We start from the raw sequence: 230,686 nt of genomic DNA, 5'->3' as shown, positions 1-230,686 counted from the left end.
CAAAAGTTGGATACATAGAATCTACTAATCCAGCTATTGGCATAGATATGGCTATGATAATAAATACATAAAAAAGCATAGCTAAATTTTTATTTTTTATTCCTGTTGAAGAGTTATTAAATGAATTTCCTACAAAATATTTTAATAGTAATCTAATTCTCTTCATTTCCTGTAATCTCCAAGAACATTTCTTCTAATGAATCATTACCTTTAAACTCTTCTCTTAACTCTTCTAATGTACCAACAAATATTAATTTTCCTTTTTTAATTATTCCGACTCTATCACAAACCTTTTCAGCAACTTCTAATACGTGAGTTGAAAATAAAACCGTATTCCCAGCATCAGCATGTTCTCTCATCATTTCTTTTAATAAATAAGACGATTTTGGATCTAATCCTGTAAGTGGCTCATCTAATATCCAAACCTTAGGATTATGAATCAAAACTCCCATTATTATAATCTTTTGTCTCATACCATGAGAATAACTTTGTATTTTATCTCCTAAAGCATTCTCCATTTCAAACCTTTTAGCTAAATCTTCTATTCTTGACTTCCTATCCTCTTGGCTAACCTCATACACGTCCCCCATGAAGTTAAGATATTCAATACCTTTGTATCTTAAAAACATATCTGGACTATCTGGAACATATCCAAACTGCATCTTAGCTTCTACAGGACTTTTGCTTATGTCTATGTTATTTATTGTTATCTCTCCTGAAGTTGGTTCTGCTATTCCAGTAATCATACTTATTGTAGTTGTTTTACCTGCTCCATTTGGTCCTAATATACCAAATATTTCTCCATCCTTAATCTCTAAATTCAAATTCTCCACAGCCTTTATTCCTGCTGTATATTCTTTATTTACATCTTTTAAACTAATCAAAACCTTACCCCCTAACGCTTTTTTAACATTATTTTAACATACCATTAATACATATTATAGTTTATATACCAATATTAGCCTTAATTTTCCCTTAAAAAACTTTTAATTTTATTTTTTATTAAGCTGTATTTTAATAATATTTAGAAATCAATAATAAATTTAAATATGGCCGAATCAAAAAAAGCAGTCTACAAACCCTATTCAGATTTGCAGACTGCTTTTTTGATTATCTAGACTAAGATTCTCTAGCATAAGCTATTCCTACACTTTTAACCCCTACATGTACACCTATAACGGCACTTATTTCACCAATCATAGTATCTAAATCTAGCTCATCTTTTAATCTTTTAGCAAGATCAATAGCTTCATCTTCAGCTAATATGTGACATACAACTGCCTTTTTGATTCCGTGCTCTTTTATCTCATGACTAACTGTATCTACTATTTTATCTATGGCTCTTTTCTTAGTTCTAACCTTATCCATTACAACAACAGCACCTTCTTTAACTGTTAGTATTGGATTTATTTTTAGAACTTTTCCAAACAATGCGGCAGCTCCACCTATTCTTCCACCTTTTTTAAGATTATCTAAAGTTCCTGGAATAAATACTATTTCTGATTCCTCTATAGTTTCTCTAACAATTCTTGAAACTTCATCAAAATCTTTTCCTTCTTGAGCAGCTTTAGCTCCTTCTATTACTCCAATTCCAAGAGCCATTACTGATGTATGTGAATCAATAAGATCAATCTTTGTATCTGGATAATTTTCTAATATCATACTTTTTATAATATGTGAAGTGGTATACGTTCCACTTAATTTAGATGATATAAACGCTGCAACTATATCATGACCATCCTTAGCAAACTTCTCAAAAGCATTATAAAACTCTTCCATTGAAGGTTGTGAAGATGTTGGAAGTTTATCACACTTGTCTAATTCAGCATAAAAAGCCTCACTATCTATCTCAACTTCCTTATAACTTTCTCCATTCATTATAACGCTTAAAGATACTATCTCTATTCCGTACTTCTCAGCTAATTCTTTTGGTATACAACTAGTACTATCTGTAATTACTTTAACAGCCATATATTCCTCCTAAAATTTAAATACATTATTTTAGCATTTAAATTATCTATACAATAAAATGCTAAATTTTTAATTTACTTCTCGTAATAAGCTTTATCTATATAACTATATTTATGCTTTTACAACTAATCTTATATTGAATTGTCAATATTTCTTTTCTTAAATTCATATTAACAACAACTATTTTTTAACAATATATTATTCATTTTAACATCTAATTCAATTTTGTAAAACTTTTTTCAATACGGAACTGGATTTAAAATTATTTTTTGTAATTTTCTACATATAAATAAACCATATCAAACACTTATCTGATATAGTCTATTCATATTCTATTTATCTTTGTTTTCCTTTAGATCTTTTATTATATCTCTAAGCTCTGCCGCTCTTTCAAACTGAAGATTCTTAGCCGCTTCTTTCATTTCATCCATATATTGCTTTATAAGTTTATCTAGTGGAATATCTTTCTTAGTAGCATTTTTAACTTCTGCCTTATAATCCGCTTTCTCCTCTGAAACCTTTGTAACCTCTATAACATCTCTTATACCTTTGATTACAGTAGTAGGAGTAATTCCATGCTCCTCATTGTATTCCATCTGAATTACTCTTCTTCTTTCAGTTTCCTTGATTGAATTATTCATAGATTTAGTTATATTATCTGCGTACATTATAACTCTACTATCAGCATTTCTAGCTGCTCTACCTATAGTCTGAATTAAAGATGTTTCTGATCTTAAAAATCCTTCTTTGTCTGCATCTAAAATAGCGACTAATGCTACCTCTGGTATATCTAATCCTTCTCTTAAAAGGTTTATACCTATTAATACATCAACTTCTCCAAGTCTAAGTTCCCTTATTATCTTCATTCTTTCAATGGTATCTATATCTGAATGCATATATGTGGCCTTAACATTTAAATCCTTAAGATACTTAGTTAGGTCTTCTGCCATTCTCTTTGTAAGAGTTGTTATAAGAATTCTAAAGCCTCTTTGAACAGTTTTTTGTATTTCTCCATAAAGATCATCAATTTGTCCTTGTATTGGTCTTATTTCTATTACTGGGTCTAAAAGCCCTGTTGGTCTTATTATCTGCTCCGCAATAACTTCTGAATGTTCTAATTCATAATCACCAGGAGTAGCACTTACAAATACAACTTGGTTTATTTTATTTTCAAACTCAGTAAATTTAAGTGGTCTATTATCAAAAGCACATGGAAGTCTAAATCCAAAATCAACTAATGAAGTCTTCCTTGATCTATCCCCAGCATACATAGCTCTAACCTGTGGTAATGTAACGTGACTTTCATCTATAAACATTAAGAAATCATCTGGAAAGTAATCTAATAAAGTTTGAGGTGGAGTTCCTGGTGCTCTACCATCTAATATTCTTGAATAGTTCTCTATTCCTTGACAGTACCCCATTTCTCTAATCATTTCTATATCATAGTTAGTTCTCTGCTTAAGTCTTTGAGCCTCTAAAATTTTATCCTCAGCAGTAAGAACTTTTAATCTCTCTTCAAGTTCATCTTCTATTACACCTATTGATTTCTCTAAGGTTTCTTGAGAAGCAGCAAAGTGAGATGCTGGAGTAATAAGAACATGCTTTAATTCTCCTATTATATTACCTGTTAAAACATCAAATTCTCTAATCCTATCAATTTCATCTCCAAAGAACTCTACTCTTATCCCCTTTGATGAAGATGATGAAGGAATAATATCTAAATTATCTCCCCTTACTCTAAATGTTCCTCTTGAAAAATCTATATCATTTCTTTCATATTGTATTTCTATAAGCTTTTTAATAACTTCATCTCTATCTTTTTCCATTCCCGGTCTTAAAGAAATAGTAAGTTTTTTATATTCTTCAGGATTACCAAGACCATATATACATGAAACAGAAGCAACTATAATTACATCTCTTCTCTCTAAAAGTGCTGATGTTGCTGAGTGACGAAGTTTATCTATCTCGTCATTTATAGATGCATCCTTTTCTATAAAGGTATCAGTTTGAGGTACATAGGCTTCTGGTTGATAATAATCATAATATGAAACAAAATATTCTACTATATTGTCTGGAAAGAACTCTTTAAACTCTGCGCAAAGCTGAGCTGCTAATGTCTTATTGTGTGCTAGTATAAGTGTAGGTTTTTGAGTTCTCTCTATTATATTAGCCATAGTAAAAGTCTTACCTGAACCTGTAACCCCTAAAAGAGTCTGTCCTCTATTTCCATCCTCAAGTGATTTAACCAATTTATCAATAGCCATAGGTTGATCCCCTGTAGGCTTAAACTTTGATTTTATCTTAAATTCTCCCATTCTTTTCCCTCCTTGTTACAAAAGGATTGCATAATAACCTACTTATAAAACCTGTTACTACATTCGAAAACTAACAATTTTTAATATATAAGTTTATTTTACAACCCTTTTTAATATCTATTAAGTTATACCTATTTATTTTTATCTATTTTTTGTTCTTCCTCTTGAGAAGCCTTTTTCAATTTTTCTATAAGCTCATTTACTTCTCTATCAAATGAAACTCCTTTTGGAACTAATACCACTCCAAAAAGTTCTCCTCTATTTTTACTTGGAATATTATGCTCTTCTATTTTACCATCTTTTTTCCTTATTTTAATAGTGACTCCATAATAATTCTTCTTTATTGCCATGAATACATCTTTTTCACTTTTTGGAGTTTCACCATTTATTTTAATTATTCTATCTCCACTTCTTAATCCCTTTTCATAAGCTGATGAATTAGGAAGAACATCTAATATACATATATCTTCTTCACTTGAAAAATATAAAGGCTCCCTTTTACTTTCAAGTTTATCCTCTAATCTAATCTTAATCTCATATAAAAAAGGAACTACTATAATTAAAATAATGGTTAATATGTAACTGTAATTTAATATGTAAGCTAATATTACTATAACTACACCATATATTATATCACTTATTCCTGATGCTAAAATCTTACTATTCTTATCTCTTGTAAATGTTGTTGAATCATAAGATATAACTCCATAAGATGCTACACTTACTATAGTTGCACCACCAACTATGGTAGCTATGTTTTCTAATCCTAAGAATGGTAACCATTGAGGTAAAGAATTAATCTCATTAACAAATGAACTTCCGCCATTAACTCCTAATATAACTAAAAGTCCTATAGGTAACGCCCAGAATCTCCTAAAGCTAAATCCTCCTACTAAATTTCCATCCTTCTGTGTAAATATAGGTAGATATCCCTTTTTCCCATCTACCATTATTAAAATTCCTTCAGTTATTGAAATAACTCCAACTAGTGTAATTATTGCTGTTAAATTTATTGAAAAATTAAATCCTTTAGCAATATAAGTAGAATTGATGCCTAAAACAACACCTATTATTCCTAAAATCATTGCTATGTATGGTATTTTAAGAAATTTATTTTTATAAACAATTGAAAATATTGATGCCGTTAATATTACATCAACTAATGAACTATTTTCAAAGGTTATACCTAAAAAACTTAGAATTAAACTTGCTATTATTCCTCCTAAAATACCTATTAAAATTTGTGATAATGTTAGCTCAAGAGGAGTATAAACACTCCTCCCAAGCATTAATTTTTGCATAAATGCAATTTTTCTATTCTTAAAGTAGAATAAGATACCTATTACTATTAACATTAAAGCTAAGGTAGGACTTACCAGTGCATAAGATACTGCTCTTAATGTTTCTATAACAAGATTCATTTCAAGTCCTCCAAGTTTCTGATTATATTATTTATTGTTTATTTCACCCTCTATAACCTCTAAAGCTTTCTCAAATTGAGGATCAGTGCTTCTCATATATGGCTTTTCTTTAAGCTCTGCTGGATATTCAACAGTTATATCTGGTGATATTCCTTTCTTATGAATATTTTCACCATTTGGAGTATAGTATTTAGAAATTGTAACCTTTAATGCTGTTCCATCTTTCTCATTTCCTATTTTGTCTAAAACAACCTGAACTATACCTTTTCCAAAGCTTGTTGTTCCAACTAATGTTCCTAAATCATAATCTCTTATAGCTCCTGCTACTATTTCAGATGCTGATGCTGTACCACCATCTATTAATACTACTAGAGGCATACCTTGTGCTATTCCACCTTTAGATACACTTTCTTCCTTGTTTCCATACTTATCTATTGTGGATACTACAACTTTATCTTTAGGAACGAAGTTTGAAACTAAATCCACACACTCTTTCATGAAACCACCTGGATTTCCTCTTAAATCTAATATTAACCCCTTCATACCCTTTTCTTCTAAAGCTTTTAATTGTGTTTCAAATTCTTTAGCTGTACCTTCATCAAAGGCTAAAACTTCAATGTATCCAATATCGCCATTAATCATCTCACTTTTTACATTGACAGTCTTAATCTCATCTCTCATGACATTTACGTCAAATTCGCCTTTACCTTCTCTATATAATGTTAACTTTATGTTTTCTTTCGTAGTTCCCTTCATCATAGAAACTGCTTTATCCAATTCTTCTCCAGAAACAGGAACATCATTTATTTTTACTATGACATCACCTGTTTGTATTCCTGCCTTCTCAGCTGGTCCTCCTTCAATAGGTGCTACAACTACTATTTTATTATCTTTAACACCAACTTGAATTCCTACTCCCATGTAATTGCCTTGGCTCTTCTCTTTAAAATCTTTAAATTCTTTTTCATTCATATAGTATGAATACTGATCACCTAAAGAAGCTACCATTCCCTTTATAGCACCTTCTGCAAGCTTACTGTCATCAATTTCTCCATCATACCACCTATAAAGCATTTCTCTAACTTCTAATACCTTTTTAAAATTTTCAGTATCATTTACCTTTTCTAAAGAGGATTGAACTGCACTTACACTAGTTAAAGGTAGTACTCCCAATGCCGTTAATCTATTTCCCGCATAAACAGATACCCCAACCATAAGTGTTAATCCTAACCACATAGCAAGTGCTCTTAACCCCTTTTTCTTTTTGTTACCCTTATTATTCTTAATATCCAAGTTATTATCATCTCTGTTACTCACAAAAACCCACCCTTTCAAAAAAAAGCTTAAAATACGCTATATTTAAATAGTTTACGTATTTTAAGCTTTTTATATTCTATATTAAATATTAAACGTCTAAGAATTTTCTTAAAGCTATTATACTACCTAAAGCACCGATTACGATACCTGCTAGTATAAACTGCCATGACATTGTTGTTAATACATAACTTGGTGCTACAAGTTGAGGCATGTATAATGATGATCCAGCCATAATTTTTCCATATAGCCAGTGATATCCACCATATAAAAGCCCTGTTGATAATACTGCACCAATCAATCCAATGATAACACCTTCTATTACGAATGGCCATCTTATAAACCAGTCAGTAGCTCCAACGAATTTCATTATTCCAACTTCTCTTCTTCTTGAGTAAACAGTTATCTTTATAGTATTTACGATTAAGAATAATGATACACCTATGAAGATTACTCCTAAAACTAATCCTACAGTGTTTATTATCTTAACGAAAGCATTTATAGTTCCTAGAAGTTGCTCATCATTTCCCACATCTTCTATACCAGGCATGAATTTTCCGTCAACCTTAACTCCCTCTTCAACTGAAGTTGCAATATCTGAGCTAGTTAATCTTACTATGTATGATGCTGGTAATGGGTTATTCTCTTTACTATATCCAGCTAAAATTTCTTTATTATAATCACTTGTGTTTTCCATATTTTCAAAAGCTTGATCTTTTGATTCAAAAACTACTTCTTTAACACCACTGATTGTTTTTAACTTGTCTTCTATAGCTTTTTGCTGATCTTGTTTTATGTCATCTTTAAGGAATACCTTAACCTCTACTTTATCTTGAACATCTGTTACACCAGCTTTTACATTTAAAGCAGTTAATAAGAATGCTCCAAATATAAATAATGTTGTAAGAACAGTTGCCACAGAAGCAATACTTATTGTTCTATTTCTCTTTAAACTTTTGAAAGCATCTGATATGAAATATCCTACCGTACTAAACTTCATATTCATATCCTCCCTTCTGAACGTCACTAACTACTTCTCCCTTGTCTATAGCTATAACTCTCTTCTTCATTGAGTTAACTATTTCCTTAGCATGAGTAGCCATAACAACTGTTGTTCCAGCCATGTTTATATCATCTATTAATTCCATAATCTCTTTAGCTGTATCTGGGTCTAAGTTTCCTGTTGGTTCGTCAGCTATTAAAACTTTTGGATTATTTACTATAGCTCTTGCTATTGATACCCTTTGTTGTTCTCCTCCTGATAACTCACTAGGGAACATTTTGTACTTATTAGATAATCCAACTAATGATAATACCATTGGAACTCTTTTTCTGATTTCCTTAGGTGTAGCTCCTACAACTCTCATTGCGAAAGCAACATTCTCGTAAACATTTAAAGTTGGTATTAATCTAAAGTCTTGGAATACCATACCTATCTTTCTTCTATGATAAGGTACTTGCCTTCTCTTTATTTGTGATAAATCTTCATTTCCCATAACGATGTTTCCAGTAGTTGGTTCAACTTCTTTTAACAGCATCTTTATGAAAGTTGATTTACCAGCTCCACTAGGTCCCACTAAGAATACAAACTCACCCTTATCAATGTTTAAGTTAACATTTGACAAAGCTTTTACATTCTTGTTATAGACCTTGCTAACATTCTTAAATTCTATCATTGTTAACACTCCTTAATAACTTTTTCTAACTCAACAAAATAATAATCTAAACCCCCGTTTAGATGTAACATATATTTAAATTTACCCAATTGCTATCAACACTAATCTATTTTTCTATTTTACTCTATTTTTCTACATTAATCTACTTAATTTTTGTTAAAATTTTATGTGTTAATGTAAAGCATCTTAATTATATCATAATAAACTTCTAAATTTCTACCAGGTCAAGAAATCCCTCTCCAAAGACCTCTTTAGCATCATTTACTGTGATAAATGCTTTAGGATCAATCTCTTTTATTTTAGTTTTTAAACTTATAAATTGTCTTCTATTTACCACTGCATAAAGCATTGTAACTGGTTCATTTGAGTATGCACCTGTTCCTTGAATCTTAGTACAACCTCTTTCTATTTCTTTCATTATTACCTGGGAAATCTCATCACTTTTCTCACTTATTATTAGAAGTTGCTTACAAGAATTAAATCCTTCTATTATTTTGTCGATTAATGTACCCATTATAACTACACCAATCAATCCAAATAATGCTTTATCAACTCCAAAAACTAAAAGTGCACATACAACTACAACACAGTCAGCACATAAAAGTGATTTACCAATATCAATGTGTACATATTTATTTAAAATCTTAGCAATAATCGCAGTTCCACCTGTTGATGAATTTTGACTAAACACTAATGCTATCCCTAATGCAGCTACAGCACTTCCAAATATAGTAGCTAACAGCATATTTTCAGTAACCGCAAATGTAGGTAAAAAGCTTTCTATTAAACTTATAGCAAATGATAACCCAAATGCTGCATAAATACTACGCCCTCCAAAGTTTCCTCCAATAAGCCAAAAGGCTAAAGCAAACAATATTACATTAGCAATATTCATAAACATCCCTTGTGACATGCCAGTAACCTTGTTTATAACTAAGGCTAAACCAGATATACCACCTGCGGCAATATCATTAGGATAGTAGAAATACTCTAAAGATACAGCTAAAAGAATTACTCCTAAAGTAATTATTCCATACTCTTTTAATGTTTTCATACTAATTTTCACTTAAATTCCCCCTTTTATTAGATTTAGTAATATTTATATTAACTCTTTCACGTAATTAATTTATTACCCTCAATTTTTAATATTACCATCTTTATTCATATTTTGGCAATTTAAATCCATTATCATTAATCATAAATAATATAAATCATAATATTTTGAAGATAAATTTTCAAGTTATTATTACCCCAATATATTTAAAAGCTCTACTATATTTTAAATAACTTTCAAATACTATAAAAAAAGCAACATGAGAAATTTACTCATGCTGCTTTAATCACTATATTATAGAAGTAATTGGATTATTTCTTTAAACTCATTGCTTTCTTAGCAGCTTTAACTGCTTCTTCTGAAGTTAATCCATAAGCTTTTAATAATTCGTCTGGTTTACCACTCTCTCCGAATGTATCTTTAACACCAACTTTAACTACAGGTACTGGATATTCTTCTCCAACAACCTCAGCTACAGCTGATCCTAATCCACCGATTATATTATGCTCTTCTAATGTAACTATTGCACCAGTTTCTTTAGCAGCTTTTATTATAAGCTCTTGGTCTATTGGTTTAATAGTATGAATGTTTATTAATCTAGCATTAATTCCCTCTTTTGCTAAAGCTTCAACAGCTTCTATAGCAACGTCTACCATTATTCCAGTAGCGAATAGAGTTACATCAGTACCTTCTTTTAATTCTATACCTTTTCCAATTTCAAACTTGTAATCAGGTCTGTCATTTATTACATTAACACCAGCTCTTCCTAATCTTACATAGCAAGGGCCATTGAATTCAGCAATTGCTTTTATAACAGCTTCTGTTTCAATAGCATCTGATGGACATATTACTGTCATGTTTGGAATACTTCTCATTAATGATAAGTCTTCTATTGCTTGGTGAGATGCTCCATCTTCACCAACTGTTAAACCAGCATGAGTAGCACATACTTTTACGTTTAATCTTGGGTAACATATTGAGTTTCTAATTTGCTCAAATGCTCTTCCAGCAGCGAACATAGCAAATGTACTAGCAAATGGGATTTTTCCACAAGTTGATAATCCAGCTGCTACTGACATCATGTTTCCTTCTGCTATACCCATGTTTATAAATCTTTCTGGGCAGTTTTTCTTGAAATCTGCAGTTTTAGTTGATTTTGAAAGGTCTGCATCTAAAACTACTACGTTTGGATTTTCGTTAGCTAATGCAGCTAATGCTTTTCCGTATGCTTCTCTAGTTGCTATTTTTTTTGCCATTAGTTGTCCCCTCCGATCTCTTTTATAGCTTGCTCACATTGCTCTTTAGTTGGAGCTGTTCCATGCCAAGCTGCTTCGTTTTCCATGAATGAAACACCTTTTCCTTTAACTGTGTTACAAACTATGCAAGTTGGTGCACCTTTTGTACTTCTTGCTTTTTGTATAGCATCTATTATCTCATCAAAGTTATGTCCATTTATAACTATTACATTCCATCCAAAAGCTTCGAATTTCTTGTCTATAGGACATGGGCTCATAACTTCTTTTATGTCTCCATCTATTTGTAATCCATTGAAGTCAACGAAAGCAGTTAAGTTATCTAGTCTGTAATGAGCTGCTGACATAGCTGCTTCCCAAACTTGACCTTCTTCTAACTCTCCATCTCCTAGGATTGTGAATACTCTGTAATCTTTGTTATCTAATTTACCAGCTAAAGCCATACCTACAGCTGCTGATATACCTTGACCTAAAGAACCAGTTGACATGTCGATTCCTGGTAAATCGTTCATATTTGGATGTCCTTGAAGGTTTGAACCAAATTTTCTTAATGTAGTTAATTCAGCTGGATCAAAGTATCCTCTTCTTGCTAAAGCACTGTATAAAACTGGTGCTGCATGTCCTTTTGATAAAACGAATCTATCTCTGTTAGGATCTTTAGGATTCTTTGGATCAATATTCATTTCTTTGAAGTATAGTGTTGTAACTATATCTGCTATTGATAGTGATCCACCTGGATGTCCTGATGCTGACTCAGTAAGCATAGTTACTATGTCTTTTCTTATAATTTTAGCCATGCTTGTTAACTCTTGTATCTTGTTGCTCATAATGACCTCCTGTACATTTATGTAAACTTTTTTTAAATATTATCTTATCTTTTTGCCAAGTTAATTCTATCACAAAAAAAGTACTTTTCCTATAGCAATTTTATAATTATGCTAATCTTTTTACCTTTTTTACTTTCATTAAGCATATCACATAATGTAATTAGACTACTCTATTTAGTGTTGTTTTTAATCTTTTCAAGAGATTTTTCATAGAATTAAGTCTATAATAGTATATCCTGGATATTTTTTTCTATGAAAAAGTTTTAAATAGAGTATCTTATTTCTCGCTTTAATACTATACAAAAAATTATATCGATTACATAAAATTTTTTTTAATTTAATTCTTGCTATATAAAAAAATCACTCCAAATTTCTATGTTTATTTTAATTATTATATAAAATTAAAGGCTATGATTAAAATTTTAATCATAGCCAAAATATATTTCTCTTATTATTATAAATTTAAACTAATTAGTAGAGATTTATTCACCTTTTTCATATCAACTTCTGTCATATGTCCAATTTTTTCTTTAAGTCTTCTTTTATCTAAAGTTCTTATCTGTTCTAAAAGAACAACAGAATCTCTATTTAGACCATATTCTTCTGATGAAATCTCTACATGTGTAGGTAATTTTGCTTTATTTATTTGAGAAGTTATAGCCGCAACGATTACAGTTGGACTATATCTATTTCCTATATCGTTTTGTATAATTATTACTGGTCTTATTCCACCTTGCTCTGATCCAACAACTGGACTAAGGTCAGCATAAAATATATCGCCTCTTTTTACATTCAAACTAGCCATTTATATCACACTCCGCAAAGCCACGCCTCATATTCTATTTGATCAAAGTATTCTACTGAAGTTGCCTCTTCGGCATATTGAGAATTTATTAAAGCCATAGCTTTATACCCTTCTTTCATAACTTCATAAAAATCTTTTTCATTTTTGTCCTTACTATATGTTATTAGCTTTTGTCCTTTTAATTGACTAAAATTTTCAACTTTTTTTTCTTTTTTTAAATCTTGTTTATTAATCTTTGACTTTGACATGAACATCACTCCTAAATGTAAAAAGAGTTTAATTATGTATTGATTATATTACAAAATATGCCACTTTGTCAAAGACTTCCTCTTAAGTAAACGATATTTTTTGACACAAAATTCTATTTTTCTTCTACAAATTTCTATTTAATAAATTTTTTATATATTAATATGTAAAATAACAGCATTATTATTTATTTTATTGAATTTTTGAGGTTGTTCATTTTTAAAATTGTACAACCTCAAATTAAACCTACCCTTTAATTTTATTGAAGTTATTGAATTTTATAACAACACTCTCAGCATCATTTCTTCCATAAATTATAGCTTTATTCGGAACCTTTTTCTTCGCATCTATAATTATTACTTCTCTTGCAAAATTTTCATTGCCATTTAGGTCCTTAAGCTCTAATATAACTTCTGACTTTTCATTTTCATCACTCCATCTATACGTAATATTATGTTCTTGATTACATAAGTCTTTCAACTTATTTATAAACATAAATCTATAGAATTCATCGTAATCTTCAGCAACTTCATAAGTTTTATCATCTTTAAAGTAATTTATTATTATTTTATCCTCTTTGAATAACTGTTCTCTGTCATCTAGAACTATTTTTGTTCCCATTTCTTCATCGTAATAGATTCTACCCTTTTCTTGGAACTGACCTCTAGAATTTTTCACATCATATGTTACATCTGTCTCATAAGACTTAATAGAGAACATTTCTTCTAGTATTTCTTCTGGTGTTACATCATAAAACTTCTGGTAAGTAGCTAGTCCACCTACAACTATTAAGATTATAACTAATAGCATAATAAGTATAGTATTCCGTTTGTCCTTCATCATTTCCTCCTATCGAAACCTTATACCTTACATACTATTAATTAGTAATCTTATTTATTCTAAAAGCTGATTAATTCTTTCATTTTATTAGGAATATTCTCTATAATTTCAGTTGCACAAACTGAAAAATGATTATTAGATAACTCTTCTCCTATATACCCATGTATATAAGCACCTAAAATAGCTCCATCAAAAACATTTAATCCTTGCCCTATTAGAGATGCTATTATTCCTGTTAAAGTATCTCCCATACCACCAGATGCCATTGCACTATTTCCAGTAGTATTTATAAACACATTTTCTCCATCTGTAATTACTGTATTATATCCTTTTAAAAGAACTACCACTTTATTTTTCTTTGCATAGCTTTTAGCAACTTCTATACGATTGCTTTCAACCTCTTTAATTGATGTATTTATTAATCTTGCCATTTCCCCAGGGTGAGGAGTTATAACTATCTTACCTTTATTTTTCTCTATTAGCTTTTTGTCTTTCGCCAATGCATTTATTCCATCTGCATCAATTACTATATTACCTTTATAAACTTCTAGAATTTCACTTAACTTTTGTAATGTTAAGTCATCATTCCCCATTCCAGGACCAAATGCAATCACATCAGCACTTTCAACTAAATTTTTGTATTCATCCCAAAATGTATATCTTCCAGTCATAGCTTCATTTAACTTTATTGCTAATTCACTTTGAACATCTTCATGAGTTAATAAAGTAACCAATCCACTTCCACTTTTTATTGCTGCTTTAGTAGTCATGTATGCAGCTCCTATAAACCCCTTATGCCCTGCTATTACCAAACATTTACCATATGTACCTTTATGTCCAAACTTATCTCTTAAAGGAAACTTTTCTCTTACATATTGTATATCTGTAAATCTCATCTTATCTGAGTTTTTATAAATTATTTCCTTTGGAATTCCTATGTCAACAGTTTCTATTTCACCAGTATATTCAAAAGCCTTATAATTTAAGAACCCTTTCTTATAAACTTGGAACGTTACGGTTTTATCTGCTTTAACTGCACAACCTAAAACTTCTCCAGTATCTGAGTCTACTCCTGAAGGCACATCTATTGAAATAGTAATTTTACTACTTCTATTTATGCATTCAATAACTTCTGAATATATCCCAGATACCACTCTTTTAAGCCCTGTTCCAAAAATCCCATCTATAATAACCTGGCTTTTTATTATGTCATGTTCTAATCTTTCTATATCGCTAACTTTAGAAATATTTTTAATCTCTACACCTAGACTTTCTAATATATTAAGATTTATCTGATAATCCTCTGATCCACACTTTTTCTTTTCTAATATATGTACATAAATCTTTTTACCCTTATTTAACAGATGTCTTGCAATGCCTAATGCATCACCACCATTATTACCTCTTCCAGAAATAATAGTAAAACTTTCTTTAGTTAAATCAATACTGTCTAAGAATTTAATAACAGCATTCTCCATCAAAACTATACTTGGCATATTAAACGCTTCTATATATTCTCTATCCATACTCCTTATACTATTTGAGCTGCATATTTCCATAATACTAAACCTCCAACATAGCATATGCAACTGCACTGCTATTATTATGAGAAATACTTAAATGTATTCTTAAAGTATTATTTCCTGCTAACTCATTTCCTATAAGCTTAGCTCCATTATGTAAAGTAACAATAGGTTTCCCCTTGCTATCCCTTAAAACTTCTATATCTTTAAAAGAGAATCCCCTTATTCCAGTTCCTAGTGCTTTACTTATAGCTTCTTTTGCTGCAAAGTTACCAGCTATAACTTCACTATTCATTGATCTACTTGAAAAATATGCTCTTTCATTTTCTGTAAAAATTTTATTAATGAAGCTTTTAGTATTCTGAATAGCCTTTCCTATTCTTTCTATTTCTATTATGTCAACGCCTATACCTACTATCATAGAGATCCTCCTATAAACTTATAATCTATCTCATATGATACTACTACCAAGCAAAATCAGCTACACACATATCTACATCTTCACCTATAACATCTATTAGATGTATAGGTGAAACTTCAAATTTATACAGTTTACTAACTAACTCTTCTACCTTGTCCACATTCGGAGATATAATTTCTACTACATCTCTCTCTATATTAGTTAAAACTTCATCTCTAAAGTCTTTTCTTTCAACCTCGATACCATAAACCTTAGTATCTCTTAAACAGGTTTCTATTAATCTATAACAAAATTTGTAACACATATCTTCTAAAATTACTTCTTTACACAAATTTCTTATAACCCTCATGAATATCCTCCTTATTTCCCCACTTTATATGCATGTACACATCAATTATCTTTATATTATCATCTTTATTTGAAAAAACATGTCAAATCCTGAATCTGAAATATATTTTTTTATCGTTATTTAACGACATAACTCTCATAATATGGTTCCAAAATTGTTTTTATTTGTATTTTTCTGAGAATATTTATATTTTTTTATTTATATTTTTTTATTTAAGAATAAAAATACAACAAACTTTATGAAAACGATATAATAACTGAAATTTATCCACTTTTTATATAATTAGCAATATTTATCGAATTATATAATTATGTAATAATTCTTTTTGTAATCGTTATATAAAAGGTTAATATGAGGGGGATTTTCTATGGCAAACAAACAAAAAAATCGTAAGCGTAGAAGAGCGTTATTATCAGTTTTTGCAGCATTTGCATTTTCATTTAACGCACTTGGAAAAATAACTTACGCAACGCCAAAACATACTACAAATGCTGTTAACTACGTACAAACTCAAAAAGAAGCTTCAAACTCAATTCAGAACCAACCAATCTCATCTTATTGGTATCCAGAAGATTTATTAAAATGGAGTGCTAGCACAGATAATGACGTAAACTTCAACAAAAGTACTGTACCTTTAGCACAAAGAGTCGAAAAGGAGAAATTAGATACTATCAATGACACTCAAAATAAAGATGTCAAAGTTGTGGCAATATCAATAATGAATGCTAATACTAGTGGTAACCCATCACAAGGCTCAAATAAGTTTAGCTCTAACACATTCTCTTACTGGCAATACATAGACAAGTTAGTTTATTGGGGAGGATCAGCTGGTGAAGGATTAATAGTTCCTCCAAGTCCAGATGTTACTGATTCTGCTCATAGAAATGGTGTTCCTGTTTTAGGTACTGTATTCTTCCCTATGACTGCTCATGGTGGAAAAATGGAATGGCTTGATCAATTCCTTCAAAAAGATGCAAATGGTAACTTCCCTATCGTTGATAAGCTAATAGAAGTTGCTGAAACTTATGGTTTTGATGGTTGGTTCATAAACCAAGAAACTGAAGGAACTGAAAAAGAACCTTTAACACCAGAACATGCACAGCTTATGCAAGAACTAATAAAACAATTTAAAGCTAAATCTAATGATAAATTTGAAATCATGTGGTATGATTCAATGACTAAAGAAGGAGAAATGGATTGGCAGAATGCTTTAACTGATAAGAATGAATACTTCTTATTAGATGGAGACAAGAATAAAGTTGCTGATAGTATGTTCCTAAACTTTTGGTGGACATACAATAGTTTAAAAGATAAAGATTTATTAAGAGTATCTAATGAAAAAGCTAAAGAAATAGGAATAAATCCTTATGATCTTTATGCTGGAATAGATGTTCAAGCAAATGGATATAAAACACCTCTTAGATGGACTCACTATCAAAGAGATAACCAAGCCCCATTTACTTCATTAGGATTATATTGCCCAAGTTGGACTTACTTTGATTCTAAAACTCCAGAGCAATTCCAAGAAAATGAAAGTAGATTATGGGTTAATGAGCATGGCAATCCAGCAATTCCTACTAATGCTGAAGGATTTCATTGGAGAGGAATATCAACTTATGCTGTTGAGAAAAGTGCTGTAACAAACTTACCATTCACAACAAACTTCAATATGGGTAATGGATATGACTTCTACGTTGATGGTAATAAAGTAACTACCCAAGATTGGAACAATAGAAGTTTAAATGACATAATGCCAACTTATAGATGGGTTATATCCAACGAAGAAAATAATAATGTAAAAGCTGATATAGACTACACTACTGCTTACTATGGTGGTAACTCAATTAAACTTTCAGGATATTTAGCTGAAGGAAAATCTTCTACTATAAAACTTTATAGTGCTGATTTATCTTTACCTGAAGGAGTACAATTCACTACTACTGCTAAGGCTAGTGGAGACACTGTAAGTATGGACTTAGTTCTTACATTCCATGATGGTACTGAAGCTACTATAGCTGGAGATAAAAAACTAGGAACTGATTGGTCAAAGGTTACTTATGATGTATCACCTTATGTAGGAAAATCAGTAAAAACTATTTCTTATAAAGTATCAAGCCCTGTATGTGTTGATAACTTCTCAGCTAATTTAGGTAATATAACTATTGAAACACCTAATTCAAGCTCATTAGTTAATATATCAAACACTAAAATAGATGATGTTGACTTCAAGGATGGAATCTATGCAGGTACTAGACTTTCATGGAGCCCAGAAGGAACTGCTTCTGATGTTCATCACTATGAAGTTTACAGAGTAATGGAAGATGGAAGCAAAGTATTATTGGGTGCTACTCCAAATACTAATTACTATGTTGGAGACCTAAGAAGAAACGGAAAAGAAAAATCTACTACATTTGAAGTAGTTGCTGTTAACAAAAACTACAATAGAGGAAATGGTCAAACAGTTAATATGGAATGGCCTGATTATCCTGCTCCAACAGCTTCATTTGAAGTTTCAAATACTTTAATAGCTCCTGGACAATCAGTAACATTCAAAAATACAAGTTCAGAAGTTACAGAAGCCATCGAATGGAAATTCCCTGGTGCTACAGTTGAAACTAGCACAGAGCAAAATCCAACTGTAACTTATGAAAAAGAAGGAGTTTACCCAGTAATTCTTACTGCTAAAAACTCTTCAGGTGAAAATGTTGAGACTAAAACTGAACTTATCACTGTTACTAATGCAGCCAAGGATGGTTTAGTTAACTTATCATTAAACAAGCCTGCTACGGCTTCAAGCTTTGTTAATGATAATGAAGCTCCTCAATTTGCTCTAGATGGCGACGTTAAAACTAAATGGTGTGCTGTTGGATCAGCTCCTCATACTTTAACTATAGATTTAGGAGATGTTAAAACTATAGGAGAATTAGAAATAAACCACGCTCAAGCTGGTGGTGAAAGTAGCGGCATGAATAGTAAAGCTTATTCTTTAGAAGTTAGTAATGATGGCGAAAACTTTACTCCAGTATTGAATGTAACAGACAACACTAAAGGAACAAGCAATGATGCATTCCCTGTTACAAAAGCTAGATATGTTAGATTAAATGTTATTCAGCCTACTCAAGGAGCAGACTCTGCGGCTAGAATCTATGAAGTAGCTGTTAAAGGATTAGACGAAAATGTTGAATTACCTCCTGTGGTTGATCCAGAGAATCCTGAACCACCTGTAGAGCCTCCAGTGGAACCTCCAGTTGATCCAGGCAATCCAGATCCTCCAGTTGATCCTGGAAAACCTGAACCACCTGTAGACCCTGAAAAGCCTGAGCCTCCTGTGGAGCCTGAAAAACCAGAACCTCCATCTGAGAAGCCAGTTTCTCCAACTAACTTAATAAGTAAAGAAGTTTCTCATAACAGTGCTTTATTAAGCTGGAAAGCCCCTGAAAATGCCGATGCAATTCAAGAGTATGCAGTTTACCAAGATGGTAAAGAACTTGGAAGAATTCCAGCTGATAAACCACTTGAATTCTTGGCTAAAGATTTAGCTCCTAATACTAAATACAAATTCGAAGTATCTTCTTTCGATAAAAATGGTAACGAGTCAGATAAAACTGCTTTAGAAGTTACTACTAACAAGAAAGATGGTAGCCTTCCTAACACAGGCTCACCAATAGGTGCTGGTGCTTTAGCTACTACTGGAGTTGCTATATCTGCTCTAGGTGCTTTCTTAACATTAAAGAAAAAGAAAAAATAACCATAAAAATACACATAGGAATTAATGTTCCTATGTGTATTTTTTATAATATGATCTATGCTTTTGATCTATCGTGAACATTCCAAGTAAATGATAAAAATATAATTGCTAGTATACTTGAAATCATAAGCACAATAAATCCACCATTCCAACTAAATTTATCAACTACAGCTCCAATAGCAACCTCTGCTAATACTTGTCCACCCATATATCCAAATAGTCCAGTAAATCCAGCTGCTGTACCTGCGGCTTTTTTAGGAACCAAGTCTAATGCGCTTACCCCTATTAACATAACAGGACCATATATTAATGCACCAATTGATGCTAAAGCACAATTTATTACAAATGGATCTGCACTCTTCCAATAAATAAATACTCCAATACAAACACCCACCATACAGAAGATACCAAGTGGTGCTCTTCTGCCATGAAAAACCTTATCACTAAGCCATCCAATTAATATAGTTCCTGGTATCGCTGCATATTCAAATAATGCAAATGCTACAGATGATTGTTTCATACTAAAGTGTCTTACTTCTTCTAAGTATGTTGGAACCCAATTTATAACTCCATATCTAACTAAATAAACAAATATATTCGCTATTGCTATTGCCCATAAATATTTGTTATTTAAAACATATTTAAATAATATTTCTTTTCCTGATAACTCTCTTTCTCTATCATCAACATTTACCTTCGGATAATCATCTTTATATTCCTCAATTGGAGGTAATCCAACAGATTGAGGAGTATCCTTTGCAAATATCATATATAATATGTCATATACCCAATGTAAATACTTAAAAAAACCTATATTCTATATCTTTTATATGTAGAATCTATCTTATCTTTTGGTAGTCTTTCAATAGGTTTGGCTGGTTTTAAAAATTCTAACATATCTCTCACCTTTCTCTGTATACCCTAAATAAAAAACCACAGAAATATAGCCTTAAATATATTTCTGTGGTTTTCTCTCATAATCTCTTAACCATTTTATATTATTCATTTATTTTATTGATAAAGTTATCCCACTTTAGAATATCATATTAAGAAAACATTTACAAGTTTTAATAAAATATTTTTATTCTTCAGTAATATTTATCATGAAAAATATCAAAATGCACTTGCAAAAATCGTTCAATTCACCTTGAAAATTGTCTGAAAATTCCCAATTATCTTTTAGTTTAAAATTGGGTTAACACTGCATAAATTCTATTTACTTTTAAATCTAAAAGTGTATAATTAATAGTGTCAATTAATAAATAATATTACTTGATATTATTAATTAATTAAAGGTTTTTATGCTTAATTTATATAGATTCAATAATTTTTTATTCTATTATTTAACATACTAGAATTATTTATTGGTAACCCTATATACTAAAGCTAGATTTATTTGTTTATTTTATAATTTTAATTGTATTATAATTCTTAATTAATAAAAAATATTATAATTTTGAAGGGAGGTAGCTGCATATTATTCTACAAAAAATATGTAGCGTATGTAGTGAAGCACTTAAATATTAAAGAAGATTTATTTTGGGTTGGGGCATTAGATCCAAACCTTAGAGTATTTGACATAATAATGTACACACCTTATGGAACAACATATAACTCATATGTTGTTAAAGGTAGCGAAAAAACTGCTGTTTTTGAAACAGTAAAGGCTGAGTTCTTTGATCAGTATACATCAAGATTAAAAGACTTAGGTGTTGAGCCTTCAGAAATTGACTATATCGTGGTAAGCCACACTGAACCTGACCATGCTGGTTCTATTGGAAAATTATTAGATTTAGCTCCAAATGCTAAAATCGTTGCATCACCAACTGCTATAGGATATATCAAAGAAATCATAAACAGAGACTTTGAATCAATTCCTGTAAAAGAAGGAGATACATTATCACTTGGAAATAAAACTTTAAAATTCATGTCAGTTCCTCAATTACATTGGCCTGATACAATCTACACTTATGTAGAAGAAGATAAAGCTCTTATTACTTGTGACTCATTTGGAAGCCACTATTCTTGTGAAGAAATGTTTGATGATTTAATTCCAAATCAAGAAAATTACATGGAAGCTTTAAGATACTATTATGATTGCATAATGGGACCTTTCAAACCATTTGTTTTAAAAGCAATTGACAAAATAAAAGATTTAGATATCGATGTTATTTGTCCTGGACATGGTCCAATCTTAAGATCTAACCCACAAAAAATAGTTGATCTTTACAAAGAATGGAGTACTCCAGCTCCAGCTAACGAAGTTAAAAAAGCTTCAATATTCTACGTATCAGCTTATGGCTATACTAAAGAATTAGCTGAGAAAATAGCTGAAGGAATAAAATCAACTGGAAATATAAATGTTAACCTATATAATATAATCGAACATGATATGGCTGAATTAGTCGGTGAAGTTGGTTCATCAGATGCTATATTATTTGGTTCTCCAACAATCGTAAATGAACTTGTTGAGCCTGTAAGAGATTTAATGAGTAAACTTAACCCAGTTGTTCATGGTGGAAAAATAGCCGGTGCTTTCGGTTCATATGGATGGAGCGGTGAGGCTGTACCAAGAATTGAGACTAGATTAAAAGAATTAAGAATGAAAATGCCTGTTGAAGGATTAAAAGTTAAATTTAGAGCGTCTGAAGAAGAAGCTAAAAAAGCTTTCGATTTTGGTGCTGAAATAGGAAATGCTTTAAAATAATATTTTAAATCTAACAAAAAGCATTAGTAAAATATTTGAATGTTTTACTAATGCTTTTTTATTTATATAATAAATCAATTAAAATTCATGATCTACTCTATCATTTGTAAAATTAACCGATTTAAAATCTTCAACAGATACTTCAATAATGTATCTCCTCTTACCTTCATTATCCTCAAAACTTCTTGTTATAAGTCTTCCACTTACACTAAGCAAATCTCCCTTTTTTAAGTATTTACAAGCTATCTCAGCTTTTTTCTCCCACATTATTATAGGTATAAAATCTTTTTTTCTTTCTCCATTTGACGATTTAAAATTTCTTGAAACTGCTATGGTGAATTTGGTATATACCTTTTCTCCACCCTCAACATATCTTAATTCTGGATCTTTTACTAAACGACCTAATAAAACTATTTTATTCATACAATATATCCTCCTATATAAAACTATTTGATATTTTAACCATAAAAGTAAAATTTATACCACAAAATAAATTTAATCTATTTCTTTTAGTAAAATTTTTACTTATAATATTATTAGAATAATAAAATTTGGAGGTATTATTATGGCAATTTTAGTTTGCGGTGGTGCTGGTTACATTGGTAGCCATATGGTTGCAGAACTACTTGAAAATAATAAAGAGGTCGTTATTTTAGATAACTTTGAAAAAGGACATGAAGATGCTATTCTTGGCGGCAAATTATATAAAGGTGATTTAAGAGACAGATCTATATTAGATAAGGTATTTACCGAAAATGATATCGAAGCTGTTATAGACTTTGCTGCATACTCTCTTGTTGGTGAAAGTATGACAGAACCATTAAAGTACTTTAATAACAATGTTTCAGGAACTATTTCTCTTTTAGAAGCTATGAGAGATCACAATGTTAAATATATTGTATTCTCTTCTACAGCTGCTACTTATGGGGAGCCTGAAAACATTCCAATATTAGAAAGTGATAAAAATATTCCAACTAATGCTTACGGAGAGTCAAAACTTCTTGTTGAAAAGATTTTAAAATGGTGTGACACTTGCTATGGTATTAAATATACTGCTTTAAGATACTTTAATGCAGCTGGTGCTCACATAAACGGTAAAATTGGTGAAGATCATTCTCCTGAGACTCATTTAATTCCATTAATATTACAAGTTGCTTTAGGAAAAAGAGATAAAATCATGATGTTTGGTGATGATTATAATACTAAAGATGGTACTTGTGTAAGAGACTATATCCACGTTTCCGACTTAGCTTCTGCACACTCATTAGCTTTAGAAAGACTTATGAACGGTGGCGAAAGTAGAATATATAACCTTGGTAATGGTACTGGTTTTACTGTTAAAGAAGTTGTGGATGTAGCTAGGAAAGTAACTGGACACCCTATTCCTGCTGAAGTTGCTCCTAGAAGAGCTGGTGACCCAGCTACATTAATAGCATCATCCGATAAGGCTATAGAAGAGTTAAACTGGAAACCTAAATTCAACTCTTTAGAAACTATTATAGATACTGCTTGGAATTGGCATAAAAACCATCCAAATGGATACGAAAAATAATTTTTTCAAACAAAAAAGACATCTTTTCAGATGTCTTTTTTGTTATTTAATAATTTAGTTTATTCTTCTCCGCTAGAACTGCATTTATTTCTCCTCCTAATATTAATATTAGAGAAGTTATGAACATCCATGTCATAAACATAAATACAGCTCCCAAACTTCCATATAACCTTGAATAATTACTAAAATTATTTACATAATAAGCAAATATATAAGATACCGATATCCATCCTAAGGTTGTTATGACTGCACCTGGAATAACCTCAAGCCATCCTAATCTTATGCATGGCGTTGCATTGTATAAAAACATAAAGAATAGTATCATTATAAAAATAACTATTATATATCTTAAAAGGTTCCATAAGAAATATAATATATCTGGATGTTCAAAGACTCTCAGTAAAAAATCTCCTATTACATCTCCAAATACAAATAAAAATAATGTTGCTACTACTACTACAGCTAAAAATATAGTATAGATAATTGAAATTATTTTTAATTTAATATAAGACCTAGTTTCTTTTACTCCATATGCCTTATTCAATCCTTTTATAACAGCTTTAAATCCTGATGAAGATACCCAGATAGCTAAGCCTATACTTATCCATAACAATCCAGCTTGCTCTCCATCCACAATTTCTATAACTGTACTTTGTATTAATTCATAAGCAGCCGTTGGCATTATATTGCTTAACATGTGAAGTATGTAATCACTATTCAAATGACTAAAGCCTATCAAAGTCATTAAAAACATTAAAAAAGGTATAAATGCTAGAATGATATAATAAGCTAATTGCGCACCTAAAGCAAATATATCGTCTTCGTTTATTTTTTTTATAAACATAGCAATAAATATTATGGCTTTTCTTAAAAAACTTTTTGATTTTGCTTTCATAACCTACTCCTTATAAAATAGTACCAATATTAACTATTAGCATTAACTCTTTTAATTATACATATTTCTAATTAAGATGTATAATTAATAAAAATGTAACTTTTCTGTTAATGAATAGGAATACAATTAAAATAGTTAAATATGTAAAAATTTATGAAGGTTGGTGAAACTAATGTCGAAAGGCAAACACACACAAGAGAATAATCCAGCTAAGAAAAAAAGTAAAACTAAAATAATAGTGTTATCATTATTCTTCATTTTACTTATTAGTATAGGATTAGGAGCAGCATATGTGTACTCTACACTTAATAAAATGGATATAAAAGAGATTGCACAAGATGATAAATCTTTAGGTATCGATGAAAATAATAAGGACTTATTCAATGATGGTATACTTAATATTGCACTTTTTGGAATAGATAGTAGAGATCATAACTTTGTAGGTAGATCAGATGCTGTTATGGTTGCAACTATTGATACTAAACATAATAAAATAAAGCTTACTTCTTTAATGAGAGATAGCTATGTTGATGTAGATGGGCATGGAAAAACTAAATTAACACATGCTTATGCATATGGCGGCCCTACTTTAGCTATAAAAACTATAAATCAAAACTTTGGACTTAATATAAAAGATTATGTTTCTGTTAACTTCGATAATTTAACAAAAATAATTGATGATATTGGTGGTATACAAATAAATATAAAATCTTACGAAGTTAATGAAGTTAATAAATACATACAAAATGTTGCTCAAATAACTGGTGAACAATATAATCCAGTCCATGAAGGTGAACAAACTTTAGATGGTGTTCAAGCAGTTGGATATTCTAGAGTTCGTTATGTTGGTGATGGAGATTATGAAAGAACTCAAAGACAAAGAAATGTTTTAGATGGAATAATCAAAAAGCTTTCTAGCCTAAGTGTTACTGAGTACCCAGCAACAATCAGCAAGCTTATGCCTTATGTTGAGACAAACCTTACACCATCAAAAATACTTGATATTGCTAAGGAAGTTGCTTCTACTGGAATCCCACCTGTAGAAAATATGAGATTCCCACTTGATGGATATTGTAAAGGCGAAATGATTGATGGTACATGGTACTTAACATTTGATGAAGCTGCAACAAAAGAACAAATTCAAAATTATATATATAAAGATATAAAACCACAAGCAAAATAGTTTAATAATTAACTAGCTAGAAAATAATCTTTAACAGATTGTTTTCTAGCTTTTTTACTATACCTTAATAGTGATATAATATATAAAAATAGAACTATTCTGAAAGGATGAGATTATGATTTACAATCTTGAAAACGAACACTTAAATATATCCTTAAGTAATCATGGTGGTGAATTACATAGCATAAAAGGTAAAAAGGATAACACAGAATTCTTATGGACTGGAGATGAAGCATACTGGAAATATCACGCACCAATATTATTCCCTATAGTTGGTAAAGTATTTGATGGTAAATATATAGTTGATGGACAAACTTATGAACTGCCTCAACATGGACTTGCTAGAGTTCGTGACTTTGAAATGATAGAAAAAACTTCTAACTCAGTATCATTTGAACTTAAATATTCTGAAGATACATTAAAAGTATATCCTTTTAAGTTTTCACTAGTGATAAAATATACTCTAAATGATAAAAACTTAAAAATAGATTATATAGTTAAAAACTTAGATAATAAAGAAATGTTCTTCTCAGTAGGTGCACATCCAGCATTTATGTGCCCTATAGAAAATGATAATTTTGAAGATTATTACTTCGAATTTGATAAAAAAGAAAATGCTAGTTTAATGCAATTAACTAATACTGGATATTTTTCAAAGGAAGAAATTCCATTCTTAGAAAATGAAAATAAAATAAACCTTTCATTTGATTTATTTAAAAATGATGCTTTAGTATTCAAAAACTTAAATTCAACTAAAATATCATTAAAATCAAAAAATCATAATAAATATTTAGAGTTTGACTTCAATAACTTCCCATATTTAGGCTTATGGACAAAAGCTACTGGTGCTCCATTTGTTTGTATAGAGCCTTGGTTTGGACATGCAGACTTTGATGGATTCCAAGGTGAGTTTAAAGATAAAGCTGGAATACAATCACTTATGCCTAATAAATCATTCTCATGTAGTTATAACATATCATTCTTTGAATAAAATAAAAAAAGTTGAAGTCTTTACTTCAACTTTTTTTATTCTTCTTCTTTATGATATCCATTAACTATTTTTTGCACTATCTTTTTTACAACGCTAGCATGTGCAATTAAAGCCATAACAGTTAAAAAAGTTTCTATACAATCTCTTTCTTCTTCTTTTATATCAGAGACTTTAATAATTTCTTCTATTTTATCGTTATCAACTATTGGAGTATCTAAGAATCTCTTGATGCTTTCTTCTTGTACTTCTCCAAACATTTTATAAGCCGTTTCCCATGATATTATGTCATCAGTTCTGTCATTAATATCATTAAATGCTAGAGCAAATACTTTTTTTATTTCATCAGTTTTTAATAATGGTCTCATATAGCTTAATAAAACTAATTGAGCCAAATGAACTTTTGTATATCCGCGTTTTTTGCCATCCTCTGGTTTTGATATCACTTCACTTTTAATATAATTTTGTACTATATTATTAGTGAATTTATCTTCTGTAAACTTATCATTAAGATAATCTATAACTTGTGATAGAAATAAATCATACTTTGGTAACTCATCATAAGAAACCATACTACTCTTTGACATTTCTTCAGCAAGAATTTTTATTTGATCAGCATTAAAATTATTAATTTCCATAAGCACACCTCAAATTTCGTTGTAAACCCTTAATATGTATTATATAGTATTTATAATCACATTACAAGTTAATACCCTCTCTTTTATCTTGCAATGCACATATTGGTTAATAAAATTCATAATTTAAAATAATTTTTCTCAAAATAAAGTACTCTTATCTTATATTTAATCCTATTAAAGTAAAAAATATTCAATGTTTTTTTAAAGAAATTTAAATATATTTTATTTTTGTACATTTAAATATTCATTCTATAAAATTAAAAATGTTAATTTTTCTATTTTTTTGATATTTTCATAATATTTTTTTATTTTTTTAAATTACGATAAACAAACTATATACTCAATCATAGAATATTATATATAATAAATAAATTGTCATACGACATTTTTATTATTTTTTTCCAATTTTATTTCATATATCTATTCAATGAAATTAATTAATATATATTTCAACAAATTTCATATTAATTTATAAACTATTATTGCATTTTTTTGAAATTATGTTAAAAGAAAGTAAGTTGTAATATGTAAAAATAATTCATCTTTACCTTGACTTTTCAAAAAAATGGTAGTATATTGAATATATAATTGGTTGAGAATAAAAAAATTGTAAACAAACATTTTTTTTGACAAAACATGTTGACTTAATATTACAAGTTTGTTAATATTATAATGCGTTTTGTCGAAAGTTGTAAAATGCAAGGAGGAAGTATAATGAAATCAACAGGTGTAGTAAGAAGAGTAGACGAATTAGGAAGAATAGTTATTCCTATAGAGTTAAGAAGAACATTAGATATCGCAGAGAAAGATGCTTTAGAAATCTATGTAGATGGAGAGCAAATCATATTAAAGAAATATGAGCCAGCATGTATCTTCTGTGGAGATGCAAGAGATGTTGTTAACTACAAAGGTAAAAACATCTGCCAAAAATGTTTAGATGAATTAAAAAAATAGTAATTAACTTATTTAAATAAATAATTAATTAACCATTTTAACCCTAACCAATAATAATTTTTTAACACTATATCCCCTTATAGTGTTAAAGCACTTCATAATCCCCTATGAAGTGCTTTATTTTTTTATTAGGCCATGTTTAAAAAAAAAACGGTACAAAGCCCTCTCTTTATTAACTCTGTACCATTTATCTCATTATATATCTAATGAAAATTTATAAATTTCTGACTTAGCAACTCCTCTATCTTTAGCAACTTGCTTTATAGCATCTTTTTTCTTCATACCTTCATTATCTATATAGTGAATAATATGCTCTTCTATTGTCATATCACTCCATTTAGCTGTATTTTCAGCCTCTATTTCTTCTTCTGTTTTCCCTGATATTACACAAACAAACTCTCCCTTTGGAGCATTTTCTTCAAAATAAAGTTTAGCCTCTTCCATAGTTCCTCTATAGATTTCTTCATGTAACTTAGTTAACTCTCTACAAACCGCTACTTTTCTATTTCCTAAACCTTCTTTTAAATTATCTAATGTATCTATTATTCTATATGGTGATTCATATATTATAATAGTCTCTGTTCTATCTTTTATATCTTCAATAAATGCTCTTTTATCTTTATTCTCTCTTGGGAAAAACCCTTTAAACATAAATTTACTTGTATCTAATCCTGAATATATAAGTGCAGTTGTAAATGCTGTAGCTCCAGGAAGAACCTCAAATTCTATTCCTTCCTCTATACATTTCTCAACTACAACACTACCTGGATCTGAAATACCTGGTGTGCCTGCATCACTTACTATAGCTACATTAAGACCATCCTTTACTCTTCTAAGTATTTCATCACCTTTTCCTTGCTCATTATGCTTGTGATAACTCATTAAAGGCTTTTTTATCTCAAAATGGTTTAAAAGCTTTAAAGTCTGTCTTGTATCCTCAGCAGCTATTAAATCAGCATTTTTAAGCACCTCTAAAGCTCTTAATGTTATATCTCCTAAATTCCCTATAGGTGTTGGTACTAAATAAACCTTACTCATTTATTTGTTCTCCCTTCCATATATTCTATCTATTTCTTCGCTATATCCACCTTCATCTTTATAAACATATAGAGGTGGTTCCCACTTTAAAAATGCCCCTCCATCTCTTTGTCCTTCAACCAAAACAATATTGGCTGCTTTCTTAGTATTAGGATGAACCATTCTAACTCTCTTAGGCTCTATTTTATATTTTCTCATAAGACAAAATATATCTGCTAACCTTTCTGGTCTATGTACCATGTATAGTCTTCCATTATCCTTTAAAAATCTTCTGCTTGAAGCTATTACATCTTCTAATGTACACATTATCTCATGTCTAGCTATAGCAAGCTTATCATGCGGATTAACTATACCAGCATTACTTAATTTATATGGTGGATTCACTGTAACAACATCAAATTTAGGTAATGATTTGCTAAGCTCTTTATCTTTTAAATCCCCACAAACAAAAGAAACTCTCTCCTCAACCTTATTAATCTTTACGCTTCTTTGAGCCATTTCAGCAAACTCTTCTTGAATCTCTATTCCCATAACTTCTTTTGGATTTTTCTTACCGTAGATAACAAAAGGAATTATTCCTGTTCCTGTACATAAATCTAATACAGAATGTTTTTTATTTACATTAGCAAAATTAGCTAACAAAACAGCATCTACTCCGAATCTAAACCCTTCTTTTTTCTGAATTAAATGTAACCCATTTAACTGTAAATCATCTAGAGTTTCATCTTCATTAACTAAAGTTAAATCTAACTCATTAAAAGTTTCACTCATCTTTCACACTCACCTTTATATTTATATGTAAACCTCATAATATTTTTATGAGATTTAGTTAATTATCATAGTCTATATTATAGCATATAGTTAATGTTCTTAATCCTATCCAGAAAGATTATAACAGTCTCACTAATCAAAAACAAACTTATACCTTAAATTGCTTATTGAATTTAACATTAATTTTGTACTATTACTAAAAAACTATTAAAATAAATACTAATTCAAATACAAAAAAATATGCCAAACAGTTTACAATTAAGCATACTGTTTGGCATAAATATATTCTAATTATAATAATCTTCTAGCTGTTGTGTAATTATAGATTGGTCCTACTACTACCCCAACTCCTGGTCTAGCAGCATGAATCATTTGTCCGTTTCCAACATATATTCCAACGTGTCCTGGAGATGATGCTGGACCATTAGTAAATACTAAGTCACCTGGTTGTAATTGATCTCTTGATACATATCTACCTTGATTTACCTGTGTATAAGTAGTTCTTGTTATTTCCATACCTGCGGCATGTCTATAAACATAACTAGTAAATCCTGAACAGTCAAATGCATCAGGACCTGTTGCTCCAAATACATAAGGTCTTCCTATGAATTGATATGCATAAGAAATTATGCTTGATGCTGAACCAGAATCTGGAGGTGTTACTGTTCCACCACCTGATGTATTACCACCACTTGATGAGTTTCCACCATTATTTACATCTCCACCTCTATTAGGTGCATTACTTGAATCAGCAGCTGCTTGTTTCTCTGAAATTAAGTTCTTAGCTTTTTCTATAGCTTGAACACATTCCTCATCTACTGCTGGAGTTTTTATTTGATTTCTTAACCCTTTTAAAGCAGTAACAGCTTGGTTTAAGTCGTTTATTGAACTATCTGAGTTTATTTTAGCAACCCAAGGTTCTATTAATTGTCTTTCTAATGGAGCTAACTCTCCAACAACCTTCTCTTGCTCAGTTTTCATTTCTTTAATAACGCCTTCTTGTTCAGCTTTCATTTTATCTAACTCAGCTATTTGAGCTTTAGTATCCTTGTTAAGCTTTTCTAACTCAGCAGTCTTATCTTCTAACTCTTTAACTTGGTTATCTAACTTTGACTTTTCAGTACTTAACTCATCGATAACTTGCTTATCCATACCCATAACTTTACTTATAGCTTGTACTTTTGATAAGAAATCGCCAATTCCATTAGAATCCAATAAAGCTCCTAAGTAGTTTGCTTGTCCACCACTTTTATAAGTAGCTCTTATTCTTTGGCCTAAAACTTCTTGTTGCTTTTCTATTTTCTTTTTAGATTCTTCTATTTGAACCTTAACTGTTGAAATTTCTTCTTCAGTTTTTTTCATTTCATCTTCATTCTTCTGAACTTGGAAGAATAAAGGTTCTATTTTCGCTGTTAAACCATCTATTTTATTTTCTAATTCTCTTATTTTATCATTTATTTCTGCATATTTATCTTGGCTTTGTTCCATTTGTTGCTTTTGACTATCCGTAAGTGGAGTTGCGAATACACTTTGTCCTACCCCGAATGTCATTGTAGCAGCAAGAACTGTTGAAATTATTTTCTTCTTCATATCAACTTGCTCCCATTTAATGAAAAATAGGAACTCATCCCTCCCCTATGTTAAAAGTTTTATACATCTTATTATAGCATTTGAAACCTTTTTGTAACAATATAAAATTGTCACTTTTAGCTTAAATACATAGATTTTTCTCACTTTTTTTACAGTTATTTAACTTTTTCTTACATTTTTATCCTATTTAGATGCTCTATTAGCTATTATTCTTTGAATTATAGAACCACCAATTATAACAACAACAAAGGCTATTTTAACAGAATTACCACTAACGAAATTTTCAATCGCCCCTAAAATAGTACCTAAAAATCCTATAAATATGTTTCCAAGAGCATTAACTTGTATGTACTTTGCATTATATTTTCCTACTTGCTTTTCACCATCAAATCTCTTCTTGTTTGCAAATAAAACTATCCCAACAACTATTAATAAGAAACTAGCTGCTAGCATAACTATTGATGCCATACTCATTTGTTTCACCTCATCTTTATTATTTTAAATCACTATATATCATTATAACACCATAATCAAAATATCCTATATTTTAATGAAATATAATGTCTTTGTGCTTATTTTAAATTTTTTAAACTTTTTTTATTTTTTCTGTTGACATTATATTTATTTGCCCTTATAATAATAAATGTCGCCGGGGTGTGGCGCAGATGGGAGCGCGCGTGGTTTGGGACCATGAGGTCGCAGGTTCGATCCCTGTCACCCCGACCATAAAGGAATTGCAAAAGCAATTCCTTTTTTTTATTTTAGCAAACTTATATCTGAAAATATATTTAGAAATACCATGAACTCAAAACAAGAGCATAAAATTAAGACTATAGCAAACCTAATTTATAAAGTAAAATAAATCTACTCTATAAACATAGATTTAATATAGCCTATATTAAATCATTCTATTTTATATCTACTAATGTATATATACTTTCTATTATTTTCTTATACTCTAATAACTTTTCTCTGTATTCTTTATTTTCTTCTCTTAAATCATTATTTTCTTCTTTTAATTTCTCTAACTCCTTATTTCCTTCATCTATAATCTTAAATAAGGTTAAATACTCTTCCTTTAATTTAACAAGCATATCATTAAGACTCTCAACCTTTTCTTCTACATTTATAATATCTTCTGGCTTATCAATTTCATTCTCTATATAATTATCATCAAACTCATCAACTACTGTTGTTTCTGAAATACTATCCATAAGAGTCAAAACCTTTAATGAGTACTCATCTCCTGGAGCCCATAATCCAGATAAATCCTCAACATATTTACAAACACCAAAAAGATATTGAAAATGCTTAGGATCAGTAGTATTAGTTTTAGGATATCCTATTGCTCCTGCATATAGAGCCAGATGATCTAAATGTGCATAGATTCCTTCTTTCCACGTTGAAAATTTAGCATGCGCCTCTGATGAATCCTCCGTAGCCACAGCTGTCTTTAATCCACAAGGGTTCTTAAATGACTCCTTCACCACTCCACCAAATTTTCCATATCCAGTTTCCAATGCAGCCTGTGCATAAGCCATAACTGGATTTACTCCTCCACATTCTTTATATAGCTTCCAATACAAATCAGCTAGTCCAATAAAAGTTTTCGTAGCACCCCTATCCTTAGCCCATTGCTTAGCTTGATTTTTACTTTCTAAAGGCTCATTTATTATATTAGTTTTTATATCAGACATCTCATATCCCTCACTTATAGCATTACTATTAATATTTAATACTTGTCCCTTGCCTAAATACTCTAAAATTCCATTTGCTAATCCCTGAGCAATTTTTTCTTTAAAATTATAGTCTTTAAGTAAATTTTCCTCTTTAGGATTGCTTAAAAAACATACTTTTACTAAAGTGGCTGCATTACTTAAGCCCTCTATCTCTCTATACTTTTCATTATTAATCCCAATACTAGGCAAATTAGTTTCCTTACTCAAACTATATTTTATATGTTCACTTATCCTTCTTCCTTCCTCTGAAGATTTAAGGAAAAATATTTCTGTTCCTTCCTTCATTAAGTCATTACTACTATTGAAATGAACAGAAATAAAACACTTAGAACTTAGACTTTTAGCTATTTTATTTCTTTCATTATCAGTTAAGTACATATCATCTCTTCTAGTAAGCTTAACTGATATATTATGTTTTTTTAGAATAGCTTCACAAGCCTTACATACATATAGAGTACATTCTTTCTCCTTTATGCCATTTATACCACTTGCTCCAACATCATGTCCTCCATGGCCAGGATCTAAAATCACCTCAATCATTACTATCCCCTATTATAAAATGCTATCACTAAAGTATATTCTACTGTTACCTTTTTATTCTAAATTATCTTTAACTTCATCATTTAGAAATTGATTGAATTCCTCTTCTAAATATCTATCTTCCTTGGCTGCTGCCTTGAATAAAGCTAAATAAAACATGTAAATTAATATAACTACTACACTAAAAAATATATATTTCATAAATATCACCTTTTCTAAATTTATTATCTATATAAAATACTTTCCAATTTATAAAAATTTATACCCTTTTACTAATATAACCGTAACTTTGTGCACATAATAAGTTGATTAATTAATTACATATATAGTTAGGAGGATTAATTTATGAATAAAAAGTATGAACCTCTTCTTAAAGAGCTTATATCATCTTACTATTCAAATGATGATTTCGATAAAAAGCTAAATAATATAATAGAGCACGATTTCAATAATAGAGAAGAAGCTATAGAAATACTTTCATCTTTGTGTGGTGTTGATATAGATAATAAGTCAAAAAATATTTCCTACGCTCTAAAAAAAGCAATAACATCTCATAAAGTAAAAAATAATTTAGTTAGTAAGGTTTCTCTTTGCACTGAGGACTGCCACCAAGATAATGGTAAAGCAAAATGTCAAAGTCTTTGTCCATTTGATGCAATACTAACAAATCCTATAGATAACGGAAAATATATTGACCCTAACCTTTGTGAAAGTTGTGGTATATGTGTTCAAGTATGTGAAAATGGTCATTTCCTAGACAGAATAGAAATTATTCCAATCGTTGATTTACTAAAAAACAATGAAAAGGTGATAGCAGCTGTAGCCCCTGCTATTGCTGGTCAGTTTGGAGAGAATGTTACTTTAGATATGCTTAGAGAAGCTTTTATAAAAATCGGCTTTGCTGACATGATTGAAGTTGCATTTGCTGCTGATATGCTTTCAATAAAAGAAGCTGTGGAATTCAATCATCATGTTGAAAAAACAGGTGATGTCTTAATAACATCTTGCTGCTGTCCTATGTGGGTAGGAATGTTAAGAAAATGCTACAATGATTTAGTTAAAGATGTATCTCCATCAGTTTCTCCAATGATTGCTGCTGCAAGAGTGATAAAAAAACTTAGTCCTGATGCAAAAGTAGTATTTATAGGCCCCTGTATTGCTAAGAAAGCTGAAGCTCGTGAAAAAGATTTAGTAGGATCAGTAGATTATGTTTTAACCTTTGAGGAGCTTAAGGGTATATTTGATGTATTAAAAATAGATCCTTCAAGTTTCAAAGGAGTTCCCTCAATAGAATATACTTCTCGTGGTGGAAGGCTCTATGCAAGGACTGGTGGTGTTTCTGAGGCAATTCATGATGTTGTAAAGGAACTTTACCCTGAGAAAGATAAACTATTTACCGCTGTTCAAGCTAATGGTGTTAAGGAATGTAAAGAGTTACTTACTAATCTTCAAAACGGAGAAATTAATGCAACATTTATAGAAGGAATGGGTTGTATTGGTGGATGTGTTGGTGGTCCTAAAAGAATAGTAGATGCTTCTATAGGAAAGAAATGCGTTGATAAGGTTGCTTATGACTCTCCTATTAAAGTAGCAACTCACAGCCACACAATGGATGAAGTCCTTTCACGTTTAGGAATAAATTCTTTAAAATCTTTTGAGGAAAAAGAAAAAATAGAAATATTCGAAAGAGAATTTTAAATCATTATGTCTTTCCTCAATATAGTTTATATCTAACAAATCATGTGATAAACTGTATTGGGGGTGAGACATAAATGCTTAACAATATAAAAGGTGTAATATTTGACTTAGATGGAACATTAGTAGATTCTATGGGTGTTTGGGCTAAAATAGATGTTGATTATCTTGCAAACCTAGGACATGCTGTTCCAAAAAATCTTAAAGAAGAAATAACTCATTTAGGATTTGAAGAAGTAGCTAAATATTTCAAGAACAGATTTAATATAGAGGATTCAGAAGAAGAAATAATGAATACTTGGCATGAAATGGCCTATAAAGAGTATAGGGATAATATAAAATTAAAACCTGGTGCAAAAGAATTTCTTCATTACCTAAAAGATTCAGGTTTTAAATTAGGACTAGCTACTAGTAATTCATATCCTCTTCTAGAGGTTTCATTAAAATCAAATGGTATCTATGATTTATTTGATTCAATCACTGTAACTGGAGAGGTTTCTAGAGGTAAAGATTTCCCAGATGTATATCTTTTAGCTGCCGAAAGACTTAATTTAGCTCCAGAAGAATGTGCCGTATTTGAAGATATTTTACCTGCTGTAAAAGGAGCTCTTAGCGCTGGTATGAAGGTATTTGCTATAGAAGATCATACAACATCAGAAGAAGAAAAAGCACAACTTAAAGAACAAGCTCATGAATACATAGAAACTTACAATGAATTACTTGTAATGTAATAATATAATGTAAGATAAAAAAATATATAAACTCAAAATAAAACTTATAAATATATGATTAGAATTCCTTATATAAACAAAAGTTCTGAATTCTATTCTTAATATTTATAAGTTTTATTAATAACTTATTTTAATACAAATCTATTTTTATGATTTAAAACATTTAAACTTAATTATTAGGTTTAAACTAGTATTGATTTCTAGCTATAGATGAAATACCATATTAATTAGCATTTAAGTTATGTGCAAAACATTAATTAAAGCTTATATATTAACTTTTAAAATTATCAATTGCTTCTTTTATTATATTAGCTCTATTGTCCCAAGTATTCTCTTCCGCTTCTCTTTTAAGCGTTCTTGTATATTTTATATTGAATATTCCAATCTTAGTGGCCCTATCAATATTATCTATAAACTCTTCATTTGACTTTGATATAATACATGACTCATAATTTTTACATTCATTTATATCAGTAGTTACTATCGGCTTTTCTAATGCCATATATTCAAATACCTTTAGTGGTGATGTAGAATCTGTTATATCATTCTTTATAAACGGAACCATACATACATCAAAATACTTTGAATAATTTATAAGTTCATTGTAATCAATCATTCCCAAATAAGATACATTAGGATAATTCTTTAAATTACTTTGCTCATAAGAACCATCATAATCCATTCCTATAAGCACTATTTCATAATTTCCTCTATTTTTAGCTAAGTCTTCAATAAGCTTATAGTCAAACCACTTAGCTAGTGCTCCATAATATCCTATTATAGGTTTCTTCTTCTTAACTATAGGTATTATTTTCTCTCCTATTTCGCGCCCACTTTTTTTGAAGTCGTCTAAGTTAACCCCATTAGGTACCAAAATATTATTATCGTCTTGTCCTCTATAAGAATCTGCTATTTTCTTTAACTTCCTAGCTGTAGAAACAACTAGTACATTGTCCGTATCTCCTAATAGCTTTTCATGATCTGATATCATTTTATCAGTTACTGCATATCCACTTATCTCACTTGATAGTTCATCAACAAAATCATATATAACCTTAAAGCCTTTATCTATATATGATTTTATTTTTTCATAGTCAACTGAATTTAAGCAAGTAGCATATACATGTACAAATTTAGGCTTATTTATATCTTTTAGAGCCTCAAAGAAAGCTACATTTAAACTATACATATCTAAATTTAAGACATATAAATTTTCTTTTATCTTTTCTATTGAATATATATTGTCATTCTTTATATCACTTCTATAAATATATAAAATCTTTTTATCACTTAATGCTTCTGCTAAATGTTGAGGTCTTTGCTTCATCTCAATATTCCATCCAAAAGAAGCATGAAAAACCACAATTTCATCATATTCTTCTAACTCTAATATATTTTTTATTTCTTTATAAAAACAATTAAATTGAGCATCAAATAATATTGAACTTATAGCATCATCTATATATTTTGATGTCTTAAGGCAAACCTGACTCATTTTTCCTGAAATTATATCATCATTAAATTCTAAAGACTCATTTCCTTCTTCATCGCTAACCTTTTTCCCCTGAAGATTTGAATATATAAGTTCTTTTAAATTAAGATTATCTATAATCCAATTATTCAATTGTACTTTTTCTTCATAAGTAAATTCACCAATATTTTTTTCTAACATAACTTCAAAAATATTCTTCATAAAACTTCTCCTTATTAAAAGACTCTCACACTTCTACATTATTAACACATTTTTACTTAATTAGTACACAAAAGAGGATATTAACCATATAATTTATGGCTATATCCTCTTTTTTTATGACCATGTAGATTCTAAGAATATAAATCCTTGAGCTTCATCTTCATTTTCAACTTTAAATGAAACAACATCTTCTTGTGTTTCTAAAGCAACAAGATTCTGACTCTCTGAAAATATAGTGTCTAAGTAATACGTTCCCTCTTTAACATCTAAAGAGTCAATTTTAAATGTTATTTTATTGATTCCTTTTTCCCAAGGAATAATATATTCATCAACATTACTATTAACTGAGAATATAAATTGGTCAGCATTTCTATATTCACAAGGCTCTCTATAAGCTCTTCTCATTTCTATAGTAATACCTGCATTCTTAACCTTGGGATTAAAAACCTCATACTCAACTGAAAACTCTATAGAATCTCCCTTTTTATATGATTTCTTTTCATCTATTATCCCTACATTTTTAAGTTCTACAAACTTACCAGGTTCCGTAGCTTCTTCTTCTTTTTCTTCACTTTTCATAAGTTTATCATAGTATTTTTCAACTACATCAAAGGCTGGTCCAACCTCCATAACTTTTCCTTTTTCAAGCCATACGGCTCTTTCACAAAAGCTTTGAACAGTCTCTAGACCATGAGATACATAAAGAACTGTTTTACCAGCTTCTTTAAACTCATTAAATTTATCTACACACTTCTTTTGGAAACCTACATCACCTACAGATAGAATCTCATCCACTATAAGAATATCTGGGTTTATGTTTATAGCAACTGCAAATGCTAATCTTGCATACATACCACTTGAATAGCTTTTTACTGGTTGATATATAAACTCTCCAATATCAGCAAATGACATTATTTCATCTTTAACATTTTCTATCTCTTCATGAGTTAATCCCATTAAACTTCCATTAAAATATATATTCTCTTCTCCTGTAAGTTCCGGATTAAATCCAGTTCCTAATTCTAAAAGAGAAGATACTCTTCCATTCACCTTTATTTCTCCAGCAGATGGATAAGAAACTCCTGTTAGTATTTTTAATAAAGTTGATTTACCAGCTCCATTATTTCCTATTATACCAACAATCTCTCCTCTATTAACATAGAAAGAAACATCTGTTAAAGCCCTAAAGTCTTTAGTTTCTTTCTTTCCAAAAGGATTTATTATACTTTTTATTCTACTTGATTTTGAATCATAAACCTTGTAGTTTTTACAAAGTCTATTTACCTCTATTGCTTTTTCCATGTACTTCTCCCCCATTAAGAGTTTAGTATAAGCTCCTTAATGTCTCTAGCCTTTTGTCTCCAAGTATTCTGATTTCCTTCTTTTCTTAATAACTCAATATACTCTGATGAATGCTCTAATTCAGCAGCCTTCTTAATGTTATTTATGAAATCTTCATGAGAATCACTTACTAATGGTGATTCATATTTTCTACACTCTGGTAAAGCTGTTGTAACAATTGGTTTACCTAATGCCATGTACTCAAATAATTTAACTGGAGAAGTAGCTTCAGTTATATCATTAACTACAAATGGAATTATAGAAACATTAAAGAATTTAGAGTATGTTGGAAGTTCATTATAGTTTACAGTTCCTAAATAATGAACATTATCTAAGTTTAATATTCCACTTTTACCTAAAGATTGATCATAATCTATTCCTATAAGAACTATTTCATAATCATCTTTGAATTCATTAGCAAGTTCTTTTATTAACTCATAATCAAACCACTTTGCTAATGCTCCAAAATATCCTATTACTTTCTTTTTGCTCTTAACTATTTTCTTCATCTTATCTGGAACCTTATTGCAATCAATATCTGCAAAATGTTCATATTGAACTCCATTAGTTACAAGAGCCAATTTATTGTCTCCTCTTAACTCTTTTGCTTCTTGATATAATTTATCTGCAGTTGTTACAACATATACCTTCTCTGTATCCTCAAGCATCCTCTTATGACTCGCTTTAATTTCATCTGAAATCTTGAATCCAGCTATGTCGTCTGATAAATCGTCAACATATTCATATATTATCTTGAAGTTTCTATCAGTAAATTTCTTTAACCAACTATCATATTCAACAAATGAAGTTGAGTATATTTGTCCAAAGGCAGGAACTCCACTTTGTGAAACTATATCTATTAAACACTCTTGAAGCCAGTATAAATCAGTATTTACTAAATAAAGATTATCTGCCATTTTCTTATAAGTTTTTATATCTTTATCAACATATGGAGATGCTTTATAAAAATATAAAACATTCTCTTTTGCTAAATTTAAAGCTATATGTTGAGGTCTTTGGAACATCTTAACTTCAAATCCAAAATAAACATCAAAAATAACTATAGCATCATAATTTCCGTTCTTTATAGCTCCTGTTATTTCATCAAAGAATACTTGTTTTTGATCCTCATGTCCTTTTTCTCTATATTTAAGTAACATAGGTTTTACTATTGGTCTTAATAAATTCTTTAATTGTCTTTTTAAACTCATACCATTACCCTCTCATATTAAATGTTTTTTTGTACTAATCTATCTAATATTGCAGCTTTTTCTCTCCAAGTGTTAGCTAAAGCTTCTTCTTCAAGATAAGTGTAATACTCATCTTTCTTATCTAAAGTTAATGCATAATCTAGTTTTTCTACAAAGTCCTCATTATCTTTTCCTATTAATACAGACTTATATTTTCTGCACTCTCTCATATCTGTAGTAACTATCGGATGTCCCATAGCCATATACTCAAATAACTTAACAGGACTTGTTGACTCAGTTATATCATTTAATAAGAATGGAATAGTTGATATTGTAAAGTATTTAGAATACTTGTTTAATTCTTTATAATCAACGACTCCTAAGTAATGCACGTTATCAAATTCATCAACTTTACTATCTTTAAAGCTATTATCATATAAAAATCCTATTAATACTATTTCATAATTTGGTCTTTCCTTGGCAACTTTTTTAACTAATTCATAATCAAACCATTTTGCTAAAGCACCAAAGTATCCTATTATAGGATTTCCTTTACTTACTATATCTTTAAGCTTATCAGGAACCTCATCACTTCTATATTTCCAGTGATCATATTGAACCCCATTTGTTATCATAGCAACATTCTCAGTTCCTCTTATTTCTTCTATTTCTTCAATAAGCTTATCAGCTGAACCAACAGCTATATTGCTTTTATCCTCAATTACATGTTTATGTCTGTCATATACAAAGTCAGGTAAATGTCCTGAAATCTCATCTGAAAGCTCATCTATATACTCATAAATTATTTTAAATCCATTATCAGTATATTTTTCTTTTATATATTCCTCATCTAAATAAACATCAGTTGAGTAAAGAGATAAGAATTTATGACCTTTATACTCATTTAAAATATCAAACATAGCATTCTGTAAAGCAAAGTTAGCCATATTAACTAAATATAATCTATCTTTTAATTTTTCTACAGTTTTTATATGTGGATCAAACTGCTCTGAAGTTCTATAAAAATAAAGATATCCATCATCAGTTAATTCATTTGCCATATGTTGAGAACGTTGAAATAAAGGAATATTCCATCCAACTCTAGAATCAAAAACTACAATGGCTTTATATTTTTCCTCATTTAAAATCTTATGAAAAATAGCATTAGCTTCCTCATAATTTCTGGTATAAACTAAGTTACTATTGTTTACTTTTCCTTTAATACGTCTTTTTATGTATCTTAAAATTCTTTTTATAACCTCAACCAAACCATCTTCCTTAAGAACTTCCGTAGCTCTCTTAGCAATTCTACCTATACTCATATTATTCCTCCGCTTAATTACCCCAAGAATGTCCTAGTATTAAGAAACCTTCTCCTCTATACTTGTCATTCAAAGTAAAACTAAATGCATTAATCTTTCTAAATACTTCTTCGTCTCCATCTCTTAAAACAAAATCAATATAATAAACTCCTGCCACTAGATTGACTTTATTTAAAGTTACATTTAACTTATTCATTCCTTTATTAAAAGGAATACATTTCATATTATCATTACTATTTAAACCACAAACAAATTGGTCATTTCCTCTAGTTGTGCCTGGCTCATAGTCAGTTTTTCTAAATTCTAATACTATATTAGGATTCTCTAAATCATTCTTTAAAATATCATATTTAACTTCTAAATCTAATCTATCAAGATAATCAAGTTCATCCTTATTTGCATCTATTTTTATACTATTTATTATGTCACTTTTGTGATCTTTTAATTGTTCTATGTTAGCTGGATTAAAGTTTATATTATAGTATCTCTCTACAACTATTACAGAGTTACCATCATCAACAACCTCTCCTTTTTGAAGCCATATAGCTCTATCACAAAACTTTTTAACTGTACCAAGTCCATGCGAAACATAAAGTATGGTTTTACCTTTTTTCTTGAAATCATTAAACTTTTCCATGCACTTAACTTGGAAACCAACATCTCCAACAGATAAAATTTCATCGACTATTAATATATCTGGATCAACATTTATAGCTACTGCGAAAGCTAATCTAGCAAACATACCACTAGAATAGTTTTTAACAGGTTGATCTATAAACTTTCCTATATCAGCAAAGTCTAATATATCCTTAAGTTTTCCATCTATATCTTCCTTAGTTAATCCATTTAAGCTACCATTAAAATAAATGTTTTCCATACCTGTAAGTTCCGGGTTAAATCCTGAACCAAGTTCTAGCATAGAAGCTAATCTTCCATTTATCTCAATTTCACCTGATGTTGGAAAAGCAACACCTGTTAGCAATTTTAAAAGTGTTGATTTACCGGCCCCATTATGACCGATAATACCAACACATTCGCCTTTGCCTATTTCAAAAGAAACTCCTTTAAGAGCATAAAATTCTTTTATGTTTTTCTCTCTTCCTATAGCATTTGCTAATCTTTGAGATCTCTTTTGGTATAACTTATATTTTTTACTTAAGTTTTTAACCTTTATAGCAACAGACATTTTCTGTACCTCTCTTTTTATAAAACATCATCAAATTCTGGTCTAAATCTATTAAATACTTTAGATGCGAATATAAATAATATTATTGTTACTACCCAGAAATAAATTCCATACTGCCAACTTACAGTATGAGTACCTAAATATGCATCTCTAAATAATGCTGATAAATAATACAATGGATTTAATTTTAAAATTTTTTCGATCCAAGGCATACTTTGACCGGCTGGTAATGATCCTACTTGCCACATTACTGGACACATCCAGAATAAGAACTGCATAAATACAGATATTCCATGTAGTATATCAATTGACATTACTACCCATGCAGATAATAGTCTTGATAAAGCTGCTAAAAATATCACAGATATTACAATCGCATAAATTAATTTCGGTATGTTAATCAATCCTAAATTTCCATTAGCCGCAAAAATTATAAAACTTATTCCTAATAAGATCAAAAATGTGTAAAAACTAATTACTATCCTTATTGTAGGTAATATCTCTACAGGGAATTTAACCTTCTTAACCAAGAATGAGTTAACCCTTATGGAACTTGCTCCTGAAACAATTACATCTGAAATAAATATCCAAGGTATATATGCTGAAACCAGCCAAACTAAATAATTAACTTGTACTCCTCCACTAACTGATCTCATTCCAGTTGAAAAAATCATCCAAAAAACAGCAATCATAGCTAGTGGTCTAATTATAGCCCAAGCCATTCCTAATTTTGAACCAGCAAACTCTTTTTTAAATTCCTTCTTGGATATACTAAATACCATTCTCCAATGAGAAAAAATACTTTTCTCAATCTCAAGCCAATCCTTCAAGTTGTTCACCTCTGCTTATCTTCTATTTATTATGTAAAATAACTAAACCTAATTATACCACAAATACTATAAAAAGATTTATACATTTATCTTACAAAGTAATGAAATATATCTATAATTTATATTTTACCTATATTACTTTAAGTATTCTCCAATTTAATAAATAATAAAGCTATAAAATATAAAAAAGACTAGATAGAGGTTTACCCCTACCTAGTCTTAAGTCAAATTAAAGCTAAAACTAAGCTAATTTAACTCCATATTTTTCTCTTAATTCTTTAACTAATTCTAAGTATTTCTTTTGTTGTCTTTCTTGTATTAACATTCCAACAACTTGATCTTTAACTTCTTCGAAAGCCTTAGTTGTAGCTTCTGTTTTATCTTCAACTTTTATTAAGTGATATCCAAATTGAGTTTGAACTGGAGCACTAACAACTCCTAATTCTAAGTTGAATGCAGCTTCTTCAAATTCTGGAACCATCATTCCTCTTGAGAATGCACCTAAGTTTCCACCTTGCTCTTTTGAAGGACAAGTTGAATATTTGCTTGCAGCTTCTTCGAATGACATAACGCCTTCAGCTATTTCTTTTTCTACATTTTTAGCTTCTTCTTCTGAAGCAACTAATATGTGTTTAGCTGTTACAGTTTCTAATTCAACGAAGTTTTCTTTATGCTCTTCATAGAAAGCTTTTGCTTCTTCATCAGTTACAGTAACTGAATCTAAAGTCTTTTTCATAACCATTTGAGCTAATAATTCTTTAGCAAATTTATTTAATTGATCAGTATATTCTTCTGTTTTATCTAATCCAGTTTCTTTTGCGAACTCAGACATTAATTCAAAAGCGATTGCTTGCTCTAAAACTTGTCTTCTACCTTCTTCGCTTGATAACATAGCTTGTTGTTGAGCTGGGTATCTTGCTATTATCTCATCTATGTAGTTTGAAGTTATTTCAGTGTTTCCAACTGTTGCTAAAACTTTGTTTTCCATTTATATTATCTCCTTTTCAGTTAAAGTTTTAATTTCCTATACTTCATATATTAACATACATTTATTGAATTACAAAGATTTTCTCTAATATTTTCCTAATTGCTCTATTCTATGAAAATATACTAACCTAATGCTACTTTCTCAAATTAATTTATATCAAAATCATAGACTTAATTTCAGTGTAATTGTACATAATTCAATTATACTTACTTTATACACCTAAACTCTAATATTAAATTTATATTTAATCTCAAAATATAAATTTAATAAATACTTATAAATATCAAAAAAACTTAAGTTAAGTTTATAATATTGAAAAGAGATTTCTTGATAATAAATATTAATTATTATATAATAAATATAATTTAGAGGAGGGATTATTATGTCAATCGAATTAAATAAATTAGCTCCAGATTTTAAACTTATGGGATCAGACGGGAAAGAACACTCATTAAGTGATTATAGAGGAAAAAATGTTATATTATACTTCTACCCAAAGGATAATACTGCAGGATGTACAACAGAAGCTTGTGATTTTAGAGATAATATAGAAAGTTTCAGAGATTTAAATGCAGTTGTTTTAGGAGTTTCTAGAGATTCATTAGTATCACATGATAAATTTATAACTAAATTATCACTTCCATTTGTATTACTTAGTGATCCAAATGAAGTTGCATGTAACTTATATGATGTAATAAAAGAAAAAAATATGTACGGTAAAAAATATATGGGCGTAGAAAGAAGTACTTTTGTAATAAATACAGAAGGAATATTGATAGCCGAATTTAGAAAAGTTAGAGTTAAAGGACATGTAGAAAAAGTTTTAGAATCCGTAAAATAAAGCTTATCCTAAAAAGGACTAAATTATAAATTAATTTAGTCCTTTTTATCTTAATTACAACTTAACATATATTCTTAAATGATTTTCACTAAAGTAATATATTTTAAAGTCTTACTAAAGAATTAACATAAGAATTCTTTATCTTTTTCAAGGTTACTTCTATCATCAAAAGGAGATTGAATTAAGGCCTTAGCAAATAGCTGCATATAAAACTCTTTCAAATGCTTCATATAATCAACCCATTGATAAGTTAATAACCTGTATGCATTTTCCACATCCTTCTTAATATGAAGCACCTCATATTCCTCTAACCCGTTGCTTCTTCTTGTAGCAAATTCATCTCTTAAATGAACTACAGCCATAACCATTATACTAAATTCTTCATCTTCATCTATAACTGAACTGATCATTAAGTCTATTAAAAAGTTTTTATTTTTTTCTAATATTAGATTTAAATCATTTAAATTTAATTCATTAATATCAATTTTAAAATCATAATTCATTAAATCATTCTTTAGCTGCCAGAAATCTTCTTCACAACAGTGCTTGGATACTCTAGCCATTGATTTTATACTAGGATTATCAGGATCTGCCTTAACCAACATTGTTAAAATATCATTTCCTATAACATTATAAAAACTTCCTATTATCATATTTATTTTCTTTGCCTTTTTAGCATTTTCTCTTATTTCCATAATTTTATCTATAACTAATAAATCAAAAATCATTTGTATTGGAGCAAACGCTAAACTTGTAATTATATTAGCTATAGTATTTATTGGCTCTTTAAAAAATATAAAGTGTATCAAATATAGCATAGTTGATACACTTGATAAAAATATTATACTTAATATATAGCCTTTTCTCTGTTTATTCATAAAATCACTACTTTACATAAAATATAATAAAAAGTCGATTTCCCTATTATATAATATTAAAATAATGAAATTTGTTTACTTAATTTATTATAAAAAAATAAAAAGCTTAGTGAAAATTCACTAAGCTTTTTGGTGGCTCGAGCAGGAATCGAACCAGCGACACGAGGATTTTCAGTCCTCTGCTCTACCGACTGAGCTATCGAGCCATAAAATAAAAACCTGGCGACCACCTACTCTCCCACACAGTCTCCCGTGCAGTACCATCGGCTTCTAAAGGCTTAACCGTCGTGTTCGGAATGGGAACGGGTGTTACCCTAAAGAACATCATCACCAGATGTATTTAGAAAGATTGTTCTTTCAAAATTGCACATAATACTTAATTTACTATAATTTGGTCAAGCCCTCGATCTATTAGTATCGGTCAGCTGAACATGTTACCATGCTTACACCCCCGACCTATCAACCTTGTGTTCTTCAAGGGATCTTACTAGCTTACGCTATGGGAAATCTCATCTTGAGGTTGGCTTCACGCTTAGATGCTTTCAGCGTTTATCCATTCCCGACTTAGCTACCCAGCTGTGCTCCTGGCGGAACAACTGGTACACCAGAGGTCAGTCCATCCCGGTCCTCTCGTACTAAGGACAGCTCCTCTCAAATTTCCTACGCCCGCGACGGATAGGGACCGAACTGTCTCACGACGTTCTGAACCCAGCTCGCGTGCCGCTTTAATGGGCGAACAGCCCAACCCTTGGGACCTACTTCAGCCCCAGGATGCGACGAGCCGACATCGAGGTGCCAAACCTCCCCGTCGATGTGGACTCTTGGGGGAGATCAGCCTGTTATCCCCGAGGTAGCTTTTATCCGTTGAGCGATGGCCCTCCCACGAGGTACCACCGGATCACTAAGCCCGACTTTCGTCCCTGCTCCACTTGTGGGTGTCGCAGTCAGGCTCCCTTCTGCCTTTGCACTCTTCGAACGATTTCCGACCGTTCTGAGGGAACCTTTGGGCGCCTCCGTTACTTTTTAGGAGGCGACCGCCCCAGTCAAACTGCCCACCTAACAATGTCCTGTGACCAGATTCATGGCCGCCAGTTAGAATTTCAGTACTGTCAGGGTGGTATCCCAAGGATGACTCCACTAAGGCTGACGCCCTAGTTTCCTAGTCTCCCACCTATCCTGTACAGACAATACCAAAACTCAATGCTAAGCTACAGTAAAGCTCTACGGGGTCTTTCCGTCCAATCGCGGGTAGCGAGCATCTTCACTCGCACTACAACTTCGCCGGATTTACAGTTGAGACAGTGCCCAAGTCATTACGCCATTCGTGCGGGTCAGAACTTACCTGACAAGGAATTTCGCTACCTTAGGACCGTTATAGTTACGGCCGCCGTTTACTGGGGCTTAAGTTCATACCTTCGCTTGCGCTAAGTATTCCCCTTAACCTTCCAGCACCGGGCAGGCGTCAGCCCCTATACATCAGCTTACGCTTTAGCAGAGACCTGTGTTTTTGCTAAACAGTTGCTTGGGCCTATTCTCTGCGGCCTACTCTCGTAGGCACCCCTTCTCGCGAACTTACGGGGTCAATTTGCCGAGTTCCTTAACTGTAATTCTTCCGCCGGCCTTAGGATTCTCTCCTCACCTACCTGTGTCGGTTTGCGGTACGGGCACTACTTCTCTCTCTAGACGCTTTTCTTGGCAGCGTGGAATCATGTACTTCGGTTCCGTGGAACCTTCCCCATCACACCTCAGCATTATGAAAGCGGATTTGCCTACTTTCACTGCCTAAGTGCTTAGACTAGCATCCAATAGCTAGCACACACTATCCTCCTGCGTCACGCCATCGATAATAACGATGGTAGTGGTACTGGAATATCAACCAGTTGTCCATCACCTACGCCTTTCGGCCTCGGCTTAGGTCCCGACTAACCCTCAGCGGACGAACCTTCCTGAGGAAACCTTAGGTTTTCGGCCTGTGGGATTCTCACCCACATCTCGCTACTGATGCCAACATTCTCACTCGTAATCAGTCCACCGCTCCTTACGGTACGACTTCAGCCCGATTACGACGCTCTCCTACCGCTTGAATTAAATTCAAGCCCGTAGCTTCGGTGGTAAGTTTAGCCCCGTTACATTTTCGGCGCAAGATCTCTCGACTAGTGAGCTATTACGCACTCTTTTAATGAGTGGCTGCTTCTAAGCCAACATCCTAGTTGTCTTAGAAATCTCACATCCTTTCCCACTTAACTTACACTTTGGGACCTTAGCTGACGATCTGGGCTGTTTCCCTTTTGACTACGGATCTTATCATTCGCAGTCTGACTGCCGAGCTCATAGTATGTGGCATTCGGAGTTTGATAAGGTTCGGTAAGCGCTATGCCCCCTAGCCCATTCAGTGCTCTACCTCCACTACTCATACTCGACGCTAGCCCTAAAGCTATTTCGGAGAGAACCAGCTATCTCCGGGTTCGATTGGAATTTCTCCGCTATCCACAGCTCATCCCATGCTTTTTCAACAGCAACGTGGTTCGGTCCTCCACGAGGTTTTACCCTCGCTTCAACCTGGCCATGGATAGGTCACCCGGTTTCGGGTCTACGGCATGCAACTAGTCGCCCTATTCAGACTCGGTTTCCCTTCGGCTCCGTACCTTAAGTACTTAACCTTGCTACATACCGTAACTCGTTGGCTCGTTCTACAAAAAGCACTTCATCACCCTCATAAGGGGCTTTGAACGGTTGTAGGCACACGGTTTCAGGTTCTATTTCACTCCCCTCCCGGGGTTCTTTTCACCTTTCCCTCACGGTACTGCTTCACTATCGGTCATCAGGTAGTATTTAGCCTTGGGAGGTGGTCCTCCCTGCTTCCCACAAGGTTTCACGTGTCTCGTGGTACTCTGGATCATAACTCGATTATACTAACTTTCACTTACAGGACTATTACCTTCTACGGTGGAGCTTTCCAGCTCTCTTCAGTTAGCCATTACTTCTCTTTATGTTATGTCCACAACCCCGGAAACAAGTTTCCGGTTTGGGCTCTTTCCCTTTCGCTCGCCGCTACTAAGAAAATCGATTTTTCTTTCTCTTCCTCTAGGTACTTAGATGTTTCAGTTCCCTAGGTTACCTTCCATAAGCTATGTATTCACTTATGGATACATGGGGTTTCCCATGTGAGTTTCCTCATTCGGAAATCTTCGGATCTCAGACTATGTGCGTCTACCCGAAGCTTATCGCAGCTTATCACGTCCTTCATCGGCTCCTGATGCCAAGGCATTCACCATGCGCCCTTTGTAGCTTGACCTATATTAGTTATAGTTCTCATTTTACAAAGAATAGAAATTGGTTTGCCAATTTGGCTTTGTTGTTTTCTATAAATTAAATTATTATGTGCAATTTTCAAAGAACAATTTTGAGAGATAGTCTCTCAAAATTAAACAGAGATATTATCCAGATTCTTTTTATCATCTTAGTTGTCCTAAGATGTATTCCTTAGAAAGGAGGTGATCCAGCCGCAGGTTCTCCTACGGCTACCTTGTTACGACTTCACCCCAATCGCTGACCCTACCTTCGGCCGCTGCCTCGCTTACGCGTTAGCTCACGGACTTCGGGTATTGCCAACTCTCATGGTGTGACGGGCGGTGTGTACAAGACCCGGGAACGTATTCACCGCGACATTCTGATTCGCGATTACTAGTAACTCCAGCTTCATGTAGGCGAGTTTCAGCCTACAATCCGAACTGAGACTGGTTTTAAAGTTTGGCTCCACCTCGCGGTATTGCATCTCTCTGTACCAGCCATTGTAGCACGTGTGTAGCCCTACACATAAGGGGCATGATGATTTGACGTCATCCCCACCTTCCTCCTGGTTAACCCAGGCAGTCTCGCTAGAGTCCTCAACTTAATGGTAGTAACTAACGACAAGGGTTGCGCTCGTTGCGGGACTTAACCCAACATCTCACGACACGAGCTGACGACAACCATGCACCACCTGTCACCTTGTCCCCGAAGGGATTTCCTCGATTAAGAGTAATGCAAGGGATGTCAAGTGTAGGTAAGGTTCTTCGCGTTGCTTCGAATTAAACCACATGCTCCGCTACTTGTGCGGGGCCCCGTCAATTCCTTTGAGTTTTAATCTTGCGACCGTACTCCCCAGGCGGAATACTTAATGCGTTAGCGGCGGCACGGAGGTGTTGAAACCCCCACACCTAGTATTCATCGTTTACGGCGTGGACTACCAGGGTATCTAATCCTGTTTGCTCCCCACGCTTTCGAGCCTCAGCGTCAGTTACAGTCCAGAGAGTCGCCTTCGCCACTGGTGTTCTTCCTAATCTCTACGCATTTCACCGCTACACTAGGAATTCCACTCTCCTCTCCTGCACTCTAGACAACCAGTTTGGAATGCAGCACCCAGGTTGAGCCCGGGTATTTCACATCCCACTTAATTGTCCGCCTACGCTCCCTTTACGCCCAGTAAATCCGGATAACGCTTGCCACCTACGTATTACCGCGGCTGCTGGCACGTAGTTAGCCGTGGCTTCCTCCTTGGGTACCGTCATTATCTTCCCCAAAGACAGAGCTTTACGATCCGAAAACCTTCATCACTCACGCGGCGTTGCTGCATCAGGGTTTCCCCCATTGTGCAATATTCCCCACTGCTGCCTCCCGTAGGAGTCTGGGCCGTGTCTCAGTCCCAATGTGGCCGATCACCCTCTCAGGTCGGCTACGCATCGTCGCCTTGGTAGGCCGTTACCCCACCAACTAGCTAATGCGCCGCGGGTCCATCTCATAGCGGATTGCTCCTTTGATTGAATGATGATGCCATCTCTCAATGTTATGCGGTATTAATCTTCCTTTCGAAAGGCTATTCCACTCTATGAGGCAGGTTACCCACGTGTTACTCACCCGTCCGCCGCTAATCCGTTTCCCGAAGGAAACTTCATCGCTCGACTTGCATGTGTTAAGCACGCCGCCAGCGTTCATCCTGAGCCAGGATCAAACTCTCAATTTAAAAGTTTAATCTATACTCATATTACTTGTTAAAAGAATTGCTGGTTTATGTTAATATCTTCTGTTTAATTTTCAAAGACCATTTCTTAGTCGCCCTCAAGCGACTTTCTTAGTTTAACATCACTTAGAAACTTTGTCAACAACCATTTTTCAAAACTTTTAATTTATTTTGTTAAGTTGTTTGCGTGTCTCTTAGCGACGAGATTTATCTTACCATGTATATATCCTTCTCCTATATTTTAATTGGTATGATTAGAAAAACTATCCTAATTTATCTTAGTTTTTCATCATTATTCATTAAAATACTTATATTGATACACTAGGTAAAGTTTTCTCTAAAAATATGTAATAACCTGTAAAATATCAAGTTAGTAGTTTAGAAAAACATTCTAAACTATAAGAAAACCATACTTAAAAATGAATTAAGTATGGTCTTACTAACAAATAAATTATACTTTTTAATTTAAATATTCCAAATCACTATCATTAATTTAATTCTCTTATCACTTAAATTAATAATTTACTCATCACAACTTAAACTAAAACTTTAAAAATCATATAATGTAGATATATTAATAAATATAGATATCAATATATCTACATTATACTAATTTTCTTTTCTTCTGAACTTTTTACTATTTAAGCCTATACCTGCTAATAAAGATATAGAACCTAATCCTAATATAAATCCTCTATTAACACTTGAGCCTGTTTGAGGAAGCTCACCTTCATCTTTATCTTCTTCCTCATCATCTCCATCCATATCTGGTTCTTCTTCGTCATCCTTATCTTCATCTGGATCTACCGGCTTACTTGTGTCATCACCATCGTTATCATCTTCGTCGTCTTTATCTTTTCCTTCTTCTATTACAAACTCACCATTAACTCCATCTTGATAGAAACTTCTACCCTTACTATCTATAAGTTCAGAATCTAGAATCTCAAGATTAGTTTTTTCTATAGAATTTAAAGCTTTAAATTCTAATTCTACTTCTAGTTCATTGGCTTTCATGTTTTCTTTTTTTACATTAACTATAACTTCTAAAGTATTCTTATCTAACAACTTACATTCTATAGTTCCATCTTCCTCATTAAATTCTCCGGAGATAAACTCTACAGTTTCTCCCTCAAATTTAACTTTGAATTTATATTGATTAGCAACTATTTCATTAAAGTTATCTAATTCAACTTCTATATCAAACCCACATCCTTCTTCTATCTCATCATCAATCTCTAATTTTATATTTCCTAAATTATTTAAATAAGTAATTCCATAATCATAATCATAATAGTTATTTGTAGTATCCATAGTTCCATCTTCATTTAATACAGGAATATCTACTGGTAATTTACCTTTTGCCTCAGCACCACCAAATATTACACTAATAGCAGCTGGTATATTAGGTCCTGAAGATTTAGTTGGGTAAAGTGTATCTCCTTCTGTTGGATCCATACCTTTAAATCCATAAGCTATGACCTGAGCATTAGCATTATCATAAGCTGCCACATCATATGGGTTTCTTAAACTTACTAATACAGTATCCTTCCCTAATTCATTTCCATAATCAATTACTAAGCTTGGCAAATCTCTACTCCAACTACCTGGTTTTAAATGACTAGCATTACTAGCTAATGAAGCTACTATTACATAATCAGCCTCTTCAATCTTCCCTTTTAATATCTCATTGATAGAGCCAATCCCAGTGTAGGAATAAGTATCTAATTCCACAGCATTCAACTTTTCTTCATGAACCAATCTGTTTATACCAAACTTCATGCTTTGAAGTTGACTATCATTTGGAGCTATGAATAATACTTTCTCACCTTCAACTGGATTTAATGGGAGAATATTATTTTCATTCTTAGTAACAGTTATTGCTTCTTCAGAAATTCTCCTTTCTATTTCCCTATTTTCTTTTGAGCCAACAACTTCTTTTGCCTTATTTAATTTATCTTCTAATGATATATCGCTATCCTTTAAATCAATTATGCCTCTATCTATTTTTAACTTAACTATTCTTTCTGCTGAATCAGTTATTTCCTCTTCTTTAATCTCACCTGATTTAACAGCCTCTAAAACTCCATTCATTATATGATCTAATTTCTCAACATCAGCATTACTTCTTAATATAGTAGGCATGAGCACTATATCTATACCTGCATTTATAGCCATCTTAGTTGATTCTAATTCTCCAAAATGGTCTGCTATGGCTTTCATATTCATGGCATCAGTTATAACAACCCCATCATATCCCATTTCATTTCTTAATACCCCAGTTATAATATCATCTGATAATGTTGCTGGAATTCCTATCTCACTTCCATCTAATTTAGAAGTAACCGTATCCTTCTCTACCTGTGGAAATTGTATGTGGGCTGTCATTATCATATCTATTCCATTATTAACTGCTATTTGAAATGGCTTAAGTTCAGTTTTTCTTAATTCCTCAATTGACTTGTCAACCACAGGTAATCCATAATGTGAATCTGTTGCAGTATCTCCATGTCCTGGGAAGTGTTTAGCCGTAGCAGCAACTCCTTGTTCTTGAATTCCTTTCGCAATATTTGCGCCTAAAGTTCCTACAAGTTCAGGATTACTTGATATAGACCTTACCCCTATAACAGGATTTTGAGGATTATTATTTGTATCTAAAACAGGTCCAAAATTAACATTTACACCTAAAGCATTTAATTCTTTTCCTATAACATACCCTGCATCATATGAAGCCTTTTCATTTCTTGTAGCACCTAAAGCCATATTACCTGGCAAATTAGTACCTTCTCCTAATCTTGTTACTATTCCACCTTCTTGATCTAAAGTTATAAGTAATGGTAAGTTTCCATCCTCGTCATTTATAGCAACTTGTTGCAAATCATGTATTAATGTAGTTGTCTGATCAGCCTTTTTAACATTCTCAGCAAATAAGATAACTCCACCTAAATCATATTTATCTATAATCGCAGCTATTTCATCATTAACTTTTGTTAAATCTTGCTGAGACTCTTGACCCTCCTCTTGCCACTTCCTGAAATCTGGCATTATCATTTGTCCTAACTTTTCTTCTAAAGTCATATTTGCAACAATATCCTTAGCTTTAACACCTGAATCAATTGCCATAACTTCTTTATTTGGAAGTAAAAAAGTAGTACTTACTATTGTTGCTGCCATTAATATTGCAGCAATCTTCTTTAATAACATAAACCCATCCCCCTAAAAACTAAAGTTTATCTTTTACTAATAAGTAATATTCATAAACATTATTTGCCCATATATGTATATGCTATTTACAAAAGAATTATTATAGTAAGTATATATAGTGATATGATATTAACCTATTCTTTTTATGATTTCTTCTTAGAGTTTTTTAATTGAATAAACTCTTTTTATAGTGATTAAGCTAAAGTAAATCTATTAATCCATTTACTAATCACATATTCCATCAACCTAATATCTCAAGAATAATTTGCTACCTCTCACCCTTGTTATAAAAAATTATTAAGTATAAAATTTAATTATAATAAAAATAAAAGGAGGCTACTATGTTTATGGCTGCTGAATTTAATAATGATTGGGATAATCTTTTAAAAGAAGAATTTGAAAAGGACTATTACTTAAACTTAAGAAAGTTTCTAATAAATGAATATAAAACTCAAATTATTCATCCAAATATGCATGATATATTTAACGCTTTAAAATTCACTCCTTATAATAAGGTTAAAGTTGTGATTTTAGGTCAGGATCCATACCATGGTCCAAATCAAGCTCATGGATTTAGTTTTTCTGTCAAGCCTGGAGTACAAACTCCACCTTCACTTAGAAATATATATAAAGAACTTAATTCAGACCTTGGATGTTATATACCAAATAATGGATTCTTAGAAGAATGGGCAAAGCAGGGAGTTTTCTTACTTAATACAGTTTTAACTGTAAGAGAAGGTCAAGCAAACTCTCATAAAGGAAAAGGCTGGGAGATATTCACTGATAAGATTATTGAATTATTAAACCAAAGAAATGAACCTATAGTATTCATTCTATGGGGAAGAAATGCAATTTCAAAAGAATCAATATTGACAAATCCTATACATAAAATAATTAAGTCAGTCCATCCTAGTCCACTTTCAGCTACTCGTGGATTCTTTGGTTCAAAACCATTTTCACAAACAAACGACTTCTTAAAGTCAGTCAATAAAGAACCTATAGACTGGCAAATATCTAATCTTTAGTTTGAATTAAAAAACATAAGTTTAAAGTAAAATTAATTATAAATTAAAGCTTTTAGGAAACTTTACACTTCTAACTTAATATACTCTATTATGAGTAATAATTTAGTTAGGAGTGTTTTCTTATGAAAAATTATAAAGAAGATGATGATTTCAAACTAGTTCCAATGAATATGAAATTCAGTCCCGAATATGCTTTCATGCCTATGAAAAAGAAAAATCCATATGAAAAGATGAACTATAACATGAACAGTAACATGATGAATAAATATAATTACTACCCTAATCATAATTGTTGTTGTATGCATAACCACAACTTAATGCATCCCCAATGTTCTCCATCAAACCACTATGACACTGGAATATTATTTCCTGGGAACATGGATGATATGATGGTTAAAACTTTAATTACAGTTAAAAAGAAATCTGAACTATTTGACTAATCCATATCATTACATATGGAATGCCACCATTGAACTGCTATAAAAATTTTAGCCAATGGTGGCTTATTTGTTTCTATTTTATTACGATTACTGTAACCATCTATTTTTTTAATCTTTTCTATTATATAATCTACTTACGTTAATAATATTTTATTGTTATTCAACCTTTCATAACTAAAAATATGAAATTTATATATTTATTTTAAAGGAGTGTTGCTTTTGTTGAAAAGGTTACCACATGAATACCTCATACATTCAATTTTATATATTTCTTTTATTATACTTGCCTTTTTTCTAGAAAGCCCAAAAGAAATAATAAATGGACTTTACAGGATAATTTTAAACTCAGACATTTTAATAACAGATTATATAAGTATAGGCGGATTCGGAGCAACCTTAGTCAATTGCGCTATATTAGGTTTAGTATTTCTATTCTTATTCTATATAACTGATACCAAATCCACTGGTAGAAGCATAATGTCACTTTGGTTCTTAACTGGTTTTGGAATGTTCGGTAAAAATATATTAAATGTTTGGCCAATAATTTTAGGTACATGGATATATACAAAAGTTAAAAAGAGAGCCTTTAAAGATTACTTGGTTGTTGCCTCTCTTGGTACAGCCTTAGCCCCTACTGTAAGCCAATTTTCATTCTTTCCTGGTATTCATCCTCTTTCTGGAATAATAATGGGTACATTAGTTGGTATAATAATCGGATTTATTCTTCCTCCAATAGCTAAAAATGCATCTAAATTACATTCTGGTTTTTCACTTTACAATGTTGGGTTTGCTGGGGGAATTATAGCCATAGCTGTTATGTCTCTCATGAGAGCTGTTGGCCATGACTTTGAAACAAATTCTATATGGCATAAAGGAAATAATAATTTTTATATGATTTTTCTTTTAGCTATTAGTATTTATTTTATAATCTGTAGTTTTATACTAGATAAATCTAAAAGAAGTGTACTTAAAGATCAGATAGGAATTAATAGAGAACATGGAATATTTCCTAGCGACTTTTTTTCTATCTATGGCAGTAGCTGCTATTTTAATATGGGGATTCTGTGTATCTTCTCTACCTTGTTTGTTTTACTTATAAATGGAGATTTAAACGGTCCTACAATTGGAGCTATATTTTCAATGGCCGGCTTTGGATGCTATGGAAAAAATTTATCAAATTCAGTACCTCTTATAATCGGAGCTTCCTTAGCCTCTTTATTAAGTATTGCTGACATAAACTCACCAGTTACTGTAGTTTGTATATTATTTAGTACAGGACTCGCTCCAATATCAGGGTATTATGGTTGGCCTTATGGAATAATAGCAGGATTTTTACACATATTTATGGTATTTAACATAGGTGAACTTCATGGCGGATTAAATCTTTATAATAATGGTTTAGCTGGTGGATTTGTAGCAGCACTAATAGTTCCAGTAATAGAATCATTACAAAAAGCTCATAAAGAAAATAACACAAAAGGATGTTATAAAAATCCACCTATAAACCTATATAAATAAACATATATTAAAATTAATGATGATTTTAAATAACCTTTAAAACCATAAAAAATCATTATTTACCTAAAACATAGAAACAAATAAAAAAGAAGCAGAAAATCTCTGCTTCTTTTTTATTACATCTATAAATTTTATATTAAAAGGGATTATAGTTTAAGTAGGGGGATTAACACTATTGTTAATTTTGTACTATAACCCGGACAAACTAATTAATCTATATTGATAATCTCTTTTCTCCCCTTATTTTCTTTGCTTCTTTTTACTAATGAATATACTAATGAAGCTATAACTCCTACAACTCCACCTAAAGCAAATCCAAACTGAGGATTATTAAATATAGCACCTAAAGATAACCCTATGCCAACTCCACCTGCTATACTTTTAGTAATATTTTCACATTCTTTATCACTTAATATCATCTTCTCTAACACCCTTATCACTCCCAAATAGATAATCCATAATTTAATTATACAATCCATTTATTACAAAATACTTACATCAAATTTAAGTATTGATTACTTTTTAAAATTACTAAATTATTCTTCTTTGGTATGATATTTGTGTTGTTACTTATAATACTAAACCATTTATCTTACTTTGTAAAGAGTTATTTTTTACTGTTTAAGAAGATTTTTAATATACATAAAGAGTTATTTCTAATTACTTCCAACCTATTTTATAAAACCCCAACTATTTTGCTACCATGAAACTCTTTTGCTAAAGTTTTTTCCTTTAATTCCAAATAATTTTCAGAAGTAACTCCTCCACCTGGAAGAATTATAATTCTATCTCCAGCATATTCAATTAATTCCCTTAACTTTTCCACATTATTAAAAGCACTAATATCTCCACCTTTAGTCAAAATCCTATCTATATCTAAACTAGCTAGTAAATCTATGGTTCCTAACTTATCTTCAATTTCATCAAATGCCATGTGAAATGTTACGCTTAATGGTTTTGAAAACTCTACAAACTCCTTAGTTATTTCAAAATCTAAAGTGTTATCTTCTTTTAAAAAACCAAAAACCACTCCATTTACTCCACTCTTCTTACAAAGCTCTATATCACTTTTCATTATTTCTAACTCTTCACTTGAATAAACAAAGTCTCCTCCTCTTGGACGGATTATTACGTTTATATCTATATTTAAATCTTTTTTACACTGAAGTATAGTTCCATAACTAGGGGTTGTTCCACCTTGGCCTAAGTTATCGCAAAGCTCTATTCTATTTGCACCTAGTTCTTCAGCCCTTTTTCCCTCTTTATAACTTCCTACACATGCTTCTAATTTTATTGTCATATACCTCTCTCCTCCTCAGTAATATTTCTTATTGATTCTAAATCCCGACTTTCAAATCCTGTGTTTTCCCCACACTTTCCAAAAGTATTAAAATCAAATCTTAAAAACATTAAATCAACATTTTCTTCTTGCAATATTGCTAGTATATTTAGATTTATATCTTCTTTTAATTTTTCGTAATTTAAATACTCAAACTGATCTGTGTAAAAATAAACAAAGATTCCAAAACCATAAGTCGATAATTCATTGAAACTTACTATTATTAGATTTTTATCTATTTTATCATGAGCCTTAAGCATATTCTCTATTTTGTTAACAGAATTTTTTATACTTTCTACTTTTGTTTTGCAATCTATTGTGAATTTAAAATGTATTCTTCTTAATTTTCTTTGAGTCCAATTTATAATACTGCTATTTGCAAGCTTAGAGTTTGGTACGGTAGCTAAAGCCATAGAAAAAGTCCTTATCTTCGTACTTCTAAAAGTTATTTCCTCAACTACTCCCTCAACTTCTTCAGCTTGAATCCAATCCCCTATTGAAAAAGGTCTGTCTAAAACAATAACCATTCCTCCAAACAAATTAGAAAAAGTATCTTGAGCTGCTAATGCAAAAGCAACTCCACTAACTCCAAGACCAGCAATAAAACCAGTTAATCCAAATTCATTAGCTATTATAATTATTCCAATTAAAAGTATTATCAACCTAATAATTATTGATACAAAAGGAAATACTATTGTATTTCCTTTATCATTTTTATGTAGTCTTGAATATAATAATGAATTCTCAAGAGTTAAATTATATGCAAAATAAATAAAAGAAGCTATTATCCCCACCCTAATTATTTTATATGTAGATAAAGCTTCTAAGCTCAAAGAATCAATATTTATAAACTTAAATATTGAATATATCCCTATAAAAGCTACTAAAAGTTTTAATGGATTTTCTAAAGCTCTAACTACACTATTATCAAAATAGTTCTTTGTTTTTCTAGTTAGTGCTCTTAAAACCTTAAATAAGTTTCTTATAATAACTTTATTTATAATTAAAACCATAGTTAGAACAACTAAGATTACTAATATTTCATTTAAGTTAATAAGTGCTAATCTTCCAAAAAGCCTATCAATTTCTTTCATACCCCACCTCAAAAAGATTTTTCTACTTATTATCTTTCCCATGAAGTTATGAATTTATTTGTTAACTTACTCATTTTGTATATTCATATCTCAATTAAAATATCTACTCATACTTTTCTTGGGAATTTTTAATATAATAAATAAAAAAATAAAGATATATAAATACTAACTTAATACATTTATATATCTTTAATAGTCTATATTTTATTAATTATCGAATTTTAAATTATTAATAATAATATTCCATATCTTTTTATTTTTTCTGCCAAATATCAGCCTTATTTATTATTCAATAAAGCATTAGCTAACTCTTTAGTTCTTTTATTTTTTCATATGACTAGTTATATATTTTCTTACTTCCTCTGGTTTTATATCTAATATAGTTGCAAACTCTTGGTTTATTAGTTTTTCTGCAGTTTGCATTATATCATCATTACCCTTATGAGTCTTTTTACCTTTTGCTTTTTTATTCTTCTTATCTGAGTATATACTTTTTACTATCATCATTAAGTCATCAGATTTACCAGTCTTAAGCATGGATTTAAATTCTTCTATTCTTTCTCTATCATCTTCTATCCATACTATATCCTTAGTAGCCATATCATTAATTAATGTATCCACTTCAGTCTTAGTCATTAATTCTCTCATAGCAATTTTATCATTGTCAGTCGGAATCTTAATCACAGTATTTTTAGAATACTTAGAGTAAATTGGATTCAATACATAATATTCTTTTTCCTCAGAATTCATAATAGTTTCATTGGTAATATCCATCACTTTACAAACTCCAACGTTTCCATACATTATATAGTCGTTTATTTTAAACACTAAAATTCACCTTCTCAAAATTTACTTTTATTCAATTGTTATTTCCATATATTTTACCTAAAGTAGTTAGTAATAATACTTTTTTGTAATAAAAAAAGTAGTTCTAACAACTGGAATTACGTTATTAAAACTACTCGCTGTATATTTATATTTTACCACATAAAAAGATTTCAATGTAAACAAAACTTTTATTTAAAGCTTATTACCTCGATTTATCATAGCTACTTAAGGAATTTCTATGAAAACATCCTTATTGCTACCAATACTGTAATTTTAGTTGTTAAGTTGATTTTTTATTAATCAAAATAAAATAATTCTTCAAACTTTTTATCTAGAGCAATACATAATATTAGAGCGAGTTTAGCTGTTGGATTAAATTGTCCAGTTTCAATAGAGCTAATTGTATTACGTGAAACTCCAACTAAATCCGCTAGTGCTTGTTGTGATAAACTCTTCTCCGCTCTTGCAATTTTCAATCTATTTTTTAAAATTAATTCTTCTTTCATTTTTTAATATCCTTTTCTTATTATTTTAATAATTTTATTTTAAAGTACATATAATGAAGTTTACAAGAAATCCAACAGTTGCAATAGAAGCGAAAATTGTAGTAACTAAATCAACTTTTTTATCTGTAAACTTAAATTTTTGGAATGAATCAGTTGCAATAAACACCCAAAACATTGATGAAGTAGCATAAAATACTTCATTACTCCCATTTGAATATAATAAATTAAAAATACCAATAAAAAGAAATATAAAACAAAAGATAATATATCCTATCTTCCGTCCCTTCTCTTCAACATATTCTATCCCCTCATCTTTTCTTGATTTACGACTTTTTTCTAAAATAGAGTTTTTATCCATATTACCTCTCTCCTCAAAACAAATTTACTTGTCATTATGCAAAGTTTTATTGTCAATTTCATTATATGTTCAGCCAAGTAAACTTGTCAATAATTTACTCAACAAATAGTTGTATATTTTTGTAAATAAATTATAATAAAATTATAAACATATATTTGGAGATGATTTTCATGGAAAATAAAATAGAAAAACTAGCTGAAATAATACAAAATAGTAATAACATTGTTTTCTTTGGTGGTGCGGGTGTTAGTACTGAAATTAGAATATAAACCCACTAATATAAATTTAAAGGAGTGTTTTTATGGACAAATATGATGTATTAGAAAAATTTAATTTATTAGATAAAGTTAAAGAACAAATTAAAGAATTTGAAAGAAAGAATCAAGGTCTAATCTATGCACACGATAGATCAAAAATTCGTAGTGAAGTTCTTAGTGAAAAATGGCGAGAAGTTCGTGATAGAATACTTAAATTAGAAAAATCTAATTCAAATGGTAGTAACTCTGTTGAAATAAAAAAACTTGAAAGCGATAGGAATTTGCTTAGAACTGCACTAGAAGAGTTTAAAAAAGATGCTTATAATCAGTTTTACAACGAATAAATATTCCTATAATCACCCCAACTTGTAAAATTCATATTGTTTTTTATTATTCTAAAAATAATGTGAATTTTACTTCATCTCCAAAAAAAGTTATTTTTTCAATCACAGATTGTAATAGCAGCTTTTTTTGATTAGCATCTGCTATTTTATATGTATTATTAAACTTCTTGTACTTATTTATCAACTCTTTATTTATATTATCATTTATCTTAAATTCATCTGACCTTTTATTATATTCATCTAATTGTATTTTTAGTTTTTCAAATTCTTTTTTAGTATTAACAATCATTTCCATTATGATACTTTTATCTAAATTACTATCTCCTGAAAATATATCTATAAGCTCCTTCTCTAATCCCTTAATTGCTTGCTGCTTCTTATTTATATCTTTATCAAGTTGTTTTCTAACCATTAATAGATGCTTTTCTTCTTCAACCTGTTTATTTTTAATTTCATCTTCTAATTCATTTATAGACATATTCTTCATTAATTCTAATATACTTTCTTCTAAAAACTTGTTATATTTTTTGGAACCATATGTTTTTCTTATATTCTTATAAAAATTCCTCTTACAATGACTACATCTATAACTATAAATTATGTTGCCATACTTATCTTTTTTATTATCTAAGTGAAGTTTTCTAACTTCACCATCACCACATTGATGATACAATAAACCTTCAAACAAAGCACTTGTCCTATTTGTATATCTTATTTTACCTTTAGAACTTCTACGCTTTTCTATTAGCTCTTGTACTCTAAAAAAGACATCATCTGATATTATCCTTAATTCTTCTTTATATTCTTGATACTTCATAGTATTCTTATTGAATCTACGCTTTTTATTAGTTGGATCATTTGATATCCTTGTATAATGGTTATATCGTTTCAACCCAATATATATTGTATCTTTTAAAATATCGTGAACCATATGCTGACTAAACTTTCTTCCTCTTTTAGTAAAATTATTTTCTTGTAAATACCTAACAGTTTCATTCTTACCATTTCTTATATACAAATCAAATATTAATCTAACAATCTCTGCTTCATCTTCTACTATATACATTCTTTGTTTATCAACTCTATATCCAAAATTAATTCTTCCTCCACAAAATAATCCTTTCTTATTAGTTGCTTCTTTTCCATTTTTACTTCTAATAGATATTTTTTTGCTTTCTTGTTGTGCAGACCAAAACTTAAATAAATTAACAAGTTCATCAGTATCTTTCCCACCATTAATTAATCCTTCTGTAACTGAAATAACTTTTACATTAGAAAATGTCATTTTATTTATAAACTGATTTGCTTCTGTCGTTCTTCCTATTCTATCTAAATTAAAAATAATTAAAGTATCAAGTTGTCTATTTAAAGCCAGCTCCTCTATTTTTCTTATAGCTACTCTATCATATAATTTATTACTATAACCCGATACTCCTTCTTCAACAATCCATTCATCAACTAATATAGCATTTTCATTAATATATTTATTAATAGCATTATTTTGACTTTCAAAATCTTGCATACTAGTAGATACTCTATTAAGCACAACTATTTTTTTCTTCATTAATATAGACCTCCTCAGAAATTTTTTTCTCAATTATATCACACATTAACTTGGCTAATAGCGATTTATTAATCGCTACTTTGCTGTATTCACTTCGTATTCTTAAATTTAAATAATTTTTCATTCGTATTTCCTCCTAAATTTATTTTAATAAAAATAGATAGCATAAACCTAAATTTATCTATCTATTTCTATCAAATATAAATTTTAAATATATGTCTGTTCTTTCTGCTCTCTAATCAATGCTCTATACTCTTCAAATTTGTATATTAACTTCATGCTTTCTTCTAAAGGTTCTATACTTACCTTAGTTGAGCTATAGCATGGCTCTTTATCAATTAATATACTTATCTCCTTAAGTTCTTTAAACGAATAAATATCTCGTATATTAAAAGAATTAATTTTATGGAATCTATCTATTCCAACTACAAAACCAAACGATAACCCCTTTATTAATTGAACTTTTTTTCTTAAGTTAAAATCATCTTTAACTATAGCTGTAAACTCCAACCCTTTATAGGTTTCTTTTATTTTCTCAAATCTTCCTTTGAGTTCTAAACTATAATCATGATTTAATATTAACTTAGGTAAATTCCCCTTTTGCAATATACCGTTGAATGCTCCAAATAATATACGTTCTCTAAAAAATATATTCTTTTCTTTTGAAAACAGTATTTCACTAAAATCATTAATCGGTATAATTCCTTTTATTTCGATTTCATCTTCAAAATACCTTACCTCTACATCATTTGCTAGTTCTATATTTTTTATCATATTACACCTCTTAGCAATATTTCTTTAAAAATTCAATTTTATTTTTAATTCTTACATGTAGATCATCTAATATATAAATCATTTTATTATAGATTTCTTCATTTATTTCTTCTACACTCTTGAAAAATACTAACCTTTTTAAGGCTTCATATTCTTTCTGCTTTCTTTTTAAAGTATCAAAGTAAAAATAACCTATATCTTTTTCAACTTCATATGAAGCTGATATTATATTATTTAGATTATTTATTTCACTTTCTAAAGACTTTAGTTTATTTGTTCTTTCTTCTAAAGAACTTATTTTTTCTAATTCTTTCATCTTCTTATATTTTTCAAAGGCATCTTTTAGTTCTTGATATTTATATTGATATTTTATTATTAAAAACGAATTAATACTCTCTGAGAGTTTGCTATTCCTAGTTATAGCTATATCTTCTATGTCAATATCTTCAGGTTTTATATTTTTCTTATCTACCTCAACAATTTTCTCAATAATCTTTAATTCATTTAATACTAGATTGCTCAGTATTGGATTTCTTCCTGCTAATTCTGGCATTCCCTCATTTGTAACACTAGGTACTGAAAAAATAAACCTCTCAATATAATCATATCTTTCCTTTAAACTTACACTTTTTAAAATTTTTTCAACCTTATATTCCATTATATCTACCTCTTTTCTTAAATCTTTTATTCCTTTCTTCTTTTTCTCTCTGCTCCCTACCTCTTTGCTTGTACACATCTAACTTCTCTTTAGGAATAATTTTTTCTAACAATTTGTATACTTGATTATCAGCAAACTCATCTTTTATATTTCGTTTAATCATCTTTGCCATTAGTAATATCTCCTTTATCATTTTCATTTGTAGCATATGTTATTTTTATTTTATTTCTGCTTATCGCAGTAAATCCAAAACTAGTCAATATCTTATCTATTTTAGTTACTGTATCATTTCTCTTAGATACTAATTTAAGATATAGTTCTATGTTCTCTTCCACTTTGCTTATATACTCATTAAGTTTCTTAAATGTTGCCAGTAGAGTAGCTAAATTACATATGCTTAAAATATCTATATTGGATATGTTAGGAATCATCCTAACTAAAATCCTAAAATACTTTTTTTCATCTGGTGTAATTAATAAATTTAAATGAGATTCTTTTTCTGCAAGGTCATATCCTATTGCACTAAAATATAAATCTATTTCATCATTTAGTTCACTATTATTCATTAATAAACTCCCCACTTTCTTAATCTTCGCGCTTGACTTAATATAAAAACATCTGTATCATAACAAATATTTAAAGCATTTTTTATGAAATCAGTTATATTCATTTCATACTCATTACTCATTCCTTTGAGAAACTTCTCTTCATTTTGATTTAACCTAATGGTTATTTTACTAGTTAATTTCATAACTTTATCTCCTTTTCATTGTCTTACACTATATTCATTTGGAAATAGTGTGAATTTTTTATGCATAGGTAGGACTGAACTCTATATATAGTCATATAAAAAAATATCTGTTAAAACAAAATCCCTAACCCGCAATTTATTATTGACTTTTAATTAGCTAAACGTAAAATATTTTTATAATTTTAACTAAATAATTCTTATAATTTCACTTTCTATATCTGTTATTTCTCCTTTCTCCTTTAATTCTTTCTGCATAGTATGATATAACTCTGTTTCCCAATACCACTTAGCTTTAATAATATTTTTTCTTTTAAATTCTTTACCGTCTCTTTTATATATTTTTTGATACTTTACGATTAAACTAAACTTTTCTAGTTCATTATTTATGTGCCATAACTTCTTAAAATTCTGTCCACTAACACTCAACCCAATTCTTTCTAATATACTTTCTTGATTTAGAAAACAAATACTTTCTCCATACTGATTACTAAAAGAATAATACAACAAATATACTTTTATAGAATCCTGTGATAAATATCTTAAAAGTATCTTCAAATAATTATTTTCCATAAGAATATATCTTTTAAATTTATTTTTAAGCCTATAATATTTACCTCTGCACCCCTCCATAACCTCATTACCATCAACAATATCTATAATTAATCCTATTTCTTTTAAATACTCTAAATCTTTTTTCAATTTAGGTTTACTAATCTTTTTATTTAAATAGTAATTTCTCTCTTTGTTCTTAGTTAAATTGAATATATAATTTACTAAATTATTTAATTTAACCTCCTTAACACTCACATATCTATATTCATCTACATGATTACCCTTAGATATACTTTGTAAGTATATCCAAAGACCATATGAAAATCTTTTATCCTCTAAAAACAAGCCTTCTGTAGGTAATAATCTTTCATTATTGGTTTTTTTATAATTTCTTTTTTCTTGTATTTTGCTATTTCTTTCATAATTATTGATTTTTTCTAAAATAGCCATTATCTCCATAATTAACACCTCTTCTAAATACTTTTCATATTATTGGTCTTTCTTACTTAAAACGTAAAAAGAAGTAGCTAAAACTACTTCTTTTTTTATATTTATATTTAAAGTATTAATATTATTAATTGAGATTTTAATTATATCTACTTAAACTTTCATTATTAAGAAAATGAATTTTTCTTAATATTCTATTTTTCTATTCTTTATTACTGTTTCTATTACTATTTCTATTACTACATATATATTATATTTAATATATACTTGTAGTATTTTCATTTTTATTTTGATATAAATTATAGAATTCATTGATATTTATTTATTTTTTGTTGATATCTTTACATTCATCACATTTACCACTATTCCATGATCTCCCTTCAAAATTCCTACCACATATTTTACATAGACAATTAAACTTTCTATTTTTCATCTTTTCACTAATTTTTCTTCTAGTCTCTTCTGAATGTTTTTTACCATACATAGGATTCTTCTCTCCTCTTATTTTATCTCCATTCCCCCAGTTAGGATTATTTTCTCCTAGACTTCTTTCTCTACATTTTCTTCTAGTCTCTTCTGAATGTTTTCTACCATAATTCCAACTATTCTCACCAAGATATTTACCTTTTAGAGTTTTGCTAATTTTAAGTTTTGTTTGCTCACTTAAAATTTTACCTCTATTCATTTCACTAATTCGCCTCTTAGTTTCTTCTGAATGATTTCTCCCCTCCATCGGATTTTTTTCATTTAAGAACCTTTCCTTAGCTTTTATAGATAATCTTCTTCTAGTTTCTTCTGAATGCTTCTTACCATAAAACGGATTAAGCTTACCTATTCTATTAGCTGCCTCCCTACTAAGAAGTTTTCTAGTTCTTTGAGAATGTTTTTTACCGTAAAATGGATTATTCTTACCTTTAATTAAATAACCTTTTCCATACTTAGGATTTTCATTACCAAATTTAAAAGGATGTCCATCTCCACCTTCCGTCATATTAGTCAACCTAAAATTATACTGTTCTTTATAAAATGCTATTAATTCTATTTCTTTTTCAAATGATTCTTTCTCTGAAAGGTTCGTATAAACTTTTCTACTTTCACACTTATGTGTTTTATAATAATCCATAAAAAACTTATTTCTTCCACTTAACTGACAATATCTATTTCTGCACCCCTTTCCTATATAAAATATCTCTCCTGATTCTACATTAAACCATTCATAAACGTAGTATTTTTTCTCTTTACTTATATTAATCATTTTTTCTCCTTTCACTTTTGAAAGTTAACTTTCAAAAAAAAAAAAATCAGCACCTATTTTCTAGGTACTGATTAAAATTTTTCTAAATATTATATTATATATTAATTTTCTTCTTAAACCACTCATAAATTTTACTATTAACCTTCTTTTAAACTTTAAAATAAGATAATGAAATTTTTCATTATCAAACAATGATTTTTTTCACTGTAATGCAAGGATTTTTTTCACTTACATACTATTCTATTAATTTTATTCATCTATTAATATAATACATCTTTTTATATTAAATTTCATTATCTTAATAATATTTTTATTTCTATGATATAATAAATTTAATATTTTATTTTGGAGGTAACTTTTTAGTGAGTATTACCATAAATGAAGAAATCTTAAATTCAAACTTAAAAGCTCAACATGTTTATACATTTTTACAATTAGTAAATAAATCTGAAAATGGAATTGTAACTCTATCTGGTAAAGAGCTTATGGACTTGGTTAAATGCAAAAATAAAGAAACTGTATTAGGTTATTTAAATATCTTAATAGAAAACGGCTATATAAGTAAACTTGAACCAATAGATAGAAAAAATACATTTCAACTAAACAAACAATATTTTTGGAAATAGAGATTATTATCTCTATTTATTTTCTAAACAAGTGTTGCGAAAACAAAACACTTATGTTAATATTATCTCATATTAATATTTTAGTGAGGTAATTATAATGAATTTTAATGTACTTGGGTTTAATCAAGAAATGCTTTTAGAAATAATGAATACTAAGAAAATAAAATTAAATAGCAATGACTTGCTTGTTTTAAGAAATATAGTAGATATGATAAATAGAAATTCTTTGGAAACAAAACTCTTTGATAATTCTGAATATACTTGGATAAAATATTCTTTACTTGTTGAAAACCTTCCAATCATTTCAGATAAGGAAGATACCTTCAAAAAGATAGTTACTAAATTAATAAAATGTGGTTTTTTAAAAAGAAAGATCATAAGAATTATTGGTAAAGGAGCATATACATATTTTAAACTTACACATTTGCTTAAGTCTATTGAATATAAAAATACTATTAATAAAAATAAACCTAAAACTAAGCATAAAATTGATTCTACTGTAAAAATTAAACCTACTATTATATCCTCAGAAATCACACCTAAAACAATAGAAAATAATGATTCTAATTTACTTATAACTCTTGATAAAAAGATTTCTATGGTAACTAGTCGTTACCCCTCACTAAAACTAACAAACTCTGATATAGAATTTATTGATTCTATAAATAGTAGCGATTTAAAATTATCACTAAATAATATAGATGAAACAAGTATTTATTCTTTTAAATATATAAAGAATTCAATTCTTAGATATCAATCTAAGAAATCAAAATTTAATAATTTTACTTGTAGAGACTATGATTATGATATTCTTGAGAAACAGTTACTTGGTTGGGATAATTAACTATATATTTAGTCCATAAGTTTTTCGAATCAAAATTGCTATAAATTAACTTTCAATAAAATCATAACCACCAATAAAGTGGATGTCCTTCTCTAACCTATAATAGCACGTTTATGCTCTGAAACTTATAACATATACAGAATTTCATTAAAATTACTATATAAATCCTCTTAAATCTAATTTAAATAAATATTAAAGTCTATTCTTTGTTAATTTTTCAAGTTCTTAAATATGCTAATAAACCCCAATATATTTCTCTTTAAAATTATTTTTCTTCACATGATATCTTCTTTCAGAACCACAGGTAAAACCTATTGTATTCATTAATACCAAAACAATAAGCTAACTATATAAATAGCTAGCTTATACATATTAATTATTTTTCATTTTCAACATTACTTGTCAAATCAGTACCCTCACTTACAGGTCTTCCTTTATATTTAGTATATCTTGTAGATACTCCATCTCCAAAATCTATATTTTGAGAAATATTTACAGATTTATTTTCTATATCTTTAGAAGTATTACTTTGTTGTATAGCTTTTAACATATCATCTTGAAAACTCATTTTTTTCACCTCCAATATTTTATAATAATTTCATAGAAATACATGATATTAATAAAAGTACAAATAAGACTATAGTTAATATATAACATATACTTAAATTTTTAGACTTATTATCATTAACTTCACTATTTTGAATGATTAATTTTCCATAATGTGTACATAATGCTTTTTGATAAACATTTTTATCAACCTTAAGGAATTCCTCCTTTATTAACATATCGACGTCTACTCTCTTATAAATTTTAAGCTTAACTATATTTATTAATATAATAAAAGTAATAATAGCTATAATTAAAGCTAACAAAAAAATTAACCCTGCAATAGTTATTATAATTAATTGATTTTTATTACTTGCTTCATATATTTTATGTATTTTATCAAATGGAATAATTGGCATATATACTGTAACTAATGCTAATAATATTGTAATTAATGCAACTGCTTTATTATCAATTATCCCACCACGCTCTCTCTCCTTAGTGTATTCATCCATAATAGTTGTAAGTGCCACTGAAGCTGACTTAAATTCATCACTCTCGGCTTCTCCCTCTACCTTCGAAGTTTTATTTCTATTTTTACCCACTTTACCAAGTTTTGATGATATATTATGTCCCATATTTACTCCTCTCTAACTTTTATTTCTAATAAATTCAATTATATCATTTCATTATTTTATATAACAATATTTATAAACATTTATTTTTTTTACCAACTATGAAATAATAATATTATAAACTTATTATAGGAGACGATTTTAATGAGAAGTAAAATAGACAAATTGACTGAAATAATAAGAAATAGTACAAATATTGTTTTCTTTGGTGGCGCTGGTGTAAGTACTGACTCAAATATACCTGACTTTAGAAGTTCAAATGGTTTATTTAATGAAAAACTAAATATAACTTTTACTCCAGAACAATTAGTTTCTCATAGCTTTTTTGAAAGATATCCAAATGAGTTTTTTAATTTCTATAAAGCTAAACTTATTTACCCTGATGCTAAACCAAATGCTGCACATATTGCCTTAGCTAAACTTGAAGAAATAGGTAAATTGAAGGCCGTTATAACTCAAAATATAGATGGACTTCATCAAATGGCAGGAAGTAAAAATGTTTTTGAGCTTCATGGATCTGTTCTTAGAAATTATTGTACAAAATGTCATGCGTTCTATGATGAAAAGTTTATACTTGAATCTAAAGGAGTACCTACTTGTCCTAAATGTGGAGGAAAAGTAAAACCTGATGTAGTTTTATATGAAGAAGCCTTAGACGATAATGTTATTAGGGGTGCTGTAGATGCCATATCAAAAGCAGATACGCTTATAATTGGTGGAACTTCATTAGTTGTTTATCCTGCTGCAGGACTTATAAACTGTTTCAGAGGAAAAAATTTAGTTTTAATAAATAAAAGTTCAACTCCTGCCGATTCCAAAGCTGATTTAGTTATAAATTATGATATTTCAAAAATATTTCTTGAAATAATAAGAAAGTTATAGTTTTTTTGCAAAATAAAAGAGTAATTTATCACCTAAATAAATTACTCTTTTATTAATATAGTTAATTATATTAAATTTGTTGTGTTTTTTCTTCTATTTCTTCGCCATTAATATATTTTGTTATTAAATCTAATAATTTATTTGAATATCTATGATTACTTCCATTAACCCCAACATCCAAATGATAAATATTATTACTTGTTTTAATTTCTATATTATATTTTCTTTCAATTTCATTTATTATTTTATTAGCTCTATACCAATGATCATCTCCAATTTTACTAGCTATATCACTAATTCTATATGGGTACTCAGTTAATACTTGTTCTGGATCATTCATTATACTTAAATTAAGGAATGCTTCCTTTCCATTAATATTGCTTGTATCTGGCTTTCCTACAATATCCTTTAACCCTAATTTATCTATAATATTATTTTCAGTCCAAATATCTTTAAAGCTTATAGAATCTACCTCTAAATTAGTTATAGTTTTGCTTTTTACTATATTATAAATAGTATCTTGTAGATTTAATAGTTCATCAATTTCTACACTTGATCCTTGCTGTAAAGTTTTAAACAATTCAATAAAATCATTAACTTCAATATAATTTATCCTAATTGTTGTGTTTTCACCTAAGTTTATAACCTTTTCTGATGGGGGCCTTTTTTCTTCATCAATTGTATCTTTATTCCAGTCTATTAACCATATATTTTCAACTAAATTATCCTCAACAGATATCATATCTGCGATATCATTTAATATTCCAACTATATTTTCATCTGATAATGAATAACCTATAAATATTATTGGATGCTCAATGAAATAAGTTAATAGTTTAGCCGATAAATATTTTTGCTTTTTTTTAAAATTAGTATAATCATTTTTAGATATAATTATCTCTTCTGGTTTTGAAACACAACCATGTATTTTAAAAATTTGTCCTATCTTATTAACTTCTGATTTTTTTATAACTTGCTGCCCTATTACTGATTTATATTTTTCATTAAATATCTTTTCTAATAACTTATCATAATTTGTAGTTATTATCGCATGAGGCTTTAAATTTCTTAACAGATTCAATTCTTCTTTATATAAATTTTTTTCTATTTCAAATCCGTCCATGTATTTACTTATTTCTTCAGCTATAGTATATTTTAAAAATATACTCTTATCTGGATATTCATATAATTCATTAGGATATTCATTACCTTCCTTTTTTTCCCAAGCAAAATTAAAATAATCTTCTATTATTTTAGAAGCAACTTCTGACAAATCAGAAGAATCTTGTAAATAATATCCTAATGGATATCTTATGTTAGGATTCTTTTTAATTAGTATATCTAATAATCCTTTCCAATCTGGTGCATTTATATATCTTCTACTAATACCAGTTCCAACAAACAGTATTGGCCTACATCCGCTATCATACATATTAGTTTTTAATTGTTTAAATCTCTCACTTAAATATTCATTATAATTCCCCATATTATTACACACCCCACAATTAAAATATAAAATTATTACTTTAGTATTTATAACTTAATTAATTATACTGTATTTTCATTAATAGTTAAATATTAGTTATTGATACAATTTTACAAACTATTTACTTTTAAATTAATACATATATTTTGCTTAAAATATTTAAAAACTTCAAAAGTATTTATTTTTGAATACCATTTAAATTAAGTTGTAACTTTTTAAGTTAATTTTCACACTAACTATATTGCGCCTTAAGATGCTTGAATCACTCTGTCATTAATATACTACTTTATTTGCTAACATTAAAAGGCTCAATGTATTCTTTTAAAGTAATTTAATTGGTTATCATATGTTCTTGTTTTTTTATTTGTTATATGTTTTTCAATTTCCTATTTATTTTTTATACGGTATTGATGTAAAATGCTCTGCACAATAAATTTCTGTTTTCATATTTATATTTCAAATTTACTCCAATAATAAGACTACTCTTTTTTCAAAAAGCAACAAAACTTGAAGCATTCATTTTAAATGATATTCAATAAGAATGCGTATCTGATTTATTTAAAAGTAATATTCAACTATGATAATTCCTTTACATTCACAAAGTTGTCTTAATATGTTATTTTCTCTACAGATATTTCTTTACTCTGTATTTCGGTATAAAAACTATATTATATTTAAACTTTCATTTCGTGTATATTAAATTGTTTATATCTATTTAAACTCGCCTTTTGTTAATGCATCATTAAAGCTTATCTAAATACATTTATATAGTAATTAGTTTTATTTAACAAAAAAAGCAGATTCATTATATATTGAATCTACTTTAGTTTTAAATTACCAAACTTGCCACTCTATTTTATCTAATTTTTTTAAAAAAGAAATTCCTACTTCCTTATCAATCATTTTTATATAATAAGCAAGTCCATATAAATGTTCTTTAAAATTAGACTTTTCATAACAATTTATCTTTTTTAAATGTGATTTTAATCCATACTTATTAATATAATATATATTTTGTCTTAAATATTTTTTCATTTCTTTAGGTGGTGATAATTTTTTATTTACAATAATACCAGTTACTTTTTGTGAATGATATTGAAATAAAACTCTTTCTTTTTTTTTATTTGATTTAAATCCTTCACTTTTAATAATTTTGTTAATTGTACAAATATAATTTTCTATTCCTTTATTTCCTGAAATAGTTATATCATCTGCATATCTTGTATAATTCGCTTCAATCTTTTTACATAATTTCACAATTCTATAATCCATTTTTCTGCAAACTAAATTAGCTATATATGGACTTGCTGGTGAACCCTGTGGTAATTCTCCTTTATAAGTACATAAATTTGCTAAAATAATTGATAAATGTTTAGTATATCCCAATCTTTGAAACATACCTTGAACTCTACCAAAATGAATAGTTGGAAAAAAATTTTCCAAATCTAATCCAACAATACATTCTTTATTGACATATACTCTTGCATTATCTACAGTAGATTTACTTGGAATAAATCCTGTAACATTATCACAACATGATATATTATATAAAATATTGTCTAATATCCATCTTTGAATATACTTTAAATTCTCAGAAGGTATATTTAATTTTCTTATCCCTCCAGATTTTTTTTCTATACTACTAATAGAATATTGATATTTTAATGCTGAATAAATTTTAAAAAATTCAAATTGACTAATTCCAATTAATTTACATAAATGATTAACATCAAATATTATTGGAACATTATTATTTTCTAATTTTTTTGCATAATCTACACATAACTCTATGTATTCATAATCATAGCTTAAATTAATCATAGTAGTTTTTAATTTACTTATGTCCATTTATTATCACCTTATGTATTAATAAAAGATTACCAAATACTTTCATTAAATCAACAGTCAAGTTTAAATTACTCTACCTAGATAATTTAGACTTGACTGAGACTTGTCTCATGCTACTATATTTTGCTTTCTCTAGATTCACGCTACCAAAATATAGTAGCATGTTGATAACTTAGAGACATTGCTTCACGAAAAGCGACTCGCTTTTCAATTCTAATCTTTTATTACAATTTAAAATTTTTAGGAATATATATATCATCAAAAGTAAGCTTATCATGTGAAACATTAATAGTCTTCTTATCATCCATTAATGAATTTATATCGACATCCTCTAGTCCCATTTTTAATAGTATATTAATACTCTTATCGGTTAAATGTAATGTTTCTTCATTTTTAATTAAGTCTTCTGATATTAAAGAACTTATAAACTCTTTCAATTGTGAAATATTTAATCCTAATAGTTCTTTTAATTCATTTAATTCATAGGCATCAGAATACGTATTTAAATATATAATGGCTAATATTTTTTTTAAATCATATTGCATTTTGTATCTATTCCTTTTTCTTTGAGTTTTTTAGCTAAATTATATTTTATATTCTTTTTTCCTTTTGAAGCCTTCATAAAATCTGGTTTATCTAAATCTCTTGGAAATAAAGGCTTCCAATTTTGATTTAATGAATACCAATAACTACTTAATGTATTATTGGGAGTATTTCTATAAAATGATACTAGTGCTTCTGATTCTTGAAAGCCTAAAACATAATTTTTTGCTTTTACATTATTTGCTTCAAAACCATGTAATATTAATCTTTTTTCAGACGATTTCTCTTTAAATACTCCATTCTCCGAAAAAGCTTTATCTGTTTTATTATAAAAACAGATAAGATGATCACAACCTATAGATTTCAAATATTCTTTTAGATTTATGTAACCATCCTCCATGATTTCTATAACAAATATTATTATACTTTTATCTTTTAATTTTTCTTTATTATCTTTTAAAAATTTTATTATAGTTTTTCCACTTCCAATAATATCATCCATAAAAATAATAACATCAATATCTTTCAAATCATTTGATTGTAATTTTGTTAAATCATGAGAAAAGCTATTACCTATATTATTTATAATTTTAAACTCTTCTAATAAATTACTTGAACTATTTATTTTATGATCCTTTTCTATCCTTGAATATATTGTTCTATATTTAGGAACATCTAATTCTTTAATCTTACTATAAAATGAAATTAATATATTATTTACTTTTTCTCTAGAGTAATAATTATAATTTTCTAATAAACTCAATAATATTTCTCCAGTTTCTACATTATCTCCTAATTGAGATATAAATTTTCCTATTTTATTTGATAAATTCTTTGTATTTTTGTCCTCAGTTCCCCATCTTTCAATACAGCTATCAGAAATCTCTTTTATCCTTTTCACACTTTCCACTTCTCACCTAACAAATTTTATCATATTAAGTATTATTATAGTATTTTTTACTTATATATGCAATAATTTGTTAGCTAATTATCTAATTACCATTTCTTAAATAATATGTAATTCTCTTAATTAATATTCTAATGATAAAAGCACTTATTAACTGTATTAATAGCTTGTACACGTTATTAAACATTTTACTTTTAATCTTAAAAAATTAATCTTTCTAACTATATTTTATAGGGTTTATAATTAATTTTCTACAGAATCTGGCATACCCGACTTTAGAAGTGCAAATGGATTATTTAACGAAAAACTTAATATAACTTTTACTCCAGAGCAATTAGTTTCTCATAGCTTTTTTGAAAGATATCCCGAAGAGTTTTTTAACTTCTATAAAGCTAAACTTATTTATCCTGAGGCTAAACCAAATGCTGCACATATAGCCTTAGCTAAACTTGAAGAACTGGGTAAATTAAAGGCGGTTATAACTCAAAATATAGATGGACTTCACCAAATGGCAGGAAGTAAAAATGTTTTTGAACTTCATGGATCAGTTCTTAGAAACTATTGTACAAAATGTCATGCTTTCTATGATGAAAAATTCATATTGGAATCTAAAGGAATTCCTACTTGCCCTAAATGTGGAGGAACAGTAAAACCTGATGTTGTCTTATATGAAGAAGCCTTAGATAATAATGTTATTAGAGGTGCTGTTGATGCCATTTCTAAAGCAGATACCCTTATAATTGGTGGAACTTCATTAGTTGTATATCCTGCTGCAGGACTTATAAACTATTTTAAAGGTAAAAACTTAGTTTTAATAAATAAAAGTTCTACTTCTGCTGACTCTAAAGCTAACTTAGTTATAAATGATTCCATAGGAAAAGTTTTAAGTGAAGTTGTTAAATAAATTATTCTATTCCTATTAATTTTTTGTGAAAAGCAACTTTAAATCAATTGTTTAATATATACTTACTTTAAAATATCTAAATTGGTTAAGGGGTTGAGTTTTACTATGGTTACACCAAAAATTTTAAGCGAGAAAAACACACTAAAAATAAATATAGCATTATTATTTATATGCTTGGCTATAAACCTTATTTTATTTAAAAACTTACCTAGTAAAATAGCTTTACAAATTGGTACAAATGGAGAATTAGCTAATCATATTCCTAAGTTATTATTTGTGTTTTTCACACCTGTAGTTATTGGATTAATTACTGCATACAATAAATTTAGAGATGAATTAAGAATATCAGCTACTATAATACCAACATTTATTTTGTTTGTATTAAACATAGTTACTTTAATTATTAATTTAGTGTAATATAAAATATAAAATCAACTGTTGTTTTATATAGTATTAATTTTCATTTTAATTAATAAACATAAAACAAAGTATATTTTCATTATGTATAAAAAAATAAAATTATTATATAAAAAGAGATGATTAATTATGTAATTAATCATCTCTTTTTTAAATATATTATAACAAATACTTTTTTAAAGGAGTTCACATGGTTGCTGTTATTTTTACTCTTCTAATAGTTCTTACAGCTTTAGGTGCTACTGCATTTATATTATATCAATGTAATATTAAAGTTAATGAATATAAGAGACAAATTTTAACCTTAAACAATCAACTTTCAAAATATAAAAATACAACTTATAAAAAATCTAATGATGTAAACAAAAAAAACTTAATTATAAATTATAATAAACCCGAATTCACTTACGGAATTGTCCTTCCTTATACATCTATTTTTTTAGCTCCATCTGAAGAATCAATTGCAATTAATCGCCTTAAGGAAAAATCACAAGTTAAAATAATTGATGAAGCAGAATTAAACAATGAAATTTGGTATTACTCTTTATTAAATACCGAATCTAAAATCAACTGTAACGGTTGGATTAAAAAAAGCCAATTTTCAATGCTTATGGAGGATACTAGCAACTTAGATCCACTCAAAAATAAATACTAAAATTTAAACTTTAATTTATTTATAATTAGTAAGGGAGGTGTATAAGATAAATTTTAATACACCTCCCACTAATTCATAGATTACTTAAGCTTTTCTGCTGTTTCTCCTAATAATATTGTTTTTTCACTTGGAATAAACTCTCCAGTATTATTATTTCTTCCTTGTAAAAAATATCTTTGATCTGGTTTTCCCATGGTATCAATAGCTATTGTACAAAGTTCTCCTATTTTTCCATCCTTACATCTATTAATAATTAAACTAACCTTTGTATCTTCAAAATCTGATAACATATAAAAATCACCACTACTATCTCCTCCAACAATAACTGGACCATGTCCATGATTTGGCACTAAAAACTTTTTAATAGTTTCTGTTTTGCCTTTTCCTTGGGTTTGATAATATTCTGGATTAAGTTCAGCTTTTATCTTACCATCATCTGTTTTTAAAAGTTCCATTGCATATACATTTTTAGCAGGTAATTCATATCCATACTTAGGATTTGTTGCAAACTCTCTAACAACATCAATATAAGATGCTGAGCATATGTAAACATCTATACCATTTTTAACTAAAGTCTTATATAAATTTTGTTGCTCTTTGACAGTTCTTATTCCTGTATCAAAAGTAACGGAAACAACACCTGCCTTTCCTGGTATTTCTTCACTACTAGTCCAAGTTTCTTCTCCTAACTTCTCATTTAGCCAATAATCATTAGACTTTTCAGTAAGTTTAGCAACTTCTTCTGAAGTCATGCCATTGAATAAATATGTAACCCAAGGATAACTAACATCTGAACTAAATGATTTTCCTATTGCTCCATAAAGATATCTTAACTTTGCCTTAAAATCATCATATTCTTTAGTCTTCTTTATTTCTTCTAATGACTTGTCCCCTTTGAAACCTTCATAATTTTCATATAGGTATGTATAATCATTAGTTATATCCTCTGTAATCATATCTATATTTACAGCCTTGTCCTCCTTGTTATTACACTCTTTAACAAAGTTATCTTTTGGAATATTAGTCTTCATAACAACATTTAATTCCTCTGGTGTCATTTTAAATTCTAAATTCATTAATTGATAAGTAAGTAATGCCTCCTCAACATCATTCATTATAGTTGTATTATCCCAATCAAAAACAGCATAAGGTTTCTGTTTTTCATCATAGTTTTTACTATCTTTTCCATACTCCTTTATAACATTTACTAAAGCATTATAATTATCAGTATCCCAATTTAGCTTTTCTAAACCGTATTCTGATTTTCCCTTTTCCTTTTGTTCTACATTTGTATTTACACTTGAAGAAGCACTCTCTGCTACTTTCTCTCCACAAGCTGTTAATGAAAAGCTCATTAACGATACTAAAGTAATACCCGCTATTAAATTTTTTAAATTTCTCATAATGTCACCCCTACAGTATTTTATACCTTTTAAACTATAATTTAACCCAAACAGTATATACGTTAGCTACTAACACTAATTTTATATTTCCCCCTCCCCTTTATTGCAAACGTTAACACTACTCTTTATATCATTATAGCAATTTTTTACATAATAAACAGCACTTTATTAAAAATTCTGTTAAATTAATTCATTTTTAATTAATTTAATTAACTTATTATTCATTTTATCCACCTAAAAAATGGACTATACTTAGCCTCCTACATTTAAGGTTGGCCTTAATATAATCCATTACTTATTATATATATTCTTTATATTTCTATCATATAAATTATCTTTTTAAGAAAGAAAATAACCCTTTCTTTTTCTTTTTAACATGAGCACCTCTAAAATTAACTTCTTCATTATTAAGTAAAGCTAAGCCGTTATACTCAAATTCTTTGCTCATACCTCTACTTAGTTGATTTATTTTTGAACATGCCTCACTTAAATCAGTGTTTCTATTTCCTTCGCCATGTGCATCAGAACCTAAAAAACTATATAAATTGTTTTCTAAAAATATTTCTGCTGTTTTTTGAACATCTTTGCCAAAAAGACCCGTTATACTACCGCTATTTAACTGAAATAAATATCCTTCATCTATAAATTCATTAACCTTCTCAGGATTATTTATAAAATCTATATATCTTTCTGGGTGTGCTATGACTGGTACTATTTTTCTAATTTTAAGCTCATATAAAACATCTATTGCTCTAGAAAAATTTATTTTATCCATAGGAAATTCTATGAGCATATATCTTGTCCCATTTAAAGTGCCAATATCACCATTAAGATAATCATCTAGTAAGTATTTATTAAAGAAAACCTCTTGTCCTGCAAATACTTCAATATCTAAATTATGTTTCTTTGCCAATTCGTTTATTTCTTCAACTTTAGCTTTAACCACCTCATATTTTTCAGCCCAATATCCTTTAAAAAAGTGTGGTGTTGCCATAATCTTTTTTGTTCCAGATTCATTGGCTCTTTTTAACATAGCTAAAGTAATATCTATATTTTTTGAACCATCATCTATATTGGGTATTATGTGTGAATGTATATCTATCATCTCTTTCCTCCAAAACTTCACAAACTTAAATAGCTTTATTCATCCTTATAAAGCCTATATACAAAATTTAATTTATCATATAAATTATTATATTTCTTTTCTAATCTTTTAAACTCTCTTTTATTCTTATCAATTATACTTCCTATCAATAAACTTGTAATAATATATATTGATACATTTACTATTACACCATCTAAACATATAGTATTTGATTTTCCATTAATATTAAATTCAGCAACAGCATTTGAAACTAATATAACTGACGATAACACACCTGTAACAATCCCTTCTTTTAATCCTAGTATAGATGCTACTAAAACTAAAGAAAACATTATTAAATTTAATATATGTATTTCATATTCATTGTTTATTATACTACTTCCAAAATATATAACTAAAAATATAAGTAAATCAATAATTAAGAAAATAATAAAATTTCTATTTTGTTTATTTCCTGCTTCTTTATTCTTTAAATCATTTATAAAAAGATAAATTCCCTCTTCAAAATTCATAGTAGGAGACCAACCTAACTCTTTCTTAGCCAATTTATTACTTATACTTTCCCCATATTCTTTCTCTATTCTAGAATATTTTTCTTTAAATATTATAAGTTTAAGTATTTCTAAAATATCATTTCCTGTATAGCTTCTTCCATAAGACAAATTGTATATAAAGCTTCCTTCTTTAAAAACTGATTTGTAAACTCCATTAACAACATCATTAACACATATGTAATCTTTGCAACTTCTAAGAAGTTCTTCATTCAAATTCTCGTTTTTTAAAAATTTTTCAATTATAGTCCTTATATACTCATCACTATTCTTTAAATTTGATCCATATATATTCGATATCCTTAATATTCCTAAGTCAGCCTCATAAATATTCTTATAAATATTATAATACTCCTCATAAGCTAACATACTTATGCCATATGCAGTTTTGGGAATAATTCTACTTTTCTCATTAATTTCTTTTCCCTCAATATAAACATCAGTTGTTGATAGCAAAATCATTTTCTTAACACTATACTTCTTTGATAATTCAAACAAATTTTCTATTTCTTTTACACTTATATCAAACGCTTTTTTATCACTACTGATTTTAGAGACATCTATTATAATATCAAATTTTTCTTTTTCCATTAATTCTTCAAATCTATTATCCCCTATTTTGATATCATGAACATTTAAATCTCTATCACATATTTTTCCTAAAACATGCACATTATTTCCCTCTCCAATTAATTTGTTAGCTAGTTTTTTCTCTATATATCCATGTCCTTCTAATATTAGTACATTCATTATATTCACCCTTAGTTAACTAAATTTTACAAAGTTCACATGAATATTTTACCATAACATGAATGCAATTAATATATCACTTGCATTTTTAAGTATACTTTTATTTATAATTTGTTAAAAAATAAGGATTTCTATTAAGAAATCCTTATTTCTCTAATTTATCATCAAATATATATCCTTTAATTTCATTTCTAACTATTTCATTATCAAAATCTAAATAATAAATTCCATCAACCTCAATATTTTTTATATCCTTATCTCTTGGAAATCTTTCTTGCTCTAATCCATTTGGTATTAGTGTAGCAAACTTAGCTCCTAAAGATAAAACTTCAGATGTATCTAAACTACTCTGTACGTAAGGTAAAAATTCGCTTATTAAATCTGGATACTCTTCTAATGGTGTTAATTTTAATTTTTCAAATATAGAGTTTAATATGTTTCTATGTCTAGAAGTTCTTCTAGCATCACCACCATCTGTGTATCTTATTCTTGCATACGCTAATGCTTGCTCTCCATTTAAAGTATATACCCCAACGGAGTCAACTCCATCTATCATTCCAACTTCATCTTCAGCTATGTTAATATCAACTCCACCTAATTTATCTATTATAGTTGGAAGTGACTCCATTTTTACAGCCATAAAATCTTTTATATTAAGTCCAAAATTATTATTTAATGTTTTTATAGTAAGTTCTGCTCCACCAAATGCATAAGCATGATTTATTTTATCCTTTCCTTCCTTACCAGGAATTTCTACATATGAATCCCTCATAATTGATGTTAATTTAAGCTTCTTGTTGAGCTCATCTATCGTAAGTATCATAATAGAATCAGATCTGCCTTTGCCTCCCTCATTATCTATACCTAGTAGTGCTATATTAACTATATTTTTTGTAACTTCCTCATTTGCATCTAACCTAGATTCATCTAATTCCACTTTTTCCATCTTACCTATAAAATTAGATATACTCCACATACCTAATCCTACGCCCCCTAACATCAAGAAAAATATAGTTAAGCAGGTTATTTTTATAACTTTTCCTTTATTCATACGCACCCTCCCCTTATAAATAATATTGTATATAAAATCTCTAAACACATTTTTACAATTGTAGAAATACTATGTTAACTTTTTTGTTATTTCTATATAATATCTAAATATTATATTGATTTTAAATAATCTTCCTACAAAATCAACATTAATATTACTTATTTTATTAATATATAAAAATAAGTAGATATGCTAGTTAATTACTTCTACACATATCTACTTAACATGTTATTCAGTATCTAATTCCTCTGTATATGCACTTTCATTTCTAAATCTAACTTCCTCAATAATAGCTAGTGCCTCTTCATTTTCTAACTTTAATCTTAATACTTCCTCTTCTTTTTTTTCTAACAATTGATTCAACCTGGAAATTTCTTCATTCCCAGCTTTATATTCATCTTCATAAATATCATTTATTTTATAATTTAATATCATTATTAGATTCAATATAACTTCAGATACAGTGAACCGCTCTATAATTTCATCGCTATTATCATTGAAATCACTATTTTTATTTATAGTTGACTCTATATTTTCATATATTAAATTTAACTTTTCATTAGATTTATCAATCTTAGTTGCTATCTTTATTTTATCCAAGGCCATATAACTCTTATTTTCTATCATATACAAAAGAGAAAGCATTTCTTTTACTTCAACTAATCCACTTCTTTTTTCCTCAATACTCTCTAAAACCTTTATTGCTTCTTTATAATTTTTATCCTCTATAAGTTTTATACTTTCATAATAGCTATTTTCTAAAACATTAAACTCTTTACTATCCATATCATCTAAAAATTTAGCTGCTTCATTTTCATAATCATCTAATTCTAAACTTTCACTCCAATAATTTTTAGCACTTTCAAAATTACAATACAAATAGCTTAAAATACCTAATATATTGAGTATGCCTTTATTTATATTCCCTAAACTATATAGCCTATCTAAAATCAATTTACCTTCTTGCAATCTTCTTTTTGATATTAACTCTAATGCTTTTTCATATAAAAAACTAAAGTTGTCATCTTTACTATTCATATAAATAATCTCCATACTAGTTAACAAAATCAAATAAAAAATCTGTTAATTCCTCATCTAACTTCATCAATGCCATCTTATCATTTTCAACAATTGCCTCTTTCATATCACTCATAATTTCTTGTAATTTCTCTCTATCTGCACTAGGTAGCATTGGTATTTTTCTTTCTGCTAATCTAAAGTTTGGCTCAACTAATCTAAATAAATTAGCTTCCTTCCACGGAACAAGATTCCCTTTATTATCATTTTTAGAAATTACTTCTTTTAATTCTTTCACTTCTTCTTTAGATAATCCCTTTGTAGACATTATCTTAGAAACCTCTTCACCAGTAGATAATATCTCTGCTGAAACATTTAATATTCCATTTAAATCATAAGCAAATGTTATATCAATTTTTTCTTTTCCCAGCTCAGCTCTTGGGATTCCAGATAGTATGAACTCATCTATTAAAGTATTATCACCTACATACCTACTTTCACCTTCATATACACTAACTAAAACCTCTGTTTGATTATCAGTTACTGTACAATATCTTTTAGTTACATTAGAAGGTAACTTTGAGTCTCTATCTATAATAGGATCAAAAATTCCTCCCTTAAGAGCTACCCCCAAAGTATAGTTACAAGTATCAGTTACAATAATCGCTCCTGTTTCTCCTACAGGAATATCATTTTTTATAGCTGCTTGAACTGCTGCACCCAAAGCTACAGCTTCATCAGGATTTACTCCTCTAGCAATCTTACCCTTAAATCTCTTCTCAAGCATATTTCTTACATAAGGAATTCTACTAGATCCTCCAACTAATAAAACTACATCTATTTCATCATCTAAAATCTTAGCATCCTCCAATGCTTCATTTACTATATCTTCTGTTGAATCTATAATTTCTTTAACATTGCTTTCAAACTCTTCTCTAGTTAAAACCATCTCTAGATTTATAGGATTATTATCCTTATCAGCACCTATATAAGGCAGAACTATCTCCGCCATTTTTGAACTTGATAAAGCTTTCTTAGCTTCTTCAACACCTTCCTTAAGTCTAGCTAAAGTTCTACTATCTGAAGAATCAAGCTTAAATCCAGTTGATTTTTCAAATTCACTTACAACATAATCTATTATTTTATTATCTATATCTTTTCCACCTAAATAGTTATTTCCTCTACTAACTTTAACGTCCAAAACTCCATCAAACATTTCTAAAATAGTAACATCAAAAGTTCCTCCACCAAAGTCATAAACTAAAATGTTACCATTCTTATTTATATTCTCCACTCCATAAGCCATAGCTGCTGCTGTTGGCTCATTTATTATTCTTTCTACTTTAAATCCTGCTATTTCACCTGCATTTTTAGTTGCTTTTCTTTGAATATCATTAAAGTTAGCCGGTACAGTTATAACTGCTTCCTCAACTTCTTCTCCTAAGAAATATTCAGCAACCTCTTTTAACTTTTTAAGAACAAATGCAGAAATCTCTTCTGGTTTATATTCTTTATCTTGAATTTTTATGATTTCATCAGTTCCCATAATCCTTTTTACCTCTGAAACTGTGAATTCCGGTTTTAATAAAAGTTGGTTTTTAGCTTTCTTTCCAACCTTAATTTCATCACCATCAATTGATACCACAGATGGAATCACATGTTCGTCTCCTTCTTCTATATTCCTTATAATACATGGCTTTCCATCCTTAACATAAGCTATTTCTGAAGTAGTTGTCCCTAAATCAATACCTATTATTCTTCCCATTTCATATCCTCCTTATTTTTAACTACTACTACTTGAGCCTCTCTCTCGACCTTACCTTTATATATGTATCCTAATTTTAAAACTTCTGTTATTTCATAATCTTGGCGATCTTTATCCCAAATAGTTCCTACACATTCATGTAAGTTTTCATCAAAAAAGTTTTCCTTCCCATCAATAATAAGTATGTCAACATTAATAATTGTCTTCTTTACTATGTTAAATAGTCTAAGCATAGCTTCATTTAACACTTCATTATTAGACTTTAAGCTAAAATCATAGATGTATTTTATATTATCTAAAATACTTATTATACTTTTTACAAACCGTTTCTCTCTTATTTCTAATTCTCTACTAATTCTTTTATTTCTCTTTTCATCTTCATCTGTCTTTTCTTTTATATAATTATTTATACTTTCTAATCCCAAAGATATCTTATAAATCTCATCCATATAATCTTGATTAATATTTTCATTCTGTATAGCTAACTTCTTTATAGAATTCTTTATTTCTCTAATTCCTTTATTCTCTACAAATACCTCTCTCTGTTCTTTTCTTTGACAAATTCTCATTAACTCTTCTTCATAATTCACATAAGGCCCCCCTAAACTATTTATCTACTATTCCCTTTAAAACTTTTTTAATTAGAGATTTAACCTTACTCTCTTCTCTCCTACCAAAATCTTTTCCCTTAATACTTTCTGTCCTACTTTCCATCTTTTTAGCTTTACTGTATACACTCAAAATGTCATTACAAAATCCCTTAGTTATTCCATAAATCTCTTTATGATTTTTCTTTAAATTTGTTATGGAATCTAATAAATTTACTTTATCGTGGTCAATGCTAACTAAAAAGTTGCTATAAACTTTTTTAAATCCTTCCCTAATTTCAATATCATCACCTAAAAATTTATTTATAACGCTATAATATAATGGCCTTTTAAAATCATTCTCTATTGTTTCATCATACTCAAGTTCATATAGCTCTATGAATAATCTTCTAAGGGATATTATTTCATTTAGTACAATTTCATCTTTATTTTCATCTATTAAAGTTAATGCTGTTGTAGTTAATTTAATACCATTTTTAAAATGAAATTCTTTTAGTATTCTATAGCATAACTCTGTTATCTTAACCTTCACATCTTCATAATTATCATTACTCAAATTTAATTGAGAAATTAAAGAACAAGTTTCTGTAAAATCATTTTTACAATCTAATTTATCTGATATATCAATTAATTTTAGGTATAACTTATATCTTTGAGAGTTTATATTTTTATTTCCTATTCCATCTTTTAAAATATCTATAGCCTTTAAATAATCCCTATATTCACTATCTGTATAAATATCGAAAAGTTTTAGATAAAAATCTACCTCGGCATTCTTTAATCTTATTCCCTTTATTAATACATTTTCTAATTTTTTCACTTCATTACCTTCTAAATATGATGTCATTAAAAGCTTATAATATTCAATATTGTTAGGTTCTCTTAAAACTAATTCCTTTAGAACTTTAGAACTTCTTTTATAATCTTTTTCTCTCATAAGACATAATGCCAAGTCCTTTTTCACCTTAATATTTTCAGGATATTTTTCTAATACTTTTTCAAAGTTAGCGATTGCTAAATCATATTTCTCACTCTTAGCTAAATCTAATCCCGCATTTAAAATTTCCTTAAATCTTGTATCAAAAATTTCTAATATATACTCGTCCCTTTTTGAATTATCTATTAAAGTTTCATAAGCATCCCTTATAACCCTGTATCTATCCGGATATTTTTCTGGCGGATACTTCTTAGTCATATTGAAATACGCATTCTTAATTTCATCCTCATATGCATCCATTTCAATACCTAATTCTTTAAAATAATCTATCATATATATCCTCTCCATTTATGCTAAACTTACATAATATATCTCTATATCTTAACTTTATTTCATAGTATCCAATAATATTCATTTCTACTTCTAATTTATTTAAAAACTTAGTATACTCTTGATTACTTCGTTTCTTTACTTTATTTTGACATTGCTCTATTTGACACTCATAAGCACTTATTAATAAAATGTTAATGAAATATTAAATTATATTATAATTAACTTTAAAATTTTAAATTAAATCGAGTTTTGGAGGTTTCTATGATAGAAAACCCTTTTTATAAAATAAAACGATTTTTTGCTATTCAAATTATCTTAAGTTTTATAGTTTTATGTCTTACTTTGACTACTATATTTACTTGTTCAGATATATTTCCGGATTATCTTGTCTGGGCTGTATCACTGGTATTTTGGATTTCCCAATCCATTATTGGAGTAATATATTCATTGAAAAACAGACAGTCAAAAAACTTATTAAATACTATTAGGTTAAGTTTTATATTGTTACAAAGCCTACAATTACTTTTTATTTTAATTGTTAATCTACTAGGATTTTTAGATCAGGTCCCTGTTTCACAGATAATCTTATTAAAATGCATAAAAATACTTATATTATCCATTATATTATCAGTAATGATTTATTTGCTTATAAAGGATATGTTTAAATATAGCGTCTTAAAAGATTACATAATCAGAGACACATTTTTTACTTTTATTCCTTTTGCATTTATTATTTATGAGAATTCTAAATACTTTATTTCATCTTTTTACTTTTTAGATGACTCAATTTATAGCTTAATTCTCTTAAACATGAATAGTATATATATTTTTTTAAAGGGATTTCTTATAATTCTTTTATTTGTGGAAACAATTTATTTGAGAAGTGATAAAAAAAGTAGTTTTTTACTTTTATTATATTTTTATTTTTCTAATTTAAATTACTACATTATATCTTATTTTAATAGTGAAGTATTCTATAAACATTATTTATATCAAGGAATAACATTAGACTTTATTTGTCCTTTATTACTTATGCTTAGTATCTATTTCTCAACACTTGAAAAATATAATGAGAAAGAAATAAGCAAAACTTTACTTGATGATTCTTATATGAATATAAATAACTCTTGGGTAAGTTTAACAATAGGTATATTTCCTGTAACTTTCGCAGCAATATACATAATTTCTTCATCTATAATAAATAAAGATTTAAATGGATTAGAGAGTTTAATTATTCTTCTTTTAATAATGATACTCCTTGTATCTAGGGATATTATTTTAAGAAAAGATAATTTAAAGCTTATTGAAAGTGTTAAAAGAGCTAATGAAATTGATTTTCTAACTAATATATATAGTAGAAATTATTTCTTAAAAAAGCTTGAAAACCAAAAGGGAGACTATGCTTTATTTTTTATTGATATAAAAAGCTTTAAGGATATAAATAATATATTTGGACATATTGCAGGTGATAAAGTATTAATCACTGTTTCTAATAAACTAAAAGAATTAAAATCTCTACTTGGAAAAGATATTTTATACTGTAGATATAGTGGAAATAGATTTGCATTAATATCTAGACCTGATCAAATAGATTCAATTATTGAATTCTTTAATAGCTTCGAAGATATAAGCATAAAACATAATTCAGATATTATACATATAAACTTTAATATAGGTTATTCATTAAATACATCAAAAATAAACTTAGATTTGTTAATTCAAGAGACTGACTATGCTCTTATGAGATCTAAACTTATAAATACAACTAATAATTCTATTCTTATGTATGATGAAAATTTAAAAATTGATTTAGAACATATAAACATATTAAAAAAAGACTTCAAAACAGACCTGCTAAATAATAAATTTGATTTAGTTTTTCAGCCCAAAATATCTGTTGAAACTTTAAAGGTCGTTGGTTTTGAAAGCTTATTACGTTGGAATCATGATGAATTAGGGAAAATTCCCCCTTCAAAATTTGTTCCAATAGCAGAAAATTTAGGAGAAATATCTGCTTTAGATCTTTATGTTTTTAAAAAGGCATGCATATTTCAAAGAAACTTATTAGACCAAGGTATAAATTTAAAATGTAGTGTTAATCTGTCACTAAATACCATAAAGTCTTATGAAAAGATTTGTGATATACTTCACATTTATCATAAATATGAAATACCTAACCATCTAATAACTACTGAGATATTAGAAAATGTGTCATTAGGCAATAACCAAAAGACTATTAAAAACATAAATATACTTAGAGAAAATGGTATTAATATATCTATAGATGATTTTGGTACAGGATACTCATCTCTTAGCCAAATTTCAAATATTAACTTTGATGAACTAAAAGTTCCTAGAGAATTTGTCATTAATGCTAGAACTCCCAAAAAAATAGCTATTATACAATCTATATCTATTATGGCTAAAACTCTTAATGTAACCTCTGTAATAGAAGGAGTTGAAAGCTTTGATGACTTCAAATTGTTTAGCAGCCTAGGATTTCAAATAGTTCAAGGATATTATTTCTCTAAACCTCTAACTCAGAATGAGCTTATAGAATATGTTATTACAACTAACAAAACTCAATTTGTAGATTTAGATGAACATGAAAAAAGAGTAGATAGTTAAAACTATCTACTCTTTTTTATTCTGTCTCTCTTTCCTTTATAGCATCTTCTAAATCTTCATTACTAAATACCATTCTAACCTCAATTCTTCTATCCTCTTTAGTTTCCTCAATATCATATTCAGAATAACCTCTGTCTCTCTCCTCTTTTGTCTCATAATTTTCAAATTCAGACATACCAGAAGCTTTGAACTTTTCTCCATGCAGATTTTCAAGTTCACTATTTTCTGGCATCATTTGATTTAAAAAGCTTATGGCTCTATCAGTTGAAAGCCTTCTTCCGTGAATAGTTCCTCCAGCAAAATCAGTATGACCAACTATCTCTATATACTCAATCTCTTCCTTTATTTTCTCATTTGATAAAAGCTTAAAAAATATATTTCCAAGCTCATTAGCAAGTTCTTTTCCATCATTCTTTAAAACAGCACTATCACTATCAAAGAAGGTTTCAGTTTTTATATCAATTTTTCCTTCTTCTCTATTGAACTTCATTATATCTCCTTCTACTGCATACTCATTTAATTCATTTTGAATGGTATCATAAATAGTTTCTCTTTCAGCTGCAATATTATCTACAAATATACTAGATACTCCAATAGATGTAAGCATTATAAAGAAAAAAACCAAAGTAACAGTAGTCATCATATCTACAAATGAAGGCCAATAAGAAGGTACTTCTTGCTCCGTCTTATATTTTCTTCTTCTAACCTTCATGATTAACACCTACCTATTTCTTTATCATTTTTCTGCCAATCATTACTTACTTTTCCCATCTCTCTCATTCTATCTGTACTCTTGCTTAGTTCTTGTGTTGCAATGCTTATGTCCCTTAATGGAACATCTAACTTATTAACTATACTGCTAGAAATACTTTCTGTTTCTCTCTGAAGTGCATAATAAATACCATTTGCTACTTCGTTTTTCATATTTGAAACATTGTCCGCAAACTTATTAACCCCTTTTTCAAACTCCCTATATCCATTATTAAGCTTATCTATTTGTCTAGAAACAATATCATTGTTTTTATTTTGCTCTTCTTTAATAACTTTAAAAGCATCATTAAAAGCATTATATCCTCTCTTAACTTCATTGCTTTGGGCTTCTAATCTCATGCATAACTTATTCATCTCTCTTCTATTATCCATCATAGACTTTGAAAGCTCATTAAATCCTTTCTCTAAGTTATTAGCATTAACTCCAAATTTATTATTACTCACACTTACTGATCTACAGAATTCATTACTTATCTTGCTAAAAGTCTCTATATTTTCTCCAAAATTCTTTATTGGAGTTTTTATTCCCACTACTGAAATTCTAAAATCTGATACAAGATTTTCTAAGTCTTTCATATGATTATTCATGCCCTTAATATGCTCATTCATTCCTTTCAAAGTAGATGTCATATCTAATGTATTTCTATTTACTCCATTAACCAAATTATTTATTCCTTTATTAAATAATTCATCTAATCTTTTAGTTAATTTATTCATAACATCATCCATTACATCCTTGTCCGTCTTAGAATAAACTGAAAACAACTCATTATCTAAATAATCTTCAAATATATCATAAAAATCTTCCTTAGATCTTTTCATTTTTATATTTATAGTGTTTAGTATTACAGAACCTATAACCCCTAAGATACTTGTCCAAAAAGCACTAGACATACTTGCTAAAGGTGCATTCATCCCTCTTGAGAAATCAGCCATACTCTGAGTCCCTAAAGACAATACACCAGTAGTTGTCATAATAGCTATTGTAAGCCCTAAAAATGTACCTATAAGCCCTAATGCTATAGATATAGATGGTAATATGTTAGATATGTTCTCTTCCATCAACACCTTATTATTTAGTCTCTTCTGAATTATTACTTCAGTATTTATGTTTCCAGTTCCTTTTCTTGCACTTTCCTTAAAATCATCAGCTATTGATTTAAGTTCACTATTTAAAAATTTTCTTTCTCTTTTTATCCTTCCATCATTAGAAATTTCCCCATCAATTACCTCAACATATTTACTTTCTTCAAAATCCTCAATCAATCTCTCGTATTTACTCTTAACTCTTATGTTATAAATAACACCAATGACTATAACCACTAAAATTAAACCAATCCCTAAGTAACCTAAAATATTTTGAGTTAAAAAGGATTGTAGGATATTATTCATAGTTTCCATAATAAAATATATTCCTCCTAAAATTATTAATCTCCATATGAAAATATATGTTTAGAAGACTATATTTATAATGAGTTTCATAATAAATATTAATGTAAATTAAAAAAGACTTGTTTTAAAAAATAGCAAAAAAATAAAACTTACAAATATATTTCTGAGAATTTCTCTTAATATTATTTATAAGTTTTATTTAATATTTGTTGCTATAAGTCTTTATATATTTAACTAATTCAATGATAATAAATTAATTAAATTTCTCTATAAAAAGAATAAAGGCTGAAGAAAAACTTCTCCAACCAATTCCAAAATAAATACCAACACGCTAAAGTATTTACTATATGTAGACATTATCACATTCTAGTTAAAAATTCAATAAAATCTACATATTTTTCTCTATAGTTTAACAATTTTCTCATGATTCTTTGAATTAATTTACTTTAATGTTATTCAATTGGAAAATAAATTCAAATTGATTATTAAATATTGTATCCTTTAGGATTTTTGCTTTGCCATCTCCATGAATCTTCACACATATTTTCTATAGCAAATTCTGCCTTCCATCCTAATTCTCTATTAGCCTTACTTGGGTCTGCATAACATTCTGCTACATCACCTGGTCTTCTTTCAACAATTTTATAAGGAACTTCTCTTCCGCTAGCTTCTGAAAAGGCTTTAACTAAATCTAAAACACTATATCCATTGCCAGTTCCTAAATTATAAGTTACAAGACCTGGATTTTCAACTAATTTATCTAAAGCTTTAGTGTGTCCTTTAGCTAAATCGACTACATGTATATAATCTCTAACACCTGTTCCATCATGAGTTGGATAATCATTTCCAAATACACTTAACTCCTTTAATTCACCAATAGCAACCTTAGTTATATATGGCATTAAATTATTTGGTATTCCACTTGGATCTTCTCCTATTAACCCACTCTTATGTGCTCCTACTGGGTTAAAATATCTTAAGATGCATATATCCCAAGTATTATCTGATTTATATAAGTCTCTTAAAATATCTTCTATCATTAGTTTTGTTCTACCATATGGATTTGTTACTGATAATGGACATTCTTCATGGCAAGGTACTATCTTGCAATCTCCATATACAGTAGCTGATGAACTAAACACGAATTTTTTAACATTGTGTTTTTTCATAGTTTCTAATAGTACTAATGTACTAACTAAGTTATTATTGTAATAATCTAACGGTATTATAGTTGATTCTCCAACAGCTTTTAATGCAGCAAAGTGAATAACTGAATCTATATTATTTTCTGTAAACACGCTTTCAACTCCAGCTGCGTCAAGTAAGTCCATTTTATAAAACTTAATATCTTTTCCTGTAATTTCTTTAATTCTATCTTTAACTAACTCCTTACTATTTGAAAGATTATCTATAACTATTACATTATGTCCCTCTTCTAGAAGTTCAACACAAGTGTGGCTTCCTATATAACCTAATCCACCTGTTACTAATACATTCATATTCACACATCCTCTTTTATTAATAAATTCTATTTTTTCCATAATTTCATATTTTATATTTTATCATAATATACGATAATTATTAATTAGAAATAATTATGGTAATAATAAATTATAAGTATATCTCTATTTTTATATCTCATAAAAATATTCTTTCCACATATTTAATTCTTCTAGGTGTTCATTGATCAAAACTTCATTGACATATACTGCATTATTTACTTTACATTTTCTATACCTAGTTTCACAAACCTTAACAAGAAGCAAAGTTACACCTTCATAGCATTTCAAAACATTTGCTATCCTATAACTACGCTTCTCTATATCTGTATCTCCATATATTAATCTACTGCTTTCTATCATAGGTATAAAATCTCTAAACCTCTGTTCTATAGCTTCCCCTAAATTAGTAGCTAAACATAAAAGTTTATAAATACCTATAAGCTTTTGTTTATCTTCTTTTGCATTTTCTACAACTTTTTTCATCTCATCTATAGATGCTTGAATTTCCATCATCTCTTCATCTAAATTTTTATTTATTGAATTAACTTTAAAAACCTTAATAAAAGGTGCTTTTAAATTATACATTAATGTTTTTTCGTCATCATCTACTAACAATAGTTCCTTAATAGGTCGCATATCATAATTATTTATCATATATTCGCTACTAACTTCTTCTCCTAAAGTTGCTTTTATAGCTTTTCTATTCAATATACTCATATTTCTAGCATATTTAGGTATTAGAGTTTCTAAGATATAAATTTTTTCTTCATTTATTTTATTAACTAAATGCTTTATATCTCTATTCTCAACTTTTAGTTCCTCATTATATTTTTCTTTTTCAAAAGAAAACATATCCTTCAGTTCTAAGGCCCTGCCATATGCTTCATCAAAACCTTTGGTAAACATTTCTCCTCCTGAACTACAACTAAACTCTATATACGTTCCCTATATAACCATTATATATCACAAACCTAAAACTTCTAAGTGGAATATTGCTTTTTAATAAAATAAATATTAATATTCCTTGACTTAATCCTGATATTAACGTATAGTTAAAGAGTAGTAGATACAATTTAATGACGCGGGATGGAGCAGTTGGTAGCTCGTCGGGCTCATAACCCGAAGGTCGTAGGTTCAAGTCCTGCTCCCGCAACCACAAAGAGTTCTGTAAAAACAGAACTCTTTTTTTATTTTATAATTTAATTCTTTTTTAAACAAAGTTTATAATTTAAATATATTAAAATACAAAAAAATAATCATCTAAATATTTAGATGATTATTTTTTTATATAATTATTCTTCTCTTTTAAGTTCTCTTCTAATTTCTCTTTTTTCAACTCTAGCAGCTTTTTTGCATCCCTAGCTTCTCTTTCTACTTCTCTAATCCACTTTTGAGCTATTTGTTCTTCATGAGCTTTGAAATGTTCATATTTTTTAAACTCTTTTAAAGCTTCTTTAATTTTTTCATCAAGCTCTTTAGTATCAATTAAATCTCCACATTCTTCACCTAAAGATTCTTCATACTCTTTGAAGACTTCTCTTAAAGCTTTCATAGCTTCTCTTTCTTCTTTTTTACCTTTTAAATTATCTAATATTCTTTTTAATACATTTTTATTTTTAGCTAAAGTAAGATTTTCTCCCTCTTCAGCTAAAGCAACTAACATTTCTAATTTTTTCTTAGTATATTCTAATGTAGTATCTTCTAATTCACTTTCTATTCCGTATTGTCTAAGGAATTTTTTGAATTCTTCCATATCAGCTGCATCATTAAAGGGAATGATTTCTTCTAATTCAATATCTAAAATTTCTTTACTCATCTGTATTACCTCCTAAGATTAAACACAAATACCATCGTTTCAATGTAGATATACCTCTACACTCAAGCCATTAGTATTTATATACCTAATAATTTATGTTTTTATAATAATACTAATAAAACAAATTTAGAAGGACTTTCATCACAAGTTGTTAATTTTCACTTTTTTGCCATAAAAAAATAAACTAAAACATATAAATATACTTATATATTTTAGTTTATTTAAGATTCACCATTATTTTTATTAATATATAATTAAATTCTAATTGTATTTTTACTCTTATCTCTAAAAGCTATTTTTAATAATATAGGTGTAATTATTGTTGTTATAACTACAACAATTACTATTGGAGCTAAAAATTCTGGAAGCATGAGCCCCATAGCAATTCCCTTATTAGCAACTATTAAAGCAACTTCCCCTCTCGAAACCATACCAGTTCCTATCTGTATTGCTTCTCTATTACTATATCTACAAATCTTCGCTCCAATACCACACCCAATAATCTTGCTTAATATAGCAACTAATAGTAATAAGACCGTAAAAATAAGTATTGTTTTAGACATAGTTGTAAGCTCTACTTTTATTCCTATACTAGCAAAAAATATCGGTGATAATAACATATAAGATAAAGTCTCAAACCTAGAATTTAAGTATTTTGTTCTATTTGAATCTGATATTACTAATCCCGCTATAAATGCTCCGGTAATATCAGCTACTCCAAAGAATTCTTCTGCCATAAATGATAATAGTAAGCAAAAAACAAATGCTAAAATAACAAACCTTCTCATATCTCTTTGATATCTTTCATCAAGCTTATTAAATGCCCAGTGGAAAAGGTAACCCCCAATTCCTGATACAACAAAGAATAATACAATTTTCCCCAGAACAAGTAATACATTTATTGAAGGATCTGCTAAACTTGTTGTTATTGTCAAAGCTACAATTCCTAAAATATCGTCTATTATAGCAGCTCCTAATATTGCATTTCCTGCTCTTGTACTAAGTTTTCCCATTTCTTTAAGAGTCTCAACTGTAATACTAACAGATGTAGCTGTAAGTATAATACCAATAAATATATTTTGTAAAACTGTATTTATATCTGCACCCTTATTAAATATACTTGCAATAAAAAATCCTCCTACCAAAGGAATAATTACTCCAAGTACAGCAATTATAAATGATGCCTTTCCAGTTCTTTTTAATTGTTTAATATCAGTTTCTAAGCCAGCTGTAAACATTAGTACTATTACTCCTAGCTCTGCAAGTTGCTGAATAAATTCAGTTTCTGATAAAACATTTAATACTGCTGGCCCTAAAACAACTCCTGCCACCAAAGCCCCTACAACTTGTGGCATATGAACCTTTTTAGTTATTAATCCAAACAGCTTCGTGCTTATTAATATAAGCGCAAGATCAAATAAAAATTCATAAGATAACATTATTAAGTCCCCCTATCCCATCATGCATTTAAAACCAATTATAGTATTTATTTCAATATATTTCAAATCATTTTCTCAAAGATTAAGAGTGAATTTCAATGTTTAATTTGATTAATATGATTTTTCTCAATTAAATCGTAGAATTCTTACAATTTTTAAAAATATAAAATTTCTAATTAAAGTATTAATACTAATATATGTTCTAATCATTATAAAGATTATCCAAAGACATTTTTAATAAAATAAAATCACATTTTCTCATTAACAACTAAATTTTATGTTAAAATTAAAGGTATGTGATAAATTATATTCTAACCATAAGGAGGGAATATTTATGAAAATACTAGTTGTAGATGATGAAGTTAGTATTTTACAACTAATAAAAATGAATCTAGAAATAGAAGGACATACTCCTATTACAGCTGAAAATGCTCTAGATGCTTTAGAATTAGTCATTAAAGAAAAACCAGACATAATAATATTAGATGCTATGCTTCCGGATATAAGTGGCTTTAATCTAATTCCTAAAATCAAAAATATTGATGATATACCAATAATAATGTTAACTGCTAAAAGTGATATCAATGATAAACTTTTAGGTCTTCAACTTGGAGCTGAGGATTACATTACAAAACCATTTAATAGTACTGAATTACTATTAAGAATAAATATAGTTAGTAAGCATATTTCAACTTCTTCAAAGAAAGAAGTAAAGGATTTAATAGTTGGAGATTTAACTCTTCTACTGGATGAAAGAAAAGCTTTAATTGACTCAGAATACGTTAACTTAACTTTTAAAGAATTTGAAGTGCTAAAATGTCTTTGCCAAAATAAAAATAAAGTTTTTTCGAGGGAAGAACTTTTAAGTAAAATTTGGGGATATGACTTTGAAGGTACCACAAGAGCTGTTGATATACTTATACAGAGACTTAGAAAAAAATTAGGTCCTTGTCAAAATTACATAAAAACACTTTATAAGGCTGGTTATAAATTAGATGATAAAGAATAGCAAGTTAAACTTAAAACAAAAAATCATTCTAACAAATTTAGCTATAATCATGCCCATAATATTTTTTATATTTCTTATTACATATAATGCTTTAAATAAGAACTTATTAAATAATTCGATTGAATACTTACTTGATAAAAGTAGAACTACAGAATCCTATATACTTAATCTACTTTCTTCAAACCAAGACCCTACTAAGGAAGATATTATAAGAGATAATGCGCCCTTTATAGCTTCTAATCTAAGTGAAAAATATAATGTGCGAATTCAACTAATAAGTGACTCTGCCCAAATTATATATGACTCATCTTCAAATGAAGTATCAATGTTTGAAACAGATATAAATGAAGCTTTAAAAGGGAAAACAGCATACATAGTAAAAGAAATAAATGATACTCCAACCATATTTTTATCTAGTCCTATTTTTTATGAGGGTAAAGAATATGGTGCTTTAAGATTAATATTATCAGATACAGAATCTGCCGAGATACTAAATAATACCTTAACTATATTCCTTATAAGTGGTATTGCAGCTATTATTTTAGCAATCTTCTTAATAAATACCTTTGCTAAAGAATTAGTTAGTCCTTTAATTATTCTTAAACAGAAGTCTAAAAATATTTCTGAAGGTAATTTTAAAGAAGAATTACATATAAAAAGTGGTGATGAAGTTGAGGATTTAGCAAATACTTTTAACTTAATGAGTGAAAATCTGGATAAATACATAAATGAAATAAAGTCTGCTAAACTTCGCCAAAAAAACTTTTTTGATAATGTATCTCATGAATTTAAAACACCACTTACAGCCATAATAGGCTTTTCTGAAATAATACCAAAACTTAATGATAAAGAAAGAGTAGATCAAAGCTCTAAGCTTATAGAGAAAGAAGGTAAAAGACTTCTGACTTTAGTTGAAGAAATCCTACTTTTAGCTAAAAGTAATAAAGATAACTTTGAAATAGAATATACATATATAGATATCAAAGCTTTAATAGATGAGTGTTTAAAAATACTTAAAATAAAACTTGATAACTATGACATAAAGGTTGAAAGAAACTATGAATCTTTCTTTATCTATGGTGACTACAATAAGACTAAACAAGTTTTTATAAATATAATAGATAATGCTATAAAATATAGTGGGTGCGAAACCCTAACTATACGTTCTGAAAGATTTCAAGATAAAGTTGATGTTATCATTGAAGATGATGGGACTGGCTTCTTGATAAAAGATGAATATAAAAGCAAAAAGGGAAATGGATTAGGACTTAAAATTTGCAAGGATATAATGCAAAGTCAAAACTATGATTTCAATATCGAAAGTACTTTAGATGTTGGTACTAAAGCTACCCTCTCCTTCTTTACTTCAAAAAACTTGTCAGGTAAGGAGGAGAATAATGATTAAGAACTTTAAAAATACATTAATTATATACCTATTTTTCGTTGTACTTATTTTCATAGCTTATATGCATTATTCTAAAAGTCTTTATAATAATTTAACTGTAATAAAAAGTCCTCAGGAAAATAAGGTTGAACTTAACATTAAAATACCTGATAAAATAACCCTAACTAATAAATATTTAGGGACAACTTCTATATTAAATAAGTCTGAGTTAAATGAACTACTTCATTACTTTAATAAAATTTCCTCAGACCATAATACTAAAGATAATAGCTTACCACTAGAAAACACATTTTCTATATCAGGAGAAATTTATTATTTAAATGGGGAAAAGACTTCTTTTGAGATTTCTAATAATCTTAAAATTAATGATAAGAGTTACTCAAATGACTCCTACTTAATAAATATTTTAAGAAATAATCTTAAAGATGCTTTTTATACTGTAAATAACCTTACTTCATTATTGGCTAGTTCTGATAGCTTAATAAAATTTAGACAAGATGGGGAATTAAAAATACTATCCCCAGAATCAAAAACACTACTTATTGAAAGCTTTAAAAAATTAAGAATAATGAAGGATAACAAAGACTTTTTAAAAACAGATTTAAGCGAACCTCCTAAAAATCATCTAGTTATGTATAGATATGCTGATTTAGGAGGGATATCAAATAATACATTCTACATAGATGTTTATGATGACTATGTAATCATACAATATCTTGGTGATGAAAACGGAAAAAATATTTATCTAAAGGGGGATTTAAATGAAGAAATATTTAAATAAGAAATTTTTACTTCTTTTAGGAATAATATTAATTCTCTCTTTTGTATATTTATCTGAATTAAAGAAAGAAAAGGCTATAAATAGAACTGCCGACATGAATCATATTGTTGTTTATGGTTCTCTTAGAGAAGAAGAAGGTAAATATCTTCTTGAAAATTTCAAAAACAAATATGGCTGTACATATGAATATATAAAACTTCCTACTGAAGAAGCCGTTGAAAGAATACTTGATACAAAAGGTAATCCAGAAGGAGACATTTTTATAGGTGGAACCTGTGATGGCTATGAAATTTTAAAGAAGAATGATGCTCTTGAGCCTTATTCTTCTCCATCAGCTAATAATATTCCAGCTAGATACAAAGATTTAAGAGGATACTGGACAGGCTTTCAAATTACTCCTCTTTCAATAGGCCTAAATAAAAACCTATGGGAAACAGAATTTGGTAGCTCTATGAAATATCCAACAAAACTTTCTGATTTGCTTAATCCAGAATTTAAAGGAAAGATAATACTTCCTAATCCTCAAACATCTGGTACAGGTTACACCTTAATGGCATCTTTATACCAAGAATTAGGTAAAGAAAAGTTTATAGAGTTTATAAAGTCACTTAACAATAATGTAGCATCTACTACCGTAAGTGGATTTAACTCAATTCAAAGAGTTGCATCAGGAGAATATTTATTAACTGTTAATTTTCTAAGTGACCAACTTATAGAAGATAAGTCTTCTAACAACTTAGTTAGCATAGTTCCAGATAATGCTGGATGGAATGTAGATTCAATCGCCTTAATAAAAGGCTCAAAGCATGAAAAAATGGCCAAGAAATTTATAGACTTCGTATTATCAGACTATGTTTCTGATAATATGCCTAAATTTTCAAAAGCAATATCAACTAAAAAGTTTGATAATAGCCAATTTAAAATTTATGATAAATACAACTTTTTCTTAGCTGCTGAAGATAGAAAAACTATAATGAATATCTTATCTAACCTAAAAAATTCAAACGTATAATTTAAATCTCTCAAATGTTACATTTATGAAACACTTGAGAGATTTTCTTGTTTAATTCTTAGCTTATTATAAAAATATAATTATTCAGTGAAAAAATTAGCACAAATATAAAATAGGAAACTAAAGGGCTCCCCCATTTAGTTTCCTATTTTTTCACTTAAACTAGCTTTTTATATGTTTTAATGACCCAACAGGATTTCCTTTTAATAAAACTTTCCCATCAGTATAGCCTTCTTCTCTACCTTCTAATTCTTTTATAAGAAGACTTCTTAAGTAATCAATTCTTTCTTTATATTCTTCATTATTTATAAGATTAACTAACTCATCTGGGTCTTTTTCTAAATCAAAATACTGTTCCTCTTCTCTTTGAGAGAACCATAAAAACTTATCTTTTTCAGTTACTATATAGTGATTTGAATCATCACCAAAAGAATGTTCTCCATGAACATACTCTCTCCAAGTTTCATCTTCACCTATTATTAAGTCCTTTAAACTTAAACCATCTACAGTATCTGGTATCTCTATATCAGCAAAGTCTAAAAGCGTAGGCATTATATCTCTAAGCTCTAAAACTTCTTTAAAAGTTTGTCCTTTATTTCCATTTAATAAATTACCTGGGTCATATATGAAGAATGGAACTCTAGCACTTCCCTCATATGGAATAGCTTTTCTAAACCAATTATGATCTCCCATCATATCACCGTGGTCTGATACAAACAAGAATATAGTATTGTTAAGTTGATTATATTCTCCTAGTGAAATTAAAAATCTTCCTATCTGATGATCTATATGTGTTATAGCTCCATAATAGGCTGCTTTAGCTCTCTTTAATGCCTTCTTATTAACTAAACCTTTTATACAATTTATATCTTTTCCTCTATTATCTTCGTCAGTCTGCTTTGCCCAATCTCCCATTAATGGTTCTGGTAATTCTTCATCTTTATACATATCATAATAGAATTGTGGTGGATCTAATGGTGAATGTGGTCTAACAAATGACATTTTTAAGAAAAATGGTTTGCTTGGATCTCTTCTTCTCAAAAAGTCTATTGATTCATTAACAACCCAATTTGTTGGATGTAATTGTTCATCATATCCCCACGGTCTAGCAACCCATGAATTACAATCAAGTCCAATATCAACTAAATCAACATTATGACCTTGTTTCTCTCTAAACCACTTCAAATAATCATCGCATTGTTCTTCCTGTGTTGCTAACTTTCCATCTTTATTTCTAGCAAAATGAAGATATCCATCATGCAACATAATATTATGGAACCCACAAAGATTTCTCTCAGGATAAACATGCATTTTCCCTATACATTGAGTGTGATATCCTGCCTTGGAAAATTCTGAAGCTATGGTATTTTCATAATTCCACTTAACTCCATCCTCATATCCAACTCTTCCATGACTTCTTTGACTCATACCAGTTAAAACTGATGCTCTAGCCGCAATACAACTTGGTACAGCTGTATATGCATTTTCAAAGTTATATCCTTGACTAGCCATCATATCTAGATTAGGAGTTTCTATAAACTCGTTACCATTAACCCCTAAACAATCTCCTCTCATCTGATCAACCATTATTAAAATAATATTTGGCTTCATCTCTAATTCCCCCATTTTTTCAAATCATAGTTTTTAAAATATAACTATATTATAACCTTTTCATACCTCAATGTAGATTGTCTATTTTTACAGATTTATTGATTATTTTTAGCTATTCTCTAAAACACTTAAGTATATAAAACAGGTTAAATAATTCTCTAATTTAAAATAGTGTTGATTTCTAGATATAGATGAAAGACCATCTTAATGAGCAATTAGAGTTTCATTGTATATGGAATAATAATAGCGTTAAGAAGCGAAGCTGTTTGACCAAAGGGAGTTCTTCGCTTTAGCTATTATTATGGAATATACAATAGAAACTCTTTGCGAAATTAAGTTATGTCTGAAGATATATCTAAAAATCAACACTTACCTAAAATAAAGAGTACCTAGTTATTTATTTTCTTCTATTAACTTCTTAATTTCTAATCTACAAGCAAAACACCCATATGTATTAGCTCCAGTTTCTTTTTTAATCTTCTCATAAGTATCGGCTCCATTTTTAATTGCATCTACTATTGTTTTTTCTGTTACTCTTTTACATCTACATACGATTCTCTCTTCATTTATGTTACTCAAAATATTCATCCCCTCGTTTAATTACTTTAGTAATAGATATTATTTCAACCAAATAGATTTCTATAAAACTTATTTATTAATTAAAGTAAAATTAATTTATTACTAGCTTACCATATTTAAAAAGCCATGCAAATTATTTTGTGATTTGCATGGCTTTTATAATATTTATTTAACTATTTGTAGCAATTCTTTATGAAATTAAGCTAGGTCTGAAAATCTAGTTAGAAATCAACCGCCATTTAAAACAAAGCTTTATTTAAATATATGCCTTATATATTCTTTAGGATTATATATAAGTATTCTAGGTCCTGAGAATTTCATAACCTCTTTTACCTTTTCTCTCATATCCTTTTTATAACAATGTATAGGACACTTTTTGCACGATGACTTCTCATTTCCAAACTTACAATAATTTAATCTTTTATGAGCATACTCTTCAAGTTCTTTACATTCATCACACAAGGTCTCTGATGAATTATTATGTTTTTTCTTACAATAAAGCTTTATCATTAATGTTATTATTTCTTTTTCTTTATCTATTCTGTTCAAAACTCTCACCTACTTTTACTGTCCTTATTCTAAAAATAAAGTAATAGAACTTAAATATCATAAGTAAAACTATAAATATCTTTAAATGTAGACTATCTGATAAAATTAGTGGGAATAATAACATTAAATCAGCAGTAGCTAATATGCATATCTTTGTTTTTAATGTCATAGATCTATTCTTTTCAAAACTTTCTAAATGATTTTTATAAATCTTTGTACCCTTAAACCACTTATCAAATCTATCAGACCCTTTTACAAAACAAAATCCTGTTAAAAGCAAAAATGGTGTTGTAGGCAGTATTGGTAATATTATTCCTATCATGCCTAACCCTAATGAAATAAATCCTAAAACTACATAAAAACCTTTTACTAAATTCATATTAAACATCCCCAAACTCAATTAAATTCCCTTTTTCAATTCTAAATATTTTTTCACATACTTTAGTTGTAGATTTTCTATGAGTTATTAATATTACAGTTTTATATTTTAAATATTTTCTTATAGATTTTAATATTATCCCTTCATTTAGAGTATCTAAATTACTTGTTGGTTCATCTAAAATTACAATATCACTATCTCTTAGGAAAACTCTAGCTAGTCCAATTCTCTGCTTCTCACCTGATGAAAGGTTTCCCCCAAGTTCTCCAACATTAGTTTTATATCCATCATCTAGAGTTTCTATAAACTCATGAATCCCTGCTTTCTTAGCAGCATCCTTAACTTCTTCTAAAGTAGCATCTAACTTTCCTATCTTAATATTTCCTTCAATACTCATATTAAACAAGCTTGTTTCTTGTCCCATAAGGGCCATCTTTTTTCTTAATTCCTTAGTTTGAATATCCTTTAAGTTATTATTTCCTAAGTTGATTTCACCCTTTGTAACATCCCAAAATCTCATAAGAAGCTTAACAAAAGTACTTTTTCCTGTTCCACTTTCTCCTATAATAGCTATCTTATCTCCCTTATTTATCTTTATATCTACATTCTCCAGAATCTTTTCTCCATTTTTATATTCAAATGAAACCTTCTTATAGTCTATATCACTATAAACCTTCATTCCTTCTCCTAGTACTTCATCTACACAAGGCTTCTCATCTAAAATATCAAATATTCTTTGAGCAGATGCAAATGTTAGTAAAAGATTATTAGAAAGATTACTTAATGCAACTACTGGACCAAATGAAGATGAAACTAATGTAACAGCTATAACTAGTTGTCCTATAGTCATATTCCCATTTAAAATTTCTATGTATGCTACGTATAAAGCAACAAGAATAGTTAACATTATTATTAAATCTGCAAAGGCTCTTATTATTCCTTCGTGAATTTTAATTCCTTTTTGCTTCTCATTTAAATCTTCTGATAAGTTTTTTATACTTTGTCTTCTTTCTTCTCCATTATTAAATATTAATACTTCCTTTATCCCTCTAAGAGAATCTAATATATAAGAATTGGCTTTTCCAAAGGCATCTCTATATTGAACACCTGCTTCCTTACCAAAACTACTACTTATATAAGGTACTCCAAATCCAATAAGTAAATATCCAATAATTCCAACTACTCCAACTTTAATATTTATACTTAATAATATGAAAGCTATTATGGTATTTGTTATTATAGCTATACTTATAGGAGCTATAGTATGAGCATAAAATACTTCTAAAAGTTCAATATCTGAAGTTATCATAGATATTAAATTACCTTTTTCCATACTTTCTAACTTTGCTGGTGCAAGCTTTCTAAGTACAGTAAATACTTTATCTCTAAGAATAACTAATATTTTAAATGCTATATAATGTCCACTTAATTGTTCTCCATATCTTAAAGGTCCCCTTAATAACCCAAATATAATCATTAAAACAAGTGCTAATTTAAATGAAAAGTTTATACTGTTATCTATTAAAGTTGCTATAGCAACACTTCCAAAGAACGTTATTCCTATAGCTGCTAAAAATCCTAAAACTCCCATAAACACAGTAATAAACATAACTGGAGCTAATGGCTTTAGTTCTACTATTAGCCTCTTCATTATGGAAAACCCTGACTTTCTCATCTAAATCACACCTCCTAATTCTAGTTCATTCTGATAGTTAACCATATCATAGTACTTATTCTTTTTATCCATAAGTTCATTATGGTTACCCTCTTCAACTAGCTTTCCTCTATCAAGTAAATAAATCTTATCTGCATTTTTAACATTTGCTAATCTATGAGATATTACTATAACAGTTTTTTCCTTTGAAATTTCCTCTATTGACTTCCAAATCATATTTTCACTTTCAACATCGATATTTGAAGTAGCTTCATCAAATATTATTACTTCTCTATTTCCTAATATAGTTCTTGCTAAGGCAAGTCTTTGTTTTTGTCCACCAGAAAGCTTTGATCCACCTTCTCCGACTTCTAGATCTAACTTTTCTTTTTTAGAATTCACGAAATCTAAAAGATTAGCCTTTTCTAATGCATAATTTATTTCACTTAATGTAGCATTCTTTTTAGCTATAAGTAAGTTATCTTTTATAGTTCCATTAAATATATAACTGTTTGTTGATATTATTGATACTCTATTATAAAAATCTTCAAATGGTACTGTATTAACATCAATTCCATTTATCTTAACACTTCCTTTTGAAACTCTATAGTTATTTAATATCAATGAAGCTATTGTGCTCTTTCCACTTCCGCTTTCTCCAACAATGGCTACATATTCTCCTTTATCTATGTTTATTGAAATATCACTTAGTACTTCTCTTTTTCCATCATATGAGAAACTCACATTTTCAAGCGATACTCCGTTTACCTCTTTAATTTTATTTTGTAATAAGCACTCATCTTCCTTTGCCTCTAAAACATTAAATATTCTATCTGCAGCAGCCATACCATTCATAGCTATATGGAAATATGAACCTAACAATCTAAGTGGAATAAAGAATTCTGCTGATATTAAAAGAATAACTATCATCCCTCCAAGAGAAACAGTTCCATCTCTAAATTGAAGTAACGCCACTATGCTCCCAAGGGCTGCCCCTCCAAATGCAATTAAATCCATAACATTTATTGAATTCAACTGCATACTTAAAACTTTCATTGTTATTTTTCTAAATCCTTCAGCCTCTTCATTCATCATTTCATGTCTTTCTTGATCAACATCAAATACCTTTAATGTAGTAAGTCCTTGAAGGTTCTCTAAAAATGTATTCCCAAGATTTGAATACTTACCCCAATAATCCTTTAAAATTTTCTTTGCTATTTTCATTATTAAGATTATTGATATTGGTATTAATGGTAAGCATATAATGAAAACTAAAGCTGACTTCAAGGATATAAATGCTAAAGCACAAAATAATGTTAATGGCGCTAATATTGAATAAATAAGCTGTGGTAGATATTTACTAAAATAAATTTCTAAAGCCTCAACACCTTCAACAGACATTTGTACTATTGATGAAGTAGAATCAACTTCATAATATCTAAGTCCAAGCTTCAAAAGCTTTCTATATATCATATCTCTAAGTTTTATTTTTACTTCCTCAGAAGATTTATAAGAAAAATATCCACTAAGTAAGTTAACCCCAAACCTTGCTACTAATAATAAGCCAACTATTAGTATCTTATTTCCCAATGCCTCAATATTGCCTCCACTAAACAACTCTTCAATACTAAATCCTATAATTACTATAGTAAGCAAATTACATATTACAGAAATCCAATTCATTAGTACTGTTAATACTATGTATTTTTTAGACTTCTTACATAAATTCAAAAGTCTTTTGTCTATCATCATAATAAGTCACTCCTCTCCTACTATAGCTAACAAATAGCCTTTGGAATAAAATAAACCTCTCCAGTTTCCTCACATTTATTAATTATTCCATCAACTCTATAAACCTCTTTAAGCAAGTCCTTATCAATTATTAAGTCTGACTTACCCTCTTTGACTATCTTTCCCTCTTTCATAACAACAATATTGTGACTATATTTAATAGCTTGATTTATATCATGTAAAACCATAACTACTGTTAGCCCACTTTCTTTATTTAATTTTCTTACAATCTCTAAAATCTCTATTTGGTGAAATATATCTAAGTATGTAGTAGGTTCATCCAAGAATAATATTCTTGGTTTTTGAGCTAAAGCCATTGATATAAATGCTCTCTGCCTTTCCCCTCCTGAAAGATTCATAACACCCTTATTTTTCAAATTAATAAGTCCTGTAGAATTTAATGCCCATTCCACAATCTCTTTATCCTCATCATTACTTCCTTTGAAGTAACTTTTATGTGGGTATCTACCATAGCTAACTAGTTCTTCAACCTTTATATCTTTAGGTACACTATTTTGCTGATGTACTGTTGCTAATATCTTAGCTATATCCTTATATTTAAGGTTATTCACATCTAAATTTTCCAAATAGACATTTCCACCTTTACTTTTATTCAAAGCACATAAAAGACTTAATAATGTAGATTTCCCACACCCATTTGGTCCTATTATTGTTGTTATTTCTCCCTCTTTTATTTCTATATTTAAATCAGTAATGATATTTTTTTCTCCGCTATAATTGAATGATAGTTCTTTTCCCTTAATCATCTACATATCACTCCTTCTTAATAAATATAAGAAGAATGGTGCTCCAATGACTGCCATAACTATACCAGCTGGTATTTCATATGGTTTAACTAACATTCTTCCTAAAGTATCTGCAAGTAAAACTAATGCTCCTCCAACAAATATTGAAAAAGGAATAAGATACTTATGATCTGATCCAATCAATATTCTACAAATGTGAGGAACTACTAATCCTACAAAAGCTATTATTCCAACAATAGATGTAGCCACACTTCCTAAAAAAACGGCTACTACTGTTATTAAAATCATATATAAATCTGCATTAAATCCTAAACTTTTAGCATTTTTATTCCCTAATACAATTACATTACAACCCTTAGCAAGTACTAATGCACTCCCCATTCCAATAAGAGAATATATAGCTAATATTTTAACTTCCTCCCATGAAGTGGCCGCTAAACTTCCACTTATCCAAGATTGTATATTCCCAGCACTAGGCCCACTTCCAATGGTTAAAATTTGAGATATTCCTCCTAATAATGCATTCATTGCAGCACCTGCTAAGACAATTCTCATAGTATCTAACCCTTTTTTATAAGCCATTAAATAAACCACTGCACAAGATACGAGACCTCCAAGAAAACCTAATATCGGTCTTACTATTCCTGATGACGGTATAAAAATTATGAATATCAATGAAACTAAACATGCTCCTGAAGATATACCAGTAACTTGAGGATCAGCTAATGGATTTCTTATTACTGCTTGAAGTAATACTCCTGCAAGGGCAAGATTACCCCCAACTAATGCGGCAATAAGCACTCTAGGCATTCTTAAGTCTCTTATTATTCCAATACTTCCTTCAGTTTCTCCACTAAATAATCCTAAAATTAACTCTTTAAATGTTATCTCAATACTTCCTAGTTTTAAAGAAATTATCATTAAAGCTAAAACAGCTATAATTGATACTCCTATATATACTTTTTTTAAACTATTGTTCTTTACCATATATTATTTCACCTAACTTATCTAAAGCTTCTATCCCCTTTAAATTTGCGCTCATTCCAAAATATCCATTTTCTAAGTAATGTACATTTCCTTTTTTTATTGCACTAATTCTGCTCCAAGCCGGATCTGAGTTAAATTTTTCTTCAGCCATTTTTTTAGCCTCTTCTGGCATTCCATGAGTCATAACTAATACCATATCTGGATCTAATTTAACAATCTCCTCATTACCATAAGAAACAAAAGGTAATTTATCATCCTTAATAATGTTATTTCCTCCAACTATCTCAACTAAATTTCCTATATATGATGAAGGTGTAGCTAGCATCATACTACCCGGTGCAGCAAATATTACTAATATATCCTTTATCTCATTTTCTTTAGATAAATTTTTAAATTCTTCTTCTTTACTATTGAATTCATTTAATATTTCATCAGCTTTTTCTGTCTTATTAAATCTATCACCTAAAGTTTTTACACTTGTTTTTAATCCCTCTAATGTAGTCAAATCAATAAATTCACTTGGTATATTATTATCAGTGAATAACTTTTTAAAATCTTCACCTAAAGTATCAACAGATACAACAACATCTGGATTTAAAGACTTTATTATCTCTAAATCTGGATTCATTGGGTTTCCAACCTCAATAGCTCCTTTTGTGCTTTCTGGTAAGTCATAAGAGCTTGTTGGTACTCCGCTTATTTTTACTCCTAACTCATCTAGTATTTCCGTTACTGCAACAGATGTGGCAACAACAATCTCTTCTCCATTTCCTTTACTATTACTAACTTCCTTTGATTTGTTGGTAGTACTATTTGAACATCCAACCATACCTAATCCAAAGATACAAAGTAATCCAGTTATAATACCTTTTCTTAAAAACACCTTTTTTCCCTCACTAACTTACTAATTTAGCTCTAACTATATGCCTATCTTTCCCTCTATTAGTACAAGTGACTATAGTCATCTCTTTCTTTTCGATATTTTGAGATAAAACTTCAACTTCTTCTGGTGAAATTACTAAAATATCATCCACCTCATATTCGAATGCTTTTTCAATAGTAGTAATCTTAATTTTATCTCCGACTTCTAACTTGTCTATATTTCTAAAAACCTCATTATTTATATTGTTTCTGTGACCTGCAATTCCAAAATTACCTGCGTCTCCTGGCATAGCAGTATTTTCAAAATGACCTATGTTATGTTTTAATACTTCAAGACTGCTCCCCTCAACAATAACCGAATGTACATCTATTTTTTCTATATCAATTAATGCAATTTCATCTCCAATTTTAATTTCTTTTTTTAAAAATTCTTCTTTTTCATTCTGTGAAGAATTTATCTTTTCCTTAAAAGAATTAATTGCTTTATTTTCAATATTATTTGTATAAATCTTACTTATAAGAACTATAGAAACTAAACTTAATCCAATAAAGAAAACTAATTTAGATATCTTATTTCTCATACTATTTCTTCCTTTTAGCAATTACTAATACAGCTATTAAAGCCACTAATATTACTCCACCACCAACATATATTCCTATATTGCTTTTTTCTTCGCCATCACTTGCTATGGTAGTTATATCAACTTCATTAGCTATGTCTTCTGTTTCACTGCTTGTTGATTTTTCCTCTTCTTTTAGTTCTTTATTAGGGTACTCTAATTTTTCAACAAGAGTTAATGTATCAAACTTTGGAATCACTTTAAATTGAACATCTCTCTCCATGGGTCCAACATAAATTTTTGCTTCCATTTCAGAATCTTTATTTGGAACTTTAACTTTAAGTTTTATTATTCCATTTTCCTTATTTTCTTCTATAATTTCAGCATTACTATCTTCACCATCTACCAATATTCTAAAATTCTCCATATATTCAGTTCCTGAAAATCCTATTATATATTCAATTTCATCCCCTAGTACTTTAAGCTGCATAGTTTCATTTAGATAGTTTCTAGCCATAGATATTCCTATTTCTGAGTCATGATAAACATCATTTTTAATTTCATATATACCACTTTCTATTTTCTCAACAGCTAAAACTTGTGCATTCCCAAAAATCCCAGTCATTGAAAGTATTATTCCTAAAAATCCTATAAAAACAGATTTTAAAAAGCTCATTTAATTTCCCTCCATTTACTTAAAAATAGCTTGAGAGGAAAAGCCCCCCTCAAACTAAAATCCATTATTAATCTTCTTTTTTTCTTATTAGTGTGGATGCTCCCATAAGCGTCATTCCAAGAAGAGCAACTGAGTTACCACCTAATAATCCGCCTGTTTGTGGTAAGCTTGAAACTGTAAAGTCCTTAACAAATTTCTTTGTATTTTTAAGAAGCTCTACATCAAATTCAACATTTCTTCCCATAGGAACTACATATAAACTAACTTTCATATCAGCATCTAAATTAGGTATTTCAAATCTTAATTTGATTGTGTCTCCGTCCTTAGAAACAACTCTATAATTAGCATTTTTACCATTTACAATTATTTTGTGATCTTTCATGAATTTTTGCCCTGTAAATGTAAGAGTTAAATAATTCTTACCATCAATAACTTCAAGATCAGATATTTTATTTAAATATTTTCTAGCCATATCAACACCTGTTTGACTTTCATGACTTACCTTATTTTCAATAGTATAAAGTTTTCCCTTTTTCACTTGATTTTCTTGATTTGTAGAAATTCCAGCATTATTATTTCCACTAGTTGATTCATTTCCATTATTACCACTATTAGAGCTATTATTTCCATCAGTACTCGGATTATTAGTATCTGGCTTATCTATCTCTGGTTTTGCCCCCTCACTAACAAGCTCTAAAGTATCTTTTTTAAGTATTGTTTTAAAACTAACATCTCTACCCATAACAGTTACCAAAGCAGTAACTATTATTTCAGAATCTAAACTAGGTATTTCAAATGTCATTGTTCTATTAGCTTCATTTGGTGTTACCACTACATCTTTTCCATTTACAGTTACTCTAAAATCTTTAAAGAAACTAAATTGCTCTTCATTGAATTTTAATGTAAGTATTTTCTTATTATCTTTAACTTCCAACTTACTTTCTTTAGCTAAAGCTTTTCTAGCCATATCATTTCCTGTTTCTTGATTTCCATTACCAATATACAGAACGCTATTTTCTATGTTGTAAATACCATCTTTTAATGAACTGTTATCAATTATTCCATCATTATTTTCATCAACACTTCCATTTCCATTGCTTCCTCCTTCACTTGTATTACCGTTGTTATTAGATTCTTCATTCCCACCAGTTTCATTACCATTACCTATATTTTCATCTCCATTATTCTCATTATTTCCACCAGTTTCTTCATTTCCATTGCTTCCGCCATTTCCCTCTGTTCCCATATCAATTAATTTAGCTGTATCATAATCTAAAATAGTATTAAAGCTAACCCTTTTTCCCATCATGCTAACTAACATTGATACATTGATATTTGAATTTAAATTAGGAATATTAAACTTTAAAGTTCTTTCTTCTTTATTAATCTCAGTATTAACTTTTGAACCATCAACGCTTACCTCAAAATCCTTTAAATATTCATACATTTCTTTATTAAATATTAAAGTAACTATATTTTCACCATTTTTTATATCTATTTTTGAATCTTTAGCTAATACTTTTCTAGCCATAGAGTTTCCAGTTTCAGCATTGCCTTGTCCAACATATTTAACTTCATTTTTAAGAATATAATTCCCATCAGCTAAACTAACTTTTTTATTAACTTCAACCTTTACATTTTTTTCATCAAATTGTCCCTTAGAATCAGTCACTCTATAAGTTATTGGGTACACCCCTGCCTTTATTGCTTTTCCATTTTCAATAAAAGAAGTATCTCCTTTTACTTCTACAGATAAATTTCCCTCTTCATTATCTGTGCTAGTAATTCCATCTAATAAATCTATAGGATCTCCTTCAGTAACTACAATATCCTTAGCATTATTTATAACTGGAGCTCCATCTATTAAAGTTACTGTACTCATATCATTTGCTAAAAATAACTCAACTTTTCTTCCCATTATAGATATATTTAGTCCTATCTTAACTTTTGTATTAGGTGATGGAACCTCAAAAGTAATTGACTTCTCTTCTTTATTTTCTGTTACTGGAAGTTTACTCTCACCAACACTAACTTCGAAACCATTCATAAAGCCATAAAGACTAGGATTAAAGTAAACAGTCATAGTCGTTTTTCCATTATCAACTCTAAATCTACTTTGTTCTTTTATAGCATTTCTAGCCATATTTTCTCCCGTTTCATTACCTGGTTCTATATATGAAGTAATATTTTTCACTTCATATATTCCATTACTAAGCCCATCATTCTGAACTATAGCAATATTATCAGTTTCATCACCTCTTGTTGCTGCATATATAGTATCTGTAATTCCCCCTAATAACATAGATGTGACAAGTGCATATCCTAAAATTTTATTAATTTTCTTTCTACCCAAAATTTAATCCCCCTCTGTCTGTTTGATTTTCACTTTCTATTGAAAATAATTATCATTAATGTTAATATACTTATATTATCATAGATTTTTACGAATGTTTTTCTCTATATTCGGATTTTTTTCAATATATTAGCTTTAAAAAGGGGGATTTTTTGTGATATTTTTAAAATCTGCACTTATAGATTTTTATAATTGTTGTGAAATGCCCATACGAGTAGTTGATAATAACATGAATATTTTGTGTGAAGTTGGCTATTCTTCATTTTACGACTACATATTTAATGAACTTAATCTAAATAGTAAATTTACTCGTTCTTATAAAAAACATGAAGAAAATGATAGCTTATTACTTACCTTTGAAAACAATATTTCCTTTTACTCATTACTAAACTATAGTTCAATTGATAAAAACCTAATCTTTATAATAGGACCTTTGTATCTTAAAGAGAATTTAAACACTTCTGATAATTTAGAGTTGTATCCTACTATCGGTTTAAAGAATAAACAATCTTTAAAATACTACAATAAACTTTTAAATATTATCTTAGATGATAAAATGCAGGATTATTCTAATATTTCATATTCTCCTTATGTATCTCGTGCTATAGAATATATAGAAGAAAACTATTTTAAAGATATCTCAATAGACTCTTTATGCTCAGAGTTTAAAATTAATAAAACTTACTTTTGTAATATTTTTAAAAATGAAACCGGAAAAACATTTATTAGCTTTTTAAACAACTATAAAATTGAAAAAAGTAAAGAATTATTAAAGAATTTAGATTTGTCACTATTAGATATAGCTAACCAGATTGGATTTACTAATCAGAGCTATTATTGTACTGTATTTAAAAAATTTACTAACCAAACACCTTTAAAATACAGGGAATCCTTATTTAAAAATTAATATGTTGGACAAAAAATACTACTAGAGTATCTAGTAGTATTTTTTATATTGAAATTTATTTATTTTACTAATTCTACTGTTTCCTTAGCTATCATAAGCTCTTCATTTGTTGGAACAACATAAGCTTTGATTTTTGAATCAGAAGTTGATATTTCTGCAAGTTTTCCTCTAACCTTATTTTTTTCTCTATCTAAAGTTAAGCCTAAGAACTCTAAATTCTTTAAGCACTCTTCTCTAGTCTCCGGAGAATTTTCTCCTACACCAGCAGTAAATACTATTGCATCTACGCCCCCCATATTTACTATAAATGAACCTATCTCAGCTCTTATTCTATAATGGAATATATCTAATGCTAATTGTGCTCTTTTATCTCCTTCTGCAGCAGCATCCTCTATGTCTCTAAAGTCTGAACTAACACCTGAAATTCCTAAAACTCCTGATTTTTTATTTAAGTTTTCTGAAACTTCTTCTATACTGTACCCACATTCTTCAATTAAGAAAGGAATTATAGATGGATCTATATTACCTGATCTAGTTCCCATAGGAATTCCTGCAAGTGGAGTGAATCCCATAGTTGTGTCTATACACTCTCCCCCTTTAATTGCAGATATACTAGCTCCATTTCCTAAATGGCATGTTATTATTTTTAAATCTTTTATATCTCTTTCCATTGCTTCTGAAACCTTTTGTGATACATACTTATGTGAAGTTCCATGGAATCCATATTTTCTTATTTTATGCTTTTTGTATAAGTTATAATCTATGGCATATACATATGCTTTTTCTGGTAATGTTCCATGAAATGCTGTATCAAATACTGCTACCATTTTCTTATCTGGCATAACACTTTGACATGCCCTTATTCCAGTTATATTTGCTGGATTATGTAATGGCGCTAATTTGCTACATTCATTTAAATATTCTAAAACATCTTCATCTATTACTACTGAAGAAGAATACTTTTCTCCCCCATGAACAACTCTATGACCTACTGCCACAATTTCATCTGTAGATTCAATAACTCCAACCTTTGAATCTTTTAAGGTATCCAATACTATATCAATAGCTTCTTTATGATCAGCTATTTCCTTTTCAATTATATATTTTTCCCCTATAGTATTTTTTTGAACTAATCTTGATTGGTCAAGCCCTATTCTTTCAACCAAACCACTTATGATATCCTTTTCATTAACCATATCAATTAATTTATACTTTAATGATGAACTTCCACAATTTATTATAAGTATTTTCATGTCTTTCCTTCTCCTAAACCTAAAATTAATTTAAACGTTTAAACTACATCAATCTTATATTCAATTTTATATGGAAATCTAATTGTTTTCAATAATAAATAAAAAGATTTTTTGTAAATTCTTACTATATTTGTACTAATCAAAATATTTTATTACTATAATACAAAACAAACTGTAAAATGAGCACTATAAGAAGTATTTTTATATAAAATATGGAGCTGTATCAAAATAAAATTTAATACAACTCCAAAGGAATCTATTCTTAATAAAACTATAAATATTCACTACGAAAACTAAAAAAATATATATTTTTAACTTCGTTCTATTTTAACCTTGCTTCCACCAAGCCCTGCTTCTGCTGAAGTTAGCATAAGTTTTACTGGGACTCTATTCTTTATAGATTCAACATGACTTATTATACCAACAGATAACCTCTCATGATGTAATCTCTCTAATGAACTCATAACAACATCAAGAAGGTTGTCATCTAAAGTTCCAAATCCCTCATCTAAGAAGAATAACTCTAATGGTGCAGTACCCTTTAACTGTATCTGTGATGATAGTGATAAGGCTAAAGCTAATGAAGCTAAGAATGTCTCACCACCAGATAATGTTGATGCATCTCTCTCAGCTCCCCCATTCTTATAATCTCTTATTATAAACTTACCATTCTCATCTACCTCTAATCCATAAACTCCATTTGTTATATCCTTAAGCTTTTTAGAAGCTTCTATTGAAATATATTTAAGCTGATTTGCTGCTATAAATTCCACAAATCTCTTACCTTTAAATAATTTTTCTAAATCACTTAGAAGTGCTAGTTTGTGTTCTTGCTTCGCTCTTATTTCAAGAATTTCTTTTTGCTCCTCAAGCTTAACCCTTATATTCTCCAATTCTGTCATAAGCTTAACTCTAAATTCTTGAATATCTTTTAATTCCTTTTCTCCAAATTCTTTTTTCTCTAGAATCTCATTCCACTGATCTTTAGATAAATTCTTTCCATCTAACTTCTTAGATAAAAGCTCTATATTACCTCTAACCTTAATTAAGGAATTATTGTACTCCTCAATAGTTTTCTTTAACTCAACTATCTCTGATCTTTTAATTTTGCTATTTTTGGCCTCCTCTATAGAAGTAAAGTTCTCTTCTTCTAAAGAAATTTTAACCCTGCCCTCAGCCTTTATTTTTCTATCTACTAAATCATTTAATGATTCTGTGGTCACAGCAAGTTCCTGATGCACTTCTTGGAACTTTTTATCTACTTCATCTTTCTGCTTTTCTAAGCTTAAATAATTTTTATCTATACTTTCTATTTCTTTTTCTATTGTCTCTAACAATAGTTTAAAGTTAATGTTTTCTACTGATTTATCTTCAGATATTATTCCTTTTAAGGATTCCCTAATCATTCGCTCTTTTTCTTTATATACTTGAACCTTACTTTCTAAAAGAGATTTCTCTTCAGCATATTTATCCTTTAGTTCTTCTACTGTTTTCCTTAAAACTTCTTTTTCATCTAATAATCTATTAACACTTTCTCTTAATGATTTTACTTCTTTTTCTAAAGCTGACTTTTCTCTATCTTTTTTTATGATACTTTCATTTTCGCTCTTGATGTCATTTATATTAAGTTCCTCTTTTATTGCTTCAAGCTTAGAGCTTTTCTCTTCTATACTCTTTGATATTACCTTTCTCTTAGCTCCTACTCCTTCTTTACTTATTATTTTCTCACATAAACTTACTTCTAATTTACCAAACTCTTGCTGAAGCTCATTTTTTTCTTCTTTTAGCTTTTCTAATGAGTTTTCCAGACTACTTTTAGATTCATTATATTTATCTATTTCTTCTTTTAACCTAATAAATTCTTTTTCTAATTTATTTAACTCCTCAACTTTAAATTCACCTAAATTTTCTATTGTCTTATTTATCTCACTTATATTTTTATCTTCATATTCTAAGCCATACTCTATTTTAGATAACTCTAAAGTAAGTTCTCTTAGCTTTTCATCTTTACTCTCAAGTAATTCTCTTTTCTCGTTTGAAAGTTCTAGACTTAACTTATCTATATTTTCTAATTCATGGTGAATGGATCCACAAACTGGACATGCCTCTCCTTCACCTAAATCTTCTCTTAACTTATGAGCTAACTCTTCAATCTCCAATTTTTTAACATAATCCTTTAGCTCCACAACTTCTTTATCTAATAATTCTCTCTTAGCTCCAAATACATTTAGAGATTTTTCATACTGATTTTTTTTCTTCAAAGCTTCATTTAAATTAATTTTTAAATCAGTATATTTACATAATCCTTCTTTATAAGTTGAAACCTTACTTTGCATTTCTAAAATCTTATTCTGATCTCCTGGACACCCTTTAATAAGCTCCTCTAAAGCCTTAGAAGTTCTATTTATTAAGCCAACTTTCTCATTCAATATATTTGATGCTTTTTCTTTTTTACTTGTAGCTTCTTTTATATATGAAATTAATTCTTCTTCTTCCTTTATCAATTCACTTTTCTGATTTAATTCTTTTTCGTAATCATTTAAAATAAATAATCCTCTGTTTATTTTCTCTTTAAATGTTTCTTCAACAAAAAGCTCATCAATTCTATCCTCTCTTATCTTTAATCCCTCTGCTATTTGCTTTTCTTTTGCATCTAACTCATCAAATTTAATCTTATTTTTATTAAACTCTTCTAATGTGGCCTTATATTTAGCTTTTATCTGTACGCCTTCATTTTTTATTTGAAGTAAAATATTTTTTTCTTTTTCACTTTCAATTAATTTTTCTCTTTTTAAATTTAAGCTCGGTAATACTTCTTCTCTAGTTTTTTTAGCGATTTCAAACTTTTCAAGACTTTCTTTTTTCAGCTCTTCTAATTGATTTAAACTTTTTTGTAAGTTTTCAAGTTTAAATTGTGATTTCTTTATGGTCTCTAAAATTTCCTCAAAACTTTCTATAAAAACAGCTATTCTTTCAGCTCTTTCTCCAGCATCAACCTTTACTTTAATACTCGTAATTTCTTTCTCTCTAGAAATTAGATCCTCTTCTTCTTTCTTCTTAGCCTCAAGCTCTATCTGAGTATGCCAAAGTTTCTCTGCAGCCTCAAATTCTTTTATTAGTTTTTTAAACTCTTTTTCTTGCTTTACTATTTCACCATTTAATTTATCTATTTCTTCTGACTTTTCCTTTAATGCCTCTTCACTAACTCCTTCATAGCCTTTAAGTTGTCCTTCTAAAACATTCATTTTATCTTTTTCTTTTCTTATTTCAGAATTTAACTTTACGCTAAGATCATCTCCATATTTTCTTAAGTTAAATAATCTTTCAAGCATATTTCTTCTTTCTTTACCTTCTAACTTAAGAAACTCACTAAACTTTCCTTGTGGCAATACAACAGTTCTCATGAAATCATCTAATTTTAGTCCTATTATTTCTTCACACTTAGCTGTCACAGCCTTTGCTTTATCCTCTAAAACCTCATCTAATCCATTGGTTATATCTATTATTTTAGAAGATTTATTTCTTATTCCACCGGTCTTATTATCTCTTTTAAACTCTCTATCAACTCTATATTTTTTTACTTCTTTTCCTGCAATCTGAAATTCATAACTTACATAAACTCCATCACAGTTTGTATTTATATAATTTGAGCTCTTTCTAGCTATATCTCCATATAGAGCTAGTGTAATTCCATCTAAAATTGTAGATTTACCACTTCCAGTAGGACCAAATATACCAAAAAGCCCTCTCTCTGTTAACTTTTCAAAATCTATAGTTTGCTTATCTATAAAACTATTTAATCCCTTTATCTCAAGCTTAATTGGCTTCATCCTCATCCCCCTCTTCCTTAACAATATCAAGTAATAGTTCTAATAAATCCTCCTGAGGTTTAACGCCTCTTTCCTTAACATAAAAATCAACAAATAATTCTTGGAATGACTTTTCTGAGAAATTATTTTCCTCTAACTCTTCTTCCTCTAATGTTATCTTTGGAATTATTTCTATAATATCATCCTTAAGCTTTTTCATAGCTTTTATCTCATCTTCTCTAATATATCTATCTGTTTTAATCTCTAAATAAACCCAACAGCTTCTTCCTTTATTTTCATCACACATATCAATAGCTTCCTCTATACTATTGCATTTCCAAATCTCTATTGGCTTATAAACTTTTAAGTCAATATCCTCTATATTAGCTTCCTCATTAGCCCTTACATCCACAATAAAGCATTTCTTTTGAAAACTTATTTCTTTTTTATTGTATTGAATTGGTGATCCAGCATATCTAACCTTTCGATCTGTTCCTGGTAAAATCATCGGCTTATGAATGTGGCCTAAAGCAATATACTGAGCCTCTTCTAAAGGTAAGCATTCCTTATCAACTATAAAGCTTCCTCCAAGCTCTATATTTCTCTCAGAACCAGTATTCTCAGCACCTGTAGTAAACAAATGTGAAACTGCCAAGTTTATAGTATCTTCCCTAAAATTCACTTTTAATGAATCAAATAAATTCTTTATTCTCTCACTATAACTCTTAACCCTATCTTCTGTTTCATCCATAGCTCCATATAAAACTTCATTTAATCTCTTCTCACTTGGATATGGAACTGTTAAAATAACTGCTTTCTCCCCGCCAATTTCAATTTCAACAAAACCTTCACCAGAATTTAAAACCTTATTTTCTCCATATTCTCCAATTTCAATAACACTCTTTGGAGTACCAACCATCATAATTCCATGTTCTCTTGCTAAAGGTCCCGCAGCAACTAGCCTTTCTGGATTATCATGATTCCCTGATATAATCAAAATCATTCTTTCTCCATTTGAAGATATCTTTTTTAATGTCTCATAAAACATTTTTTCTGCTCTAGCCGGTGGGTTACTTGAATCATAAACATCTCCAGCTATTATTACTAAATCAATATCATTATTTTTCACTATTTCAACAAAGTCATTTAAGAATTCTTCTTGCTCATCCATACGACTTAGTCCTTCTAAATTTTTTCCTAAATGCCAATCGGCAGTATGCAGTATTCTCATACTCCTCGCTCCTTATTCGTAATAAATTTAATTTATTTAAACAACCTATATTCATTTATCTAATATAAAACTTTATAATTACTAAAACTTAATTAAAAATTATCTTTATAAAAATTATATAATAATTTATTAGAGAAGCCTAACCTCTTGTATAAATAGTTATCATTTAATTTTAGATAATATATTTAATTATTATTAATAAAATCACTAATTGTTATAATAGTTTTATTAATAGTAATTATTTTTAAATAACAACTAGTCCAAAATTTAATTTATAAGTACTTTTCTTGATAAATTTAAAGTTTTATCCCTTTTATGAACACAATTCGTTAATTTCTCAAATTTGATAGTTAATCTTCTTAGGAGTATATTAAAAACATAAATGAGGTTGCTACAACTTATTAAGTTATTTACCTAATATCTTATAGAGCCTTTAAATAAATTTAAGAGGTGATTCAAATGAATTCATTCATGATGGATATAAAAAATAATAGTAACGATTTACATGATGTAGCTGAAAAAACAGGTTTCTTAAAAAGATTATTAGAAGGAAAAGCTTCAAAAGAATCTTATGCCGAATATCTTTTTAACCTTTATGAAATTTATAAAGCAATTGAAATTAATTTAGAAAAAAATGATAAAAATGAAGTAGTTAAAAATTTTACTACCAAAGAAGTTTATCGTTCAGAAGCAATATATAAAGATTTAACTTTCTTATTAGGTGAAGGTCTTCATACTATAAGACCATTACCTTCAACAAAAGCTTATGTAGCTAGAATAAATGAATTAGGTGAAATTTCTCCAGAACTTTTAGTTGCTCATGCTTACACAAGATACCTTGCTGATTTATTTGGTGGTAGAACAATATATAAAATGATAAAAGATTTCTATAAAATAGAAGATGAAGGTTTAAACTACTATCAATATGAGGCTCTTGAAGAAGGAGAAGGTATGAAAGGTTTCATAATGGATTATCATAATAAACTTAATACTATTGAGCTAAATGACCAAATGAAAGAAAAATTCATAAACGAAGTTGCTAATTCTTATATTTATAATATTTCTATTTCTAATGAATTAGATTTTGTTAAATATAATAACTAATATATAGCCAACAAAATTTCAAACTAATTTCTTAAGTAAGCTAGATTTTAAAATCTAGCTTACTTTTTATTTCATAAAAATAAGTACAACTTAATATCATATCTATAGTGAACTAATTTAGAGCTATGATTTAAAATCATAGCTCTTACCCTAGTAATGCCCTCTACCGATTGATTATGCCCGTTACCTATCGGTAATATTTTTTATGAGGTCTTTTCATTTGTATACTTCCCTATTTTCAAAATTTATAATCATATTTGATAAATAAAATTATAATAATTTTATTTATATTTTCATGTTTTAAGATAAGTATTTGTAAATAATATTGACTTTTTATTGATATTTTTTAAACTACTGTTTATAATAGATTTTGCTAAAAAAGAATAAAATTATTAGGAGGTTATCTTTATGAAATTTAATCTTAGTGCTACATACGAAAAAGTATTAACTTGGTTAACTACTAATGGTGTTAAATTAGTTATAGGTCTTGTTTTACTTTATATTGGATGGAAACTTATAAACAAACTAGTTAAAATCTTAGTTAAAATACTTAAGCAAAGAAATATAGATGCTACACTAACATCATTTGCTGAAGCATTCTGTGACATATCATTAAAAATTCTCTTAGTAATTACTTTAATGAGTTACGTTGGATTTGATGTCGCTGGATTAGCTGCTCTTATCGCCTCAGCTGGATTAGCAGTTGGACTTGCCTTACAAGGAAGTTTATCAAACTTTGCAGGTGGAGTAATAATTCTTTTACTTAGACCTTTCAGAGTTGGAGATTTTATAGAGGCTGCTGGATATACTGGAACAGTTGAAAAAATAACTGTTTTCTATACTCATTTAGCAACTCCAGATAATAAGGAAATATTAATTCCAAATGGAACTTTAGCTAATGGAAGTCTTATAAACTACTCTGCTAAAGAAACTAGAAGAGTTGATTTAGTCTTTGGTGTTGGTTATGATGACGATATTATAAAAGTAAAAAATGTTTTATGGGATGTAATAAATAAAAATGAATTAATCTTAAAAAATCCAGAACCTTTCGTTGGTATAAGTGAACATGGAGCTAGCTCAGTTAACTTTGCAGTTAGAGTGTGGTGTAAAAAAGAAGATTATTGGACAATCTATTTTGATCTATTAGAACAGGTTAAACTAAGATTTGATGATGAAAAAATTAGTATTCCATATCCTCAAATGGATGTACATTTAACTAAATAATTATAAATGAAAAAAGCCTAAACTAAATGCACCAATTAATGCATTTAGTTTAGGCTTTTATCAATCCTACCACACTAAATCCTAAAGATTATCTTGATTTCATTATAACGTTTTCAAAGATGCTTGTCAATATTTAAATTCAAAATATTGACATAGTTTATTTTTAATTTATTTAATCTCACTTTAAAACTTTAATACAAATACATATCTTCTATATATCTTGTTAAATCGTAACTACTTAAAAGTTTATCATTATAATCTATAACTTCACCATTATGAATATAAAACTCTAAATTCTCCTTACTTATTATATTAAAATTTAAGTCTGCTAGAAACCATGTTGCTTCATTTTCATCTCCAAAGTAACTTCCTACAGGTATTTCAGTAAATTTATAATAAGTTTTTCCGTTTATACAATAAGAGCTTTCATTATCAAAAATTAAACAAGTATCCTCATGAAATCTTTTAGTAGTACTTATTGGCTTAACTATATAACCTGCTGAATTACTAAAATCTTTATTTTCATCATACTCTAATCCCTTATTTCTTCTATACTGAACATAATATTCTTTTCCAGCCTTCTGTATACTTCTAACATCAGATGCAACTTCATTATTCTCTAAGTATATATTAAGAAGCGCTAAATTCTTTTCATCAGAACTTAGATTGCTTAAACTTTTATCTTCCCCAACTTCTCCAAAGTTTCTCTTTAATTCTATACTCTTTTCAATATCTTCAATATCTTCCGCTATATTATTATCTCCTAGCTTCTTATTTTCTCTTTTTAAGATATTAACAACTATTTCTGCATTTCCTAAATCATCATGATTTATGTAAGTTTTTGCTTCAAATACTTTAGCTTCCAAATCCTTAATTTTTGAATTTTTCAAATCACCTTTGCCGACTACAGCTATACTAGCAACTAAAACACTTATTATTCCTATTAGAAGGAATTTTTTCATTTTTATCCCCCACTTTTATCACAGTATATTTATGCTATTTTTCTCGTTGCACTTCTTCTATTAGTTTTATATTGTTATCCTCATAATTATTCATTTCTGAATTTGTACCCTTAAAAGTCAAATCTTTTACATACCAATCCTTACCTTCGAAATAATTCTTATACTTATTATCTTTAAAGACAAAACCATGTCTTGCTAATATCTCTGCCTTTATTAACCCTAAGTATAATTATCATACTTCTCAAGTTCTTCCTTAGTTAAATTTCTACTATAACTATCTGGAATTATATACCCTATAAGCTCATTATACTTTGCATCATCCTTAAAATACGCATCTGCTGAATTACCACTTCTAAATTCACTAGGTAAAGTATCTTTTCCACTTTCCTCTAATGCTTCTTTTAATTTATCATAATTCTTATATTCTTTTATATTATAACCACTATTTTCGGCTTGTCTCAAATAATATGCACATTGACTATAATTATTCATATCAAAAGCATCTTCAGCTTTATCCTTATATACTTTCATAACTATTCTTTTCTTATCATCTGCCTTTAAATTACTCACATAAGGAATAACTTTTTCAACATTATCATTTCCCTCTAAACTATCATAAATATCATCAACAACACCAGTAGTATATTTTAAACCTAAGGCTTTATTATAATATTCCAACTGACTTCTTTCAATATCAGCTTTCTTCCCTCTCATAACATAGTAATCATACATTATATCTTTTCTAAAAAGCAAATAAGAAACTCCTACTATCAACACTACTATAGTAATTATACTCACTCTTTTCTTTAACTGTTTTTTATTCACCTTCGCTTCCTCCATCTTACTTCTTCCTTAGAATAAATCATCTTTATTTACAAGCCTATTTCAAAATAAATTTTAAAGGAGTTGTATCAAAATAACTTTTTAATAAAGCTTACAAACAGTATGAAGAGAATATGTTTGTAAGTTTTATTGTTAAATTTTGATACAACCCCTTGTTTACTATTTAGCAAAATCAAAATTATCTTCTTTAAAGCTCTCCATATGTTTATAAGTATTTCTTATTAGTTTCTCTAATCTTTCAATACTTTCATCATTTTTCTTCATAGCTTCTTTTATATCTTCTAAACCACTTTCTTTATCAGCTAAAATTTCTTCCAATTCAGCAATTGCCTCTAACTCTCCCTCAAAAGCTTCAGATTCCTTTGCTTCTTCTAATAATTTTTCTTCCAAGCTCTTTATATTTTTATTAACTTCTAATTTATTTAATTTATATTTCCATGTATCCATTGAGAAAATATTCTTTATAAACCCTCTATCTTTTAGGCTATGTTCCTCAGAAACCTCTATAAGATTCTTCTGATTTATTGCTCTGTTATACTCTTCATATCCCTCAAATTCCTTTATATTTTCAGAATTAAAAACACACTCTTTAAACATATCCCAATGAGCCTTTATAGATTTTTCAGTATTGTCCTTCTCTGCTACAAATTTTCTCTCATTTGAAATTAATATTTCTTTTTCTTCCTTAAACTCATTTAAGTTCTTCTCAAGATTATTTTTCTCAGATAGAATTTTATCAAATTTTTCTTTTTCCTCTACCCAAGCTTCAACTAGCTGATTATAATATACTTTTTCTCTTCGTTCTTTTCTTAATATTTTATTTGATATACTAATTTCCATAACAAATATAGGTACTAATATTTCTCTTGTAAGCTTAAATTCCTTTAATAAAATTACCAATAATAAAGGTCCTATATATGCTCTTAACATATCATGGCGAGTTCTAAATTCATAAAAATCAAAGTCCTTTTGAAAAGCTACATATATCGAAAAAATAGATTTTATAACAAACTCAGAGCTTTCATTAGCTCCACAATCTAAAGCAGCCTTTAAAAAATTAACCTGATTAATCCTTATATTCTCCTTTATAGCCCCTTCAGATATATCCGAAAAATTCATCTTATTTAATATAACTTTTCTCTCATCTAAGGGTACTGTTCTTAATGCTTCATAAATTATATTTGTAACCTTAATACTATTATCTTCAACCTTATTTATATCAGATGATAAACTATTCATTATAACTATAAGGTAATAGTTTATTATTGCTTCTAACTTATCAACCTTTCCATTAAATCCATCTCTTCTCTCAATAGTAAAGTATGCCTTTTCTACTATACTATCTAATGACTTATTGAATGTAGCCTTATCATTTACAGCAGCAGATGGAGTATTTGTAAGCTTTAATAATATATAATATAACTTAAGTTTTAAATAACTATCTGAATATTTTTTAAGCTCCTCAACTTCTTTTTCAACAAATTTTATAAATTCTTTTCTTTGTGACTTTAAAAAAATACTCTTTGATTTATTTAAAATTATACTTCCTAGACTCATACTCTTTAAAAAAGCATATACAACTCTTAACTCATATCCTTGAAGAGATAAAAAACCCTTATAAAAGTCAGGATATTTACTATTACTCCCTTCTAAAGAATCATCTTTCTCTACATACTTCATAAGCTTTGTTTGAAGTTCTTTAAAATTATTTAAAGCATCCTGCAATTCTTTTTCCTTTAGAGCTAGAGCAAATGCTAACCCCTCTTTTTCTTCTTTAACATTTTTCAATAAGTCTTCAAGTTCCTCTAATTTTTTTTCATCACCTTTGTTAGTCTTAATCTGTTTTTCTAAGCTAATTATAAACTTTTCTTTATTTTCTAATATTTTTTTATCAATAGCTAAATCACATTCACTTTCCTTTAAACTCTCTGGAGTTATAAAGTTGTAGCTTTCTTCTAGACTTATCTCTTTTGTAACATTTTTCAAATACCAAATAAGTATTTCATGAACCTTTTTTAAAGCTGATAAAGTCTCATGCTCCTCTTCTAAATTAAAGTCTAACTCTTTATTAGCACTTTTATCGCCCTTAACTCTTAAATAATCTCCATATTCAATTACCCAACTTGGCACATGATCCTTTAAATTATTTAAGGTTTTTCTAAAATTAACCTCTTTATTATCATCACTTCTAAGTTCATATTTTTCTTCTAATTTCACGCACAAATCTTCAACTACCATTCTAGAACCTACATACGTTAAAAGAGCATGAGTCTCCCATGCTTTCTCAGCGTTCTTTAATAGGTCATAATATTTTTCAATACTTGTTTTTAATATAAAATCAAAGTTTGTACTTCTTTTACTCTCCATAATTTCCCCTCTAGGTCTTAAAATTTTTAAAATATTATTTCTTATTATCCTTGAATAAATCAAACATGCCCTTTAAGAAAACTTGCGCTTTTTTATCCTCAAGCTTTCTAAACTTATTATTAAAATATTTATTAGTAGAATTAATTCTATTATTTATTCTATTTATATCCTTTTTTATGTCCTCAATGAAAGTTTTATGTTTAATTATATAATTATATTCTTCATAACATAAATTTAAAGTGTGAAATGATTTTCTAATCATAAATATTAGAACTAAAGCTATTATTATTCCTAATACAGAAATAATTCTAGCAGTATTGTTATAATACTGACTATAATCTTCAATCATTCTAGCTATAAAACTACTTGTTAATATTGTTTTTATATTTTCAATTGATATTAATACTACATAAATTATAAAATATGCTATACCTAAACATTTAATTCTAGAATATATAAGTTTTTCAAAGGATGATTTTTCTTCATAAGTAGTATCTATACTATCAACAGAAGAAACCATATCATTTATTCCAGATACAACTAAAAATAAAGCTATTATACTCATAATATATATGTCTAACGATTTATGAAGACCATAATCACTTCCAAAAAACTTATACCCAATTACTCCTAGTACGGTATATCCTATTATAACTTTAAAATCTCCTAATATAAATTTCTCTTTTATTATTTTTATCTTAGATACTATAAAAACTACCAGTAAAAGTAATACTGTCTTCACAATTATCTCTCTATGTATAAACGCAAAATTAAATATCTCTTCTAAAAAGTTTTTGTTATTTATACTAGCATTCATTCTTCCAATAGTATCTAATATTATAAATAACATAGGTATTAATATTATTAATATAGATATTTCTTTATATGTACTAAATCGTTTTTGCTCTATATTCATACGCCACCTCCATCCTTACAAGTTTATAAATATTTTGTAAACTCTAATATATATTATATACCTTTAGATTTATTGTTAAAATATTTAACATAGAAAAAAAGTTATGAAGTAACTATGATACTACCCCATAACTTTTACTACTAAACCTAGTGTTAGTAAGCAACACTATAATTATTTAAAAAACCTATTTTTTCTCCATCTAGATACATCTCTCCACGTTTTCCTATAAATCCTCTTTTGCCTTCTATATATACAATTCCATTGGGTGCCATAACTCCTGCATATCTACCATCTAGGTATATACATCCATCAGTATCTATCAACCCTCTTCTGTTGTTTAGATAAAACTCTTTAATACACGCTTCTCTCATTCTAAGCATATATAGCCCCCCAATTATATATTTCTTGTGTAGATTATATTCTTTACATACATAAATTAGTACAAAAAAGGCCTAGATCTATAAAAAATCTAAGTCTTTTAAATTTATTTATTTTCTACTATTATATCCTTAGGTTTTATCATCTCTATAGATCTTAATTGATCTTTATGTCTTCTATATAAAGTCAAATCTCCCTTAAACAAAAACTTAGTTAGTAAGCTCTTATTAATAAGTACAACCATAAGCAATGGTATTAATACACCTATTATAGTAAACATAATATATCCAAATCCGAACATATCCATAAATAGTGTTGCTACTTGCTTATGAAGATACATTATTATAAGCGAATTTGCACCTATTATGGTAAACAACCTTTTGTATTTTAAATTACTAAGTTGATAGCTTATTGAAAGTATAAATACTGTTATTGTAACTGGCATTAATAAATCAAATATTGGATTTTGATATAAAGAATATTTTATGTTTAAGTAATAGTAAACACCTTTATCTATATTGATTACGCATAAAACAACAATTCCAATAAAAGATGCTATAAGAGTCATTGTAGACTCAAATATCTTTTGAATATTTTTCTTAGTTATATAATATCCTATAGCATAATAAGGTAAAGTTATTAATACAGTATCAAGATTCCAAATAACAAATTGTTTGTGAGTTATATCTGTTATATCTGAAGGCACAAATTTCATTGAGTACATATGCGCTACAATATAACTTAATGTACATACAACAAATAACATTCTTGGCTTTAGATGCTTATTTAATTTATCAAACAATACTTTTGTTACAAACATAACCGGTATAAACCAAAATACTCCCCAAGTAGCCTTTCCACCATAAGCATACTTAGCTATTTCCTGAATAAATCCATCTATACCAAAGTGTCCATGATAATACATCATATAATTAAATCCTATATCAACTAATGAGAATATTGCATATGGAACAAAAAACTTTATTGCTTGTTCCTTAACAGATATTCCTCTCTTATAAAGCATCCCACTTATTATAAAGAATGCAGGCATATGGAACCAATATAAATACCATGCTGGATCAAAAGGTGCATGACATAACACAACACTTATTATAAGAATTCCTTTTGCTATATCTAAATAGTCTAATCTTTTCTTTTGTTTTAAATCAGTGTTCATATTTTTTCTCCTACTCATAATTATAATATTGATATTACCCCCTATTTATTTTGCCCGTAATTTATATAAATATGAAAATATATCAATTAATAATCTAAAAATAATTAAACAATTAATATAATACTTTTATATTGGAACTTTAGTTTGAAATTTATATGAATTTTAATTTAAATAAATATAAACTTTATAGTATATATAAAAAAAACAAGCTCTATATAGCTTGTTAAACCATATAGAACTTGTTATTTATAAACTATTTATTTTACTATCTTTTTATTAACAATAACTGCTAAGACTAAGCTTAGTATCATTAATCCAATACCCAAAATTAAAATTACTCTTTCTGATAATAATCCTCCTGTCTTAGGAAGAGTTGTAATATTATCATCACTTTTATCTTCAGTATGAGGAGTCTCTATGATTTTATCCCCTGGAGCTTTTGTGTTTTTAACTGTAAATTCTAACTTTTGATTATCTTCTTTAACTTCAAATTTAATAGCTGTCTTGTCTAAAGTATATCCATTTGGAGCTTTTGTTTCTTCATATGTATAGTTTCCATATGATAAATTATCAAACTCTAGAATTCCATCTTTATCAGTCATTCCTGTAGCAACTATATTTCCTATAGAATCTTTAATAGTGAACTCTGCCCCTTCAAGTACTTTATTACTTTCAGAATCAACCTTAACTATTTTGATTCCACCTTTTATCATATCATTCTTAGCTGTAAATTCTAAGATTTTTTCATTATCAGTTATTTCGAATTTAACTGGTGTATTATTTAATAAATATCCTTTTGGCGCCTTTGTTTCCTCGTAAGTGTAATTTCCATATGGTAGGTTGTTAAATTCTACAATTCCCTCTTTATTAGTAGTTTGTGTATCTACAACTTTTCCTTCTGAATTTTTAACAACAAACTCTGCACCTTCAAGAAGTTTATTATTCTCAGAGTCTACTTTTATTATTTTGATTCCACCTTTGATAATAGCATTTTTAGCTGTAAATTCTAATGTTTTTCCATGCTCTGTTAACTCAAATGGAACACCTTGTGAATTTAATATATATCCTATTGGTGCTTTAACCTCTTCATATGTATAATCTCCATATGCTAATCCTGATACAGTTGCTACTCCTTGTTCGTCAGTAGTTACTGTTTGCATTAAATCACCTTGTGAGTCTCTTATCGCAAATATAGCTCCTGCCAAAGCATTTCCTGTCTCTGAATCTACTTTAGTTATTTGAATATCACCTTTTATTAGATCATTCTTAGCTGTAAAACTTAAAACTTTATTATTATCAACTATTGAGAAATTTACTTTTGTTGAATTAATTAAATATCCTTCTGGAGCTTTTGTTTCTTCATATGTGTAATCTCCATATGGTAGGTTATTAAATTCTACGAGTCCATCCTTATTAGTAGATTGTGTAGAAATTACCTTTCCATCTGAATTCTTTATAGTAAATTCTGCTCCTTCAAGAGGATTTCCAGTTTCAGAATCAATCTTAGTTATGTTAACTCCACCTTTTATAATATTATTCTTAGCAGTAAACTCTAAAATCTTATTATTTTTTGCTATTGAAAAATTAACCGGTGTACTATCTAATTGATATCCTGTTGGTGCCTTTGTCTCTACAAATGTGTAATCACCATATGGTAAATTATTAAACTCGGCAATACCTAATTCATTTGTATCTTGTGTATTTACTACATTACCATTAGAATCTTTTACTTGGAAAGTAGCCCCTTCTAAAACTTTATTATTTTCAGAGTCTACTTTTGTTATTTTAATTCCACCTTTTATCTCAGTATTTTTAGCAGTAAACTCTAATGTTTTACCATGCTCTGAAACCTTAAATGGAACTACCTCTGTGCTTAATATATACCCAGTTGGAGCCACAACCTCTTGGAATGTATAATCTCCATAAGTTAAACCTGATATAGTAGCTATTCCTTGTGCATCAGTAGTTACTGTTTGAACTAACTTTCCTATTGAATCTTTTATATCAAACTTGGCCCCTGCTAAATTATCTCCTGTCTCTGAATCAACCTTTGTTATTTGCATATTACCTTTTATTGGATCATCTTTAGCTGTAAATTCAATTACTCTACCGTTTTCTAGTATTGAAAATTCAACAGGTGTTTTGTCTAGTAAATATCCTTCTGGAGCTTTTATTTCTGTAAATGTATAATCTCCATATGGTAAATCACCAAAATCAACTACTCCATTCTCATCAGTAGTTTTTATTCCCATTGATATTCCTGAACCATTTTTAACTTCAAATTCTGCTCCACTTAAAACTGCACCTGTTTCTGAATCAACTTTTGTTATCTTCACTCCACCATGTATTTTTCCGTTAGCAACTTGTATATTTATTGGTGTAGTTTCTCCTGAAATAATAGTAAATTCTTTTTCAATATCACTTTTTATGTATCCTATTGGTGCATCAACTTCAACTAATTTATAGGTTCCTGGCACTAGCTTTATTGATGCTACTCCATCAGCATTTGTAACTAATATTCCATCAACATTATTAGTTAATTTATTAACCACTTCAAACTTAGCACCTTCTAATTTTATATTAGCATTTGCTAAATCAACCTTTGTAATTTGTACTTCACATTGATCCTTATTATTGTAAGCTCTATATGAAGAAATTTCATTGTTTTGACTTATCTTAAAGGTAACAGGATTTGTATTTAATAAATATCCACTTGGGGCTTTTGTTTCCTCATATGTATAAGTTCCATATGGTAAATTATTAAATTCTACAACTCCATTTTCATCTGTAATCTTTGTATCAACAACATTTCCACTTGAATCTTTAACTACAAAAGTCGCTCCTTCTAAAATCTTGTTAGTTTCAGAATCATATTTTGTTATTTTGATACCACCTTTAATGATATTATTTTCAGCCGTAAATTCTATTATTTTATCATTCTCTGTTATTGAAAACTTAACTGGTGTTTCATCTAAAATATATCCTATAGGTGCAGTTATCTCTCTGAACGTATAATCACCATATGGTAAATTGTTAAACTCTACTGCTCCATTGTCTCCAGTAGTCTGTGTTTCAACTAAATCACCATTAGCAGTTTCAATCATAAACTCTGCACCCTTAAGAGGATTCTTATTTAAAGAATCAATTTTTAATATTTTGATTCCTCCAACTATATTATTATTTTCTGCTTTAAACTCTAGTACCTTATCATTTTCTGTTATAGAAAATTTAACTGCCGTAGGGTTTAAAACATAGCCTTTTGGAGCTTTTGTTTCCACATACGTATAATTTCCATATGGTAAATTATCAAACTCAACTATTCCCTCTTTACCTGTAGTCTGTGTACCTACTACAACTCCCTCTGAATTTTTTATTTGGAATGTAGCATTTTCTAAAACATCTCCAGTTTTAGAATCTACCTTAGTTATTTTTATTCCACCTTTTATAAGATTATTATTAGCTGTAAATTCTACAATCTTATTATTTTCTGCTATAGAAAAACTAACTGGTGTACTATTTAATTGATATCCTATCGGTGCCTTTGTTTCCTCAAATGTATATTCACCAAAAGGTAAATTGTTAAATTCTGCAATTCCATCTTCTCCAGTAGCTTGTGTTCCAACTACATTTCCATTTGAATCCTTAACGTTGAAAATTGCTCCCTCTAAGACCTTTTTAGTTTCTGAGTCTACTTTAGTTATTTTTATTCCGCCCTTTATTTTAGTATTCTTAGCTGTAAATTCTAATGTTTTTCCATGCTCTGATACTGTAAAAGGAATTTTTGATGAGTCAATTCCATAACCAATTGGTGCCTTTACTTCTTGGAATGTATAGTCTCCGTACTTTAATCCAGATAAGGTAGCAACACCTTGCTTATCTGTTGTTATAGTATCAACTAAGTTATTTTCTGAATCTCTTATTTCAAACTTAGCACCTACTAATTCATCTCCTGTTTCTGAATCAACCTTATTTATTTGAATATCCCCTTGTATTGGATCATCCTCAGCAGTAAAAGTTAATAGCTTACCATTTTCAGTTACTTCAAAGTTAACTTTAGTTGTATCTAAAACATAGCCCTCTGGTGCTTTTGTTTCTTCATATGTATAACTTCCATAAGGTAGATTATCAAATTCTACTAATCCATCTCCATTTGTTTCTTTTGTCTCAGATATTTTTCCATCTAAACTTTTAACTGTAAATTCTGCTCCTTGTAACTTCTTATTATTGTCTGTAGAATCTACTTTTGTTATCTGGATATTACCCTTAATTTTATTATTGACTATAGTCTTGTTTAAAGTCTCACCAGCAACTATATCAACATTTTCATCAGATGCTACAATATATCCTTTAGGTGCTTCATTTTCAACAATTGTATAAGTTCCAGCTTTAATATTATTAAAGCTAACTAAACCATCTTGACTTATTCCAGTTACGATAACTTTATCACCCTGCATTAAGCTAAACTTAGCTCCATCAAGTAAATTTCCATTTTCATCAGTTTTTTTAATTATCAAATTACCTGTAGTCGGTACTAATTCATCTTCAGCTACTACATTAACTGTTTTACTATTCTCAGTAACTTGAAATGTTATAGGAGTATTATTTATTTTATATCCTTCTGGTGCCTTTTTCTCAACTAATTGATAACTTCCATAAGGTAACTCTAATATTATTGGTTCCGTTGATAATGTTGTAATATCTCCAACAATATTTCCATAAACATCTTTTACTGATTGACCTTCACTATTTTGTACTGAATAAACAGCTCCAGCCAACATTGTTTGAGTTTTATCACCTTTTTCAATTTTAATTATATTCACTTTTGGATTCTTTTTAGTAGAAACCTCTTCTGTAGGATTTCCATTTACATAAGCAACATTTGTCACTGTATCTCCAGGTTGAACATTCCTCATACTAGCTTCTATTGTAATATGAGCATCATCCCCAGGATTTATATTTGATTTATCATTAATAATAGTTAATACCCTAGTATTCTTATCATATGATGTAGTAAATTGATTTGTAGAAGTAATTTTTATATCAGCTAATCTTGAATCTAAAGTATCTGTAATACTCATAGTTCCCTTTATAAAAGTTCCATAAGAATCAAATTTTATCTGATACTCAATATTTTGGTCATCAGCATTATTTGTGACATTTGTCTTATTTACCATCTTGTGAACATTTAATGCTCCTGCATCTGATCCAAGCTTAGCAGTTGAACTTGAATTTGACTCTGTATTGTCATGATATAAAGTTGCATTATTAACATAACTTGGTTCATTAGATATTACTAATGTATTATATGTTAATGAATATTGCTCATATGGTATATTTCCAAAGTTTATTTCTAAAGAATTATTCGTTGCTTTTGCTATACCTCTTTCAAAGAAATCCTTAGTAACATCTGTTGAAATACCATAATAGTCATTTTTTATTATTGATATGCTATTTACATCTAAAACCATTCCTTTAGGAATATTGTCAACAAACCTTGCATTGTTTAATTCAGGTATCTTATCTCTATTAATTTCAACGTAATATTTAATAGGTTCATTTCTATCACTTATTATTCCTGTACCTGTATAGTCCATTGGTAAATATGAACCTTTATACATAACTGGAGATGTTCCTGAACCGCCCTCAGTTCCTCTACCTTGACCATTTAATTCTAAAGTTTCAGTTTGATTTCCTAGTTTAATAACAACTGGATAAGTCTTGTCTTCAATATTTGAATCTCCAGTCATTTCTATATTTATGTATCCTTGAACTGCACTTCCTACATTCTCATTAAATATTAAAGTAACTAATCCATTATTTACACTAGCACTTGAAAAGTGCTCCTTTGGATATTTGGGCGTTATATCCTTAAATATATCTGGGAGCTGTACTGTTATTTTGTCCCCAGCTTGCAACTTAGTTCTATCCAAAATTTTATATTGAATATTTAGTGTTTTTATCATCCCATCTCTTACATCGTTGTTATCAAAGCTAACACTTGTTATTTCAACTGCACTATTATTTTGTAATGAAGTTGAACTCTGACCGAATGCAATAACTCCAGGTGATATTATGTTTACCACCATTGCAATAAAAGCTACTATGGCAATAATAAAAATCTGTTTCTTCCTTCCTCTCATTTAATCACTCCTTTATCATATTATTTGAATATCCAAATAAAAAAAAACGACTAAAACTTTATAATTTTATTTATAAAGAATAGTCGGTTGCATCACTAACTCAATATATCCCAGATGCCCAAATAAAGGATATATGTCATCATTACTATTGTTAATTATTATATTTTCGTTTGTTAATTAAATTATTCATCTTAAATGTAAAAAAAATATTATCAAAATATAAAATATATTTAAATACTTATGTATGATATATCATATGTCGTTTTTTGTCAATTAAAATCTATTTATAATAAATTAATTTTAACTACTACCTAGTATTAAATATTATAAACAAATAAAACCTAATTATATATTTATTAAAAATAAACATATTTTTTACAAAATAATCTCAATATATTTTTTTATAAGTGATAATATAAAAATAAATAACTATCTTTTTTGAAATAATCTTATATTAAAAATCAGTTATTTTTTTTCATTTATTTATCTTAAGTTGTAATTTAAAATCTCTAAATATTCCCTATTATTATTTTTCACTAAATATTAATTCAAAAGTAATTAAAAATTTTAAAATAACTAAAACTTTTGAACCTTTAATTCAACAAATTAAGAATAACAAATTAATTGTAATTAATATTTATGAAGAAATTAGACTTATATTTATTAAACTTAGTGTAAATATTTGTATTTAATTATGATAAAATTGATAATATAAGATAAAATATAAGTTCAGATTCTTACTAAGGAGATTAAAAAACATGGATAATCAAATATTTTTTCATATTTTTAATGATTATAAAGATAAAGACAATACTAGAAGAAAGATTAAATTCTCGATATTTTTGATTTTTTCTATGTTCGGACTATTTTTAACAAATATTATTTATAAAATTTACAATTCTACTACTCCTACCAATATAGTTAATACAAGTAGTATACCATCATTTGCATTGCATTTAGCTTTAATCCTAGGAGCTATGGCGTACCTAAGTGCACTTGTTTATTATACAAGCACTAAAAAGGATGATTTTTTTATAATCTCCTTAATTTATATGAATTTATCTGTTGAACTTTTAGTAACACAAGGTCATAATCTAATAATTTTTGATAAATTTATATTCATACATTCAATTTTTAGAATATGTATTCTTTTTTATGTTGCTTTTAATAAGAACGGAATCGCAAAAATATTAATTAAACATAAGGTAACTACTTCTATTTTAGTTTTTATATTTTCAACTATAGTTCCTATGATTAATTATAAAATCTTTTTTGATAATCTCTTTGTAAATAACGTATTTTTATATGCAGAATTAATGAGCATAATAGTACTACTATATATAATAGCTTGTATATTTATTTCTATAAAAAGCTTAAAAGATAGAGAGCTTATATACTCATTTATTGTTGGTAGTATGCTTCTTATAGCTTTAAGAGGAATCTACTGGATATGCGAAGTATTATTCCCTACTATTTCATTATATAAAGCTAATAATAACTTAGTATTACTACTTACAATATTTTCATTTTTACTTGCTATAAGTGGTGTTTTTAATGAAATAATAACAAAAAATAGAAATGGTGCTCTACTTCAAAAAGAACTTCAGGTTTTCTATCATTTAGTTGAATTCAATACTAGCAGTTCTATAATTTTATATGATAGAAACAAGAAAGTTATATATACAAATAAAACTATTAGAGATCGTTATTGTAAAACAAACTCATTAGAGGAACAATTAAAAGAAGTAGAAAGCCTTTTTGATAATGCAGTCTTTATAGATAACCTTAATGAAGCTTATGCTATTAAATCATTACTTACTAAAGGTAGCTGGGAAGGTAAATTAAAATTAAAAACTAATAAAATAGTTAACCTATATGCACAAGTTTTATCAGTTGAAGGTAAAAATTATTATGCTTTAAATTTAAAAGATATAACAGAAGAATTCGTACTTTCACAAAATATAAAGAAAAATGAACAACTTTTAAGTTGTATAAATAATAATATTCAGGATTTAATAATAAGTGTTGATCCAAAAGGAAATATAACTTATGTAAATCACTCTGTCCTGAAAGTACTTAATTATACTTATGATGAAATCTACGGACTTCATATAAGAAACCTTTTAGGTAAAAATGATGAAATTATAAATCAACTTAAAGAAAATGATGATGATAATGTTAAATGCAAACTCATTGGAAAACATTCTGTTGTTTACGTAGAATCTATTATAAGGTCATTAACAGATGACAATGGTATTCCTTATGGAAAAGTTATAGTTGCTAAAAACCTTACATCAAAAAGAAAACTTGAAAATTTAACTGTTAAATTTAGAGAAGCTAAAGCATATGAACAAGTAAAAAATGAATTCTTTGCTAATATATCTCATGAACTTAGAACTCCACTTAATATAATATATTCTACAGTTCAATTACTTAACTCAAAACATGAAAAAGAGCCACTTAACTTCAATGATTTTTATGATAAATATAAAAAAGGCTTAAAAATGAATTGCTATAGAATGCTTAGACTTATCAATAACTTAATTGATGTTAGTAAAATAGACGTTGGCTTTTTAAATGCAGATTTTACAAATAGAGATATAGTATCACTTGTTGAAAATATTGTTTCATCGGTGATTCCACATGCTGAAAACAAGTTTATATCAATAATATTTGATACAAATGTAGAAGAAAATATTATAAAATGTGACCCTGTTAAACTTGAAAGACTTATTTTGAATTTACTTTCTAATTCAATAAAATTCACCTCAAATCATGGTGAAATATTTGTTGATTTAATAGCTTTAGATGATTGGGTTAAAATTAGTGTAAAAGATAACGGAATGGGAATTCCAAAGGAAATGCAAGCCTCTATATTTGATCGCTTCGTTCAAGCTGATAAATCTTTAAAAAGAAGAAATGAAGGTAGTGGTATTGGACTTAGTATAGTTAAGTCTATTGCAGATTTACATGGAGGGAAAGTTGAATTAATAAGTGATGATACCTCTGGCACCGAATTTATAGTTTGGCTACCTAATATAAGACTTGATCATACTGAAGATAGTAATAATTTGGTTGACTATATAACTGATGATAAAAATATAGAATTAGAACTTTCAGATATTTATGAAGTTCATTAAATAATGATATTAAAACTAAAATAAAAAGGCTAAACTAAATTTATATTTGTTTAGCCTTTTTATTTATATTTTAAAACAATATTACTTTTAAACCGCTTTACTTTCTTTTATTTTTATATTGTTAACTTCATCTCTAGTTAAAGTTTTTAAATTATTATAATTTATCAAATAAAAATAATTATATAATTTTCTAAGCTTATTTAAATAGTCATAACTTCTCTCTGGTATATCAAAACTAACTTTAGTTTCATCTCTCTCATCTGCATACTCTACTTTAAAATCTTCAACTTGAGGAAATTTTAATAATCCTTTAAATGTTATTTGTCCTCTAACAAACTGATGTCCAGAACAAGAATATAAAGTTTCTATATTAGGTTGAGTATTTAAAAATATTATTAAATCCTTTATTTCAACATCTATTGCTAGACGGCTTTTAAATCCACATTTTTCTACTTCCTCTTCACTTAAGAGAACTGATCCCCTTCTTAGTTCTCTCATATAATAATTATATGCTTGTATTAAATCAAAATCTTCTTCTGAAATCTCTGATACTCTTCCTCTTATGAATTCTGGTAGAATTCCATGTTCTCTCTCTAGTTTTAATTCCGTTACTATCTTAAGTGCTTTAAATACTTCCTCATTTGAATATTCTTTTAATAGCCTCTCCATTTTAACTTCCCCCCAATTTAATAACATATAATTCTATATAATATAACTTAAATCACCATTATATTGTAAATATTTACCATATAATTAGTATATACTTTTTCATTTAAAAAATAAAATCGCATTTTAGCTCATTTATTCAAATTAAATAGAACTAAAGCCCTATTTCTTTATTTTTGCATATTTTTGTAAATATTTTACATTTAGAAATCAAATAAAGGTTGTTACCTAATTTTAGATAACAACCTTTATCAAATTATTATTTTATTTTTTTATATATTATAGGATTAACAAATCCAAATGTAATTTTTCCATTTTTCTCAAAGACTTCACTTACATATAAAGTTCCATCTTCAGTTCTTTCTTTTAACTTAAATGTAGTTTCTGGAGTAAAATGACTTATACTCTCACCTTCAAAGCCATCATTTTTAAACTTATAAATCATAGGAGTAAATTTTTCTGATATTTTAAGTTCTTTATAATCCATAATTAATGATTCATTATCATTTCTAAACTCTTCTTTTGAAATATTGCTTGGTAAATCATAAGAAGTTAAAACAACATTTTTATCTTCATTTTCAGTAAATAAAAATAAATGAGGCAATATATTTTTAAACTTTCCTTGCTCATAGTAGCTTTCTTCTATAACAAAATATCCATTAAAGTTATTTGGTAAATTTTTAATCTTATCATTGCAAATACCCGTTATATGTTTTGCCTTTGGATGAGAAACTTGTCCACTTTCATTTTCTTCAAATATTTGCTCATCATTATTAAATTCTCCACATAAATAACTTAAAAATAATTTTAAATTTCTCATAAATTTACTTCCTCTCATATGTTTAAATATCTTGTATGAAATTAATTATTAAAATAAATAATACTCTCATTCATTTATTTAGTCAAATTTTTCTATTTATTATATTACTTAAATTACATGCCCAAAATATTTAAGTAATAATAATATTACTCCAAAAGCTATTAAAAATAATCCTGATATTTTATTTAATTTAATATCATCTATTTTATTAGCAAATTTAGCTGATATTCTTGAAAATATTAATGCAAAACCTCCACAAATAATAAGACCTACAATATCAGTACCCCCATGTATTATATGTGCTGTAGCACCTGTCAATGCAGTAAATGTCATTATGAAAACGCTAGTTCCAACTGCAGTTTTAAGATCATATCCTAAAACGCTTGTTAAAACTAATAATAACATTACTCCTCCACCAACACCTATTGCTCCACATATTATACCAATTACTGCTCCACATAAAATTGATAAGAAAATTTGTTTTCCTTTTTTTCTTTTCTTAATATCATTGCTATCTTTACCCTTAATTGGTTTAAATATTAATTTTAGTCCAAGTAATATTGTTGTATATATAGTTACTCCACCTAATATATTATTGGGTATATCTTTAGCTAGATAACTCGCTAACCAAGTAAATACCATAGTAGATATCATCATAACTATACCATTTTTTATATCTATATTTTTATTTTTATGATAAGTATAAGCTGATATACCCGCTGATAAAACATCTGCAGCTAAAGATATACCAATGGTTTTATACGCATTCATTCCTAATATTACAACCAGCATAGGAGTTATTATTGTAGCTGCTGATAACCCAACTAAACCAATTCCTATTCCAGCCAATATTCCAGCTATTGCAAATACTAATATACTAACCAAAATTATCCCACCTTTATTATTTATACACAAGTTTTTATAAATTTTTACCTTAGTTATATTTTTATATTAACGCGAATTAAAGGTATTATATAAGACTTAACATAATTATGCCTTATATAATACCTTTACTTACATACTATTTTATAGAAGTTACATCATATCCCATATCTTCTATAGCATCTTTTATATCTTTATCAGAAGCTTCTCCATCTACTACTGCTTTACCAACTTCAACATCTATTTTTGTTAATCCTTTTACATCTTCTAGTGCTGATTTAACATGATTTACACAGTTTTGACATGACATTCCTTCAATTGTTATTATTTTACTCATTTCTATCACTCCTATTTTTAAATTTAATTTATCTAGAAACCTATTTATAAATCAAATAAATTTCTAAAAGAAAAGGTTTATTTATCTTAATCTGCTATAAAATTAATATCTTATAGCAGATTTTAAATCATTTTATGCTTCACTATATTTAGGTTTAAAAGTTTTTAATCTTAAAGCGTTTAATAATACTGATACTGAACTAAAGCTCATTGCTAAAGCAGCAAGCATTGGATTTAGTAAAAGGTCCCTCCAAATAAATGTAAAACTCCCATGGCAACCGGAATACCAATTCCATTGTATATTAATGCCCAGAATAAGTTTTCTTTAATATTAATCATAGTTTTCTTACTTAATTGAATTGCTCCAATAACATCCATTATGTCACTTCTCATAAGTACTATATCTGCTGATTCCATAGCTATATCAGTACCTGATCCTATAGCCATTCCTATGTCAGCACTTGCTAATGCAGGTGCATCATTTATACCATCACCAACCATTAATACTTTTTTTCCTTCACCTTGAAGTTCTTTAACTTTTTCTGCTTTTTGTTGAGGTAATACATCTGCTACAACTCTATCTATTCCAATATCACTAGCTATAGCCTTAGCAGTTTTTTCATTATCTCCTGTAACCATAACAACTTCTATTCCCATCTTATGAAGTTCTTTAACAGCCTTCTTACTTGTAGGTTTTAAAGTATCTGCAACAGCTACTATTCCCTCTAAAGCACCGTCTATAACAATAAACATTGGAGTTTTTCCTTGTGCTGCAAGCTTTTGCGCTTTATCAACTAAATCTCCAAAAGCTATATTTTTCTCTTCTAAAAGAGCCTTATTACCTAAAAGTATATCCTTATCTCCAACTGTAACTTCTATTCCTTTACCAGGAATAGCAATAAACTCTTTAACATCAAAAAGTTCTAAATTCTTATCTTCAGCTGATTTAACTATTGCTTCACCTAGTGGATGTTCAGAAGCTTTTTCTGCTGAAGCTGCTAATGCTAAAATTTCATCTTCTGAATAATTTTCAGCAATAACATCTGTTACTTTTGGTTTACCTTCAGTTAAAGTTCCTGTTTTATCAAATATTATTGTATTTATATTAGCAGCACCTTCTAAAGCTTCACCACTCTTAATTAATACTCCATTTTCTGCTCCTTTACCAGTACCAACCATGATAGCTGTAGGTGTAGCTAATCCTAAAGCGCAAGGACAAGCTATTACAAGTACAGAAATAAATATTGTTAATGTAAACTCTAAGTTTTCTCCACCTAAGAAGTGCCATGCTAAAGCGGCTAATATAGCCATTACTATTACTACTGGCACAAAATAACCAGCAATTATGTCAGCTGTTCTAGCTATAGGAGCCTTTGATCCTTGAGCATCCTTAACAAGCTTAACTATTTGAGATATTACAGTATCTTTACCTACTTTAGTAGCTTTGTAAATTATTCTACCATTTTTATTGATACTTGCTCCGTAGACAGTATCTCCAACTTTCTTTTCTACTGGAATACTTTCACCAGTTAACATACTCTCTTCTACTGATGTATAACCTTCAGTTACTTCTCCATCTACTGGAAGTTTTTCGCCTGGTTTTACAACTATTAAATCTCCAACTTTAACATCATCAATTGATATAACTTCTTCCTTACCATTAACTAATATAGTAGCTGTTTTAGGTGCTAATCCCATAAGTTTTTTAATAGCATCAGAAGTTTTTCCTTTAGTTATAGCTTCTAGATATTTACCTAGCATAACTAATGTAATTATTGTAGCTGCTGATTCAAAGTATAATTCATGTACATAATGAACTTGACCAATGGCAATTTTATAAATAGCAAATAATCCATATAAATAGGCTGCACTAGCTCCAATAGCAATCAATGTATCCATATTAGGACTTCCAACAAATAAACTTCTATATCCAATAATGAAGAATTGTCTACCTATTATAAATACAAATGTAGTTAATATTAATAAAAATAGTGCATAGTTCATAGGACTTGTATTAGGCTCTAACCATGTTGGTAACATCATTCCCATCATACTTCCCATTGCAACTATAAATACTGGAATAGTAAATATTGCTGACCATATAAGTCTTTTTTTCATTACATCTGCTTCACTTGGTTTATTAGATTCCTCATTGTCTCCAGTATTATCTGGGTCTTCTACAAGCTTGTAACCTAGTTTTTCAACTTTTGATTTAATATCGCTTGTTGTAACTTTTTCTGGATTATAGGCAAAAGTTACAGTTTCTGCAGCAAAGTTTACATTTGCATTCTCTACACCATCCATTCTATTTAGACCTTTTTCAATGGCCGCTGCACAAGATGCACAAGTCATTCCCTCTACTTTGTAAGTTAACTGTTTTTCATCTCTTTTTATCTTATAACCAAGTTTACTTACTTTACTATTGATGTCATCAAAACTAACCTTATCTCTATCAAACTCTACATTTAATGTTTCTGTTGCAAAGTTTACATTAGCCTTTTCAACACCATCAATTCTTCCTACACCTTTTTCAATAGCTGCTGCACATGATGCACAAGTCATTCCTTCTACTTTGAATGTTTCTTTCTTGCTATTATTCTCTACAGAATAGCCAAGCTTTTCGACTTTTTGTCTAATCTGCTCTAAATTAACCTTATCCTTATCATAATTTACCTTTAGTTCTTCTGTGGCATAATTAACATTAGAACTCTCAACGCCATCCATTTTACCTACGCCTTTTTCAATAGCCGCAGCACATGATGCACAAGTCATTCCTTTTACCTTGAGTACACGCTCCATAATTTCGCCTCCTTAGTATTCATTTAATTTATATTTAAATATACCAAAAAACAAATTAACTACTTTTATTCTAAATTCACTTTAAGCCTCTCAACACATTAATGTTGAAACTCTTAAAATAACAGATCCATAGAAATTTATATAAATATAAATCACTACACACCATTAGAATATATCTTTTTACTTATCAATTAATTTATTAAGTACACTTAATATCTCATCTATTTTTTCTTCTTTAGAGTCTTTATCTTCAAATGCACTATTAACACAATTATGCATATGTTGCTCTAATATTAATTTGTTAGATTTTTTTAATAATGCCTGTGAGGCCATTATTTGATTAGAAATATCTATACAATATCTCCCATCCTCAATCATTTTAATTATTCCCTCAATTTGACCTCTTGCAGTTTTTAAACACTGCAATGCTTTCTTTTTTTCTGCATTCATTATGTATCACTCCCTAGCATATTTCATACATTACCACCCCCATGGGGGGATTACATTTATATATTACGCCTATAAATTCCGCATGTCAATACTATTTTTAAACTTTTAATTAACTTTATTAACATTTAATTCATATTTGCTATTGTCATTTAGTTATTTTAATATATTAAAATTAAAATAACTTAAATAAGGAGTTTAAATTAATGAGCAAAATATCAATTATTCTATTTTCCTTGATAACTATAAACATATTATTGTTAATATTACTACTTATTATTAATATAAAAATAAACTCAAAGAGAAAACTTATTAATTCCTTGCTTATAATATTTATATTATCTCTTCTAGGATTAGTATCTTCAGTAATTTATTTAAATAATATTACTACTTCACCTGAATATGAAAAATATATTTCTGATAAGCCATCTTCAGTGAAAGAATTTAATATAAATAATAATGTTAATCCAGATAATAAAGAATTTACACTTAATGATGAAGTAAAATCTATAGTTTACAATGTGGTGTCAGATGAATTTGGAGAAAACTTTAAATATACTAAAGACTTTTTAATTAATTCTGATGGTACATATACAATATCATTATTATTTGATGATACAAATTACTCAGAAGAGCAATGCAAAGAATTTATTGAAAAACTATCATCCAATTTAAAATCATTTAAAAATGTAGGAAGAATAGAGATATATTTTTTAAATAATTTCAAAATAAAATATTCTTTAATTATTGATAATTTTAATGAAGGAAACAACTCTGTAATAATAAAAGAAGATGCATTTTAAAATGCATCTTCTAAAAAATTAAACTCCCAGTTTTTATATATGTTTCTTTATCAATCTTATTATTAGCCAAAATAGTTGTATTAGCTTCTATATAAACTCCATCATCAATAATTACATTACTATCTATATTACTATTCAATGAGACAAATGCATAATCCCCTATTTTAACATTATTCCCCAAAGAAACTCTTTGCTTAATAATAACATGCTTTCCTACATCAAAAAATCCAACATTAATCATTCCTGGATATACTATACTTCCCTCACCAATTTTATTCTTTTCCATGTAATTTATATCTGGATGGACTATAGTAGCAAATTTAACTTTTCCATTTAACTTTGTAACTATATCTTTTTTAATTTCATAATTATCTATAGCCACACTAACATATAATTCATTTTCACTTTCTAGCTTCTTAAAAAAATTAAACCTATCCTTTTTCTTGTTATCAAAATAATTATATATAGAATCTATCATACTAATAACTCTATATCCTTCAACATTTTCTTCCTCTATTTCATTTGTAGTACTTACTAATCCAACAATCTTCCAAGTTTCTCTTTTTGAATTGATATTTTCTATTATACGTATTACTTCTCTAGCTATAGTCCCTGTACCAATAATAATTACACTTTTCATTAACCTCTCTCCTACTCTATATTTACTGACATATATTAAATCCTATTATATTGGATATATATTTATTCTAATTATTAAATATTTTTACAAAATATGTATAATAAATTGATATTTGTCCATAATTAAAATATCCACTATTAATAAGTAGATATTTTCTTAGCTAATATATAGTTTATTGATACTTCCCCCATATATCTTTAATCAAATTCCCCTTTTGTTTTAAGCTAAGAACTACTTATTTGTGGATTTTTTATATATATTTATAATGTATATTTAAATTTATTATATAAAGAAAAAAGACTCACTAAATTAGTGAGTCTTTTTATATAGTAATTTATTTATTACGTAAAAAAAGCTTAGTGAATTTTCACTAAGCTTTTTGGTGGCTCGAGCAGGAATCGAACCAGCGACACGAGGATTTTCAGTCCTCTGCTCTACCGACTGAGCTATCGAGCCATAAAACAAAAACCTGGCGACCACCTACTCTCCCACACAGTCTCCCGTGCAGTACCATCGGCTTCTAAAGGCTTAACCGTCGTGTTCGGAATGGGAACGGGTGTTACCCTAAAGAACATCATCACCAGATGTATTTAGAAAGATTGTTCTTTCAAAATTGCACATAATACTTAATTTACTATAATTTGGTCAAGCCCTCGATCTATTAGTATCGGTCAGCTGAACATGTTACCATGCTTACACCCCCGACCTATCAACCTTGTGTTCTTCAAGGGATCTTACTAGCTTACGCTATGGGAAATCTCATCTTGAGGTTGGCTTCACGCTTAGATGCTTTCAGCGTTTATCCATTCCCGACTTAGCTACCCAGCTGTGCTCCTGGCGGAACAACTGGTACACCAGAGGTCAGTCCATCCCGGTCCTCTCGTACTAAGGACAGCTCCTCTCAAATTTCCTACGCCCGCGACGGATAGGGACCGAACTGTCTCACGACGTTCTGAACCCAGCTCGCGTGCCGCTTTAATGGGCGAACAGCCCAACCCTTGGGACCTACTTCAGCCCCAGGATGCGACGAGCCGACATCGAGGTGCCAAACCTCCCCGTCGATGTGGACTCTTGGGGGAGATCAGCCTGTTATCCCCGAGGTAGCTTTTATCCGTTGAGCGATGGCCCTCCCACGAGGTACCACCGGATCACTAAGCCCGACTTTCGTCCCTGCTCCACTTGTGGGTGTCGCAGTCAGGCTCCCTTCTGCCTTTGCACTCTTCGAACGATTTCCGACCGTTCTGAGGGAACCTTTGGGCGCCTCCGTTACTTTTTAGGAGGCGACCGCCCCAGTCAAACTGCCCACCTAACAATGTCCTGTGACCAGATTCATGGCCGCCAGTTAGAATTTCAGTACTGTCAGGGTGGTATCCCAAGGATGACTCCACTAAGGCTGACGCCCTAGTTTCCTAGTCTCCCACCTATCCTGTACAGACAATACCAAAACTCAATGCTAAGCTACAGTAAAGCTCTACGGGGTCTTTCCGTCCAATCGCGGGTAGCGAGCATCTTCACTCGCACTACAACTTCGCCGGATTTACAGTTGAGACAGTGCCCAAGTCATTACGCCATTCGTGCGGGTCAGAACTTACCTGACAAGGAATTTCGCTACCTTAGGACCGTTATAGTTACGGCCGCCGTTTACTGGGGCTTAAGTTCATACCTTCGCTTGCGCTAAGTATTCCCCTTAACCTTCCAGCACCGGGCAGGCGTCAGCCCCTATACATCAGCTTACGCTTTAGCAGAGACCTGTGTTTTTGCTAAACAGTTGCTTGGGCCTATTCTCTGCGGCCTACTCTCGTAGGCACCCCTTCTCGCGAACTTACGGGGTCAATTTGCCGAGTTCCTTAACTGTAATTCTTCCGCCGGCCTTAGGATTCTCTCCTCACCTACCTGTGTCGGTTTGCGGTACGGGCACTACTTCTCTCTCTAGACGCTTTTCTTGGCAGCGTGGAATCATGTACTTCGGTTCCGTAGAACCTTCCCCATCACACCTCAGCATTATGAAAGCGGATTTGCCTACTTTCACTGCCTAAGTGCTTAGACTAGCATCCAATAGCTAGCACACACTATCCTCCTGCGTCACGCCATCGATAATAACGATGGTAGTGGTACTGGAATATCAACCAGTTGTCCATCACCTACGCCTTTCGGCCTCGGCTTAGGTCCCGACTAACCCTCAGCGGACGAACCTTCCTGAGGAAACCTTAGGTTTTCGGCCTGTGGGATTCTCACCCACATCTCGCTACTGATGCCAACATTCTCACTCGTAATCAGTCCACCGCTCCTTACGGTACGACTTCAGCCCGATTACGACGCTCTCCTACCGCTTGAATTAAATTCAAGCCCGTAGCTTCGGTGGTAAGTTTAGCCCCGTTACATTTTCGGCGCAAGATCTCTCGACTAGTGAGCTATTACGCACTCTTTTAATGAGTGGCTGCTTCTAAGCCAACATCCTAGTTGTCTTAGAAATCTCACATCCTTTCCCACTTAACTTACACTTTGGGACCTTAGCTGACGATCTGGGCTGTTTCCCTTTTGACTACGGATCTTATCATTCGCAGTCTGACTGCCGAGCTCATAGTATGTGGCATTCGGAGTTTGATAAGGTTCGGTAAGCGCTATGCCCCCTAGCCCATTCAGTGCTCTACCTCCACTACTCATACTCGACGCTAGCCCTAAAGCTATTTCGGAGAGAACCAGCTATCTCCGGGTTCGATTGGAATTTCTCCGCTATCCACAGCTCATCCCATGCTTTTTCAACAGCAACGTGGTTCGGTCCTCCACGAGGTTTTACCCTCGCTTCAACCTGGCCATGGATAGGTCACCCGGTTTCGGGTCTACAGCATGCAACTAGTCGCCCTATTCAGACTCGGTTTCCCTTCGGCTCCGTACCTTAAGTACTTAACCTTGCTACATACCGTAACTCGTTGGCTCGTTCTACAAAAAGCACTTCATCACCCTCATAAGGGGCTTTGAACGGTTGTAGGCACACGGTTTCAGGTTCTATTTCACTCCCCTCCCGGGGTTCTTTTCACCTTTCCCTCACGGTACTGCTTCACTATCGGTCATCAGGTAGTATTTAGCCTTGGGAGGTGGTCCTCCCTGCTTCCCACAAGGTTTCACGTGTCTCGTGGTACTCTGGATCATAACTCGTGGTCTTCTCGTTTCACTTACAGGACTATTACCTTCTACGGTGGAACTTTCCAGCTCTCTTCAGTTACAATAGCCTCCACTTTGATGCTATGTCCGCAACCCCGGAAACAAGTTTCCGGTTTGGGCTCTTTCCCTTTCGCTCGCCGCTACTAAGAAAATCGATTTTTCTTTCTCTTCCTCTAGGTACTTAGATGTTTCAGTTCCCTAGGTTACCCTCCATAAGCTATGTATTCACTTATGGATACATGGGGTTTCCCATATGAGTTTCCTCATTCGGAAATCTTCGGATCTCAGACTATGTGCGTCTACCCGAAGCTTATCGCAGCTTATCACGTCCTTCATCGGCTCCTGATGCCAAGGCATTCACCATGCGCCCTTTGTAGCTTGACCTATATTAGTTATAGTTCTCATTTTACAAAGAATAGAAATTGGTTTGCCAATTTGGCTTTGTTGTTTTCTATAAATTAAATTATTATGTGCAATTTTCAAAGAACAATTTTGAGAGATAGTCTCTCAAAATTAAACAGAGATATTATCCAGATTCTTTTTGTCATCTTAGTTATCCTAAGATGTATTCCTTAGAAAGGAGGTGATCCAGCCGCAGGTTCTCCTACGGCTACCTTGTTACGACTTCACCCCAATCGCTGACCCTACCTTCGGCCGCTGCCTCGCTTACGCGTTAGCTCACGGACTTCGGGTATTGCCAACTCTCATGGTGTGACGGGCGGTGTGTACAAGACCCGGGAACGTATTCACCGCGACATTCTGATTCGCGATTACTAGTAACTCCAGCTTCATGTAGGCGAGTTTCAGCCTACAATCCGAACTGAGACTGGTTTTAAAGTTTGGCTCCACCTCGCGGTATTGCATCTCTCTGTACCAGCCATTGTAGCACGTGTGTAGCCCTACACATAAGGGGCATGATGATTTGACGTCATCCCCACCTTCCTCCTGGTTAACCCAGGCAGTCTCGCTAGAGTCCTCAACTTAATGGTAGTAACTAACGACAAGGGTTGCGCTCGTTGCGGGACTTAACCCAACATCTCACGACACGAGCTGACGACAACCATGCACCACCTGTCACCTTGTCCCCGAAGGGATTTCCTCGATTAAGAGTAATGCAAGGGATGTCAAGTGTAGGTAAGGTTCTTCGCGTTGCTTCGAATTAAACCACATGCTCCGCTACTTGTGCGGGTCCCCGTCAATTCCTTTGAGTTTTAATCTTGCGACCGTACTCCCCAGGCGGAATACTTAATGCGTTAGCGGCGGCACGGAGGTGTTGAAACCCCCACACCTAGTATTCATCGTTTACGGCGTGGACTACCAGGGTATCTAATCCTGTTTGCTCCCCACGCTTTCGAGCCTCAGCGTCAGTTACAGTCCAGAGAGTCGCCTTCGCCACTGGTGTTCTTCCTAATCTCTACGCATTTCACCGCTACACTAGGAATTCCACTCTCCTCTCCTGCACTCTAGACAACCAGTTTGGAATGCAGCACCCAGGTTGAGCCCGGGTATTTCACATCCCACTTAATTGTCCGCCTACGCTCCCTTTACGCCCAGTAAATCCGGATAACGCTTGCCACCTACGTATTACCGCGGCTGCTGGCACGTAGTTAGCCGTGGCTTCCTCCTTGGGTACCGTCATTATCTTCCCCAAAGACAGAGCTTTACGATCCGAAAACCTTCATCACTCACGCGGCGTTGCTGCATCAGGGTTTCCCCCATTGTGCAATATTCCCCACTGCTGCCTCCCGTAGGAGTCTGGGCCGTGTCTCAGTCCCAATGTGGCCGATCACCCTCTCAGGTCGGCTACGCATCGTCGCCTTGGTAGGCCGTTACCCCACCAACTAGCTAATGCGCCGCGGGTCCATCTCATAGCGGATTGCTCCTTTGATTGAGTGATGATGCCATCTCTCAATGTTATGCGGTATTAATCTTCCTTTCGAAAGGCTATTCCACTCTATGAGGCAGGTTACCCACGTGTTACTCACCCGTCCGCCGCTAATCCGTTTCCCGAAGGAAACTTCATCGCTCGACTTGCATGTGTTAAGCACGCCGCCAGCGTTCATCCTGAGCCAGGATCAAACTCTCAATTTAAAAGTTTAATCTATACTCATATTACTTGTTAAAAGAATTGCTGGTTTATGTTAATATCTTCTGTTTAATTTTCAAAGACCATTTCTTCGTCGCCCTCAAGCGACTTGTTTAGTTTAACATCTTTAAGAAACTTTGTCAACATTTTTCTTCAAACTTTTCGTTTGATGTTTTGTTGCCGTGTCTCTTGCTGACGAGATTTATCTTACCACCTATTACATATTTATTTTCATATAAATTTACTATTTAAGTAAACCACAGTCTATTTTCTATATTATTCTTAATAATGCTATACTTTTCTATTATAGATACACTAGGAGTAGTGTTTATTATAAAATTTCAATTAATATACTTTTATGTAGTAAATAGTATTATTTTCAAAGTCTAACTTTAAATTTTTGCTTACTTTTGCAAGTAAAAAACTATAAATATTAAGTTTTTAGGTCAAAAAGGCATAGTTTTTATACTAATTTTAATCAAATAGCAAATTCATATATGTCTAATTATAAGTTAATCTCTAAATTCTATTTTAATCTTTCTCTTACTACCTCAAATATAACCAACTTAGATTCATTGAAGATCCACCTCCTCATTTAATATTCTCTTAAAGAAACAATAAAGAGTATCCTAATTAGGATACTCTACTCTTACTTACTACTTAACTTATATGAAAACTCCTCTAATGAATATTTTATATCATCAGTATCTATTGCATCTCTTCCTATATCCATATAGCATGAAGTACATACTGATATTAGAAAGAATGCTATTAATGAAAAAACTACATTTTTTCTTAGGTATTTTATAAATAGAACTCCAAGCATTATAGATGAAACTAACCATAATATTTCAGATGATACGTCTATTTTAAATGAATTTACTACAACCATACCTTGCATTATTGAAAAGAATAGCAATATTCCTGCTAATAATAAGAATACTGTTATAATTGATGAAAATACATATGCTATTACTATATTAAAATAAAAATTACCTGTTAAATCTTTCTTACTTAATATATAAGAAGCTACGATTATATTTATAATCACAATTAAAGTTATTCCTTTATAAGTTTCTAAAGTAAATGTACCAAAGAAATCTACTAAACTTTCTAAAAACACACCAGCAGTAATATTCCCATTATATATTCTAGCCTTTGATAATTGTTCAAACTCCATACCTGACAACTCACTCATAAAATTCAAAACTACCATTCTCATTATTATCATTATCAATACAAATAATATTATTTGTGCATTTACTTCCTTTAAATACTTTTTTGATGATTTTCTCCCCATAATCAATACCCCCTAAATGAACTTACTTAAAGTATTGACAAGCCTCTAAAATTTAATCATCATCCCGTATTTTTTTATAATAATTTTTAAGTTAGGCTTAAAGATATAGATAGAAATCAACACTCACTTGAAATGTAGTCTAATTTAAATAAGGTCTATCCAGGATGATATTTACCTGAATAGACCTTTAAAATAAATTAATATGAGGTAGCTTTTTAACGTTGCTCACTCTTGAGCTTTTGGTTGAATAGACTTTAAATTTGTAACAATCGTTCTAGTAATTGTATATATTAACTATCTTTCTGTTCTAACAGTGATTGATTCCTTAGCTGAAATCTCTCCATTAGAATATTTAGCTGCTATTTTAAAATTATATATTGTATGTCTCTTTAAGTTTTTGAAAGTATATTCATTTTCATCAACTGAAATCTCCTCTACCTTCTTACCATCTTTATAAAGAACATATCCTTCTAATCCATAAGTGTGTTCTGGCTCATCCCAACTTACACTTATGCTTCTCTTTTCTTTATCTATAACCTCGAAGTCTTCTACAGGTGATACTATTATCTCTTCTTCAACTTCTGGATTTCCAACAATTATCTTAACTGTATTTGAAGAAACTCTTTTACCATCAACCGTTACATCAACTGTTACATTACTAATTCCTTCTTTTAATCCAGTCATAACACCATTTTCTATGCTTATTGCTTCTGAGTTAGCTATTTTATATTCAACTTTAGCCTTTTCTAAATCAACTTTATCTCCACTATTCATTAATGCATTAACATTAAACTCAACAGCTTGACCAACTTCCAAATTATTAACACTTGTATTTAAATTTACATAAGCTAATTCTGGCGTTTCTATACTTTTATCTATTTCTTTGATGTATAAGTTATCTAAAATTAATTCACTATATCCTCTACTTCCCTTATTTATAGCAATATAGTAATCATTCTTGTCACCAGTAGAGAATTCTAAAGTTTTCTCCTCTTTAACTGTGAATACATCTTGACTATAATCTGAACCTGTAGCTTCTAAACTTATAGTAGCAACTGGCTCATTTGATGATTTAGACATTATATTAACTGAGTAATTTGGCGCTGAATTAGCTAATGAGTATAAGAATCCTAATTCATAAGTCTTATTAGGTTCTAAATTTAAAGTTCCAGCATCGGTTACAAGTATTGTTCCTGTCTCTTCATCCTTTTGATTAGACTTTAATGAGAATCTACCATCAAGTACCCAATTCATTCTTTGATTTGCATCTATAGATATATCTTTCTCAGCTAGGTGAGTTCTATTTGAATTTCCTCTACCCGGTGCTAAGAATAATGGATGTATTCCTTCATCTACATTCTCAAAGTCTTCATACAATACATAACCATCTTTATTTGTATGTCCAGGAGTTTCCCATAATCTAAAGTCATCAATGTAAACTAAAGATCCTTCTTCCCCCGCATTAACACTTAACTTTATTTCAGCTGAATCTTCTCCCTCTGGAACAGTAAACTCAACTTCTAATCTTGTAAATTTATCATTTCTAAACTTAACCGCTTGTCCAGATCTTTCTAATGAACCTCTATCAACATAGTTAGAAACCTCTTCATCTCCACATTCAACATTTAGATTTACATTTCTATTAAATTCATTCTTAACCCAAACTGATACTGAATAAGTTTTTCCTGATTCTAAATTCTCTATTTTTTGAGAAATTTCGGCATCTTTAGCTCCAATTTCAACAATATCATTTCCAGCTCTTCTCTCATGAGTTTCATTTATTATATTTATATGCTCTGTAGAATCCGATTCTGATTCAACTTCCCATGCATCAAAAGTTTGTGAATCAAATCCAGGATCATTTATTCCTGAACCATATCCCCAATCTTCAACTCTTTCCACTTCAACCTTTTCCTTAAGAACTATATATGCAGTATCTTGATCAACCTCTAAAGTTACTTCTCCATTAACTACAGGTACTTCCTTAACAAAAGTTCTTCCTAAATCTGATAACTCATATAGGTATACCTTTTCTTGTGAGGCCCATGATTCTGGTAAATCCCAAGTAGAAGTTGTACCAAGTGGATTCCAGTGGTAAATCTTCTCATCTTCTTCAACTGGATTCCATGGTAAGAATAGTTGAGTATCACCAACACCTCTATCATCAATTGACGACTCTGGAGTTGTAGCTACTAATCTACCATCTCTATAGTAATTTATATTTTCGCCTTCTCTAATAGCCTTTAAACCATTTTCAAAGTTTATTTCATCTTCGCTCATATCAACAATATCAAAGTGTTGCATATACTTAGTAGGTAATATTTGATTATAAAATACTTCTTCCGCATATTTACCTTCTATATTATGTCTATCTCCCCATCCACCAGATAACATATGCTTGTTACCTTTTAATAATGGGTCAGCTAAGAATGTGTCTTGAGTTCCATTTTTCATGAATCTCATAATCTTACTTGCATTTCCCTTGTTTGGATATGCAGGGTCTCCTCCCCAGTGAGTCCAAACAACATCTTGCTCTAATGGTCCATTCATTTCAGTTGCAAGAGTGTAATCTAATTCATGAATCTTATTTGCTAATTCATGAGCATTCCATCCATTGCCAGTATAAACATCTACATAAATCCATCCTAAATCTGGAGCATCTTCCTTTAGCATATCAAGTCTTCTGAACAATTCACCAGTTGTAACATCTGCTCTTTGATCTACATAATAAGACTTATCCATCCATCCCCATCCTGGTGCATTTTCATTAACAATTTCTGCTGGATATTCAAAAGCATCCATCATATATTCGGTGGCATTAATATGAACCCCTATTTCTGCTCCATATTTTTTCCCTTCTTCTATAAGAGTATTGAAATCTTCTTTACCACCTTGTCTCATACCAATGTGTCCACCATAGTCTGGATGCGAATCATCATGTCCCTCTGCTTGATATCCTTTATGAAGAACTAACTGACCAAAACCATCAGTCATATTACTAACTTTTTTAATCATATCTAATGATCTTAAAAATGGGTTTTGAGTATATCCAATATTCATTGCTATATATGAAAGTTGATTTTTAATCTCATCTCCACCCTTAATCATATCCATATTTTCTCTATATAATATAGCAGCATCCTGCCAATCCACTTTAGAATTGCCATTTTCATCTCTAGCAATCATAACCTCAGCCCATGGTAACTCTTCCTCTACCGCCATAGGATTTCCGTCAGAATCTTTGGCATTCCAATCTAGAACTTCTCTATATGTCCAAGCACCACTTCCTATACCTGTCTGAATATAACCATTCCTACTTGATGTTGATAGACTAACTCTATTTCCACCTTCTATAACATTTGAATTAACTGTTATAGCAAAATCATCATTAGAGATAAATCCATATGTCTTTCCTGATATTCCTGGTTTAATTTCATCAACAGTAGTAAACTCTTCTATAATATTATTCCAGTCCCCAGTTGTTAGCACTGATGCTATTTGTCCATTTTCAATATTCTTAACTGAAGCTAAATTATGATTTGGGAAATTAATCTTTTGAACTTTAAAATCTCCCTCTTCTCTTATTTCTTTAAACTCCATTCTTATCTTGTTTCCTTCAGCAATCATATCAACCACCAAAGTAACATTTATTTCTGGAATACTTATAGTATAAGTAGCTTTATTGCCAGCAAACTCACTTATTATTTCTGGAATATATTTATCTCCATTTATTTCAACAATATAAAGTTGCTCATCTTCCCCAGCTAATACCTTGCCATCATCCTTCCAAGTATAATTAAGAACTCTTGGATAATTAGCATCTAAAGTAACTTCCATTAATTCTGACTCTATTGTTTCATATCTTTCTTCAACAATAGGCGGAGCCGGAGGTGTTATTTCGTTAACCTTTACATTATCCAAAGTTATAGTCTTATTTCCATGCCAACCTGTTAGTCCTATTTTCCCAGCATCCTGAGGCAAATTAGCAATCGTTTGAGTTCCTTGCAACTCATCATTTATCCATAAAGATACATTATTATCTTCTACTTTAACTTTCATTTTATAAGTTGTATTAGCTTCTAACTTAAATGAACTTGGGAAACTTCCATATTGTTTAGCTCCAGTTTTCCAAACCCATGAACCAGCGTCATAACATATACCTCCCCACTCCGTTGGAGATTTATATCTAAACATTAATCCTATTCTTCCATTATCATTATTAGTTGTAAACTCAGTTTCATATATAAAATTCTTAACATCTGGTGAAGCTTCATCATAAGCTAATGACACGCCATTCATTCCTACTTGAACTGTACCATCTACATAATTAACATCTCCGCCACCACTTACTACTTGCCAATTACCTTGTGTCTCTGCAGTATCAAAGTTTGTTTCATATGATATAGCTTCTCCTCTTACAGTTACATATGCCTTAGCTTTTATTTCACTACCTTCAATAGTCCCTTCAACTATAAACTCACCTGGCTCTTGATATTGCTCTTTACTTATTCCATCCCAAATAACATTAGCATTACCTGCTGAACCATTTGTATATTTAACTCTAACTTTAGTAGGAAGCTCTGGTTTAAGTCTTGGGAAAGTTTCTACATGAGTATCTTCTATGCTTTCAACAACGTACTCTGGAGTTACCCCTCCTATAGAACCAACTGGTCCATACTTTATATAATCTACAGTACTAGTCTTATTGCTAAACCAACTTCTATACCCTACATGCCCTGACTTAACAGGAATTGTATTATTGGCTTTGTTATAATACTCTTCACCATTAATGCTTATAGTAAGGTGATTTCCAACAAAAACAACCTTTAATGTTACCCAGTCTCCAGCTTGAACTTCTGGTCCTTCAAAAAGTTCATATCCACCATTCTTATGGATAACCCACTTAGTTCCTGTATCATAAGCAACACCAGCATGTCCATTAGCATCAGCTCTAAATAAAACCCCAAATTGACCTTGAGCTTCCTCGTCACTTATTTGGAACCTTACTTCCAACTCACCATCTTCTAAAATTGGTGATTCATTTTCATAAAATCTATAATCCCCACTATTAGTAATTCTTAAAAAACCATCTGAAACCTCTGGAGTTCCATTTCCACTTATTCCAGTCCATGTTATTCCTTCTGGTCTATCATATACCTGCTCATAAAGCTCTACACTTTTATCTAAATCAATATTAGAACCTTCTTCAATTTTTACTTCACTATCATTAGCCTTAATTTCATCAGCTAAAACCCCAGTAGGTATTTGACCAACTGCTAATGCCGCAGCTATTATCAATGCTATTTTCTTATTCACGAGTCACTCCCCCTTTTTATGTAAGTATTATAAAACCTTTACATAAATATTTTATTGGTTTCACATAAAATAAAACATGCAAATTCATTACCATCTTATGTATTAATTTTACATTTATTAAATATTTTTACACAAATAAGGTTAATTTAAAAAAATATTCATTGTTTATTAATTTTATTTATAAATGTTTTCAAAATGTTTGTGGTTATACCACTTATTTTTAGGGTATAATTTGATGAAATTGCTATTAAATTCTCGAAAAATATATTAAAGATAGGTGATTAAATGAATAAACTTAAGGTAATATCTTTGTTTATGAGTAGCTTTTTAATTGTTAGTGCACTTGCTGCTCCTATACATGTAAAAGCTAATCCCGAAGTTAATAAATTGCAGGAAGAGAAAAGACATATTACAGAAGAGAAAAAAGTTCAAAAGGGAAAACTCGATGAAATAAAAGATAAAATAGCTGCTAAAGAGACAGAAGTTAATTCTGCCCAAGCTAAAGTTAATGAATATGAAAATAAAATTGATACTTTACATAATGAAATTTCAGAAACAGATTCAGAAATAAATCAAGTAAAAAACTCAATAGAAGAAAACACTAAAGAAATAGCTTCTGCTGAGAAGGAAAAACAACTTAAACAAGACATATTAGGCGAAAGACTTAGAAATGTTTATAAATCAAATTTAAGCAACAAATTTCTTTACATAGTTTTAGAATCTCAAAGTATTAGTGAGCTATTATCTAACATAACTAATATACAATTGCTTGTTAAAACCGACAATGAATTGATTGCTGAAGTTGAAGCTCTTCAATCAGAATTAGAAAGTAGACAAGCTCAACTTGAAAGTTCTAAAAAAACTTTAGATCAAAAGAAAAATGAACTTGTATCTAAAGAAGAAAGTTTAAATGTTGTAAAAGCTGAACACGAAGAAACTCTTAATACTTATAAGTCACAACTAGATGAATTAGAAAGTTTAGAATCTGATAAAAATGCTGAGTTAAGAGAATTAGCTAATAGGGAAGATGAAATTGAAAAGGAAATACAATCATATTTCTCAACTTCATCTACAAGTGATGACGCTACTAATTCAGGAAGTGTTGATAATTCAGGCGGTTCATCTACTGATGGATCATCTAATAATGTTTCTAGTGGTTTCATAAGACCTGTTGATTCTTCAACAATAACAAGTTCTTATGGTCCTAGAGTTCATCCTGTAACAGGCCAATATAAAGTTCATACAGGTGTAGACTTCGCTGCCCCTGCTGGCGCTCCATTCTATGCTTCTAAGGATGGTATAGTTACAACTGCTGAATATCATCCTGCCTATGGAAATATGGTCATTATAGACCACGGTGGTGGATATAGTACATTATATGCTCATGCCTCTTCACTTAATGTTTCAGCAGGACAAAGGGTAAAACAAGGACAAGTAGTGTCTTTAGTTGGTTCAACTGGATACAGTACTGGACCTCATGCCCACTTTGAAATAAGAATAAACGGTCAACATGTAAATCCAATGAATTACATATAACCAAATAATAATAAAGACTAGTCGATTATACATAAATTAATTCAGTATATAATCAACTAGTCTTTTCTCTACACTAATTTCTAAATTAGTTATTCTATTATTCCTCTTAAATAATCAGTAAATCCATCCTTAAGCTCTGGTTTTCTTAAAGCATACTCTACTGTTGCTTTTAAGAACCCTAATTTATCACCAACATCATATCTCTTTCCTTCGAAATTATATGCATATATAGCCTCATAATCTAAAAGTTTTAATAATGCATCTGTAAGCTGAATTTCTCCACCTTTTCCTGGCTCTGTACTTTCTAATATCTCAAATATTTTTGGTGTTAAAATATATCTACCTAATATAGCTATATTAGATGGTGCTTTATCTACATCTGGTTTTTCTACTAATCCAGTAACTTTATATACATCGTCTTCAATATGTATTCCATTAACTATACCATATTTATTAACATCATTTTCTGGTACAGTTTGTACACCTAATATACTTGTATGGTATTCACTATAACAATCTATTAATTGCTTTAGACATGGCTTATTCTCATTATAAACTACGTCATCCCCTAAAAGTACTGCAAATGGCTCATCACCTACAAATGTTCTAGCACAATTTATAGCATGCCCTAAACCTCTTGGCTCCTTTTGTCTTATATAATGTATATCAACTAAATCAGTAATATCTTTAACTAAATCTAAAAGCTCACTTTTGCCAGCTTTCTCAAGTTCATATTCAAGTTCTACTGACTTATCAAAATGATCTTCAATACATTTTTTATTTCTTCCTGTTACTATTAATATTTCTTCTATTCCCGAAGCTACTGCTTCCTCAATAATGTACTGAATAGTTGGCTTATCAACTATAGGCAACATTTCCTTTGGCTGTGCTTTAGTTGCTGGTAAAAATCTTGTTCCCAGTCCAGCTGCTGGTATGATAGCTTTTTTTATAGTTTCTCTTCTCATTTCAACCTCCTGTTAATACGCCAATTTTTCTCAAGTAATAACATTAATAACAAATATATACTTTATAATTATACACTTAATGATATTAAATATAAACTAACAATAAAAATATTTTATGGCATTTTAATCTTACTACTTGATTTTACCATAAACATACAATATAATGAAAGCGTTAACATACAGTAAACAAATTTTACTTTTTATACATATTATTTTTTACAAAAGAAAGGGAGATTTTATGAAAAATACTAAAGTTACTTCAATTGTAATATCAGCGATTATAGGTTTAGGTATTGGTACTGGTGGAACACTTGTATATGAAAATCATCAAGATGCTGCTCAATTAGCTAAAATTGAAGCTACATCAAAGGAAAATGCTACTGAACAATTAGTTAGAGGAAATGTACTAGCTACTTTATGGCAACAAAATTCTGGTGAAGTTAATGCATTAAGATATGAAGCTTATAATTCCGCTATGAAATACGTTGATGAACTCGTAAAAGAACCAACAGATAAACCATATGCAGTTACCCTAGATATAGATGAAACTATACTTGATAACTCAAAACATGCTGGATATCAAATAAAGCATAATGAGACATACACTAAAGAAAACTGGGGTGAATGGGTTCAAGAAGCTGATGCTTCTGCAATAGCTGGAGCAAAAGAATTTACTGATTACGCCAAAAGTAAAGGATTTGAAGTTTATTACGTTTCTAACAGAAGTGAAAAAACAGAATTAGATGCAACTTTAAAAAATATGCAAGACCTTGGCTTTGTAAATGCTGATAAAGACCATGTATTATTAAAAACCGATACAAGTAACAAAGATGAAAGATGGAATAAAATAAGAGAAAATCATAATCTTGTTATGTACTGCGGAGATAACTTAGGTGACTTCCCTAATGGCTACGATAAAAAGTCTAATGAAGAAAGAAACACTATAGTTAAAGAAAATAAAGATTTCTTTGGAACTAAATATATAATGCTTCCAAACCCAACTTATGGTGACTTTGAAAATGCTGTTTATGGATATGATTTTAAAAAATCTCCTGAACAAAAACTTCAAGATAGACTAAATAGCATAAAATCTTTTAAATAAAAAAATTAAAGCTATACCATTCATCCACACTGGTATAGCTTTTTATTTAAAATCATTATAAAACTCTAATCTAAATTTTAATATTTAGCTAAATAAAATCATCCCTAAAATTCAGCTAAAATAGAGTTAACAAGGCATGTTGGTTTACTAAATAAGATTAAACTCTTTTATTTTTCATTTTATACTTTTCAAACATTTGGCTTTGTTCTTCTACCACTATCTTATCAATTATTTTGCTAAGAGTAAGAACTTCCTGAGTGCAACCATATTTTTGATATAAACCGGCTAACAGATCTTTTAACTCCTTTGTAAACATATCATCGTACTCTCCCTTTTTAATTTTAATATCATCCCCCACTTTTAAAACTAATAGTGTCCTATAGTATTATAGTTTTACAAATTAACCTTTTTTAAGTTATAAATGATTTTTTCTAAAATAAAATAAACTGGTTAATTATAGAACTTTAAATAATAAATTGTCTTTTATTATATTTTAAAATCATTAATTGAATTAGTAAATAATATTCAAACTACAAAATTCGACCATAAGTATTTATTAAAATAAAGTATACTTTAATATTATTTTTTCTAAAAAAACAACAACTTATTAAGAAAGTATTAATTTCACAAGAGTATTTTATAATTAATCCAGTTAACTTTATAAAATTTATTTATTTTTCAAATAAATTTTATTGCTTTAATTAAATAAAGCACCATCTTTTGGAAAATTATTTCATTTTTACTTAATTTTTAATACTTTTTATATCCTTTTATTTAAAAAATTTAAAAATAAAATTTAAAATTCATGTTTATTAATAGAAAAACTCTTTAATTCTTAAATAAAACTTTATGGTAATTTATTACCAGCTGCTCTATAGAGTTCATACCACTCTTCTCTACTCAATTTTATCTCTGAAGCCTTACATATGGCTTTAACTCTCTCCTTATTAGTAGTTCCTATGATAGGCTGCATCTTAGCAGGATGTCTTAATATCCAAGCTATAGCTATAGCTTCTTTAGTAACTTCATATTTATTAGCTAGCTGATCAATTTTATCATTTAACTCTTTGAATTTAGGATTGTCTAAAAAAACGCCCTCAAAGAATCCATATTGGAATGGTGACCATGGTTGTATTGTTATATCATTTAGTCTACAAAACTCTAATATGCTTCCATCCCTATCTATTGATGGTGCTATCTCCATGTTTACATTTAACCCTGAATCTATCATTCCTGTATTAGTTAAACTTAATTGAAGTTGATTAGCTATTATCTTATCTTTTAAATATTTATTTAAAAGCTGAATTTGCATAGGATTTTGATTGCTAACTCCAAATTTTCTTACCTTTCCACTAGCCCTTAATATTTCAAAAGCTTCTGCAACCTCTTCTGGTTCCATTAACGTATCTGGTCTATGTAGTAGTAATATATCTAAATAATCTGTATTTAATCTTTTTAATATTCCATCAACAGAATTTAAAATATGCTCCTTAGAAAAATCAAAAAATCCTGGTCTAATTCCGCACTTACTTTGTATTATCATTTTTTCTCTAATACTTGAATTCATATCAATTGCATTAGAGAAAACCTCTTCTGATTTTCCCTTTCCATATATATCAGCATGATCAAAAAGAGTTATTCCTTCTTCTAACGCTGTATTTATTAGTATATTAGCATCTTGCTTACTCATTTCTGATATTCTCATACATCCTAAAGATATTTCAGAAGCTAATAACCCACTTTTACCAATATCTATATTTTTCATAACAAATCCTCCCATACCATTAATTTATGAAGCTTAATTTATGGCCATTAAATAATCATGCCCTTAAAATTCCATAATAAATATCAATAACCTCTTCATAATTATATAGTTTCATTATACTAGAAATTGTGTAAAATTTATGTTAATCCCAACAATTACTTACATTAATTTCTAATCATAATAATTATAAAACCTATAGATACATCTAACTACTAATTAAATATATCTATAGGCTTATAATTTTTTAATATTTTTCTTTTAATTACTGGCTCGATTTTAAACTACTGTTAATTTTAACTTAATTACTTTATATTTTCTCCATTATTCTCTATAACACTCTTATACCAATAGAAGCTATCTTTCTTATATCTATTTAAGGTACCATTTTCAGTTTCATCTCTATCAATATAAACAAATCCATATCTTTTTTGATAGCCATTTAACCAACTTAATAAATCTGTAAATGACCATGTACAATATCCTATTAAATCAACTCCATCAGTTATAGCTTCCTTACAAGCTTTAACATGAGCTTCTAAATAATCTATTCTGTATTTATCATGTATTTCATTGCCATCTTCTAAAGTATCAAAAGCTCCTAATCCATTTTCAGTTATTAATATAGGTAATCCATATCTGTCTGTTATCCTTCTTAGCCCTATTCTTAATCCCTCTGGGTCTATTGTCCAATCCCAATCAGTTGCTTCTAAGTATTTATTCTTAACAGTCTTATAAACTCCTGGAATTCCACTATCCTTAGTAGTTCCTTTTTTTCCTGTTGTATTAAAGTTCCCAACTCCTGTTCCACCCTCTATAGGATTCTCTTCATAATTAGTAGTTTGATAGTAGTTAACTCCCATAAAATCTGGTCTTCCCTTGCTAAGAAGCTCTAAATCTCCCTCTTCTATTGTAGGTGTTAACCCTCTTTCAGCCAAGTATTTCCAACCTATCTTAGGATACTTACCATTACAATAAACTTCTAGCCACCAATCATTATTTAAAAGTTCAGCATTTTCTCCTGCTAAAACATCTTCTGGGTTTGGAGAATTATAATATGCTGGAGAATAAGCAAAGCTTGGTCCTATCATTCCTTTTAATCCAAGTTGTCTAAATGAATCTATCACTTTAGCATTAGCTAAATTTGCTATATGGTTTGCCTCATACATCCTCTTAGCATCCTTAACTCCAGGAGGGTGAAGAGCTATTTCATAACCTAACTTTATAAATACATTTTGCTCATTTAAAGTAACCCAATACTTTACTTTATCTCCAAAAGCCTTAAATAAAGTGACAGCATAATTATTAAAGTCATCTATTATTTTTCTAGATTCCCAGCCATTATACTCATCCATAAGTGCCTGTGGTAAATCCCAATGATATAACGTTATAATAGGTTCTATATCATTTTTTATAAGTTCATCTATTAAATTATTATAGAATTCTAATCCCTTTTCATTTATCTCTCCATATCCCTTTGGAAATATTCTTGACCAACTTATAGAAAATCTATATGCCTTCAATCCCATCTCCTTCATTAAAGCTACATCTTCTTTATATCTATTATAGTGATCAACAGCTTTATCACCATTTGTCCCCTTAAAAGTAGTTCCTGGTATCTTCGTATATATATCCCAAACTGAAGGTCCTTTTCCATCTTTATCCCATGCACCTTCTACTTGATAAGCAGCAGATGCAGACCCCCATAAAAAATCTTTATTAAAACTATCAAGGTTTAAATATTTCATAAGAAAACACTCCCTTTCATCTCTTAAGGCAATAATATCACAAAGAGTTTTAAAATTGTTTGTATAAAAAAGAAGTGTTACAAGTAACTCTCTTTTGTTACTTGTAACACTTCTAAAACACCTTGTTACCTTTACAAAGCCTAGCCATTTTTTCAATTATATACACCGTTGGAAGATGAGATGTAATATCACTATATTCTAAAGAACTTCCTCTTTCGTAATAATATCTTTCCTGACTTATATAATAATTTATTGTGTAATCAGTAAGTCTTGCTAAAGTATTAGTCTTTTTATTCGTTATACTAAGTGTTTCTACCCCTAGACTCTTTAGCTTTTCAACCATACCTATAACTGATGGATTTTCACCAGAAACTGATATAGCTACTGCTAATGTATTTTCTAAACTCTTAGTATTTATCGGATAAAATGGATCGTCAATATGTATAGAAAACTTTCCAAAATAAGACATATACTTAGCTGCATATGCAGCCATAGCACCTGAACTTCCTATTCCAATAAATAATATAGTTTCTTTATTCTTTATAACTTTTCTCAATCTTTCAATCTGACTATTAATATCTTCTAAATTATTTAAAAATTCATCAAAAGAATCTATTTTTTCAAAAGCAGTTGAGGTTCTTTCTTCCTTTATTACGTTTTTTATATATGTTTTAAATTCAGAAAAACCACTAAACCCATTCTTCTTGCAGAATCTTAATATAGTAGCTGTTGAAACATGTATTTCATCTGCCAACTCTCTTATGGTCATGTATACTACTTTCTCTTTATTATTTAATATATATTTATATATATCAATTTCTAAATTATTTAATTCTGATACATTTATATTAAATATAGTAATCACCCCTAAAACTCACTAACCTTAACAAGGTTTTCTGAATCTATTTTATCATTAGATTAGACTAATATTAAACATCTCTATAATTCATTATCTCATTTATTAGTATATTATCAAAATATAAATAATCCTCAAATATCAAATTACTTGGATAACTCAAAACAATTAAACTCTTGTCATTATGTTCTTTATTATAACAAGGTCTCTTATGCTCAAAAATATTTCTTTTAAATCCAAGCTCCTCATAATTAGAAAATCTCTCTAAGGAACTATCATCCACTTTTTTTTCAAATTCTATTATCATTGGTATTCTATCTTCGCAAAGCTTAGAGATTATTCTTTTTTCATACCCAGTTCCTTTTAGATTCAAGTTCCAAGCTATATGTTCTATATACCTAATACTTTCTAAATCCCAGTAAAATACAATACCTATTACCCTCTTTTTCTCTAAAACAGCTAGGCAATTAAAATCCTCATTTTTCATAGCTTCTATCTGCATTTCTAAACTTCTTTTTTGATAACCTTGAAAATTACTATTATAAATATCCCATACTTGTTTCCAATAATAATCATCAATATTTTCTATAACTCTAAATCGCATGAACCTCCCCCCCTAAAAATCCCTATAAATAATATTATACCATTAAATGTAATATTTTACATATAATCCTTGTACTTTGATATATATTTTTTTCACATTTTAGGATAAGAAAAAAGAAAACACTCGTTTTTTGTAAAACGAGTGTTTTTTTTAAAACTTTATTTTAAATTTTAAGGAATCATATAACTATTTTAATTCTGGCCAAAAGTCTTTATTAGCTTCTATTAAATCATCTAAGATAGCTTTTGCAACTGTTGCACTTGGTACAGTTTTTGATAAAGTAATTGCTTGCCATAATTTTTGATATGAGTGTTCAGCCCAAGCTTCAACAGTTAATTTTTCAACAGCTACTTGTTGTTCCATTAATCCTTTTTGGAATCTTGGTATATCTCCCATAACTAATGGTTCTGGTCCATTTGAACCAACTATACAAGGTATTTCAACCATTGCTGTTTTATCAAAGTTTTCTATAGCTCCGTTATTTTCAACTATTAATAACATTCTTTCTTGAGTATTGAATGCTATAGCTCTTGCTAAGTCAACTATATATGAAGCATGCTCATCAATGTGTAATCCTGAACCTTCAGCAGTACCATTTTCTACAACTTTTCTACATTCTCCAAATACGAACTTTTCTCTTCCATCCATAACTTCATTAGCTCTAGTGTATTCCTTATCTGAATGATTTACTACGTAATCTTGGAATAAGTAGTATTTTAAATAAGTGTTTGGTAAATGAGTTGGATCTACAGCTAAAATATCCTTAGCTTTAGCAAAAGTATCATTCCAACTTGCTTCTGAATGTTGATTTTCATCTATATCAACAATATAACCATGTTTAGCTACATGCTCTTTTAATCTAGGCATTAAATCATTACCATCTTTATCTCTTATGCTTGACCACCATCCAAAGTGATTTAATCCATAGTATTTAACAATCATATCTTTTCTTGATTCTAGTCCTAAGATTTGAGCCATATGAGTTTCTATGCCTATTGGCATATCACATATATTTAAAACCTTTGAATTTGGTTTTAACTTTCTTGTAGCTTCAGCAACTATAGCTGCTGGGTTTGAATAGTTAAGCATCCAAGCATTTGGTGAATATTTTTCCATGTAATCTATGATTTCTAATATTCCCCCAATAGATCTCATACCATAAGCTATTCCTCCTGGTCCACAAGTTTCTTGACCAACTACACCATGTCTTAGTGGAATTTTCTCATCTAATTCTCTCATGGCATATTTACCAACTCTTATATGAGCCATTACAAAATCTATATCAGTAAATGCTTCTTCTGGATCTACAGTTGCTAAGAACTCAATTTCTGGCGCTCTTTCTCTTAGTAAGATTTCACAAGCTTTAGCTATAGTATCTTGTCTTTCTGCATCATTGTCATAAAATTTAATCTTTCTAATTGGGAACTTATCTAAGTTATCTAATAACATTAAAACTATTCCTGGAGTAAATGTACTTCCGCCACCTGCTATAACAATTGAAAATTTCTTCATAAAAATCTCCCCCTCAAAAACGTATTTGTTTTATTTAAAAATTCGTTATTTCTTTTCCATGGCTTAATAATAACAAAGCTTTTTATTACATACAACGTTTTCACACTCTTTAGGGAATAGTATCACTTATAAGTAACTCCTCTCATTTCATGTGAAATTTCACATAAATACTTAACAGTGTATAAACTTAGTAATTAAGCCAAAAGAAAGAGTATTTACACAAAATAAATACTCTTTTTAAAAACTGATATATTATTTTTTCACATTCTACATAACTCATATAAGAAGTCAACCAACATACAATATTCTTTTACATTTTCATATGAATCATCATGACATGTATCGATTTTTTCTAAGCGTGGAGTGCAAATTGGTACACTATTCTCTCTATCTTTTCCAATAAAGAATTTACCTATATCTTCTCCTGATACTCTTTCATTTATCTCCTCTAAATAATCATTTGTATTTTCTGATGAAATCATTATTATGCAATCATCTTTGCTTATTAGACTTAATACTGCATCCATTTCATCAGCTTTGTAAAAATCAAAAACATATTTTCCTAAAGCAGTAAATGCTCGTTTAAGCTCTTGCCCTATAATATTTGAGCTTATTTCCTTCCCATATATAAATATTCTATTACTCTTACTTATTTGTTCAACAAAGTTTTCACACATACCTCTATCTATTAACTCAACCATTTTTTCGCTCTTAACTCTATTATCTTCAATAATGTTTTGTAATAATTCAAATTTTCTCATGTAATCAACTCCTCGTATATCTTTTCTATATAAAAAATAAAGAGCGCAAAGTTACACTCTGCCCCCTTATTTATATAAAACTTATCAATTTCTAAAACTAAAACAGAAATATCTACTTATTAGTTTGAGTTAATAACTTTTCAAACTCTTCTCTAACACTTGGTACAGAAAGTCCAACTATAACTTGAATAGCCTTTCCCTTCTTAACCAACCCATGTGCACCTGCTTGTTTAAATACAGATTGATCTTGAACTTTATCAGGATCATTAACAGATATTCTTAATCTAGTAGCACAATTTGTAACATCAACTATATTTTCACTTCCACCCAAGGCCTCTAAGAACAGAGCAGCTTTATCATCACCTTTTATCTCTCCATTCTTCCTATTTTTATAATCAGCTTTAGTATATAACTTAGCTTCTTCATTCTCATCTTCTCTACCTGGAGTTTTAAAGTTAAATTTAAGTATTAAGAATCTAAATATAAAGAAATATATAGCTACAAAAATTAGACCAATAACAATTTGAGTTATATATGTGTCTCCATGATACTTAAATAAAGGAATCCAGTTAAGTGCAGCCCAATCTATAAGTCCACCTCCAAAGTTACCTGAAACACCAAATGCAAAAGAAACCGCTGAAAGTGTTGCTGCTAATAATGAATGAACTAGGAATAAAGCTGGTGCTATAAATAAGAATGTAAACTCTAATGGTTCAGTTATCCCTGCTACCACAGCTGTTAGAGTAGCTGGAATAAGCAATCCTGCCACTACCTTTTTCTTATTAGGCTTAGCAGTTGCATAGATAGCTAATGCTATACCCATACATCCAAATACCTTTGATAATCCATGAAGAGCAAATCCACCTGCTGGGAACATTTCTCTTAAACTTTGAGCAGAATTTGCAAACTCGCCTAAGTTAGTTGCCCAATAAACATTTATTCCCCCTTGAACCACTGCTGAGTCAAATATAAATGGTGAATAAATGAAATGATGTAATCCCGTTGGAATTAAGAATCTTTCTAAGAATGTGTAAACCCAAACTCCTATTACTCCAGATGAAGTTAAAAATCCTTGCATTAGAGCAATTCCACCTTGAACTTTTGGCCAAATAAATGCCATTAAAAATGCAACAGGTATCATAACAAAAAATGAAATCATAACTACGAAGGACGAACCTTTGAAAGTTCCTAAAAACTCAGGTAACTTAAAATCAAAAAACTTATCATGTAAATACACAACAATCCCTGCAATAAGTATTGAACCAACCATTCCAGTATCTAAAGTCTTGATTCCAGCTATCATAGCTAGTCCTGAACTTCCACCTACCTCTTGAGCGAAGTCAACTCCAAAACTCGGTCCCCACATAGTAAGAATTGCGCTTAAGAAATAGTTGAACGTTAAGTAAACCACTAAAGCTTCCATACAAGCACGAGCTTGCTGTTTCTTTGCTAACCCAATCGGTAAACCAATAACAAACAACAATGGTAGCTGTCTAAATACAGTCCAAGCACCTTCTTCTAGCAATGTCCATACTTGTACCCAAGTGCTCCCCTCTGCTGCTATACTTCCCATAATCTCTGGATTCTTAAATAATATTGCTAAGCCTACCATTATTCCAGAGAAAGCAAACAGTAATACAGGCGTAAACATTGCGCCCCCAAATCTTTGAATTTTTTGCATCATAAACCCTTATACCCCCTATTTTCATATATACATTTTTTCCCTTAATATTTCTGTAAGAGAATAATAACAATTCTACAAAACGTTTTCAACGAATTTGAAGGCTTTAGGTACTTTTCTCTCTTTGTTGTTATTAGTCACATTAAATGTGAAATTTCCCTTTAAATTTTAGGTCTATTATCGCTTATTATGTACTCTATTTTTATAAACATAAAAAAGTGAAATAGATGCAATAATAGGTGCTATGCAAACTAACCCTTCAATAACAATCTCAAATATTCTCATAATTCTCTCTCCTTTAACCATTAAATTTTTATAATTAAGCTTCCTAAAAACCACCTACCCTTAATCGTAGAAAAAGCTAGGCAATAGAAACTCTTTGTGAAATTAATTTAGTCCTAAAGATATAGCTAGAAATCAACACTAACTTAAAACAACTGCTAAAATAAAAAGGCATATTAAAACATCAAAATTATACTCTAAAATAACTCAATGATTTAATATGCACTAAAGTTCTATTCCTTATTTTCTGCCTCAATATCATTCTTATACATTGAGTATCTTAAAAATATCATCTCTGCTAAAGTAAAGAATAAAGCTGTTGATTCATACTCCTTACCCCCACCTAAATCATGCATTGATGTATTTATGTATAAATTTTCATCACTTAACCTAGCTAAAGCGTTATTCTTTAGTTTTGTTATTGAAATTATAGGTACATTTCTTAATTTAAATTGCTTGGCCAATCTTTTTATATGATCAGATTCACCTGTTAATGATATCAATATTATTAAGTCATCATCACTAATTGTATTTAAAATCATATCAGCCTCTGCTTCGCCTTGTATATTATATATACATTCTTGCCCTGATAAAAATATTCTTTTAAGTTCAGCTGCCACTGCTGATTGAACTGCCCCTGTACCATAAACAAATATTCTTTTAGAACTATAGATAAGACTACATACACTTGAAAAATCCTTTTCCTGCATATCATTTATAAACTTTGTAATATCATTACAAACTACTTTTAAATAATCTTGCTCACCAGTCTCCTTATCTTCACTTTCCCATTTTAAATAAATTTTCAATTCACTATATCCCTTTAAGGAAAGTTTTTGTGCAAATCTTAAAACCGTAGTTCTAGAGACATTACACCTATTAGCTAACTCATCAATGGTTAAGTTACAGCAGTCTTTTTTATGATTATATACATATTTCCAAATGTGTAAATCACTATGATTTAATTTGTCATAATGTTTATTAACAAGCTCTTCTAACCTCATAATATACCTCCAACAATAATATGTCTAACCTTCAACGCAAACTCTTTTAATATAAAAATAATATATCCAAACAAAACACTTAAATATATTTTTATAAACTATATTCTTAACTTATATGATAACATAGTTCTTCCATTTTTGAATCATAATGTAATAACACTCTATTTAAAAATACTAATAAAATCTCTCTATCTCTATAGTTTATACAAACTTTGGCTAAAAATATAAATTTTTATAAGTAACTTAATAAATATCAATATAGTGTAATTTTCTCATATATATTTAAAGTAAAACACCACGGAGAATTTATCTCTGTGGTGTTTAGGTATTTGAGTTTAATTTAATTATATAAAATTTTATAACTAGCTTATTTTAATTTATATTAAAGTAAAGATTCAAATTCATCTCTTACTTCTGGTACTGATAATCCGATTATTACTTGAATAGCCTTACCATTTCTAACAATACCATGTGCTCCAGCAGCCTTAAATGCTGCATCTTTATCTAACTTCGTTTCATCCTTAACTGTTAAACGAAGACGAGTTGCACAGTTTGTGACATCTACTATATTTTCTTTTCCACCTAAAGCTATTAATATTAACTCTGCTTTTTGGGCTGTTTTGCTCTTACCTGAGTTACCTCCATTTGAGTCATCACCTTTTTTAGCTTTGTAATCAGCTTTAGTATATAATTTAGTTTCTTCATCATCATCTTCTCTACCTGGAGTTTTTAAGTTCATTTTTAAGATTACAAATCTAAATACGAAGAAGTATATTGCTGAGAAACATAACCCTATAGCTATTTGAATTAAGTATGTTTGCCAATGATTTTGAGCTAGTGGTATCCAGTTTTGAGCTAACCAGTCTATTATTCCTCCACCAAAGTTACCTGAAACTCCAAATGCAAACTCTGTAGCTGCTAATGTAGCTGCTAATGCTGCATGTATAGCAAATAATATTGGTGCTACGAATAAGAATGTAAACTCAAGTGGTTCTGTAATACCAGCTAAGATTGCTGTTAATGTTGCTGGAATTAATAAACCTGCAACAACTTTCTTTTTATTTGGTTTAGCAGTTACATAAAGTGCTAATGCTATACCAATTGATCCAAAGATTTTTGAATGACCATGTAATGCAAATGCCCCTGCTGGGAATAATTCTGTTAAGCTTTGTTGTGACATAGCATATTGAGCTAAATGTTGTGGCCAATATGTAGCTATTCCACCATCTACAACAGCTGGTCCAAAAATAAATGGTCCATATATAAAGTGATGTAATCCTGTTGGAATTAATATACGTTCAAGGAATGTGTATATCCAAACCCCTACTATACCTGATGAAGCCAAGAACCCTTGTAGTGAGTTTATACCTGCTTGAACTTTTGGCCATAATAAACAGAATATAAATGCAACTGGAATCATTACAAAGAATCCAATCATATATACAAAAGTTGATCCTCTAAATATTCCTAACCATTCTGGTAATTCTGTATCAAAGAAACGATTATGTACCCATACTGCTATTCCAGCAATAATAATTGCTCCTATCATACCTGTATCAAAAGTCTTGATACCTGCAATAGTAGTTAATCCACTTACTCCTCCAACTTCTTGTGCAAAATCAACTCCGAAGAATCCACCCCACATAGTTAACATTGAAGCAACAAAATAGTTGAAAGTTAAATATATGACTAAAGCTTCCATACATGCTCTTGCTTGAGCCTTTTTAGCTAACGCTATTGGTAATCCAACAACGAATAACAATGGAAGTTGTCTAAATACTGTCCATCCACCCTCTTCAATAAGAGTCCAAATTTGATACCATAAAGTACCTTCATTTGCAATTGGTCCAATTATCTCTGGATTCTTGAATAGAATACAAAGTCCTACTGTTATACCTGCGAAAGCAAATAGTAAAACTGGTGTAAACATCGCAGCTCCAAATCTTTGAATTTTTTGCATCATACCTTTACCACCTCACAAATTTTATAAATCCTATTATTACCCTTTAACTTAAGTATTTGATATAAATACTTAAGTTATATTTTTATAAGTCCAAGTACAGTTCATATATTATTTATTTTGATGAACTTTTCTTGTACGATTTGTTAATTAAATAATATCAACTCATGATAACATTTACAATACTTCAAATTCACTCTGTGCCTTATTTCATAAGACTGCAACTTTTTCCCAAAACTCGTGAAATTTCACACATGAATTATTATTGACTTACATATCTTAAATCTATAGATTAATAGTGGGTAATAAATTTATTAAATGGTAAGGAGATTTTTTATGATTGGTTCAATAGCTGCCATATTGACTACAGTATCCTTTGTTCCTCAAGCTATAAAGATTATAAAAACAAAGGACACATCAGGTATATCACTTATAATGTATTCATTATTTACTGTTGGAGTGTTTCTTTGGATAATACATGGTTTAATAATAGATGATTCAGCAGTAATTCTAGCTAATATATGTACTTTAGTTTTTGCAGTAATAATTTTATTCTATAAAATAAAATATAAAGATGGAATTACTAGTGATAGTTAGGTTTCTTAAGTTTCAAATAACATAATGAAATCAATATTTTTAATAAATAAAGAGCTATATCAAAACAACCTTTTAATAAAACTTGCAAATAATATGTGTTTGCAAATTTTATTATTAAGTTTTGATATAGCTCTTTTTCTATTTCATTAAGACTTTATCTTTCCAGTTATTTAATGACTTTCTTGCTTCCCCTATTGTTAGGGACAACTTATCAAGTGCAAAGTCGTCTTTTTCACTTAATATCTCAATTAAATGTCCTATTCTAGGTAATCTGAGATTTACTTTTCGTATAGTTTCTTTTTGACCAAATACCTTACTTGGACTTCCACTTAAAATTACTTTTCCCTCTTTCATGACATATACGTTTTTACAATATAGAGGTACTATATCTATGTCGTGTGTAGCTATTATTATTGTTATACCTAATTCCTTCTGCATTTCAACTAGTAGCTTCATTATTTCAGAAACTCCCATAGGATCTAGTCCAGCAGTTGGCTCATCTAGAATTAACACCTTAGGCTCCATAACTAAAACTCCAGCAATGGCCACCCTCTTCTTTTGTCCAAAGCTTAAACAATGAGTTGGCTTATCCTTCAAACTTTCTATCCCTGTCCTTTTCAAAGCATTTTCAACTCTTTTTCTTACTATATCCTCAGGTAGCTTCATGTTTACAGCTCCAAAAGACACATCTTGATAAACACTTGCTGAAAAAAGCTGATTATCTGGATCTTGAAAAACAATCCCTACATTCTCTCTTAATTTCATAAGACTTTTTCTAGAGTATTCAATAGGCTTTCCTTCAAATAATATTTTTCCTGAAGAAGGTTTCAATATTCCATTCAAGTTTTGAAACAAAGTAGACTTACCAACTCCATTGCCTCCAAGTATAGCAGTTATTTCACCTTTTTTTATATTCATGTTTATGCCTTTTAGAGCATGAGTACCATCTGAATAGTTATAATTTAATTCTTGTATTTGTAGTATATATTCCTCCATAACTTCCTCCTGCTCTAATTAATAAAAATAGTTATTATTATTAATATTAAATTAATTGCTATAGCTACACCATATAAATAATTTCTCTTTTTAAATTGTTCTTGCAAAACATTTAATTCTCCGTTGTATCCTCTTGATTCTAAAGATATATATAAATCATTAGCTCTCTTAAATGAACGTATAAAAAGAGTAGCAGCTAATGCTCCTAGTGACTTAAATGATGTTCTTGTATCTCTATATCCTAATCTAGAATTTTGAGATATAAACATTGTTTGAGAAGTTTCTAGAAGAATAAATATAAATCTATATACTAATCCTATTATTTCTATTAGAAAATCTGGAATTCTAAATTTCTTTAAAACTGATATAACATCAATCATTGGAGTTGTTAATGATATAAAGTAAAGTGAACTTAAAGCTCCTAGTACCTTAAAAAACATATTTATTCCTTCATAGACACCATTTTTAGAAATTCCAATCCACCCATGAAAAAGCTTAATAGAATATATTAAATCTCCTCTATTAGAGGAATAATTTATTACTATAGTAATAATACTAATTACTAAAAATCCTGTCGGAATTATCATAAGTCTCAAAAATTCTTTCCAATTAGTTCCCCCTATTCTTATAATTAGGAAAGCCATTATTGTTATTATAAACAATGAAACGACTAAATTATTAGCCCATAAACATACGCTTAGAGTTAATATTGCAAAAAATATTTTTTCCATAGGATTAATATTCTTTAGTTTAGATGCATAAGCATATTTATCAATATTTATCATTTAGATTCTTCTTCTACTTTCTTTTTACCCTTTAAATATCCAAAACCAAACCCAATTACTCCTGCTCCTATAGCTGCTTGAAGCGCAAATAATAAGCTTTCTATTTCTCCACTGGCTGGCTCAAACATTGGTGAAAACCAAGGTTCATAATTTTCATCTATTTGAGTTATAGCTTCTTCAGCTTGTCCATCAGCTCCACCAAACTCAGCATCCTTAGTTACAAAGAAAGGAATTATAGTAATAGCTACTACTAATAAAATTAATATGACATTAGTTAACACTCTTTTATTTTTCATTACTTTACCTCCCTTGAAAGAATATTAAGGTCCATTAAATCATCTTTTGCATAGTTCTCTATTGCATTAAATATTACTACTGTTAATATTCCCTCACTTATAGCTAAAGGAATTTGTGTAACTGCAAATATACCCATAAACTTCATAACTGAAGCCATGATACCTCCAACTTCTGCTGGGAATGCTAATCCTAATTGAATTGATGTAACCATATATGTTGCTAAGTCCCCAAGAGATGCAGCTAAAAATACACCTAACCAAGTTGGTCCATTTAGTTTCTTCACTAACTTATAAAGTCCATATGATACTAAAGGTCCAACTACTGCCATTGAAAAAGTATTTGCACCAAGAGTAGTAAGTCCACCATGTGCTAAAAGTAATGCCTGGAATAAAAGAACTATAAGTCCTAAAACTGAAGCCGCTGTAGGGCCAAATAATATAGCTGCAAGGCCGACCCCTGTTGGGTGAGAACAACTTCCTGTAACTGATGGCAATTTAAGAGCTGATAAAACAAAAGCATATGCGCCTGCCATAGCTAATAATATCTTCAACCTTGGATTGTTACTAACCGTTTTCTTTATTGAGAAAATTCCTAAGACAATAAATGGTATAGTTATAACTCCCCATGCTATACACCACTTAGGTTGTAAAAACCCTTCCATAATATGCATAGCTGAAACACTTGTAGGTATTAATAAAAACATTAATAAAAATCCTATAAATACTTGATTCTTTTTTGACATAATAATTCTACTCCTTAAATTATATTTTATTTTTGTATCCCCATTGTAAAATAATCAACATTTATCTAAGACATAGCCTAATTTAAAAAATTGACTCTAAAAATAATAACCCCTAGACATTGCATCTAGGGGTTATACAAATTCAAAAAAAATATAACTTACCAAAGCACAACACCTCCTATTTCCCGTAGGATCTTGATGTTTTAAAAATAGGCAGGTCTTCTGGCTCAAGTGTCATCATTTTTTGTAGCCTTCCCAAAATTCTATATTTCAGTGGCTTAAGTTACAAAAAACTCTTCTATTACAGCGGCGGGACCGCGTGGGATTTAAACCCAACTTCCCTTTTAATAAATAAATACATACAATTTATTTAACCTATTCTTAAATATTAGCCATATTATAAGTTAATGTTAACCTTTAAATAAACATATAAACTAATCTAAATTCATCTAAAGAATAAATCACTAAATTAATATAGCTCGAATCTTAAAATTTTATAATATATATTATAAGTATATTACACTTAGAATTGATTTACAATTAAACTATTTATCACTGTTCTTATTTTAGCTAACCATTTTTTATTATTGAATAAATAATAGAAACCCTTTGTAAAATTAAATTATGTCTGAATATATAACTAGAAATCATCACGCACTTAAAATATGGACTAAAATAAAAAGACTATATGTAAGTAAAGAACTTAACATATAGTCTTAAAATTATTAAATTATACTAAGAAAAACCTTCTTATTAGTTTAATATTCTATGATTTATGAATCTTATTTCATATTCATCAACAACGCCATCTTTATTTAAATCAAGATTTTCATCATTGCTTCCAAAATTCTTAGAAACCATAGCTAAATCACCAATATCAATCTTTCCACTGTTATTGAAGTCACCAGTAGTTTCAGTAATTAATAATGAATTGAATCTTTCAATTACATTAGTTAACTCACTCTTAGCTGAATCAACTTCATCTTGAGTAGCATCACTATTTGCAATTACAGCTTCAGCTTTATCAATCTCTGAACTTAATAAAGATTTAGCACCTTCATGATACTCACCAACATTCATTCCTTCTACCGCAGCCTCAACTAAAGCTTTACCATCGTTAACCAAAGTTTCTAAAGCACCCTTATCAACTTCTGGAACTACTTCAACTAAGTCATTTATAGCAGTTTCTAATTCAGTTACTATTGTATTTACTTGCTCTTGAGTATAATCAGCTTTGTTTCCATTAGCTTCATTAGCTATTGCTAACTTCTCTTCAAATACAGTCCATGATTCTGGAGTATAATCTTCTGCTACTAAAGAATTTCCTAAAGCTAAAACTTCATCAAACTTAGCGAAATCAGATGCTCTTAAAGCTAATCCTTCTTCAGCCTCTGTTAACTTTTCTAAAGCTTTATCGATCTTCTTCTGAGAAGCATTTGAATCATCTAGTATAGCTTTTGCATTCTCTAAAGCCTCTTCTAAGCTAGCAAATGAACTTACTGTATATTCATCACCATTTAATGAAACTAACTCATCATACTTAGCTTGTAATGAGTCATTTACTGGGAACTCAAATTCATCATTTAAAGTTATTATTTCATAAATATTTGGTGCTATACCATTCCATTCTATCTTAATTTCAAATATATTTTCATAATCTCTATTTATGAACTCATTTAAACTATTACTTAAAGTACCTAATTCAACCCATTCATCAGCACCAATTCTCACTTTAACTATAGCGCTAGAAATAGAACTTCCGTCCTGAACAATAGTAACCTTTCTAACATCAGTCTTCTCTGATAACTTATAAGTTAAACTACCTTCTGTTATTTCCCCATTATTTGTATTTGGTTTATAAGATGTTGTTAAATCTCCATCTCTTAAATTACTTGGTGCAAATCCTTTTTCTTCAATTGGGTTTGAAATATAAGTTGGATCATTAACAGTTGGAATATATGCTCCATTATTAATCATAAGCTCATTTATTACAGTCCATCTATGTCTATATGGAGCTGTAAATACGATTCTTACATATCTAGCTTTTTTGTTTAGATTTGTTCCTTCAACATAAGCGCTATCTATCGGAACTACTCCACCTGATTGATTTCCATGAATATATCCATTTTCTAATGGCTTAGCATATATATCATCTACACCATTTTCAATTCCATCACCAATAGTTATAGCATCTGTCCAATTTTCACCGTCTAATGATAATTGAATCTTACCATCTCTTACGTGGTCTACCTCTGTGTCTAGTACAACATACTTTAAGTTATCAACTAATATATCTTGTCCTAAATCATAAACTATTGAATCACCAGTATTAGGAGCTCCTAAGAACTTAACACTTGTTTTTAAATTTCCATCTACAGCCTTCTTTGATCCATCATCACCAACATATGCCTCCACTAATGATGGCTCATAAACCTCTGTTGAATTAACTTCAAATTTAGTTAAATTGAAAGTAACAGCATCATTTCCATTGTTTATAGCTCTTACATATCTTCCGTCTTCTAAAGTACTTGTATCAGTTATATCAACCCACTCAACTCCATTTGCAGAGCTTTGAAGAGTTAATCCTGTATTGTCTGAAAGCTCTATATTTAAGCTACTTAAATCTTTAATACGATCTAATTTAACTCCAATATATTCTCCATTATTTAAAGTTATATCATTTAAAGGTAATAATATAGTTTTGTCCTCTTCAGCTCTTGATAAAAGATCTGCACTTGTATTAGTGTAGATGTTATCCTTATTTCCTGCATTCTCAAGTTCATTACTCTTTATAGCAAACTCTGAGAAAGTAACCCACTTATGAACATTCTCCATATTAGTAAGTCTTACATACTTAGCTGCTATAGGTGTTTCAAAATCTTCTTCTATGACATCCTTACCAGCAGGAGCCCCTGTTCTATCATATTCTTTAATAGTTGTCCAAGTTTCATTGTCTAATGAATATTCAAGCTTAAACTTATTCCATTTATCTGAAGCTCCACCGCCACTTTTACCTATTACAAATCTAACTCCATCAAGGTTAATTTCTTTACCTAAATCTAATCCTATAAATTCACCAGCTAATGAAGTATCACCATTAGCAGTTTTATACCAAACTCCAGTATCCTCATCTCCATCTAAAAGACTTGACTCACTTCCCTCATAAACTTTCCAAGCTGAACTTCTTATAAGAGTTGGATTAAACTCAACACCTGAATTTGAATCATCCTTTTTATTTACATTTATATCTCTAACACCAAGCCAAGTATTACTTCTTGCCTCTGTAGCTATTAAACGAATTCCTTTTACTTCTAAATCTAGCCCTTCAACCTTGACTTCTCTTGGCATTGAGTATTCTTTTCCACCTTCTAGGTCAACCCATTCTTTTCCGTCAACTGTATATTGAATCTTAGCCTTTTGCATTGTGTCATTCAAGTTTGAGTTAGCTCCCATTAAGAACTCAACAGAGTTTAGCTTTATAGGATTACTGTATTTAATTCCTACATAAGTTCCTACAGCTATACTAGTTGGATTTTTATAAACCAATTCAGTTCCAGCATTTCCATCAAATATATTATCTTTATTTCCTGATGGTGTATCTTCACGATTAGTTATATAAGTTGCATAAACCTTGTTAGGGTCTATTATAGATCCAACTACTGAAGCTAAATTTTCTCCCATATGCTTTATAAATGGAACAATATGTTGAACTCCAACCTCAGCATATTCAGTATGATTTACATAGTGGAAACCATAAGTTTTTGACTTTTCGAAGGCAGTCTGTCCAGCTGAGTAATTAGCCCATGCTGCATCATCATCCCCCTCTTCTACAGCTATTGCTGATTTTAAATAAGAAATAACTGCATTTGTAGTGTCTTCCCAACAATTTAACCAATAGATTATTTGGTCTCTTGTTCTCTCATTTCCTGGATTATTTTTATAATAGTCTGCTGCCTTTTGAAGGTTAGTAAACTCTTCTATTAAATCTAAAGCTTCTGCCTTTATACTTAATCCTGCATCATATTTTTGCTTAAATGCATCTAATTTTGGAGCTAATTCAATAGACTCCTGTAATGGTCTAACTCTTCCGTCCATGTTTTGGTTTATCATGTGCTTACTGATTTCTCTTAAAGCAAGTGAAGAGTTTGTATCTTCAGCAGTTCCATGATCCATATATTTAAATGAGTCGTGCCAGTTTTCATCTGCTTGCTCTTTATTATCCCATACATTCCAAGCGTAATCTGCAACTGCAAATAATGCTGATTTGTTAGCCTCGGCTTGTTGCATTGGATTCAAAACTATACCATCTATCTTACTCGGATCTACTCCTGGATGTAAGAAAGTATCATTTCCTCCCATAATTAAATGCTGCTTTGAGTTATCTGAACAAGGCCAGTTAATCCAGTAGAAAGGTGCTCTTCCAGGGTTACCCTCAGTAGCTATGTTATTCATAAAGTTATCTGCAAAGTTTTCATCAACTTCTCCCCAGATTCTTCCTCCAGTCATTACTATACTTACATTCTCTTCAGCCTTATTTAGCTCTTTTAACTGCTGAGATGATCCATTTCCATAATAGTCTGATGGACAGAACATAAGATCAGTTTTTAAATCTGGATAAGTATTCTGCTGTTCCTCTAACCATCTTGTTAAGTCTGTAAGAAGCTTAACATACATTGAAGCCCCTTGAGCTGGTGCTGCAGCATCATCTGCTAATATAGCAAATTGTCTAACATCATTTTCTAGAAGCTGAGTAAACTTTTCTTTTATTACTTGTAAGTCAGCTTGATAATTTTCCTCTGTATCAAATCTAACTGGACTATGCATGAATGGATGTAATGCATATACATATCTATTTTTAGTTTCATTACCAACTTGAGCTAACTTTTTAATTTCAGATAATTTTTCTTCTGGATATAATTCTCTCCACTTACTATTGTGATAAGGATCATCCTTAGGCGCAAAAACATATTGATTTAACTTATAATCTCCTCCAAATTTCATAAGCTCTGCTCTATCTTCATTTGACCATGGATTTCCATAATATCCTTCTATAAATCCTCTATGAGCAACTTCAGCATAATCATCAACCCTGAAGTTTTGAATCATATTATCTTCTTCAACCTGATTAAATACATGTTTTAAAGTTGTAACTCCATAGAAAGCACTATCTGGGTCCTCACCAATTACCCCTATTACTCCATCATTAACGCTTACTATGTGTGAATCCATATTTTCATCAAAGAAAGTCTCTTCGTGAGGAACATTCTCATTGAAATAAGTATCAACAAATCCACCTGATTCATTTATTCCTACTAAAAAGTTTGTTTTTCCTTGTACTATTTCATTAGAAACAGTAGCCTCTAGATTCTTAGACTCTAAAACCTCATTAACACGATTTTTAGTGTAAATATCGATTCCCTCATCATATACGATATTTATTTCATCGCTTAATTGGAATCCACCACCCTTATAATTAATATCTTGTGGCTTAGGATAAATTTCATAAACGTTTTCACTAGTGCCATCAGTTGCAAATACTACTAAATTACACGGTAAAGCACTTATAGTCATAGCTGCTAAAACAGTCGAAGCTACTATTTTTTGAATATGTTTTTTCATACCTCTCCCCCTAATATATAAAAACTTTTTTATTATAGTTAAATGTTGAATTAAAGCATATTTCCCTACAAATATGCTAAAGTTTCACCAAAACCAAATTTTCTAACATTTAACATTTATAACTTAAATTGTATTACATTTTTTTAGCTTAGTACATGCAATTTATTTACTTCTTTATTATATTTTTTAAATTAGTGTTGTTTTCTTATATATACAATATAAACTCTTTAGAAATTCTTTAGAAATATTTATGTTTCATTTAAGTAATTTGTAACTTCAATGTAATTCACTAAGTTAACTAATTTGTTAAAATTTTGTGTATAATCATATTCTAGGAAATCAATTGGAGGGAGATAAAATGAAAAAAGATATACGTTTATTAGATGGATTAATATATTCAACATTTTTTATAATGACTACAATAATACTTTTTATACTTTATAAGGATATACCTAGTAGAGGAGTACTAAATTTCGTTACAGCCTATGCTGTTTTTGCAATTATAATTCCATTTTATATTTTAATAAGAGTTATGTTTACTGTTAAGCGCTTTAATTCTTATGAAGTTAAACAAGAAACTATAAAATTTTTAGCTATTTCTATAGTATTAATAACCTTACAATTTGTTAGTAGCCGTATATTCTCAGCACCTAACATAAGGCTTTTAAGTACAATCCCTAGTTCATTAATTATTGCCTTTGGATTAGTTTGTTTTGATGTAGTTTTTTTAAAAAAGGCAAAATAATAGATCACAGTAAATATACTGTGATCTATTTTTATATAATCTAACAAATTAAAACTAACACCTTTTAATGAAGTGTTTTTTAATATTTTTTTATTTAGTCATTTAAAACTTCTATTGCACTAGTAGTTTTTATCTTTCTTTCAACAGCCTCATTAAACATTTCTTTAATTACCTCTGTGTACAATAAGTCTAATAAAAATATCTGCGGTATTTTTGATGAAATTGATCCAGTTTCAAAAATTGTTTCTGCTGAAGTATATTTCAACTCATAATCAGCAAGTTTTCTCAAAGGATTATCACTGTCTTCTGTTAATGTTATTATGTTAACTCCATTTTCTTTTGCCTGTTTTACAGTTTTTATTACCTCTTTTGTTGTACCTGAATTTGATATAGCTAATATCACATCATCTTTATCCATTATAGATGACATAATAACCATAGTATGACTATCTGTTATCGGTATAGTATTAAATCCTATCCTCATAAACTTATAGTTTATATCAGTAGCAGCTATTCCCGAATATCCTATTCCTATAAAATAAACTCTTTTTGCATTCATTATTAAGTTTTTACACTGATTTATTATGTCAACATCTATATTTTTTACTGTTTGATCTAGAATATTTATAGATGACTTTAGAAGTTTATTAGCTGTCTCTTTAACACCTTCATCTCTATGAACATGAAGATTTATGATACTTGTATTCCTTTTATTTGAAAGTTCTTTTGCTAGAGTAACCTTGAAATCTTGAAAACCACTAAATCCTATTTTCTTTGTAAATCTAGTTATTGTAGCTTCCCCTACACCTGATTCTTTAGCTATTATAGAAATTGACTTATATATAAAATTATCTAAATCTGACTTTATATACTCCATTAAAGTTTTCTCAGACTTCGTAGCCTTAAATTTTGGATTTTCTAATTGTTCTAATATCCCCATAAAATACCTCTTGTTCTGTTAATTACTTAATTTAAGTATATCACTATTAGAAATAGAATTACAAAATAAGAAGATTTTATAGTTCATTTAATTTTAAACTATAAAAAGCACCTATCATACCTGCTGTATTCTTTAACTTTGCAAACTCTATTTTTGTATTATTAAAAACTGATTCTATTAAATATTTCTTTAAGTAAGTTTCAATAAGAGGTCTAAACACTTCTTCTCTAGCCATAATCCCTCCCCCTAAAACTATTACTTCTGGATTTATTAAATAAGCTATATTAGATATTCCTAAAGCTAAATTATCAGCTAATTTATTTACTTCTTCTACACAAATTTTATCTCCTCTATTATATGCATCTAATATATCTTTTCCACTTAACTCACCTTCAGATATATTCTTTCTGGTAGCAACATTTCTCACTAAGGCAGTAGTTGATGCAATATTTTGAATTTGTTCACCATTAACTAACATATATCCTATTTCTCCAGCTGAGTTACTAAATCCATGTACTATCTTTCCATCTAATATCAACGCTCCACCAATTCCAGTTCCAATAGTTAAGCAAGCCATTGATTTTGCTCCCTTTGCAGCCCCTTTATTAAACTCGCCTAAAGCTGCACAGTTTACATCATTCTCTACACAACAAGGTAAAGAAAACTCCTCTTCTAAAATCTTCTTGACTTCAATACCTGTATAATTAGGAATCGTTGGTCCTGCATATACTATCTTCCCCTCTTTAGGACAAACCATACCAGCTGTAGAAACGCATATACCTTTTATTTCATATTTATCTTGTATCGATTTTATCAAACCCTTAACTTTATTTATTATACTCATTCCGCCTTTATGAGCCTCTGTATTAGTTGTAAATTTCTCTAGTATTTCTCCATTTTCTTTTATTACTCCATACTTAATACCAGTTCCACCTATATCTATAACTGCAAATTCTCTCATAAAATCTCCTCCAAACACAATTCTCTATTTAGCTAATAATACCCTGTGATAAATAATATATCACAGGGTATAAATTTCAACTTTCTTTTTATAAAACCTTCTTGTGATTTATAAAATCACTTTATAAATAGCTTTTTTAACTTCAGAAGGCTTATCATCTGCTATTAAACAAGTCATGTGAATATCATCTGGATAGCAGATTAGAAAATCTCCCTCTTCAAGAACTACTGATGAATTTTCATCTCCATCAAAAGCTAAAAAATCATCATTTTCAATGTAATCTTTAAACTCTAAATTCTCTTTAAAGTTAAGGTTTATTCTTTCTCTTCCACTAAAAACTACATGAACATCTATATATTTTTTATGACCTTCCCAAAAACGATCTTCCTTATTTTTTGTATTGTAATTAACTCTATTAAAGAACAGCTCTTCACCTTTTATTTCATGAGTACCTGGTTCAAATTCTATTACATTGTTATTTTTTGCATGTAATAAAGCTTCCTTAACAAGCTTTGGTAAATAATCATAACTTTCTAAATTTATTAAATTGCCGAATATCATTTCATCCACCTCTAAAAACAATTAATTTTAAAGTAGTGTTGACCTTTAAATAGATGGTAGGAACTATTTAAAAATCAACACTTACTTTAATTAAAATATTATATTTTCATCTATACTATCCATTTGTAACTTCGTTTTTATTGTAGTAAACTGTTGCTCTATTTAAAGTTTTTTCATCAACTAATTGAGATTGAGTCATTAATGAAACTATCATTCCAACTATAACTGAAACTCCAATTGAAATTATTGAGTATGACCATATGCTTACATCAAATCCGCCGTATTTACATACTATAACAGCTATTGCTGATGCTATAAATCCTGCATATGCTCCTGCCTTTGTAGCTTTCTTAAAGAATATTCCTAATACAAATATTCCTGCTAAAACTCCAAGAACAAGTCCCATAAATCCATTGAACCATTCATAAGCTGAGTTTACTCCGCCATTTGCAAGAATAACTGCCATTGCTATTGAAGCTATTCCAACACCTAAAGATATATATTGAGCAACCTTTGTTTGTCTCTCCATTGACATATCTTTTGTTATGAAGTTTTGAATATCTAAAGTCCAGCTTGTTGCAACTGAGTTTAATCCAGTTGATAATGTTGATTGAGCTGCTGCATAGATAGCTGCTAAAACTATACCTGTTATACCTACTGGTAATTGGAATGCTATATATGATGCAAAAATCTGATCTTGTTGAGCAGTTTGTAATAACTGTGGATTTTGATTATAGAATACATATAAAGCTGTTCCTATTAAATAGAATATAGTTGCTACAAATAATGATAAAACTAAGTTACCATAAGTCATTTTCTTTAATTGTTTTATATCAGTAGTTGTAGTAAACCTTTGCACTATATCCTGACTTGAAATATATGATGAAAATGTGTTTAACCCTCCACCAACTATTAATAAGAATACACTTGTCTTAAATATGTTAGCATCAAATATTGGTTCAGTAGATGCTAAGAATTTACCGCCTTCTGTTAATTCACTCATAATAGATCCAAAGCCACCATCTATTGTTGAAATTAAGAATATTAATGAGAAAATAATACCTGCTATAAGTACACATCCTTGAATAAAGTCTGTCCATAATACTGACTTTAATCCACCTGTGTATGAATAAATTATTGCAATAACACCCATAGCTACAATAAGTAAATAAACATTTATTCCTGTAAGATTTGCTAATACCATTGATGGTAAGTACATTATGATTGCCATACGTCCTATTTGATAAATTATGAACATTATAGCTCCAAGAATTCTAAGTCCCTTATCTTTATATCTTATTTCTAGATATTCATAAGCTGTATCAATATCTAATCTACTGTAAACTGGTAAAAAGAATTTTATAGTAAGTGGTACTGCTACAAACATTCCAAGTTGGGCAAACCACATAATCCAGGTTCCCTTATAAGAGTTACCAGCCAATGATAAGAATGAAATTGGGCTTAATAAAGTTGCAAATATAGAAACTGAAGTAACCCACCAAGGAATAGTTCCATCACCTCTGAAGAACTCTTTTCCCTTCATTTCTTTTTTAGAAAACTTCAATCCTGCATAAAGAACAAGTCCTAAATAAACAACAAGAACAACCAAATCAAATTTTGTAAAGCCTTGCATACCAATTCTCCCCTCTTTATTTAATCAGTAGGCTAACCTCGAAAGAATTAGCCTACTTTAAACCTTATACCATTTAACCTTTAGAAATATTTTGCATTTATTTCTTTAGCCTTTTTAACCATTTCCTCTGTTGCTTCCTTCATAGGCTGTCTACAATAACCAGCATCAACACCTTGCTCTTCAAGGATTAATTTAATTGTTTGGTAAAGACCATTATTTAAAATGTCAGTTATTAAATCATTAGTAACATGTTGAACTTCTAAAGCTGTATTTATATCACCTTTTTGAGCTGCCTCAAAAATTTGTCTTGCTCTAACTCCATTTACATTGAATGTTGAACCTATAGCTCCATCAACACCAAGTACAGTAGCAGGTAGCATCATTTCATCAAATCCAGCAAATATTAATTTATCTGGGAATGCCTTTCTCATACGCTCTAATAAATAGAAATCTGCTGCTGTAAACTTAACACCTATAATCTTATCGTTTTCAAAAAGCTCAGCAAATTGCTCTATTGACATATTTACTCCTGTTAAGAATGGTATTGAATAAATTATAAGCTTATTATCTACAGAATTTATTATTGTCTCGTAGTAATGTTTTATTTCATTAAAATCAAATTTATAGTAGAATGGTGTAACTGCTGAGATTGCATCATATCCTAAATCTGTTGTGAATTTAGCTAACTCTACAGCTTCCTTTAAATTAACTGATCCTACTTGTGCTATTAATTTAACTTGTCCTTTTACTTCATCCATAGCAATTTCAAAGATCTTTTTCTTCTCATCAGTTGAAAGCATGAAGTTCTCTCCTGTACTTCCTCCTACATAAAGACCATCAATTTTACAAACATCAATATTATGTCTTATTATTTCTCTTAATCCCTTCTCATTGATATTTCCTTCCTTGTCAAATGAAACTAATAATGCTGAATAAATCCCTTTCATTTTTCTTTCCTCCCAAATCTCTCTTATTCTCTTAATATTTATTTCTTTAAACTATCTTTCAAAACGGTACTAATTCATCAATTACCTTTTCTTAACTAGTACCTTCTGAAAAATATATTATTCTAAAATCTCAGTAAATCTTTCAGTTATTTGTTGTGGTCTAGTTATTGCTCCTCCAACAACAGCTGAATAAGCTCCTATATCAAAAGCTTCTTTAAGCTCCTCTGGCGTATTTATTTTACCTTCACAAATTACTGGAATACTAACCTTATTTAGTAATTCTCTTAGTAATTCAAAATCTACATGTTTACTTTGTTTTGAATATGGTGTATAACCTGATAAAGTAGTAGAAATACAATCAAAGCCTAACTTTTCAGCCTCAATTCCTTCCTCTAAAGTTGATATATCAGCCATAGCAAGTATTCCTTTTTCATGAATTCTATCTACCAAAACCTTTACATGTTCATCATGTGGTCTTTTTCTTTTTGTAGCATCCAATGCTATCATTTCACACTCTGTTTCTAAAAGCTCGTCCACTTCTTTTAAAGTAGGCGTTATATAAATATCTGAATCCTCATAACACCTTTTAATTATTCCTATTATAGGTAATTTAGTGATTCTTTTTATTTCTTTTATATCATCTACGCCTTGAGCTCTGATTGCTACTGCTCCACCTTCTTTTGCAGCTAAAGCCATTCTGCCCATTATAAATGGACTATGCAAAGGCTCATCTGCCAAGGCTTGGCAAGAAACTATCAACTTCCCTTTCACCCTACTTAACATATCATCACCTTTTTCTTTTTGAAAATTATTTTCTTTATGATTTTATTGTAATCATTTTCTTCAAAAATTGCAATACATTTTTGAAAATATTTTTCCATTTATTTCTCTTTTAATTTTATTTATAGTCTTATTATTCTATTTCGTCATATTTATTTCATATTTTTTTCACTTTACTTTCAAAAAATTTATGTTTTGAAAATTTATTTCAAAAAAAAAAAAAAAAAAAAAAAAAAAAAAAAAAAAAAAAAAAATTAAGAGAGTTATCTTAGATAACTCTCTTCTTTAATTTGTTAGCTCTATTTTTAAACAGTATTTGTTTTTATTTATAGATAAAAGTCCCTCTTAATAAAGATCAACAAAACCTAATAAAAATATGTTTTATATAACTAAACTATTTAACCCACTGAATAACTTCTTCTGCTGAAAGTCTAGCTTTTTCTCTATGTGGTTCTTCTTTTCTATATCCAAATGCTATTAAATAAGTTAAATCATATTTGGATTTATCTAAAAGCCCCTTATTAACTAAGATTCCTTCTACTTTTTCCTTATCAAATCCTTCAATAGCACATGAATCTATACCTAGCATTGCTGCAGATGTCATCATATTTCCCATAGCTATATAAGACTGTCTTTTTGACCATTCAAGTAATTTTTCATTAGTTTCATCAGCTTCTAACTTTCCTACTTGGAAATTTTTTAATACATCTTTTAATCCCTCAAAGAATTCCTCATTAACCCCTTTTGAATTAATCCAAAGATTTTTAACATATTCTGAATCATATCTTACTTCACTACCAGCCTTAGTCAATGCAATTATAAGATGACTTGTAGTTGTTGCTTGTCTTTGGAATCCCCATGAAACCTCTGCTATTTCTTTTATTAAGTCTTTATTCTCTACTACAAGGAACTTCCATGGCTCAAGTCCAAATGAACTTGGTGATAATCTTGCTGTTTCAGCAATTGTATTCATATCTTCTTGTGGTATGATTTTTCCTGTAAACTCCTTTGTAGCAAATCTAAAATTAAATATATCTATAATGTCTTCTCTATTAATATTCATCTTTCTAATCTCCTTATTGTCTTTTTTTACTCCACTTTATTATCTTCTAATAAATAAAAATTTATTATATTTTAATTATACTACAATTCCCATCTTATTACTCTGATATATTATAAAATGAGTTTTAATAAGGATATATTTTAGTTGCCACTTTTCCTCTAATATTTTTTCTCATAAAATTCTCTCCTAACTTATCTAATATTTACTATTAAAATATTATATTCAGCTTAAACTTTCATTTTCTAATTACCAATTGATTTCAAATTGTAATTTTATTGTAAAAGTAGTAAAATGTAATAAGCATCTTTTGTTAATCGTATTCATAAGGTTAAAAAATGCTATAAATAAAGGATCATTGAGAACATTTTAGGAGGTGATTTTTTGATTAAGGTTGAAAACTTAACAAAAGAATTTAAACTGAGAAAAAAGGAACCTGGCTTTTCTGGAGCTATAAAATCACTTTTTTCTAACGAATTTGATGTCAAGACAGCTGTTTCAGATATTTCTTTTGAAATAGATGCTGGAGAAGTTGTTGGATACATTGGCTCAAATGGTGCTGGTAAATCAACAACAATTAAGATGATGACAGGAATACTTATTCCTACATCAGGTAAGGTTATTGTTAATGGACGAGTTCCATATGAAAATCGTCAGGAAAATGCTAAGGATATAGGCGTTGTTTTTGGTCAGAGAACTCAGCTTTGGTGGGACTTAGCCCTTAGAGAAACATTTACTATTTTAAAAGATATATATTCTATTCCTGATGATTTATATGAAAGTAATATGAAGTTCTTAAATCAAACATTAGATTTAGAAGAATTTATGGACAGACCTGTTAGAACATTATCCCTAGGGCAAAGAATGAGAGGTGACCTTGCTGCATCCCTTCTACATAGTCCTAAAATTCTATATCTTGATGAACCAACTATTGGCTTAGATGTTGTTGTAAAAGAAAAAGTAAGATCATCAATTAAGGAAATAAACCAAAAATTTGGTACAACAATAATTCTTACAACTCACGATTTAAGTGATATTGAAGAGCTTTGTAAAAGAATCATAATAATAGACCAAGGTACCAAAATATATGATGGTAGTTTAGATGATATCAAAAAGAAATATGGCTATATGACAACTTTAGAGATTCAATGCAAAAATGATTTTACTTCTCCTTTAAATCTTAAGGAATTATTTAAAGAAGATAAAAATCTAGAACTTCATAACCTATCTGAAGAAGAACTTAGTGAAGGCATTGAAAATGGAAAACTTATAGTAACTTTTAATAAAAATAAAATTACTTCTTCTAAAATTCTTTCAAAAGTTATGGAAAACTTTGAAGTTTTAGATTTTGTATTAAAAGAAAGTAGCATAGAAGATATCATAAAGAAAATCTATAGAAATGAGGTGTAGCTATGGATTTTTTAAAAACAATAAAAGTTTATAGTTCCTTCTCTAGGGGTAGTTTTAAAAAACTTGTAACCTATAAAGCTAACCTTTTTATGGGATTAATAGGACAATTGCTGCTTGTAAGTGTTACATACTTTTTGTGGATTGCTATATATAGTAGTTCATCTGAAGGTGTTATGAAGGGATTTACCCTAAAAGAAATGCTTGCTTATGTTATGATTTCTCTATTAATTGGAATCGTTACCGGTAGTGATGTAAGTCGTGATATTTCTAATGAAGTTAAAGATGGTTCTATATCAATGAACCTTATAAAACCCATAAATTATAGAGCAAGAATAGTTTTTATGGGATTAGGTTCTTTTATATTCTCATTTTTAACACTATTCTTACCTGGAGCTATAATTGTAAGTATTTATGCACTCTATAATGGAGTTAACATTACCATTACTTCAATAATTTTATTTTTAATAAGTATAATTTTAGGATTTTTAATTAATATTTACTATTCCTATATGTTTGGTATGTTAGCTTTTAAATTCTATAACATATGGGGAATAAGCCAAATTGCAAGAGCTGTTATAATGCTTGTTTCAGGAGCTATGATTCCATTAACATTCTTTCCTGAAATAATTCAAAAAGCTTTTAATTTTCTACCATTTAGTTCAATAATTTATACTCCAGCTATGATTTACCTTAATAAATTAAGTCCTATTGAAATAGCTAAATCTATTGGCTTGCAAATACTTTGGGTAGTTATACTTTTATTTTTATCTAAAGTTATGTGGAATAAAATAATTGATAAACTAACTATTCAAGGAGGTTAAAATCATGAAGAGATATTATAAAATTTATATGCAATTTTTAAAGCAATACTTAAAAACTCTAATTGAGTATAAAGAAGACTTCTTCTTTGGAATATTTGGATTTTTTCTTGTTCAAGCAACTTCAATAATATTTATATCTCTTATATTCACTAATATACCAAGCCTTCATGGATGGAGCTTTTATGAAATAATATTTATATATGGATTTTCTCAAATTCCTAGAGGACTTGATCATCTATTTACTGATTATCTTTGGCTTTTCTGTTGGAAGAGTATGGTCTATGGAGAGTTTGATAGATTCCTATTAAGACCACTTAATCCACTATTTCAGGTAATTGCACAAAGATTTCAACCTGATGGTTTCGGAGAGCTTGTTATTGGATTAATACTTGTAATTTATTCTGGTACAAAAATAGGAGTAACCATTACCCCTACTTGGATTCTAGGATTTATAATTGCTGTAATAGGTGGTTCTTTTATATACACAGCAGTAAAATTAGCCACTACTTCTGTAGCGTTCTGGACTAAAGATAGCTTTAGACTAGTCCAAATAGCCTATGGTTTAAGTGATTTTTCAAAATATCCTATAAGTATTTATCCAGGTGGAGTTAGAGGACTACTGACATTTATAATCCCTTTCGCTTTCACAGGATACTACCCAGCAACTTATCTTCTTGGCAAAGGTAGCTTTTTATTTGGAGTTATTCTAACCTTAGTTGTTGGTATTATCTCATTATTAGTTGCTTATATGATATGGTTAAAAGGAATTTCCTCATATGAAAGTGCTGGTAACTAAACCTATTATATTTAGTTATTAATATATAAAAAACAAAAGGGAGTGTATCAAAAAAATTTGATACACTCCCTTAAAATATCTACTTTATTTTTTTCAAAACTTCTTTCTTTCTTAAATCATATTCTTCTTCAGTTATAATTCTTTCAATTCTTAATCTATTTAATTCTTTAAGTTCAAACTCTATATTTGGTTCTTCATCCATCCCACCATATTTGTCTATGTCATTATTTACCCTAATTTCTTCATTCAAATCTCTTGGCTTAGTTAAATTAATTAAACTTGCTATAAGAACCACTAAGAAGACTAGTGTCCATGTTATCCCTAAATTCAAACTATAAGTCATTACCTTACAAATTCCTAGGGCAATGAATGCTATGCTAAGTAAAAAAATAATTAAATGTACAATCTTTTTCCTATTATATCTCTTTAAATCCTTTCCCACATAAACCCATCTTCTTTCCTTTTATAATTATATTTCAAAGTTAAGTTAAGTCTTAATATATATCTATAAATTAAAATATACTTAAGACAGATGATTAAACTAAAATAATATTACGCACTCGCTTCTATAAATTCAACTAAACTTTCAAAATTCTCCTTAGCTTCTGGAATTGAAAGTTTAAATTGATATTCATGCCAAAGCCCAGAATCCTTAAAAAATTTATTTTTCACTTTAACTCCTAATTTAACTAACTCACTAGATAGCTCCTTACTCTGAATTTCAAATGGGTCTGCATCTCCAACAGTTATAAATGTATTTGGATAATCTTTAGTTATATTCTTTATAGTTGAAAGTTCATTTATCTTTTCATATTTTTCAAACTCTTTAGTTCCTGTTAATGCTTGCATATAAGTCTGGATTCCAGGAAATTTTGTAGCTCTTACTGTATCCATATCATATAATCCACAAAATAATACTATTCCCTTTAATAACTCTCTCTTTATACTTGGTTCTATATTCATTCTATCAGCAAAATTTCTATTACTTATTAATGCTCCAAGTTGACTTGCTATCTGAGCACCAGCTGAATCGCCCCCAATAAATATTTTATTTTTGTCTCCATTATATTTTTCTATATTTTCAAATACATAATTAAGTGCATCATTACTTTGAATTATTTGACTTGGATATCTATACTTAGGAGATAGCGCATAATCTATATTCACAACTACAAATCCTTCATTTGCTAATGTAAGCATGTAGTTCTTTACTGTTTCTTTGCTATTTGATATGTATCCACCTCCATGAATCCACATTATTACCGGTAATTTACCATTTGTATTTTTAGGATAATATATATCAAGCTTATTGTTATTATCTATCGATGATTCATAGTCCAAATTTTCTTCTATATTTAAGTTTCCTATTATCTTTTTATAATTTTTAGGTTTAGGGAATACCCCTAATTGAAAAATAATCTTATAAATTTCAACTGCAACATTACATGTTGTTAATTTTTCCATAATATTAGATGATACATTTATAGCTTTATAATATAAATTTTTAATAGTCATTTTCTTCACATCCTTAAAAGTCGCCCTATACAAATATTATATCTAATTATATTATATACCCCTATTTTTCATCTGACATAATCTTATTAAAATTTATTTATTCCTTTTAATCCAATACCTATATATTGTAGTTCATAATTCCTAAAATTTTAATATTATGTAATTGTAGATAATATTTTTACTTTTAACGTTTTATTATTTTAATTCACTCATAATCTAATTTCCTTCATAAAACTCCCATACTTTATTTTAATTTTTTTATTAAAACATAACTTAAATCTTAATAATAATAATCCTACTATAAGCAATTTTTATTTGCTTATGGTATAATAATTTCATTAAATAATTGTTCAAAAGTAAACTATTTTTACAAAACTTAATATTGATTTTGTTCTTTAAATTATAAATTCCATCCAATATAAAAGCATCTTAGAAATTACTTCGGTGAAATTTATGATTCATATAAACTATTTTTATATTTTGAAAGAAGGTTTTATATATGGAAAAAGATTTAAACAAAACTAGGAAGGTTTATCTAGTTGGAGGAGGTATAGCCTCTTTAGCTAGTGCTGTTTACTTTATTCAAGAAGGACATATCCCAGCAGAGAATATTTATATATTCGAACAGCAAAACTGCTTAGGTGGTAGTATGGATGGTTCTGGAGATAATATTAACGGATTCGTAGCTCATGGTGCTAGAATGTTCGATAAAGAAGCTTATGCATGTACATACGATTTATTATCAAGAGTCCCATATACTGATAATCCTAATATGACTGTTCTAGATGACTTTAATAAATTTAATAAAGAAACAAAATTCAATAGATCTGTAGTAAGACTTGTTGGAGAAAATGCCGAAAAAATAGATGTTCTTTCATTCCAGCTTTCAAAAGCAGATCAACTTGCTTTATCAGGTATGATTATGGGACCTGAATTTAAATTCTATGAAAAAAGAATTTCAGACTGCTTTACACCAGAATTTTTTAAAACAAATTTCTGGTATATGTGGGCTACAACTTTTGCATTCCAACCATGGCATAGTGCTGTTGAATTCAAAAGATACCTTCATAGATTTATTCATGAATTCCCACATGTTACTGATATGGCTGGTGTTAGACACTCAAGATACATTCAGTATGATTCAATGATTGAACCAATAATTAAATACCTTCAAAAAGAGGGAGTTAATTTTACTATGGGAGTTCAAGTTAATGACCTAGACTTCCAAATGATTGATAATAAAAAAGCAGTTAGTGCTATAAAATACACTCAAAATGGTCACCCTGATGAAATACAAGTTAGACCAGAAGATCTTGTTTTAGTAACAAATGGTTCTATGACAGCTTGTTTCGATGTTGGTGACAATGAAACTGCAACCGTTATAAATGATAAATATAAAGATGGTTCATGGAGCTTATGGGAAAACATAGCTAAAAAAGATGATCAATTTGGACACCCAGAAGTATTCAACACTCGTGTTAAAGAATCACTTTGGGAATCAATAACTCTAACTTTCAAAACACCATTATTCTTCGATTTAGTTCGTGAATTCTGTAGTGGTACTGGAACTGAGTTTACTTTTAAAGATTCTAACTGGTTCTTATCATTAGTTTTACCTCATCAACCATACTTTAAAAATCAATCTAAAGATGTACAAGTTGCTTGGGGATATGCATTACACCCAGACAAAGAAGGTAACTTTGTTCATAAAAAAATGTATGATTGTAACGGAAGAGAAATCCTCGAAGAAATTATCGGCCTAATGGGCTTTGAAGAATATAAAGATGAAATATTAGCTTCAGCTATATGTAGACCTTGTGTAATGCCATTTATAACAAGTCAGTTCTTAACTAGAATGCCTGGTGATAGACCTGCTGTTATACCAAAATCATCATACAACTTAGCATTCTTAGGTCAGTTCTGTGAAATAAAAGATGATACAGTATTTACTGTTGACTACTCAGTTAGATCAGCTCAAATGGCTGTTTACGGCTTATTAGGATTAAACTACAAAGAAGTAACCCCTATTTATAAAGGTGAATTTGATATAAGAATCCTTTTAGGCGCATTAGCTGAAATGATTAAATAACCTATTTTAAAACCTGAAATTTAATACACCACTATCCTTATTTTAAGACCATATAAAAATAAAATGAGACTGTATTTTCCCAGTACAAGCTCATATCTTTTATATGGCCTTTTTTGCTTTTAAATTAGGCTCTGTTTTAAATTTAAACTCACTTAAAACAGAAATTTTAATTTAATCTATCTTTGATATCCTCTATATCCTTCTTCATAGCTGGTAATAGTTCTGTTAGCTCTTTAACTACATGATTATAGTTATCTTCTCTCTTACTATTTTCTTTTAGAACATAGGTCAACAAATATGAAAATAATAAAGCAAAAACTCCTTGTGTCGCTATTAATTTAATCATCTCATTTTCCATACCTAATTCCTCCAATCTAATTTCATTAAGATTTAATAGTATTTTTTATGTCATTTATTTTTATGTAAATTACTAATATTTCTAAATTGCTCCTTTTAATACGAACATATGTTCGTATTAAATGTTAAACCTTTTCCATTTAAAAGTCAACTAAAACATTTTATTACATTTATTTTATATTAATAAAAGAAAATAACACTTTTCATTAATGAAAAGTGTTATTTCCAAGGTCTTTTTTTACCCAACCATCCTTTTTCAGCCCAATAGTCTTTATCGATTTTACTAAGTTCAATCTTTTTATGCATTAACCTCATAGCATAGAACAATCCTTTAACTTTAATTGATGGTATTATTAGTGCTTGCTTCTTAAACATTTTTTCATTAGGTCTATGTATCATCCACTGAAAAGCAAAGTGATCAAGCAATGTTTTCATTTGGCCAGTAACATGATAAACAAAAACTGGCGTAGCGAATATTATTAAATCACTCTTTTCTATAAAATTAAAGCCTATTTAACTATTCAGCTACTACCTTAAAAATACATTCTGATTTATCACTAAACATATTTTCATAAAACTCAATTTCTAAATTATTTGATTCATTGTTAAGAGCAAATGCCATACTAGCAGTACACTTTTTCCCTCTACTTATAGCTTGTGGAAATTTATTACTACCAGCAGGATATCTTTCTAAAATCTTTCCTGAATCATCATATATTTTAAAATTCGAATCAAAAACATTTAAGTTTTCGTCATACCCTAAGTTCTCATATGTATATTCTATTTCTACAACTTTATTAGCTTCTTTATCTGAAAACTGATTTCTATCATCAATAAGTTTCACACTATTAATGGTTAATCCCATTAACTTAACCCCACTAGCTTTCTTTAAATAAAAAGTTTCACCAACTCCCAAACCTTCATTAATAGACACTTCTTCTGTTAAACTTTCATTATTACTTGTTTTAACCCCATCTCCATTACTTAATTCTGAACTTTCTTCGCTATTATTACTTGTCTCTAAAATATCATTACTTTTACCTATAGCTTCTTTATTTAATGCCAACTTTTCAAACTCAAGTAACTGTTCGTATCTCTCCTTTGTTACATCAACCTCAGGAGTTGTCCCCCCTAAAGCTAATCCTCCTAGAATAAAACATGATATTCCAACTGTTATTTTGCTTGTGAGTATAGATTTTATTTTTTGATTATTCATTTTAACCCTCCACCAATATATTTATTTTTAACTTCTATTAATAAATCAAAGTTAATTATGATTTCAATATCTACTTTTACAATTTTAACCACACAATTAATTTTTATACATAAATTTCTTATCATTAAAATTTTTATTATAACCACACAAAACTCTAAAGTTTACGCTTATATAATTGACTTTCTAGCCCTTGCTCTGTTACAATTTATTCACTGTTTTAACATAATATTTATTAAAATATATAATAAATATATAAATACAAATTAAGGATATAATTATTGAAAGGAGACAAGCATATGTGGAAAGATTTTAAAGCCTTTGCTATGAAGGGAAATGTAATTGATATGGCAGTAGGGGTCGTTATCGGAGGAGCTTTTGGTAAAATAGTAACTTCATTAGTTAACGACATAATAATGCCACTAGTTGGACTTTTACTTGGAAAAATAGATTTTTCTAATCTTTACATAAATCTAAGTGGTAAAGAATATCCTTCACTACAAGCAGCTAAGGCAGCTGGTGCAGCGACTATAAATTACGGACTATTTTTAAACAATTTAATAAACTTCTTAATCATTGCATTCTCAATATTTATTGCAATAAGAGAAGTTAACAGATTTAAAAACTTTGCAATTAAAAAGAATGAAGAAGAAGTTAAGGTTACAGAAAAAGACTGTCCTTTCTGTTTATCTAAAATAAAAATTGAAGCTACTAGATGTCCACATTGTACTTCAATATTAAATGAAGAAAATAATAACGCAGTGCTTAAAGAAGTTGCAGCTACGAAAAATAGTTAATAAAATAAGCTATACAATATTGTATAGCTTATTTTTTATATAATTATTTTAAATCTAAAGTTTCATTTGTTAGATATATATAATCTCATGAAATTATATATATCTAATAAAAAATATGTAGATTGTCCTAAAATCACTATTACGCCTAGAATCATAATTAATTTAACTCTTAATACCAATCCAAATGCAATAAATATAAGTCCCATTGTTGAAAATACTGTTCTAGAACCTAGTTCTTTTCTTGCTACTATTTTATGTTTTCCTAATTTAATTAAATCTTCATCGCCAATTACTTTAACTTCTTCTCTCTTCTTTACCATATATCCATTAAAAAAACTTGTTCCGATTATAGTTATAAAAGAAATCAGAAAAAATATGAGCATAAGTTTCAAAAGCATCCCCCTCATCACTACTATAAATCAATACCAAACTAAAAAATATCTATAATTATAATATCACTTATACTGAGTATTTTATCTAATATATTTAATTATTTTTCTGTTAGAATGCACAAAAATAATTAAATATATTAGTTAAAACAGAATACCATAACCTTTACATAAAAGGTTATGGTATTCTTTAAGGTAATTGTTTAGGATGCTCTATATAAAAATTCTATATAAAACACTTTTTAATATAAAAGCAACATTTTGGGGTAGTAATATTATAAAATTGTTTTTTGCCTCCTCATGCACTAAAAGAGGCAAGATTTAAATATAAAAATATTATAATCTTAATGATTCTAATTCTCTAAATACCTGATGTGTAAAACTAGTATTTCTACAAAGAACCAATATATGATTTTTTCTAGCAACGGTTCCTGCTATTCTATTATCTTCAAGTCCATCCAAAAACTCTCCAATCATATCTGCTCTTCCATCTAATGTATTAATAGCTATAAACTTATCTTGAGTATATATTCTTAAGATTGATCTCTTAAAAATCCCTCTATATCTTCTAATAAATTCATCTTTTCTAATAGCAACATATCTCACATCTTTATTTGGCAATGATTTTCTAACTATATTTAATTCATGTAAATCTCTTGATAAAGTTGCTTGTGCTACTCTTATTCCACGAGATTTTAACTCTATTATTAATTCATCTTGTTTACATATACACTTATTTTCTACTATGTCCAATATCGCTTGCTGTCTTAAATTTTTATCTAAATTGTTCATGGTAGTTTCTCCTTTGCTATTAAACCATCATATGCTAAAATAAATCAATTAAGTTTAACCGTATTAAAAATTACTTAATTATTCTAGTGCCAGCTTTTCCTGTAAGCGCTTCCCTAGCTTTGCTTAATGATGAGATTATTGCAATCTTATTCTCTCCACTTTGCACAAACTTCTTACAAGCCTCTACTTTAGGAAGCATACTTCCTGGTGCAAACTGACCTTCTTCTATATACTTGTCTACTATTTCTAAATTTATTTCATCTAAAGCCTTCTGATCTGGTTTATTAAAGTTTACACAAACTCTATCAACAGCAGTTAATATTAATAATGCATCTGCATCTAATATTTCAGATAACTTTTCTGCCGCAAAATCTTTATCTATAACTGCTGGAACCCCTGTAAGTCTATCTCCTTCTTGTATTACAGGTATTCCACCACCACCGCAAGCGATTACAACAAAGCCATTATCAACCATAGTTTTTATAGCTTCTTTCTCTACTATATCTACAGGTTTTGGTGAAGCAACTACTCTTCTATATCCTCTACCAGCATCTTCTTTCATTGTATATCCATTTTCTCTTTCTAATTTCTCTGCTTCCTCTTTTGAATAAAATGATCCTATTGGCTTAGTTGGATTTTTAAATCCTGGATCATTTTTATCAACAATTACTTGAGTTGTTATTGTATCCACAGATTTTTCTATTCCTCTTTTTAAAAGTTCTTCTCTTATTGTATTTTGAAGATGATATCCTATATACCCCTCTGAAAATGCATCAACTACATCAAAAGGAAATAATGGATTATCATTATTAACTTTATGAGCTGCCTCAATGCTCGCTAAAATTTGTCCTACTTGAGGCCCATTCCCATGAACTATTGAAACTTCATGTCCATCCTCTATTAAATCAGCTACTGAAATTGCTGTTTTTCTACAAGTTTGTAATTGACCCTCCGCACTTTTATCCTTTGAATCCTTTTGTAGTGCGTTTCCACCTAATGCTAAAACAATCTTCATTGTTTACTCCTCCTTCATTCATCTCAATATAATCCTTTTATTAACCTTTTATATATTCTCTCTATTTATTTCTTATATAGTTATAGTTCCATTTACAAGCATTACTATAGCTATTATTGCTATAACAAGTACTGCTATGGCTAATATCTTTTCTACTCCAACAAATACTTTTTCTTCCTTATTCTTTTGTTTTTTACCAATGTAGAAGAATATTATTCCAACTGCATATAATATGAAACATAATAATAAATATTTAATTCCTGCAGCATAACAAAGCCATATAGCATAAATTGTTGATATCCAACCAAAAATTTTATCTTTAGTTCTACCATTAGGATCCTTATCATAAGTTTCTCCTGTTATAGCTAATTTAAGTCCATACATAGCACTTAGAAGATAAGGAACTAAAATTGCTGTACTAGCTACTGAATACAAGGCTTGATATGTACTACTAGCAACCAAAGTTAATATCAAAAATATCTGAACTAACATGTTTGTAATTATTAATGAACCGCTTGGTGTTCCTTTTTTATTTAATTTACCAAAAATCTTAGGTAATACTCCGTCTTGAGCTGCTACGTAAGGTATCTCAGCCGCAAGCAATGCCCATCCAAGAAGTGATCCAAATAATGAAATTATTAACCCTAAATTTATAAGAACTGCACCCCATTTTCCAACAGCAAATTCTAATACATATGCCATTGAAGGATTTTCAAGACCTGAAAGATTTACTCTATCCATAACACCAAGAGACATCAATGTTATTAACATGTAAATTATAAGTGTACCAATAAGACCTAATACAGTTGCCTTTCCTACATCGCTTTGCTTTTTAGCTCTACCTGAAACAACTACAGCACCTTCAATACCTATAAAGCACCATAATGTTACTAGCATTGTACTTTTTACTTGTGATACAATTCCACCTAAATCAGTTGAGCCCCAAAATTGGAAAGTAAATTTATGAAAGTTAAACATAAATAAAGCAATAACAATAAATAAGCAAATAGGAACTAACTTAGCTATAGTAGTTACAAGATTTATAAGTGCGGCACCGCTTACACCATTTAAAATCAAAGCTGTAAACGCCCATAATAATATGGAAGCTCCAATAATTGATGCTACATTGTTTCCTTCTCCAAAGACTGGGAAAAAGTACCCTAAAGCTCCAAATAAAAGTACTGAATAAGATACATTACCTATCCACGCGCTTAACCAATATCCCCAAGCAGAGTTAAATCCTATATACTCTCCAAATCCAGCCTTAGCATAACTATAAACTCCACCGGTTAATTCTGGCTTTCTATTAGCTAGTGATTGGTATACAAAAGCTAAAGATATCATTCCTATACCAGTTATAATCCATCCTATTATAATTGCACCTGTTCCAGCTCCTCTTGCCATATCTGATGGAAGATTAAACGCTCCCCCTCCAATCATAGATCCAACTATTAATGCTGCTAACTGAGCAAACCCTAATTTCTTTGGTTCATTTTGTTCTGCCATATATATTCACCCACCTTTACCTATTTTAAAAATAATAGGGCAGCATTTATAATACAATGAAAGGAAAATTCGATTATTGAATTATAAATGCTATGCATTTTCCTTAGATGATATTATAAATACAGCCCATTAAGAAAATTTATTATCTTCCAGCAGTAGCTACCATAACTGCTTTAATTGTATGCATTCTATTTTCAGCTTCATCAAACACAACTGAATTTTTACTTCTGAATACTTCATCTTCAACTTCTCTTATATCAAGTCCTAATCTATCTATCATATCCCTGCATACTACTGTATCTTCATCATGGAATGATGGTAAACAATGCATAAATAAAGTATTTTTATTTCCTGTTTTATTCATCATTTCTTTAGTTACTTTGTATGGAGTTAATAATTTAACTCTTTCTGGATATAAACTTTCATCTTCTCCCATAGATACCCATATATCAGTGTATATAACATCAGCATCTTTAACTGCTTCATCAACATCTGAACAGAATTCTATAATTGCTCCAGTTTGTTTTGAATATTCTTGCATTTCTTTAAGAATATCTTCATCTGGTTTTAAACTTTCTGGTCCAAGAGCTACAAAGTGCATTCCCATCTTAGCTGCACCATACATTAATGCATAACTCATATTATTTCTTGTATCACCAGTAAACACTAATTTTATTTCACTTAATGGTTTATGTGCATGTTCCTCTATTGTTAAGAAATCAGCTAATATTTGAGTTGGGTGATCTGCATCAGTTAATCCATTCCATACTGGAACTCCTGCATGTTTAGCTAATTCTTCAACTGTTGATTGCTTAAATCCTCTGAATTCAATACCATCATACATTCTTCCAAGAACTTTTGCTGTATCTTCTATTGATTCTTTTTTACCCATTTGTGAGTTAGTTAAGAATGTTACATGAGCACCTTCCTCAGCAGCTCCACATTCAAAAGCACATCTTGTTCTAGTTGAAGTTTTTTCAAATAATAAAACTACGTTTTTACCTCTTAAGCTATCTCCTAATATTCCTGCTCTTTTCTTAGCTTTTAAATCATGAGAAAGATCTAATAAATATCTAATTTCTGCTGGTGTAAAATCCTTTAATGTTAAGAAACTTCTTCCTTTTAAGTTAACTGCCATTTTTAATTCCTCCCAATATCAACTTTTCGCTCTATACAAAAAGTAATTTATTTATTTTTAAATTCTCTCTTATTCTCAAAATATAAATTATAAATTCTCTCTTACTAGTGGCATTGACATACATCTTGGGCCACCTCTACCTCTTGATAGCTCTGATGAAGGGATAACATGTAATTTAATACCCTCTTTTTCTAATATTGCATTTGTTATATAGTTTCTTGAATAAACTACAACTTCTCCTGGCGCAATAGCAAGTGTATTAGAACCGTCATTCCATTGTTCTCTAGCAGCTGCTATTTCATCTCCGCCACCACATTTTATTAATTTAATATCTCTATCTAAATATTTTTTTAATATATTTTCTAAAGTATCTAATTCCTCTGTTACTAATAATTCACCATCATTTTCAGGATCTTTAGTTAGTGCAAAAACTTCTAATGGTCCAACTATACCTGGATGAACTGTAAACTTATCATAATCAACTTGAGTAAATACTGTATCTAAATGCATAAATGCTCTTGTTGCAGGTATTTTAAATGCTAATACAGTTTTAAAAGTTGTATCTGGATAGTAAAGTAATCTCTTTGCTAATTTATCAACTGAAGCTGAATCAGTTCTTTGAGAAATACCAACTGCTAGTACATCTTTTGAAAGTATTAATTCATCTCCACCTTCTATAGAAGTTTTTTCATCTCTATTAAACCAGAATGGTATATCCTTATCTTCAAATCTTGGATGATATCTAAATATATATTTAGCAAATATTGTTTCTCTGTTTCTTGTATCTGTTCTCATATGATTTAATGTTATACCATGTCCAATTGTTGCAAATGGGTCTCTTGTAAAATATAAGTTTGGCATTGGATCACAAACAAATGGATATTCATTATTAACTTGATCATATAATGATTCTCTATGATAATCCTTAAGTTCTTCTTTTCTAACCCCAGCCATCATTTTATCAACCATACATTTATTATCATTAAATGAATTAAAATATTCTGTTAAAGCTTCTTTTAAGTGTTCACTCTTAACTCCAGCTTCATCAATAAATTCACTTATAAATTCTTGTTTAACCTCTTCATTATTATCGATTGCTTCAGCAGCAAGAACTTCTAAATAAAGTACTTCTACTCCAGCATCTCTTAAAGTTTGTGCAAAAGCGTCATGTTCTTCTCTTGCAACCTTTAAAAACGGAATGTCATCAAATAATAATCTATCTAGTAGATCTGGTGTTAAATTCTCAATTTCTTCCCCAGGTCTATGTAATAGAACTGTTTTTAATCTTCCAATTTCAGAAGTAACGTTTAATCCTCTGTTGTCTCTCATAATATACCCTTCCTCCTTTTATACATTTCGCTTTGTGAAGCTCTTTCCTCTCCACAACTATGTTATACACCCATTTTTAAACGATTACAATTACATTTATTGGAAATTTATGCATATAATAATTAATTTTTATTCACCTATAAAAAATATTAATAAACCGATTAATCAATCAATTTTTGTAAATTCAATATTTCATAACAATATTTTTTTCGATAAAATTAATGAATATACTATGCATATTCTATGAATATTTTTCTCAAAAAATTTCTCATTTTTTTACTTTAAAGTATAAATTCACATGTAAATCAACCTATTTTTCTAAAAATTCATATTAAAAGAAGGTAAGTTAAAACTTACCTTCTTTTAATATGGATTTTATATACTTTTACCTTTCTCTCTTAACTTTCTTAATATTCTAAAAGTAAATTTATCAGTATACTCTTCATTATTAACTATAATCTCATAGGCTTCCATTAAAGAATAAAAATATCCCATAATATATACTCCAATAGAAATCATAAGAGCACATATACAGTTATAAAGTTCTCTATTACTTGAAAAATCAAATCCTATTTCAAATAATCCTATATAACTTACTGATACAAATCCTTGTATATATCTTTAAGTGTAACTAACACTACTTCTTGGGTATAGTGTGGTTCCCCATATTGAAACCTCTATATTATTTGTTAATGGAACATTATACTCATCTATTATAGTTCTCCACCATTCCCAAGCAAGGCCTGTACATTCTCTAGCCTTAACTCTTATATTTCTAACATTTGCTTCTAATGGTATAACTGTAGAGTAATGAGCTGTTTTATCTTGATAGTTTCCATCCCAAGTTCTATGAGTTAATACTTCATTCCCTTTTTCATCATAAGAAACTTCATCCCAAGATACTTCAAATTGAGCAACATAAGCTCCACTATGATCTAGAGTTAATTTTCCTTTAGAATATTCAGTAGAAGTTGTTTCTATATAATCTGTTTTATTATGAACAGCAGCTATTGAATTATCTTTTAAGAAAACACTAGTATAAGAAATTGGGTAAGCTGGATTCTTAGCACTAAATGTTGCATTATCTCTAATTACATTTCTTATTTCATCAAAATCTTTAGTTACTATCTTGTTATGCTCTTGAGCATCTCCACCTAAAACCACAGCTGTATAATTACTATTTTCATAAATATCTTTGTATTGATTATTACTACTTACACTATTTCCTTTGATAAGAGCTTTAAATGCAGCTTGTACATCTTTACTGTTTGATGATGTTTCTAACTTAACATAAATAGTTCTACCATAAGCTACATTTGAAACCATAAGTGGTGGTGCATCATTACTTACACCTTTTCTACTTAACTCATCAAAAGTAACACTTTCATCAAAAACATCTGATGGGTTATTTGGTAATTCAGCACTTACTGTGTAGAATATTTGTTTATAAGCTAAAATCATAACTTTTTTCTCATTATTTACTATAGCATTAAAATCTATTCCTAATGAATTTTGAAGTGTCTTAACATTAACATTAAGAGCACTAGCTATTTGTGATTTGCTATAAACCATGGATTCTGAATATTGAGTTCTTGCTGGTAAAGTATGTGTTCCTGAATTTTCATTTATCCATTTTGATACTAAACTATCAACAGCTCCTGATACATTCCCATAAGTAGGGTTGTCTACTTTCACAGTATTCTCATTCTTTAATCCTGGTAAATCTATACTAATATTTATAGGTTTTCTTTTACAAGTTACAAGTGTTGGTCTATTTTCAACAAAAGCATCATCTGCAAGTTGTAATGCTCCTGGATATGTACGATCATTTACAGAATCAACTATTGAAATATCTATTGGTGCTGTAGTTAGTGATTTTTTCTTACGCTCTACAACAACAAATTTATTTCCTGCTTTCTTTCCCTCTTTTGGAACAAAACTCTGAACAGTATCACCATTTACAGCTAAAACTTCATTTCTGTTGTAATTTAAATTTGATATTCCCCAATCAATACTTTGCTCATTATTGCTAGTATTAATTGGTGTAGCAAATGTAACTACTGGTTGAGCAAATAAACTTAAAGCAATAGCCATACTTGCCATAACCTTTGTCTTTCTTAGAGAGTTTTTTTGTTTTAATTCATTAAATTTTTTCATAATATAAGCCCCCTTTTTTTATAACATTATTACTTAGATAAAGACTAAATAAATTTGTTATAAACTTATCTGATTGTAACGTATTTATTAAGTGATTAATTTAACCCTAAACAAGTTAGTATACTTACTATAAACGAAAGTTTAACGTAGCTTTCAAAAAATCAATAATTTTCTACTTATTATTTTCTAGAAATTAATCAATTAATAATTGATATCAATATATCAGACAAGCCCTTGTATTTCAATGCCCTTTGCACAACTGGTCATTTAACGTGAATAACTGGATTCTCAATTATAACATTAAATCCATAACTAGAAATTAAAGGTATATTATATTCATAAATATTGGTATAAACAACTTCTATAATATTCTTTTAGACAAAATAATAATATAAAAAAGCTATATCAAAATATTTAACAACACTATTTTGATATAGCTTCTCTACATAATATTATAACCATCAAACTAATGTCTTATTAATAAATAAACTTTAATTTACTCTTCTTTCAATAAATCTCTAACTTCCATCAAAGCAAACCCTAAAAGATTTTCACCTTTCCACTCTTTAGGATTGTTTATACATTCTTCACTAGCACTCAATCCAACTCCCCATATGCAGTCATATGGACTTGCTTCAACAATTATTTTCTCTTCTGTACCCAATAAAAATTTCTTAAGCTCTTCACTTTGAGAAAACTTAGCTAAGTTCCCTTTCTTAACTATGTTGTATTTCTCCTTATTCCAAAGCTCCTCCTCAAAATTTCTTATTTTTCTTCCTAAAGCTTTTATCTCTGATTGATCATTAGCATTTAATATCTGCTCTAAAGTTTCATAGTCTTTAAATAACCTAGCCTTTTCAGCCATCATATATTTTTCTGCACAATTGTATAAAACTTCATTAACAATGAAATCTGAAAGATACCATTGGCTAAAGCAAGCTTTAGTTATCTTACCTTTTTTATTTTTCGTGTGACCCCAAAAGAATATAAACTCTAAATTTTGTTCTAATTCAAATTTCTCACAAATCTTTTCTACCGAATACCTCATAAAACTTCTCTCCCCTTACTTATTAATAACTAAATACTAATATTAATTAAGTTTATTGTAAATACTACACAAGATAACGTTCACTTATACAAAAATTTTAGTTGTATATAATTTAAAAGGAGTGTGAAATATGTGGAAAGAGTTTAAAGAATTTGCCATGAAAGGCAATGTTGTAGACATGGCTGTGGGTGTTGTTGTTGGAGGTGCTTTTGGTAAAATTGTAACCTCATTAGTAAATGATATTATAATGCCTGTGGTTGGCTTATTAGTTGGAAATGTTGATTTTTCAAACCTATATATTAATCTAAGTGGAAAATCATATCCTTCATTGCAAGTAGCTCAAGCTGCTGGTGCTGTAACTATAAACTATGGTCTATTTTTAAATAATCTACTGAACTTTTTAATAATAGCATTTTCAATATTTTTAGTAATACGTCAAATTAATAAACTTAGGAATTTTGCAGGAAATAAAGAAAAGCAAGAAGTTAAAGCTACTGAAAAAGAATGTCCTTACTGCTTTAGCAAAATAAATATAGAAGCTACAAGATGTCCTAATTGTACATCAATATTAAATGAAAATAAAAAAACTAAATCCTAAAAATATTATTTTTTAATAAATCTATATTTTCTCTTGGATGCATATTTATTTTCTCAAACATTTTATTTGTTTCATTAAATTCCTCATCATTTAATGTTCCTGGAGTATTCTTTAAGACTAATTTTTCACTCATTATTATAGGAATAATAGTTGTTTCTGTTTTACCTGCAATAATATGCGTTGTTAAAGCTAAATTTTCAGCTAAATCAGTAGCTTAATAATATTGAAAGAAAAACTTTATAATATTAACTTTTTACTAAATTAAATAAGTTTACTAAGTTATTTGAAATATTATCATAATAAAAAATAGCATCTTCTTAAGATTTAATCTTAAGAAGATGCTATTTTTTATAAAATTGGCGTTGCTTTAAAATTTATATAATTCTTGAAAAACATATACTTATTAAAACAAAGCTATAAAATTAAATTTTTTCTACGTATTTATATATATCTTTTCTGAATATAACACCCAATCCACAGGCTATTAAAGCAATAATACTGACTATAATAACAATAGCCATATTACCTTGGGCTAAATTTGCTCCCACAAGTGATGATGCTGTTAAAGCAGGTATTCTTCCTATCATTGAAAATATTATAAAATGTTTTAATGTTATGTTACTTAATGCACAAACCATAATAAGTGAATCCTTTGGTGCACCAGGTACGAAGAATAGAATAACTAATATTAATTTAAATTTAGGACTGTTTAATATTTTTTCTAACCTATCAAACATATCCTTAGGCACAAATCTTTGAACTAATTTTTTCCCGAATTTTTGACATATGTAAAATAAGACTGCTGATCCAACAGCTATTCCAAAGAATGAAAGTAAAGTTCCTCCTATTGTCCCAAAAAGATATCCACCTGCTGCTTGAATAACCTCTCCTGGAATAAAGAATATAACAACTTGAACAACTTGAAATAAAAAGAAAATTACAGCTGACCAAGCTCCAAATCTTTGAAAGTAGCTCCTTACAACCTCTCCATTAGTTATTGCTTTATAAAAAATCATAACATATTCACGCGTTAAATAAAGAGTTATTCCACTAAATATTAAAATCAATAAACCTAAAATTATAAATATTTTTTTCTTATTCATAAGTTAACCCTCTTATTTTCTTAGTAGTTTATAGCTTATAAACTTAGTTTATCTTATTATTTTTTTCTAATACTTTATATAAACAAAATTTTATGTTTACTTTTTATATTGAAAATTCAACCATTTTATAAGCCTTAATACAATTTTATCTCTTATGAATTCTAATATTATTAAGTTTGAATTACATTTTCCTTAAAATTTAACTCAAAATAAATAAGCTAATACTCTAAAAAACAAAGAATATTAGCTTTAGTTACCTTAAGTAACTTTACTCTATATTTCATATCCAATTTCTCTTTGCATCTTTAACCAAAAAGGATAATCTTATTTATACCATTTATCTAATTCATTTAGGAAGTTCTTTACTAGTTCAGTTTCTTTGAATACAAGTCTCTTATTTCTACTTATAACTTGTAATTGTATTGGCTTTTCCAAGTCTTCAAGCTTTACCAAGTCTATTTCTCTTGAAAGCGCTTCTTCTAATACTGACTCCATATAAAGTGTATCCTCTAATGAAATTTCACCCAAAATAGCTATATCTATATCTGAAGACTCCTGAAATCTTTTAGTTAAAAAGCTTCCGAAAATATATACTGCATCTATATCTTTTCTATCAAGTATTCTTATAATTTCTTTTTTTATCTCATCATTACTCATCATATAAAGATAACAGATCCCTTCTATTATTTTTAACCAATTCTGAAAGTCTATCTCCCATAAATTTATTAAACTCATCTAATATTTCTGTAAAATTATTATATATCCTTTGTAATCTCATAGAGTTAATTCTCATCATAAAATATCACTCCAACTCTCATTTCTTTTAATAATTATATCATAATCAATATCATCTTATACTTCAATTTCAATCTTTATTATATCCAATAACTTACTAAACTTAAAACGACTTATCAAAACTTATATACGCTACGCCTATAAGTTTTTAACTTATTTTCATTTATATAGATTAACTCCATACTTTTTACTTTAAAATAACATAAACTAATATCATTAATTATAAAATAAATTTGAAAGGTAAAAAATGAGATGTTTAATAATATAAAAGCTATAATTTTCAATACTTTTATGACCCCATTTGAGGCGTTTTTTCTTAAGAAAAGAAGAAAAAATTTAATTTCACAAGCTAAAGGAAATATATTAGAAGTTGCTGCTGGAACAGGTGTAAACCTTGATTATTACAATATAGACAATATAGATTCACTTACACTATTAGACTTGGAGTTTAATAAATTCATAAAAAATAAAGATCTGAATAAATCTATAAAAATAAATTATATTGAAGGTAATATGGAAAGTATGCCTTTTGAGGATAATCACTTTGACTGCATAGTATCTACTTTATCTTTATGCTCTGTAGATAATCCTAAAAAAGCATTAAGTGAATTCAAAAGAGTTTTAAAACCCAAAGGGAAGTTTATAAGTATTGAACATATAATTCCACCTAACTCTAAAAAATATCAAAATATAGCCAATAGATTTAATAGTACTTGGCATAAGATTGGTAAGTGCAACATAAATAGAGAAACTTTTAAGACCATAAAAGAATGTGGCTTCAAAGAATTGCATTCTGAATTATTTGGCAAAGAATGCTTTATATTTATATTAGGAATTTACATCAATGAATAAGCCTCTTTTAAGCTTATTTTCACTTATCTAAAGATATTTCTTTAATTTCTGTCAGACTTTAATAAATAATGTCAGACTTTTAAAAAGTCTGACATAGCCTCAAGCCCTTGGTATCACTTGCTTTTATCAGACTTTGCTCAAAATGTCGAACTTTTTCATATTTCTATCAATAATAGCAGAAAAGCATTTTCTTATTGTTTAAGAAAATGCTTTTTTATTGGTTCTTTATCTATAATATTTTAAGTGTTTAAACTTATTATATTAGTATCTAGTATCTTCAAGTCCACAGAAAGCATCTACTGAGCTAATCCCTTTAAATTCTGAGCGCCCAACCATTTTATCAACTAAAGATTTGATATTAAACTCTTTAGAATCATAGGCATTTATATAAGTTTTAACTTGTGGAACATCAGCTAAATGGAATGGACATTGTAAAGATATAAAGATAGTCGGTATTTCATTAACATAGAATGGAATATCTGGTGTACCTTTACTTGGTGGCCATTGAAGACGTTGATCAACACTTGCTCCCACGTCAGCTAAGTTTATAATTAAATCATATTTTGAAGTTAATTCAGCTATTGGACGCTTACTAGCATAAACATTTCCAAGAGCTGCCCCTAGTTCTTCTTTTGGTAATTTCATAAGCTTATCTATTGGTGATTCATATACTTCTACTTGGAATCCTTCTTGTTCTAATAATTCTTTCATTATATCTATAGGTCCCTTTTGTGCTCCTTGCATAAGAGCTATGAATTTACCAAATCCACCATCGAAACCCTTGACATTTACAAGTAATACCTTCTTAGTCTTATCTGGTGAAATTGGAAATATTTCTTGATTATTTTTAACTAAAGTTATTCCCTTATCAGCTACTTCTAAAGCTATTTTTTTATTCTCTTCTAAACCAATCTTATTCAGAGCTTCTTCTTTTGGTTGTAATATTTCAGTCTTAGCTTTCTTATGAAGTCCTAAAGATGCCTTTAAACCTAATATTCTAGTTAATGCATCATGAAGTCTTTCTTCAGTTATAACTCCATTCTTATATCCTTCCATCATCCATTGAAAATCTTCATCTGGATCATTGAAGAATAAGAATAAATCACTACCTGCAGCAATTGCAGTTGGTAACATATCTTTACGCTTCATAGCTGAAGTCATAGCAACCATGTGAGACGCATCAGTTACAACCAATCCATTGAATCCCATTTGACCTTTTAATAAATCTGTTAATACATATTTACTTAAAGTTGCAGGCATATTCATTTCTTGAATTGTAGCCTCTGGATTAAAATGTTTTACGTATTCTGGTAAAGCAATATGCCCAGCCATTATTGATGGAAGACCTGCTTCAATTAATCCAGAGTATACTTTTCCGAAAGTAGCATTCCACTCTTCAACTGATAAAGTATTTGGAGCAAATGATAAATGCTGATCTCTCTCATCTATACCATCCCCTGGAAAATGCTTAGCAGCTGGTAAAATTCCAGATTCCATTATACCTCTCATATATTCTAAAGATAACTCTAAAGTTTGATCAGCATCTGCAGACCAAGTTCTCGTAGATATTATTGGATTTCTCCAGTTTCTGTTTATATCAACAATTGGAGCAAAACTCCAATTACATCCTATAGCAGATGCTTCAACACCTGATATTCTTCCCAACTCATAAGCATAGTGTGGATCTTGAGTAGCAGCAATTTTAACCTCATTACCAACATATGTTCCATCTGTACAAGCTCCATTTCCACCCATCTCTGTATTAGCTGCTATTAATAGTGGAATTTTAGAATTCTCTTGTAATACTCTATTTTGTTCATATACTTCTTCAGCCTTACCTGGGTTGTAACGAACAGCTCCAATATGATAATTATCTAAAACACCTTTTAAATATTCTTCATCACGACTTGATCCCATATTTACAAATAATTGTCCTATTTTTTCTTCTATAGACATATTTTCTATTGTATCTTCTACCCATTTTACCGCTTCTTCATCTAAATTATACGGCTTCACTCTTAAATTTATCATTTTACTCTCTCCCTATATTTTAAACTGTCTAATTATTCATATACTTATTAGATATTTTAAAATTTTATTATGATGCTCTTCTCGCTTCTAATTCTTGATTCATTTCATTTACTTTATTCTTAGAAAGATTATATACAAATATTAACACTATTGTAGTTAATATAAATCCTCCAGCAGCCATTCCTATTCCTATATTTTTAATACCAACACCAATACTTTCCGCTTGTACTGTAGCTCCTGATTGATATCCTAATAAAGATAAGGCAAATCCACCCATACCACCAGATATAACTTGACCTAACTTTCTAGCTAATGAATATGAAGAATAAACTGTACCTTCGTTTCTTTCACCTGTAGTGTACTCTTGATAATCAATAACATCTGAAACTAATGCCCAAATTATTGTGTTTACTAATCCTGATCCTAGTCCTGCTAAGAATGATAATACAAGAAATATCATTACTGATAAATTAGGTATTAATAACATTACTGTATACATACAAGCTGCAAAAGCTGATCCTAATATTGCTGACTCTTTCTTACCTAACTTTCTAACTATTGATCCAGCAAATGGTATAACAATTATAGATGCTACCATACCAATCATCCCACCAAAAGCAGTAAGACCAGGCGCTTTAAAGTAATCCTTAAATATATATACATTTAAACTACTTAATGCTAATGAACCACCTAACATTAAAAATGAAGCTATTGCAACCCCTAAAAAAGCTCTATTCTTAAATAATAATGCAATTGTTTGTCCAATACTTTTTTTGTTATTATTTACTTTATGAACTATTCTTTCTCTAGTTAATCTAAAGTTAAAGAAAAATGACACAGTTGAAATAATTGCTAATATTACAGCACAAGTTACAAATCCTTCTGCTGTAACTTCACCTTGTGCATTAAAGATTATCTTAGGAACTAATATCATTACTAAAACATTAGCCAACATAGATCCAAGATTTCTAAAAGTTGATAACGCAGTTCTTTCATCAGAATCATTAGTCATTACTGAAGCTAATGATCCATAAGGTATATTAACAGCAGTGTATAACATACCATATAAAATATATGTTACATATGCGTATGGTAATTTCATATTATCTGGTAATCCTGGTATTGCTGTAAAAGCTAATATTCCAACAATAACCATTGGCACCCCAAATCTAACAACATAAGGTCTAAACTTACCATGTCTAGTAGCTTCTGCCTTATCTAAAAGTACTCCCATTATAGGATCATTAATGGCATCCCAAAATCTAGCTACTATAAATAGTGTACCAACTGCTGCTGCACTAATTCCTAACACATCTGTGTAAAATACCATTAAATAACTACTTACAAAAGCAAAGAATGTTGCACATCCAAAATCTCCAAATGCATATCCAATCTTATCCCCTATATTAAACGTTTTCACCTGTTCTTCTTTTTTACTTATTAAATCAAGAACCATTATATTTCCCCTCCAGCAATCATAAATTCTCACCAATGAATAAATTTACTCAAAAATCTTTATATATCTTATATAGAATGGAAATTTAAATTAAATAATATTTCCATCCTATATTATCAATTATTATCTTTCAAAATATTTAACTGAATTTTTATAACAAATATTTTGAACAATTTCACCTAGTATTTCTTCGTCATAAGGGTACTGCCCTGACTCAACTACATTACCTAAGTAATTACATAATATTCTTCTAAAATACTCATGTCTTGTATAAGATAAAAAGCTTCTTGAATCAGTTACCATACCTACAAATTGACTTATAAGCCCAAGTTGTGATAATGCCATCATTTGTCTTTCCATTCCGTCCTTTTGGTCATTAAACCACCATCCTGATCCAAATTGAATCTTTCCACCTATACTTCCACCTTGGAAATTACCAATCATTGTTCCAATTACTTCGTTATCTTTAGGATTTAAACAGTATAAAATTGTTTTTGGAAGTTTGTCTTCCTTATCTAACTCATCTAATATTCTTGAAAGTGAATATGCTATTTCCCCATCATCAATACTATCAAATCCTGAATCTGCACCAACTTTATTAAACATTCTTGTATTATTATTTCTTAATGCACCTATATGCAATTGCATTACCATTTTTCTTTCAGCATACATTTTCCCAAGTGATATTAATAAAGCTACTGAATATTTTGATGCTTCTTCATTAGTTATGTTTTCTCCATTTAATGCTTTAATAAATATTTCATTAATTTCTTCATATAAAAATGTATAAAATTTAACCCTCTCTAAACTATGGTCTGTAATCATACATCCATTTTCATAAAAGTAATCTATTCTTATTTCTAATGCTTTCTTTAAATCATCAAAAGATTTAATTTCAATATTACTAACTTCAGATAACTTACCTATATACTCTTTAAATCCTTTATTTTGTATCTTCATTGCTTTTTCAGGCCTAAAACTTGGATTAACAGAACACTTAAAATTACTATCTTCTTTTACTTGTTTATGATACCTTAAATCATCTATAGGATCATCAGTAGTTCCAATATAAACTACATCAGCCATTTCAATTAATTTCTTTGCAGTCAAATTATTATTTTCTATTGCTTTATTACATTTTTCCCATATAATATGAGCTGTTTTTTCACTTAAAGTTTCATCTACTCCAAAGAATCTTTTAAGCTCCAAATGAGACCAATGATAAATAGGATTTCCAATTAAATATGGCATCATTTTTGCAAACTGATAAAATTTATCGTAATCACTTGCATTTCCTGTTATATATTTTTCATCTATACCAAAGCTTCTCATAGCCCTCCACTTATAGTGATCATGGTATAGCCACATTTCAGTTAAATTTTTAAACTTATGATTTGTGGCTATTTCCATAGGCACTAGGTGACAGTGATAATCAAACACCGGCATCTTTGAAGCATAATTATGGTATAAAATCTTTGCTACTTCATTTTCTAGTAAAAAGTCTTTATCCATAAAGTTCTTCATTTCATTATCCCCTTACAAATTAATTTTTCTTATTCTTTTTAATTGCCTCAATTAATCCATTTATATAAACTGCACCTAAAGCTCTATCATATAAACCATATCCTGGTCTACCTGTTTCTCCCCAGATCATTCTTCCATGATCTGGTCTGTATGGACCTGCAAAGTCATAATCACAGTATGCTTTTACTATTTCATAGAAATCTAATGACCCAGCTTCTGATAAATGTGCAACTTCGTTAAAACTACTATCTCCAGTTATCTTAACATTTCTAAGATGAGCAAAGTGTATTCTATTTCTTTCCTTACCGAAATAGTTAATCATTTTAACCATGTCATTTACCTTTGTACACCCTAAAGAGCCTGTACATAAAGTTACTCCATGATATGGACTATCATATAAATCTATAAATCTTTTTAAATTATCAAAATTAGTTATTATTCTTGGTAATCCAAATATTCCCCATGGTGGATCATCCGGATGTATTGCCATTTTCATTCTTACTTCGTCGGCAACCTTCATTACTCTTTGTATAAAGTAATTTAAGTTACTCCATAACATTTCCTCATCTATATCTTTATATTGTTCTAATAAACCTTTAAGTCCACCTTCTCCATAAGATGTATCCCATCCTGGTAATTCTAATTCTCCTAAAGCTGGATCCATCCTTTCAACTTGTTTTTCATCATAAATTAAACATGTTGATCCGTCTTCTAATTTATAATTTAAATCAGATCTTGTCCAATCAAATACTGGCATAAAGTTATAACATATTGTATCTACACCTGCTTCTGCTAAGTTTCTAATTGTTTCTATATAATTATCTATATATTTATCTCTTGTTGGTAAACCAAGTTTTATATCTTCATGTACTGGTACACTTTCTATTACTGAAAGTTTTAATCCGTGACTTTCTATTTCTTTTTTTAATTCTAAAATTCTTTCTAGTGGCCATACTTCTCCAACTGGAATGTCATATATAGCCGTAACTATTCCCTTCATTCCTGGTATTTGTTTGATGTATTCAATTTTAACTGGATCATCTTTACCATACCATCTGAACGTCATTTCCATGATTTTTTCCTCCCTCTAATAAATAAGACTTTATTTTTTAACCCTCTTAGCGAACCTCTGAAATACTAGTATACCAGTCCACCTAAAAAAATTTTTAACATTGAATTTTTTTAATCTTTTTCATAAAAGCTTTAGCTGTACTCTCTATATCCTCAAGTGATCCTTTAATTAATGAACTTCCAACGCCAACACAAGCAACTCCATTTTCAAACCACTCTTCAATATTATCTACCGAAACTCCACCAGTTGGCATTATTTCAACATTTGGAATAGGTGCCTTTATAGCTTTTACATATTTTGCACCAAAAGCATCTCCTGGGAATAATTTAACCATTTTATTTCCAGCATCTATGGCTTTCATTATTTCACTTACGGTCATACAACCTGGTAAATAAAGAACGTTCATTTCCTTACACACATTATTAACTTCTTCACTATATCCTGGACTTACAACATACTTTGCCCCTGCTTCAATGGCATCTGAAGCCATTTTACCATTTAAAACACTTCCTACTCCAATTAATGCTTCTTTATGTGAGCTATATTCTTTTATAAGCTCACATACATTTGGTACTGTATAAGTAAGTTCTAATGATTTAATTCCACCTCTTAAACAAGCTTCCATGTATCCCCTAGCTTCTTCATGACTTTTACCTCTAACTACAGCTACAATTCCATTTGCTTTTAATTTCTCTAAAATCATTGCTCCCTTTCCTCCTATACTCCTGAATAAGCTGAAAATGCTCCATCAACTGGAATAACTACTCCATTTACAAATCCTGATGCTTCTTCTGATACTAAGTATAATAATGTTCCTATTAGTTCATTAGCTTCTCCAAATCTTCTCATAGGTGTACTATTTAATATCTTTTCCGTTCTTGCTGTTGGTGTTCCATCTTCATTAAATAATAACTTTTGATTTTGAGCTGTTACGAAGAATCCTGGTGCTATAGCATTAACTCTTACTCCTACTTTAGACATATGTACTGCAAGCCACTGAGTAAAGTTACTTACTGCAGCCTTTGCCCCTGAATATGCAGGTATTTTAGTAAGTGGTGTAAATGCATTCATTGATGAAATATTAATGATTGTTGCACCTTTTTTATTAATCATATCTTTACTAAACTCTTGTGATGGAAGTAAAGTTCCTAAGAAATTTAAGTTAAATACAAATTCCACACCCTTTGAATCTAAATCAAAAAATGTTGTTAACTCTTCATTTTCTAAATCCTCAACTTCTAAGTATTCCTTAGTTGTAGTTCCTTTTGGATGATTTCCTCCAGCACCATTTACTAATATATCAACTGTTCCAAATTTTTCAAGAATTATTTCATGGGCCTTTTTTAAACTTTCTTTATCTAAAACATTAGTTTCAATTCCTATTGCTATACCGCCCTTTTCATTTATCTCTTTAGCTTTATTGTCACATTCTTCTTGTCCTAATGCTAAAACCGCAACTTTTGCTCCACATTCTGCAAGTGCGTCTACCATTGCTCCACATAGAATTCCTGTTCCACCTGTCACAACACAAACCTTATCTTTTAAATCAATATTAAACGGTAATTTCACTTTCCATTCCTCCTTGCAACTACTATACTTGTATACTAGCATATTAATATATGTACTACAATGGATTTTTTGAAAACATTTAAATTTTTTCTTTAATAAAAAAGTCATATAATATTAATTTAATATTATATGACCTTTAACTATACTGTGTATTTTATTTATAAACTTATTATTTCATAATATTTTTTTACTGTAACATATATTTAGATATTTCAGGCTCTTCTTTTATTAGTCTCTTCCACTGTTCAACTGGTGCTTTTATATGCTGTGATACAACTTCATCAATAATATCAATATCTTTATTTTTTATAATATCTAAATATGTTATATGTTGATCTACTAAAAACTCTTTATTTAATTTCATTTCTGCTAATAATCTCATCCTATTGTAATGAGTGCTTATATTACAAATAGATTCCCATACATTAGATTTATTTATGCCAACAAATAATAACTTATGAAATTCTTTATCTAAATTATGAAACTCTAATAAATTATTGCCCTTTTGTGCAACTAACTTTTGAGCAAATAAACATTTTTCCATTTCCATCAATATATCTTCTGAGAAATTTTCGCATGCTTCTCTTAGTGCTTCTTTTTCTAAATTATATCTAATAAAAACAGCTTCTTCTATTAAATTCCAATCTATTGGAGAAACATAGGTACCTGCTTGTGGCTTAACCTCTATTAATTTTTCAGCCTTAAGCTTTATTAATACTTCTCTTATAGGTGTTCTCGATACATTTAATTTTTTTGATAAATCAGATTCACTTAATAACTCACCAGGCTTTAGCTCTAAGCACATAATATTATCTTTTAATACTCTATAAACATAATCCTTACCAGTTTCCTTATCCAATTTTTCATAAAGAATCATCTTAAAATTCCTCCTATTAATTTATATAAAAATTAATTTCAAACTCTCCAGTCTAGTGCGCTAGTATATCACATTATAACATAAAAAAAATTAGGTATACATTATATACCTAATTTAAAAAATAAAATTTAATAAAATTTTATTTTTTATATCCAAATTCCGGTATATTTCTCCATCTTTCACGTAAAGAATGTGCTATCATTTTAGGCTTTCTTTCTCTAGTAAATATACCCTTTTTATTTCCTTGAACTCTTATAATGCCCTGACTTGTAGCAAAATCAGCAAAATTCCACACTTGCTCCCCAACAAAGTTTTTGCATTTATCTATAACCTCATGGTTTGCTTTATAATATTCTACTTGGTATTCTTCAGTAAACATAACTGGAACTGTGTCATGAAGCCCTGCAACAGTATCTGCTCCATATTCAGTAAACATTATAGGAGTATTAGGACATCTCTCTTCCCATCCTTTTAATTCATCATCTAACATTCTCTTAGCTTCCTCTAAATCTCCTCCAGCTACATACCATCCATAGTATCTATTTAAACATAATACATCTACTATGTCTCCAACCTTGCACTTATCTGGTGTAGACATTAAATAAGTAACTACAGTAACAGGTCTCTTTTGTGGATCTAATTCTTTTGTTAATTTTATTAACGGTTCAAAATATTCTTTTGCTCCTTCTGAATCTGAATCTGGCTCATTTGCTACAGACCACATTACAACACATGGATGATTCTTATCTCTTGCAACTAGCTCTCTTAAAATTCTTTCATGAGCTTCTTTAGTTCCAATTTCTTGCCATGTATCTCTCTTAATACTATCGCCATTAAGAAGTGTTGCCATAAAATTCAGATGTAACCCAACAGCTGGTGTCTCATCAATTACAACTATTCCCTCTCTATCTGCAAGTCTCATTATTTCTTCAGAATATGGATAATGAGCTGTTCTGAAAGAATTTGCTCCAATCCATTTCATTAAGTTAAAGTCTTTTATATTTACAGCTTCATTTATTCCTCTTCCATTAACATAAGAATCTTCATGTTTACCAAAACCCTTAAAATAAAAAGGTTTATTATTGATTAAGAATTTTCCGTCTTTTACTTCAACAGTTCTTACTCCAAATTCCTCAGAATAAGTATCAACAATTTCTTCACAATTTACCAAATCTACTTTTAACTTATAAAGATATGCATTCATAGGCTCCCATAAATGAACATTATTTATAGTAAGCTTTCCTGTCTCTCCTACATCTTCTGCAATTATATTATTTTCTTCATCAATTATAGTTACTTTAACATTACCTTCACCCACAGTTTTTACTTCATAGTTAACATATCCATTGTTTTCTTCAAAATCTGTAACAATAGTTATATCTTCTATATAATTCTTTGGTGTCGTATATATTTTAACTGGTCTGTGTATACCTGCATAGTTAAAGAAATCAAAGTTAACTGAATTTTTTATAGTTTTTTTCCCATTTACTTCTACTTCTTTTACTAACCCTACTGGTAAAGTAGTTTCATCAATTATATTATTTACTGCTACAGTTAATCTATTTTCACCTGTTACCAATAAATTATTTATCTCAGCCTCAAAAGGAGTAAATCCACCCTTATGTTCAACTAATAATTGTCCATTTAAATACACCTTTGCTTCATGTGTTGCTGATCCAAATCTTAATACTATTCTTTCATTAAGTAATGTTTTAGGAATAGTAAAATTTCTTTCATACCATACCCATCCAACATGATCTCTAACCTCTTGACTTTCTACTAAATCATTATATGATGATGGTACAGCCATCTCTATAGTATCTTTTAATGGTGTTTTACTTAACTCTTCTGTTAAACTATTTCCCTCATTTAATTTAAATTTCCAGATTCCATTTAAGTCTATTAATTGTCTTGATTCTGTCATTATTGGATATAACATATTAATTCCTCCTAAAATATAAATTTTCAACCCTTTTTATTTATTATAAATTATAAAAATATATAAATTTATTATCTTTTTACATTACATAATCCATTATCTATAACTGAATTAATAGTATCTTCATCAATTATATTTATATCACCTATTATTGAATGCTTTAATGAACTAGCACATGTCCCAAATTCTATAATTCTTTCCTTTGGCATCTCATTTAAAATTCCATGTAATACTCCTGCTGTAAATGCATCTCCGCCACCAACTCTATCTAATATATCAAAAGTATATGAGTTTGATTTTAATAATTCCTTTCCATTAAATAGGTATCCTTTTAAGGTATTATTATTAATTGAATTTACATTTCTTCGAGTACACGCCGCATATCTTAAGTTTGGATATTTTTTAAATAGTATTTCATAGTGATATTGTAACTTTTCCTCGAAATCCAAGTTGTTATCCTCAAATTTTAATATATTAACCATATCTAGATATCCTAAAAAAGCAAAATCTATATACGGTAATATTTCTTCTAATACTTCTTTAGCTTCATCTATAGACCATAATTTTGATCTATAATTTGAATCATAAGAAACTAAAATTCCTTGTTTTTTGCATTCCTTTGAAATCTCTATTATAAGTTTCTTTAAATCACTACTTAAAGCTGGAGTTATTCCTGATAGATGAACAATTCCAACACCTTTTAACATATTCTCTACGTTAAATTCATCTTTTGATGCCATAGCTATTGCAGAATATTTTCTATCATATATAACTTCAGTACTTCTAAGACCATGTCCAATTTCAGAATAGTATACTCCTAATCTACCTTCCCCTACTACAACATAGTTTACATCAACATTATAGCCTCTAAACTTGCTAATAACCTTCTTTCCTAGATAATTATCAGGAAGTTTAGTTACAAATTTAGTATCATGTCCTAATATAGCAAGACTTGCTATTACATTTGCTTCTCCCCCGGAATATACAGCTTCAAAGGAATTTGCTTGTATTATTTTTTGGTTATTAGGAGGAGTAAGCCTTAACATTATCTCCCCAAATCCCAAAACCTTTTTACTTCTAAATCCTAACTCCCTCATCCTTATTCTATCCCCTTGTTAAATAGCTTTATTTAGATAAATTTGTCTTAAATTCATCTATAACTTTCTCTTGGTATTCACCATAATATAAATTGCTAGTAAATCTTTCTAAAACATCCGTAGTAAATCTGCTCCATGATTCTTTTTCTTTTCTAACCATTATTGGATAATATAAAGCTTCATTTTCTTCAGCCGCTTTAAGATCTCCTAAAGCATCTCCAACCATTAATACATTATTTCTACTGTATCCTTTTTCAATAAGTTTGTTTATACAATAAGCTTTTGATCCAATATTTTGAGTTAAAACTATATCAACATTTTCTAAAAGACCATGTTTATTCCACTCATCTAAAACTGCCTTTTCATTGGCAGATGAAACTATTGCTATATCTGCAACTTTTTTAGCCGATATAATGGCTTCTTCTACCCCTTCAAATGGGCGCTTTTCATCATCACTTAATAAATCAATTGATTTATTTACTGACTTAGACCATTCTAAAGCCTTTTTTGCACAAATATTATTTGTTTTTTCTATTTCAGTTTCTAAGGATTCATTTGAAAGCTCCTTAGTTTCTTCAACCCATCTTATAAATTCATCCAATCCTTCTATTGTTGTGTGTTTTTCATTAATTTCTATAAGTGCTACTGCTAACCCTTTAAATCTATTTATTCCTCTAGTTAATGTATAAAGATTAACTTCATTCCATCTCACTAATATAGTTTCTTTCCACTCTTCAAGATTCCATTCTCTTATCATACATGGTCCAAAGCACTTTATATGCTTTATATCCATAGTATCTATTGCACATCCATCAGAATCTATACAAATTAAAAAGTCTTTTTGCTTATTAAATTCACTTAAAATATTACTCATTTATTCCACCTACTATTAGTTATTTTAAGACTTCTTTGTAGTTAGTATTAATACTTTTACTTGAACATTATATTTTATTTAGTAGTTTGATTTTAATAATAAAATCCACCCCTCAACTAGTATACTAGCATATTAGTATTTTGATTTCAATCACCTTTAAATCTATTTAATTATTTGTACATAAAATAAATGCAAGTAAATTAGATAATATAATTTACTTGCATTCATATATTTACTATTTTCATAATTATCTTTATTTTTTTATTCATTAGCACTTTTACAATCTATACATATTTTTGGCTCATGTTTAACGCTCTATTCTTTATATAACTTATATAATCCCCCACTTAATACGGCTACTGAGCTTTCTATATAATTCGTTGTTAATCCACTCTTAATTCTTTTACATATTCTACCGGTACATAATCACAAAGCCATACATTATTATTAGATAAATAAAACTTAATCCCTTTATTAAACATACTTTCTGCATCTATTTCTAAAACAACTAAATCTCCATGTCTTTTACCTACAATACTTGCTGTTTCTAAATCCCTTGATAAATGAACATATTGTCTTTCCTTTTTTATAAGTCCATTTTTTAAAATAGAATCTAAAAATTTTCTTCCTGTACCATGATATAATTTATTAGGTGGCTTAATAGCTTGTAATTCTAGATTTACAGGAATTGAATGACCTTGATTGGCTCTTATCTTGCTTTTCTCTTCATTAAAAGAATACCTTTGTTTTGAGTCTTCCATAACTATTCTTTCTAAGTCGTCCATATTAAAGCCTTCATAAGATTTATTTAACCCATTTATCAAATCTGAAACATTTAAATACCCATACTCATCTAACTTTAATCCGATTTCTTCTGGTTTATGTCTTAATATTAAACTTATATATTTACTTATCTTTGTATCACTATTTTTCATACTCAATTGCCCCTTATTTTATATGATATTTTTAACTTAGGCTCTGTTTTAAGTGAGTGTTGCTTTCTAGCTATATCTTCAGACCTAACTTAATTTATATTTAGAAATCAACACTGGTCTAAGACAGAGCCTTTAACTTAAACTAATAAAATACTTATTAAATTATCTTCAAAAATAGGTTTTAACTTCTTCATATCATTGCTTTTTCATAATAGAATTCTATCATAAATAGCTCTCTTAAATTGCTTAAACTATGTAAAATTCATCTCTAAATCTCATTTTCAAGAGTCTTGTGACGGACTTTGACGGACCTGTGACGGACTTTTCAAAAAAACAGCACCCCTCAAACCCTTGATATACCTTAATTATGACGGACTTTGCCTAAAATGACGGACTTTTTCTATTTCTATATATATACATATAATATATTTTCTGTTTATATATAATAATATTATTTTTTTCTGTATACTGTCTCAATAGGAAAAGTCCGTCAACTCCGTCACAAGCATTGATATCACTAGAAAAACTCCGGTTTTAAGTCCGTCACAACTCCGTCACCAAAACATAAAAGTCCGTCACAATTAATAAATTTAATAACCATTTTAATTATATTTTATCTTATTAACTCCATTAAAACCTCTGCTACTTTTTTAGCAAAACCCAAAGGATAATCAATTGACCGGAAATAAATATACATAAGTCTTAGATTATCAAATAACCAAAGTTTGTTAATCCACATTTAGTTAAGGCACTTCTTAAAAATTTCCTAGTACATAAAAAAGAGTTAGCTTTTACGCCAACTCTTTTACCATGTTTTTACACAATCTTAGTTGTCCACTCTTCACAATTCCATACATCTGTTACTACATCTCTATAGAATTCAGGTTCATGGCAAACTAAAAGTATGCTTCCTTTATATTCTTTTATTGCTCTCTTTAATTCATCCTTAGCTTCAACGTCTAAGTGGTTTGTAGGCTCGTCTAGGATAAGTATGTTTGTTTCTTTGTTTATTAGTTTACAAAGTCTTACCTTAGCTTGTTCTCCCCCACTTAATACGGCTACTGAGCTTTCTATGTGCTTAGTTGTTAATCCACATTTAGCTAGTGCGCTTCTTACCTCATATTGAGTGTATCCAGGGAACTCTTGCCATACTTCTTCTATACATGAGTTATAGTTTGCTTCTTTTATCTCTTGCTCGAAGTATCCTATGCTTTGGTAATCTCCTGTTTCAACCTCTCCACTTATTGGTTTAATTAATCCCATTAAGCTTTTTAGAAGTGTTGATTTTCCAAGTCCGTTAGCTCCAACTAAAGCTATCTTCTGTCCTCTTTCCATTCTTAGGTTTAGAGGCTTACATAGCGGCTCATCATATCCTATTACTAAATCTCTTGCTTCAAATATTAACTTTCCTGAAGTTCTTCCTTGCTTAAAGTTGAACTCTGGTTTTGGTTTTTCTCCTGCAAGTTCTATTCTATCAATTTTATCTAATTTCTTTTGTCTAGCTCTTGCCATACCTGTTGTAGCAACTCTAGCCTTATTTCTAGCAACGAAGTCTTCTAGTTTAGCAATCTCAGCTTGTTGTCTTTCATAAGCAGCCTCTAATTGCTTCTTATTTGCTTCATATACTCTTCTGAAATTATCATAATCTCCTGTGTATCTAGTTAATGCTCTATTTTCAACATGGTAGATTACATTTACTACGCTATTTAAGAATGGAATATCATGTGATATTAATATAAATGCATTCTCATATCCTATTAAGTAGTTCTTAAGCCAAGCTATATGCTCCTCATCAAGATAGTTTGTAGGCTCGTCTAAAAGTAATATGTCTGGTGTTTCTAATAAAAGTTTAGCTAATAAAACCTTAGTTCTTTGTCCACCACTTAAATCAGTAACATCTTTATCTAATCCTACATCTCTAAGTCCAAGACCTGCAGCAACCTCTTCAACCTTAGCATCTATCATATAAAATCCATTATGATCTAACATATCTTGAATAGTAGCAGTTCTCTCTAATGCCTTAGTCATCTCATCTTCAGACATCTCACCCATTCTCTCATAAAGACCATTCATCTCTATCTCCATATCAAATAGATATTGGAATGCTCCTCTTAAAACATCTCTTATGCTTTTTCCCTTTTCAAGTTCAGCATGCTGATCCATGTAACCAACTCTAACCTTATTGCTCCATTGAATATTTCCTTCGTCTGGCATAAGTTTACCTGTTATTATATTCATGAAAGTTGACTTACCTTCTCCATTAGCTCCAATAAGACCAACGTGCTCCCCCTTTAAAAGTCTGAAAGAAACATCTTCAAATATAGCTCTATCTCCAAAGCCATGATTAATATTTTTTACTATTAAAACACTCATGTAACTTAAATCTCTCCTTATTATCAATATAAATTTATACTAAAAACTATTAACTAGCCTAATGCTAGAAATTTAATTTCTCTATACTAACTTAAATTATATTTTTATTAACTGTTAAACCCTCTATTTTTCTACTGCTCTACTTAAGAGTTAACTCTTATTTTAAACATAATCTAACTTAAAAATCATTATGTAAATCTCCTAATACAAGCTGGAATTCTTCTACTCAAGCCTCTCAAAAGTTTGCACCTTTAGAAATCCAACTATATAGACAAACTAATTAAAAGAATAATTGACCACCAACAAATATAATTAGGGCTAAAACACAAATTCCAACTATGTTATATAATACTGATGATTTTTTTGATTTTTTCTTGTTTAATCTACTTACTCTACTTTCTACCATTTCCCTATTCCACCTTTTTAAAAATTTTTATATAAAAAATTATTTCAAATTTAAATATGCACATTATATATAGTATATTATCTCAGATTACTTTTTCAAATATATTTTTCTTTCCACCAAACAAAATTCATTCCTTATTTACTCTTAATTTACTCACAAAAAATTCTATTTCATTTCTGTCCTCAATAAACTAATATATACTTACCCTATTTATAACGTTCCTCTTTTTTCTCCACTAATGTTATAATATTAATAAGACAGCATGTATACTACTACTTAATATAAATTAGGAGGTTTTTACATGAAAACTTTATTTAAATTCAATTTTCTATTTTCTATTATTTTTGCTT

General features: G+C 29.3%; 193 protein-coding genes, 4 tRNA genes, 6 rRNA genes, 4 pseudogenes and 2 riboswitches (1 of these 209 running past the window's edge). Of the genes and pseudogenes, 43 read left to right on the top strand and 164 right to left on the bottom strand.

What is annotated here, in order from left to right; translation table 11 throughout:
- The 17 genes from ACQZHJ_RS02145 to ACQZHJ_RS02065 all read right to left on the bottom strand — a co-directional run.
- A protein-coding gene (locus tag ACQZHJ_RS02145) for a putative ABC transporter permease subunit (RefSeq protein ID WP_430483900.1) crosses the window boundary here: on the bottom strand, positions 1–166 show its 5' end (the start). Its footprint begins 1,433 nt before the window's first position; the window shows 166 of its 1,599 coding nt (coding positions 1–166); its start codon is at positions 164–166; the stop codon falls past the left edge of the window.
- Positions 153–884, bottom strand: a complete 732-nt coding sequence (locus ACQZHJ_RS02140) for an ABC transporter ATP-binding protein (RefSeq protein ID WP_430483899.1) — start codon at positions 882–884, stop codon at positions 153–155. The genes ACQZHJ_RS02145 and ACQZHJ_RS02140 overlap by 14 nt, the downstream gene beginning before the upstream one ends.
- A gap of 235 nt (positions 885–1,119) precedes the next feature.
- Positions 1,120–1,971, bottom strand: coding sequence for a DegV family protein (locus ACQZHJ_RS02135; protein WP_430483898.1), 852 nt, complete (start codon positions 1,969–1,971; stop codon positions 1,120–1,122).
- A 332-nt stretch (positions 1,972–2,303) separates the two neighbouring features.
- A complete protein-coding gene (gene uvrB, locus ACQZHJ_RS02130; RefSeq protein ID WP_430483897.1) occupies positions 2,304–4,286 on the bottom strand; it encodes an excinuclease ABC subunit UvrB in 1,983 nt (660 codons plus the stop codon).
- Between the two features lie 131 nt (positions 4,287–4,417).
- On the bottom strand, positions 4,418–5,707 hold the full coding sequence (locus ACQZHJ_RS02125) for a PDZ domain-containing protein (RefSeq protein WP_430483896.1): 1,290 nt from the start codon (positions 5,705–5,707) through the stop codon (positions 4,418–4,420).
- Positions 5,708–5,734: 27 nt separating this feature from the next.
- Positions 5,735–6,943: a S41 family peptidase gene (locus ACQZHJ_RS02120; protein WP_430486850.1), complete on the bottom strand. Its 1,209-nt coding sequence runs from the start codon at positions 6,941–6,943 to the stop codon at positions 5,735–5,737.
- Between the two features lie 169 nt (positions 6,944–7,112).
- Positions 7,113–8,021 carry a permease-like cell division protein FtsX gene (ftsX, locus tag ACQZHJ_RS02115; RefSeq protein ID WP_430483895.1) on the bottom strand — a complete coding sequence of 303 codons (909 nt, stop codon included), beginning with the start codon at positions 8,019–8,021 and terminating at the stop codon, positions 7,113–7,115.
- Positions 8,011–8,697 carry a cell division ATP-binding protein FtsE gene (gene ftsE / locus ACQZHJ_RS02110; protein WP_430483894.1) on the bottom strand — a complete coding sequence of 229 codons (687 nt, stop codon included), beginning with the start codon at positions 8,695–8,697 and terminating at the stop codon, positions 8,011–8,013. The genes ftsX and ftsE overlap by 11 nt, the downstream gene beginning before the upstream one ends.
- 208 nt (positions 8,698–8,905) lie before the next feature.
- The gene (locus tag ACQZHJ_RS02105; RefSeq protein WP_430483893.1) at positions 8,906–9,763 is read right to left on the bottom strand and encodes a YitT family protein; all 858 of its coding nucleotides are present in this window, start codon (positions 9,761–9,763) and stop codon (positions 8,906–8,908) included.
- Between the two features lie 299 nt (positions 9,764–10,062).
- Positions 10,063–11,007: a transketolase family protein gene (locus tag ACQZHJ_RS02100; RefSeq protein ID WP_430483892.1), complete on the bottom strand. Its 945-nt coding sequence runs from the start codon at positions 11,005–11,007 to the stop codon at positions 10,063–10,065.
- Entirely contained in the window at positions 11,007–11,831 is an 825-nt protein-coding gene (locus tag ACQZHJ_RS02095; protein ID WP_430483891.1) for a transketolase, read from the bottom strand. The genes ACQZHJ_RS02100 and ACQZHJ_RS02095 overlap by 1 nt, the downstream gene beginning before the upstream one ends.
- A gap of 454 nt (positions 11,832–12,285) precedes the next feature.
- Positions 12,286–12,636, bottom strand: a complete 351-nt coding sequence (locus tag ACQZHJ_RS02090; RefSeq protein ID WP_430483890.1) for a type II toxin-antitoxin system PemK/MazF family toxin — start codon at positions 12,634–12,636, stop codon at positions 12,286–12,288.
- A 5-nt stretch (positions 12,637–12,641) separates the two neighbouring features.
- On the bottom strand, positions 12,642–12,884 hold the full coding sequence (locus ACQZHJ_RS02085; protein ID WP_430483889.1) for a hypothetical protein: 243 nt from the start codon (positions 12,882–12,884) through the stop codon (positions 12,642–12,644).
- A gap of 244 nt (positions 12,885–13,128) precedes the next feature.
- The gene (locus ACQZHJ_RS02080) at positions 13,129–13,722 is read right to left on the bottom strand and encodes a germination lipoprotein GerS-related protein (protein WP_430483888.1); all 594 of its coding nucleotides are present in this window, start codon (positions 13,720–13,722) and stop codon (positions 13,129–13,131) included.
- 59 nt (positions 13,723–13,781) lie between these two features.
- The gene (locus tag ACQZHJ_RS02075) at positions 13,782–15,281 is read right to left on the bottom strand and encodes an NAD(P)H-hydrate dehydratase (RefSeq protein ID WP_430483887.1); all 1,500 of its coding nucleotides are present in this window, start codon (positions 15,279–15,281) and stop codon (positions 13,782–13,784) included.
- A 4-nt stretch (positions 15,282–15,285) separates the two neighbouring features.
- Positions 15,286–15,666 (bottom strand): holo-ACP synthase, encoded by a 381-nt coding sequence (gene acpS, locus ACQZHJ_RS02070; protein WP_430483886.1) that lies wholly within the window; start codon positions 15,664–15,666, stop codon positions 15,286–15,288.
- A gap of 43 nt (positions 15,667–15,709) precedes the next feature.
- Positions 15,710–16,015, bottom strand: coding sequence for a DUF6514 family protein (locus tag ACQZHJ_RS02065; protein ID WP_430483885.1), 306 nt, complete (start codon positions 16,013–16,015; stop codon positions 15,710–15,712).
- A 367-nt stretch (positions 16,016–16,382) separates the two neighbouring features.
- Between ACQZHJ_RS02065 and ACQZHJ_RS02060 the strand changes: the two genes are divergently transcribed.
- The gene (locus tag ACQZHJ_RS02060; RefSeq protein WP_430483884.1) at positions 16,383–19,763 is read left to right on the top strand and encodes an endo-beta-N-acetylglucosaminidase; all 3,381 of its coding nucleotides are present in this window, start codon (positions 16,383–16,385) and stop codon (positions 19,761–19,763) included.
- Between the two features lie 55 nt (positions 19,764–19,818).
- Here the strand turns inward: ACQZHJ_RS02060 and ACQZHJ_RS02055 are convergent.
- Positions 19,819–20,541, bottom strand: a pseudogene (locus tag ACQZHJ_RS02055) (MFS transporter); the annotation flags it as partial.
- A gap of 729 nt (positions 20,542–21,270) precedes the next feature.
- Between ACQZHJ_RS02055 and ACQZHJ_RS02050 the strand changes: the two are divergent.
- The gene (locus tag ACQZHJ_RS02050; protein WP_430483883.1) at positions 21,271–22,470 is read left to right on the top strand and encodes an FprA family A-type flavoprotein; all 1,200 of its coding nucleotides are present in this window, start codon (positions 21,271–21,273) and stop codon (positions 22,468–22,470) included.
- A gap of 78 nt (positions 22,471–22,548) precedes the next feature.
- Here the strand turns inward: ACQZHJ_RS02050 and ACQZHJ_RS02045 are convergent, their stop codons facing one another.
- Positions 22,549–22,893, bottom strand: coding sequence for a single-stranded DNA-binding protein (locus ACQZHJ_RS02045; RefSeq protein WP_430483882.1), 345 nt, complete (start codon positions 22,891–22,893; stop codon positions 22,549–22,551).
- Positions 22,894–23,035: 142 nt separating this feature from the next.
- Here ACQZHJ_RS02045 and galE (ACQZHJ_RS02040) point away from each other — a divergent pair, with 142 nt between their 5' ends.
- On the top strand, positions 23,036–24,022 hold the full coding sequence (gene galE, locus ACQZHJ_RS02040) for a UDP-glucose 4-epimerase GalE (protein WP_430483881.1): 987 nt from the start codon (positions 23,036–23,038) through the stop codon (positions 24,020–24,022).
- Between the two features lie 46 nt (positions 24,023–24,068).
- Here the strand turns inward: galE (ACQZHJ_RS02040) and ACQZHJ_RS02035 are convergent, their stop codons facing one another.
- The gene (locus ACQZHJ_RS02035) at positions 24,069–24,917 is read right to left on the bottom strand and encodes a YihY/virulence factor BrkB family protein (RefSeq protein ID WP_430483880.1); all 849 of its coding nucleotides are present in this window, start codon (positions 24,915–24,917) and stop codon (positions 24,069–24,071) included.
- 172 nt (positions 24,918–25,089) lie between these two features.
- On the opposite strand from ACQZHJ_RS02035, the gene ACQZHJ_RS02030 reads away from it, so the two are divergent.
- On the top strand, positions 25,090–26,100 hold the full coding sequence (locus ACQZHJ_RS02030; RefSeq protein ID WP_430483879.1) for an LCP family protein: 1,011 nt from the start codon (positions 25,090–25,092) through the stop codon (positions 26,098–26,100).
- A gap of 115 nt (positions 26,101–26,215) precedes the next feature.
- The gene (locus tag ACQZHJ_RS02025) at positions 26,216–27,091 is read left to right on the top strand and encodes an aldose 1-epimerase family protein (protein ID WP_430483878.1); all 876 of its coding nucleotides are present in this window, start codon (positions 26,216–26,218) and stop codon (positions 27,089–27,091) included.
- A 35-nt stretch (positions 27,092–27,126) separates the two neighbouring features.
- On the opposite strand, the gene ACQZHJ_RS02020 is transcribed toward ACQZHJ_RS02025, so the two are convergent.
- A complete protein-coding gene (locus ACQZHJ_RS02020; protein WP_430483877.1) occupies positions 27,127–27,726 on the bottom strand; it encodes a DUF1836 domain-containing protein in 600 nt (199 codons plus the stop codon).
- A 714-nt stretch (positions 27,727–28,440) separates the two neighbouring features.
- Between ACQZHJ_RS02020 and ACQZHJ_RS02015 the strand changes: the two genes are divergently transcribed.
- Positions 28,441–28,680 (top strand): AbrB/MazE/SpoVT family DNA-binding domain-containing protein, encoded by a 240-nt coding sequence (locus tag ACQZHJ_RS02015; RefSeq protein WP_003476163.1) that lies wholly within the window; start codon positions 28,441–28,443, stop codon positions 28,678–28,680.
- Positions 28,681–28,875: 195 nt separating this feature from the next.
- Here the strand turns inward: ACQZHJ_RS02015 and rsmI are convergent, their stop codons facing one another.
- From rsmI to ACQZHJ_RS01995, 4 genes are all read right to left on the bottom strand, one after another.
- Complete coding sequence (rsmI, locus tag ACQZHJ_RS02010; RefSeq protein ID WP_430483876.1) at positions 28,876–29,718, bottom strand: 16S rRNA (cytidine(1402)-2'-O)-methyltransferase; 843 nt, start codon at positions 29,716–29,718, stop codon at positions 28,876–28,878.
- Positions 29,719–30,489, bottom strand: a complete 771-nt coding sequence (locus tag ACQZHJ_RS02005) for a tRNA1(Val) (adenine(37)-N6)-methyltransferase (protein ID WP_430483875.1) — start codon at positions 30,487–30,489, stop codon at positions 29,719–29,721.
- A 291-nt stretch (positions 30,490–30,780) separates the two neighbouring features.
- On the bottom strand, positions 30,781–32,079 hold the full coding sequence (locus ACQZHJ_RS02000; RefSeq protein WP_430483874.1) for an NlpC/P60 family protein: 1,299 nt from the start codon (positions 32,077–32,079) through the stop codon (positions 30,781–30,783).
- Between the two features lie 183 nt (positions 32,080–32,262).
- The gene (locus ACQZHJ_RS01995) at positions 32,263–32,553 is read right to left on the bottom strand and encodes a hypothetical protein (RefSeq protein ID WP_430483873.1); all 291 of its coding nucleotides are present in this window, start codon (positions 32,551–32,553) and stop codon (positions 32,263–32,265) included.
- A 176-nt stretch (positions 32,554–32,729) separates the two neighbouring features.
- Between ACQZHJ_RS01995 and ACQZHJ_RS01990 the strand changes: the two genes are divergently transcribed.
- Positions 32,730–32,805, top strand: a tRNA-Pro gene (locus tag ACQZHJ_RS01990).
- 182 nt (positions 32,806–32,987) lie between these two features.
- Here the strand turns inward: ACQZHJ_RS01990 and ACQZHJ_RS01985 are convergent.
- Positions 32,988–34,358 carry an N-acetylmuramoyl-L-alanine amidase gene (locus tag ACQZHJ_RS01985; protein WP_430483872.1) on the bottom strand — a complete coding sequence of 457 codons (1,371 nt, stop codon included), beginning with the start codon at positions 34,356–34,358 and terminating at the stop codon, positions 32,988–32,990.
- A gap of 54 nt (positions 34,359–34,412) precedes the next feature.
- Entirely contained in the window at positions 34,413–34,559 is a 147-nt protein-coding gene (locus tag ACQZHJ_RS01980) for a hypothetical protein (RefSeq protein WP_430483871.1), read from the bottom strand.
- 144 nt (positions 34,560–34,703) lie between these two features.
- On the opposite strand from ACQZHJ_RS01980, the gene ACQZHJ_RS01975 reads away from it, so the two are divergent.
- A complete protein-coding gene (locus tag ACQZHJ_RS01975) occupies positions 34,704–36,056 on the top strand; it encodes a [Fe-Fe] hydrogenase large subunit C-terminal domain-containing protein (RefSeq protein WP_430483870.1) in 1,353 nt (450 codons plus the stop codon).
- Positions 36,057–36,130: 74 nt separating this feature from the next.
- Positions 36,131–36,784, top strand: a complete 654-nt coding sequence (locus ACQZHJ_RS01970) for an HAD family hydrolase (protein ID WP_430483869.1) — start codon at positions 36,131–36,133, stop codon at positions 36,782–36,784.
- 271 nt (positions 36,785–37,055) lie between these two features.
- Here ACQZHJ_RS01970 and ACQZHJ_RS01965 read toward each other — a convergent pair whose 3' ends face one another.
- The 7 genes from ACQZHJ_RS01965 to ACQZHJ_RS01935 form a co-directional block, all read right to left on the bottom strand.
- On the bottom strand, positions 37,056–38,477 hold the full coding sequence (locus ACQZHJ_RS01965; protein ID WP_430483868.1) for a glycosyltransferase: 1,422 nt from the start codon (positions 38,475–38,477) through the stop codon (positions 37,056–37,058).
- Positions 38,478–38,591: 114 nt separating this feature from the next.
- Positions 38,592–39,779, bottom strand: a complete 1,188-nt coding sequence (locus ACQZHJ_RS01960; protein WP_430483867.1) for an ABC transporter ATP-binding protein — start codon at positions 39,777–39,779, stop codon at positions 38,592–38,594.
- A 14-nt stretch (positions 39,780–39,793) separates the two neighbouring features.
- Positions 39,794–41,029, bottom strand: a complete 1,236-nt coding sequence (locus tag ACQZHJ_RS01955; protein ID WP_430483866.1) for a glycosyltransferase — start codon at positions 41,027–41,029, stop codon at positions 39,794–39,796.
- Between the two features lie 17 nt (positions 41,030–41,046).
- A complete protein-coding gene (locus ACQZHJ_RS01950; RefSeq protein ID WP_430483865.1) occupies positions 41,047–42,330 on the bottom strand; it encodes a glycosyltransferase in 1,284 nt (427 codons plus the stop codon).
- Between the two features lie 13 nt (positions 42,331–42,343).
- The gene (locus tag ACQZHJ_RS01945) at positions 42,344–43,516 is read right to left on the bottom strand and encodes a polysaccharide ABC transporter ATP-binding protein (protein ID WP_430483864.1); all 1,173 of its coding nucleotides are present in this window, start codon (positions 43,514–43,516) and stop codon (positions 42,344–42,346) included.
- Positions 43,517–43,533: 17 nt separating this feature from the next.
- A complete protein-coding gene (locus tag ACQZHJ_RS01940) occupies positions 43,534–44,355 on the bottom strand; it encodes an ABC transporter permease (protein WP_430483863.1) in 822 nt (273 codons plus the stop codon).
- Positions 44,356–44,587: 232 nt separating this feature from the next.
- A complete protein-coding gene (locus ACQZHJ_RS01935) occupies positions 44,588–45,334 on the bottom strand; it encodes a peptidylprolyl isomerase (protein WP_430483862.1) in 747 nt (248 codons plus the stop codon).
- A gap of 382 nt (positions 45,335–45,716) precedes the next feature.
- Here ACQZHJ_RS01935 and ACQZHJ_RS01930 point away from each other — a divergent pair, with 382 nt between their 5' ends.
- The gene (locus ACQZHJ_RS01930) at positions 45,717–46,175 is read left to right on the top strand and encodes a peroxiredoxin (RefSeq protein WP_430483861.1); all 459 of its coding nucleotides are present in this window, start codon (positions 45,717–45,719) and stop codon (positions 46,173–46,175) included.
- A 122-nt stretch (positions 46,176–46,297) separates the two neighbouring features.
- On the opposite strand, the gene ACQZHJ_RS01925 is transcribed toward ACQZHJ_RS01930, so the two are convergent.
- The 6 genes from ACQZHJ_RS01925 to ACQZHJ_RS01900 form a co-directional block, all read right to left on the bottom strand.
- The gene (locus ACQZHJ_RS01925) at positions 46,298–47,053 is read right to left on the bottom strand and encodes a hypothetical protein (RefSeq protein ID WP_430483860.1); all 756 of its coding nucleotides are present in this window, start codon (positions 47,051–47,053) and stop codon (positions 46,298–46,300) included.
- 130 nt (positions 47,054–47,183) lie between these two features.
- Positions 47,184–47,259 (bottom strand) — tRNA-Phe (locus tag ACQZHJ_RS01920).
- An 11-nt stretch (positions 47,260–47,270) separates the two neighbouring features.
- A 5S ribosomal RNA gene (gene rrf / locus ACQZHJ_RS01915) occupies positions 47,271–47,388 on the bottom strand.
- Positions 47,389–47,444: 56 nt separating this feature from the next.
- Positions 47,445–50,348, bottom strand: a 23S ribosomal RNA gene (locus ACQZHJ_RS01910).
- A 192-nt stretch (positions 50,349–50,540) separates the two neighbouring features.
- Positions 50,541–52,055 (bottom strand): 16S ribosomal RNA (locus ACQZHJ_RS01905).
- Together the 16S, 23S and 5S rRNA genes with 1 tRNA gene alongside form the textbook arrangement of a ribosomal RNA operon.
- Positions 52,056–52,661: 606 nt before the next feature.
- Positions 52,662–55,253: a glycoside hydrolase family 3 N-terminal domain-containing protein gene (locus tag ACQZHJ_RS01900; protein WP_430483859.1), complete on the bottom strand. Its 2,592-nt coding sequence runs from the start codon at positions 55,251–55,253 to the stop codon at positions 52,662–52,664.
- A gap of 347 nt (positions 55,254–55,600) precedes the next feature.
- Between ACQZHJ_RS01900 and ACQZHJ_RS01895 the strand changes: the two genes are divergently transcribed.
- The 3 genes from ACQZHJ_RS01895 (at position 55,601) to ACQZHJ_RS01885 (ending at position 58,236) form a co-directional block, all read left to right on the top strand.
- Positions 55,601–56,278 carry a uracil-DNA glycosylase gene (locus tag ACQZHJ_RS01895; RefSeq protein WP_430483858.1) on the top strand — a complete coding sequence of 226 codons (678 nt, stop codon included), beginning with the start codon at positions 55,601–55,603 and terminating at the stop codon, positions 56,276–56,278.
- Between the two features lie 122 nt (positions 56,279–56,400).
- The gene (locus ACQZHJ_RS01890) at positions 56,401–56,718 is read left to right on the top strand and encodes a hypothetical protein (protein WP_430483857.1); all 318 of its coding nucleotides are present in this window, start codon (positions 56,401–56,403) and stop codon (positions 56,716–56,718) included.
- Positions 56,719–56,940: 222 nt separating this feature from the next.
- Positions 56,941–58,236 (top strand): DUF1576 domain-containing protein, encoded by a 1,296-nt coding sequence (locus ACQZHJ_RS01885; protein WP_430486849.1) that lies wholly within the window; start codon positions 56,941–56,943, stop codon positions 58,234–58,236.
- Between the two features lie 209 nt (positions 58,237–58,445).
- On the opposite strand, the gene ACQZHJ_RS01880 is transcribed toward ACQZHJ_RS01885, so the two are convergent.
- The 6 genes from ACQZHJ_RS01880 to ACQZHJ_RS01855 form a co-directional block, all read right to left on the bottom strand.
- Positions 58,446–58,667, bottom strand: a complete 222-nt coding sequence (locus ACQZHJ_RS01880; protein WP_430483856.1) for a hypothetical protein — start codon at positions 58,665–58,667, stop codon at positions 58,446–58,448.
- Positions 58,668–58,912: 245 nt separating this feature from the next.
- Positions 58,913–59,536, bottom strand: a complete 624-nt coding sequence (locus ACQZHJ_RS01875) for a copper homeostasis protein CutC (protein ID WP_430483855.1) — start codon at positions 59,534–59,536, stop codon at positions 58,913–58,915.
- The gene (locus tag ACQZHJ_RS01870; protein ID WP_430483854.1) at positions 59,533–60,669 is read right to left on the bottom strand and encodes a mechanosensitive ion channel family protein; all 1,137 of its coding nucleotides are present in this window, start codon (positions 60,667–60,669) and stop codon (positions 59,533–59,535) included. Before ACQZHJ_RS01870 ends, ACQZHJ_RS01875 begins: the two co-directional genes overlap by 4 nt.
- A 321-nt stretch (positions 60,670–60,990) precedes the next feature.
- Positions 60,991–61,497 carry a CarD family transcriptional regulator gene (locus ACQZHJ_RS01865; protein ID WP_430483853.1) on the bottom strand — a complete coding sequence of 169 codons (507 nt, stop codon included), beginning with the start codon at positions 61,495–61,497 and terminating at the stop codon, positions 60,991–60,993.
- A gap of 296 nt (positions 61,498–61,793) precedes the next feature.
- The gene (locus tag ACQZHJ_RS01860) at positions 61,794–62,003 is read right to left on the bottom strand and encodes a helix-turn-helix transcriptional regulator (RefSeq protein ID WP_430483852.1); all 210 of its coding nucleotides are present in this window, start codon (positions 62,001–62,003) and stop codon (positions 61,794–61,796) included.
- Between the two features lie 34 nt (positions 62,004–62,037).
- Positions 62,038–62,361 carry a DUF6442 family protein gene (locus ACQZHJ_RS01855; protein WP_430483851.1) on the bottom strand — a complete coding sequence of 108 codons (324 nt, stop codon included), beginning with the start codon at positions 62,359–62,361 and terminating at the stop codon, positions 62,038–62,040.
- 170 nt (positions 62,362–62,531) lie between these two features.
- On the opposite strand from ACQZHJ_RS01855, the pseudogene ACQZHJ_RS01850 reads away from it, so the two are divergent.
- Both ACQZHJ_RS01850 and ACQZHJ_RS01845 read left to right on the top strand, forming a co-directional pair.
- A pseudogene (locus tag ACQZHJ_RS01850) lies at positions 62,532–62,618 on the top strand (NAD-dependent protein deacylase); the annotation flags it as partial.
- 44 nt (positions 62,619–62,662) lie between these two features.
- Positions 62,663–62,962, top strand: coding sequence for a hypothetical protein (locus ACQZHJ_RS01845; protein ID WP_430483850.1), 300 nt, complete (start codon positions 62,663–62,665; stop codon positions 62,960–62,962).
- A 46-nt stretch (positions 62,963–63,008) separates the two neighbouring features.
- Here ACQZHJ_RS01845 and ACQZHJ_RS01840 read toward each other — a convergent pair whose 3' ends face one another.
- From ACQZHJ_RS01840 to ACQZHJ_RS01800, 9 genes are all read right to left on the bottom strand, one after another.
- Positions 63,009–64,526, bottom strand: coding sequence for a recombinase family protein (locus tag ACQZHJ_RS01840; protein WP_430483849.1), 1,518 nt, complete (start codon positions 64,524–64,526; stop codon positions 63,009–63,011).
- The gene (locus tag ACQZHJ_RS01835; protein WP_430483848.1) at positions 64,501–64,650 is read right to left on the bottom strand and encodes a hypothetical protein; all 150 of its coding nucleotides are present in this window, start codon (positions 64,648–64,650) and stop codon (positions 64,501–64,503) included. The genes ACQZHJ_RS01840 and ACQZHJ_RS01835 overlap by 26 nt, the downstream gene beginning before the upstream one ends.
- Positions 64,651–64,733: 83 nt before the next feature.
- Positions 64,734–65,300, bottom strand: coding sequence for an HK97 family phage prohead protease (locus ACQZHJ_RS01830; RefSeq protein WP_430483847.1), 567 nt, complete (start codon positions 65,298–65,300; stop codon positions 64,734–64,736).
- 10 nt (positions 65,301–65,310) lie between these two features.
- Complete coding sequence (locus ACQZHJ_RS01825) at positions 65,311–65,958, bottom strand: hypothetical protein (RefSeq protein ID WP_430483846.1); 648 nt, start codon at positions 65,956–65,958, stop codon at positions 65,311–65,313.
- The gene (locus tag ACQZHJ_RS01820) at positions 65,948–66,130 is read right to left on the bottom strand and encodes a hypothetical protein (RefSeq protein ID WP_430483845.1); all 183 of its coding nucleotides are present in this window, start codon (positions 66,128–66,130) and stop codon (positions 65,948–65,950) included. Before ACQZHJ_RS01820 ends, ACQZHJ_RS01825 begins: the two co-directional genes overlap by 11 nt.
- Positions 66,114–66,524: a hypothetical protein gene (locus ACQZHJ_RS01815; RefSeq protein ID WP_430483844.1), complete on the bottom strand. Its 411-nt coding sequence runs from the start codon at positions 66,522–66,524 to the stop codon at positions 66,114–66,116. Before ACQZHJ_RS01815 ends, ACQZHJ_RS01820 begins: the two co-directional genes overlap by 17 nt.
- The gene (locus tag ACQZHJ_RS01810; protein ID WP_430483843.1) at positions 66,524–66,709 is read right to left on the bottom strand and encodes a DUF6290 family protein; all 186 of its coding nucleotides are present in this window, start codon (positions 66,707–66,709) and stop codon (positions 66,524–66,526) included. Before ACQZHJ_RS01810 ends, ACQZHJ_RS01815 begins: the two co-directional genes overlap by 1 nt.
- Positions 66,710–66,895: 186 nt before the next feature.
- Positions 66,896–67,720: a hypothetical protein gene (locus ACQZHJ_RS01805; protein ID WP_430483842.1), complete on the bottom strand. Its 825-nt coding sequence runs from the start codon at positions 67,718–67,720 to the stop codon at positions 66,896–66,898.
- Positions 67,721–68,030: 310 nt separating this feature from the next.
- Complete coding sequence (locus ACQZHJ_RS01800; protein ID WP_430483841.1) at positions 68,031–68,963, bottom strand: NUMOD3 domain-containing DNA-binding protein; 933 nt, start codon at positions 68,961–68,963, stop codon at positions 68,031–68,033.
- A gap of 362 nt (positions 68,964–69,325) precedes the next feature.
- Here ACQZHJ_RS01800 and ACQZHJ_RS01795 point away from each other — a divergent pair, with 362 nt between their 5' ends.
- A complete protein-coding gene (locus ACQZHJ_RS01795; protein WP_430483840.1) occupies positions 69,326–69,589 on the top strand; it encodes a hypothetical protein in 264 nt (87 codons plus the stop codon).
- A 97-nt stretch (positions 69,590–69,686) separates the two neighbouring features.
- Positions 69,687–70,433, top strand: coding sequence for a hypothetical protein (locus ACQZHJ_RS01790; RefSeq protein ID WP_430483839.1), 747 nt, complete (start codon positions 69,687–69,689; stop codon positions 70,431–70,433).
- 376 nt (positions 70,434–70,809) lie between these two features.
- Here the strand turns inward: ACQZHJ_RS01790 and ACQZHJ_RS01785 are convergent, their stop codons facing one another.
- Both ACQZHJ_RS01785 and ACQZHJ_RS01780 read right to left on the bottom strand, forming a co-directional pair.
- Positions 70,810–71,001 carry a hypothetical protein gene (locus ACQZHJ_RS01785; protein ID WP_430483838.1) on the bottom strand — a complete coding sequence of 64 codons (192 nt, stop codon included), beginning with the start codon at positions 70,999–71,001 and terminating at the stop codon, positions 70,810–70,812.
- A gap of 19 nt (positions 71,002–71,020) precedes the next feature.
- On the bottom strand, positions 71,021–71,617 hold the full coding sequence (locus tag ACQZHJ_RS01780) for a hypothetical protein (protein WP_430483837.1): 597 nt from the start codon (positions 71,615–71,617) through the stop codon (positions 71,021–71,023).
- Between the two features lie 141 nt (positions 71,618–71,758).
- Here ACQZHJ_RS01780 and ACQZHJ_RS01775 point away from each other — a divergent pair, with 141 nt between their 5' ends.
- Positions 71,759–72,496 (top strand): NAD-dependent protein deacylase, encoded by a 738-nt coding sequence (locus tag ACQZHJ_RS01775; RefSeq protein WP_430483836.1) that lies wholly within the window; start codon positions 71,759–71,761, stop codon positions 72,494–72,496.
- 70 nt (positions 72,497–72,566) lie between these two features.
- On the opposite strand, the gene ACQZHJ_RS01770 is transcribed toward ACQZHJ_RS01775, so the two are convergent.
- The 4 genes from ACQZHJ_RS01770 to ACQZHJ_RS01755 form a co-directional block, all read right to left on the bottom strand.
- Positions 72,567–73,982 (bottom strand): SIR2 family NAD-dependent protein deacylase, encoded by a 1,416-nt coding sequence (locus tag ACQZHJ_RS01770; protein WP_430483835.1) that lies wholly within the window; start codon positions 73,980–73,982, stop codon positions 72,567–72,569.
- An 834-nt stretch (positions 73,983–74,816) separates the two neighbouring features.
- Positions 74,817–75,830, bottom strand: coding sequence for a reverse transcriptase family protein (locus ACQZHJ_RS01765; protein ID WP_430483834.1), 1,014 nt, complete (start codon positions 75,828–75,830; stop codon positions 74,817–74,819).
- 224 nt (positions 75,831–76,054) lie between these two features.
- Positions 76,055–76,375, bottom strand: coding sequence for a hypothetical protein (locus ACQZHJ_RS01760; RefSeq protein ID WP_430483833.1), 321 nt, complete (start codon positions 76,373–76,375; stop codon positions 76,055–76,057).
- Positions 76,360–77,274 (bottom strand): phosphoribosyltransferase-like protein, encoded by a 915-nt coding sequence (locus ACQZHJ_RS01755; protein ID WP_430483832.1) that lies wholly within the window; start codon positions 77,272–77,274, stop codon positions 76,360–76,362. Before ACQZHJ_RS01755 ends, ACQZHJ_RS01760 begins: the two co-directional genes overlap by 16 nt.
- A 256-nt stretch (positions 77,275–77,530) precedes the next feature.
- Here ACQZHJ_RS01755 and ACQZHJ_RS01750 point away from each other — a divergent pair.
- From ACQZHJ_RS01750 to ACQZHJ_RS01740, 3 genes and pseudogenes are all read left to right on the top strand, one after another.
- Positions 77,531–78,184: pseudogene (locus tag ACQZHJ_RS01750) on the top strand (NAD-dependent protein deacylase); the annotation flags it as partial.
- 105 nt (positions 78,185–78,289) lie between these two features.
- Positions 78,290–78,601: a DUF1648 domain-containing protein gene (locus tag ACQZHJ_RS01745; RefSeq protein WP_430483831.1), complete on the top strand. Its 312-nt coding sequence runs from the start codon at positions 78,290–78,292 to the stop codon at positions 78,599–78,601.
- Between the two features lie 190 nt (positions 78,602–78,791).
- On the top strand, positions 78,792–79,256 hold the full coding sequence (locus ACQZHJ_RS01740; RefSeq protein WP_430483830.1) for a hypothetical protein: 465 nt from the start codon (positions 78,792–78,794) through the stop codon (positions 79,254–79,256).
- Positions 79,257–79,336: 80 nt separating this feature from the next.
- On the opposite strand, the gene ACQZHJ_RS01735 is transcribed toward ACQZHJ_RS01740, so the two are convergent.
- The 8 genes from ACQZHJ_RS01735 to ACQZHJ_RS01700 all read right to left on the bottom strand — a co-directional run bounded on the left by ACQZHJ_RS01735 (position 79,337) and on the right by ACQZHJ_RS01700 (position 88,776).
- Complete coding sequence (locus ACQZHJ_RS01735; protein ID WP_430483829.1) at positions 79,337–80,659, bottom strand: haloacid dehalogenase-like hydrolase; 1,323 nt, start codon at positions 80,657–80,659, stop codon at positions 79,337–79,339.
- A gap of 331 nt (positions 80,660–80,990) precedes the next feature.
- Complete coding sequence (locus tag ACQZHJ_RS01730; RefSeq protein ID WP_430483828.1) at positions 80,991–81,764, bottom strand: tyrosine-protein phosphatase; 774 nt, start codon at positions 81,762–81,764, stop codon at positions 80,991–80,993.
- 35 nt (positions 81,765–81,799) lie between these two features.
- A complete protein-coding gene (locus ACQZHJ_RS01725; protein ID WP_430483827.1) occupies positions 81,800–83,065 on the bottom strand; it encodes an NAD-dependent epimerase/dehydratase family protein in 1,266 nt (421 codons plus the stop codon).
- Positions 83,066–83,210: 145 nt separating this feature from the next.
- On the bottom strand, positions 83,211–84,116 hold the full coding sequence (locus ACQZHJ_RS01720; protein WP_430483826.1) for an LCP family protein: 906 nt from the start codon (positions 84,114–84,116) through the stop codon (positions 83,211–83,213).
- A 228-nt stretch (positions 84,117–84,344) separates the two neighbouring features.
- Positions 84,345–85,154, bottom strand: a complete 810-nt coding sequence (locus tag ACQZHJ_RS01715; RefSeq protein WP_430483825.1) for a hypothetical protein — start codon at positions 85,152–85,154, stop codon at positions 84,345–84,347.
- Positions 85,155–85,170: 16 nt separating this feature from the next.
- Positions 85,171–86,898, bottom strand: coding sequence for an Hsp70 family protein (locus ACQZHJ_RS01710; protein ID WP_430483824.1), 1,728 nt, complete (start codon positions 86,896–86,898; stop codon positions 85,171–85,173).
- Positions 86,886–87,488 (bottom strand): nucleotide exchange factor GrpE, encoded by a 603-nt coding sequence (grpE, locus tag ACQZHJ_RS01705; protein ID WP_430483823.1) that lies wholly within the window; start codon positions 87,486–87,488, stop codon positions 86,886–86,888. The genes ACQZHJ_RS01710 and grpE overlap by 13 nt, the downstream gene beginning before the upstream one ends.
- A gap of 16 nt (positions 87,489–87,504) precedes the next feature.
- The gene (locus tag ACQZHJ_RS01700) at positions 87,505–88,776 is read right to left on the bottom strand and encodes a J domain-containing protein (RefSeq protein WP_430483822.1); all 1,272 of its coding nucleotides are present in this window, start codon (positions 88,774–88,776) and stop codon (positions 87,505–87,507) included.
- A 1,032-nt stretch (positions 88,777–89,808) separates the two neighbouring features.
- Between ACQZHJ_RS01700 and ACQZHJ_RS01695 the strand changes: the two genes are divergently transcribed.
- A complete protein-coding gene (locus ACQZHJ_RS01695; protein ID WP_430483821.1) occupies positions 89,809–91,404 on the top strand; it encodes an EAL domain-containing protein in 1,596 nt (531 codons plus the stop codon).
- A gap of 16 nt (positions 91,405–91,420) precedes the next feature.
- Here the strand turns inward: ACQZHJ_RS01695 and ACQZHJ_RS01690 are convergent, their stop codons facing one another.
- From ACQZHJ_RS01690 to ACQZHJ_RS01675, 4 genes are all read right to left on the bottom strand, one after another.
- Positions 91,421–92,116, bottom strand: coding sequence for an OmpA/MotB family protein (locus tag ACQZHJ_RS01690; RefSeq protein ID WP_430483820.1), 696 nt, complete (start codon positions 92,114–92,116; stop codon positions 91,421–91,423).
- A gap of 2 nt (positions 92,117–92,118) precedes the next feature.
- On the bottom strand, positions 92,119–93,576 hold the full coding sequence (locus ACQZHJ_RS01685) for a hypothetical protein (protein WP_430483819.1): 1,458 nt from the start codon (positions 93,574–93,576) through the stop codon (positions 92,119–92,121).
- 476 nt (positions 93,577–94,052) lie between these two features.
- Positions 94,053–95,066: a UDP-glucose 4-epimerase GalE gene (gene galE, locus ACQZHJ_RS01680; RefSeq protein ID WP_430483818.1), complete on the bottom strand. Its 1,014-nt coding sequence runs from the start codon at positions 95,064–95,066 to the stop codon at positions 94,053–94,055.
- A 132-nt stretch (positions 95,067–95,198) separates the two neighbouring features.
- The gene (locus ACQZHJ_RS01675; RefSeq protein WP_430483817.1) at positions 95,199–95,975 is read right to left on the bottom strand and encodes a hypothetical protein; all 777 of its coding nucleotides are present in this window, start codon (positions 95,973–95,975) and stop codon (positions 95,199–95,201) included.
- A gap of 174 nt (positions 95,976–96,149) precedes the next feature.
- On the opposite strand from ACQZHJ_RS01675, the gene ACQZHJ_RS01670 reads away from it, so the two are divergent.
- A tRNA-Met gene (locus tag ACQZHJ_RS01670) sits at positions 96,150–96,225 on the top strand.
- A gap of 120 nt (positions 96,226–96,345) precedes the next feature.
- Here the strand turns inward: ACQZHJ_RS01670 and ACQZHJ_RS01665 are convergent.
- Together ACQZHJ_RS01665 and ACQZHJ_RS01660 are read right to left on the bottom strand one after the other, a co-directional pair.
- Positions 96,346–96,885, bottom strand: a complete 540-nt coding sequence (locus tag ACQZHJ_RS01665; protein ID WP_430483816.1) for a hypothetical protein — start codon at positions 96,883–96,885, stop codon at positions 96,346–96,348.
- Between the two features lie 254 nt (positions 96,886–97,139).
- Positions 97,140–98,324, bottom strand: coding sequence for a cation:proton antiporter (locus ACQZHJ_RS01660; protein WP_430483815.1), 1,185 nt, complete (start codon positions 98,322–98,324; stop codon positions 97,140–97,142).
- A gap of 334 nt (positions 98,325–98,658) precedes the next feature.
- Here ACQZHJ_RS01660 and ACQZHJ_RS01655 point away from each other — a divergent pair, with 334 nt between their 5' ends.
- From ACQZHJ_RS01655 to ACQZHJ_RS01640, 4 genes are read left to right on the top strand one after another with little or no spacing between them, the layout of a single operon-like run.
- Positions 98,659–99,333, top strand: coding sequence for a response regulator transcription factor (locus ACQZHJ_RS01655; RefSeq protein ID WP_430483814.1), 675 nt, complete (start codon positions 98,659–98,661; stop codon positions 99,331–99,333).
- A complete protein-coding gene (locus tag ACQZHJ_RS01650; protein WP_430483813.1) occupies positions 99,320–100,738 on the top strand; it encodes a histidine kinase dimerization/phospho-acceptor domain-containing protein in 1,419 nt (472 codons plus the stop codon). Before ACQZHJ_RS01655 ends, ACQZHJ_RS01650 begins: the two co-directional genes overlap by 14 nt.
- Positions 100,731–101,519, top strand: coding sequence for a DUF3919 family protein (locus tag ACQZHJ_RS01645; protein WP_430483812.1), 789 nt, complete (start codon positions 100,731–100,733; stop codon positions 101,517–101,519). The genes ACQZHJ_RS01650 and ACQZHJ_RS01645 overlap by 8 nt, the downstream gene beginning before the upstream one ends.
- Positions 101,500–102,531, top strand: a complete 1,032-nt coding sequence (locus tag ACQZHJ_RS01640) for an ABC transporter substrate-binding protein (protein WP_430483811.1) — start codon at positions 101,500–101,502, stop codon at positions 102,529–102,531. The genes ACQZHJ_RS01645 and ACQZHJ_RS01640 overlap by 20 nt, the downstream gene beginning before the upstream one ends.
- 162 nt (positions 102,532–102,693) lie before the next feature.
- Here the strand turns inward: ACQZHJ_RS01640 and ACQZHJ_RS01635 are convergent, their stop codons facing one another.
- The 12 genes from ACQZHJ_RS01635 to ACQZHJ_RS01580 all read right to left on the bottom strand — a co-directional run bounded on the left by ACQZHJ_RS01635 (position 102,694) and on the right by ACQZHJ_RS01580 (position 115,319).
- Complete coding sequence (locus ACQZHJ_RS01635; protein ID WP_430483810.1) at positions 102,694–104,142, bottom strand: arylsulfatase; 1,449 nt, start codon at positions 104,140–104,142, stop codon at positions 102,694–102,696.
- A 393-nt stretch (positions 104,143–104,535) separates the two neighbouring features.
- Positions 104,536–104,721 (bottom strand): (2Fe-2S)-binding protein, encoded by a 186-nt coding sequence (locus ACQZHJ_RS01630; RefSeq protein ID WP_430483809.1) that lies wholly within the window; start codon positions 104,719–104,721, stop codon positions 104,536–104,538.
- 252 nt (positions 104,722–104,973) lie between these two features.
- Positions 104,974–105,270, bottom strand: a complete 297-nt coding sequence (locus ACQZHJ_RS01625; protein ID WP_430483808.1) for a nitrous oxide-stimulated promoter family protein — start codon at positions 105,268–105,270, stop codon at positions 104,974–104,976.
- Entirely contained in the window at positions 105,254–105,649 is a 396-nt protein-coding gene (locus ACQZHJ_RS01620; RefSeq protein ID WP_430483807.1) for a YbaN family protein, read from the bottom strand. The genes ACQZHJ_RS01625 and ACQZHJ_RS01620 overlap by 17 nt, the downstream gene beginning before the upstream one ends.
- 1 nt (position 105,650) lies before the next feature.
- Positions 105,651–107,324, bottom strand: a complete 1,674-nt coding sequence (locus tag ACQZHJ_RS01615; protein WP_430483806.1) for an ABC transporter ATP-binding protein — start codon at positions 107,322–107,324, stop codon at positions 105,651–105,653.
- Entirely contained in the window at positions 107,325–109,052 is a 1,728-nt protein-coding gene (locus tag ACQZHJ_RS01610) for an ABC transporter ATP-binding protein/permease (RefSeq protein WP_430486848.1), read from the bottom strand. It abuts the gene before it with no gap.
- A gap of 29 nt (positions 109,053–109,081) precedes the next feature.
- The gene (locus ACQZHJ_RS01605; RefSeq protein ID WP_430483805.1) at positions 109,082–109,861 is read right to left on the bottom strand and encodes an ABC transporter ATP-binding protein; all 780 of its coding nucleotides are present in this window, start codon (positions 109,859–109,861) and stop codon (positions 109,082–109,084) included.
- Entirely contained in the window at positions 109,862–110,848 is a 987-nt protein-coding gene (locus tag ACQZHJ_RS01600; protein WP_430483804.1) for a FecCD family ABC transporter permease, read from the bottom strand.
- The gene (gene isdE / locus ACQZHJ_RS01595) at positions 110,832–111,731 is read right to left on the bottom strand and encodes a heme ABC transporter substrate-binding protein IsdE (RefSeq protein ID WP_430483803.1); all 900 of its coding nucleotides are present in this window, start codon (positions 111,729–111,731) and stop codon (positions 110,832–110,834) included. The genes ACQZHJ_RS01600 and isdE overlap by 17 nt, the downstream gene beginning before the upstream one ends.
- A gap of 13 nt (positions 111,732–111,744) precedes the next feature.
- Positions 111,745–112,311, bottom strand: coding sequence for a class D sortase (locus ACQZHJ_RS01590; protein WP_430483802.1), 567 nt, complete (start codon positions 112,309–112,311; stop codon positions 111,745–111,747).
- A 1-nt stretch (position 112,312) separates the two neighbouring features.
- Positions 112,313–112,966 carry an NEAT domain-containing protein gene (locus ACQZHJ_RS01585; protein WP_430483801.1) on the bottom strand — a complete coding sequence of 218 codons (654 nt, stop codon included), beginning with the start codon at positions 112,964–112,966 and terminating at the stop codon, positions 112,313–112,315.
- 67 nt (positions 112,967–113,033) lie between these two features.
- Complete coding sequence (locus ACQZHJ_RS01580) at positions 113,034–115,319, bottom strand: NEAT domain-containing protein (RefSeq protein ID WP_430483800.1); 2,286 nt, start codon at positions 115,317–115,319, stop codon at positions 113,034–113,036.
- A gap of 154 nt (positions 115,320–115,473) precedes the next feature.
- On the opposite strand from ACQZHJ_RS01580, the gene ACQZHJ_RS01575 reads away from it, so the two are divergent.
- Positions 115,474–116,226: a helix-turn-helix domain-containing protein gene (locus ACQZHJ_RS01575; protein WP_430483799.1), complete on the top strand. Its 753-nt coding sequence runs from the start codon at positions 115,474–115,476 to the stop codon at positions 116,224–116,226.
- A gap of 59 nt (positions 116,227–116,285) precedes the next feature.
- Here the strand turns inward: ACQZHJ_RS01575 and ACQZHJ_RS01570 are convergent, their stop codons facing one another.
- The 3 genes from ACQZHJ_RS01570 to ACQZHJ_RS01560 all read right to left on the bottom strand — a co-directional run bounded on the left by ACQZHJ_RS01570 (position 116,286) and on the right by ACQZHJ_RS01560 (position 122,519).
- Positions 116,286–117,479: an acetate kinase gene (locus tag ACQZHJ_RS01570; RefSeq protein WP_430483798.1), complete on the bottom strand. Its 1,194-nt coding sequence runs from the start codon at positions 117,477–117,479 to the stop codon at positions 116,286–116,288.
- Between the two features lie 311 nt (positions 117,480–117,790).
- Complete coding sequence (locus tag ACQZHJ_RS01565; protein WP_430483797.1) at positions 117,791–121,309, bottom strand: AAA family ATPase; 3,519 nt, start codon at positions 121,307–121,309, stop codon at positions 117,791–117,793.
- Complete coding sequence (locus ACQZHJ_RS01560; protein WP_430483796.1) at positions 121,296–122,519, bottom strand: exonuclease SbcCD subunit D; 1,224 nt, start codon at positions 122,517–122,519, stop codon at positions 121,296–121,298. Before ACQZHJ_RS01560 ends, ACQZHJ_RS01565 begins: the two co-directional genes overlap by 14 nt.
- Before the next feature lie 459 nt (positions 122,520–122,978).
- On the opposite strand from ACQZHJ_RS01560, the gene ACQZHJ_RS01555 reads away from it, so the two are divergent.
- The gene (locus ACQZHJ_RS01555) at positions 122,979–123,623 is read left to right on the top strand and encodes a heme oxygenase (biliverdin-producing) (RefSeq protein WP_430483795.1); all 645 of its coding nucleotides are present in this window, start codon (positions 122,979–122,981) and stop codon (positions 123,621–123,623) included.
- A gap of 408 nt (positions 123,624–124,031) precedes the next feature.
- Positions 124,032–124,847 (top strand): mechanosensitive ion channel family protein, encoded by an 816-nt coding sequence (locus ACQZHJ_RS01550; RefSeq protein ID WP_430483794.1) that lies wholly within the window; start codon positions 124,032–124,034, stop codon positions 124,845–124,847.
- 191 nt (positions 124,848–125,038) lie between these two features.
- Here the strand turns inward: ACQZHJ_RS01550 and ACQZHJ_RS01545 are convergent, their stop codons facing one another.
- From ACQZHJ_RS01545 to ACQZHJ_RS01510, 8 genes are all read right to left on the bottom strand, one after another.
- Positions 125,039–125,809, bottom strand: a complete 771-nt coding sequence (locus ACQZHJ_RS01545) for a hypothetical protein (protein ID WP_430483793.1) — start codon at positions 125,807–125,809, stop codon at positions 125,039–125,041.
- Between the two features lie 34 nt (positions 125,810–125,843).
- Positions 125,844–126,011, bottom strand: coding sequence for a YARHG domain-containing protein (locus tag ACQZHJ_RS01540; RefSeq protein ID WP_430486847.1), 168 nt, complete (start codon positions 126,009–126,011; stop codon positions 125,844–125,846).
- A gap of 17 nt (positions 126,012–126,028) precedes the next feature.
- Positions 126,029–126,634 (bottom strand): hypothetical protein, encoded by a 606-nt coding sequence (locus tag ACQZHJ_RS01535; RefSeq protein ID WP_430483792.1) that lies wholly within the window; start codon positions 126,632–126,634, stop codon positions 126,029–126,031.
- A 177-nt stretch (positions 126,635–126,811) separates the two neighbouring features.
- Positions 126,812–129,019, bottom strand: coding sequence for a hypothetical protein (locus tag ACQZHJ_RS01530; RefSeq protein WP_430483791.1), 2,208 nt, complete (start codon positions 129,017–129,019; stop codon positions 126,812–126,814).
- Positions 129,020–129,053: 34 nt separating this feature from the next.
- Positions 129,054–129,935, bottom strand: a complete 882-nt coding sequence (locus ACQZHJ_RS01525) for a hypothetical protein (RefSeq protein WP_430483790.1) — start codon at positions 129,933–129,935, stop codon at positions 129,054–129,056.
- A 152-nt stretch (positions 129,936–130,087) separates the two neighbouring features.
- Complete coding sequence (locus ACQZHJ_RS01520) at positions 130,088–130,315, bottom strand: hypothetical protein (protein WP_430483789.1); 228 nt, start codon at positions 130,313–130,315, stop codon at positions 130,088–130,090.
- A 104-nt stretch (positions 130,316–130,419) separates the two neighbouring features.
- Entirely contained in the window at positions 130,420–131,508 is a 1,089-nt protein-coding gene (locus tag ACQZHJ_RS01515) for an acyltransferase family protein (RefSeq protein WP_430483788.1), read from the bottom strand.
- A gap of 239 nt (positions 131,509–131,747) precedes the next feature.
- Positions 131,748–137,630, bottom strand: coding sequence for an MSCRAMM family protein (locus tag ACQZHJ_RS01510; protein WP_430483787.1), 5,883 nt, complete (start codon positions 137,628–137,630; stop codon positions 131,748–131,750).
- A gap of 72 nt (positions 137,631–137,702) precedes the next feature.
- Positions 137,703–137,786, bottom strand: a riboswitch (cyclic di-GMP riboswitch).
- Positions 137,787–138,388: 602 nt separating this feature from the next.
- On the opposite strand from ACQZHJ_RS01510, the gene ACQZHJ_RS01505 reads away from it, so the two are divergent.
- The gene (locus ACQZHJ_RS01505) at positions 138,389–140,770 is read left to right on the top strand and encodes an ATP-binding protein (RefSeq protein ID WP_430483786.1); all 2,382 of its coding nucleotides are present in this window, start codon (positions 138,389–138,391) and stop codon (positions 140,768–140,770) included.
- 87 nt (positions 140,771–140,857) lie between these two features.
- On the opposite strand, the gene ACQZHJ_RS01500 is transcribed toward ACQZHJ_RS01505, so the two are convergent.
- The 6 genes and pseudogenes from ACQZHJ_RS01500 to ACQZHJ_RS01475 all read right to left on the bottom strand — a co-directional run bounded on the left by ACQZHJ_RS01500 (position 140,858) and on the right by ACQZHJ_RS01475 (position 146,723).
- Entirely contained in the window at positions 140,858–141,439 is a 582-nt protein-coding gene (locus tag ACQZHJ_RS01500) for a hypothetical protein (protein WP_430483785.1), read from the bottom strand.
- 256 nt (positions 141,440–141,695) lie between these two features.
- Positions 141,696–142,256, bottom strand: coding sequence for a hypothetical protein (locus tag ACQZHJ_RS01495; protein WP_430483784.1), 561 nt, complete (start codon positions 142,254–142,256; stop codon positions 141,696–141,698).
- 108 nt (positions 142,257–142,364) lie between these two features.
- On the bottom strand, positions 142,365–143,141 hold the full coding sequence (locus tag ACQZHJ_RS01490) for a sulfite exporter TauE/SafE family protein (protein ID WP_430483783.1): 777 nt from the start codon (positions 143,139–143,141) through the stop codon (positions 142,365–142,367).
- A 136-nt stretch (positions 143,142–143,277) separates the two neighbouring features.
- On the bottom strand, positions 143,278–143,475 hold the full coding sequence (locus tag ACQZHJ_RS01485; RefSeq protein ID WP_430483782.1) for a heavy-metal-associated domain-containing protein: 198 nt from the start codon (positions 143,473–143,475) through the stop codon (positions 143,278–143,280).
- A 132-nt stretch (positions 143,476–143,607) separates the two neighbouring features.
- A pseudogene (locus tag ACQZHJ_RS01480) lies at positions 143,608–146,276 on the bottom strand (heavy metal translocating P-type ATPase).
- A gap of 177 nt (positions 146,277–146,453) precedes the next feature.
- The gene (locus ACQZHJ_RS01475; RefSeq protein WP_430483781.1) at positions 146,454–146,723 is read right to left on the bottom strand and encodes a metal-sensing transcriptional repressor; all 270 of its coding nucleotides are present in this window, start codon (positions 146,721–146,723) and stop codon (positions 146,454–146,456) included.
- Between the two features lie 203 nt (positions 146,724–146,926).
- On the opposite strand from ACQZHJ_RS01475, the gene ACQZHJ_RS01470 reads away from it, so the two are divergent.
- Positions 146,927–147,523, top strand: coding sequence for a hypothetical protein (locus tag ACQZHJ_RS01470; RefSeq protein WP_430483780.1), 597 nt, complete (start codon positions 146,927–146,929; stop codon positions 147,521–147,523).
- 10 nt (positions 147,524–147,533) lie between these two features.
- Here ACQZHJ_RS01470 and ACQZHJ_RS01465 read toward each other — a convergent pair whose 3' ends face one another.
- From ACQZHJ_RS01465 to ACQZHJ_RS01435, 7 genes are all read right to left on the bottom strand, one after another.
- A complete protein-coding gene (locus ACQZHJ_RS01465; protein ID WP_430483779.1) occupies positions 147,534–148,163 on the bottom strand; it encodes an acetyltransferase in 630 nt (209 codons plus the stop codon).
- Positions 148,164–148,543: 380 nt separating this feature from the next.
- A tRNA-Phe gene (locus ACQZHJ_RS01460) sits at positions 148,544–148,619 on the bottom strand.
- Positions 148,620–148,630: 11 nt separating this feature from the next.
- Positions 148,631–148,748 (bottom strand): 5S ribosomal RNA (gene rrf / locus ACQZHJ_RS01455).
- A gap of 56 nt (positions 148,749–148,804) precedes the next feature.
- Positions 148,805–151,709, bottom strand: a 23S ribosomal RNA gene (locus ACQZHJ_RS01450).
- Between the two features lie 192 nt (positions 151,710–151,901).
- Positions 151,902–153,416 (bottom strand): 16S ribosomal RNA (locus ACQZHJ_RS01445).
- 644 nt (positions 153,417–154,060) lie between these two features.
- The gene (locus ACQZHJ_RS01440; protein WP_430483778.1) at positions 154,061–154,711 is read right to left on the bottom strand and encodes a hypothetical protein; all 651 of its coding nucleotides are present in this window, start codon (positions 154,709–154,711) and stop codon (positions 154,061–154,063) included.
- 294 nt (positions 154,712–155,005) lie between these two features.
- Positions 155,006–160,027: an endo-alpha-N-acetylgalactosaminidase family protein gene (locus tag ACQZHJ_RS01435; protein WP_430483777.1), complete on the bottom strand. Its 5,022-nt coding sequence runs from the start codon at positions 160,025–160,027 to the stop codon at positions 155,006–155,008.
- A gap of 285 nt (positions 160,028–160,312) precedes the next feature.
- Between ACQZHJ_RS01435 and ACQZHJ_RS01430 the strand changes: the two genes are divergently transcribed.
- Complete coding sequence (locus tag ACQZHJ_RS01430; RefSeq protein WP_430483776.1) at positions 160,313–161,563, top strand: murein hydrolase activator EnvC family protein; 1,251 nt, start codon at positions 160,313–160,315, stop codon at positions 161,561–161,563.
- 89 nt (positions 161,564–161,652) lie between these two features.
- Here ACQZHJ_RS01430 and galU read toward each other — a convergent pair whose 3' ends face one another.
- Positions 161,653–162,528, bottom strand: a complete 876-nt coding sequence (gene galU, locus ACQZHJ_RS01425) for a UTP--glucose-1-phosphate uridylyltransferase GalU (RefSeq protein WP_430483775.1) — start codon at positions 162,526–162,528, stop codon at positions 161,653–161,655.
- A gap of 238 nt (positions 162,529–162,766) precedes the next feature.
- Between galU and ACQZHJ_RS01420 the strand changes: the two genes are divergently transcribed.
- Entirely contained in the window at positions 162,767–163,630 is an 864-nt protein-coding gene (locus ACQZHJ_RS01420) for a 5'-nucleotidase, lipoprotein e(P4) family (protein ID WP_430483774.1), read from the top strand.
- A 157-nt stretch (positions 163,631–163,787) separates the two neighbouring features.
- On the opposite strand, the gene ACQZHJ_RS01415 is transcribed toward ACQZHJ_RS01420, so the two are convergent.
- The 10 genes from ACQZHJ_RS01415 to ACQZHJ_RS01370 form a co-directional block, all read right to left on the bottom strand.
- Positions 163,788–163,988, bottom strand: a complete 201-nt coding sequence (locus ACQZHJ_RS01415; protein WP_430483772.1) for a hypothetical protein — start codon at positions 163,986–163,988, stop codon at positions 163,788–163,790.
- A gap of 489 nt (positions 163,989–164,477) precedes the next feature.
- Complete coding sequence (locus ACQZHJ_RS01410) at positions 164,478–165,395, bottom strand: aldo/keto reductase (RefSeq protein ID WP_430483771.1); 918 nt, start codon at positions 165,393–165,395, stop codon at positions 164,478–164,480.
- Positions 165,396–165,697: 302 nt separating this feature from the next.
- Positions 165,698–167,140: a glycoside hydrolase family 1 protein gene (locus ACQZHJ_RS01405; RefSeq protein WP_430483770.1), complete on the bottom strand. Its 1,443-nt coding sequence runs from the start codon at positions 167,138–167,140 to the stop codon at positions 165,698–165,700.
- A gap of 112 nt (positions 167,141–167,252) precedes the next feature.
- Entirely contained in the window at positions 167,253–168,005 is a 753-nt protein-coding gene (locus tag ACQZHJ_RS01400; RefSeq protein ID WP_430483769.1) for a MurR/RpiR family transcriptional regulator, read from the bottom strand.
- Between the two features lie 64 nt (positions 168,006–168,069).
- The gene (locus ACQZHJ_RS01395) at positions 168,070–168,600 is read right to left on the bottom strand and encodes a hypothetical protein (protein ID WP_430483768.1); all 531 of its coding nucleotides are present in this window, start codon (positions 168,598–168,600) and stop codon (positions 168,070–168,072) included.
- A gap of 186 nt (positions 168,601–168,786) precedes the next feature.
- Entirely contained in the window at positions 168,787–170,112 is a 1,326-nt protein-coding gene (locus tag ACQZHJ_RS01390) for a 6-phospho-alpha-glucosidase (RefSeq protein WP_430483767.1), read from the bottom strand.
- 260 nt (positions 170,113–170,372) lie between these two features.
- Positions 170,373–170,873 carry an SIS domain-containing protein gene (locus tag ACQZHJ_RS01385; RefSeq protein ID WP_430483766.1) on the bottom strand — a complete coding sequence of 167 codons (501 nt, stop codon included), beginning with the start codon at positions 170,871–170,873 and terminating at the stop codon, positions 170,373–170,375.
- A 112-nt stretch (positions 170,874–170,985) separates the two neighbouring features.
- The gene (locus tag ACQZHJ_RS01380; protein ID WP_430483765.1) at positions 170,986–172,557 is read right to left on the bottom strand and encodes an alpha-glucoside-specific PTS transporter subunit IIBC; all 1,572 of its coding nucleotides are present in this window, start codon (positions 172,555–172,557) and stop codon (positions 170,986–170,988) included.
- Between the two features lie 512 nt (positions 172,558–173,069).
- On the bottom strand, positions 173,070–173,840 hold the full coding sequence (locus ACQZHJ_RS01375; protein ID WP_430483764.1) for a MurR/RpiR family transcriptional regulator: 771 nt from the start codon (positions 173,838–173,840) through the stop codon (positions 173,070–173,072).
- 382 nt (positions 173,841–174,222) lie between these two features.
- Positions 174,223–175,803, bottom strand: a complete 1,581-nt coding sequence (locus ACQZHJ_RS01370; protein WP_430483763.1) for an alpha-glucoside-specific PTS transporter subunit IIBC — start codon at positions 175,801–175,803, stop codon at positions 174,223–174,225.
- A gap of 333 nt (positions 175,804–176,136) precedes the next feature.
- Between ACQZHJ_RS01370 and ACQZHJ_RS01365 the strand changes: the two genes are divergently transcribed.
- The gene (locus ACQZHJ_RS01365) at positions 176,137–176,397 is read left to right on the top strand and encodes a SemiSWEET transporter (RefSeq protein ID WP_430483762.1); all 261 of its coding nucleotides are present in this window, start codon (positions 176,137–176,139) and stop codon (positions 176,395–176,397) included.
- Positions 176,398–176,535: 138 nt separating this feature from the next.
- Here the strand turns inward: ACQZHJ_RS01365 and ACQZHJ_RS01360 are convergent, their stop codons facing one another.
- The 5 genes from ACQZHJ_RS01360 to nagH form a co-directional block, all read right to left on the bottom strand.
- Positions 176,536–177,393 (bottom strand): ATP-binding cassette domain-containing protein, encoded by an 858-nt coding sequence (locus ACQZHJ_RS01360; protein ID WP_430483761.1) that lies wholly within the window; start codon positions 177,391–177,393, stop codon positions 176,536–176,538.
- 14 nt (positions 177,394–177,407) lie between these two features.
- Entirely contained in the window at positions 177,408–178,178 is a 771-nt protein-coding gene (gene cbiQ / locus ACQZHJ_RS01355; RefSeq protein WP_430483760.1) for a cobalt ECF transporter T component CbiQ, read from the bottom strand.
- Positions 178,175–178,474 carry an energy-coupling factor ABC transporter substrate-binding protein gene (locus ACQZHJ_RS01350; protein WP_430483759.1) on the bottom strand — a complete coding sequence of 100 codons (300 nt, stop codon included), beginning with the start codon at positions 178,472–178,474 and terminating at the stop codon, positions 178,175–178,177. The genes cbiQ and ACQZHJ_RS01350 overlap by 4 nt, the downstream gene beginning before the upstream one ends.
- Positions 178,474–179,217 carry an energy-coupling factor ABC transporter permease gene (locus tag ACQZHJ_RS01345; protein WP_430483758.1) on the bottom strand — a complete coding sequence of 248 codons (744 nt, stop codon included), beginning with the start codon at positions 179,215–179,217 and terminating at the stop codon, positions 178,474–178,476. Before ACQZHJ_RS01345 ends, ACQZHJ_RS01350 begins: the two co-directional genes overlap by 1 nt.
- A 195-nt stretch (positions 179,218–179,412) precedes the next feature.
- A riboswitch (cobalamin riboswitch) is annotated at positions 179,413–179,611 on the bottom strand.
- Between the two features lie 359 nt (positions 179,612–179,970).
- A complete protein-coding gene (gene nagH / locus ACQZHJ_RS01340; RefSeq protein ID WP_430483757.1) occupies positions 179,971–184,836 on the bottom strand; it encodes a hyaluronoglucosaminidase in 4,866 nt (1,621 codons plus the stop codon).
- Positions 184,837–185,194: 358 nt separating this feature from the next.
- On the opposite strand from nagH, the gene ACQZHJ_RS01335 reads away from it, so the two are divergent.
- Positions 185,195–185,581 (top strand): hypothetical protein, encoded by a 387-nt coding sequence (locus ACQZHJ_RS01335; RefSeq protein WP_430483756.1) that lies wholly within the window; start codon positions 185,195–185,197, stop codon positions 185,579–185,581.
- A 94-nt stretch (positions 185,582–185,675) separates the two neighbouring features.
- Here the strand turns inward: ACQZHJ_RS01335 and ACQZHJ_RS01330 are convergent, their stop codons facing one another.
- From ACQZHJ_RS01330 to ACQZHJ_RS01300, 7 genes are all read right to left on the bottom strand, one after another.
- Entirely contained in the window at positions 185,676–186,521 is an 846-nt protein-coding gene (locus ACQZHJ_RS01330) for a MurR/RpiR family transcriptional regulator (protein ID WP_430483755.1), read from the bottom strand.
- 76 nt (positions 186,522–186,597) lie between these two features.
- Positions 186,598–187,482: an ROK family protein gene (locus tag ACQZHJ_RS01325; protein ID WP_430483754.1), complete on the bottom strand. Its 885-nt coding sequence runs from the start codon at positions 187,480–187,482 to the stop codon at positions 186,598–186,600.
- A 108-nt stretch (positions 187,483–187,590) separates the two neighbouring features.
- A complete protein-coding gene (locus ACQZHJ_RS01320) occupies positions 187,591–188,043 on the bottom strand; it encodes a YhcH/YjgK/YiaL family protein (RefSeq protein ID WP_430483753.1) in 453 nt (150 codons plus the stop codon).
- Between the two features lie 115 nt (positions 188,044–188,158).
- On the bottom strand, positions 188,159–189,676 hold the full coding sequence (locus tag ACQZHJ_RS01315; protein WP_430483752.1) for a sodium:solute symporter: 1,518 nt from the start codon (positions 189,674–189,676) through the stop codon (positions 188,159–188,161).
- Between the two features lie 80 nt (positions 189,677–189,756).
- A complete protein-coding gene (locus ACQZHJ_RS01310) occupies positions 189,757–190,623 on the bottom strand; it encodes an N-acetylneuraminate lyase (RefSeq protein ID WP_430483751.1) in 867 nt (288 codons plus the stop codon).
- 117 nt (positions 190,624–190,740) lie between these two features.
- Entirely contained in the window at positions 190,741–191,406 is a 666-nt protein-coding gene (locus ACQZHJ_RS01305) for an N-acetylmannosamine-6-phosphate 2-epimerase (RefSeq protein ID WP_430483750.1), read from the bottom strand.
- A 391-nt stretch (positions 191,407–191,797) separates the two neighbouring features.
- Positions 191,798–192,466, bottom strand: coding sequence for an NAD(P)H-dependent oxidoreductase (locus tag ACQZHJ_RS01300; RefSeq protein ID WP_430483749.1), 669 nt, complete (start codon positions 192,464–192,466; stop codon positions 191,798–191,800).
- Positions 192,467–192,847: 381 nt separating this feature from the next.
- Here ACQZHJ_RS01300 and ACQZHJ_RS01295 point away from each other — a divergent pair, with 381 nt between their 5' ends.
- The 3 genes from ACQZHJ_RS01295 to ACQZHJ_RS01285 are packed head-to-tail and all read left to right on the top strand — an operon-like array spanning position 192,848 to position 195,490.
- Positions 192,848–193,873, top strand: a complete 1,026-nt coding sequence (locus ACQZHJ_RS01295) for an ABC transporter ATP-binding protein (protein WP_430483748.1) — start codon at positions 192,848–192,850, stop codon at positions 193,871–193,873.
- A gap of 2 nt (positions 193,874–193,875) precedes the next feature.
- Positions 193,876–194,694, top strand: a complete 819-nt coding sequence (locus ACQZHJ_RS01290; RefSeq protein WP_430483747.1) for an ABC transporter permease — start codon at positions 193,876–193,878, stop codon at positions 194,692–194,694.
- Positions 194,695–194,698: 4 nt separating this feature from the next.
- Entirely contained in the window at positions 194,699–195,490 is a 792-nt protein-coding gene (locus ACQZHJ_RS01285; protein ID WP_430483746.1) for an ABC transporter permease, read from the top strand.
- A 79-nt stretch (positions 195,491–195,569) separates the two neighbouring features.
- Here the strand turns inward: ACQZHJ_RS01285 and ACQZHJ_RS01280 are convergent, their stop codons facing one another.
- Entirely contained in the window at positions 195,570–195,932 is a 363-nt protein-coding gene (locus tag ACQZHJ_RS01280; protein WP_430483745.1) for a hypothetical protein, read from the bottom strand.
- Between the two features lie 110 nt (positions 195,933–196,042).
- Positions 196,043–197,005, bottom strand: coding sequence for an alpha/beta hydrolase (locus ACQZHJ_RS01275; protein ID WP_430483744.1), 963 nt, complete (start codon positions 197,003–197,005; stop codon positions 196,043–196,045).
- Positions 197,006–197,504: 499 nt separating this feature from the next.
- Here ACQZHJ_RS01275 and ACQZHJ_RS01270 point away from each other — a divergent pair, with 499 nt between their 5' ends.
- Positions 197,505–199,094, top strand: a complete 1,590-nt coding sequence (locus ACQZHJ_RS01270) for an oleate hydratase (RefSeq protein WP_430483743.1) — start codon at positions 197,505–197,507, stop codon at positions 199,092–199,094.
- 166 nt (positions 199,095–199,260) lie between these two features.
- Here ACQZHJ_RS01270 and ACQZHJ_RS01265 read toward each other — a convergent pair whose 3' ends face one another.
- The 3 genes from ACQZHJ_RS01265 to ACQZHJ_RS01255 form a co-directional block, all read right to left on the bottom strand.
- Positions 199,261–199,452 carry a BhlA/UviB family holin-like peptide gene (locus tag ACQZHJ_RS01265; RefSeq protein ID WP_430483742.1) on the bottom strand — a complete coding sequence of 64 codons (192 nt, stop codon included), beginning with the start codon at positions 199,450–199,452 and terminating at the stop codon, positions 199,261–199,263.
- Between the two features lie 218 nt (positions 199,453–199,670).
- Positions 199,671–199,949 carry an NAD(P)H-dependent oxidoreductase gene (locus ACQZHJ_RS01260; RefSeq protein WP_430486846.1) on the bottom strand — a complete coding sequence of 93 codons (279 nt, stop codon included), beginning with the start codon at positions 199,947–199,949 and terminating at the stop codon, positions 199,671–199,673.
- A 19-nt stretch (positions 199,950–199,968) separates the two neighbouring features.
- A complete protein-coding gene (locus ACQZHJ_RS01255) occupies positions 199,969–200,667 on the bottom strand; it encodes a DUF4352 domain-containing protein (RefSeq protein ID WP_430483741.1) in 699 nt (232 codons plus the stop codon).
- A gap of 296 nt (positions 200,668–200,963) precedes the next feature.
- Here ACQZHJ_RS01255 and mscL (ACQZHJ_RS01250) point away from each other — a divergent pair, with 296 nt between their 5' ends.
- The gene (gene mscL / locus ACQZHJ_RS01250; RefSeq protein ID WP_430483740.1) at positions 200,964–201,461 is read left to right on the top strand and encodes a large-conductance mechanosensitive channel protein MscL; all 498 of its coding nucleotides are present in this window, start codon (positions 200,964–200,966) and stop codon (positions 201,459–201,461) included.
- 62 nt (positions 201,462–201,523) lie between these two features.
- Here mscL (ACQZHJ_RS01250) and ACQZHJ_RS01245 read toward each other — a convergent pair whose 3' ends face one another.
- The 8 genes from ACQZHJ_RS01245 to ACQZHJ_RS01210 form a co-directional block, all read right to left on the bottom strand.
- Positions 201,524–201,781, bottom strand: coding sequence for a hypothetical protein (locus ACQZHJ_RS01245; RefSeq protein ID WP_430483739.1), 258 nt, complete (start codon positions 201,779–201,781; stop codon positions 201,524–201,526).
- A gap of 405 nt (positions 201,782–202,186) precedes the next feature.
- Positions 202,187–202,642: an arginine repressor gene (locus ACQZHJ_RS01240; RefSeq protein ID WP_430483738.1), complete on the bottom strand. Its 456-nt coding sequence runs from the start codon at positions 202,640–202,642 to the stop codon at positions 202,187–202,189.
- Between the two features lie 70 nt (positions 202,643–202,712).
- Positions 202,713–203,657, bottom strand: coding sequence for a carbamate kinase (gene arcC, locus ACQZHJ_RS01235; RefSeq protein ID WP_430483737.1), 945 nt, complete (start codon positions 203,655–203,657; stop codon positions 202,713–202,715).
- A gap of 72 nt (positions 203,658–203,729) precedes the next feature.
- Positions 203,730–205,163, bottom strand: coding sequence for an arginine-ornithine antiporter (arcD, locus tag ACQZHJ_RS01230; RefSeq protein WP_430483736.1), 1,434 nt, complete (start codon positions 205,161–205,163; stop codon positions 203,730–203,732).
- Positions 205,164–205,305: 142 nt separating this feature from the next.
- Complete coding sequence (gene argF, locus ACQZHJ_RS01225; protein WP_430483735.1) at positions 205,306–206,301, bottom strand: ornithine carbamoyltransferase; 996 nt, start codon at positions 206,299–206,301, stop codon at positions 205,306–205,308.
- Between the two features lie 87 nt (positions 206,302–206,388).
- Positions 206,389–207,630: an arginine deiminase gene (arcA, locus tag ACQZHJ_RS01220; protein ID WP_430483734.1), complete on the bottom strand. Its 1,242-nt coding sequence runs from the start codon at positions 207,628–207,630 to the stop codon at positions 206,389–206,391.
- A gap of 621 nt (positions 207,631–208,251) precedes the next feature.
- A complete protein-coding gene (locus ACQZHJ_RS01215; RefSeq protein ID WP_430483733.1) occupies positions 208,252–209,787 on the bottom strand; it encodes a thiol-activated cytolysin family protein in 1,536 nt (511 codons plus the stop codon).
- Positions 209,788–210,283: 496 nt separating this feature from the next.
- A complete protein-coding gene (locus tag ACQZHJ_RS01210; RefSeq protein WP_430483732.1) occupies positions 210,284–210,835 on the bottom strand; it encodes an NADAR family protein in 552 nt (183 codons plus the stop codon).
- 130 nt (positions 210,836–210,965) lie between these two features.
- On the opposite strand from ACQZHJ_RS01210, the gene mscL (ACQZHJ_RS01205) reads away from it, so the two are divergent.
- Positions 210,966–211,433 (top strand): large-conductance mechanosensitive channel protein MscL, encoded by a 468-nt coding sequence (gene mscL / locus ACQZHJ_RS01205; protein ID WP_430483731.1) that lies wholly within the window; start codon positions 210,966–210,968, stop codon positions 211,431–211,433.
- Here the strand turns inward: mscL (ACQZHJ_RS01205) and ACQZHJ_RS01200 are convergent.
- From ACQZHJ_RS01200 to ACQZHJ_RS01185, 4 genes are all read right to left on the bottom strand, one after another.
- Positions 211,423–211,566, bottom strand: a complete 144-nt coding sequence (locus ACQZHJ_RS01200; protein WP_430483730.1) for a hypothetical protein — start codon at positions 211,564–211,566, stop codon at positions 211,423–211,425. The genes mscL (ACQZHJ_RS01205) and ACQZHJ_RS01200 overlap by 11 nt on opposite strands.
- Before the next feature lie 289 nt (positions 211,567–211,855).
- Positions 211,856–212,536: a TVP38/TMEM64 family protein gene (locus ACQZHJ_RS01195; protein ID WP_430483729.1), complete on the bottom strand. Its 681-nt coding sequence runs from the start codon at positions 212,534–212,536 to the stop codon at positions 211,856–211,858.
- A gap of 324 nt (positions 212,537–212,860) precedes the next feature.
- A complete protein-coding gene (gene mntA / locus ACQZHJ_RS01190; RefSeq protein WP_430483728.1) occupies positions 212,861–213,196 on the bottom strand; it encodes a type VII toxin-antitoxin system MntA family adenylyltransferase antitoxin in 336 nt (111 codons plus the stop codon).
- Positions 213,186–213,332, bottom strand: a complete 147-nt coding sequence (locus tag ACQZHJ_RS01185) for a hypothetical protein (RefSeq protein ID WP_430483727.1) — start codon at positions 213,330–213,332, stop codon at positions 213,186–213,188. Before ACQZHJ_RS01185 ends, mntA begins: the two co-directional genes overlap by 11 nt.
- A gap of 290 nt (positions 213,333–213,622) precedes the next feature.
- On the opposite strand from ACQZHJ_RS01185, the gene ACQZHJ_RS01180 reads away from it, so the two are divergent.
- Positions 213,623–214,183, top strand: a complete 561-nt coding sequence (locus tag ACQZHJ_RS01180; RefSeq protein WP_430483726.1) for a class I SAM-dependent methyltransferase — start codon at positions 213,623–213,625, stop codon at positions 214,181–214,183.
- Between the two features lie 261 nt (positions 214,184–214,444).
- Here ACQZHJ_RS01180 and ACQZHJ_RS01175 read toward each other — a convergent pair whose 3' ends face one another.
- From ACQZHJ_RS01175 to ACQZHJ_RS01115, 13 genes are all read right to left on the bottom strand, one after another.
- The gene (locus ACQZHJ_RS01175; RefSeq protein ID WP_430483725.1) at positions 214,445–216,214 is read right to left on the bottom strand and encodes a glycoside hydrolase family 3 protein; all 1,770 of its coding nucleotides are present in this window, start codon (positions 216,212–216,214) and stop codon (positions 214,445–214,447) included.
- 67 nt (positions 216,215–216,281) lie between these two features.
- Positions 216,282–217,670: an MFS transporter gene (locus ACQZHJ_RS01170; protein WP_430483724.1), complete on the bottom strand. Its 1,389-nt coding sequence runs from the start codon at positions 217,668–217,670 to the stop codon at positions 216,282–216,284.
- Positions 217,671–217,793: 123 nt separating this feature from the next.
- Positions 217,794–219,194, bottom strand: coding sequence for a glucuronate isomerase (uxaC, locus tag ACQZHJ_RS01165; RefSeq protein ID WP_430483723.1), 1,401 nt, complete (start codon positions 219,192–219,194; stop codon positions 217,794–217,796).
- A gap of 19 nt (positions 219,195–219,213) precedes the next feature.
- Complete coding sequence (uxuA, locus tag ACQZHJ_RS01160) at positions 219,214–220,266, bottom strand: mannonate dehydratase (RefSeq protein WP_430483722.1); 1,053 nt, start codon at positions 220,264–220,266, stop codon at positions 219,214–219,216.
- Positions 220,267–220,360: 94 nt separating this feature from the next.
- Complete coding sequence (locus ACQZHJ_RS01155; RefSeq protein WP_430483721.1) at positions 220,361–220,969, bottom strand: bifunctional 4-hydroxy-2-oxoglutarate aldolase/2-dehydro-3-deoxy-phosphogluconate aldolase; 609 nt, start codon at positions 220,967–220,969, stop codon at positions 220,361–220,363.
- Positions 220,970–220,983: 14 nt separating this feature from the next.
- Entirely contained in the window at positions 220,984–221,835 is an 852-nt protein-coding gene (locus ACQZHJ_RS01150; RefSeq protein WP_430483720.1) for an SDR family oxidoreductase, read from the bottom strand.
- A 187-nt stretch (positions 221,836–222,022) separates the two neighbouring features.
- Positions 222,023–222,712 (bottom strand): GntR family transcriptional regulator, encoded by a 690-nt coding sequence (locus ACQZHJ_RS01145; RefSeq protein WP_430483719.1) that lies wholly within the window; start codon positions 222,710–222,712, stop codon positions 222,023–222,025.
- A 139-nt stretch (positions 222,713–222,851) separates the two neighbouring features.
- Positions 222,852–224,651, bottom strand: a complete 1,800-nt coding sequence (uidA, locus tag ACQZHJ_RS01140; RefSeq protein ID WP_430483718.1) for a beta-glucuronidase — start codon at positions 224,649–224,651, stop codon at positions 222,852–222,854.
- A gap of 71 nt (positions 224,652–224,722) precedes the next feature.
- Positions 224,723–225,748 (bottom strand): PfkB family carbohydrate kinase, encoded by a 1,026-nt coding sequence (locus tag ACQZHJ_RS01135; protein WP_430483717.1) that lies wholly within the window; start codon positions 225,746–225,748, stop codon positions 224,723–224,725.
- 28 nt (positions 225,749–225,776) lie between these two features.
- On the bottom strand, positions 225,777–226,622 hold the full coding sequence (locus tag ACQZHJ_RS01130; RefSeq protein WP_430483716.1) for an HAD family hydrolase: 846 nt from the start codon (positions 226,620–226,622) through the stop codon (positions 225,777–225,779).
- Positions 226,623–227,005: 383 nt separating this feature from the next.
- Positions 227,006–227,557 carry an RNA 2'-phosphotransferase gene (locus ACQZHJ_RS01125; RefSeq protein WP_430483715.1) on the bottom strand — a complete coding sequence of 184 codons (552 nt, stop codon included), beginning with the start codon at positions 227,555–227,557 and terminating at the stop codon, positions 227,006–227,008.
- Positions 227,558–228,373: 816 nt separating this feature from the next.
- Entirely contained in the window at positions 228,374–229,930 is a 1,557-nt protein-coding gene (locus ACQZHJ_RS01120; protein ID WP_430483714.1) for an ABC-F family ATP-binding cassette domain-containing protein, read from the bottom strand.
- 280 nt (positions 229,931–230,210) lie between these two features.
- Positions 230,211–230,336: a hypothetical protein gene (locus ACQZHJ_RS01115; protein WP_430483713.1), complete on the bottom strand. Its 126-nt coding sequence runs from the start codon at positions 230,334–230,336 to the stop codon at positions 230,211–230,213.
- Positions 230,337–230,686 lie beyond the last annotated feature (350 nt).

It is taken from the genome of Clostridium sp. B9 (assembly GCF_050509515.1).
Taxonomy (GTDB): domain Bacteria; phylum Bacillota; class Clostridia; order Clostridiales; family Clostridiaceae; genus Sarcina.
This window is presented reverse-complemented; position numbering and strand designations above follow the sequence as displayed.

Coding starts and splice junctions, on each gene's coding strand:
- ACQZHJ_RS01565 (WP_430483797.1), bottom strand. CDS start 121,309: ATGAAGCCAATTAAGCTTGAGATAAAGGGATTAAATAGTTTTATAGAT.
- ACQZHJ_RS01515 (WP_430483788.1), bottom strand. CDS start 131,508: ATGAGTAGGAGAAAAAATATGAACACTGATTTAAAACAAAAGAAAAGA.
- ACQZHJ_RS01960 (WP_430483867.1), bottom strand. CDS start 39,779: ATGGAAAAAGCAATAGAGGTAAATAGACTTTGTAAAAACTACAAGGTT.
- ACQZHJ_RS01980 (WP_430483871.1), bottom strand. CDS start 34,559: ATGAAATATATATTTTTTAGTGTAGTAGTTATATTAATTTACATGTTT.
- uxuA (WP_430483722.1), bottom strand. CDS start 220,266: ATGGAAATGACGTTCAGATGGTATGGTAAAGATGATCCAGTTAAAATT.
- uvrB (WP_430483897.1), bottom strand. CDS start 4,286: ATGGGAGAATTTAAGATAAAATCAAAGTTTAAGCCTACAGGGGATCAA.
- ACQZHJ_RS01550 (WP_430483794.1), top strand. CDS start 124,032: ATGAAATTTAATCTTAGTGCTACATACGAAAAAGTATTAACTTGGTTA.
- ACQZHJ_RS01390 (WP_430483767.1), bottom strand. CDS start 170,112: ATGAAGAAATTTTCAATTGTTATAGCAGGTGGCGGAAGTACATTTACT.
- ACQZHJ_RS01655 (WP_430483814.1), top strand. CDS start 98,659: ATGAAAATACTAGTTGTAGATGATGAAGTTAGTATTTTACAACTAATA.
- ACQZHJ_RS02020 (WP_430483877.1), bottom strand. CDS start 27,726: ATGGAAATTAATAATTTTAATGCTGATCAAATAAAAATTCTTGCTGAA.
- ACQZHJ_RS01600 (WP_430483804.1), bottom strand. CDS start 110,848: ATGGTAAAGAACAATAGTTTAAAAAAAGTATATATAGGAGTATCAATT.
- ACQZHJ_RS01430 (WP_430483776.1), top strand. CDS start 160,313: ATGAATAAACTTAAGGTAATATCTTTGTTTATGAGTAGCTTTTTAATT.
- mscL (WP_430483740.1), top strand. CDS start 200,964: ATGTGGAAAGATTTTAAAGCCTTTGCTATGAAGGGAAATGTAATTGAT.
- ACQZHJ_RS01180 (WP_430483726.1), top strand. CDS start 213,623: ATGACCCCATTTGAGGCGTTTTTTCTTAAGAAAAGAAGAAAAAATTTA.
- ACQZHJ_RS01945 (WP_430483864.1), bottom strand. CDS start 43,516: ATGTCTGTTGCTATAAAGGTTAAAAACTTAAGTAAAAAATATAAGTTA.
- ACQZHJ_RS01505 (WP_430483786.1), top strand. CDS start 138,389: ATGGATAATCAAATATTTTTTCATATTTTTAATGATTATAAAGATAAA.
- ACQZHJ_RS01130 (WP_430483716.1), bottom strand. CDS start 226,622: ATGAGTAATATTTTAAGTGAATTTAATAAGCAAAAAGACTTTTTAATT.
- ACQZHJ_RS01615 (WP_430483806.1), bottom strand. CDS start 107,324: ATGAGAAAGTCAGGGTTTTCCATAATGAAGAGGCTAATAGTAGAACTA.
- ACQZHJ_RS01215 (WP_430483733.1), bottom strand. CDS start 209,787: ATGAAAAAATTTAATGAATTAAAACAAAAAAACTCTCTAAGAAAGACA.
- ACQZHJ_RS01820 (WP_430483845.1), bottom strand. CDS start 66,130: ATGGCAAAGATGATTAAACGAAATATAAAAGATGAGTTTGCTGATAAT.
- ACQZHJ_RS01825 (WP_430483846.1), bottom strand. CDS start 65,958: ATGGAATATAAGGTTGAAAAAATTTTAAAAAGTGTAAGTTTAAAGGAA.
- ACQZHJ_RS01345 (WP_430483758.1), bottom strand. CDS start 179,217: ATGTCAAAAAAGAATCAAGTATTTATAGGATTTTTATTAATGTTTTTA.
- ACQZHJ_RS01730 (WP_430483828.1), bottom strand. CDS start 81,764: ATGATAGATATACATTCACACATAATACCCAATATAGATGATGGTTCA.
- rsmI (WP_430483876.1), bottom strand. CDS start 29,718: ATGAGTAAGGTTTATTTAGTACCAACACCTATAGGGAATTTAGGAGAT.
- ACQZHJ_RS01760 (WP_430483833.1), bottom strand. CDS start 76,375: ATGCAATATGATTTAAAAAAAATATTAGCCATTATATATTTAAATACG.
- acpS (WP_430483886.1), bottom strand. CDS start 15,666: ATGATAGTAGGTATAGGCGTTGACATAATAGAAATAGAAAGAATAGGA.
- ACQZHJ_RS01555 (WP_430483795.1), top strand. CDS start 122,979: ATGAATTCATTCATGATGGATATAAAAAATAATAGTAACGATTTACAT.
- ACQZHJ_RS02120 (WP_430486850.1), bottom strand. CDS start 6,943: ATGTGGTTAGGATTAACACTTATGGTTGGGGTATCTGTTTATGCGGGA.
- ACQZHJ_RS02045 (WP_430483882.1), bottom strand. CDS start 22,893: ATGAATAAAATAGTTTTATTAGGTCGTTTAGTAAAAGATCCAGAATTA.
- ACQZHJ_RS01375 (WP_430483764.1), bottom strand. CDS start 173,840: ATGAGGTTAGAAGAGCTTGTTAATAAACATTATGACAAATTAAATCAT.
- ACQZHJ_RS01890 (WP_430483857.1), top strand. CDS start 56,401: ATGAAAAATTATAAAGAAGATGATGATTTCAAACTAGTTCCAATGAAT.
- ACQZHJ_RS01720 (WP_430483826.1), bottom strand. CDS start 84,116: ATGAATAAAGGAAAAGTTATAAAAATAACCTGCTTAACTATATTTTTC.
- mscL (WP_430483731.1), top strand. CDS start 210,966: ATGTGGAAAGAGTTTAAAGAATTTGCCATGAAAGGCAATGTTGTAGAC.
- ACQZHJ_RS01965 (WP_430483868.1), bottom strand. CDS start 38,477: ATGAAGAATATTTTTGAAGTTATGTTAGAAAAAAATATTGGTGAATTT.
- ACQZHJ_RS01405 (WP_430483770.1), bottom strand. CDS start 167,140: ATGAAATATTTAAACCTTGATAGTTTTAATAAAGATTTTTTATGGGGG.
- ACQZHJ_RS01840 (WP_430483849.1), bottom strand. CDS start 64,526: ATGAAGAAAAAAATAGTTGTGCTTAATAGAGTATCTACTAGTATGCAA.
- ACQZHJ_RS01290 (WP_430483747.1), top strand. CDS start 193,876: ATGGATTTTTTAAAAACAATAAAAGTTTATAGTTCCTTCTCTAGGGGT.
- ACQZHJ_RS01745 (WP_430483831.1), top strand. CDS start 78,290: ATGGTTACACCAAAAATTTTAAGCGAGAAAAACACACTAAAAATAAAT.
- ACQZHJ_RS01395 (WP_430483768.1), bottom strand. CDS start 168,600: ATGCGATTTAGAGTTATAGAAAATATTGATGATTATTATTGGAAACAA.
- ACQZHJ_RS01790 (WP_430483839.1), top strand. CDS start 69,687: ATGAATTTTAATGTACTTGGGTTTAATCAAGAAATGCTTTTAGAAATA.
- ACQZHJ_RS01210 (WP_430483732.1), bottom strand. CDS start 210,835: ATGAGGTATTCGGTAGAAAAGATTTGTGAGAAATTTGAATTAGAACAA.
- ACQZHJ_RS02100 (WP_430483892.1), bottom strand. CDS start 11,007: ATGGCAAAAAAAATAGCAACTAGAGAAGCATACGGAAAAGCATTAGCT.
- ACQZHJ_RS01690 (WP_430483820.1), bottom strand. CDS start 92,116: ATGAAGGTTAGAAGAAGAAAATATAAGACGGAGCAAGAAGTACCTTCT.
- ACQZHJ_RS01870 (WP_430483854.1), bottom strand. CDS start 60,669: ATGAAAGAAATTGATAGGCTTTTTGGAAGATTAGCACTTATTAACTTA.
- ACQZHJ_RS01510 (WP_430483787.1), bottom strand. CDS start 137,630: ATGAGAGGAAGGAAGAAACAGATTTTTATTATTGCCATAGTAGCTTTT.
- ACQZHJ_RS01370 (WP_430483763.1), bottom strand. CDS start 175,803: ATGATGCAAAAAATTCAAAGATTTGGAGCTGCGATGTTTACACCAGTT.
- ACQZHJ_RS02125 (WP_430483896.1), bottom strand. CDS start 5,707: ATGAATCTTGTTATAGAAACATTAAGAGCAGTATCTTATGCACTGGTA.
- ACQZHJ_RS01740 (WP_430483830.1), top strand. CDS start 78,792: ATGGTTGCTGTTATTTTTACTCTTCTAATAGTTCTTACAGCTTTAGGT.
- ACQZHJ_RS02080 (WP_430483888.1), bottom strand. CDS start 13,722: ATGAAGGACAAACGGAATACTATACTTATTATGCTATTAGTTATAATC.
- ACQZHJ_RS01715 (WP_430483825.1), bottom strand. CDS start 85,154: ATGAATAGTAAAGATGACAACTTTAGTTTTTTATATGAAAAAGCATTA.
- ACQZHJ_RS01895 (WP_430483858.1), top strand. CDS start 55,601: ATGGCTGCTGAATTTAATAATGATTGGGATAATCTTTTAAAAGAAGAA.
- ACQZHJ_RS02085 (WP_430483889.1), bottom strand. CDS start 12,884: ATGTCAAAGTCAAAGATTAATAAACAAGATTTAAAAAAAGAAAAAAAA.
- arcA (WP_430483734.1), bottom strand. CDS start 207,630: ATGAGAGACAACAGAGGATTAAACGTTACTTCTGAAATTGGAAGATTA.
- ACQZHJ_RS01665 (WP_430483816.1), bottom strand. CDS start 96,885: ATGAGTAAAGAAATTTTAGATATTGAATTAGAAGAAATCATTCCCTTT.
- ACQZHJ_RS01255 (WP_430483741.1), bottom strand. CDS start 200,667: ATGAATAATCAAAAAATAAAATCTATACTCACAAGCAAAATAACAGTT.
- ACQZHJ_RS02000 (WP_430483874.1), bottom strand. CDS start 32,079: ATGAAGAAGAAAATAATTTCAACAGTTCTTGCTGCTACAATGACATTC.
- ACQZHJ_RS01805 (WP_430483842.1), bottom strand. CDS start 67,720: ATGGAGATAATGGCTATTTTAGAAAAAATCAATAATTATGAAAGAAAT.
- galU (WP_430483775.1), bottom strand. CDS start 162,528: ATGAGAAGAGAAACTATAAAAAAAGCTATCATACCAGCAGCTGGACTG.
- ACQZHJ_RS01120 (WP_430483714.1), bottom strand. CDS start 229,930: ATGAGTGTTTTAATAGTAAAAAATATTAATCATGGCTTTGGAGATAGA.
- ACQZHJ_RS02005 (WP_430483875.1), bottom strand. CDS start 30,489: ATGAGTGAAACTTTTAATGAGTTAGATTTAACTTTAGTTAATGAAGAT.
- ACQZHJ_RS01950 (WP_430483865.1), bottom strand. CDS start 42,330: ATGAGTATAGGTAGAATTGCTAAGAGAGCTACGGAAGTTCTTAAGGAA.
- ACQZHJ_RS01185 (WP_430483727.1), bottom strand. CDS start 213,332: ATGATGAGAATTAACTCTATGAGATTACAAAGGATATATAATAATTTT.
- ACQZHJ_RS01300 (WP_430483749.1), bottom strand. CDS start 192,466: ATGAATATTAATAGAGAAGACATTATAGATATATTTAATTTTAGATTT.
- ACQZHJ_RS01645 (WP_430483812.1), top strand. CDS start 100,731: ATGATTAAGAACTTTAAAAATACATTAATTATATACCTATTTTTCGTT.
- ACQZHJ_RS01545 (WP_430483793.1), bottom strand. CDS start 125,809: ATGAAAAAATTCCTTCTAATAGGAATAATAAGTGTTTTAGTTGCTAGT.
- ACQZHJ_RS01695 (WP_430483821.1), top strand. CDS start 89,809: ATGCTTAGTATCTATTTCTCAACACTTGAAAAATATAATGAGAAAGAA.
- ACQZHJ_RS01470 (WP_430483780.1), top strand. CDS start 146,927: ATGAGCAAAATATCAATTATTCTATTTTCCTTGATAACTATAAACATA.
- ACQZHJ_RS02060 (WP_430483884.1), top strand. CDS start 16,383: ATGGCAAACAAACAAAAAAATCGTAAGCGTAGAAGAGCGTTATTATCA.
- ACQZHJ_RS02090 (WP_430483890.1), bottom strand. CDS start 12,636: ATGGCTAGTTTGAATGTAAAAAGAGGCGATATATTTTATGCTGACCTT.
- ACQZHJ_RS01420 (WP_430483774.1), top strand. CDS start 162,767: ATGAAAAATACTAAAGTTACTTCAATTGTAATATCAGCGATTATAGGT.
- ACQZHJ_RS01700 (WP_430483822.1), bottom strand. CDS start 88,776: ATGATAGATTATTTTAAAGAATTAGGTATTGAAATGGATGCATATGAG.
- ACQZHJ_RS01385 (WP_430483766.1), bottom strand. CDS start 170,873: ATGAGAAAATTTGAATTATTACAAAACATTATTGAAGATAATAGAGTT.
- ACQZHJ_RS01265 (WP_430483742.1), bottom strand. CDS start 199,452: ATGGAAAATGAGATGATTAAATTAATAGCGACACAAGGAGTTTTTGCT.
- arcC (WP_430483737.1), bottom strand. CDS start 203,657: ATGAAGATTGTTTTAGCATTAGGTGGAAACGCACTACAAAAGGATTCA.
- ACQZHJ_RS01610 (WP_430486848.1), bottom strand. CDS start 109,052: ATGATAGACAAAAGACTTTTGAATTTATGTAAGAAGTCTAAAAAATAC.
- ACQZHJ_RS01410 (WP_430483771.1), bottom strand. CDS start 165,395: ATGAAAAATATAGATATTGGTAAAAGTGGGTTATTAGCTTCTGAAATA.
- ACQZHJ_RS02030 (WP_430483879.1), top strand. CDS start 25,090: ATGTCGAAAGGCAAACACACACAAGAGAATAATCCAGCTAAGAAAAAA.
- ACQZHJ_RS01925 (WP_430483860.1), bottom strand. CDS start 47,053: ATGAATAAACAGAGAAAAGGCTATATATTAAGTATAATATTTTTATCA.
- ACQZHJ_RS01315 (WP_430483752.1), bottom strand. CDS start 189,676: ATGCAAGGCTTTACAAAATTTGATTTGGTTGTTCTTGTTGTTTATTTA.
- ACQZHJ_RS01500 (WP_430483785.1), bottom strand. CDS start 141,439: ATGGAGAGGCTATTAAAAGAATATTCAAATGAGGAAGTATTTAAAGCA.
- ACQZHJ_RS01365 (WP_430483762.1), top strand. CDS start 176,137: ATGATTGGTTCAATAGCTGCCATATTGACTACAGTATCCTTTGTTCCT.
- ACQZHJ_RS01135 (WP_430483717.1), bottom strand. CDS start 225,748: ATGAGGGAGTTAGGATTTAGAAGTAAAAAGGTTTTGGGATTTGGGGAG.
- ACQZHJ_RS01810 (WP_430483843.1), bottom strand. CDS start 66,709: ATGAAATTAACTAGTAAAATAACCATTAGGTTAAATCAAAATGAAGAG.
- ACQZHJ_RS01605 (WP_430483805.1), bottom strand. CDS start 109,861: ATGATTAAGGGAAAAGAACTATCATTCAATTATAGCGGAGAAAAAAAT.
- ACQZHJ_RS01860 (WP_430483852.1), bottom strand. CDS start 62,003: ATGAAAGAAGAATTAATTTTAAAAAATAGATTGAAAATTGCAAGAGCG.
- ACQZHJ_RS01335 (WP_430483756.1), top strand. CDS start 185,195: ATGAAAAAAGATATACGTTTATTAGATGGATTAATATATTCAACATTT.
- ACQZHJ_RS01735 (WP_430483829.1), bottom strand. CDS start 80,659: ATGAGAAATTTAAAAAATTTAATAGCGGGTATTACTTTAGTATCGTTA.
- ACQZHJ_RS01175 (WP_430483725.1), bottom strand. CDS start 216,214: ATGATAAATTTAAGAGTGAAGCCGTATAATTTAGATGAAGAAGCGGTA.
- ACQZHJ_RS01465 (WP_430483779.1), bottom strand. CDS start 148,163: ATGAAAAGTGTAATTATTATTGGTACAGGGACTATAGCTAGAGAAGTA.
- ACQZHJ_RS01495 (WP_430483784.1), bottom strand. CDS start 142,256: ATGAGAAATTTAAAATTATTTTTAAGTTATTTATGTGGAGAATTTAAT.
- ACQZHJ_RS01145 (WP_430483719.1), bottom strand. CDS start 222,712: ATGATTCTTTATGAAAAATTGGATAAGGAAACTGGTAAGGATTATGTT.
- ACQZHJ_RS01170 (WP_430483724.1), bottom strand. CDS start 217,670: ATGGTTCTTGATTTAATAAGTAAAAAAGAAGAACAGGTGAAAACGTTT.
- ACQZHJ_RS01305 (WP_430483750.1), bottom strand. CDS start 191,406: ATGTTAAGTAGGGTGAAAGGGAAGTTGATAGTTTCTTGCCAAGCCTTG.
- ACQZHJ_RS01525 (WP_430483790.1), bottom strand. CDS start 129,935: ATGAATATAGAGCAAAAACGATTTAGTACATATAAAGAAATATCTATA.
- ACQZHJ_RS01775 (WP_430483836.1), top strand. CDS start 71,759: ATGAGAAGTAAAATAGACAAATTGACTGAAATAATAAGAAATAGTACA.
- ACQZHJ_RS02095 (WP_430483891.1), bottom strand. CDS start 11,831: ATGAGCAACAAGATACAAGAGTTAACAAGCATGGCTAAAATTATAAGA.
- ACQZHJ_RS01245 (WP_430483739.1), bottom strand. CDS start 201,781: ATGGTAAAGAAGAGAGAAGAAGTTAAAGTAATTGGCGATGAAGATTTA.
- ACQZHJ_RS01640 (WP_430483811.1), top strand. CDS start 101,500: ATGAAGAAATATTTAAATAAGAAATTTTTACTTCTTTTAGGAATAATA.
- ACQZHJ_RS01975 (WP_430483870.1), top strand. CDS start 34,704: ATGAATAAAAAGTATGAACCTCTTCTTAAAGAGCTTATATCATCTTAC.
- ACQZHJ_RS01780 (WP_430483837.1), bottom strand. CDS start 71,617: ATGGGACATAATATATCATCAAAACTTGGTAAAGTGGGTAAAAATAGA.
- ACQZHJ_RS01275 (WP_430483744.1), bottom strand. CDS start 197,005: ATGACTATTAAAAATTTATATTATAAAGCTATAAATGTATCATCTAAT.
- ACQZHJ_RS01530 (WP_430483791.1), bottom strand. CDS start 129,019: ATGGAGAGTAAAAGAAGTACAAACTTTGATTTTATATTAAAAACAAGT.
- ACQZHJ_RS01770 (WP_430483835.1), bottom strand. CDS start 73,982: ATGGGGAATTATAATGAATATTTAAGTGAGAGATTTAAACAATTAAAA.
- ACQZHJ_RS01800 (WP_430483841.1), bottom strand. CDS start 68,963: ATGATTAATATAAGTAAAGAGAAAAAATACTACGTTTATGAATGGTTT.
- ACQZHJ_RS02065 (WP_430483885.1), bottom strand. CDS start 16,015: ATGAGGGTTATAAGAAATTTGTGTAAAGAAGTAATTTTAGAAGATATG.
- ACQZHJ_RS01635 (WP_430483810.1), bottom strand. CDS start 104,142: ATGAAGCCAAATATTATTTTAATAATGGTTGATCAGATGAGAGGAGAT.
- ftsX (WP_430483895.1), bottom strand. CDS start 8,021: ATGAAGTTTAGTACGGTAGGATATTTCATATCAGATGCTTTCAAAAGT.
- ACQZHJ_RS01620 (WP_430483807.1), bottom strand. CDS start 105,649: ATGAATTTAGTAAAAGGTTTTTATGTAGTTTTAGGATTTATTTCATTA.
- ACQZHJ_RS01930 (WP_430483861.1), top strand. CDS start 45,717: ATGTCAATCGAATTAAATAAATTAGCTCCAGATTTTAAACTTATGGGA.
- ACQZHJ_RS02015 (WP_003476163.1), top strand. CDS start 28,441: ATGAAATCAACAGGTGTAGTAAGAAGAGTAGACGAATTAGGAAGAATA.
- ACQZHJ_RS01710 (WP_430483824.1), bottom strand. CDS start 86,898: ATGGGAAGAATAATAGGTATTGATTTAGGGACAACTACTTCAGAAATA.
- ACQZHJ_RS01330 (WP_430483755.1), bottom strand. CDS start 186,521: ATGGGGATATTAGAACAATTAGAAAATCCAAAATTTAAGGCTACGAAG.
- uxaC (WP_430483723.1), bottom strand. CDS start 219,194: ATGAAGAACTTTATGGATAAAGACTTTTTACTAGAAAATGAAGTAGCA.
- galE (WP_430483818.1), bottom strand. CDS start 95,066: ATGAATGTATTAGTAACAGGTGGATTAGGTTATATAGGAAGCCACACT.
- arcD (WP_430483736.1), bottom strand. CDS start 205,163: ATGGCAGAACAAAATGAACCAAAGAAATTAGGGTTTGCTCAGTTAGCA.
- ACQZHJ_RS01240 (WP_430483738.1), bottom strand. CDS start 202,642: ATGAACAATTTAGATAAAAATTTAAGACAGCAAGCGATATTGGACATA.
- ACQZHJ_RS01660 (WP_430483815.1), bottom strand. CDS start 98,324: ATGTTATCTTATGAATTTTTATTTGATCTTGCGCTTATATTAATAAGC.
- ACQZHJ_RS01955 (WP_430483866.1), bottom strand. CDS start 41,029: ATGAGTTTAAAAAGACAATTAAAGAATTTATTAAGACCAATAGTAAAA.
- ACQZHJ_RS01675 (WP_430483817.1), bottom strand. CDS start 95,975: ATGTTTACCAAAGGTTTTGATGAAGCATATGGCAGGGCCTTAGAACTG.
- mntA (WP_430483728.1), bottom strand. CDS start 213,196: ATGATGAGTAATGATGAGATAAAAAAAGAAATTATAAGAATACTTGAT.
- ACQZHJ_RS01155 (WP_430483721.1), bottom strand. CDS start 220,969: ATGATTTTAGAGAAATTAAAAGCAAATGGAATTGTAGCTGTAGTTAGA.
- ACQZHJ_RS01380 (WP_430483765.1), bottom strand. CDS start 172,557: ATGATGCAAAAAATTCAAAGATTTGGGGGCGCAATGTTTACGCCTGTA.
- ACQZHJ_RS01835 (WP_430483848.1), bottom strand. CDS start 64,650: ATGAAAAATTATTTAAATTTAAGAATACGAAGTGAATACAGCAAAGTA.
- ACQZHJ_RS01200 (WP_430483730.1), bottom strand. CDS start 211,566: ATGAGTGAAAAATTAGTCTTAAAGAATACTCCAGGAACATTAAATGAT.
- ACQZHJ_RS01485 (WP_430483782.1), bottom strand. CDS start 143,475: ATGAGTAAAATAATAACAATTGAAGGAATGTCATGTCAAAACTGTGTA.
- ACQZHJ_RS01785 (WP_430483838.1), bottom strand. CDS start 71,001: ATGAGTTTTCAAGATGATATGTTAAAAGCTATACAACAAAGTAATACT.
- ACQZHJ_RS02025 (WP_430483878.1), top strand. CDS start 26,216: ATGATTTACAATCTTGAAAACGAACACTTAAATATATCCTTAAGTAAT.
- ACQZHJ_RS01590 (WP_430483802.1), bottom strand. CDS start 112,311: ATGAGAAATAAGATATCTAAATTAGTTTTCTTTATTGGATTAAGTTTA.
- ACQZHJ_RS02075 (WP_430483887.1), bottom strand. CDS start 15,281: ATGGAAATATGCAGCTCAAATAGTATAAGGAGTATGGATAGAGAATAT.
- ACQZHJ_RS01855 (WP_430483851.1), bottom strand. CDS start 62,361: ATGGATAAAAACTCTATTTTAGAAAAAAGTCGTAAATCAAGAAAAGAT.
- ACQZHJ_RS01570 (WP_430483798.1), bottom strand. CDS start 117,479: ATGAAAATACTTATAATAAATTGTGGAAGTTCATCATTAAAGTATAAA.
- ACQZHJ_RS01310 (WP_430483751.1), bottom strand. CDS start 190,623: ATGAAAGGGATTTATTCAGCATTATTAGTTTCATTTGACAAGGAAGGA.
- ACQZHJ_RS01830 (WP_430483847.1), bottom strand. CDS start 65,300: ATGATAAAAAATATAGAACTAGCAAATGATGTAGAGGTAAGGTATTTT.
- ACQZHJ_RS01195 (WP_430483729.1), bottom strand. CDS start 212,536: ATGAATAAGAAAAAAATATTTATAATTTTAGGTTTATTGATTTTAATA.
- ACQZHJ_RS01115 (WP_430483713.1), bottom strand. CDS start 230,336: ATGGTAGAAAGTAGAGTAAGTAGATTAAACAAGAAAAAATCAAAAAAA.
- ACQZHJ_RS01845 (WP_430483850.1), top strand. CDS start 62,663: ATGGACAAATATGATGTATTAGAAAAATTTAATTTATTAGATAAAGTT.
- ACQZHJ_RS01685 (WP_430483819.1), bottom strand. CDS start 93,576: ATGGAAACTATGAATAATATCCTACAATCCTTTTTAACTCAAAATATT.
- ACQZHJ_RS01815 (WP_430483844.1), bottom strand. CDS start 66,524: ATGAATAATAGTGAACTAAATGATGAAATAGATTTATATTTTAGTGCA.
- ACQZHJ_RS01320 (WP_430483753.1), bottom strand. CDS start 188,043: ATGATATTCGGCAATTTAATAAATTTAGAAAGTTATGATTATTTACCA.
- ftsE (WP_430483894.1), bottom strand. CDS start 8,697: ATGATAGAATTTAAGAATGTTAGCAAGGTCTATAACAAGAATGTAAAA.
- ACQZHJ_RS01935 (WP_430483862.1), bottom strand. CDS start 45,334: ATGGAAAACAAAGTTTTAGCAACAGTTGGAAACACTGAAATAACTTCA.
- ACQZHJ_RS01440 (WP_430483778.1), bottom strand. CDS start 154,711: ATGGGGAGAAAATCATCAAAAAAGTATTTAAAGGAAGTAAATGCACAA.
- ACQZHJ_RS01350 (WP_430483759.1), bottom strand. CDS start 178,474: ATGAAAAATAAAAGAGTGTTAACTAATGTCATATTAATTTTATTAGTA.
- ACQZHJ_RS01360 (WP_430483761.1), bottom strand. CDS start 177,393: ATGGAGGAATATATACTACAAATACAAGAATTAAATTATAACTATTCA.
- ACQZHJ_RS01970 (WP_430483869.1), top strand. CDS start 36,131: ATGCTTAACAATATAAAAGGTGTAATATTTGACTTAGATGGAACATTA.
- ACQZHJ_RS01560 (WP_430483796.1), bottom strand. CDS start 122,519: ATGAGAATACTGCATACTGCCGATTGGCATTTAGGAAAAAATTTAGAA.
- ACQZHJ_RS02035 (WP_430483880.1), bottom strand. CDS start 24,917: ATGAAAGCAAAATCAAAAAGTTTTTTAAGAAAAGCCATAATATTTATT.
- ACQZHJ_RS02135 (WP_430483898.1), bottom strand. CDS start 1,971: ATGGCTGTTAAAGTAATTACAGATAGTACTAGTTGTATACCAAAAGAA.
- ACQZHJ_RS01475 (WP_430483781.1), bottom strand. CDS start 146,723: ATGAATGCAGAAAAAAAGAAAGCATTGCAGTGTTTAAAAACTGCAAGA.
- ACQZHJ_RS01725 (WP_430483827.1), bottom strand. CDS start 83,065: ATGAATGTACTAATATTAGAAGGACATGGATATATAGAGAAAAAACTA.
- ACQZHJ_RS01900 (WP_430483859.1), bottom strand. CDS start 55,253: ATGTTATTAAAGAAGATTGCTGCAATATTAATGGCAGCAACAATAGTA.
- galE (WP_430483881.1), top strand. CDS start 23,036: ATGGCAATTTTAGTTTGCGGTGGTGCTGGTTACATTGGTAGCCATATG.
- nagH (WP_430483757.1), bottom strand. CDS start 184,836: ATGAAAAAACATATTCAAAAAATAGTAGCTTCGACTGTTTTAGCAGCT.
- ACQZHJ_RS01765 (WP_430483834.1), bottom strand. CDS start 75,830: ATGGACATAAGTAAATTAAAAACTACTATGATTAATTTAAGCTATGAT.
- ACQZHJ_RS01125 (WP_430483715.1), bottom strand. CDS start 227,557: ATGAAAAATAGTGATACAAAGATAAGTAAATATATAAGTTTAATATTA.
- cbiQ (WP_430483760.1), bottom strand. CDS start 178,178: ATGATAAATATTGATAAATATGCTTATGCATCTAAACTAAAGAATATT.
- ACQZHJ_RS01985 (WP_430483872.1), bottom strand. CDS start 34,358: ATGATTGAGGTGATTTTAGATCCTGGCCATGGAGGACATGATGTTGGA.
- uidA (WP_430483718.1), bottom strand. CDS start 224,651: ATGTTATATCCAATAATGACAGAATCAAGACAATTAATAGACTTAAAT.
- ACQZHJ_RS01520 (WP_430483789.1), bottom strand. CDS start 130,315: ATGCTTAGAATGAGAGAAGCGTGTATTAAAGAGTTTTATCTAAACAAC.
- ACQZHJ_RS01270 (WP_430483743.1), top strand. CDS start 197,505: ATGGAAAAAGATTTAAACAAAACTAGGAAGGTTTATCTAGTTGGAGGA.
- ACQZHJ_RS01585 (WP_430483801.1), bottom strand. CDS start 112,966: ATGAGCTTTTTAAAATCTGTTTTTATAGGATTTTTAGGAATAATACTT.
- argF (WP_430483735.1), bottom strand. CDS start 206,301: ATGGCAGTTAACTTAAAAGGAAGAAGTTTCTTAACATTAAAGGATTTT.
- ACQZHJ_RS01875 (WP_430483855.1), bottom strand. CDS start 59,536: ATGACAATAAAATTAGAAGCATGTGTAGGAAGTTATAAAGAGGGAAAA.
- ACQZHJ_RS01285 (WP_430483746.1), top strand. CDS start 194,699: ATGAAGAGATATTATAAAATTTATATGCAATTTTTAAAGCAATACTTA.
- ACQZHJ_RS01650 (WP_430483813.1), top strand. CDS start 99,320: ATGATAAAGAATAGCAAGTTAAACTTAAAACAAAAAATCATTCTAACA.
- ACQZHJ_RS01325 (WP_430483754.1), bottom strand. CDS start 187,482: ATGAGAGAATTTGCAGTTATAGATATAGGTGGAACTGGTATTAAGTAT.
- ACQZHJ_RS01995 (WP_430483873.1), bottom strand. CDS start 32,553: ATGAGTATGGCATCAATAGTTATGCTAGCAGCTAGTTTCTTATTAATA.